Source organism: Nocardiopsis sp. CA-288880, assembly GCF_050955985.1.
Classification (GTDB): domain Bacteria; phylum Actinomycetota; class Actinomycetes; order Streptosporangiales; family Streptosporangiaceae; genus Nocardiopsis; species Nocardiopsis tropica.
In genome coordinates this window covers 1-230686 of record NZ_CP192105.1, presented here as the reverse complement: position 1 = coordinate 230686, position 230686 = coordinate 1, and the positions used below count along the sequence as shown (strand labels likewise).

The 230686-nt window shown below is 72.0% G+C and carries 200 protein-coding genes, 5 tRNA genes, 6 rRNA genes and 3 pseudogenes; 93 read left to right on the top strand and 121 right to left on the bottom strand.

Translation table 11 applies throughout. The annotated features are described in order from the left end of the window. The first annotated feature begins 277 nt into the window (after positions 1–277). Genes ACQPYD_RS01070 through ACQPYD_RS01060 form a run of 3 tightly spaced genes read left to right on the top strand, consistent with a single transcriptional unit; the run spans position 278 to position 3405 of the window. A complete protein-coding gene (locus tag ACQPYD_RS01070) occupies positions 278–1270 on the top strand; it encodes a Bug family tripartite tricarboxylate transporter substrate binding protein (protein WP_433699375.1) in 993 nt (330 codons plus the stop codon). Further along, positions 1267–1851 (top strand): tripartite tricarboxylate transporter TctB family protein, encoded by a 585-nt coding sequence (locus ACQPYD_RS01065; protein WP_433699374.1) that lies wholly within the window; start codon positions 1267–1269, stop codon positions 1849–1851. The genes ACQPYD_RS01070 and ACQPYD_RS01065 overlap by 4 nt, the downstream gene beginning before the upstream one ends. Beyond that, a complete protein-coding gene (locus ACQPYD_RS01060) occupies positions 1852–3405 on the top strand; it encodes a tripartite tricarboxylate transporter permease (RefSeq protein WP_433699373.1) in 1554 nt (517 codons plus the stop codon). Positions 3406–3492: 87 nt separating this feature from the next. Here the strand turns inward: ACQPYD_RS01060 and ACQPYD_RS01055 are convergent, their stop codons facing one another. After that, positions 3493–4089, bottom strand: a complete 597-nt coding sequence (locus tag ACQPYD_RS01055) for a GNAT family N-acetyltransferase (RefSeq protein WP_433699372.1) — start codon at positions 4087–4089, stop codon at positions 3493–3495. A gap of 82 nt (positions 4090–4171) precedes the next feature. Here ACQPYD_RS01055 and ACQPYD_RS01050 point away from each other — a divergent pair, with 82 nt between their 5' ends. The 4 genes from ACQPYD_RS01050 to lpdA all read left to right on the top strand — a co-directional run bounded on the left by ACQPYD_RS01050 (position 4172) and on the right by lpdA (position 10336). Further along, positions 4172–5287: a winged helix DNA-binding domain-containing protein gene (locus ACQPYD_RS01050; protein ID WP_433699371.1), complete on the top strand. Its 1116-nt coding sequence runs from the start codon at positions 4172–4174 to the stop codon at positions 5285–5287. A 199-nt stretch (positions 5288–5486) separates the two neighbouring features. Next, positions 5487–7454, top strand: a complete 1968-nt coding sequence (locus ACQPYD_RS01045; RefSeq protein ID WP_433699370.1) for a hypothetical protein — start codon at positions 5487–5489, stop codon at positions 7452–7454. A 326-nt stretch (positions 7455–7780) separates the two neighbouring features. After that, complete coding sequence (locus ACQPYD_RS01040) at positions 7781–8749, top strand: DedA family protein (protein WP_433699369.1); 969 nt, start codon at positions 7781–7783, stop codon at positions 8747–8749. Between the two features lie 180 nt (positions 8750–8929). Next, the gene (lpdA, locus tag ACQPYD_RS01035) at positions 8930–10336 is read left to right on the top strand and encodes a dihydrolipoyl dehydrogenase (protein WP_433699368.1); all 1407 of its coding nucleotides are present in this window, start codon (positions 8930–8932) and stop codon (positions 10334–10336) included. A 72-nt stretch (positions 10337–10408) separates the two neighbouring features. Here lpdA and ACQPYD_RS01030 read toward each other — a convergent pair whose 3' ends face one another. From ACQPYD_RS01030 to ACQPYD_RS00995, 8 genes are all read right to left on the bottom strand, one after another. Then, positions 10409–10924 (bottom strand): 2,4'-dihydroxyacetophenone dioxygenase family protein, encoded by a 516-nt coding sequence (locus tag ACQPYD_RS01030; protein ID WP_267947532.1) that lies wholly within the window; start codon positions 10922–10924, stop codon positions 10409–10411. 319 nt (positions 10925–11243) lie between these two features. Continuing rightward, complete coding sequence (locus ACQPYD_RS01025) at positions 11244–11993, bottom strand: SDR family NAD(P)-dependent oxidoreductase (protein WP_433699367.1); 750 nt, start codon at positions 11991–11993, stop codon at positions 11244–11246. A gap of 252 nt (positions 11994–12245) precedes the next feature. Beyond that, positions 12246–12602, bottom strand: a complete 357-nt coding sequence (locus tag ACQPYD_RS01020; protein WP_433699366.1) for a hypothetical protein — start codon at positions 12600–12602, stop codon at positions 12246–12248. Further along, positions 12568–13386, bottom strand: a complete 819-nt coding sequence (locus ACQPYD_RS01015) for an ABC transporter ATP-binding protein (RefSeq protein ID WP_267947529.1) — start codon at positions 13384–13386, stop codon at positions 12568–12570. The genes ACQPYD_RS01020 and ACQPYD_RS01015 overlap by 35 nt, the downstream gene beginning before the upstream one ends. Beyond that, the gene (locus ACQPYD_RS01010) at positions 13383–14249 is read right to left on the bottom strand and encodes an ABC transporter permease (protein ID WP_433699365.1); all 867 of its coding nucleotides are present in this window, start codon (positions 14247–14249) and stop codon (positions 13383–13385) included. The genes ACQPYD_RS01015 and ACQPYD_RS01010 overlap by 4 nt, the downstream gene beginning before the upstream one ends. After that, on the bottom strand, positions 14246–15100 hold the full coding sequence (locus ACQPYD_RS01005; RefSeq protein WP_433699364.1) for an ABC transporter permease: 855 nt from the start codon (positions 15098–15100) through the stop codon (positions 14246–14248). The genes ACQPYD_RS01010 and ACQPYD_RS01005 overlap by 4 nt, the downstream gene beginning before the upstream one ends. Continuing rightward, positions 15097–16236: an ABC transporter substrate-binding protein gene (locus ACQPYD_RS01000; protein ID WP_433699363.1), complete on the bottom strand. Its 1140-nt coding sequence runs from the start codon at positions 16234–16236 to the stop codon at positions 15097–15099. Before ACQPYD_RS01000 ends, ACQPYD_RS01005 begins: the two co-directional genes overlap by 4 nt. 211 nt (positions 16237–16447) lie before the next feature. Then, positions 16448–17449 (bottom strand): LysR family transcriptional regulator, encoded by a 1002-nt coding sequence (locus ACQPYD_RS00995; protein WP_433699362.1) that lies wholly within the window; start codon positions 17447–17449, stop codon positions 16448–16450. A gap of 611 nt (positions 17450–18060) precedes the next feature. Between ACQPYD_RS00995 and ACQPYD_RS00990 the strand changes: the two genes are divergently transcribed. After that, complete coding sequence (locus ACQPYD_RS00990) at positions 18061–18765, top strand: hypothetical protein (RefSeq protein ID WP_433699361.1); 705 nt, start codon at positions 18061–18063, stop codon at positions 18763–18765. Positions 18766–19004: 239 nt separating this feature from the next. On the opposite strand, the gene ACQPYD_RS00985 is transcribed toward ACQPYD_RS00990, so the two are convergent. Then, positions 19005–20609, bottom strand: coding sequence for an OmpA family protein (locus tag ACQPYD_RS00985; RefSeq protein WP_433699360.1), 1605 nt, complete (start codon positions 20607–20609; stop codon positions 19005–19007). Positions 20610–21773: 1164 nt separating this feature from the next. Here ACQPYD_RS00985 and ACQPYD_RS00980 point away from each other — a divergent pair. From ACQPYD_RS00980 to ACQPYD_RS00960, 5 genes are all read left to right on the top strand, one after another. Next, positions 21774–23591, top strand: a complete 1818-nt coding sequence (locus ACQPYD_RS00980) for a molybdopterin-dependent oxidoreductase (protein ID WP_433699359.1) — start codon at positions 21774–21776, stop codon at positions 23589–23591. 76 nt (positions 23592–23667) lie between these two features. After that, on the top strand, positions 23668–25413 hold the full coding sequence (locus ACQPYD_RS00975) for a molybdopterin-dependent oxidoreductase (protein ID WP_433701912.1): 1746 nt from the start codon (positions 23668–23670) through the stop codon (positions 25411–25413). Between the two features lie 68 nt (positions 25414–25481). Further along, the gene (locus ACQPYD_RS00970) at positions 25482–26129 is read left to right on the top strand and encodes a fasciclin domain-containing protein (protein WP_433699358.1); all 648 of its coding nucleotides are present in this window, start codon (positions 25482–25484) and stop codon (positions 26127–26129) included. 316 nt (positions 26130–26445) lie between these two features. After that, positions 26446–27060, top strand: a complete 615-nt coding sequence (sigK, locus tag ACQPYD_RS00965; protein ID WP_433699357.1) for an ECF RNA polymerase sigma factor SigK — start codon at positions 26446–26448, stop codon at positions 27058–27060. Next, on the top strand, positions 27057–27797 hold the full coding sequence (locus ACQPYD_RS00960) for an anti-sigma factor (RefSeq protein ID WP_433699356.1): 741 nt from the start codon (positions 27057–27059) through the stop codon (positions 27795–27797). Before sigK ends, ACQPYD_RS00960 begins: the two co-directional genes overlap by 4 nt. A 253-nt stretch (positions 27798–28050) precedes the next feature. Here ACQPYD_RS00960 and ACQPYD_RS00955 read toward each other — a convergent pair whose 3' ends face one another. The 4 genes and pseudogenes from ACQPYD_RS00955 to ACQPYD_RS00940 all read right to left on the bottom strand — a co-directional run bounded on the left by ACQPYD_RS00955 (position 28051) and on the right by ACQPYD_RS00940 (position 31732). Next, positions 28051–28341: a hypothetical protein gene (locus ACQPYD_RS00955; protein ID WP_330156839.1), complete on the bottom strand. Its 291-nt coding sequence runs from the start codon at positions 28339–28341 to the stop codon at positions 28051–28053. 256 nt (positions 28342–28597) lie between these two features. Continuing rightward, positions 28598–28981, bottom strand: coding sequence for a hypothetical protein (locus tag ACQPYD_RS00950; RefSeq protein WP_433702206.1), 384 nt, complete (start codon positions 28979–28981; stop codon positions 28598–28600). A gap of 70 nt (positions 28982–29051) precedes the next feature. Beyond that, positions 29052–29849: pseudogene (locus tag ACQPYD_RS00945) on the bottom strand (MFS transporter); the annotation flags it as partial. A gap of 584 nt (positions 29850–30433) precedes the next feature. After that, the gene (locus ACQPYD_RS00940) at positions 30434–31732 is read right to left on the bottom strand and encodes an MFS transporter (protein WP_433699355.1); all 1299 of its coding nucleotides are present in this window, start codon (positions 31730–31732) and stop codon (positions 30434–30436) included. 190 nt (positions 31733–31922) lie between these two features. On the opposite strand from ACQPYD_RS00940, the gene ACQPYD_RS00935 reads away from it, so the two are divergent. The 3 genes from ACQPYD_RS00935 to ACQPYD_RS00925 all read left to right on the top strand — a co-directional run bounded on the left by ACQPYD_RS00935 (position 31923) and on the right by ACQPYD_RS00925 (position 35145). Further along, positions 31923–32405 carry an Lrp/AsnC family transcriptional regulator gene (locus ACQPYD_RS00935; RefSeq protein WP_267947515.1) on the top strand — a complete coding sequence of 161 codons (483 nt, stop codon included), beginning with the start codon at positions 31923–31925 and terminating at the stop codon, positions 32403–32405. Between the two features lie 207 nt (positions 32406–32612). Continuing rightward, the gene (locus ACQPYD_RS00930) at positions 32613–33497 is read left to right on the top strand and encodes an amidohydrolase family protein (RefSeq protein ID WP_433699354.1); all 885 of its coding nucleotides are present in this window, start codon (positions 32613–32615) and stop codon (positions 33495–33497) included. Positions 33498–33573: 76 nt separating this feature from the next. After that, positions 33574–35145 carry a long-chain-fatty-acid--CoA ligase gene (locus ACQPYD_RS00925; protein ID WP_433699353.1) on the top strand — a complete coding sequence of 524 codons (1572 nt, stop codon included), beginning with the start codon at positions 33574–33576 and terminating at the stop codon, positions 35143–35145. Between the two features lie 77 nt (positions 35146–35222). Here ACQPYD_RS00925 and ACQPYD_RS00920 read toward each other — a convergent pair whose 3' ends face one another. The 3 genes from ACQPYD_RS00920 to ACQPYD_RS00910 form a co-directional block, all read right to left on the bottom strand. Then, positions 35223–36011, bottom strand: coding sequence for a VOC family protein (locus ACQPYD_RS00920; protein WP_433699352.1), 789 nt, complete (start codon positions 36009–36011; stop codon positions 35223–35225). Positions 36012–36078: 67 nt separating this feature from the next. Next, positions 36079–36873 (bottom strand): VOC family protein, encoded by a 795-nt coding sequence (locus ACQPYD_RS00915; RefSeq protein ID WP_433699351.1) that lies wholly within the window; start codon positions 36871–36873, stop codon positions 36079–36081. 157 nt (positions 36874–37030) lie between these two features. After that, positions 37031–38101, bottom strand: coding sequence for a sensor histidine kinase (locus tag ACQPYD_RS00910; RefSeq protein WP_433699350.1), 1071 nt, complete (start codon positions 38099–38101; stop codon positions 37031–37033). A 339-nt stretch (positions 38102–38440) separates the two neighbouring features. Here ACQPYD_RS00910 and ACQPYD_RS00905 point away from each other — a divergent pair, with 339 nt between their 5' ends. The 4 genes from ACQPYD_RS00905 to ACQPYD_RS00890 all read left to right on the top strand — a co-directional run bounded on the left by ACQPYD_RS00905 (position 38441) and on the right by ACQPYD_RS00890 (position 41468). Further along, positions 38441–39079, top strand: a complete 639-nt coding sequence (locus tag ACQPYD_RS00905) for a response regulator (protein ID WP_433699349.1) — start codon at positions 38441–38443, stop codon at positions 39077–39079. Positions 39080–39205: 126 nt separating this feature from the next. Continuing rightward, on the top strand, positions 39206–39919 hold the full coding sequence (locus tag ACQPYD_RS00900; RefSeq protein ID WP_267950209.1) for an ABC transporter ATP-binding protein: 714 nt from the start codon (positions 39206–39208) through the stop codon (positions 39917–39919). Positions 39920–39924: 5 nt separating this feature from the next. Next, positions 39925–40719 (top strand): ABC transporter permease, encoded by a 795-nt coding sequence (locus tag ACQPYD_RS00895; protein WP_433699348.1) that lies wholly within the window; start codon positions 39925–39927, stop codon positions 40717–40719. Further along, on the top strand, positions 40716–41468 hold the full coding sequence (locus tag ACQPYD_RS00890) for an ABC transporter (RefSeq protein WP_344182531.1): 753 nt from the start codon (positions 40716–40718) through the stop codon (positions 41466–41468). Before ACQPYD_RS00895 ends, ACQPYD_RS00890 begins: the two co-directional genes overlap by 4 nt. Positions 41469–41661: 193 nt before the next feature. Here ACQPYD_RS00890 and ACQPYD_RS00885 read toward each other — a convergent pair whose 3' ends face one another. From ACQPYD_RS00885 to ACQPYD_RS00875, 3 genes are all read right to left on the bottom strand, one after another. Then, entirely contained in the window at positions 41662–42126 is a 465-nt protein-coding gene (locus ACQPYD_RS00885) for a GNAT family N-acetyltransferase (protein ID WP_433699347.1), read from the bottom strand. Positions 42127–42193: 67 nt separating this feature from the next. Then, the gene (locus ACQPYD_RS00880; protein WP_433701910.1) at positions 42194–42445 is read right to left on the bottom strand and encodes a Smr/MutS family protein; all 252 of its coding nucleotides are present in this window, start codon (positions 42443–42445) and stop codon (positions 42194–42196) included. 59 nt (positions 42446–42504) lie between these two features. Next, positions 42505–43512, bottom strand: a complete 1008-nt coding sequence (locus tag ACQPYD_RS00875) for a hypothetical protein (RefSeq protein WP_433699346.1) — start codon at positions 43510–43512, stop codon at positions 42505–42507. 97 nt (positions 43513–43609) lie between these two features. On the opposite strand from ACQPYD_RS00875, the gene ACQPYD_RS00870 reads away from it, so the two are divergent. Then, positions 43610–44248 carry a MerR family transcriptional regulator gene (locus ACQPYD_RS00870; RefSeq protein WP_433699345.1) on the top strand — a complete coding sequence of 213 codons (639 nt, stop codon included), beginning with the start codon at positions 43610–43612 and terminating at the stop codon, positions 44246–44248. A 24-nt stretch (positions 44249–44272) separates the two neighbouring features. On the opposite strand, the gene ACQPYD_RS00865 is transcribed toward ACQPYD_RS00870, so the two are convergent. After that, a complete protein-coding gene (locus ACQPYD_RS00865) occupies positions 44273–45088 on the bottom strand; it encodes a TIGR02452 family protein (RefSeq protein ID WP_433699344.1) in 816 nt (271 codons plus the stop codon). A gap of 245 nt (positions 45089–45333) precedes the next feature. On the opposite strand from ACQPYD_RS00865, the pseudogene ACQPYD_RS00860 reads away from it, so the two are divergent. Then, a pseudogene (locus ACQPYD_RS00860) lies at positions 45334–45462 on the top strand (RNA 2'-phosphotransferase); the annotation flags it as partial. A gap of 22 nt (positions 45463–45484) precedes the next feature. Here the strand turns inward: ACQPYD_RS00860 and ACQPYD_RS00855 are convergent. The 3 genes from ACQPYD_RS00855 to ACQPYD_RS00845 form a co-directional block, all read right to left on the bottom strand. Next, positions 45485–46321, bottom strand: a complete 837-nt coding sequence (locus ACQPYD_RS00855) for a class I SAM-dependent methyltransferase (RefSeq protein ID WP_433699343.1) — start codon at positions 46319–46321, stop codon at positions 45485–45487. Positions 46322–46352: 31 nt separating this feature from the next. After that, the gene (locus tag ACQPYD_RS00850; RefSeq protein WP_433699342.1) at positions 46353–47195 is read right to left on the bottom strand and encodes an SURF1 family cytochrome oxidase biogenesis protein; all 843 of its coding nucleotides are present in this window, start codon (positions 47193–47195) and stop codon (positions 46353–46355) included. Between the two features lie 167 nt (positions 47196–47362). Next, the gene (locus ACQPYD_RS00845; protein ID WP_433699341.1) at positions 47363–48403 is read right to left on the bottom strand and encodes a chaplin family protein; all 1041 of its coding nucleotides are present in this window, start codon (positions 48401–48403) and stop codon (positions 47363–47365) included. Positions 48404–49390: 987 nt separating this feature from the next. On the opposite strand from ACQPYD_RS00845, the gene ACQPYD_RS00840 reads away from it, so the two are divergent. Further along, positions 49391–50527: a CapA family protein gene (locus tag ACQPYD_RS00840; RefSeq protein ID WP_433699340.1), complete on the top strand. Its 1137-nt coding sequence runs from the start codon at positions 49391–49393 to the stop codon at positions 50525–50527. 140 nt (positions 50528–50667) lie between these two features. On the opposite strand, the gene ACQPYD_RS00835 is transcribed toward ACQPYD_RS00840, so the two are convergent. Continuing rightward, positions 50668–52758: an amino acid transporter gene (locus ACQPYD_RS00835; protein ID WP_433699339.1), complete on the bottom strand. Its 2091-nt coding sequence runs from the start codon at positions 52756–52758 to the stop codon at positions 50668–50670. 252 nt (positions 52759–53010) lie between these two features. After that, positions 53011–54063, bottom strand: a complete 1053-nt coding sequence (gene add, locus ACQPYD_RS00830; protein ID WP_433699338.1) for an adenosine deaminase — start codon at positions 54061–54063, stop codon at positions 53011–53013. Positions 54064–54240: 177 nt separating this feature from the next. Here add and ACQPYD_RS00825 point away from each other — a divergent pair, with 177 nt between their 5' ends. Then, complete coding sequence (locus tag ACQPYD_RS00825; protein WP_433699337.1) at positions 54241–54933, top strand: hypothetical protein; 693 nt, start codon at positions 54241–54243, stop codon at positions 54931–54933. A gap of 219 nt (positions 54934–55152) precedes the next feature. On the opposite strand, the gene ACQPYD_RS00820 is transcribed toward ACQPYD_RS00825, so the two are convergent. Then, positions 55153–56610: an aldehyde dehydrogenase (NADP(+)) gene (locus tag ACQPYD_RS00820; RefSeq protein ID WP_433699336.1), complete on the bottom strand. Its 1458-nt coding sequence runs from the start codon at positions 56608–56610 to the stop codon at positions 55153–55155. 475 nt (positions 56611–57085) lie between these two features. Here ACQPYD_RS00820 and ACQPYD_RS00815 point away from each other — a divergent pair, with 475 nt between their 5' ends. The 3 genes from ACQPYD_RS00815 to ACQPYD_RS00805 all read left to right on the top strand — a co-directional run bounded on the left by ACQPYD_RS00815 (position 57086) and on the right by ACQPYD_RS00805 (position 59372). After that, on the top strand, positions 57086–57676 hold the full coding sequence (locus ACQPYD_RS00815) for a TetR/AcrR family transcriptional regulator (RefSeq protein ID WP_433699335.1): 591 nt from the start codon (positions 57086–57088) through the stop codon (positions 57674–57676). Continuing rightward, positions 57670–58545 carry an alpha/beta hydrolase family protein gene (locus ACQPYD_RS00810; RefSeq protein WP_433699334.1) on the top strand — a complete coding sequence of 292 codons (876 nt, stop codon included), beginning with the start codon at positions 57670–57672 and terminating at the stop codon, positions 58543–58545. The genes ACQPYD_RS00815 and ACQPYD_RS00810 overlap by 7 nt, the downstream gene beginning before the upstream one ends. A gap of 203 nt (positions 58546–58748) precedes the next feature. Further along, positions 58749–59372, top strand: a complete 624-nt coding sequence (locus ACQPYD_RS00805; protein ID WP_267947487.1) for an HD domain-containing protein — start codon at positions 58749–58751, stop codon at positions 59370–59372. A 33-nt stretch (positions 59373–59405) separates the two neighbouring features. On the opposite strand, the gene ACQPYD_RS00800 is transcribed toward ACQPYD_RS00805, so the two are convergent. The 3 genes from ACQPYD_RS00800 to ACQPYD_RS00790 all read right to left on the bottom strand — a co-directional run bounded on the left by ACQPYD_RS00800 (position 59406) and on the right by ACQPYD_RS00790 (position 62385). Continuing rightward, positions 59406–60164, bottom strand: coding sequence for a sulfite exporter TauE/SafE family protein (locus ACQPYD_RS00800; protein WP_355013905.1), 759 nt, complete (start codon positions 60162–60164; stop codon positions 59406–59408). Between the two features lie 222 nt (positions 60165–60386). Further along, positions 60387–61310, bottom strand: coding sequence for an SPFH domain-containing protein (locus tag ACQPYD_RS00795; protein WP_267947485.1), 924 nt, complete (start codon positions 61308–61310; stop codon positions 60387–60389). Between the two features lie 289 nt (positions 61311–61599). Then, complete coding sequence (locus ACQPYD_RS00790; RefSeq protein WP_330161998.1) at positions 61600–62385, bottom strand: ABC transporter ATP-binding protein; 786 nt, start codon at positions 62383–62385, stop codon at positions 61600–61602. A gap of 56 nt (positions 62386–62441) precedes the next feature. On the opposite strand from ACQPYD_RS00790, the gene ACQPYD_RS00785 reads away from it, so the two are divergent. Beyond that, the gene (locus ACQPYD_RS00785; RefSeq protein WP_433699333.1) at positions 62442–63224 is read left to right on the top strand and encodes a hypothetical protein; all 783 of its coding nucleotides are present in this window, start codon (positions 62442–62444) and stop codon (positions 63222–63224) included. 155 nt (positions 63225–63379) lie between these two features. Here the strand turns inward: ACQPYD_RS00785 and ACQPYD_RS00780 are convergent, their stop codons facing one another. Beyond that, entirely contained in the window at positions 63380–64999 is a 1620-nt protein-coding gene (locus ACQPYD_RS00780) for a serine hydrolase domain-containing protein (protein ID WP_433699332.1), read from the bottom strand. 431 nt (positions 65000–65430) lie between these two features. On the opposite strand from ACQPYD_RS00780, the gene ACQPYD_RS00775 reads away from it, so the two are divergent. Continuing rightward, positions 65431–66087 carry a DUF1707 SHOCT-like domain-containing protein gene (locus ACQPYD_RS00775; protein WP_433699331.1) on the top strand — a complete coding sequence of 219 codons (657 nt, stop codon included), beginning with the start codon at positions 65431–65433 and terminating at the stop codon, positions 66085–66087. A gap of 113 nt (positions 66088–66200) precedes the next feature. Beyond that, positions 66201–67466, top strand: a complete 1266-nt coding sequence (gene serB, locus ACQPYD_RS00770; RefSeq protein ID WP_433699330.1) for a phosphoserine phosphatase SerB — start codon at positions 66201–66203, stop codon at positions 67464–67466. 232 nt (positions 67467–67698) lie between these two features. Here the strand turns inward: serB and rrf (ACQPYD_RS00765) are convergent. From rrf (ACQPYD_RS00765) to acs, 9 genes are all read right to left on the bottom strand, one after another. Then, positions 67699–67814, bottom strand: a 5S ribosomal RNA gene (rrf, locus tag ACQPYD_RS00765). Positions 67815–67916: 102 nt separating this feature from the next. Further along, positions 67917–71009 (bottom strand): 23S ribosomal RNA (locus tag ACQPYD_RS00760). A 364-nt stretch (positions 71010–71373) separates the two neighbouring features. Continuing rightward, a 16S ribosomal RNA gene (locus tag ACQPYD_RS00755) occupies positions 71374–72905 on the bottom strand. The 16S, 23S and 5S rRNA genes sit together here, the layout of an rRNA operon. Before the next feature lie 606 nt (positions 72906–73511). Further along, positions 73512–73994 carry a SixA phosphatase family protein gene (locus tag ACQPYD_RS00750; RefSeq protein WP_433699329.1) on the bottom strand — a complete coding sequence of 161 codons (483 nt, stop codon included), beginning with the start codon at positions 73992–73994 and terminating at the stop codon, positions 73512–73514. Between the two features lie 210 nt (positions 73995–74204). Continuing rightward, on the bottom strand, positions 74205–76661 hold the full coding sequence (locus tag ACQPYD_RS00745; protein WP_433699328.1) for a sodium-translocating pyrophosphatase: 2457 nt from the start codon (positions 76659–76661) through the stop codon (positions 74205–74207). 545 nt (positions 76662–77206) lie between these two features. Then, positions 77207–77728 carry a DUF309 domain-containing protein gene (locus ACQPYD_RS00740; RefSeq protein ID WP_433699327.1) on the bottom strand — a complete coding sequence of 174 codons (522 nt, stop codon included), beginning with the start codon at positions 77726–77728 and terminating at the stop codon, positions 77207–77209. Positions 77729–77735: 7 nt separating this feature from the next. Beyond that, positions 77736–78677: an alpha/beta fold hydrolase gene (locus tag ACQPYD_RS00735; RefSeq protein WP_433699326.1), complete on the bottom strand. Its 942-nt coding sequence runs from the start codon at positions 78675–78677 to the stop codon at positions 77736–77738. A 9-nt stretch (positions 78678–78686) separates the two neighbouring features. Continuing rightward, a complete protein-coding gene (locus ACQPYD_RS00730; protein ID WP_433699325.1) occupies positions 78687–79184 on the bottom strand; it encodes a phage holin family protein in 498 nt (165 codons plus the stop codon). A gap of 257 nt (positions 79185–79441) precedes the next feature. Then, positions 79442–81412 carry an acetate--CoA ligase gene (gene acs / locus ACQPYD_RS00725; protein ID WP_433699324.1) on the bottom strand — a complete coding sequence of 657 codons (1971 nt, stop codon included), beginning with the start codon at positions 81410–81412 and terminating at the stop codon, positions 79442–79444. Between the two features lie 208 nt (positions 81413–81620). Between acs and ACQPYD_RS00720 the strand changes: the two genes are divergently transcribed. From ACQPYD_RS00720 to ACQPYD_RS00700, 5 genes are all read left to right on the top strand, one after another. Beyond that, the gene (locus ACQPYD_RS00720) at positions 81621–82433 is read left to right on the top strand and encodes an oxidoreductase (protein WP_433699323.1); all 813 of its coding nucleotides are present in this window, start codon (positions 81621–81623) and stop codon (positions 82431–82433) included. 864 nt (positions 82434–83297) lie between these two features. After that, positions 83298–84425, top strand: coding sequence for a septum site-determining protein Ssd (gene ssd / locus ACQPYD_RS00715; RefSeq protein ID WP_433699322.1), 1128 nt, complete (start codon positions 83298–83300; stop codon positions 84423–84425). Beyond that, positions 84422–85576 carry a TadA family conjugal transfer-associated ATPase gene (locus ACQPYD_RS00710; protein WP_433699321.1) on the top strand — a complete coding sequence of 385 codons (1155 nt, stop codon included), beginning with the start codon at positions 84422–84424 and terminating at the stop codon, positions 85574–85576. The genes ssd and ACQPYD_RS00710 overlap by 4 nt, the downstream gene beginning before the upstream one ends. Continuing rightward, the gene (locus ACQPYD_RS00705; protein WP_433699320.1) at positions 85573–86247 is read left to right on the top strand and encodes a type II secretion system F family protein; all 675 of its coding nucleotides are present in this window, start codon (positions 85573–85575) and stop codon (positions 86245–86247) included. Before ACQPYD_RS00710 ends, ACQPYD_RS00705 begins: the two co-directional genes overlap by 4 nt. Before the next feature lie 123 nt (positions 86248–86370). Next, a complete protein-coding gene (locus tag ACQPYD_RS00700) occupies positions 86371–87093 on the top strand; it encodes a type II secretion system F family protein (protein ID WP_433699319.1) in 723 nt (240 codons plus the stop codon). A gap of 176 nt (positions 87094–87269) precedes the next feature. Here ACQPYD_RS00700 and ACQPYD_RS00695 read toward each other — a convergent pair whose 3' ends face one another. From ACQPYD_RS00695 to ACQPYD_RS00670, 6 genes are all read right to left on the bottom strand, one after another. Then, a complete protein-coding gene (locus ACQPYD_RS00695) occupies positions 87270–87707 on the bottom strand; it encodes a hypothetical protein (RefSeq protein ID WP_433699318.1) in 438 nt (145 codons plus the stop codon). 173 nt (positions 87708–87880) lie between these two features. Then, entirely contained in the window at positions 87881–88342 is a 462-nt protein-coding gene (locus tag ACQPYD_RS00690) for a hypothetical protein (protein WP_433699317.1), read from the bottom strand. Then, on the bottom strand, positions 88339–88701 hold the full coding sequence (locus tag ACQPYD_RS00685; RefSeq protein WP_433699316.1) for an Rv3654c family TadE-like protein: 363 nt from the start codon (positions 88699–88701) through the stop codon (positions 88339–88341). Before ACQPYD_RS00685 ends, ACQPYD_RS00690 begins: the two co-directional genes overlap by 4 nt. A 4-nt stretch (positions 88702–88705) precedes the next feature. Further along, positions 88706–89059 (bottom strand): TadE family type IV pilus minor pilin, encoded by a 354-nt coding sequence (locus ACQPYD_RS00680; protein ID WP_267947466.1) that lies wholly within the window; start codon positions 89057–89059, stop codon positions 88706–88708. After that, the gene (locus ACQPYD_RS00675) at positions 89037–89234 is read right to left on the bottom strand and encodes a DUF4244 domain-containing protein (protein ID WP_330157978.1); all 198 of its coding nucleotides are present in this window, start codon (positions 89232–89234) and stop codon (positions 89037–89039) included. Before ACQPYD_RS00675 ends, ACQPYD_RS00680 begins: the two co-directional genes overlap by 23 nt. A 355-nt stretch (positions 89235–89589) precedes the next feature. After that, complete coding sequence (locus ACQPYD_RS00670) at positions 89590–91914, bottom strand: DEAD/DEAH box helicase (protein ID WP_433699315.1); 2325 nt, start codon at positions 91912–91914, stop codon at positions 89590–89592. 234 nt (positions 91915–92148) lie between these two features. On the opposite strand from ACQPYD_RS00670, the gene ACQPYD_RS00665 reads away from it, so the two are divergent. Both ACQPYD_RS00665 and ACQPYD_RS00660 read left to right on the top strand, forming a co-directional pair. Continuing rightward, on the top strand, positions 92149–92496 hold the full coding sequence (locus ACQPYD_RS00665; protein ID WP_159944311.1) for an STAS domain-containing protein: 348 nt from the start codon (positions 92149–92151) through the stop codon (positions 92494–92496). A 13-nt stretch (positions 92497–92509) separates the two neighbouring features. Beyond that, entirely contained in the window at positions 92510–93058 is a 549-nt protein-coding gene (locus ACQPYD_RS00660) for an ATP-binding protein (protein WP_433699314.1), read from the top strand. Positions 93059–93369: 311 nt separating this feature from the next. On the opposite strand, the gene ACQPYD_RS00655 is transcribed toward ACQPYD_RS00660, so the two are convergent. The 3 genes from ACQPYD_RS00655 to nth form a co-directional block, all read right to left on the bottom strand. Continuing rightward, positions 93370–94548 (bottom strand): MarP family serine protease, encoded by a 1179-nt coding sequence (locus tag ACQPYD_RS00655; protein WP_433699313.1) that lies wholly within the window; start codon positions 94546–94548, stop codon positions 93370–93372. Positions 94549–94569: 21 nt separating this feature from the next. Continuing rightward, the gene (locus tag ACQPYD_RS00650) at positions 94570–95223 is read right to left on the bottom strand and encodes an NUDIX hydrolase (RefSeq protein ID WP_433699312.1); all 654 of its coding nucleotides are present in this window, start codon (positions 95221–95223) and stop codon (positions 94570–94572) included. Positions 95224–95691: 468 nt separating this feature from the next. Then, a complete protein-coding gene (gene nth / locus ACQPYD_RS00645; RefSeq protein WP_433699311.1) occupies positions 95692–96444 on the bottom strand; it encodes an endonuclease III in 753 nt (250 codons plus the stop codon). Between the two features lie 290 nt (positions 96445–96734). Between nth and ACQPYD_RS00640 the strand changes: the two genes are divergently transcribed. Beyond that, a complete protein-coding gene (locus tag ACQPYD_RS00640) occupies positions 96735–97421 on the top strand; it encodes a Crp/Fnr family transcriptional regulator (RefSeq protein ID WP_267947460.1) in 687 nt (228 codons plus the stop codon). A 260-nt stretch (positions 97422–97681) separates the two neighbouring features. Here the strand turns inward: ACQPYD_RS00640 and ACQPYD_RS00635 are convergent, their stop codons facing one another. From ACQPYD_RS00635 to ACQPYD_RS00620, 4 genes are all read right to left on the bottom strand, one after another. Further along, the gene (locus ACQPYD_RS00635) at positions 97682–98488 is read right to left on the bottom strand and encodes an MBL fold metallo-hydrolase (RefSeq protein WP_433699310.1); all 807 of its coding nucleotides are present in this window, start codon (positions 98486–98488) and stop codon (positions 97682–97684) included. Between the two features lie 107 nt (positions 98489–98595). Then, positions 98596–99441 (bottom strand): NUDIX hydrolase, encoded by an 846-nt coding sequence (locus ACQPYD_RS00630; RefSeq protein ID WP_433699309.1) that lies wholly within the window; start codon positions 99439–99441, stop codon positions 98596–98598. Between the two features lie 78 nt (positions 99442–99519). Next, positions 99520–99981 (bottom strand): RidA family protein, encoded by a 462-nt coding sequence (locus ACQPYD_RS00625; protein ID WP_267947457.1) that lies wholly within the window; start codon positions 99979–99981, stop codon positions 99520–99522. Beyond that, positions 99981–100154 (bottom strand): DUF4177 domain-containing protein, encoded by a 174-nt coding sequence (locus ACQPYD_RS00620; RefSeq protein ID WP_267947456.1) that lies wholly within the window; start codon positions 100152–100154, stop codon positions 99981–99983. Before ACQPYD_RS00620 ends, ACQPYD_RS00625 begins: the two co-directional genes overlap by 1 nt. A 147-nt stretch (positions 100155–100301) precedes the next feature. Here ACQPYD_RS00620 and ACQPYD_RS00615 point away from each other — a divergent pair, with 147 nt between their 5' ends. After that, on the top strand, positions 100302–101348 hold the full coding sequence (locus tag ACQPYD_RS00615) for an ArsA-related P-loop ATPase (RefSeq protein WP_433699308.1): 1047 nt from the start codon (positions 100302–100304) through the stop codon (positions 101346–101348). Beyond that, positions 101345–102529, top strand: a complete 1185-nt coding sequence (locus ACQPYD_RS00610) for an ArsA family ATPase (RefSeq protein WP_433699307.1) — start codon at positions 101345–101347, stop codon at positions 102527–102529. The genes ACQPYD_RS00615 and ACQPYD_RS00610 overlap by 4 nt, the downstream gene beginning before the upstream one ends. 9 nt (positions 102530–102538) lie before the next feature. Here the strand turns inward: ACQPYD_RS00610 and ACQPYD_RS00605 are convergent, their stop codons facing one another. After that, positions 102539–102868, bottom strand: coding sequence for a WhiB family transcriptional regulator (locus ACQPYD_RS00605; RefSeq protein WP_433699306.1), 330 nt, complete (start codon positions 102866–102868; stop codon positions 102539–102541). A 452-nt stretch (positions 102869–103320) separates the two neighbouring features. Here ACQPYD_RS00605 and ACQPYD_RS00600 point away from each other — a divergent pair, with 452 nt between their 5' ends. Further along, positions 103321–105699 carry a penicillin-binding protein gene (locus ACQPYD_RS00600; protein ID WP_433701909.1) on the top strand — a complete coding sequence of 793 codons (2379 nt, stop codon included), beginning with the start codon at positions 103321–103323 and terminating at the stop codon, positions 105697–105699. 126 nt (positions 105700–105825) lie between these two features. Here the strand turns inward: ACQPYD_RS00600 and ACQPYD_RS00595 are convergent, their stop codons facing one another. Beyond that, positions 105826–106281 (bottom strand): GatB/YqeY domain-containing protein, encoded by a 456-nt coding sequence (locus tag ACQPYD_RS00595; protein WP_433699305.1) that lies wholly within the window; start codon positions 106279–106281, stop codon positions 105826–105828. Between the two features lie 99 nt (positions 106282–106380). On the opposite strand from ACQPYD_RS00595, the gene ACQPYD_RS00590 reads away from it, so the two are divergent. Both ACQPYD_RS00590 and ACQPYD_RS00585 read left to right on the top strand, forming a co-directional pair. Then, on the top strand, positions 106381–107301 hold the full coding sequence (locus ACQPYD_RS00590) for a metallophosphoesterase (RefSeq protein ID WP_433699304.1): 921 nt from the start codon (positions 106381–106383) through the stop codon (positions 107299–107301). Positions 107302–107383: 82 nt separating this feature from the next. Continuing rightward, a tRNA-Pro gene (locus ACQPYD_RS00585) sits at positions 107384–107460 on the top strand. Positions 107461–107671: 211 nt separating this feature from the next. Here ACQPYD_RS00585 and ACQPYD_RS00580 read toward each other — a convergent pair. Beyond that, positions 107672–108193 (bottom strand): lytic polysaccharide monooxygenase auxiliary activity family 9 protein, encoded by a 522-nt coding sequence (locus ACQPYD_RS00580; RefSeq protein ID WP_267947450.1) that lies wholly within the window; start codon positions 108191–108193, stop codon positions 107672–107674. A gap of 566 nt (positions 108194–108759) precedes the next feature. On the opposite strand from ACQPYD_RS00580, the gene ACQPYD_RS00575 reads away from it, so the two are divergent. Then, a complete protein-coding gene (locus ACQPYD_RS00575; RefSeq protein WP_433699303.1) occupies positions 108760–109815 on the top strand; it encodes a DUF4037 domain-containing protein in 1056 nt (351 codons plus the stop codon). A gap of 107 nt (positions 109816–109922) precedes the next feature. Further along, positions 109923–110738 (top strand): oxygenase MpaB family protein, encoded by an 816-nt coding sequence (locus ACQPYD_RS00570; protein ID WP_433699302.1) that lies wholly within the window; start codon positions 109923–109925, stop codon positions 110736–110738. On the opposite strand, the gene ACQPYD_RS00565 is transcribed toward ACQPYD_RS00570, so the two are convergent. Continuing rightward, complete coding sequence (locus ACQPYD_RS00565; RefSeq protein WP_433699301.1) at positions 110731–113718, bottom strand: BTAD domain-containing putative transcriptional regulator; 2988 nt, start codon at positions 113716–113718, stop codon at positions 110731–110733. The genes ACQPYD_RS00570 and ACQPYD_RS00565 overlap by 8 nt on opposite strands. Before the next feature lie 129 nt (positions 113719–113847). After that, a complete protein-coding gene (locus ACQPYD_RS00560) occupies positions 113848–114018 on the bottom strand; it encodes a hypothetical protein (RefSeq protein WP_433702205.1) in 171 nt (56 codons plus the stop codon). A gap of 861 nt (positions 114019–114879) precedes the next feature. Between ACQPYD_RS00560 and ACQPYD_RS00555 the strand changes: the two genes are divergently transcribed. From ACQPYD_RS00555 to ACQPYD_RS00545, 3 genes are all read left to right on the top strand, one after another. Continuing rightward, positions 114880–115392 carry an NUDIX hydrolase gene (locus ACQPYD_RS00555; protein ID WP_433701908.1) on the top strand — a complete coding sequence of 171 codons (513 nt, stop codon included), beginning with the start codon at positions 114880–114882 and terminating at the stop codon, positions 115390–115392. A 187-nt stretch (positions 115393–115579) separates the two neighbouring features. Next, positions 115580–116014, top strand: coding sequence for a hypothetical protein (locus tag ACQPYD_RS00550; RefSeq protein ID WP_267950203.1), 435 nt, complete (start codon positions 115580–115582; stop codon positions 116012–116014). An 87-nt stretch (positions 116015–116101) separates the two neighbouring features. Beyond that, on the top strand, positions 116102–116905 hold the full coding sequence (locus tag ACQPYD_RS00545) for a DUF2786 domain-containing protein (RefSeq protein WP_433701907.1): 804 nt from the start codon (positions 116102–116104) through the stop codon (positions 116903–116905). 211 nt (positions 116906–117116) lie between these two features. Here the strand turns inward: ACQPYD_RS00545 and dnaN (ACQPYD_RS00540) are convergent, their stop codons facing one another. Continuing rightward, positions 117117–118259 (bottom strand): DNA polymerase III subunit beta, encoded by a 1143-nt coding sequence (gene dnaN, locus ACQPYD_RS00540; protein WP_433701906.1) that lies wholly within the window; start codon positions 118257–118259, stop codon positions 117117–117119. A 323-nt stretch (positions 118260–118582) separates the two neighbouring features. Between dnaN (ACQPYD_RS00540) and ACQPYD_RS00535 the strand changes: the two genes are divergently transcribed. Further along, positions 118583–118671: transfer RNA gene (locus ACQPYD_RS00535), tRNA-Ser, on the top strand. 317 nt (positions 118672–118988) lie between these two features. Continuing rightward, a complete protein-coding gene (locus ACQPYD_RS00530) occupies positions 118989–119300 on the top strand; it encodes a hypothetical protein (RefSeq protein ID WP_433699300.1) in 312 nt (103 codons plus the stop codon). 65 nt (positions 119301–119365) lie between these two features. Here the strand turns inward: ACQPYD_RS00530 and ACQPYD_RS00525 are convergent, their stop codons facing one another. After that, the gene (locus ACQPYD_RS00525; RefSeq protein WP_433699299.1) at positions 119366–120295 is read right to left on the bottom strand and encodes a universal stress protein; all 930 of its coding nucleotides are present in this window, start codon (positions 120293–120295) and stop codon (positions 119366–119368) included. A gap of 269 nt (positions 120296–120564) precedes the next feature. Then, the gene (locus ACQPYD_RS00520) at positions 120565–122445 is read right to left on the bottom strand and encodes an AAA family ATPase (RefSeq protein WP_433699298.1); all 1881 of its coding nucleotides are present in this window, start codon (positions 122443–122445) and stop codon (positions 120565–120567) included. Between the two features lie 181 nt (positions 122446–122626). Here ACQPYD_RS00520 and ACQPYD_RS00515 point away from each other — a divergent pair, with 181 nt between their 5' ends. Further along, positions 122627–123601: an NAD(P)H-quinone oxidoreductase gene (locus ACQPYD_RS00515; protein ID WP_433699297.1), complete on the top strand. Its 975-nt coding sequence runs from the start codon at positions 122627–122629 to the stop codon at positions 123599–123601. A 32-nt stretch (positions 123602–123633) separates the two neighbouring features. After that, entirely contained in the window at positions 123634–124176 is a 543-nt protein-coding gene (locus ACQPYD_RS00510; RefSeq protein ID WP_276567181.1) for a bacterial proteasome activator family protein, read from the top strand. Positions 124177–124240: 64 nt separating this feature from the next. Here ACQPYD_RS00510 and serS read toward each other — a convergent pair whose 3' ends face one another. From serS to ACQPYD_RS00470, 8 genes are all read right to left on the bottom strand, one after another. Continuing rightward, positions 124241–125509, bottom strand: a complete 1269-nt coding sequence (gene serS / locus ACQPYD_RS00505; RefSeq protein ID WP_433699296.1) for a serine--tRNA ligase — start codon at positions 125507–125509, stop codon at positions 124241–124243. A 277-nt stretch (positions 125510–125786) separates the two neighbouring features. Next, complete coding sequence (pheA, locus tag ACQPYD_RS00500) at positions 125787–126734, bottom strand: prephenate dehydratase (RefSeq protein ID WP_330157953.1); 948 nt, start codon at positions 126732–126734, stop codon at positions 125787–125789. A gap of 70 nt (positions 126735–126804) precedes the next feature. Then, positions 126805–127560 (bottom strand): DUF4446 family protein, encoded by a 756-nt coding sequence (locus ACQPYD_RS00495; RefSeq protein ID WP_433699295.1) that lies wholly within the window; start codon positions 127558–127560, stop codon positions 126805–126807. A gap of 36 nt (positions 127561–127596) precedes the next feature. Continuing rightward, entirely contained in the window at positions 127597–128445 is an 849-nt protein-coding gene (locus ACQPYD_RS00490; RefSeq protein ID WP_433699294.1) for a glycosyltransferase family 2 protein, read from the bottom strand. Positions 128446–128457: 12 nt separating this feature from the next. Further along, on the bottom strand, positions 128458–128772 hold the full coding sequence (locus tag ACQPYD_RS00485; RefSeq protein WP_433701905.1) for an STAS domain-containing protein: 315 nt from the start codon (positions 128770–128772) through the stop codon (positions 128458–128460). Positions 128773–128935: 163 nt separating this feature from the next. Continuing rightward, positions 128936–129553 (bottom strand): ATP-binding protein, encoded by a 618-nt coding sequence (locus ACQPYD_RS00480; protein ID WP_433699293.1) that lies wholly within the window; start codon positions 129551–129553, stop codon positions 128936–128938. Between the two features lie 123 nt (positions 129554–129676). Next, entirely contained in the window at positions 129677–131737 is a 2061-nt protein-coding gene (locus ACQPYD_RS00475; protein WP_433699292.1) for a PAS domain S-box protein, read from the bottom strand. Positions 131738–131814: 77 nt separating this feature from the next. Then, complete coding sequence (locus ACQPYD_RS00470) at positions 131815–132147, bottom strand: rhodanese-like domain-containing protein (protein WP_267947420.1); 333 nt, start codon at positions 132145–132147, stop codon at positions 131815–131817. 79 nt (positions 132148–132226) lie between these two features. On the opposite strand from ACQPYD_RS00470, the gene ACQPYD_RS00465 reads away from it, so the two are divergent. Then, a complete protein-coding gene (locus tag ACQPYD_RS00465) occupies positions 132227–132760 on the top strand; it encodes an SSI family serine proteinase inhibitor (protein WP_433699291.1) in 534 nt (177 codons plus the stop codon). 54 nt (positions 132761–132814) lie between these two features. On the opposite strand, the gene ACQPYD_RS00460 is transcribed toward ACQPYD_RS00465, so the two are convergent. Together ACQPYD_RS00460 and ACQPYD_RS00455 are read right to left on the bottom strand one after the other, a co-directional pair. Beyond that, a complete protein-coding gene (locus ACQPYD_RS00460; RefSeq protein WP_433699290.1) occupies positions 132815–133429 on the bottom strand; it encodes a TenA family protein in 615 nt (204 codons plus the stop codon). 212 nt (positions 133430–133641) lie between these two features. Beyond that, positions 133642–133724: transfer RNA gene (locus tag ACQPYD_RS00455), tRNA-Leu, on the bottom strand. 235 nt (positions 133725–133959) lie between these two features. On the opposite strand from ACQPYD_RS00455, the gene ACQPYD_RS00450 reads away from it, so the two are divergent. From ACQPYD_RS00450 to ACQPYD_RS00415, 8 genes are all read left to right on the top strand, one after another. After that, on the top strand, positions 133960–134721 hold the full coding sequence (locus ACQPYD_RS00450) for an FhaA domain-containing protein (RefSeq protein ID WP_267950197.1): 762 nt from the start codon (positions 133960–133962) through the stop codon (positions 134719–134721). Between the two features lie 288 nt (positions 134722–135009). Further along, positions 135010–135516, top strand: coding sequence for an FHA domain-containing protein FhaB/FipA (locus ACQPYD_RS00445; protein ID WP_267947417.1), 507 nt, complete (start codon positions 135010–135012; stop codon positions 135514–135516). Next, on the top strand, positions 135513–136865 hold the full coding sequence (locus tag ACQPYD_RS00440) for a Stp1/IreP family PP2C-type Ser/Thr phosphatase (RefSeq protein ID WP_355012899.1): 1353 nt from the start codon (positions 135513–135515) through the stop codon (positions 136863–136865). Before ACQPYD_RS00445 ends, ACQPYD_RS00440 begins: the two co-directional genes overlap by 4 nt. A gap of 7 nt (positions 136866–136872) precedes the next feature. Continuing rightward, a complete protein-coding gene (locus tag ACQPYD_RS00435; protein WP_267947415.1) occupies positions 136873–138282 on the top strand; it encodes an FtsW/RodA/SpoVE family cell cycle protein in 1410 nt (469 codons plus the stop codon). Continuing rightward, positions 138279–139736, top strand: a complete 1458-nt coding sequence (locus tag ACQPYD_RS00430) for a peptidoglycan D,D-transpeptidase FtsI family protein (RefSeq protein ID WP_433699289.1) — start codon at positions 138279–138281, stop codon at positions 139734–139736. Before ACQPYD_RS00435 ends, ACQPYD_RS00430 begins: the two co-directional genes overlap by 4 nt. Beyond that, positions 139736–141190 (top strand): serine/threonine-protein kinase, encoded by a 1455-nt coding sequence (locus tag ACQPYD_RS00425; protein ID WP_433699288.1) that lies wholly within the window; start codon positions 139736–139738, stop codon positions 141188–141190. Before ACQPYD_RS00430 ends, ACQPYD_RS00425 begins: the two co-directional genes overlap by 1 nt. Positions 141191–141259: 69 nt before the next feature. After that, positions 141260–143116 (top strand): Stk1 family PASTA domain-containing Ser/Thr kinase, encoded by a 1857-nt coding sequence (gene pknB, locus ACQPYD_RS00420; RefSeq protein WP_433699287.1) that lies wholly within the window; start codon positions 141260–141262, stop codon positions 143114–143116. Positions 143117–143314: 198 nt separating this feature from the next. Further along, the gene (locus ACQPYD_RS00415) at positions 143315–143569 is read left to right on the top strand and encodes a cell division protein CrgA (protein ID WP_330157940.1); all 255 of its coding nucleotides are present in this window, start codon (positions 143315–143317) and stop codon (positions 143567–143569) included. Positions 143570–143821: 252 nt separating this feature from the next. On the opposite strand, the gene ACQPYD_RS00410 is transcribed toward ACQPYD_RS00415, so the two are convergent. Both ACQPYD_RS00410 and ACQPYD_RS00405 read right to left on the bottom strand, forming a co-directional pair. Further along, entirely contained in the window at positions 143822–144742 is a 921-nt protein-coding gene (locus ACQPYD_RS00410) for a rhomboid family intramembrane serine protease (protein WP_433699286.1), read from the bottom strand. Between the two features lie 45 nt (positions 144743–144787). Next, positions 144788–145312 carry a peptidylprolyl isomerase gene (locus tag ACQPYD_RS00405; RefSeq protein ID WP_433699285.1) on the bottom strand — a complete coding sequence of 175 codons (525 nt, stop codon included), beginning with the start codon at positions 145310–145312 and terminating at the stop codon, positions 144788–144790. A 332-nt stretch (positions 145313–145644) separates the two neighbouring features. Between ACQPYD_RS00405 and ACQPYD_RS00400 the strand changes: the two genes are divergently transcribed. Next, positions 145645–146226: a hypothetical protein gene (locus ACQPYD_RS00400; protein WP_330157937.1), complete on the top strand. Its 582-nt coding sequence runs from the start codon at positions 145645–145647 to the stop codon at positions 146224–146226. Between the two features lie 169 nt (positions 146227–146395). Here ACQPYD_RS00400 and ACQPYD_RS00395 read toward each other — a convergent pair whose 3' ends face one another. Together ACQPYD_RS00395 and ACQPYD_RS00390 are read right to left on the bottom strand one after the other, a co-directional pair. Then, entirely contained in the window at positions 146396–147037 is a 642-nt protein-coding gene (locus ACQPYD_RS00395; protein WP_433699284.1) for a DUF1707 and DUF4870 domain-containing protein, read from the bottom strand. A gap of 342 nt (positions 147038–147379) precedes the next feature. Further along, positions 147380–147688, bottom strand: a pseudogene (locus ACQPYD_RS00390) (WhiB family transcriptional regulator); the annotation flags it as partial. A 1110-nt stretch (positions 147689–148798) separates the two neighbouring features. Between ACQPYD_RS00390 and ACQPYD_RS00385 the strand changes: the two are divergent. From ACQPYD_RS00385 to ACQPYD_RS00360, 6 genes are all read left to right on the top strand, one after another. Further along, a complete protein-coding gene (locus ACQPYD_RS00385) occupies positions 148799–149074 on the top strand; it encodes a hypothetical protein (protein ID WP_433699283.1) in 276 nt (91 codons plus the stop codon). Further along, positions 149071–149748, top strand: a complete 678-nt coding sequence (locus ACQPYD_RS00380) for a DUF2637 domain-containing protein (protein WP_433699282.1) — start codon at positions 149071–149073, stop codon at positions 149746–149748. The genes ACQPYD_RS00385 and ACQPYD_RS00380 overlap by 4 nt, the downstream gene beginning before the upstream one ends. A 136-nt stretch (positions 149749–149884) precedes the next feature. Next, positions 149885–151126: a helix-turn-helix domain-containing protein gene (locus ACQPYD_RS00375; RefSeq protein ID WP_433699281.1), complete on the top strand. Its 1242-nt coding sequence runs from the start codon at positions 149885–149887 to the stop codon at positions 151124–151126. 84 nt (positions 151127–151210) lie between these two features. Continuing rightward, positions 151211–151600, top strand: a complete 390-nt coding sequence (locus ACQPYD_RS00370) for a hypothetical protein (protein ID WP_433699280.1) — start codon at positions 151211–151213, stop codon at positions 151598–151600. A gap of 245 nt (positions 151601–151845) precedes the next feature. After that, positions 151846–152040, top strand: a complete 195-nt coding sequence (locus ACQPYD_RS00365) for a BldC family transcriptional regulator (protein ID WP_433699279.1) — start codon at positions 151846–151848, stop codon at positions 152038–152040. Positions 152041–152100: 60 nt separating this feature from the next. Further along, entirely contained in the window at positions 152101–152286 is a 186-nt protein-coding gene (locus ACQPYD_RS00360; protein WP_433699278.1) for a hypothetical protein, read from the top strand. A gap of 57 nt (positions 152287–152343) precedes the next feature. Here the strand turns inward: ACQPYD_RS00360 and ACQPYD_RS00355 are convergent, their stop codons facing one another. Continuing rightward, positions 152344–152601: a hypothetical protein gene (locus ACQPYD_RS00355; protein WP_433699277.1), complete on the bottom strand. Its 258-nt coding sequence runs from the start codon at positions 152599–152601 to the stop codon at positions 152344–152346. Between the two features lie 105 nt (positions 152602–152706). Here ACQPYD_RS00355 and ACQPYD_RS00350 point away from each other — a divergent pair, with 105 nt between their 5' ends. After that, positions 152707–152850, top strand: a complete 144-nt coding sequence (locus ACQPYD_RS00350; RefSeq protein ID WP_433699276.1) for a hypothetical protein — start codon at positions 152707–152709, stop codon at positions 152848–152850. 86 nt (positions 152851–152936) lie between these two features. Next, positions 152937–153113: a hypothetical protein gene (locus ACQPYD_RS00345; protein WP_433699275.1), complete on the top strand. Its 177-nt coding sequence runs from the start codon at positions 152937–152939 to the stop codon at positions 153111–153113. 74 nt (positions 153114–153187) lie between these two features. Here the strand turns inward: ACQPYD_RS00345 and ACQPYD_RS00340 are convergent, their stop codons facing one another. The 7 genes from ACQPYD_RS00340 to ACQPYD_RS00310 form a co-directional block, all read right to left on the bottom strand. Continuing rightward, positions 153188–153493, bottom strand: coding sequence for a hypothetical protein (locus ACQPYD_RS00340; RefSeq protein WP_330157302.1), 306 nt, complete (start codon positions 153491–153493; stop codon positions 153188–153190). Then, entirely contained in the window at positions 153490–153846 is a 357-nt protein-coding gene (locus ACQPYD_RS00335; RefSeq protein ID WP_433699274.1) for a hypothetical protein, read from the bottom strand. Before ACQPYD_RS00335 ends, ACQPYD_RS00340 begins: the two co-directional genes overlap by 4 nt. Positions 153847–154180: 334 nt before the next feature. Beyond that, positions 154181–154423 carry a hypothetical protein gene (locus ACQPYD_RS00330; protein ID WP_433699273.1) on the bottom strand — a complete coding sequence of 81 codons (243 nt, stop codon included), beginning with the start codon at positions 154421–154423 and terminating at the stop codon, positions 154181–154183. A 64-nt stretch (positions 154424–154487) separates the two neighbouring features. After that, positions 154488–155507, bottom strand: a complete 1020-nt coding sequence (locus ACQPYD_RS00325) for a hypothetical protein (RefSeq protein WP_433699272.1) — start codon at positions 155505–155507, stop codon at positions 154488–154490. 50 nt (positions 155508–155557) lie between these two features. Further along, entirely contained in the window at positions 155558–156973 is a 1416-nt protein-coding gene (locus ACQPYD_RS00320) for a DUF3631 domain-containing protein (RefSeq protein WP_433699271.1), read from the bottom strand. After that, positions 156970–157836: a bifunctional DNA primase/polymerase gene (locus tag ACQPYD_RS00315; RefSeq protein ID WP_433699270.1), complete on the bottom strand. Its 867-nt coding sequence runs from the start codon at positions 157834–157836 to the stop codon at positions 156970–156972. The genes ACQPYD_RS00320 and ACQPYD_RS00315 overlap by 4 nt, the downstream gene beginning before the upstream one ends. Further along, entirely contained in the window at positions 157833–158021 is a 189-nt protein-coding gene (locus ACQPYD_RS00310; RefSeq protein WP_433699269.1) for a helix-turn-helix transcriptional regulator, read from the bottom strand. Before ACQPYD_RS00310 ends, ACQPYD_RS00315 begins: the two co-directional genes overlap by 4 nt. A gap of 129 nt (positions 158022–158150) precedes the next feature. Between ACQPYD_RS00310 and ACQPYD_RS00305 the strand changes: the two genes are divergently transcribed. Together ACQPYD_RS00305 and ACQPYD_RS00300 are read left to right on the top strand one after the other, a co-directional pair. Continuing rightward, a complete protein-coding gene (locus tag ACQPYD_RS00305) occupies positions 158151–158648 on the top strand; it encodes a helix-turn-helix domain-containing protein (RefSeq protein WP_433699268.1) in 498 nt (165 codons plus the stop codon). Then, on the top strand, positions 158645–159808 hold the full coding sequence (locus ACQPYD_RS00300) for a tyrosine-type recombinase/integrase (protein ID WP_433699267.1): 1164 nt from the start codon (positions 158645–158647) through the stop codon (positions 159806–159808). The genes ACQPYD_RS00305 and ACQPYD_RS00300 overlap by 4 nt, the downstream gene beginning before the upstream one ends. Positions 159809–159921: 113 nt before the next feature. Here ACQPYD_RS00300 and ACQPYD_RS00295 read toward each other — a convergent pair. The 3 genes from ACQPYD_RS00295 to ACQPYD_RS00285 all read right to left on the bottom strand — a co-directional run bounded on the left by ACQPYD_RS00295 (position 159922) and on the right by ACQPYD_RS00285 (position 161313). After that, positions 159922–159994, bottom strand: a tRNA-Ala gene (locus tag ACQPYD_RS00295). A 246-nt stretch (positions 159995–160240) separates the two neighbouring features. Continuing rightward, a complete protein-coding gene (locus ACQPYD_RS00290) occupies positions 160241–160363 on the bottom strand; it encodes a DLW-39 family protein (RefSeq protein WP_014912962.1) in 123 nt (40 codons plus the stop codon). Between the two features lie 185 nt (positions 160364–160548). Next, positions 160549–161313 (bottom strand): helix-turn-helix domain-containing protein, encoded by a 765-nt coding sequence (locus ACQPYD_RS00285; protein WP_433701904.1) that lies wholly within the window; start codon positions 161311–161313, stop codon positions 160549–160551. A 530-nt stretch (positions 161314–161843) separates the two neighbouring features. On the opposite strand from ACQPYD_RS00285, the gene ACQPYD_RS00280 reads away from it, so the two are divergent. Next, entirely contained in the window at positions 161844–162152 is a 309-nt protein-coding gene (locus ACQPYD_RS00280; RefSeq protein WP_267947404.1) for a hypothetical protein, read from the top strand. 862 nt (positions 162153–163014) lie between these two features. On the opposite strand, the gene rrf (ACQPYD_RS00275) is transcribed toward ACQPYD_RS00280, so the two are convergent. The 3 genes from rrf (ACQPYD_RS00275) to ACQPYD_RS00265 form a co-directional block, all read right to left on the bottom strand. After that, positions 163015–163130 (bottom strand): 5S ribosomal RNA (rrf, locus tag ACQPYD_RS00275). A 109-nt stretch (positions 163131–163239) separates the two neighbouring features. Then, a 23S ribosomal RNA gene (locus tag ACQPYD_RS00270) occupies positions 163240–166332 on the bottom strand. Between the two features lie 365 nt (positions 166333–166697). Next, positions 166698–168229, bottom strand: a 16S ribosomal RNA gene (locus tag ACQPYD_RS00265). A 1104-nt stretch (positions 168230–169333) separates the two neighbouring features. Here ACQPYD_RS00265 and ACQPYD_RS00260 point away from each other — a divergent pair. From ACQPYD_RS00260 to ACQPYD_RS00230, 7 genes are all read left to right on the top strand, one after another. After that, positions 169334–169975, top strand: a complete 642-nt coding sequence (locus tag ACQPYD_RS00260) for a DUF6230 family protein (protein WP_267947403.1) — start codon at positions 169334–169336, stop codon at positions 169973–169975. Next, positions 169966–170463, top strand: a complete 498-nt coding sequence (locus tag ACQPYD_RS00255) for a DUF6114 domain-containing protein (RefSeq protein WP_433699266.1) — start codon at positions 169966–169968, stop codon at positions 170461–170463. Before ACQPYD_RS00260 ends, ACQPYD_RS00255 begins: the two co-directional genes overlap by 10 nt. A 158-nt stretch (positions 170464–170621) precedes the next feature. Beyond that, positions 170622–171311 (top strand): hypothetical protein, encoded by a 690-nt coding sequence (locus tag ACQPYD_RS00250; protein WP_433699265.1) that lies wholly within the window; start codon positions 170622–170624, stop codon positions 171309–171311. Between the two features lie 328 nt (positions 171312–171639). Continuing rightward, positions 171640–173277, top strand: coding sequence for an AMP-binding protein (locus tag ACQPYD_RS00245; RefSeq protein WP_433699264.1), 1638 nt, complete (start codon positions 171640–171642; stop codon positions 173275–173277). 154 nt (positions 173278–173431) lie between these two features. Then, complete coding sequence (locus ACQPYD_RS00240) at positions 173432–173917, top strand: MarR family winged helix-turn-helix transcriptional regulator (RefSeq protein WP_433699263.1); 486 nt, start codon at positions 173432–173434, stop codon at positions 173915–173917. A 325-nt stretch (positions 173918–174242) separates the two neighbouring features. After that, complete coding sequence (locus ACQPYD_RS00235; protein WP_433699262.1) at positions 174243–174494, top strand: hypothetical protein; 252 nt, start codon at positions 174243–174245, stop codon at positions 174492–174494. 131 nt (positions 174495–174625) lie between these two features. After that, on the top strand, positions 174626–175477 hold the full coding sequence (locus ACQPYD_RS00230) for an SDR family oxidoreductase (RefSeq protein WP_433699261.1): 852 nt from the start codon (positions 174626–174628) through the stop codon (positions 175475–175477). 36 nt (positions 175478–175513) lie between these two features. On the opposite strand, the gene ACQPYD_RS00225 is transcribed toward ACQPYD_RS00230, so the two are convergent. After that, complete coding sequence (locus ACQPYD_RS00225; protein WP_433699260.1) at positions 175514–177382, bottom strand: PASTA domain-containing protein; 1869 nt, start codon at positions 177380–177382, stop codon at positions 175514–175516. Positions 177383–177502: 120 nt separating this feature from the next. Between ACQPYD_RS00225 and ACQPYD_RS00220 the strand changes: the two genes are divergently transcribed. Both ACQPYD_RS00220 and ACQPYD_RS00215 read left to right on the top strand, forming a co-directional pair. After that, positions 177503–178504 carry an ADP-ribosylglycohydrolase family protein gene (locus ACQPYD_RS00220; protein WP_433699259.1) on the top strand — a complete coding sequence of 334 codons (1002 nt, stop codon included), beginning with the start codon at positions 177503–177505 and terminating at the stop codon, positions 178502–178504. Positions 178505–178659: 155 nt separating this feature from the next. Next, on the top strand, positions 178660–179178 hold the full coding sequence (locus ACQPYD_RS00215; RefSeq protein WP_433699258.1) for a YbaK/EbsC family protein: 519 nt from the start codon (positions 178660–178662) through the stop codon (positions 179176–179178). A gap of 245 nt (positions 179179–179423) precedes the next feature. Here ACQPYD_RS00215 and ACQPYD_RS00210 read toward each other — a convergent pair whose 3' ends face one another. Together ACQPYD_RS00210 and ACQPYD_RS00205 are read right to left on the bottom strand one after the other, a co-directional pair. After that, on the bottom strand, positions 179424–180491 hold the full coding sequence (locus ACQPYD_RS00210; protein WP_433699257.1) for a CU044_5270 family protein: 1068 nt from the start codon (positions 180489–180491) through the stop codon (positions 179424–179426). Further along, positions 180488–181054: an RNA polymerase sigma factor gene (locus tag ACQPYD_RS00205; protein WP_433699256.1), complete on the bottom strand. Its 567-nt coding sequence runs from the start codon at positions 181052–181054 to the stop codon at positions 180488–180490. Before ACQPYD_RS00205 ends, ACQPYD_RS00210 begins: the two co-directional genes overlap by 4 nt. Positions 181055–181443: 389 nt before the next feature. Between ACQPYD_RS00205 and paaZ the strand changes: the two genes are divergently transcribed. After that, positions 181444–183480, top strand: a complete 2037-nt coding sequence (gene paaZ, locus ACQPYD_RS00200; protein ID WP_433699255.1) for a phenylacetic acid degradation bifunctional protein PaaZ — start codon at positions 181444–181446, stop codon at positions 183478–183480. A 105-nt stretch (positions 183481–183585) separates the two neighbouring features. Here paaZ and ACQPYD_RS00195 read toward each other — a convergent pair whose 3' ends face one another. Next, positions 183586–184179 (bottom strand): mycothiol-dependent nitroreductase Rv2466c family protein, encoded by a 594-nt coding sequence (locus tag ACQPYD_RS00195; protein ID WP_433699254.1) that lies wholly within the window; start codon positions 184177–184179, stop codon positions 183586–183588. A gap of 319 nt (positions 184180–184498) precedes the next feature. Between ACQPYD_RS00195 and ACQPYD_RS00190 the strand changes: the two genes are divergently transcribed. Beyond that, positions 184499–186007: an AbgT family transporter gene (locus tag ACQPYD_RS00190; protein WP_433702204.1), complete on the top strand. Its 1509-nt coding sequence runs from the start codon at positions 184499–184501 to the stop codon at positions 186005–186007. A gap of 139 nt (positions 186008–186146) precedes the next feature. Here ACQPYD_RS00190 and ACQPYD_RS00185 read toward each other — a convergent pair whose 3' ends face one another. From ACQPYD_RS00185 to pdhA, 3 genes are read right to left on the bottom strand one after another with little or no spacing between them, the layout of a single operon-like run. Further along, positions 186147–187631, bottom strand: coding sequence for a dihydrolipoamide acetyltransferase family protein (locus tag ACQPYD_RS00185; protein WP_433699253.1), 1485 nt, complete (start codon positions 187629–187631; stop codon positions 186147–186149). Then, on the bottom strand, positions 187628–188620 hold the full coding sequence (locus tag ACQPYD_RS00180) for an alpha-ketoacid dehydrogenase subunit beta (RefSeq protein WP_433699252.1): 993 nt from the start codon (positions 188618–188620) through the stop codon (positions 187628–187630). The genes ACQPYD_RS00185 and ACQPYD_RS00180 overlap by 4 nt, the downstream gene beginning before the upstream one ends. A gap of 1 nt (position 188621) precedes the next feature. Further along, positions 188622–189707: a pyruvate dehydrogenase (acetyl-transferring) E1 component subunit alpha gene (pdhA, locus tag ACQPYD_RS00175; RefSeq protein ID WP_433699251.1), complete on the bottom strand. Its 1086-nt coding sequence runs from the start codon at positions 189705–189707 to the stop codon at positions 188622–188624. A 349-nt stretch (positions 189708–190056) separates the two neighbouring features. Here pdhA and ACQPYD_RS00170 point away from each other — a divergent pair, with 349 nt between their 5' ends. Beyond that, entirely contained in the window at positions 190057–190554 is a 498-nt protein-coding gene (locus tag ACQPYD_RS00170) for a phosphoribosyltransferase (RefSeq protein WP_433699250.1), read from the top strand. Positions 190555–190669: 115 nt separating this feature from the next. Here the strand turns inward: ACQPYD_RS00170 and ACQPYD_RS00165 are convergent, their stop codons facing one another. The 4 genes from ACQPYD_RS00165 to ACQPYD_RS00150 all read right to left on the bottom strand — a co-directional run bounded on the left by ACQPYD_RS00165 (position 190670) and on the right by ACQPYD_RS00150 (position 191595). Beyond that, complete coding sequence (locus ACQPYD_RS00165) at positions 190670–190858, bottom strand: BldC family transcriptional regulator (protein WP_433699249.1); 189 nt, start codon at positions 190856–190858, stop codon at positions 190670–190672. Positions 190859–190881: 23 nt separating this feature from the next. Continuing rightward, positions 190882–191022, bottom strand: coding sequence for a hypothetical protein (locus ACQPYD_RS00160; protein WP_433699248.1), 141 nt, complete (start codon positions 191020–191022; stop codon positions 190882–190884). Between the two features lie 64 nt (positions 191023–191086). Further along, positions 191087–191467, bottom strand: coding sequence for a hypothetical protein (locus ACQPYD_RS00155; protein ID WP_433699247.1), 381 nt, complete (start codon positions 191465–191467; stop codon positions 191087–191089). Continuing rightward, entirely contained in the window at positions 191464–191595 is a 132-nt protein-coding gene (locus tag ACQPYD_RS00150) for a hypothetical protein (RefSeq protein WP_433699246.1), read from the bottom strand. The genes ACQPYD_RS00155 and ACQPYD_RS00150 overlap by 4 nt, the downstream gene beginning before the upstream one ends. Before the next feature lie 382 nt (positions 191596–191977). Here ACQPYD_RS00150 and ACQPYD_RS00145 point away from each other — a divergent pair, with 382 nt between their 5' ends. Beyond that, on the top strand, positions 191978–192814 hold the full coding sequence (locus tag ACQPYD_RS00145) for a helix-turn-helix domain-containing protein (protein ID WP_433699245.1): 837 nt from the start codon (positions 191978–191980) through the stop codon (positions 192812–192814). Positions 192815–192818: 4 nt separating this feature from the next. After that, complete coding sequence (locus tag ACQPYD_RS00140; protein ID WP_433699244.1) at positions 192819–193010, top strand: DUF397 domain-containing protein; 192 nt, start codon at positions 192819–192821, stop codon at positions 193008–193010. Between the two features lie 246 nt (positions 193011–193256). On the opposite strand, the gene ACQPYD_RS00135 is transcribed toward ACQPYD_RS00140, so the two are convergent. From ACQPYD_RS00135 to fdh, 4 genes are all read right to left on the bottom strand, one after another. Further along, positions 193257–194987, bottom strand: coding sequence for a hypothetical protein (locus ACQPYD_RS00135; RefSeq protein ID WP_433699243.1), 1731 nt, complete (start codon positions 194985–194987; stop codon positions 193257–193259). A gap of 93 nt (positions 194988–195080) precedes the next feature. Then, positions 195081–196208: an NrfD/PsrC family molybdoenzyme membrane anchor subunit gene (gene nrfD / locus ACQPYD_RS00130; protein ID WP_433699242.1), complete on the bottom strand. Its 1128-nt coding sequence runs from the start codon at positions 196206–196208 to the stop codon at positions 195081–195083. After that, positions 196205–197131, bottom strand: coding sequence for a 4Fe-4S dicluster domain-containing protein (locus ACQPYD_RS00125; RefSeq protein WP_407942159.1), 927 nt, complete (start codon positions 197129–197131; stop codon positions 196205–196207). The genes nrfD and ACQPYD_RS00125 overlap by 4 nt, the downstream gene beginning before the upstream one ends. Positions 197132–197139: 8 nt before the next feature. After that, positions 197140–200370: a formate dehydrogenase gene (gene fdh, locus ACQPYD_RS00120; RefSeq protein ID WP_433699241.1), complete on the bottom strand. Its 3231-nt coding sequence runs from the start codon at positions 200368–200370 to the stop codon at positions 197140–197142. 352 nt (positions 200371–200722) lie between these two features. Between fdh and ACQPYD_RS00115 the strand changes: the two genes are divergently transcribed. Continuing rightward, positions 200723–202381, top strand: a complete 1659-nt coding sequence (locus ACQPYD_RS00115) for a catalase (RefSeq protein WP_433699240.1) — start codon at positions 200723–200725, stop codon at positions 202379–202381. A gap of 16 nt (positions 202382–202397) precedes the next feature. Then, a complete protein-coding gene (locus ACQPYD_RS00110; RefSeq protein WP_433702203.1) occupies positions 202398–202856 on the top strand; it encodes a hypothetical protein in 459 nt (152 codons plus the stop codon). Between the two features lie 204 nt (positions 202857–203060). Here ACQPYD_RS00110 and ACQPYD_RS00105 read toward each other — a convergent pair whose 3' ends face one another. From ACQPYD_RS00105 to ACQPYD_RS00075, 7 genes are all read right to left on the bottom strand, one after another. Next, a complete protein-coding gene (locus ACQPYD_RS00105) occupies positions 203061–203627 on the bottom strand; it encodes a DUF1349 domain-containing protein (RefSeq protein ID WP_433699239.1) in 567 nt (188 codons plus the stop codon). Between the two features lie 177 nt (positions 203628–203804). Next, positions 203805–205172, bottom strand: coding sequence for an MFS transporter (locus ACQPYD_RS00100; protein ID WP_433699238.1), 1368 nt, complete (start codon positions 205170–205172; stop codon positions 203805–203807). Between the two features lie 494 nt (positions 205173–205666). After that, positions 205667–206791 (bottom strand): adenosine deaminase family protein, encoded by a 1125-nt coding sequence (locus tag ACQPYD_RS00095; protein WP_433699237.1) that lies wholly within the window; start codon positions 206789–206791, stop codon positions 205667–205669. 83 nt (positions 206792–206874) lie between these two features. Next, a complete protein-coding gene (locus ACQPYD_RS00090) occupies positions 206875–207936 on the bottom strand; it encodes an ABC transporter substrate-binding protein (RefSeq protein WP_433699236.1) in 1062 nt (353 codons plus the stop codon). Positions 207937–208019: 83 nt separating this feature from the next. Beyond that, entirely contained in the window at positions 208020–209030 is a 1011-nt protein-coding gene (locus ACQPYD_RS00085) for an ABC transporter ATP-binding protein (protein ID WP_433699235.1), read from the bottom strand. Next, complete coding sequence (locus tag ACQPYD_RS00080; protein ID WP_433699234.1) at positions 209027–209824, bottom strand: ABC transporter permease; 798 nt, start codon at positions 209822–209824, stop codon at positions 209027–209029. The genes ACQPYD_RS00085 and ACQPYD_RS00080 overlap by 4 nt, the downstream gene beginning before the upstream one ends. After that, positions 209821–210642, bottom strand: coding sequence for an ABC transporter permease (locus ACQPYD_RS00075; RefSeq protein ID WP_433699233.1), 822 nt, complete (start codon positions 210640–210642; stop codon positions 209821–209823). Before ACQPYD_RS00075 ends, ACQPYD_RS00080 begins: the two co-directional genes overlap by 4 nt. Positions 210643–210826: 184 nt before the next feature. On the opposite strand from ACQPYD_RS00075, the gene ACQPYD_RS00070 reads away from it, so the two are divergent. Next, on the top strand, positions 210827–211804 hold the full coding sequence (locus tag ACQPYD_RS00070; RefSeq protein WP_433699232.1) for a LacI family DNA-binding transcriptional regulator: 978 nt from the start codon (positions 210827–210829) through the stop codon (positions 211802–211804). A 175-nt stretch (positions 211805–211979) separates the two neighbouring features. Here the strand turns inward: ACQPYD_RS00070 and ACQPYD_RS00065 are convergent, their stop codons facing one another. After that, positions 211980–214097, bottom strand: coding sequence for an SMI1/KNR4 family protein (locus tag ACQPYD_RS00065; protein ID WP_433699231.1), 2118 nt, complete (start codon positions 214095–214097; stop codon positions 211980–211982). Between the two features lie 304 nt (positions 214098–214401). Here ACQPYD_RS00065 and ACQPYD_RS00060 point away from each other — a divergent pair, with 304 nt between their 5' ends. The 3 genes from ACQPYD_RS00060 to ACQPYD_RS00050 all read left to right on the top strand — a co-directional run bounded on the left by ACQPYD_RS00060 (position 214402) and on the right by ACQPYD_RS00050 (position 216885). After that, positions 214402–215157, top strand: a complete 756-nt coding sequence (locus ACQPYD_RS00060) for a MerR family transcriptional regulator (RefSeq protein ID WP_433699230.1) — start codon at positions 214402–214404, stop codon at positions 215155–215157. A gap of 414 nt (positions 215158–215571) precedes the next feature. Beyond that, positions 215572–216498, top strand: a complete 927-nt coding sequence (locus ACQPYD_RS00055) for an alpha/beta fold hydrolase (RefSeq protein WP_433699229.1) — start codon at positions 215572–215574, stop codon at positions 216496–216498. A 228-nt stretch (positions 216499–216726) separates the two neighbouring features. Further along, positions 216727–216885 (top strand): hypothetical protein, encoded by a 159-nt coding sequence (locus tag ACQPYD_RS00050; RefSeq protein ID WP_433699228.1) that lies wholly within the window; start codon positions 216727–216729, stop codon positions 216883–216885. A gap of 156 nt (positions 216886–217041) precedes the next feature. Here ACQPYD_RS00050 and ACQPYD_RS00045 read toward each other — a convergent pair. The 9 genes from ACQPYD_RS00045 to dnaA all read right to left on the bottom strand — a co-directional run bounded on the left by ACQPYD_RS00045 (position 217042) and on the right by dnaA (position 230686). Beyond that, positions 217042–217115, bottom strand: a tRNA-Ile gene (locus tag ACQPYD_RS00045). A gap of 180 nt (positions 217116–217295) precedes the next feature. Continuing rightward, positions 217296–218051 (bottom strand): DUF3566 domain-containing protein, encoded by a 756-nt coding sequence (locus ACQPYD_RS00040; RefSeq protein WP_433699227.1) that lies wholly within the window; start codon positions 218049–218051, stop codon positions 217296–217298. 107 nt (positions 218052–218158) lie between these two features. Beyond that, positions 218159–220780 carry a DNA gyrase subunit A gene (gene gyrA / locus ACQPYD_RS00035; protein ID WP_433699226.1) on the bottom strand — a complete coding sequence of 874 codons (2622 nt, stop codon included), beginning with the start codon at positions 220778–220780 and terminating at the stop codon, positions 218159–218161. Positions 220781–220855: 75 nt separating this feature from the next. Next, entirely contained in the window at positions 220856–222793 is a 1938-nt protein-coding gene (gyrB, locus tag ACQPYD_RS00030) for a DNA topoisomerase (ATP-hydrolyzing) subunit B (RefSeq protein ID WP_433699225.1), read from the bottom strand. A 486-nt stretch (positions 222794–223279) separates the two neighbouring features. Next, positions 223280–223786 (bottom strand): DUF721 domain-containing protein, encoded by a 507-nt coding sequence (locus ACQPYD_RS00025; RefSeq protein ID WP_433699224.1) that lies wholly within the window; start codon positions 223784–223786, stop codon positions 223280–223282. A gap of 100 nt (positions 223787–223886) precedes the next feature. Then, on the bottom strand, positions 223887–225020 hold the full coding sequence (gene recF / locus ACQPYD_RS00020) for a DNA replication/repair protein RecF (protein ID WP_433699223.1): 1134 nt from the start codon (positions 225018–225020) through the stop codon (positions 223887–223889). Between the two features lie 188 nt (positions 225021–225208). After that, entirely contained in the window at positions 225209–226111 is a 903-nt protein-coding gene (gene gnd / locus ACQPYD_RS00015) for a phosphogluconate dehydrogenase (NAD(+)-dependent, decarboxylating) (protein WP_433699222.1), read from the bottom strand. A 101-nt stretch (positions 226112–226212) separates the two neighbouring features. Continuing rightward, complete coding sequence (dnaN, locus tag ACQPYD_RS00010) at positions 226213–227352, bottom strand: DNA polymerase III subunit beta (protein WP_330162029.1); 1140 nt, start codon at positions 227350–227352, stop codon at positions 226213–226215. Between the two features lie 1192 nt (positions 227353–228544). Then, a complete protein-coding gene (gene dnaA, locus ACQPYD_RS00005) occupies positions 228545–230686 on the bottom strand; it encodes a chromosomal replication initiator protein DnaA (protein WP_433699221.1) in 2142 nt (713 codons plus the stop codon).

Genomic DNA, 230686 nt, shown 5'->3' with positions numbered 1-230686 from the left:
GCGGGCGCCGCCGCCCCGCCCCGGCGAGGCCCCGCCCCGGCCAGGACCCACCCGCGACCGGTGGGCGCCGACCGGGGCGAACAAAAAAACCACTGTGTCCACAACGACCAAAAGTCATCCTTGCAGGCAATCCGTAGGACATGCTCACGCAACCGAAGCGAAATGCGACCGGCGACACGTAGACGTGTAACGGCCGCCACTGCCCGCCTCGGGAGGTCCGCCGGCCCGCGAGCGCCCGCACGCGCCGCGGACCGGTAGCAACGGAGAGAGCCAACCCATGAGCATGCAGCGCATCCTGCGCGTCGGCGGCGCGGTCGCGGCGGCCGTCGTCATCGGCGCCGCGGCGGTCAACGCCTCGTCGACCGGCGGCGACGGCGGTGAGGCCGTGCGCAGCCGCCTCACCACCATCGTGCCCGCCGCTCCCGGCGGCGGCTGGGACCTGGTCGGACGCGAGGGACAGAACGCCCTCCGCGAGGGCGGCATCGTCGCCAACAACCAGGTCGTCAACGTCCCCGGCGCGGGCGGCACCATCGGGCTCGCGCAGGCGGTCCGCCAGGAGGGCCGCGCCAACACGCTGATGGTGACCGGCACGGTCATGATCGGCAGCATCATCGTCAACAACTCCTCGCACGACCTCCAGGACGTCACCCCCATCGCCCGACTGGCCGACGACTACGAGGTGATCGTGGTCCCCGCCGACTCCCCCCACCAGGACATGGGCGACCTGGCCGAGGCCTGGCGCGAGGACCCGGGCGGCATGGCGGTCGGCGGCGGCTCCCTGGGCGGCACAGACCACCTGCTGGCCGGACTCGTGGCCTCCGAGGTCGACGTCGATCCCCGCGACGTCAACTACATCGCCTTCTCCGGCGGCGGCGAGGCGCTGACCTCGCTGCTGTCGGGCAGCGTCGACGTCGGCATCAGCGGCTTCAACGAGTTCAGCGACCAGATCGAGGCGGGCAACGTGCGCGCCCTGGGCGTCTCCGCGCACGAGCGCGTCGAGGGCATCGACGTCCCGACGCTGGCCGAGCAGGACATCGACGCGGTCCTGCCCAACTGGCGCGGCCTCGTGGCCCCGCCCGGCATCACCGAGGCCGAGCGGGCCGAGCTGACCGAGATCGTCACCGAGATGCACGACACCCCGGAGTGGGCGCAGACCCTGGAGCGCAACCGCTGGGACGACACCTTCCAGACCGGCGCGGAGTTCGAGGAGTTCCTCGCCCTGGAGACCGAGCGCATCAACACCATCACCGAAGAACTGGGCCTGTCTTGAGTACCGACGCCACCACCCCCGCACGGGCTCCGGAGCCCGACGCCCCGCCCCGCCCGCCCTGGTGGCAGGGCAGGTCCGAACTGCTGGTCGCCGCCCTGGTGCTGGGCATCGCCGGGTTCATCGCCGTGCAGACCGCCGCCATCCCCGTGCCGACCGGCACCGAGCCGCCCGGCCCGCGCTTCTTCCCGACCCTGGTCGCGGTCTTCATGGGCGCCGTCGGCCTCGCCCTGGCCGTGCAGGTCGTCCTGCGGCCGGCCCGCCCCGCGCAGGCCGCCGAGCAGGCACCGGGCGCCGACGCCGCCGAGACCGGCGAGACCGGCGAGGACGCGCCCGTGCGCATCGACTGGCGCTGCCTGGGCATCGTCGTCGCCACGATGACGGTGTTCATCGCCATCCTCCAGCCGGTGGGCTGGCTCCTGTCCGCGGCGCTGCTGTTCTTCGGGATCGCCTACGCCCTGGGCAGCCGCCGCCTCCTGTTCGACGCGGTGCTGTCCCTGACGTTCTCCTCCCTCATCCAGCTCGCCTTCGTCGCCGGCCTCGGCCTGAACCTGCCGGCCGGAATCCTCGGAGGCATCTTCTAGATGGACGTCGTCGACAACCTCATGGCGGGGTTCGCCAACGCGCTGAGCCCCGAGTACCTCTTCCTGGCCCTGGTGGGCGTCGTCCTCGGCACCGCCGTGGGCGTGGTGCCCGGCCTGGGCTCCTCCATGGCCGTCGCGCTGCTGCTCCCGGTCACCTTCCACCTCGACCCCACCGGCGCGTTCATCATGTTCGCCGGCGTCTACTACGGCGGGCTGTTCGGCGACTCGACCGCCGCCATCCTCATGAACACGCCCGGGCAGGCCTCGGCCATCGCCACCGCCATCGAGGGGCACAAGATGGCGAAGCGCGGGCGGGCGCCGCAGGCGCTGGCCACGGCCGCGATCGGCGCCTTCATCGGCGCGATCGTGTCCACTGCGCTGGTGGCGTTCTTCTCGCCGGTCATCGTGGAGCTGGCGCTCCGGTTCGGTCCGGCCGAGTACTTCGCGCTCACGGTCTTCGCGTTCGTCGCCACGTCCGCCGTGGTCTCGAACTCGGCCGTACGCGGCCTGATCGCCCTGGGCATCGGCCTGGCCATCTCGATGGTGGGCATCGACAGCCTCAGCGGGGCAGAGCGCTTCACCCTGGGCGTCCCCCAGCTCTTCGAGGGCTTCAGCATCATCACCGTGACCGTGGCACTGCTGGCCGTCGGCGAGGTGTTCCACGTGGCCGCCACCGCCCACGCGGGCGGCGGGGTCGGCGGCTCCCTCCGACGCGCCGGCACCCCGTGGCTGGGCCGCGCCGACCTGCGGCGCACCTTCCCGGCCTGGATGCGCGGCACCCTGTTCGGCCTGCCGTTCGGGTCGATCCCGGCGGGCGGCTCGGAGATCCCGACCTTCCTGGCCTTCGGCGCCGAGCGCAAGCTCGCCGCACGGCGCGCCCGGCGCGGCACCGGCGAGGACGAGTTCGGCAACGGGGCGATCGAGGGCGTGGCCGCCCCGGAGGCCGCCGCGAGCGCGACCGCCGGAACCGCCATGGGCACCCTGCTGGGGCTGGGCCTGCCCACCTCGGCCACGGCGGCGATCATGCTCGCCGCCTTCCAGCAGTACGGCATGCAGCCCGGCCCGCTGCTCTTCGAGCGCAACGCCGACCTGGTGTGGGCGCTCCTGGCCAGCCTGTTCATCGGCAGCGTCATGCTGCTCATCCTGAACCTGCCCTTCGCGCCGCTGTGGGCGAAGCTGCTGCTGGTCCCCAAGCCGTACATGTACGCCGGTATCGCCGTGTTCTCGTCCCTGGGCGTGTACGCGGCCGCCTCCTCCATGGTGGATCTGTGGCTGATGCTGATCCTGGGTCTGGTGGCGCTGATGATGCGCCGCTTCGACATCCCGCTGGCCCCGGTGCTCATCGCGGTCGTCCTGGGACCGGTGGCCGAGACCGAGCTGCGCCGCGCACTGGCCGTGGGCCAGGGTGACGTGTCGGTGCTCGTGGACGGCGGGATCACCCTGGGGATCTACGGGCTGCTCCTGGCGATCGGCCTGGTCGTGGCCGTCGGCCGGCTCCGTGCCAGGCGGGCCGCGGGCAGGGCCGCCTCCCCGGTGGAGGCGGAACGCGGCTGACCCGCCCCCTCCGGCGCGGCGGCGGTGCGGACCCGGTCCGCACCGCCGCCGCGTGCGCGGTCCTGCGGGGGCCGCCGGCCGGAGAACCTACCGGGTGCGCGGTCCCCCCTCCAGGCGGGCCCGCACCTCCGGCCACTCGGCGCGCAGCACCGAGTAGTACACGGCGTCGCGACGCCTCCCGCCCGGCATGACGTTGTACGAGCGCAGCACGCCCTCCTCCGTCGCGCCGACCGCGCGCAGGCCCCGGCGGGCCCGCTCGTTGAGCACGTCGGTCTTGAACTCCACCCGCTCCGCGCCCATCCCCTCGAACGCGTGCCGCATGAGCAGGAACTTCGCCCAGTGGTTCACGCCACGGCCGCGGAAGTCGCGGCCCAGCCACGAACTGCCGACCTCCAGGCGCAGATCCTTCTCCGCGAGGTTGCCGTAGCTCATGCTGCCCGCCACGCGCCCGCTCTCCAGGTCCGTGACCGTGAACGTCGTACGCCTGCCGGCGTCGCTCGCGGCCAGGTAGGAGTCGAAGAACTCCTCGAAGCCCGCCTCGTCGTCCACCCTGGTCACGAAGTACGTCCAGATGTCGGGGTCGAGCGCCTGCGCGCGCCACCCCGCCCTGTCGGCCTCCACGACCGGCGCGAGCGACACGTGCCCGTTCTCCAGCCGCACCCTCGACCTCTCGGTCCACGACATGCGCCCTCCCCCAGATCCGACCGGTGTGTCCGTGCCGGATTGTAGTGTTCGACCACCAACCGGACCCCCGAGGAGCCGAGCGATGACCACCACCCGCACCGTCATCTCCCGGCGGGCGCTCAACCGCGCCACCCTGGCCCGACAGCTCCTCCTGCGGCGGGCGGACCTGCCGGTCACCGACGTGGTCACCCGCCTCGCCGGGCTCCAGGCGCAGACCACCCACACCTGGTACGCCGGGCTGGAGAACCGGATCGAGGGCCTGGCCCCCGAGACGGTCGGCCGCCTCCTCACCGACGGCGCCCTCGTCCGCGTCACGCTCATGCGCGGCACCCTCCACCTGGTCACCCCCGAGGACTGCCGGTTCCTCCGCCCGACCGTCCAACCCGCCATCGACCAGGTCCTCGCGCACAGCACGCACGGCCGGGCCGCACGGGGGCTGGACCCCGACGAGATCGCGGCGGCCGGGTACGAGATCCTCACCCGCGCCCCGCTCGACCTGCGCGCGCTCGGCGCCCGGCTCAACGAGCGGTGGCCGGGCGTGGAGGGCGCCCACCTGGCGCAGGTCGTCAAGGCCCGCCTGCCCGTGCTCCAGATCCCGCCGCGCGGCGTGTGGGGCGCCTCCGGCCCGGCCGTGCTCGCACCCGCCGACACCTGGACGGGGCTGCCCATGGACGCCGCGCCGGACCCGGAGGGGATGGTGCTGCGCTACCTGGCCGCGTTCGGGCCCGCCGGGGTGATGGACGCGCAGGCGTGGTCCGGGCTGACCCGGCTGGGCGAGGTGTTCGACCGCCTGCGCGACGGGCTCGTGGTCCTGAGGGGGGAGGACGGCAAGGAGCTGTTCGACCTCCCCGACGCCCCGCGCCCCGACGGGGACACCGCCGCGCCGGTCCGCCTGCTGTACGACTTCGACAACCTGCTGCGCGGGCACGCCGACCGCAGCCGGGTCGTCTCCGACGAGGACCTCGGACGGCTCACCTCCCGCAACGGGATGCCGCCCGCGACCGTGCTGGTCGACGGGGAGGTGCGCGCCTCCTGGAAGGTCGTGCGGACCGGTCGCGACGCCGCCGTCGAGGTGGTCCCGTTCGCTCCGATCAGCGGGGCCGACCGCGACGGGGTGGAGGCGGAGGGGCTGCGGATGCTGCGGTTCCTCGCCGCGGACCGGGGCGGGCACGAGGTGCGGTTCGCCCCGACGGCCTGAGTGCCTCCGGACACCCTCCGGACACCCTCCGCGCGACCCCCCTGCGGCCTCCGAACGGACCCGACCGGAGAGCCCCGCCTCCGATCCGGGCGGACACCGCGCGCCCGCCGCACGAACCAGCGGGGACGGGCCGGGAAGCCCGCTATCCACGCACGTGGGCGACCACGGACACAACGTGCGGGTATGGAAGGATTCACGGGTGACTGATGAGTTCCGCGCCGCGTTCCAACGGGTGCTCGACACCGCCGCCAGCCAGGCACCCGGGTTCCCGGCAGCCGTGCACGACGTGTTCCGGCTGTCCTCGCAGGTGTCCAAGGAAGAACTCGCGATCGCACTGGAGGCGCTCGCCCCCGTGCTCGGCGACTCCGAACGGGTCGCGGGCATCGCCGCCGACCTCTCCGTCCTGGCGGGGGCCCTGGTCGAGTCCGGCGCCCCCGCGGGAGAGGTGGGGCTGGAGGTACTCCGACAGCTCGGAAGCTACGGTCAGGCCGCGGTGGCGTTCATGCACGCCTGGGACAAGACCGGCGGCGGCCCCCTCCCCTCCCCCGCCGACGTGTCCGAACCCGAGGAGCAGCGCGTCGAGGAGGTCCTCGGCGACAACGCGCCCCTGGCCACCGTCGGCTGGTGGACCTCCCTCCGCTACGGCCTGGCGGCCAAGGCCATGCTCGGCGACCCCGGGGTGCGCGCCGCCGTGCGCGCCGACACCAGCGCCCTGGACGGGCTCAGCCAGATCACCCGGGCCCTCTCCACCCAGCTCACCGAGTTCGCCGAGGTGAGCGAACTCCTGCGGATGGCCGAGGCCGACACCGTGCTCGTGCTCGACCGCGCCTCGTGGCGCGGCTTCCGGGTGCGCTTCGACGGCATCGGCGACAACTTCCAGCTGCACACCCTCCTCGCGGACGCGCTCATCGGCAAGGAGGGCCGCCTCGTCCCCGGCACCCGGCCCGACCCCCGGTGGACCTCCGCGTGCCTGGACACCCCCGCCGACCCCCTCGCGGACGTCGTGCGCGGCGAGTGGGACCTGGTCGGCGGCAACGGCGAGTGGGTCGGCAACGAGGCCCTGCCCGGCGACATCCCGGTGGTCGACGGCGAACGCGTGCTGGTCCTGGAGCCCCAGACGCTCACGCACTCGTGGAGGGCGGGGCGCAGGCACCCGCACATCCCCGGCTCGCTGGAGGTCGTGGCGGAGCTGCGCCACGACGAGGCGGCGGCCTGGTGGGCGCGGATGCACCCGGCGGGGTCGGTGCGCCACCCGCTGGCGCCGCCGATCGAGAACGAGGACACCGGCACGCACCGCAGGCCCCCGCGCCACTTCGGGGTGGCCGCGCACTACGCCGAGGTGGACTCCGGGCCGATGTCGGCGGCGTTCGCCGCCCTGGACCCGGAGAGCCTGCGGGAGGACCCCTTCGTCTCGGGCCTCCCCGACCCCGCCGGGACCGCGGGCGGGGACGCCGACGACCGCCCGGCGCGGGCGGACGCCCCGGCCGGGGACGCGGCCCCCTTCGGGGGCGGGGACGCGCTCTGGCCAGGGGAACCGTCGTCCGCGTCCGCCCCCTCCTCGGAGGACCGGTGGGAGCTTCCGCCGGAGTTCCGCGACGACTACGGCCGCGCGTCCTCCCCGGAACCCGACCACGGGGAGGACGACGACCCGCTGTTCGGTTCGCCGCCGAGCACGCCGACCTCGTCCGACCCACGGGAGGCGCCGCAGGAACGGACGAGCGGTCTCGGCGGCGGCGTACTCGCGGACCCGCCCGGGGCCCGTGACGAACTGGGGCTGCGCGACGAGTCCGCCGGCCGGTTCGAGCCGGGCGAGGGCGACCGCTTCGGGTTCCGCAACGGCTCCTCGTACGACGGCGCCCCCGACGGCCCGGGACCGGCCGGGGCCCGGGACGGATCCGGGCCGTTCGGGTGGGCCGCCGACCCGCCGCCTCCCGCCGTGCCCGGTACCCCGGAGGCGCCCGGGGCGCAGGGGGCGTTCGATCCCGGTCCGTGGGAGTCGGACCCGCTGCCGCCCGCCCCCGACCCCGTCGGGGACGGGGCCCCGTCCGAGCAGGACGGCCCCCGCCGCCCGCCGGGCGCGCACCTGCTGCCGCCGATGCCCCCGGGCGTCTCGGACAGCTGGTCGTGGGCTCCCGGCTGGAAGTGGCCCACGCCGCCCGAGCGCTGAGGGCGACCGCCCCGGGCCCGCGGGCCGCGGCTCGTGGTCGGCCCGGGGTCCGCGCCGGGGCCCCGGCGCCCGCCGGCGCCGGCCCCGTCGGCCGGGGCGTCGAAGTTCCGGGCCCTCGGCGACTGCGGCACGTACTCCTCCCGCTGTCGTCGACACCGCCGGCACGGGCCCGCCGGACGGGCGGAACCCGTCGCCGTGCCCGCGACCACCGGCGGGGCCCGGTACCGCACATGACACTTGTCATCGGCGACCGGTTGCAGCTCTCACACGGACGCCGTGACTCCTACGACTTCCGGGCCGCACGCACGACAGGGGATCCTTGGTCCATGGCGACCACGCAGAAGCACACCTCCGGGAACCCGGACCGCCCCGCCCCCGGCACGGCGGCGGAAGCCCCTGACGCGCCCCCCGGCGCGGGTTCCGACGAGGCCGACGGCAGAACCGCCGAGCAGATCGAGAAGGAGCGCAAGCAGGAGGAGGCGATGGAGGTCCTGCGCGCCATGAAGCCCTGGAAGGGCAAGGCGACCCGCCAGGACAAGGCCCTGCTGTTCACGGTCGTCGCGATCCCCCTGTTCTTCATGGCGCTGACCCCGCTGAAGCCCTTCCTGATCGCCGAGCACCCCGTCGGCCTCGCGTTCGTGACCGGCAGCAACGCGGCGATCGGCGCGGCCTCCGCCTTCGCCCGCATCGGGGAGCTCCCCCTGTGGCTCGTGGTGCTCGCGGGCGTCGTCGGCAAGGTCAAGGTCGACTGGCTCTTCTGGTGGGTGGGCAGGCGCTGGGGCCGGGGCTTCGTCAACCTCATCGCCCAGGGCGACAAGGCGCAGCGGTTCGCGGACCGCGCCGAGGACATGAACCCCTGGATCATCCGGGCCGCGATGCCGCTGTCCTACCTCCCGGGCGTGCCCGCCCTCTTCGTGTACGTCGTCGCGGGCTGGACCGGCATGCGACTGCGGACCTTCCTGCTGCTGGACGCCCTCGGCGCGCTGCTCCTGACGGCCACGGTCGCCGGCGTCGGCTACGCGGCGGGGCAGACCGGGGTGGACATCGTCCTGGCGGTGGACAGGTACGCCCTGTGGGTCACGCTCGCGATCGTCTTCGTGATGGCGTTCGTCCCGGTCGCCAAGCAGATGCGCCTGGCCAAGGCCGAGGAGGCCGCGAGGGCGGCCGAGGCCGCCGGGGACCGCGACGGGGAGCGGTCCGGGGAACCCGCCGCCAGCGGCACCGCGGACGGCCCCGCCGCGGACCCCGCGGTCGGGGAGCGCGCTGGCGCCGGGGGACCCGCACCCCGCGCCTGACGGGCGGACGCGCCCCGGGGGCACCCCTGTGACCAGCCGCGACACCCGGACGCCCGACCAGTCCCGACCTGGTCACACACCCGGTGGCCCCACGCGACTAGGCTGGCGTTCGGCAATCGGACACCCCGGGCAAGCCGTCTGCGCTGGGTGCGTCACAAACACACTCAAGGAGATCCCGTCATGGGACAACGACACTTCGATCTGGTGGTCCTCGGCGCGGGGCCGGGTGGTTACGTGGCGGCCATCCGCGCCGCCCAGCTCGGCCTCAAGACCGCCGTCATCGAGGAGAAGTACTGGGGCGGCGTCTGCCTCAACGTGGGCTGCATCCCCTCCAAGGCCCTCCTGCGCAACGCCGAACTGGCCCACCTCTTCAACAACGAGGCCGACTTCTTCGGCATCAAGGTCGACGGCAAGGTCGAGTTCGACTACGGCAAGGCGCACAGCCGCAGCCGTGAGGTGGCCGACGGGCGCGTCAAGGGCGTCCACTTCCTCATGAAGAAGAACAAGATCACCGAGATCGACGGCCGCGGCACCTTCACCGACGACCGCACGGTCGAGGTGCGCGGCGCCGACGGCTCCACCGAGACCGTCACCTTCGACCACGCCGTGATCGCGTCGGGCTCCTCCACCAAGCTGCTGCCCGGCACGGAGCTGTCCGAGCGGGTCGTCACCTACGAGCAGCAGATCCTCGACGAGAACCTGCCCGGGAGCATCGTCATCGCGGGCGCGGGCGCCATCGGCGTCGAGTTCGCGTACGTCCTGGCCAACTACGGCGTGGACGTCACGATCGTGGAGTTCCTGGACCGCCTCGTCCCCCTGGAGGACGAGGAGGTCTCCAAGGAGCTCGCCCGCGCCTACAAGAAGCTCGGCGTGAAGGTCATGACCTCCACCCGCGTGGAGTCGGTCGAGGACACCGGCGAGGGCGTCCGCGTCCACGTCACCGGCACCGACGACAAGAAGCAGACCCTGGAGGCCGACAAGCTCCTCCAGGCCATCGGCTTCGCACCCAACGTCGAGGGCTTCGGCCTGGACAAGACCGGGGTGGAGCTCACCGAGCGCGGCGCCGTCGCCATCGACGGCCGGGGCCGCACCAGCGTCCCGCACATCTTCGCGATCGGCGACGTCACCGCCAAGCTCATGCTGGCCCACACCGCCGAGGCCATGGGCATCGTCGCCGTCGAGACCATCGCGGGCGCGGAGACGCAGGAGATCGACTACAAGTTCATCCCCCGCGCCACCTACTGCCAGCCGCAGATCGCCAGCTTCGGCTACACCGAGAACGAGGCGCGCGAGGCCGGATACGACGTCCAGGTCGCCAAGTTCCCGTTCATGGCCAACGGCAAGTCGCACGGGCTCGGCGACACCCGCGGCTTCGTCAAGGTGCTCTCCGACGCCAAGTACGGGGAGATCATCGGCGCCCACATGGTGGGTCCGGACGTCACCGAGCTGCTGCCCGAGCTGACCCTGGCCCAGCAGTGGGACCTGACCGTCCACGAGGTGTCGCGCAACATCCACGCGCACCCGACGCTCAGCGAGGCCGTCAAGGAGGCCGTGCACGGCCTCTCCGGGCACATGATCAACCTGTAGCCCCGGCTCCGCGGGTCCCGCGGAGGTCCCCCGCCGCGCCCCCGGGCGACGGCGGGGGACCCTGCCGCGCGGTCAGCGGATCAGGTCGTCGACGACGTTGCCCAGGCCCACGCTCTCGTAGTGCGCGCGGGCCATCTCGATCTTGGTGAACACGTCCTCGTAGCCGGTCTGGACGCCGTCGTCGTCCACGTAGACCATGGCCCCGCTGATGTTGAAGAACGTGACCATGTGATCGCAGTCCTCGGGGACCGCGAGCGTGTGGATCTCGCCCGGCGGCTCGTACACGAAGTGCCCGGCCTCGGCCACCCAGGGGTGCTCGTGGTAGTGCCACTTGCCCTCGATGACGTAGCCGAACACGGCCCCGGGGTGCCGGTGCCGGGACACGATCCCGGACGCGGTGACCTTGAGCAGGTTGCACCACTGGCCCGTGACGGTGTTGAGCATCAGCGGACGGAACCAGACGTTCGGCGCCTGCGGGACCCACATGCGCGGGTCCTCGGGGACCGCGGGGATCGCGATCTCGGCGGGGATGCCCGGCGACGGTGCGATGCGCACGGGCTCGTTGGCGGATGCGGCGTTCGGTGACACGGTGTCCTCCCTGCTGTGCCGTCCGGCCCTGGGGCCGGCGCGGCTCGGTGTGGCCGGTCCTGCTCTGCTGCGCCTCGTCGCGGCGCCTGCCGTTCTTCCTTCGTGGAAGGCACCTGAGGAGCTGTCCGCCCCGCCCCACCGGGTGACCGGTGACGGTGGGAGCTCCCCAGGGCGTCTGTGGGGCGCGGTCGCTGGGCCGCGCCGCCCCGCGGGGCGCGGGCGCGAGCCCGCGATCCGGTGGGTGGTCTTGTGGGGCCTTCGGGGGCTGTGCGGCCGGTAGGGGCGGTGGGGCCGTGGCCCGGCGGGCGCCCGTCCCGGGTCAGGCCGCCAGGTACCCCCCGTCCACGGGCACGACCGCGCCCGTCACGAACCCGGCGTCGGGACCGCACAGGAAGTCCACGGCGCCCGCGACCTCGCTCGGGCGCCCCCAGCGGCCCATCGGCGTCCGGTCGAGGATGCGCGCCTGGGCCGCGTCGTTCTCGCGGATCCCGGCGGTCAGGTCGGTGCTGATCCACCCCGGCGCGACCGCGTTGACGCGGATGCCCTCCCGTGCCCACGCGACGGCGAGCGACCGCGTGAGCTGCGAGATGCCGCCCTTGCTCGCGCTGTAGCCGGGCACCAGCGGTCCGCCGAAGTAGCTCAGCATCGACGCGATGTTGACCACGCACCCGCCCGAGGCGGCCAGCGCCGGGCGGGCCGCCACGCACGAGCGCATCACGGACGTCAGGTTGACCTCCACGACGCGCGCGAACACGGCCGGGTCGAACTCGTCGCCGCGCCGGATGATCCCGACCGCGTTGACCAGCGCGTCGATCTCCGGAAACCCGCCCAGGTAGTCCTCCAGGGCGTCGCCGCCGGTCACGTCGACCTCGGTGACCGCGGCGCCCCCCCGGAGCGCCGGCGGGGCGTCGCCGGCCCGCAGGCCGCCGACGGCGACCCGGTCGCCGCGTTCGACGAACCGCTCCGCTATCGCCGCGCCGATACCGCTCGTGCCGCCGACGACGACGACCGTGCGGGGGCGGTGCGCGTCGTCCCGGCCCCCTCCGGGGCCCGGCTGCTGGCCTTCCATGGCTCCTCCGACTCTGCGGCCGGCGGGTGGCCGCCGGCATGGGGTGTGGACTCGGTCTCTGGTTCAGGACGGGTGGACCCCGGGGTTCCGCCGAGGGGGGAGCCCCCGCGACAGCGGTCCACTGGGAGCCCGGTACCGCCGCGGGTGCCGGGTGTCTCTCGACGTCGATGTGGTTGTGGTCGGGGCGGGCGGGGGCGCCGGCCCCCGCCCGCCGGGACCGCCGGCGTGGACGGCGCCGACGGCTCGCGGGGTCTACTCGGGCCCGGGGGCGACCAGGGCTTCGATCCAGTACTCGCGCGCCAGGGCGTCCACCCCCGCGGGCGAGACGCCGCGCAGGTGGACGACGGTGTCGTCGGTGCCCGCGATGCGCCCGTGGTGCTGGAGCCGGAGGATGTGGTACCGCTCGGGCACGAACCCGAGGACCACGTCCACGTCGAACCTGCCGCGCTCGTCGGGGGCGTCCCCCAGCCCCGGCTCGGCCTTGCCGATCGCCTGGAACCCGAGCCACCCCTGGTAGAGGAGCACCGCCAGGACCACCACGGCGATCCTGCGCAGGGTCGCGCTCCTGAGGGCCCTAGACCACGTCGACGGGGCTGTCCGAGTCGACACGGGCCCCACCCCCCGTCCCGGCCCCGCCGGAGAGCAGGTCGTTGATCCGGGCGACCTTGTCCCGGAACTCCGGGAGGTCCACCGCCTCGCGCCAGGTGCGCGGGCGGGGGAGGTCCACCGTGACGATCTCCTGGACCGTGCTCGGCCGACCGGAGAGGACCACCACCCGGTCGGAGAGGAACACCGCCTCGTCGATGTCGTGCGTCACGAAGAACACCGTCGGCCTCCGCTCCTCGAAGATCCGGGTCAGGTCCTCCTGGAGCCTGCGCCGGGTCTGCGCGTCGATGCTCGCGAACGGCTCGTCCATGAGCATCACCGCGGGCTCGTTCGCGAGGACCCGGGCGACGCCGAGCCGCTGCTGCATGCCGCCGGACAGCTCGTGCGGGTACTTGCGCTCGAACCCGCCCAGTCCGACCAGCTCCAGGTACTCCCGGCCCCGGCGCTCGCGCTCGGCGCGCGGCACGCCCTTCATGCGCAGGCCGAACACGGCATTGCCGAGCACGGTCTTCCACGGGAAGAGGGCGTGGCTCTGGAACACCACCCCCCGGTCGGGCCCCGGGGCGGAGACCGGGCTCCCGTCCACCTCGACCACGCCGCCGGTGGGCTCGACGAAGCCCGCGACGGTGTTCAGGACCGTGGTCTTGCCGCAGCCGCTGGGGCCGAGGACGGAGACGAACTCACCGCGCTCCACGGTGAAGGACACGTCGCCGATCGCGGTGACCTCCTCCCCCGAGTAGGCGTCGGTGTAGACCTTGTTCAGGTTCTCGATCACCAGTGCGGTCATCCGTCACCCTCCATGCTTCGCACCATCCCCCACCGTTCGACGGTGGCCTTCTCGAACGGCGCCAGGATGAGCGCGTCGAGCATGTACCAGAGGACCCCGAGCACGATCATGCCGAGGAAGACCTGGCTGACGTCGCCGACCCTGCGGGCGTCGAACATCATGAATCCGATACCGCTGGTGCCCACGATGATCTCCGCGGCCACGAGCGCGCGCCATCCGTAGCCGAGCCCGGTGCGGACACCGCTCGCGACCGCGGGCAGCGCCCCGGGGAGGATGACCTCCACGAACACCCGGACGCGGCCGGCGCCCAGGCTGCGGGCCGCGCGGACCAGCTCGCCCGGCACCTGCTCGACCCCCGCCACCACGCTGAGCATGAGCGGGAAGACGATCGTGTACACGATGACGAAGGTGACGGAGGTCAGGCTGAAGCCGAACCACACGATCACGATCGGCAGCCAGGCGATGTCCGCGATGGCCTGGAAGAACAGCAGGATCGGCCAGACGGCCTTGCGGACCCTCAGGGACATCGCGGTCAGGAACCCCATCGGCAGGCCGATGAGGAGGCCGAACCCGACGCCGTAGCCGAGCCGGGTCAGGGAGTCCGACAGGTAGCCGGGCAGGACGCCCTTGCGGAGCAGGTCGCCGACCTCGGCGACGACCCTGTCGGGGCCGACGAAGAAGGCGTCCGGGAAGACGCCGGCCTCGGCGACCAGCCACCACAGGGCCACGACGGGAACGAACGGCCCGAGGGTGCGGAACGCGCTGTTGCGGGACAGCCTGGCCCAGAACCGCCTGGCCAGGGGTGCGCGGCGGGGCCGCGGCCGGGCTCCCGGGGGCGCGTTCCTCTCGCGGGTCGCGGTCATCGCGCACCTCCCGTCATGCCCCAGCGCTCGATGGTGCGCCTCTCCAGCGGTGCCAGGAGGAGCCGGTCCATGATGAGCCACAGGACGCCGATGACGACCATCGAGGCGATGATGACGTCCGTGGAGAAGGTCTTCTGCGCCAGGAAGAGCGCGTAACCGAGACCGGCGCTGCTCGCGATGATCTCGGCGGCCACCAGGCCGCGCCACCCGTAGCCGAGCCCGATCCTCAGGCCGCTGACGACGCTGGGCAGCGCCCCGGGCAGGAGCACCTCCCAGAACATCCGCCACCGGCTCGCGCCCATGGACCGGGCGGAGCGCAGCAGGGTCGCGGGGATGCGCCGGACCCCCAGCATCGTGTTGTAGGCCAGCGCGAAGAACATGGCGTTCCACACGATGAAGATGACGGCGCCGTCGCCGTAGCCCAGCCACAGGGTGGCGATGGGGATCCACGCGATCCCCGCCAGCGCCACGGAGAACCGCAGCAGCGGGGAGAAGAACGCGGACAGGGCCGGGCTGGCGCCGAGGGCGATGCCGAACGGGAGCCCGGTCGCCACGGCGATGGCGCTCCCCATGAGCACCCGGTACAGGCTCGCGCCGAGGTGCCTGGCGAGCTCACCGCTCGCCGCCATGTCGGCCAGGGCCGCGGCGACGTCGTCCACCTGCGGGAAGATCCGCCTGGGGACGCCGGTGACCTCGACGGTCACGGCCCAGACGGCGACCAGGACCACGAACGGGAGTGTGAACCAGAGCGTCGCTCCGACGAACCCGGACCCGGAGCCGCGTCGGGCCCTCCGGGCCGCCCGGCCGCCGGGCGCGGTGCGCCCGGCGGCCGGCACAGGGTCGGGGGTCATACCGCGCACGACTCCTGGGCGATCTCACGCACGAAGTTGTAGTCGGCGTCGATGGTCGCGGCCTCGGGGATGTCCTGGAGGTCCTCGAACAGCTCGGGGTTCTCCTCCATGACCGACACGATCGGGCCGGGCTCGAAGTAGTCGTTGATGTCGAAGTCGAAGTCGATCTCGCCCTGGTTCGCGAGCAGCTGCCCGACCGTGTCCAGCGCCAGGTAGTTGCAGGCGGAGAAGCGGGGGTCGAGCTGCGCCACGTTGTACTGCATGGCCTCCTGGGCGACCTCGGGGTCGGTGCCGGTGAGCCACTGGACGGCCGAGGAGGCGGCGTCCTCGGGGTTCTCGCGGATCCACTGGTCGGAGGCGGCCCGCGCGGCGAGGAACTCCTCGACGGCCTCGGGGTTCTCCTCCAGGAAGGCCGGCGTGGTGACGATGTAGCCGATGAAGGGGATGTAGCCGCCGCCCCTCAGGACGATCTCCGAGCCCTCGACCTGCTCGGTGATGGTGATCGGCCACGGGTCCCAGATGACGGCCGCGTCGATGCCGCCGGTCTCCAGGGCCACCGCCATGTCCGGCGGGGCGGTGTTGACGAGCTCCACGTCGTCCGTGTCGATGCGGAGGTCCTCCAGCAGCCCGAGCAGGTAGAGGTGGTTGATGGAGCCGATCGAGACGCCGATCGACTTGCCCTCCAGCGTGGACAGGTCCTCGCCGTCGATCTCGGAGCCCTCGGCCGCGACGATGGCCGCGGTCTCGTCGATGCTGCGCTGGGTGGCCGAGCCGGTGTAGTTGCCGATCAGGCTCAGCTCGGCGCCCTCCTGCGCGGCCGCGATGGCCGGGGTGCCGACCTGGATGATGTCGACGTCGCCCGCCTCCAGGGCATTGATCGCGTCGACGCCCGTGGGGAAGGGCTCGGCAAGGGTGACGTCGAGGTCGCGCTCCTCGAAGAGGCCCCGCTCGGTGCCGATCGGCAGGCCGATCTGGTCGATCGCGGAGACGTAGCCGGCGTTGATGCTCGTCAGCGAGCCCGAGCCCGCGTCGGCGCCCTCGACGTCGTCGTCGACGGTCGAGCCCCCGGTGCAGGCGGTGAGCAGAAGCACCGACGAACATGTCGCGGCGAGGGACAGCTGGGAAAGTCGAGGCATGGACTTCTTCCGATCACACAGGGTGGCACCCCCGCGAACCCCGGCTCACCCCGACCCACCAGCGGAGATCGGGGAATGGCTGTCGCCTGTCACGAACGGGGGTAGCGGAGAGTGAAAAAGGGGGAGCTCGGAAGGGGATGACGGTTCGCGCCGGTCTGAATCCCCTCCGCCGTTTCGCGTGGTTGACGCTACTATCCGCGCCGCCCTGGCGTTAAGTCCTATTCCTTGATGACGGTATTCGAGAAGTGAATACTGTGTCGGATGAACGCTTCCGTGGCGAGATGACTCTGACGGTGCCCGTGGGACTCGGCTGTTCGGTGATGGTCCGCAGGACGCTGCGGGCGGCCGGGGTGAGGGGGCGCGTCGAGTCCCAGCACACGGCGACCCGCCGCTCAGGGGGCCCTTCGAGCCGCCTGATCCGGACCCCGCTGGTGTCCGCGATCGACGCCGCCAGCCAGTTCGTGACACCGACCCCGATGCCCTCGGCGACCATCGACACGAGCGTCTGCGGCTGGTTGGTGGCCTGGATCGGGTCGATCTGGAGTCCCCGCTCCTGGAACACCCGGTAGGACTCGAACTCCGAGGTCTCCGGGGCGTCGAGACGCCCGATGGACACGATGGGGTGCTCCGCGACGGCGTCGACGGGCACGGGGTCGGGCACGTCCCCGAGGGGGTGGCCCTCCGCGTGCAGGACCACGAGCGGCTCGGACCACAGGGGCAGGCTGGTGACCGAGGGGGACGTGGGCCGGGGCGACATCGGCCGCAGGTAGAGGTCGATGCCCCCGGAGGCGAGGGCCTCGTCGAGTTCGAGCGTGGAGCGCTCCACGAGGACGACCTTGACGTCGGGGTCCTCGGCGATGAGGTTCTTGAGGAGGCCGGGGACGAACGCGGCGCTGGCGCTCGGGTAGGAGCCGAGGGAGACGATGCCGCGCGTGCCTCCGCGCCAGGGGGCCATGGCGGACTCGGCCGCCTCCAGCGCGCGGAGCACGTTGCGGGCCTGGACGGCGAGGGCGTCACCCGCCTCCGTGAGACGGACCGGGCGCTTCTTGCGGTCGAAGAGGGGCTGGCCGATCTCGCGTTCGAGCGCGGCCACGTGCTGGCTCACGCGCGGCTGGGACCTGCGGGTGGACTCGGCCGCGGCGACGAAGCTCCCGGTGTCGATGACGGCCAGGAAGGAGACGAACCACTCCAGGCGGATGTCCGCGTCGAGCATGGACGGGTCTCACTCTCGAAGATGTTCGGACGGGCGGGGGAACCCGCCCCGGACCGGGGTCGACGGGCGTCGCGTCCGGGAGGTCCGGGACCGGGGAAAGGAACGGCGGGAAAACGGATACGTCGAGATCAGGGGGCTTGGAAAAGGGGGTGCGGGAGTTCTGGAAGGGGGGCGGGGGAAACCGGCTCGGGGAGTTCGTGGGCCAGGGCCTCCGAGAGGTTTCGCATGGAACGGGCGTGACACACGTTATAACCACCAGAACCAGAAAGAGTTCACCGTTTCGCCACATAAGTACATAAAACGGACTCAACAGTGCCGACTATCCAGGATCCTGATCCCGGTATGCCGAAAACACACGCGGAATCCGCCGCCGGGGGACCCGCGCCGGACCGTCCGCCGTCCCCCGCTCCGGGGCCGGGCGGGACGGGCGCGAGGAGTCCCGGGGGCGGGCCGCCGCCGTGTGCGGCCGGCGCCCCGGCGGGACGGGGTGCGAGCGGGACGGGTGCGACGGTGTCCGATCGATGGGGGGACGCGGAACTTGCTAGGTTTCCGTGTGTCCCCCGTCGGCGCCACTCCCGTCCGCCCGGCGCTCCCCGAACCGAAAGCCACCCATGCGACTGATCCCGTCCTCCCCCCTGTCGTGCCTGGGCACGGCCGCCGTCGCCGTCGTCGTCGGCGGGTTCGTCCTCGTCGGCTGTGACGTGGTCGACACCGACGAGTTCGACATGGACTTCAGCTTCTTCTCCGCAGACGGCGAGGAGTCACCGGACGAGGACCCGAGCGCCGGGCCCGGCGCCGAGGAGGGGGAGGAAGAGGAGGCGGAGCAGGAGGCCTCGTCCTACGGGCTCCCCGATTCCTGCGCCGCGGCCGGGGCCGCCGAGGTCGTCGGCGACCTGGCCCCGGGCCCCGTCCTCGCCGAGGACGCCGGCCCGGTGGAGGGGGTCGACGGCGCCGAGCAGGTGGTGTGCTCCTTCAGCGACGGGAGCGGCGCCGCGGGCGCCCCCTCCCTCACCCTGGTCTTCACGGCCGGCGCCGACCCCAGCGCCAACCCGGACGTCGTCCGGGTGCCCGGCGCCGAGGAGGAGATGAACTGGGAGGTGGACATCGACGTGGACGTGGACACCTACCACACCGACGAGTCCGACTCCCTGGGCGGCGACCTGGAGTACGTGGGGACCGTGGACGGTTCGAGCCGCAACCTGTACCTGTCCCTGCCGGGCGACCTGTACGTGACCGTGGTCTCCTACGGCGAGGAGGTCCCCCGCGAGGACCTGGAGCGGATCGTCATGCAGGCCGCCGAGCGCGTCCGGGGCTGACCGCGCGCGGGGCCGGGCCGGGGCGCCGCACACACGACGAGGGGCCGTCAGCGTCGCGCTGACGGCCCCTCGCGGCTTCTCCGGCCCCCGGTCCGGCCTCCGGCCGTCCCGGCCCCACAGGGCTCCAGGAGAGCGCCATGGGCCCCGGAGGCCCCGCGCCGGGGGCGGGCCCGGCGGACCCGGGTCTCCGCCGCGGCCCGCCGCACGTACCGGAGCACCGGGGCGGGGCCTCCTGCCGGCTAGTACTCGACCGGGATCTCCTCGAACTCACCGAACGGCCCGGCCCGCAGGGTCAGCTCCTCCACGTCCACCGGAGGCGCCGGGAACACGGCGACCAGGTTGTAGGTGTTGCCGGGCTGGAGCATGTGGACCTCCTCGGCGAAGCTGCTGTAGCGGCCCTCGCCGAAGTCCATCTGCGCCACGTAGCGCACCAGCCCGCTCTCCGGCTCCAGCAGCTGGAAACCGCCGAGCGTGCCCTTGTTGAACTGCTCCGGGCCGCCGGCCTGCACGGCCTCCTGGCCGCCCAGGTCGGGGATGGTCGGCTCGTCGGTGGTGTTGGTCAGCGCGACCGTGCCGATCACGTACGCGCCGTCGCGGCGCAGGGGGTAGACCTCCAGGCGCACCCCGTCCAGCTCGCCCTCGGCCACCACGGACCCCGGGTCCGCGTCGTAGGGCGCAGGCCAGGTGACGTTGCGCTGCGCGACTCCCAGCCCGTCGTCGTCGTACTCCTCTTCCTCCGTCGCCTCGACCGTCGTGTTGAACACGTACGAGAACTCGACGCGGCGGTTGCGGGCGCGGGCCTCGTCGTCGTCGGGCCCGCCCTCGCGGGCGACCGGCTCGCGCTTGCCCCGGCCCTCGACCTCCAGGGTGAAGTCGGTGCCCAGCTCCTCGGCGAGCAGGTCGCGGACGCTCTCCGCCCGCTCGACCGAGAGGTTGTCGTTGTAGGAGTCGTCGCCGATGCCGTCGGTGTGCCCGATGACGGTGATGGCCGGCTCGTCCGGGTCGACGTTCGCGGCCAGCGTGGTGGCGGCCCGGCGCACCACGTCCTCGGCGTCCGCCGTCAGGTCGGAGCGGTCGAACTCGAACATGACGTCCGAGTGCAGGGAGATGATCTCGCGGTCGCCGTCCCGCGTGGTGGAGGCGATCTCGGAGTCCACGAAGCTCTGCACCCAGCCCTCGTCCGCCACCGCGTCCTCGTCGGGGCGGCGGTTCACGAAGGTGAGGTTCTCGCCGCGGGGCGGCGGAGCGTCCAGGGTGAGGTGGTCGGGACCGTTGGGGCTCTCCGGGTCCGGCCGCTCCTCCTCCACGTCCTGGACGGGGATGCCCGTCATCGCTCCGAGGCCGCTTCCGACGAAGGTCACCTGCCGCACCTCGTCGGGGATGCGGGGGAAGTAGCGCACGTACTCGTTGGTGACGCCGTCGTGGACCGGGTACAGGCCGTCCTGGTTCGGGCTCTCCGACCCGTACTTGAGCCCCTCCCCGTCCAGGAACTGGCGGTAGACCCGGCCGCTGAGCGGGTCCACGAGGGTGTGGGCCATGCTCAGGTTGCGGTTGGGCCCGGAGAACTCGTCGGGGTAGGTCACCTCGTAGTACATGACGGTGTAGTCGTCGGTGCGCTCCAGGCCGGTGACGGCGAAGTGCATCTCCGTGTCCTGCCCCGTGTCCTGGAAGATGCGCCCCTCGCGGACGTAGGGGAACTCCTCCCTGACCGTCGGCGGCCCCGACGCGTCTCCGAACGTCTCGGACCACCAGTCGGATATGTCCGCGGTGACCGTGCAGCCGCTGAGCAGGAGACTGCCCGAGACCATCAGCGCGACCACGGTGATGGGCGTCTTCCGCGCCATGTGGGGGAACTCCGATCGTTGAGGGAGGCGTACCGGCAACATCCTCCAGTACTCGGAGGGCCGAACCGACCGCCACGTCCCCGGTTGGCGGGATACCGGCCGCTCGGAGGGGGGATGTCCTGGAATCGGGAGGGCGGGGCCGGCACAGGGGCCGACAGGCGCCGTCGGGCCGCCCGGCGCCGCTCCCCGCGACCCCGCCTCCGGAGGCCGGGACGGCCGGCGGCCGGACGTCCCTCCGGACCTCCAGGAAACCTTCCCCCGCAAAGCTCAGAAAACTACAGCGACTGGAGTAGACATGCCCCTTCAGTGCTGCTAGATTTCCTGTCGTAGCCACAGAGATACACGGCTGGACCACCGGATACGCCGGTGGAACGCAGGACGGCCCGACGGTGTGCACGTGCTTCAAGACACCGGGAGCCGGTAGGACAGCAGTACAGAAGTAAGCAGTTCGAGCAGTACGCAGGACCGGCATCCCGCTCACCCAGGGGACGCCGCCGCAGGACGAAGAACGCAGTAGGGCTCGACCGGCGCGCTCAGCGGTACGGCGCCGGGAGCCGGTAGGACAGCAGCACAGAAGTAAGCAGTACGAGCAGTACGCAGGACCGGCATCCCGCTCACCCAGGGGACGCCGCCGCAGGACGAAGAACGCAGTAGGGCTCGACCGGCGCGCTCAGCGGTACGGCGCCGGGAGCCGGTAGGACAGCAGCACAGAAGTAAGCAGTACGAGCAGTACGCAGGACCGGCGTCCTGCCCGTCCAGGGGACGCCGCCGCAGGACGAAGAACGCAGTAGGGCTCGACCGGCGCGCTCAGCGGTACGGCGCCGGGAGCCGGTAGCACCGCAGTGGAAGACAGTGCACGAAGTGAGATCGAGAGGAGTAGGTGCCATCAGGACCGCCCGGCGCGGAACGTTCGCCCGGGTACCGCAAGGCCCGGTTCGGAAGAAGGTGGTCCACGGTCACACAACCGCGATCCCCGCGATCCCGTCCCAGCTCGACTTCGGGCAGCGGAAGACCGGCATCGGCCGGTAGGTGGTATTGAACTCTCGGGCCCCAGCGCCGTTCGGCGCTGGGGCCCTCGACGTGCGTTCAGGAGGAGGCGTCCGGCCCCGCCGTGGACGGCGACGGCTCTGGCGGTGGACCCCCGCGTGGGGGATTCTTGGTGGCATGTCCGCGAAGAGGTCTCCCCGGTCCCCCCGGCCCGCCGATCCCGCCTCCGGCCCGAGCACCGCCGGGGCCGGGGAGGGCACGGCACGGGCGAGACCGTTCCCCGGACGGTGGACGGGACCGGTCGTCGGCCTGCTCGTCGTCGGCGCGGCACTGGGCTCCGCGCAGCTGGCCGCCGCCGCGGTCCGGTCCTCCCCGCCGGTGGTGGCGGTGGGCGACGCCGTCGTGGAACTGAGCCCCGCGTGGCTGGTGGAGACGGCGATCACGCTGTTCGGGACCGCCGACAAGGCCGTGCTCCTCGCGGGGATCGTGGCCGTCCTGGCGGTGTCCGGGGGCGCGCTCGGAACGGTGGCGCTGCGCCGGCCCTCCGTCGGCTTCGCCGGGTTGGCGGCGTTCGCCGCCGCGGGGCTTGCCGCGACGCGGCTGCGCGGGGCCGACGACCCCGGTGCGGCGCTGCCCGTGGTGTGCGCCGCCCTCGCCGGGGCCGCCGCGCTCGCGTTGCTGCTGAGGAGCGCGGGCGGGCCGGGGGGAGCCGCCCCGCCGGCCGGGGCGGACGGGCGCGACGCCTCCGGGAGGGGTCCCGGCGGAACCGGGGATGCGGACGCGGCTCCCGGCACGGCCGCGGGCCCGGTCGCAGACGCGGACGCGGGAACCGCCGGGGCCGGTGAGGGCCGAGGCGCCCGCCGGTCCGCGGGGGACGACGGGTCCGGCGGACCGTCCGCGCCCGCCGTGGGAGACGGGTCGGCGCCGACCGGCGCGGGGCGGCGGTTCGTCCTGACCGCCGCCGGGGTCCTCGCCGCCTCGGGCGCGGCGGGCACGCTCGGCCTCCGGCTCCCGGCCCTCCTCGGCGGTCCCTCCGGGCAGCCCGCCCCGGCCCTGCCCGCCGCCGCCGTCCCGCTGCCCGCGCTGCCCGCCGGAACCGACCTCGGCATCCCCGGCCTGGCCCCGTTCAGCACCCCCGCCGACGGGTTCTACCGCATCGACACCGCCCTCGCCGTCCCCCGGCTCGACGCCTCCCGATGGGTGCTGAGGGTCCACGGGAGGGTGGAGCGGCCGTTCGAGATCGACATGGAAGAACTCCTCGGCCTGCCCCTCGTCGAGGCCGACATCACCCTGTCCTGCGTGTCCAACCCCGTCGGCGGCGACCTCGTCGGCAACACCCGCTGGCTCGGGTACCCCCTCGCGGACCTCCTGCGCCGCGCCGGCGTCCGCGCCGACGCCGACCAGATCCTCAGCACCTCCCACGACGGGTGGACCTGCGGCACGCCCACCGAGACCGTCATGGACGGGCGCGACGCCCTCCTCGCCGTCGGCATGGGCGGCCGTCCGCTCCCTTACGAGCACGGGTTCCCGGCGCGCATGGTCGTGCCCGGCCTCTTCGGCTACGTGAGCGCCACCAAGTGGGTCACCGACATCGAGCTCACCCGGTTCGCCGACAGGCAGGCCTACTGGTCCGACCGCGGGTGGGCGGAGCGGGGACCGGTCAAGACCATGTCCCGGGTGGACGTGCCCGGCGACTTCACGCGGACCGCCGCCGGGGACGTCGTCCTGGCCGGTGTGGCGTGGTCGCAGCACACCGGGATCGACGCCGTCGAGGTCCGCGTGGACGACGGCGAGTGGTGGCCGGCCGAACTGGCCCGCACACCGGGCGCCGACACCTGGGTCCAGTGGGTCGCGGAGACGCGGGTCGGCCCGGGGATGCACGCGGTGGAGGTGCGCGCCACCGACTCCTCCGGGTACACCCAGTCCTCCGACGAGGTGGAGACGATCCCGGACGGGGCCGAGGGGCGGCACCGCATCCGCTTCACCGCGGAGTAGCCCCAGCTCAGGACCCTCTCGAAAAACCTCGGGAAAAAGTTCCCGGCCGACCCATCCGCCCGGCCGCCGGGTCCGAATACCCCACGTGACCACCGAGACACGCGGGACGAGAAACCCGCCACGCGACAGGCGACGGACCGTCGTCGGGACGGTCGTGGGGCTCCTCTCGGTCGGCGCCTCACTGGGCGCCGCCGAGCTGGCCTCCGCGCTGACCCGGACCGCGCCACCGGTGGTCGCTGTCGGCGACGCCGTCGTCGACAACACACCGCCGGCCCTGATGGAGCTGGCGATCTCGCTGTTCGGAACAGCCGACAAAGTCGTACTGCTCTCCGGAATCGCGGTCGTCCTCCTCGGTGTCGGGGCCGTGCTCGGCGTCGTGGCGCTCCGGCGCCCGGCCGTCGGGTACGCGGGGCTGGCGGTGTTCGCGGCGGCGGGGATCGCCGCCGTGCTCCTGCGCCGCGCCGACGAGCCGGGGGCCGCGATCCCCGTACTCGTCGGCGCGGCGGCAGGGGCCTCGGCCCTCGCCCTTCTCCTCCGGAGCGCGCGCGGGTACCTCCGCCCGGCGGTGGAGGCCGCGGCCGCGGCGGACGGGCCGGCAGGAACAGGCCCGCAGGCACCGGCGGGGTCGCGGGGCGTCCCGGACGCGCAGGGCTCGCAGGACGCCCCTGCCCCCGGCGCCCCGCAGGACACCCCGGACGCGCACGGCACCGGGCACGCGCGGGCGGCGCACGCTCCCGAACCGGGACCTGCCCAGGGGCCCGGGAGGCGCGGCTTCGTCCTGACCGCGGCGGGGGTCCTGGCCGCCTCCGGAACGGCCGGCGCCCTGGGCCGCCTGCTGCCGTCCGCCCTCGGCGGCACGGGCGGACGGTCCGCGACCGCCCTCCCCGCCGCCGCCGAACCCCTCGCCCCGCTGCCCTCCGGAACCGACCTCGGTGTGCCGGGCCTGTCGCCCTTCAGCACCCCCGCGGAGGACTTCTACCGGATCGACACCGCCCTCACGGTCCCCCGGGTGGACGCCTCCCGATGGACCCTGCGTGTGCACGGCATGGTCGACCGGCCGTTCGAGATCGACATGGAAGAACTCCTCGGCCTGCCCCTCGTCGAGGCCGACATCACCCTGACCTGCGTGTCCAACCAGGTCGGCGGCGACCTCGCGGGCAACACCCGCTGGCTCGGCCACCCCCTCGCCGCGCTGCTGCGACGCGCCGGCGTCCACGCGGACGCCGACCAGATCCTCAGCACCTCCCAGGACGGGTGGACCTGCGGCACCCCCACGGAGGTCGTCATGGACGGGCGCGACGCCCTCCTCGCCGTCGGCATGGGCGGCGAGGCCCTGACCCCCGTCCACGGGTACCCGGCCCGCATGGTCGTCCCCGGCCTGTACGGGTTCGTCAGCGCCACCAAGTGGGTCACCGACGTCAAGCTCACCCGGTTCGCCGACGAGCAGGCCTACTGGGCACAGCGCGGCTGGGCCGTGCGGGCGCCGATCAAGACCATGTCGCGGGTGGACGTGCCCGCCCCCCTGGGCCGCGTCGGCTCCGGGGAGGTCGTCCTGGCCGGGGTGGCCTGGGCCCAGCACCGGGGGGTCGACGCCGTCGAGGTCCGCGTGGACGACGGCGCGTGGCAGACCGCCGAACTGGCCCGGGTGCCGGGCATCGACACGTGGGTCCAGTGGGTCGCGGAGACCGTCGTCGACCCCGGGCAGCACACCGTCGAGGTCCGCGCCACCGACTCCGCCGACCGCACCCAGCCCCCGGAGCGGGTCGACCCGGTCCCGAACGGCGCCACCGGGTGGCACCGCGTCCGTTTCACCGCCGAGTGACCACGCTTCCGCTGCCCCCGGGCAGCGGTTCGAGACAACCGAAGTTCACCCAGTTGAAGGAGAGAACCATGATCCGCAAGAACGCTCTCACTGCCACCGCAGCCGCCGCCGTCCTCGCCTTCGGCCTGTCGGCCTGCGGCGGGATGGAAGGGGACACGGAGGCCGAGACCCCGGCCGCGGGCGGCGCCGAGGAGAGCCCCGCCACGGAGGAGAACGAGAACTCCGGCGGGATGCAGGAGGCCGGGGAGAACTTCGGCCCCGGCTGTGCCGACGTGCCGGCGGACGGCGACGGCAGCTTCGAGGGCATGGCCCAGGACCCGGTCGCGACGGCCGCGTCCAACAACCCGCTGCTGTCCACCCTCGTGACCGCCGTGGGCGAGGCCGACCTCGTCGACACCCTGAACTCGGCCGAGGACATCACCGTCTTCGCGCCCAGCAACGACGCCTTCGAGAAGATCCCGCAGGAGGACCTGGACGCCCTCCTGGCCGACCAGGAGCAGCTCACCGAGGTCCTGACCTACCACGTGGTCGAGGGACGCCACGCGCCCGCCGACCTGGAGGGCGGCACGTTCACGTCGCTCCAGGGCGGGGACGTCATGACCGCCGGGTCCGGCGAGGACTACACGGTCAACGACGACTCCGCCGTGGTCTGCGGCAACGTCCAGACCTCGAACGCGACCGTCTACATCGTCGACACCGTGCTCATGCCCTCCTAGGGAGTGCTCTCCGGACGCTTCCGCCGGTGTCGGCGAATCCGGCGCCGGCGCGAACGGCCGTCCGGGCGGTCTCCCGCAGGACGGCCTGCGAGGTCCGGACCGGTCGTGCCCCACAGGCGCGGAGGCGCCACGCGAGGAGGCACGGCGGACGCGAGCGCGGAATGATCGGAGAACACGACCCAGGCTCCACGCTCCGGGCACGACGCACCCGGGCGGCCCGCGCGATGACGCCGGGCCGTCCGGGCCCGTGCGTCACACGGCCCCCGGGCAGGAACCGCAGGAGCACGACCGCGCACCGACCAGGAACGAGGAGCGGATGAACGAGGAAGCCACGGCGCCCCGTGGTCCCCGCCGCGTGGAGGGGGCGGCGGCCCCCGCCCCGTCCGACCAGGGGCTCACGCGGCTGCTCCGCGATGTGGCCCGCGGCGACGAGGGCGCGTTCGGCGAGGTGTACGACCTGGTCAGCCCGGCGGTCTACGGTCTGGTGCGACGGGTCCTGAGGGACCCGGCCCAGTCCGAGGAGGTCGCGCAGGAGGTCATGGTGGAGGTGTGGCGCACCGCGTGCCGCTACGACGAGCGTCGGGGGAGCCCCCGCGCGTGGGTGATGACGCTCGCCCACCGGAGGGCCGTGGACCGGGTGCGGTCCGAGCAGGCGGCCACGGACCGGGAGGCGCGCGCGGTGGCGGCCGACACGCACCGCCCCTACGACGAGGTGGCCGAGGAGGCCACCGACCGCCTCGAACGGGAGCGGGTGCGCCGGTGCCTGGACACCCTGACCGAACTCCAGAGCCAGTCCGTGCGCCTGGCCTACTACGGCGGGTACACCTATCGTGAGGTCGCCCGTCTGCTGTCCACGCCGTTGGGCACCGTGAAGACGCGGATGCGCGACGGGCTGATCCGGCTGCGCGACTGCCTGGGGGTGGAGTGGTGAGCAGGAGACTGGGCCAGGACCTGCACACGCTCTCGGGCGCCTATGCCCTCGGCGCGCTGTCGCCGGGCGAGAGCGTCCGGTTCGAGGACCACCTGGCCGACTGCGACTCGTGCGTGCAGGAGGTGCGGGGCTTCGCCGAGACGACGGCCCTGCTGGGTTCCGCCGCGGCGCTCACTCCCCCTGCGGAGCTGCGCCGGCTCGTGCTGGAGGAGGTGGCGAGGACCCGCCAGCTCGCGCCGCCGCCCGAGCCCCTGCCCGAGCCTCGCCGCAAGCGGTGGAACCGGGGCACGGGGCTGGTACTCGCGGCGTGCCTGGCGCTCGTGGTCGCCCTGGGGGCGGTGGCCGTCGACCAGGTCCGCGAGGTGGAGCGCCTGCGCCAGAACGAGCGGCAGATCGCCGCCGTGCTGTCGGACCCGGGCGCCGACCACACCACGGCCGAGCCCATGGAGGGCGTGTCCGTGACCGTCGTGCACTCGGAGGCCAGCGGGCAGCTGGTGTTCAGCGCGCACGGGCTGGAGCGGCTGGAGGACGAGGACTACCAGCTCTGGCTGACCCGCCCGGACGGCACCGTCTCGTCGGCGGGGGTCCTGTCGGTGGACGAGGCCGGGTTCGTGCTGCCGGTGCTGGCGACCCCGGAGGACGGGGCCACCGACGGCGTGGCGGTCACGGTCGAGCCGGAGGGCGGCTCCGAACAGCCGACCTCGGACCCGCTGATGGCGATGCCCTTCGAGGGCTGACGCGGTCGGTGCGTGCCACGGCCACCAGCCGAAGTCCCATCGACAGCGGCCTCGCGCCAGCTGCTTGACATCCATAGGAGCATCCCGGGGCCGGAAGAGCCCCGGGGACCGTTCCGGAGGGCGTCCGGCGGGTGCGCGAAGGGATCGGCCGGGGCTCCCGCGGGGGCGGGGCCCCGGCCGGTCCCCGCCGGCCCCGGTCGGCCCCGGTCGGCCCCGGCCCCCGGGCGCGTCGCGCCCGGGGGCCGGGGCCGTCTCACGGGACGTGGACGCTGAAGGTGGAGAGGCTGTTCTCGAACCGTTCGGTCGCCTGCGGCCCGACCTGTCCGACCACCTCCCCCGAGCAGTCGCGTTCGTAGTGGACGGTGACCGTCTCGTCCGTCAGGTTGGTGACGGTCTTGGCCTCGAACGGCCGGAAGTTGTAGCACCCGCTCGGGTTCTCGAAACTCCTCGGGCCCAGTTCGATCGTGCCCTGGGCCGCGTGGGCCGGGGCGGCGGCGGTCAGGGCGAGTCCGGCGGCGGCGAGGACGGCGGCGATACGTTTCACGGTTACCCCATCACGGAGAGTCACGAATACCTGAGGGTGTAGTACCCCCTGCCCTTGGAGCACGTAACACCCTGAACTCCATATATGGGAAAAACGTGGCGTCGTGCCGACATCCGTCCCGGTCGGTCCACGGCTTCCGGCCCCGGGGCGCGTCCTCGCGGGCCCCGCCCCGGCGCGCTCCGCGGGAGCGGTCCGCGCGGAGGCGGGCCCCGTTCCGCCGCCCGCGCCCGGGGCGGGCGGGGTCAGGCCTGCGCGCTCAGGTCCCGGCCAGCTCCTCCGGGCGCGGCAGGTCCCGCATCACCGGCGAGAGGGTGAACAGCGCTGCGAGCGCCGACAGGCCCGCCATCGCCAGGAACACCCAGGTCGGCCCCGCACGGTCGAAGACGATCCCGATCCCCAGGATGCCGACCGGCTGGGAGACCAGCGCCATGAACATGACCGCCCCCAGCACCCTGCCCTGGTACCCGTCGCCGACCGACGCGGCCACGTAGCCGTAGAACAGGGCGTTCACGCTCGGAACGACGGCGAACACGAGACCCAGCAACACCCCGAGCGACACCGCGTTCGGCGCGACCGCCAGTCCGAGGGCGCACAGCGGAGCCGACCAGGCCGCGACGAGGAAGGCGGAGGAGGGACGCACCCACCTGAGGACAGCGCCGGCGGCGAGGGCGCCGACCAGCCCGCCCGATCCCGCCCGATCCCGCCAGGGACACGGTCAGGCCGATCTGCACGTGGCCCGCGCCCTGCGCCTCCGCCGTCGCGATGAGCGCGAGGAACGCCCCCGACTGCGAGAAGGCCAGGTTGAACCCGACGATCCACAGGATCATCGGGCGCAGGATCGGGTCCGCCGCCAGCAGGGCGAATCCGCCGACCGTGCCGCGCAGGGTCCAGCGCTCGCGCGCCGGAGCGCGGCAGGCCTGCATGGGGCGGCGGATGAACAGCACCAGTGCCGCCGACACCAGGTAGGCGAGGGCCTCCGTCACGAAGGGCAGGGCGCGGCCCAGGCTGAACAGCGATCCGGCGATGGGCGCGCCCAGGGCCGTGGTGGTGGAGAAGCGGATCTGGTTCTGGGCGGCGGCTCCGGACACCTGCGAGGCCGGGACCAGCTGCTTGACGGAGGCCATGGCGACCGGGTTGGAGACGCCCATCATCGCCGAGGAGCCGACCGCGACCGCCACGATGACGGGGAACGTCACCTTCCCCGTGAACAGCAGCAGCGCGAACAGGGCGAGCAGCGCCAGGCGTCCGAGGTCGCAGAACAGCAGGACGACCCTGCGGTCGGCACGGTCCGCGAGCACGCCCCCGGCCACGGCGGCGACCATGGCGGCGGCCACCTGCGCCGACCCGATGACGCCCGCCTGCGTGGCCGAGCCGGCGAGGAAGAGGACGAGGAGCGGGTAGGCGACCTCTCCGCTCTCCTTGCCGAGCCCGGCGAAGAACCGGCTGACCCAGAGCGTCTGGAAGTCGTGGTTGCGGATGAGCGGCCGGACCTCCTCCGCGCCGCCCACCGGGGGGACCGGGCCGGGGGGGCGGGGGTCGGCGATCCCGATCCGCTGTCATCGCGGTCGGGGGACCCGATCGCGGGCCGCTGGGGACGGCCTGTCGAGGGGTGGGCTTGTCATGACGTCATTATGCGCGTCTTGCCCGTATTGGCGAGGTTTGTTGTTTCTGCCCCGCACACCGGCGGACCGACCGGACAACCCCCTCTGCCGACGGCGCGCTCCCGGCTCGCCGGACCTGCGCAAAGGCCTGGCGGCGGCCGCCCCGACCCGTCTCCCACGCCTCTGACCGGGACCGATCGCCCGGGCCACCCGGTTCCGGCCCTCCGGGGACGCGGTCCGGACGGGACCGGCGGGAGGCCGGGACCCCGGACGCGACCGGGGGAGCAGCGGCCGGACCCGGCCATCCGGTGCACGTGCACCGGATGGCCGGGTCCGGCCAACCGGTCCTTTCCCGGCTCGGGGCCGCCCGACGGCGCGGACCGCGGGCCCGGGTACCGCCGGGGAACGCCAGGTCCTCCAGGGCGGTGGGCCGTCCTTCCCCACACCACCCTCCCGGCTCCCCCGGCGGCGCCCCGGCCCCCGGGCGGCGGTCAGCCGGGACGGCCCCCGGCCGCGGCCGCCTCGATGGTCCACGGCGTGCGCTCGACGTAGGCGACGACGAACGCCACCGCCAGCGACCCGCCGGCGACCAGTGCGTACGAGGCGGCCCAGCCCCCGGTCAGCTCACGCAGCAGCCCGAACAGCAGAGGGCCTCCCAGGGCGATCCCGCTGCCCGCGCCCTGCACGAACCCGGACAGGGCCGCCGAGCCCCGCGCGGTGGTGCTGCGCGCGTTGATCATCGTCATGGTCACCACGAACAGGCTGGTGCCCAGCCCCAGGCAGACCACCCACAGCGGCGCCAGCTGCGGTGCCGCCGCCACCCCCAGGTAGCCGACCGCGTAGCCGGTGAGGCCGAGTGCCACGATCGGGAAGGTGTTCACGGCACGCAGGGTGAGGGTCGGCGCGACCAGCCCGAACAGCAGGCTGGAGCCCACCATCAGGGACACCATGGCCCCGGCCGCGGCCGGGGAGTGGCCCGCGCCGGTCAGCAGCGCGGGCAGCCAGGTGAACAGGGTGAAGACGTTCCAGGTGACCATGCCGAACAGCAGGGCCATCCGCCAGGCCGTGCCGACGCGCCAGATCGGGCGGGCCGGTCCGGCGCCGGAAGAGCCCTCCGGCCCCGCGCCGTCGGCCGGGGCGGCGCCCGAACGGGACCCGGAGGCGGCGAGGGCCGGGGCGTCCCGGCGCACCCGGCGCCCCTGGAGCGCCCACAGCAGGGCGGCCGCCAGGGCGAGCACCGACCAGGCGCCCAGGGCGAAGCGCCAGCCCGTCGCCTCGGCGAGGGGGACGGCGACCAGCGGGGGGAACAGGGCTCCCGCGTGGATGGCGACCATCTGGACCGTGCTCAGGGCCGCCAGGCGGTCGGGGAAGTACTGCTTGATCAGCGGCGGGAGCACGACGTTGCCCAGCGCCGCGCCGGTGAGGGCGATGCCGGTGAGGACCAGCAGGGTCCCGGTGTCGGGGGCGAAGGAGCGCACGACCTGCCCCGCCCCGGTCAGGAGCATGCTCAGAGCGGCGGTGGCCTCCGGCCCCAGCCGGCGCATGATCGCGGGCGTGACCAGACCGAACACCGCGAAGGCGATCAGGGGCAGGGTGCCGAACACGCCGACGACGACGGCGGTGAACCCGAACTCCTCCCCCACCGTGGCGAGCAGGGGGGACAGCGAGGTGACCACCAGGCGCAGGTTGAGCGCCGCGCAGACGATCGCGAGGAGGGCCAGGGCACGGCCACGGGTCCGCGGGCGGGCCGACGGTCGGTCGGCGGCTGCCGGGGCAGGGGAAGGTCTCACGGTACGGACGTCCCTCGTGTTCTGCGGTGGCGCGTCCTCGCGCCAGAGCTGGGCCGAACGGCGGGGCGACGGTGCCTGCTCCGGAAGGATCACTTCCTCGGCGAGCCAAATACGACCATTTCTCTCAAATGTTAATCATAGAGCGGGGCCATACACAACATTCCGTATTTAATACGGCTACAATGCGCCCATGCCTGATCTTGACGAACTTGATACGGCGATTCTGGCCGAACTCCAGTCAGACGCACGAAAAACCAACCGGGACGTGGCCGCCGCGGTCGGCGCATCGCCCACGACGACCCTCGACCGGACCCGCGCGCTGCGGGAGAAGGGTGTGATTCGCGGCTCGATCCTGGACGTGGACCTGGAGAAGATCGGCCGCCCGGTGCAGGCGCTCATCACCGTGAGCGTCGTGAAGCCCTCGCGCCACAACATCGAGGCCTTCCGGGACTGGGTCCGCTCCCTGCCGGACACCCTGTCCGTGTTCGTCACCTCGGGCAGCGAGGACTTCCTGGTCCACGTGGCCCTGCCGGACAACAACAGCCTGTACGCGTTCGTCGTCGACAAGCTGACGGAGAGACCCGAGGTCGCGGACGTGCGAGCCTCGATCGTCTACGAGCACCTGCGCAACGACCGCATCGCGCCGACCACGGCGCGCACCCGGCGGCGCTGACCCGGACGCACCGGCCGGGCCCTCCGCCTTCCCGGGAGGGCTCCGCCGGAACGGCGCGCCGAGGGTTCACGGCCCACGTCCCGGGGCGGCGCCCGCGGCCCCGGCGCCCGGGCGCGGCCCTCCGGTCCTCCGCCTGGCGCGGGCGACCCGGAGTTCCCCGCAGGGCCAGCACGAACAGCGGGGGAACGCCCACGTATCGTGTCAGGTGTGACACGAGTCTCATCCGACCCCGCGCCCGGGTCCGCCGACGTCCACACGGTCTGGCGGGACCTGGGCCTCCCGGGGCTCATCGACGTCCACACGCACTTCATGCCGCACAACGTGCTGCGCAAGGTGCGGAACCACTTCGACGCCCTCGGAGACCAGTGGCCCCTCGCCTACCGGGGGGACGAGCACGAGTGCCTCGCCCTGCTCAGGGGGTTCGGCGTCCGGCACTTCACGGCGCTCTCGTACCCGCACCGGCCGGACATGGCCGTGTGGCTCAACGACTGGGCGGGCGGCTTCGCCGACGACAACCCCGACTGCCTGCGCAGCGCCACCTTCTACCCCGAGCCCGGCGCCGGCGACTACGTGGCCGCCGCCGTCGAGGCCGGCGTCCTCGTGTTCAAGGCCCACCTCCAGGTCGGCGGCTACGACCCGCGCGACCCCCTGCTCTCCGACGTCTGGGGGAACCTCGCCGACGCCGGGACGCCCGTGGTGGTCCACTGCGGTTCCGGCCCCGAGCCGGGCCGCTTCACCGGGCCGGGACCCTTCTCCGAGGTCCTGAGCGCCCACCCCCGGCTGACCGCCGTCATCGCGCACGCCGGGGCGCCGGAGTACGTCGAGTTCCTGGACCTCGCCGAGAGGTACGGCCGCGTCCACCTGGACACCACGATGGTGTTCACCGACTTCGCCGAGGCCCGGGCGCCGTTCCCCTCCGACGCCCTCCCCCGCCTGGCGGACCTGGGCGGGCGCGTCCTGCTGGGCACCGACTTCCCGAACATCCCCTACCCCTACGCCGAGCAGCTCCACGCCCTGACCCGCCTCGGCCTGGGCCCGGACTGGCTGCGGGCCGTCCTCCACGGCAACGCGGCACGGCTGTTCGGACTGTGACCGCCCCAAGCCGGGAACCGCCGCGGACACGGGCCCGCCGCGGACACGGACCGGCCCAGCACAGAAGGAAGGCACCATGGAACTCGCACTGACCCCCCTGGAGTTCGCGCGCCGGACGCGCAGACTGCACCCGGACCGCGAGGCGGTCGTCGACCGGGGCCTCCGGCTGACCTACGAGGAGTTCTTCGACCGGTGCGACCGGTGGTCGTCGGTCCTCCAGGGCATGGGGGTGGCCAAGGGCGACCGGGTCGCGTACATCTCCCCCAACACCCACGCGCAGCTGGAGTCCTTCTACGCGGTGCCGCAGCTCGGCGCGGTCCTGGTACCGGTGAACTTCCGCCTGTCCGCCGACGACTTCGCCTACATCGTCAACCACTCCGGGGCGAAGGTCCTGTGCGTGCACGCCGACCAGCTCGACACCGTCGACGCCGTCCGCGACCGGCTTCCGGACGTGGAGCGGTTCGTGGCGCTGGAGGGGGCCCGGCCCGGCTGGGAGGACTACGAGGCCCTGGTCGCGGAGGCCTCCCCCGAGTTCGCGCGCCCGGTCGTCGAGGAGACCGACCTCCTGACCGTCAACTACACGAGCGGGACCACCGCGCGCCCCAAGGGCGTGATGATCACCCACCGCAACGCGTACATGAACTCGGTGGGCACCCTGCTCCACCTGCGGATGGACGTCGGCGACCGGTACCTGTGGACCCTGCCGATGTTCCACGCGAACGGCTGGACCTACACGTGGACGGTGACGGCCGCGTCCGCCACCCACGTGTGCCTGCCCGCGATGGACCCGGCCACCGTGTACGACCTGATCCGCGACGAGGGCGTCACCTGGCTGTGCGCGGCGCCCACCGTGCTGATCATGCTGGCCAACACCCCGGAGGGGGTGCGCGGCGAGGTCCCGCCCGGCGTGCGCGTGGTCACCGCCGGGGCCTCCCCGGCCGCCGACACGATCGAGCGCCTGGAGGACGGTTTCGACTGGACCGTCACCCACGTCTACGGGCTGACGGAGACCGCTCCGTTCATCACCGTGTGCGAGCCCCGGCCGGAGCACGGGGGGCTGTCCGCTCGCGACCGCGCCGCCGTCAAGGCCCGTCAGGGGGTCGAGCTGCTCACCTCCGGCGAGCTGCGCGTGGTGGACACCGCCGGCCGGGAGGTCCCCTGGGACGGTACGACCGTCGGGGAGATCACCGTGCGCGGGAACGTGGTCATGAAGGGCTACTACGACGACCCCGAGGCCACCGAGGCGGCCATGGGCGACGGCTGGTTCCACACCGGGGACGCCGCGGTGACCCACCCCGACGGGTACGTGGAGATCCAGGACCGGATCAAGGACGTCATCATCTCCGGCGGCGAGAACATCTCGTCCGTCGAGGTGGAAGGGGTCCTCCTGCGGCACCCGGCGGTGCTGGAGGCCGCGGTCGTCGGGGTGCCGCACGAGCGCTGGGGCGAGACGCCGAGGGCGTCCGTGGTGCTGCGCGAGGGCGCCGAGGCCACGGAGAAGGAGCTGATCGGCTTCGCCCGCGACAACCTGGCCCACTTCAAGGCGCCCACGCAGGTGGAGTTCCTCGACCAGCTCCCCAAGACCGCCACGGGCAAGATCCGGAAGTTCGTCCTGCGCGGCGGAGCGTCCGCCGTGTCACGGCAGTAGGCGGCGGGGCGGGCCCGGCGTCCCCCGTCCGGCCCGCGCGGGCCGGACGGCGGGCCGGTCCGGCGCGCGGGGGCGGCTCACGCCGACGGGCCGAGGACCATGAACCCGGCGCCGAAGGGGTCCGCGCAGTTCGCGACCCGCCCCACGCCCGGTGAGTCCTCCGGCTCCGTGTACACCTGTCCGCCCGCGTCGGCCGCCCGTTCCGCGGCGGCGTCGCAGTCGTCCACACGGAACACGGGGATCCAGAGCGCGGTGCCCGCGTCGTCGGACAGCCGGGACCTGTCGACGGGCAGGATCCCGCCGTGGGCGGCCTCCTCCCCCGTCCCCTCCGGCCCGACGAGCGTGTACTCATGGGCCCCGGCCAGGGCGAAGGAGTGGAAGGACCATCCGAAGAGCCCGCCGTAGAAGGAGCGCGCCCCCGACCCGTCCGGCGACCACAGTTCGAGCCAGCACAGGGAGCCAGGGCGGTCCGCGACGTCGAACCCGGCGAACCTCCCCTCCTGCCAGACGGCGAAGTGCCCGCCCCGTGGATCCAGGAAGTGGGCCATCCGCCCGAGACCCATGACGTCCAGCGGCTCGACGAGCACGGTGCCGCCCAGCCCGCGCACCGCCCTGGCGGCGGCCCCCGCGTCCGGGACGGAGAAGTAGGCGGTCCACGCGGGCTGCTCGCCCTCCTCCATCAGCGGGCCGAGCCCGCCGACGTCCTCCCCGTCCAGGCGGGCGAACCGGTAACCGCCCGTGTGCGGTCCCGCCGAGGTGTCGGTCCACCCGAACATCCGCCCGTAGAAGGCGGCGGCCGCGTCGACGTCCGGTGCGCCCAGCTCCAGCCAGCAGGGGGCGCCCGGTGCGAAGTCGGTGGTGATCATGGCAGTGGCCTCCGTGTTCCTTGCGGCCGCGGCCCCCGCCGGGGCCCGGCCCCGAACGGGCTCGGGTTCACATCGGCGAGGGCGCGAGCAGGACGAACCCCGCGCCGAACACGTCGGCGCACAGGGCGAGCCGCCCCACCCCCGGTGTGCTCTCCGGCCCCATGTACACCCGGCCGCCCGCCGATCGGACCCTCTCCACGGCCGCGTCGCAGTTCTCGACCGCGAACACCGGGTGCCAGTCCGCCGCGCCCCCGGTGGCGGCCAGCTGAGCGGGATCGACCGGCATGATCCCGCCGTGCGCCCGGCCCCGCCCCTGCCCGGCGGGGGTGACGATCGTGTACGTCCCGGCCTCCCCCGGCAGGGAGAAGCCGGTGTAGGACCACTTGAAGAGCTCGGCGTAGAAATCCCGCGCACCGTCGACGTCGGGGGTCCACAGCTCGACCCAGCACAGCGTCCCGGGGCGGTCGGCGGCCTCCATCCCCCGGAAGGCCTTGGCCTGCCAGAGCCCGGCGTAACCGCCCCGGGGGTCGGTGAACTCCGCCATGCGCCCGCGGTGGAGGACGTCGAACGGCTCCACCACGAGGGTTCCGCCGAGGTGCTCCACCGTGAGGACCGTGTCGTCGACGTCGGGGTCGGCGAAGTAGACCGTCCAGGCGGGCCTCTCGCTCTCGCCCATGAACGGCACGAGTCCGGCCACGGCGGCGCCGTCCAGGAGCAGGTACCGGTACCCGGCGCTGTCGGGGCCTCCCTCGACCGCCTGCCAGCCGAACAGCTCCCGGTAGAACGCGGCCGAGGCCTCGACGTCGGGCGAGGACAGGTCGGTCCAGCAGGGTGAACCGGGCAGGAAGTCGGTGGTGATCATCGAAACCCCTTCTCCGTCGGACGCACACCACTTCCGAGTGTGACGCGGCCGACCGGCCCGTCGGGGATCGGGGCGGCAAAGACTCTCACAACTCACCTTGGCGGGGCGGGCGGCTCCGGGACGCGGCGGGGCGGGCGGGGCACGGGCGAGGACGCGTTCAGCGCCGCGCCTCCAGCGGGAGCTCCGCCAGGACGCGCGTCCCTCCGCTCAGACGCCCGGTCACCGTCAGACGCCCTCCGACGGATTCGACCCGTTCGCGCATCCCGGCGATCCCCGAGCCCGCGCTCCCGCCGGCCCGGATCCCGACGCCGTCGTCGTCGACCCGGACGACGAGCTCGCCCCCGACCGGCGCCAGCACGAGCTCGCACCGTTCGGCCGCCGCGTGCCGAACGATGTTGCTCAGCGCCTCCTGCACGACCCGGGTGGCGACGAAGGCGGCTTCCCCTCCGTGTTCCGGGAGGTCGATGTGGGCATCCACCTCCAGGCCGCTCACCGTCGCCGCCGCGACCAGCTCACGGAGCGCGGCGGCATGGTTCCCGCCGCCGCCGCCGAGCGGAGCACGGTCACGCCGGCGCAGCGCCCGCACCAGGTCCTGCACCTGGACCAGGGCCGAACGCGACCGGTGCTCGATGTCCTCCAGCGCCTCGAGGAGCTCCTCCCGCTCCGAGGACGACACGGCCCGCGCGACGGCGGCTTCGGCGCTGATGGTGCTCAGCGCGTGGCCCACGACGTCGTGGACCTCGCGGGCCATGGCGGCCTCCCTCCGGACGTGCTCGAACTCGGCCTGCTGGCGTTCGGCACGACGCACCGCACCGAGCCGCTCCGCCTCGGCTCGTCCGAGGAGCCAGGCCACACCGATCGCGCCGAGGCCGAACACGACCCCCTGCATCGCGTCCTGTGCCGATGAGCTGACCCCCAGCACGAGGGACACCAGGACGAGGACCCCCAGGACGACGGAGCCGACGTCGCGTTCCCGGGACCCGCCCCGCAGCGCCAGGGGGTACAGGCACCAGGCCGCCCCCACCATGGGATCGGTGGTGGCGGAGAGCAGCCATCCCACCGCCGTGGAGGCCAGCGCCACGGACACCGCGGCAGCCGGGAACCTCCACCGGAGCAGCACGGCGCCGCCCACGAGCAGCGCGAGGCAGGAGCCGAGCAGCCGGTCCCCTCCCGGGGCTAGGCCGAGCACCGGGGGGATCCAGAAGACCAGCACGACGGCCGCGGACACGGCGGCGTCCACTAGCCGTGAGGCGGCGGAGCGCCGACCCGACGCCTCCCGAGCATCTCTCAACATGCGTCGATCCCACCACAGCGGCCCGCACCGCCGGCCACGGTGCCCCGTCCTCGCACCCGCCGTCGGCGGGAGCCCCGTACTGCTGCCGGAAGGGGCGTCCTCACCCCGGCCGCGAGTTGTACCATGAGCCGCGAAGCACCGGTTCCTCTCGGGGCACGCGGAGAAGACATGAGCTCACAGGTGCACGAACCCTCCCCTCCCGCTCGGGAGGACATCGCCTGTGCCGACGCGGCCGGGGGATCGGCGCACCCAGGGTCCTCCATAAGAGTCTTCATGGCGGACGACGACGAGGGGTTCCTGCGCGTCTACAGGAGATTCTTCGCGAAGATCCCCGATATCGACCTGGTCGGCACGGCCGACACGGGGAGGGGGATGGCGAAGCGGCTGGCCGATTCGGAGCCGGACGTCCTGCTGCTCGACATCGAGATGCCGGGGTGGAGCGGCATCGACGTCGTCCGCGATTTGCGACGGAATTCGCTTTCGACGAGAACCGTGATGCTCACTTCGTTCGACCACGACGAATACGTTCACGAGGCCCTGCGATTCGGCGCTTCCGGCTTCCTCCTGAAGAGCGCTTCGCCCGTCCGGATACTGAGCGCGATCAGAGCCGTCCACGCGGGACACGCGTCCTTGGCGCTGGACGTGACGTCGCGGTTGTTCGGTCGCCTCTCCGCCGGGGGCGGCGCCGCCCCGGCCGGACCGCCTGACGGCGGACACCCGTCCTTCACCGAGCAACAGATCAAGATCTGCCGTCTCCTGGCAGCCGGCCACAGGAGCCAGGACATCGCAGCAGAACTCCATCTGAGCAACGAGACCGTGCGTACCTACCTTCGGCGCATGTTCGAGAAGTTCGGCGCCAAGAACCGGACCCACCTCGTCGTCCTGGCCTACGAGGCGGGCGTCCTCGGCTGAGGCCGGACCCCGCCCGGACGGACCGGGGCCGCCAGGTGTCCACTTTCGGGTGTCAGCGCGGCGGGGCCCGGCGTGTGAAGCTCGATGCGCACGGAGGAGGCGGTCGACACAAGGGGTCTGGTGCCGGTGATCGAAGTCAAGGACGTTTCGAAGAAGTACGGTCCCAAGGTGGCCGTCGACCGGGTGAGCTTCAGCGCCGCCCCCGGACGGGTCACCGGTTTCCTCGGCCCGAACGGGGCCGGGAAGTCGAGTACGCTCCGCGTTCTCCTCGGGATCGACCGGGCCACCTCCGGCACGGCGCTCATCGAGGGCCGGCCGTACACATCGCTACGGCAGCCCCTGAGGACAGTCGGTGCGATGCTCGACGGCGCCTCGGCCGTGCCGGAACGCCGGGGAGTCGACCACCTTCGCTGGATCGCCCAGTCCAACCGCATACCGTCCCGGCGGATCTCCGAGGTCCTGGAGACGGTCGGCCTCTCCGAAGCGGCGAAGGTGCGGGTGGGCAAGTACTCCCTGGGCATGAAACAGAGGCTGGGTCTGGCCGCGGCCCTGCTCGGAGAGCCGCGGATCCTCGTCCTCGACGAGCCGGTCAACGGCCTCGACCCCGAAGGCATCCGGACCATCCGTACCTTCCTGCGACGGTATGCCGACCAGGGCAACACCGTGTTGCTGTCCAGCCACCTCATGGGCGAGACCGCGGAGACGGTCGACGACATCGTGATCATCGACAAGGGCCGCATCATCGCGAACGGCTCCCTGAGCGAGATCACCGAGGGGCACGCCTCCCTCGAAGACGCGTTCTTCTCGTTGACGGGCAGCCAGCCCGGGCAGAGTTGGTGATCGGCGTGCTGAGCGTCGTCCGATCCGAGTTGACGAAGGTCCTGACCCTCCCGAGCGTCTGGGTGATCACGGGCGTCATCCTCGCCCTCAACGTCTTCTTCCAGTACCAGACTCTCGGATTCAACATCGACACCGTCGCGAACGTGCGGCCCGACGGTATGTCCGAGGTCGATGGAAGGGCCGTTCACGCCGAGACGGAACTCCGGCAGACGCTCGGTGTCAGCGTCTTCAATCCGGGCCTCCTCTTCCCGATCCTCGGCGCGGTGCTCGCGGGTACGGAGTTCCGGGCGGGGCAGCTCGGCCTGAGCTTGGTCGCCGTTCCCCACCGCCTCCGCCTGGTCCTGGGCAAGCTCTCGGCCATGACGGCCTACGCGCTCGTGCTCGGGCTCGTGTGCATCGCCATGGCCAACGCCTTCATGTACATCGCTGTCCGGAACTGGAACCCCGGCATGCTGTGGAGCACGGACATGCTGGCGGCCGAGGCCGCCCTGCTCCTCTTCACCGTGACGTTCACCCTGATCGGCGCCGGGATCACCCTCATCACCCGGCGCACTCTGACCGGGATCATCGCGACGGTGATCCTGGTCATGCTGACCATGGCCCAGGTGGTCGCGATGGTTTCGCCCGCCGTGGACGCGTTCCTGCCCCTGAGCGCGGCGCGCAACCTTCTGCTGCAGGGACGGGACGCGGGCGCGCCGCTGACCGGCAGCGCCGGGCACGGCGCGGCAGTCCTGGCCGGTTGGGCGCTCGTCACCTCTGTCGTCGCGACGCTCGCCGTCAAGCGGAGGGACGCAAGGTGAACACGAGGACCGAGCCGCCCGTGATCCGTCGACGCGACGTCACCGCCGCAGAGATCACCAAGATCATCACGAACCCGGTCGGCATCACCATGCTCGCCGTCACCCTGGCCGCGAACACGCTCCTGGCGGTGATCGAGGCGTCGGGGGTCACCTTCTACACCGGAGGCTCCCAAGGGCCCTCGACGCTGTCCTCCTTCGGCACTCTCATGCTCGCCCCGGTGTACGCGTTCCTGGTCCTGCCCGTGCACGCCGCGGCGAGCGAATACCGCGGAGGCCAGCTTCGCATGAGCCTCACCGCGACCCCGGACCGCCGCGCCCTGGTGCTCGGGAAGCTGGGAGCGATGGTCACCACCGTGCTCACCGCGGCGGTCGTCGTGCTCGCCCCCGCGCGACTGCTCATCGGGGTCTCGGCCGGGTCGGGGGCGGGAGAGCTTCTCCTCGACCTCGGACGGTGGATCGCGGTGTACGCGTTCATGTCGGTGATCGCCTTCGGCCTCGCCGGCCTCCTCCGCAGCACGATCACGCCCCTGGGGATCCTGATCACCCTCCCCCTGGTCGTCGCCACCGGCGTCCTGCAGTGGCCGGAAGCGCTCAGGCTCCTGCCCGACCAGGCCGGCCTGAGCCTGATCGGAGCCCCCGCCTACGACGTGCATGAGCTTCCACCCGGAATCGCCGCGCTGACCCTCGCGGTCTGGGCTCTCGTGGCCCTCGCCGTGTACGCGGTCTTCCTGGTGCGCCGCGACGCCTGAACCGTTCGGACGAGAACTCCCCGGCGCCCCCCGCCGGGAGGCCCGAGACCCCTCGGCGGCCCGTAGATGCCCGTCCACGGGCCGGGGCATCGCACGGCTGGGTTGCGCTCCGACCGCCCCGGGCCAGCGCCTGAAGTGGACGCACAGGCGGCCGGGACACTTGTGAAGCCGCACTGCGGGACCTCGGAGGCACTCAGACCTGGCCGGGGAGGGCGACGTGGACGCGGTGGGGACCGTTGTAGTGCCGGCCCTCACCGACGGGGAGGAAGCCCAGACGGGCGGCCAGGCGCAGGCTGGACGCGTTGTCGACGTGGATCAGCGCCCAGATCGAGTGCAGCACCAGCTCGTCGAGGCCGTGGCGGAGCAGGGTGCGGGCCGCCTCGGTCGCCAGCCCCTTCCCACCGTGGCGAACGGCCAGGTACCAGCCGATCTCCGGCAGCCCGCCGGGCAGTTCCCCCGAGGGTCGCAGATGGGCGAGGCCGACCAGGTCGCCGCCGAGCAGCACGGCCCAGTGCCCCAGCTCCGGCGGCCCGTCGTAGGCCAGCCTGCTGTCGACCATCCGGCGGGCCAGGGCCGGGTCGGAGAGGTCCGCCCCCGACAGCGAACTCATGGCGGGGTCGGCGAACAGGTCCACCACGCCGTCGGCATGCCGTTCCACGAGGGGTTCCAGGACCAACCGGTCGCTGAACAAACGCTGCTGCCGCCCACCCATCGGACCCCCCGCGTCAGCGCTTGAAGTGGACGAACAGGCGGCCGAAGTTCTTGGAGTCCTTCTCGACCCGGTGGTAGCGGGCCTTGACGTCCTTGCGGTCGAGGTAGCGCAGCACCCGCTTCTTCAGCTGCCCCGACCCCTTGCCGGGGATGATCTCCACGGTTCTGGCCCCGGTGCGCTCGGCCTCGTCCATGATGTCGCCGAGGGCCTTGTCGATGTCGCGGCCCTTGTTGAAGATGTCGTGCAGGTCGAGCTTGAGCCGCACCGTGCCTCCTCCGCGTCCGGTCACACGGATGATACGGGCCGACCGGACGCGGAGGCCGCTCAGGCCCGCCCGGTCGCCCCGTTCCGCTCGCGGCCGCTCCCGCCCCCGCGTCTGCGCAGCGCCCACCACAGGCCCGCCGCGGTCGCCGCGGCCAGCAGTGCTGCGGCCAGGAGGGTGACGGCGTCCGGGCGCACGACCGACTGGCCCCGCAGCGCCTGCCAGGCGGTCAGGACCAGGAGCGCCGCGTGGGCCGATCCGACCACGGCGACCACGCGCAGCCGCACGGCGTCCGGCTCCAGCCGCGGGTGGCGACGGCCCAGCGCCACCAGGAGCAGGGCGAGCAGGACGAGCGCCTGGAGCCCGTGGATGCCGACGAAGTGGGCGACCCGCAGGTCCCCGGCGACCGTGCTCCAGCCCACGACCGGCAGCCCCGGCCCGCCGTCCGCCACGCCGACGGTGTGCGCCCCGATCACGTCCCCCGGTCCGCCGTTCTCCAGGGCGACCATCTGCTGGTCGGACGGGACGGTCATGAAGAAGGCCGCGGCCATTCCGGCGAGGGCGATCCCCGTGCCGATCCGCACCGCCCAGGTGGTGGAGCGCTCGCCGACGCGCTGCACGAGCAGCAGGACGCCGATCCCGAGGTTGGCGGTCCACGCGGTGACGATCATGGCGGCCATGGCGTTGTAGACGGCCGTGTCGAACGGGGTCGCGTAGTTGTAGTGGCTGAGCTCGCCCCGCCAGGCCTGGAGCCCGATAGCGGCCAGCTCGCCGAGGACCATGGCGGAGAAGAGCGTCCCGAGCCACCACCCGGTGCGCCGCCACCGCACGAGCAGCGAGAGCAGCCACGCCAGGGTGACGTTGTAGACCGCGATCGACAGGGCGAACTTGGCCGGCTTGAGCCAGATCGGGCGGCCGACGAGGGTGCGGTCGTCCACCGCGAGGCCGACGAGGGCCGCCGCCAGGACGACCGCGCACAGGGCGGCGGTCGCCATGAGGGGGCGGTGCCAGGCCGGAGCGGTCCGCGGTAACGCGCCGGGGGCGGGGCGGGGGGTGGTCGGGAGGTTCACGCTTCTCCTTTTTGGATACTTCCACTATCCATTATGGATACCTTTACTATCCATGACGTATCGGGACGCGGCAAGGGAAAGAAGCGAGGATGGGCCCATGCGTATCGGCGATCTGAGTGAGCGGTCCGGAACCCCCGTGCCGACGATCAAGTACTACCTCCGCGAAGGGCTCCTGCCCCGGGGCGAGCGCACCGGCCCCAACCAGGCGAGCTACGGGGAAGGGCACCTCCACCGGCTGCGCCTGGTCCGCGCCCTGACCGACGTGGGCGGCCTGCCCATCGCCACCACCCGCGAGGTCCTCGCCCGCGTCGACTCCCCCGAGCCGCCGATCACCCACGAACTCCTCGGCCACGCCATGCACGTGCTCCCACCCGCCACGAAGGGCGTCGCCGCCGCCGACGAGGAGGACCACGGCCGGGTGCGGGCCCTGTTCGAGCGGCGCGGCTGGCACGTCCACCCCGAGAACCGCGCCGCCGCCGACCTGGCCGAGGTGGTCTCCACCTACCGCCGCGCAGGGCGCCCCCTCGACGACGAGGCCCTCGACGGCTACGCCGCCACCATGGAGCAGGCGGCCCGGGTGGACCTCGACGTCATCGGCCGGGTCACGGGCACCGACGAGATCCTGGAGAGCGCCGTCGTGTACTCGGTGCTCGGCGACACCCTCATGGCCGTCCTGCGCAGGCTCGCGCAGGCCGACGAGTCCGCCCGCCGGGCCGGCGTGGTGCCCGGGGACTGACGCGGACCCGCGCCGGACGCGGGGTCACAGCGCCCCCGCGAAGGCCTCCCGCACCGTGTCGTCGCGGTCCAGGACCGCGAACACCACGTGCTCGAACACCCCCGTGAACCCGCCGCCCGGCCTCAGGTGCCCCGCGAAGGCCGCCGCCACCTCCGACGGGTGGTTGCCGAACACGCCGCACCCCCACGCCCCGAGCACCAGCCGGTCGACCCCCTGCTCGGCCGCGACGGCGAGCACGCCGCGCGCCCGCGCGGCCAGGACGCCGGGGATGGGGTCGGCGGGTTCGACCCGGTTGCGCTCGATCATCCGCCGGTTCGGCGCGGCGCAGGTGAGAAAGGAGACCAGCAGGGGCTCCGGCAGCCATCCTCCCCCGTCGTCGCGGTACACCGGCACGCCGGGCGACCAGATCACCCTGTCCGTGTAGAGCAGGCTCACGTGCTCCCGGTGGTGGTCGTAGTACTCCGGACACAGCACCAGGGAGGCGAACAGGGCGCTCGACCTGGCCAGGCTCTCCTCCTGCGCACGCGCGCCGTTGGCGACGCCGCCGCCGGGCCTGCGGGCGGACGCGAAGTTCAGCGCCGCCACATGGGGCCGCCCCGGCCCGGACGCCAGGCGCCCGGCCGCGGCGAGCGTGCTCTCCCGGGTGACCTCGAGGCGGGTCGTGCGCCGCGCCCCCGGCCCGGACGGCGCCTCCGGCTCGCCCGGCAGGTAGAGCCGCGTGCCCGCCCGCATCGCGGCCAGGTCCCCCGACAGGTCCACCAGCCGTTCCCCGACCCGGTAGTGCCCCTGCTCGAAGGCGTCGCGGGTCTCCCGCCACACGGCACGCAACCTCTGGGACACGGGGCCCTCCTCCTGTGGTCCACGGCGCGGGCCCGGCCCGCGGTCCCGGGAGTCGGCCGGCCCGGTCACGGGCGCCCGAGCCGAACCCCGGTCCGGACCGTCTCCCGCCCGGACCACGCAAACTACTCCCCCGGGCCCGGACGTCCAAGGAGGTTTCCGCATCCGGACAGCCCCGGAAACCCCTGGCCCGCGACGGCGCGCACACGGGATCATCCCTCTGTGAACAGACCGGCGAACATACGCCGCCCGTGGTGCTCTCCGTGGCCGCCGGACGCATGCACGCCGACGGCCACGTCTTCCGTGTGACCGGGAACGGGGTGTGGCTCGTCGCCGCCGTGCCCCCGGAATACCTGGCCGGGACGCCCGGCCTCTGAGACGGGGAGTCCCGTCCGGCCCTCAGCCCTTCGGCCTGACCGCGGAGAAGATCGCGGTACCGGGGATCATCCGGCCCCGCACCGGCCCCCAGCCTCCCCACACGCGGTCGAGCCCCTCCGGCCACTCCGGTTCGACCAGGTCCTTCAGCGTCAGCCCCGCGCGGGCGATCCCCCGGACCCAGTCGCCCACCGTGTGGTGGTGCTCCACGTAGACCGCGTTGCCCTCGTCGTCCTCCTCCACGTAGGCACGGCGGTCGAAGTAGGACTGGTGGACGGTGAACCCCTCCTCGCCGGGGTCGTCCGGGAAGCTCCACCGGACCGGGTGCGTCACCGAGAAGACCAGGCGCCCGCCGGGGCGCAGGACCCGCGCCGCCTCACCGAGGGCGTCGTCGGCCGAGGGCACGAACGGGAACGCGCCGAACGACGAGAACACCGCGTCGAAGGAGGCGTCGGCGAAAGGCAGCCTCTGGGCGTCGGCCTGCACGGTCGGCAGGCTGTGCCCCGTCTCGGCGTCGATCCGCCGCGAGTGCTGCAGCTGCCGGAACGACAGGTCGAAAGCGACCACCTCCCGCACGCCCCTCGCGCGCAGCCACCGGCCGCACTGGCCCGCACCGCAGCCGACCTCCAGGACCCGCGCCCCCCGCAGCTCCGCGGGGTCGCCGAGCAGCCCGGCCCGCTCCTCGGTCAGCCCCTCCGGGCACCACACGAAATCGGCGTCGCCCAGGAAGCCGCCGTGTTCGGCCTGGTAGGCGTCGGCGGCGCCGTCCCACCACAGGCGTCCGGCGCGGGAGCTCTCCCCCGCGTCGACGTCGCGGCGCTCCACGTGTCCGGGCGCCGGGTAGTCGGTCTCGTCGTGCATGGGGCTGGCTCCTCGTGCCGTGGCCGGGGACTCAACGGTCGGTACCGCCACCGGTCCCGGCGGCGGCCTCCGACGGCTCCTGCTCGGGCGGCCCCGCGGGGGCCGCCTCCTCCGGACGCCCGTCCTCACGGGCCTCTCGGGCCTCGCGCAGTTCGCGGCGGACGAGGAAGATCCAGCCCGCGACGGCGACGACGGCGAACACCCACCACTGCACGGCGTAGGAGGCGCTCATGCCGGAGTCCACCTCGCGCAGCTCGACCGGCTCGGGGGCCGGATCGGGCGCCGGGTCCTGCCGGGTGAGCTCGACGAACCCGCCGTAGACCGGGTAGGGCAGTCCGTCCGCGATCATGTCGACGTCGACCATCATGAGCTGCCCCTCGGGCAGGTCGTCGCGGTTGCGCAGGCCGCTGTTCTCCTCCGTCTCGGAGAAGTGCAGCCGCCCGGTCACCTCCACGGTCCCGCCGGGGGCCGCCGGGGGCTCGGGGGCGTCCAGCGCGGTCTCGCCGCGCTGGATCCATCCGCGGTTGACCAGGACGGCCGTACCGTCCTCCCCGACCAGGGGGGTCAGGACGTGGTACCCGACACCGCCGGACCCGTCGCGGTTGCGCAGGAGGATCTCGTGGGAGGTGTCCCAGGTGCCGGAGGCCTCGACGGTGCGCCACCGGTCGCCGGGGGCGACGTCCTCCCCGACGGCGGCCAGCTCCGAGACGGGAACGGGTTCGGCGGCGAGGTTGTCCTGCTGGAGGTTGACGGACGCGCTGCGCAGCTCCCAGCGGTCCAGCTGCCAGAAGCCCAGCCAGACAAAGCTGGGCACGATCACCAGGACGAGCGCGTGGAACGCCAGCATGCGTTGCGACAACAGGACCTTGAGCACGTCTTCGAGGTTATGAGACGCTCCGGGCCGCCCCGCACCGCCCCTCGCGAACGGCCGCGGGGCCGCCGGCGTCCGGCGGCCCCGCGTGGGCGCGCGGGACGCGGGAAGCCTCCCCTCCCCGCGTCCCGCGCCCGTGCCGGGTCCGGACCGTGCCGGACCCGGGCCTCCTACTCCTCGTGGCCGGCGGCGGCGGACGCCTTGCGCTTGCGGGCGAAGTACAGGCCCGCGCCGCCCGCGCCGATCGCGGCGACCGCGGCGGCGACGAGGCCGCCCAGAGCGGTACCGGTCACGGCGAGCTGCTCGTCGGCCTGCGGCTGGGGGGTGGCGGGCCGGTCGCCGCTGACGCTGGAGTCGTCCTCGCCCCTGTCCTCCTCACGGGGCACCTCGGGAACGGCGGGCTCCTCCTCGGGGGCCTCGGGCTCCTCGGGGGTCCCGCCACCCGGCTCCTCGGGCTCCTCGGGGGTCTCGGGGTCGGGGTCCCCGCCCTCGGAGATGGTCTCCATGCAGGCGGCCTGGGCGAGGCCGAGCACGGAGACGGCGTTGCCGCAGATGTCGACGGCGGCGTCGACGGGGACGAGCACCTGGTTGCCGCTGGCCACACCGCCCGCGCCGCTGGTGGAGGGTCCGCCCTCGTTCTCGGGGGAGGCCTGGATGATGTTGATGATGGTGGTGCACTTGGCACTGGAGCCGCCCAGGATGGCCACCGAGTTGCCGCAGACGTTGATGGCCGCGTCGACGGGGACGATGATCTGGTTGCCGCTGGCCACACCGCCGGAGCCGTCCGTGAGGGCGCGGGGCGCGTCGGCGCTCTCCTGCTCCAGGACCTCGACGACCTCCAGGCACTCGGCCTCGGAGATGCCGCCGACGGCGACGGAGTTCCCGCACGCGTCGACGGCGGCGTCGACGGGCACGATGATCTGGTTGCCGCTGGCGATGCCGCCGGCGCCGCTGGTGGCGGCCCCGCCCTGGCCGCTGACCTCGTAGAGGACCTCCGAGACCCGGGTGCACTTGGCCGAGGAGATGCCGAGCACCGCGAGCGAGTTGCCGCACAGATCGGCCTCGATGTCCACGGGGACGACGATCTGGTTGCCGCTGCCGATGCCGCCGGAGCCGTCGGTGGTGGTGTCGGCGAAGGCCGCCGTGACGGGGGCGATGACCAGCCCGGCGGTCATCACGGTGGCGAAGGAGTAACGGAGTGTGTTGCGCATGTGCGGCTAGGACCTTTCACGGAGACAGCCTGGGTCGCGCCGGTCGTGGCGCTGGTGGTCGTGGGCGGACCGGGTGTCCGCGTCGCGGCGGAGCACTCGTGCGGTCCCGCTGCCACGACCGTGCGGGTCCGTCACCGGCGAGCGGTGAGACGGCGGGGTGACCCGCGCACGTGGGAGTCGTGGTCCGGCGTTCTCCGAAGTGGTTTTCCGGGGACGAACCGCCGACGGACCGAAACGTTAGCAAGCCACTGCCGGCTCGCACGCGTTTTCAGGCAATGTCCGCCATCGCCACAAATACCTTCCGCTCACAGCATGTCACCCTGAGGAATCATTGCTGTTCGCAGACATAGAGACGACTACTCAGGGTACACACACAACGACAGAGAGCCATGAAAGATGATGAATTTTTTTCAGGTAAACCCTCGAACGTAATCCACTAAGCACCTTCGTTGATTAGTTTGTCCGGACTTCGAGCACGCCTTATACCCTAACCACCCCCTTGCGTTCCATGAGCATAATGCGCCATTGGAGAGAAAAGACCGGATAGACGTGCGCGACGCGCGGAGTTCCCGGTGCGCCGGAGCCGGAAGGACCCTTCGCACGACGCCCTCCACCCCCTCCGGCGCCAGAGAAAAGGAAAGAGAAAAGGGAACTCACAACAGCCGAAACGATGCTTTCACTGTCCCAATCCGACCTCTATCGCAACTCAGGAAACTCCCACCCCGATCACGGCGGCCTCGACCGAACCCGCTGGCCATGAGCGTGCGATCGACGGCGGACAGTCGACAACCGACCGGAATACAGCCGATGTCGTACCGCCGAAAAAGGGAGCGCCGGCCCTACTCTGAGCACTGCCGGTGATCACCGGTGACGGGTCGGTACGCCCATGGCCGCCCATCCGTTCATGAAGGCCAACCGGAAACGCATGATGTGCGTCCTCTTCTCAGGACATGCCCTCCGTTTCCCCCGCCCCCACTGGAGCACGCAATGCAGTCCGTACCCCCGTGCCCCCGCACGCGCACGACACTGTCGGCCGGCGCCGCGACACTCGCCCTCCTCCTGGCCGCGACCGCCTGCTCCTCGGGGGGTGACGGGCAGGTGGAAGAGGTGGAGGGCGCGGTCGCCCCCGGGGCGGAGGCCTCCGCCCCGCCCACCCCCGCCACGGAGTCCGAGCCCTCCCACGAGCCGTTCACCATCGCCTTCGGCGGCGACGTCATGTTCGAGGGAATGCTCGAACCCCGCCTGGCCGACCCCGCCACCGCGCTCGGCCCCGTCTCCGCGCAGCTCTCCGCCGCCGACCTGGCCATGGTCAACCTGGAGACCGCCGTCACCGAGGGCGGCACCCCCGCCCCCGACAAGGAGTTCCTGTTCCGCTCGCCCCCGAGCGTCCTGGAGGCCCTGGCCGCCGGAGGCGTGGACGTGGCCACCGTCGCCAACAACCACGGCATGGACTACGGCGCGGACGGACTGATCGACACGCTGGAGAACGGCGAGGCCTCCGGTGTCGCGCTGGTCGGCGCGGGCCGCGACGCCGACGAGGCGTACACACCCCATGTGGCCGAGGTCAACGGCCAGAGCGTGGCCCTTTTCGGTGCCACCGACGTCATGGACGACCACCTCATGGCGGAGTGGACCGCGGGTGAGGGCAAGCCCGGCATGGCCTCCACCAAGAACGAGATGCGGGAGCGGATGCTCGACGCGGTCTCCGGGGCCGCGGCCGAGCACGACAACGTCGTGGTCTTCCTCCACTGGGGCCTGGAGGGCTCGCACTGCCCGCTGCCGCACGCGCCCGCCCTCGCCGAGGAGCTGGTCTCGGCCGGGGCGACCGCCGTGGTCGGCGGCCACGCGCACGTCCTGTCCCCGGGCGGCTTCACCGGCGACTCCTACGTGCACTACGGGCTGGGCAACTTCGTGTTCTACAACTTCGAGGGGCCCACCGCCGAGACGGGGGTGCTCACCCTCACCTTCGACCGGGGCAGTGTGACCGGGGCGGACTGGGCGCCGGCGCGGATCCAGGGCGGTGTGCCCGTCCCCTACGAGGACGAGGCCGCGGGTCAGGCCGCACAGACGTGGCTCGACATGCGCGCCGGGTGCGGGCTGCCCCTGACCGACTCCCCCGCCTAGCGGTCCGGACGGGCGTCCGCCCCCTCCTGCGGGGCGGGCGCCCGCCGGCGGGCCCCGGGCCGGACGTCGGCCGGCCGACGGGGGCGCCGCCCGGGAGGGGCGGCCCGCGCGCGGGCCGGGGCCGGCGGCAGGCCCGCACGTCAGCTGACGTGGACGACCGGGCGCCGTCTCGGGTCCTCCTCGGCCTCGCGGAGGATCTCCCGGGTGAACGACGCGGTCTCCCCCTCCCCGAGCACGCCGAACCTGAACAGCAGCCGGATCGGCGACCCCTCCGACCAGGCGAAGTAGCAGTGCGGAACGGCCCCGGTCCGGTCGCGGAGGCACAAGAGGACCGCCGCGAGCGCGTTGGGGGCCGCCGGGCTGCGCACCCGCAGGACCCGGTGGCCGTCCACCTCCACCCCGCGCACCCGCAGGACGCTCGCGAACTCCGACGGGTGGTGCACCTCGACCTCCACGAACAGCGGCGGCGTCCGGAGCGGGATCGGGTGCAGGAGCATCTGCTCGCGCTCGATCTCCTCGTACCCGGCCGCCCCGCCGGACCCGGGCCGGTTGGCGAACAGGTGCAGCCGGCCCCGGAGCACCGCCTCCAGGGCGAACCTGACCGCCGTCTCGTCCAGGTGGACGCTGCTGGTCCGGAGTTCCGTGCTCCTCAGCGCCCGTGAGACCAGCGACACCAGGACGGTGCCGGCCACGAACGCCAGCGCTATGAGCAGCCCGTCCGGCCTGGCCGCGACGTTGTCGGCGAGCGCGTAGCCGAACACCGCCGTCAGGACCCCGAACCCGGCCACCGCCCGCCGCCGCCCCGAGCGGTAGGCGAGGATCGTCACCGCCAGGGCCGAGGTGGCCAGCATGGCGAGGATCCCGGTGGCGTACGCACCCGACTGGGCGGTGACCCCCGCGTCGAAGGCCACGGTGATGGCCATCGCGACGGCCGTGTACACCAGCACCACGGGCCGCACGGCCAGCCCCCACGCGGGCGCCATCCCGTAGCGGGGCAGGTAGCGCGGCACGATGTTGATCAGGCCCGCCATGGCCGAGGCCCCGGCGAACCACAGGATGAGGACCGTGCTCACGTCGTAGAACACGCCGAACCCGTTGCCGAGCAGGTCGTACGCGAGGTAGGCGAGCACGCGGTCGGCGGCGGGCCCGCCGGGCTCCACCGCCTCCCGGGGGACCAGGACCCCGGAGACGAACGTCGTGGACAGCAGGTAGACGCTCATGACCACGGCGGCCGTGGTCAGCATGGTCCGTGTGTCGGCGATCCGCGACCGCAGGCGCTCCTCCCCGGTCCCGCCCCCCGTCCGGATCAGGGGCATCATGCTGACGCCCGTCTCGAACCCCGACAGGCCGAGGACCAGGAGGGGGAAGGCCACAAGGACGGTGGCAGCCATCGACGGGAACCCCCGGCCGCTCCCGAGGAGCGCGCCCTCCCAGTCGGCGAGGGTCGACGGGTCCGCCGCGATGCGCACCAGCGCGGCGACCACCACCACCGCGTTGAGCAGCAGGAACACCAGCACCAGGGGGACGGCGATCCGGACCGCCTCGCGGAACCCGGCCAGGAACACCGCGCCCAGGAGGGCGAGGAGGACGAGGGTGACCGGCACCGGGTGGTCGGCCACGGCGGCGGGGGTGTACGGGTTGGCGGCCAGGTGCGCGGTGGCGTCGGCGGTGGACAGGGTGATGGTGACGATCCACGACGTCGCCACGAAGCCCAGCAGGCACAGGACGAGGAACTTGCCCCTCCACTCGGGGAGCAGGTGTTCCAGCATCGCCACCGACCCCTGGCCGTGCGGGCTGCGCTCGGCCACCCTCCGGTACACGGGCAGCATCCCGCCCAGGGTGAGGACGACGATCAGCAGCGTCGCCACGGGTGAGAGGGCGCCCGCGGTGAGGATCGCGATCGCCGGGAGGTAGCTGAGGGTGGAGAAGTAGTCGACGCCGGTCAGGCACATGACCCGCCACCACGCGTGCTGGCGCTCGGCGTGCGGCGCCGACCCGGGGCCGCCCACCTCGTCCACCCGCCTGCCCAGGAGCCACCGCGCCAGGGCGCCGCGCGCGCGGGAGCCGTCCGGGGGAGGGGCGTCCCACACGTAGGGGCCGGTGTCCCCGCCGTCGGCGCGGTCGGCGCCCGTGTCCGCACCGGCACCGCCCACGGCCGCCCGGCCGGGCTCCCCGGCGCCCCCGCCGTGGCCGGAGCCCTCCTCGGCGTTCCCGCCGGAGTCCCGTCGCATCGCGTCTCCCCCCGGGGCCGGGCACGGGCACGGCCGTGCCCCGCGCACCCCCAAGTCTCCTGCTCGGGGTCGCTCCCGCCGGTCAGCCCGGCGACCGCGTGTCGGCCGGGGCCCGGCAGAGGCCCGCGCCGGTGTCGCCCGGGTGCCCCCGGGGCTTCCGGAGGCGCCGTGGACGGGTTCGCGGGAAACGGGCCGATCCGGCGGGGGCGCCGAAGGCCCTCGCGCGCACGGCGGCCGTGGGGGGCACGGTCCCTAGAGGCTCCCGGCCCCCGCCCCGTGGCGGGCGGCGACCGCGGCGATCTCGGCCAGCAGGGCGCGGCGGTGAGCCGCCCCCAGGTAGGAGGCGTGCACGGCGTTCTCCGCGAGGCGGACCAGGTCCCCGGCCCCCAGCCCCAGCCGGTGGGCGGTGGCGTACTCGCGGGTGAGGTCGGTGCCGAACATGGTCGGGTCGTCGGTGTTGAGCGTGACCAGCAGCCCGGCGTCGAGCATGCGGGGCAGCGGGTGGTCCCCGATCGCCTCCACGGCGCGGGTGCACACGTTGGAGGTGGGGCTGACGTCCACCGGGACCTGCTCCTCCACCAGCCGGGCCACCAGCTCCGCGTCGCGCATGGAGTCGATGCCGTGACCGATGCGCTCGGCGCGGAGCACGTCCAGGGCCTCCCGCACGCGCTCGGGCCCACCGTGCTCACCGGCGTGCGGGAGGCTGGCGAGCCCGGCGGCGCGCGCCCTGCCGAACACCCCCGCGTACTGCCCCAGGGGCGTCTCCACACCGCCCACCCCGAAGCCCACCACGCTGGGCGGGCCCTCCGCCAGGACGGCCTCCAGCGTGGCCTCGGCGCTGTCCAGGCCGAAGTCGGCGGGGAAGTCGGGGATCCACCGGAGCCTGATGCCGTGCTCGCGCTCGGCCTCGCGGCGCGCGTGCTCGATCCCGTCGAACACCACCCGCGCGGGCACCCCGCGCATCAGGTGCGTGTAGAGGCTGACGTGCACCTCCGCGTAGCGGACGTTCTGCGCGGCCAGCCGCCCGGCGACCGCCGAGGTGAGGACGGCGAAGTCCTCCTCGTCCCTGAGGGTCGTCACCGACGCCAGGTAGACCTCGATGAAGTGGGGGAAGTCGGTGAAGGCGTACCAGTCCCGGAGTTTGTCCAGGGTGTCGGGGACGCCCTCGGCCGCGTGTCTGCGGGCCAGGTCGAAGAGGGTCTCGGCGGGCATCGAGCCTTCGAGGTGGACGTGCAGCTCGACCTTGGGAAGGTCCCGGACGAGCGCGTCGACGCCGGTCGCGGCGGGGGCGGTGTGGTTCTCCATGGCGCGAGGTTACGCGCGGTCACGCGCCCGCCCAACCCCTTCCGCGCGAACCTGACGACGGCCTGTCAGCCTCTCCCCCCGGCGGCCCGCCCGCCGTCGTGGCGTGCGGGGCCCTCCCCGCTCACGGTCGGGGCGGCCGCGACCGGTCGGCGAACCACAGAGGGGTACATTGCGGACATGATCCCCCAGGGCGACCCCCACCCCTCCACCCCCCGTCCACCGCGCACCCACTGGGCCGCCCGACTCCGGACCTACCGCGAAAGCCACCCGCGCGCGTTCGCCCTCCGCGCCTCGGGCGTGGTCCTCGTCCCCCTCTGGGCCTTCGGCGCCGCCGCCTTCGTCACGATCGACACCGCTTGGAGCCTGTGGCCGCTGGGCGTCATCCTCGCCCTGCTCCTGCTGGTGGTGTGCGTGATCCTCGTGGCCCTGTTCGCCGTGACGTCGGCATCCGCCCGAGCGGCCGAGCGCGCCGGCCAATCCATCAAGCTCACGAACCTGCCCGCGGACACCGACCCCGCCAAGCTCGCGGAGGCCTGGCGGCTCGTCCGGCAGGGCACTCTCGGCCCGGACCCGGAGACCAACCGCCTGGGGAGGATCGCCGTCGAACAGGAGCTCGGCCGCGCGAAGACGGTCTTCGCCAGCGTGGTCCTCGGGCTGGCGACCGCCCTCGTCAACGCCTTCTACTGCGTCAACCGCATCCTGCTGGACGGGGTCTCGGGCCCCCTTGTCCTGCTCCTGGGAATGACCGCCCTCATCGTGGTGGCCGCGTGCACGGCCCCCTCCCTGGCGAAACGGCGGCGGCTCCGCGCGGAGGCGTTCCGCGACGCCTACGACGCCCAGGCCGAAGAGGCTCCCGACACCGCGGCGTGAACGCTTCCCGCCCCGCCGGGGCACGGCGTGACCGGGGACACCGTCCCGGCGGGGTCCCGCGCGCGGAGCCGGAACCGGGGCCGTGGGTACGGACCCCGCGCGCCGGGCCGGGGTCCCGCCCACGAGCCCGGCCGGACGCCCGGGGCCCGGGCGCGGGGACGCGGCGGCGGGGGCCGGACACGCCCGCCACGGCGCACCCGGCCCCCGGCCCGGACGGCATCAGACGGTGGGCGCGGCCCCGTTCACGCGGCGGGGCACGCCCAGCGGGTTGTCGTCGCGCAGTTCGCGGGGGAGCAGCGACTGCGGCACCGACTGGAAGGACACCGGGCGCAGGAAGCGCCGGATCGCCGTGGTGCCCACCGACGTGTGCAGGGGCGCGGTGGTCGCCGGGTAGGGGCCGCCGTGGGTCATGGCGTACGTGACGGCCACCCCCGTCGGCCATCCGTTCCAGACCACCCGCCCCGCGACGGACGCCCCCAGCGCCAGCAGCGCGGGCGCCACCGGGTCGTCCTCCTCACCGTGCACGGTGACGGTGAGCTGGCCGCGGAGCACCCCCGCCGCTTCCAGGAGGCGGCGCTCGTCGGCGTACGCGACCACGAGGGTCGCCGGCCCGAAGCACTCCTCCAGGAGGGCGTCGGCGTGCTCCAGCAGGGAGTCCAGGTCGGTCCGCAGCAGGCTCGGGGACCAGCCGTCGCCGGTGTGCCTGCCCTGGACGAGCACCTCGGTGGCGGGGTGGCCGCTGAGCGCGTCCAGGCCCCGCTCGAACCCCTCCGCCACGCGGTCGTTGAGGAGCGGGCCCACCGCCCTGTCGGCGAAGTCGGCGACCAGGGCGCCGAGGTCGGCGTCCTCCGGCAGGAACACCACGCCCGGCTTCGTGCAGAACTGCCCCGACCCCATGGCCGCCGAGTCGGCGTAGCCGCCGAGGATCTGCTCTCCGCGCGCCGCCATGGCGGCGCGGGTGACGAACACCGGGTTCACGCTGCCGAGCTCACCGTAGAAGGGGATCGGCTCGGGCCGGGCCGCGGCCAGGTCGAACAGGGCGCGCCCGCCCGGGATCGACCCGGTGAACCCGACGGCGCGGGTGAGCGGGTGGGTGACCGCCAGCCTGCCCGCCTCCATGCCCTCCACCAGCGCGAAGGAGCCCTCGGGCGCCCCGGCCCCGGTGAGCGCGTCGACGACGACGCCGGCGGTGGCGCGGGCCAGCTCCGGGTGGCCGGGGTGGGCCTTGACGACCACCGGGCACCCGGCGGCCAGCGCAGAGGCGCTGTCCCCGCCGGCCGTGGCGAAGGCGAAGGGGAAGTTGCTGGCCCCGAACACGACGACGGGGCCGAGCGGGACGAGGATGCGGCGCACGTCCGGGCGCGGCGTCCCCCACTCGGGGTCGGCGGGGTCGACGGCGGCCTCCAGGTAGGAGCCGTCCTCCAGGGTCTGCGCGAACAGCCTGAGCTGGAAGGTGGTGCGGCCCAGCTCGCCCTTGCAGCGCGCCTCGGGGTAGTGGGCCTCCTCCGCGGCGAGGGGCACGAGCCGGTCGGCGGCGCCGTCCAGGGCGTCGGCGACGGCGCGCAGCAGGTCGGCGCGCTCGCCCGGCGTGAGGGCGGCCAGGAGCGGGGCCGCGGCGGCGGCCCGTTCGAGGACGGCGTCGAGTTCCTCCGGTGTGGTGTCCGGGGCGGTGGTCATGGCTCAGCCTCCAGGAGGGGTGCGTGCACTGCGTCGGGCACTGATCCAACCATGCCACGCCCTCCGTTGGAAAGCGCTATCCTGAGCGGCCCTGCCGACCGGGTCCCCCTGCGGCCCCGAGCCGCGAAACAGACACGGACCGACGAACACGACGAACGGCGCCGGCGTCCTTGCCTCCCGTCCCGCACGGCCCCGGACCCGGGCAAGGCCTGCGGCAGAGGCGGACCGGACACCACGGGAAGGGGTCGGGGAACGAAACTGGAATTTCCCCGGAACCAGGTGATTCCGGAAAGGCATCATAGGAGCCGTGACGACAAATTCCCGAAGCTCAACGCCCCCGCGGTCGCGACGCTCCCCCGGTCCCGCCGGGAGCGCCTACGCGCCACGCGAGAGCCGTGGACCGGCCGGCGTCGCCCACGACGAACTCGCGTTCGCGCAGGCCCCGCTCCGGAGACTTCCGGCCCAGCAGCGCAGCATGCTCAGAGTGCAGCGCATGCTCGACTGCTGCGCCGAACTCCTCGACGAGGTCGGCTACGACAACCTCTCCACCACACGGATCGCCGAACGGGCCGGGGTCGCCATCGGTTCCGTCTACCAGTTCTTCCCCGACAAGAAGGCCATCACCCAGGCCCTGGGCCTGCGCTTCCTCGACCAGTTCGGCGCCCGGGTGACCGAGCGGATCGCCGACGCGTCGTTCAGCCACTGGACCGCCGCCGTCGACGCCGTCGTCGACGAGTACATCGACATGCACCGCCACGTGCCCGGCTTCCGCAGCCTGCACTTCGGCGACATCGTCGACACCCGGCTCCTCAACGGCGGGGCCGACAACAACCGCGTCATCTCCATCCGCCTCCGCCGGATCATCGTCTCCGTCACCGGCATCCCCGACGACGACGCACTCGACCGGGCCGTCCACGTGGCCGTCGAGGCCGCCGACGCCGTCCTCAAGCTCGCCTTCCGCGACGACGCCGACGGCGACACCAGGCTCATCGACGAGGCCAAGCGGCTGGTCAGCAGCTACCTGTCCGACTTCTCCGAGCGCAACGGGGGCGACCACCCGTGGTAGCCGACGCCGGAACCCTCACCGGCCCCGTCACCGGAACCGCCGCGGGGGTGCCCTTCCTCGCCCTTCCGCCCGCGACAGGCGGCCTCCCGGCCCCGCTCGTCGTCGGCCTGCACGCCTTCGAGCCGCCCCGCGCCGAGGCCTCCCTCGCGGGCACCCTGCCCATGGCGGCGCTCCCGGCCTGGCGGATCCACCTCGGGCTGCCGCTGTTCGGCTCCCGGCTGCCCGAGGGCGGCGTCCCCGAGGTCAACCGCCGCGGCGAGCGCGACCACCTCGTCGACCTGTTCGCCCCGGTGGTGGAGCAGGCCGCCGCCGAGCTCCGCGCCGCCGTCTCCGAGCTGCGCTCGGCCTTCCCCGTCACCGACGCCCCCGTCGGCCTGGCCGGGGTGGGGGCCGGGGCCGCCGCGGTCCTGCTCACCCTCGCCGAGGGCCGCATGCCCGTCGGCGCCGCCGCCGTCGTCAACCCGGTCGTGGACCCGGCCCTGGTCGTCACCGCCCGCGCGCGACGCGACGGGACGCCCTACGGGTGGACCGACCGGGCCCTCCAGGCCCGCGCACGGCTGGACTTCGTCGGCCGGGCCGACGAGATCGCCCGGGGACGCGTCCCCCTGCTGGTCGTCAACGGCGGGCTCGACGACGTCGTGGCCCCCGAACAGGGCGGGGCGCTGTGCGACGCCCTGGCCGGGCACGCCCCCGAACATGCGCTCCGTCACATCGTGGTGCCCGATCTGGCACACGCCATCGGACCCGAGCCCGGACTCGAACCCGGGCGGCCCACCCCGGCGGGAGTACTCGTCGACAGGGCCCTCACCGAGTGGTTCCACCGCCACCTCACGTCTTCCACGCAGGTCCGGGCATCCGCGGAGGCCTAGTCACGGCCCCGGGGACGCCACGCCCCCGGCAGGGGCCGCGGGCACGCCGACCGTTCACCGCGTACACTCCGCCGCCTCGCCGCGCGTCCCCTCGACGTACGCCGACGCGACAGTTGGTACGCGTTCCATGGGATCATCCAGTGGCGACCGCACCGAGCGGTCCACCTGACCGTTTCGACTCATCCTTCAGGAGGGCGAACCACGTGACGGAACCGGCACCGGTCTTTGCCAGCGGGGTCGACAACGAGCGGTTGAACGCACAGCTCCGCTTCCTCCTGGAAGTCGACAAGCTCAAGCGCATCCTGCGGCAGAACCTGCTGGTGGACGGATCACGGCGGGAGAACTCGGCCGAGCACTCCTGGCACCTGGCCCTCTCCGCCCGCACCTTCGCCGAGTACGCCCCCGAGGGCACCGACATCGACCGCGTCGTCGAGATGCTGGTGCTCCACGACATCGTCGAGATCGACGCCGGGGACACCTTCCTCTTCGACAAGGTGAACTCCGAGACGCAGGAGGCGCGCGAACGGGCCGCGGCGGCCCGCATCTTCCCCCTCCTCCCCGAGGACCAGGCCGAGCGCGCCCGCGAGCTCTGGGAGGAGTTCGAGGCACGCGTCTCCGCCGAGGCCCGCTTCGCCCGCGCCGTGGACCGGCTGTCCCCGATGCTCGCCAACTGGCACAACGAGGGCGGGACCTGGGTCCGGTTCGGCATCACCCGGGCACAGGTCATGGAGAAGGTCAAGCTGATCCAGGAGGGCTCCGAGGCCCTGGGGGCCTACGCGGCGGCCCTGATCGACGACGCCGACCGGCGCGGCTACTTCCGCACCTGAGCGGCCCGCGGGGCGGCAGGGGGCGGGGAGCGGTCAGATCCGGCCCATGACCAGCTGGACCGCCGCCGTCAGTCCGACGACGACCAGGCACACGCGCAGGGCCGCCGGGCTGAGCCTGCGGCCGAAGTTGGCCCCCAGGTAGCCGCCCATGACGGTCCCGGCCGCGATGAGGCCGACCACCGGCCACGACGGCGAGGCCAGCACGATGTAGAACACGGCGGCGGTGCCGTTGGCGATCGTGGTCAGCGCGTTCTTCAGCGCGTTGAGCCGCTGGAGGTCGTCGTCCAGGGACGCGCCGAGGATGCTGATGAGGATGATCCCCTGGGCCGCGGCGAAGTAGCCGCCGTAGGTGCCGGTCGCGTAGGCGCCCAGCGGCAGCAGGGGTCCCCCGTTCTTGGAGGCCGGTCGGCGTGAGCGCGCCCACCTGGTGATCCGCGGCTGGAGCAGGATCAGCACGCACGCGCCGCCGATCATGAACGGCACGACGAACTCGAACACGCCCGCGGGCAGGTAGATGAGCAGGAGCGCGCCGGTCATCGCGCCGAGGAACGACATTCCGCCGAGGCGGAGGATCCGGCCGCGCTGGCCGGCGAGCTCGCGCCGGTAGGCGATGGTGCCGCTGAGCGTGCCGGGGGCGAGCCCGATGCTGTTGGACACGGTCGCGGTGACGGGCGGGAAGCCGAGGGCGAGGAGCACGGGGAACGTGAACAGGGTCCCCGAGCCCGCGATCGCGTTGACCCCGCCGGCCGCCACACCGGCCAGCAGGATGACCGCCGCCTCCCAGAGTTCCATGCGACCAGCTTTCCGGATCCCGCTCCCCGACCGTCGAGGGCGTCAACAGACTACGAGAGCCGGTCATCGGCGCCCCACGCCGGGGATACGTGATCCAGGGCATAGCCGGACCCCGCCGAACGGTGCGCGACGGGCCCCCAAACGCGACCCGCCCCGCAGGCCGGGCGCCGTGCGCGCCGTCCTGCGGGGCGGGGAGGAGAGCCGGGTCCGGGCGGCCCCGGGTCAGGGAGCCCGCACGACCTCGTCGCGGAGCCGGTCGAAGGCCGTGCCGACGCCCTGGAGGGCCCTGCCCATCTCGGACGGGACGATCCAGACCTTGTTGGCGTCGCCCTTGGCGATCTCGGGCAGCTTCTGGAGGTACTGGTAGGCCAGCACGTCCGGGTCCACCCGGCTCGTGTGCAGCGCCTTGAACACCATGTGGATGGCGTCGGCCTCACCGCGCGCCCGCAGCGTCTGGGCGTCGGCGTCGGCCTTGGCCGTGAGCATCTGGGCCTCGGCCGAACCCTTGGCCCGCAGCACCGCCGCCGCGCGCTCACCCTCGGCGCGCAGCACGGCGGACTGCTTCTCGCCCTCGGCGCTGAGCAGCTGCGCGCGCTTCTCGCGGTCGGCGCGCATCTGCATCTCCATCGCCTCCTGCACGGAGGACGGCGGCTCGATGCCCTTGAGCTCGATGCGGCTGATCTCGATGCCCCAGTCGCGGGTGGCCTCGTCCAGCACCGCCTTGAGCTCGCGGTTGATCTCGTCGCGGGAGGTGAGCGTGCCCTCCAGGTTCATGCCGCCGATGACGTTGCGGAGGGTGGCCAGGGTGAGCTGCTCGACGGCCTGGATGAAGTTCGCGACCTCGTAGGTGGCCTTGTAGGCGTCCCGGACGCGGATGTAGACGGCCGAGTCGACCTCCACCGCGAGGTTGTCCTCGGTGATCGCCGACTGCGGGGGGAAGCTCACGACCTGGACGCGGCGGTCGATCCGCTCGCGCACCTGGTCGACCCCGGGAATGACGACGTTGAAACCCGAGCTCAGGGTCCGGTGGAACTTACCGAACCGCTCGACGACGTCCTCCATCGAGTGCGGAACGATACGCACGCTCCGCCAGAAGATGAGCAACAGGACCGCGACGAAAAGCGCCACGATGATGATCATGGTCATCGGCGCACCCCGGTCTCCGAACAAGGGGCGGCGTTCAGTATCGACATCTGGGCAGCTCCGGATCTCCTGACGGGGGTGGCAGGCGGTGCGGACGGACCGCGTCCACCGGCGGACCCGCCCACCCGAAGATCTCCAAGCGCGCCGAAATGGAGCGATCCGCTCACCGACCGTTGACGCTACCCCATATACGTCGGGGCGACCACATCTGGACAGGAATACTGTTTATGGTCAATCGATTTGTGTTATTACCGCAATCCCTATCGGCGACTTCCCGCTCGGAATGCCCTGGTCAGACCGCGCGCGCGTTCCAGCGGTCGCCGTCGCGCTCCACCTTGAGCGGCAGGCCGAAGGTCTCCGACAGGTGCTCGGCGGTCAGGACCTCCTCGATCGGCCCCGCCTGGACGACGCCGCCGTCACGGAGCAGCAGCACGTGCGTGAACCCCGCCGGGATCTCCTCCACGTGGTGGGAGACCACGACCAGGGCGGGCGCGGACTCGTTGCGGGCCAGCCCGCCCAGGCGGCGCACCAGGTCCTCCCGGCCCCCCAGGTCCAGACCCGCGGCGGGCTCGTCCAGGAGCAGCAGCTCCGGGTCGGCCATCAGCGCGCGGGCGATCAGGACGCGCTTGCGCTCGCCCTCGGACAGGGTGTGGAAGTCCCGGTCGGCCAGGTCGGCGACCCCCCAGTGGCCCAGCAGCGCACGGGCGCGGCCGTAGTCCGGGCTGCCGTACTCCTCGCGGAACCGGCCCACGTACCCGTAGGCGGCGCTCAGCACGATGTCGAGGACGGGGGTTCCCGCCTCGATCCGCGAGGCCACCGAGGCGCCCGCGTAGCCGATCAGTGGCCGCAGCTCGAAGACGTCCACCCGTCCCAGGCGCTCGCCGAGGATCTCCACGTCGCCCGCGGTCGGGTACAGCTGGCTGAACGCCACGTTGAGGAGCGTCGTCTTGCCCGCGCCGTTCGGCCCGAGGACCGCCCACCGCTCACCCTCCAGCACCGACCAGTCCACGCCGTCGACCAGGGTGGCGCCACCCCGTCGGACCGTGACCCCGCTCAGGCCCAGAACCCGCCCGTCCATCGTCCTCCCTCACATCACGCCCCACGCCGGTGCACGGGCCGACCTACCCTGAAGCAATGCAACTCACGTCCGCACCACTCGTCGCCTGGGGCAACGCCTGGCTGTCAGGCCACGTCGGGCTCGACGACGCCGTCGACGCGGTCGAACGGCGCGGCGGCCCCAACCTGATCGGGACAGTACCTGTCGCGGACCTGCCCTTCGACAGCGGCGTACCGCTGCGGTCGGCACTGGTACGACTTCGTGGCCTGGGACTGTCCGCGTTCCGGCTGTCCCTGCCGACCTGGGGCGACCCCCTCGGGCTCGTGGGCCCGAAGGAGCTCAACCAGGCCGCCATCGAGGCCCAGGAGGGGGTGCTGGTGCAGCTCGCCGACCAGCAGATGGGCATGGTGCCCTCCCCCGACCGGCGTGGTTCATCCTATGTGGGCGTTTCGTGGGCGCCGTATCGGGCCGACCCGGCGCCCCCGCAGGTTCCCGGCCTGGCCGAGGCGGAGCAGACCCTGAAGCTCACCCTGATCGAGGTCGCCAGGGCCCTGGAGGGCGTGGACGACATCGCGGCGTTCGCCCCGGGCGTGCACCGGGAGCTGGGCGACCTGGGGGGCCGCGAGGCGCCGCCGCTGGCGCACGGGTACCCGCCCCGCGCCCACCGGGTGGCGGCCCAGGCGGAACGGCTCGCGAAGGTGGTGAGGCTGGCCGAACCGGCGTCGGGCCGGGGGATGAACGCCCGTCAGGCGGCGGCGCGGTCCGACGCGCTGCGGAAGCTGGACGCCGCGGTGCGGCGGGCCAGGGTGGCCGCCCACGCGGCCATCGCCCTTCCCGGGCACGCGCCGAACGGCCGCTGAGCCGGACGGGGCGGGCATCGGGCCGAGCACCGGGTTAGGTCTCCGCCGGCGCCGCTCCGGCCCCGTGGCCGGGGCGGAGCGCCCCGCGGCGGCCCCGGTCGGCGCGGCCGGACGGGGTCTCCCCGGGCCGTGCCCCTCGGCGGCCCCGGGCCGTCTCACCCGGCGGACGCGGCCTCCCCCTCCGCCCGCCCGGCGGCGCCACCGCCCCGCGTCCGGCGGCGCAGCGCCGCGAGGCGGACCGCCCGCGCCGAGACGACGACCGCGCAGGCCAGGGCGACCACGGCGAGCGCCGACCAGAACGACGTGAAGAGATAGGGCACCTGGAACCACGCCACGTCCCTCCCCCGGAACAGCCACCCGACCACCTCGTGCAGGACCGCCAGGAGCAGCGGCGGCCCCGCGTAGGGCAGCAGGCGCGCCGCCACCGCCCACCGGGGTCCGCCCTCGCGCGCGAGGGCCCAGTCGCGCGACCGCCGCACACCGCGCCAGGCGAGCGGGACAGCGGCGGCTCCCGCGGCCAGGAGGACCGCGTCGACGGCCACCGGTCCGGCGCCCGTCGGCGGCCCGGGGGCGGAGCCCGTGTCGACCAGCTCGACGAGCGCGGAGGCCAGGGGGTGGGCTCCGCCCCACGAGGACCCCGTGTTGGCCATGACGGCCACGCCGTACCCGCTGTCGGGCAGCAGTGCCTGGTGCGCCGTCGCGGTGAGCAGGTCTCCCCCGTGCTCGACGACCCGCGACCCCGACGCGGTCTCCCCCAGCGACCACCCCAGCGCGTAGGACCCGGAGGCCGCGGAGGGGGTGTGCAGCGCCCGGACGCCCTCCTCCGACAGGATCCGGACCCCGTCCGGCCCCAGCCCGCCGCCGGTGTGGGCGACGAGCCACGCGCCCATGTCGGCCGCGGTGCCGACCACGCCGCCGGAACCGTTGCCGAACCCGGGGGGCTCGTCCGCGGGGAACGCGCGTCCGAGCACGGAGACGTGCCCCCGCGCGCCGGACGGCAGGTCCAGGTCCGTGTCGACGGTGGTGCTGTCCTCCATCCCCAGCGGGGAGAACACCCGTGCCTCCAGGTGGTCGGCGAAGGGCCTGCCGCCGACCACCTCGACGAGGCGGGCGGCGACCTGGAAGTTCGGGTTGTGGTACTCCCAGCGCGTGCCGGGCTCGGCGACCAGGCGCGCGCCGCGCAGGTCCGCCACGGACTCGCGCAGGGTGAGGGTGTCCCTGCCGCGGCTGTAGGACGCGAACTCGGTGTCGGACATGCCGGAGGTCTGGTCGAGCAGCTGGCGCACCGTGATCCGCTCCGCCCGGGGGTCGGCCATCGTGAACTCGGGCAGGTGCTCCCGCACCGGGTCGTCCAGGTCGAGCTCCCCCTCCTCCGCCAGCTGGAGGACCGCCAGCGCGGTGACCGACTTGCTGAGCGAGGCCACCGCCATGGGCGTGTGCTCGGTGACGGCCGCGCCGCCCGGGGTGGTCCCGTACCCGCGGGCGTGCACGACCTCCGTGCCGCGGGTGAGCACCACGGCGGCGCCGGGAAGACCGGTGGCGCGGCGGTACTCCTCCACGACCGCGTCCACCTCCCCGGGGGACGGGGCCGGAGGGGCGTCCCCCGGGGTGGACGTGGCGAGCGGGGCCGTTCCGGCGGCGCCGGGCGCGGCGGGGAGGACCAGCAGCGCGGCGGCGCCGAGGAGGCAGAGGAGCGCGGGGGCGGAGCGCCCGCGCAGGGGGGCGGGTGCGCCGCGGAGGGGGGCGGGTGCGCCGCGGAGGGCGGAGAAGGCCATGGCCCAACGCTAGGAACGCTCCCCCCGCCGGACCACCGTGCGCGCCTCCGAACGCTTCTGGGGTTCTCCGCAGGGCGCCCCTGCGGCCACCACCACGCCGCGCGGGGTCCGGGCCCCAGGGGCGGGGCGGAGGCCCGGGACGCGGAACCGCCCCGGTCCGGCCCGCCGGGGTCCTGTCGACCGCCTGCCTGCGCCGCACCGGTGTCCGCCCCTCGGCCTGCCTCGGTTCCCGACGGCCCCCGGAGGACCGGGCCGGGACCGGGGTCGGAGGCGCGAACGCCCGGCGCTCCGGCTCACCCTGGTGAGGGGCGCGGGAATTCTCGGGGTAGGTCCAGGGGATATACCTGATCCATCGCCACGGGAGAGTGCCGATACTGGGTGTGTGGCGCCGGACCCCGGCCCCACCGAGTCGACGAGGAGAACCAGTCATCATGCAGCCCGAGCACATCCGAGCCTCCGACGCGGACCGGGACAAGGTTGCCGAGCGGCTGCGGGAGGCCGTGGCTGAAGGTCGCCTCACCCCGGTGGAGCACGAGGAGCGCCTGGACACCCTGTACAGGGCCAAGACCGTCGGGGAGCTCGCCCCGATCGTCTCGGACCTGCCCGTCACCGGCCAGGGGTACGACTACGCGGCCATGGACCGCCTGTCGTCCGAGTCCCCGAGCGGGATGGAGATCCTGGGGAGCGAGGCCCGCGACCTCGCCGGCCAGAGCAAGGGCTCCGAGAACCTGGTCGCGGTGTTCGGCGGCTGCGAGCGCAAGGGCCGCTGGCTTGTCGAGCCCCGGACCAACGTGTCCGTGCTCTGCGGCGGGGTCGAGCTGGACCTCCGCGAGGCCGTCCTCAGCCAGCACGAGGTGACCATCCAGGTCGCCGTCATCATGGGCGGCGTGGACATCACCGTGCCGCACGGGGTGAGAGTGATCAACAACACCTCGGCGATTCTGGGCGGCGCGGACATGCACGGGACGGACCAGGTCACGGACCCGAACGCCCCGATCATCCGGTTGACGGGCACGTGCATGCTCGGCGGAGTGGACATCAAGGCCAAGGGACCGCGCCGCAAGAAGAAGAACCGGGGCAGCCGTTAGGCGCCGGAGTGACCTACACCTCTCCTCCAGCTGTCCACATGGTGAACTAGCTGGGCGAAGAGCCCTCCCGGCTCGACCGGCCCCTCCCCCGGCCGAGTACCGTGGAAGACGCCATGAATGATGATTCCACGTTGTTGGTGACAGTGACCGGGCACGACCGGCCCGGCATCAGCGCGCGTCTCCTGAGCACCCTCTCCGTCTTCCCGGTGACCATCGTCGACCTCGAACAGGTCGTTCTGGCGGGACGCCTGGTGCTGGGGACGGTTCTCGGGGTCGACGAGCGCGTGGCCCCCGGCGTGAGCCGCCAGCGGGTCTTCGAGGAGGTGCGCAGCGCCCTCGACAAGACCGCGATCGACCTCGACATGGAGGTCGAGTACGTGGACGGGGACGGCAACGGCCGCGTCAACGACTTCGCCTCCGGCCGCCTGCACGTGACCGTCCTGGCAGACCCCCTGCGCCCCGGCGCCCTCGGCGCGATCACGTCGTGCGTGGCGAGGGCCGGAGCGAACATCGACCGGATAGAGCGGCTGTCGAGCTACCCGGTGACCTCCGTGGAGATGGAGATCTCCGGGGGCGACGCCGAGCAGCTGAGGGCCGAGCTCGCCATGGAGGCCTCCACCCAGGGCGTCGACGTCGCGGTGCAGCCCAGCGGCCTGCACCGCCGCGCCAAGCACCTCATCGTCATGGACGTCGACTCCACCCTGATCCAGGGCGAGGTGATCGAGCTCCTGGCGGCCCACGCCGGCTGCGAGCAGGAGGTCGCCCGGGTCACCGAGGAGGCCATGCGCGGCGAACTCGACTTCGAGGAGTCCCTCCGGCGCCGGGTGGCCCTGTTGAAGGGCCTCGACGCCTCCGCCATCGACGCGGTGCGCGAGGAGATCCAGCTGACCCCCGGGGCCCGGACCCTGGTCCGCACCCTGAAGCGCCTGGGCTACGAGTGCGGGATCGTGAGCGGCGGCTTCACCCAGATCACGGACGTGCTCGTGGAACGCCTCGGGCTGGACTACTCCGCGGCGAACACCCTCGAGGTCGTGGACGGGACGCTGACCGGCGAACTGGTCGGCCCGATCATCGACCGGAAGGGCAAGGCCACCACCCTGAAGCGGTTCGCCGCCGAGGCCGGCGTGCCCCTGGAGCAGACGGTCGCCGTCGGCGACGGCGCGAACGACCTGGACATGCTCCAGGTGGCGGGACTGGGCGTCGCGTTCAACGCGAAGCCGGTGGTCCGCCAGCAGGCCGACACCTCCGTGAACGTGCCCTACCTGGACACGATCGCGTTCATCCTCGGCATCACCCGCGAGGAGATCGAGGCCGCCGACCTCCACGGGCTGGCCACCGAACCGGCCTCCCCCTCCTCCCCCGCCACCGCAGGCGTCTGACCGACCCGCGGGCGCGCTACGGGGCGTCCGCGGGGTCGTGGCGTCCGCCGGCGGCAGCTCGTCCACAGGCGGCATCCTCCCCTGGCGCGGAACACCCCCACTCCGCTTTCCTGGAAACAGGGGGACCAACCCACCCCCCACCACCCCGCACACCACCCGATTCACAAACGCACAAACCTGGGCACAAAAAAAGAGGGGGCCGCCCACAAGGCGACCCCCTCCCCACAAAAAACCGTGGCAGCGACCTACTCTCCCACCCCACCACAGGGCAGTACCATCAGCGCAAGGAGACTTAACGACCGGGTTCGGAAAGAGACCGGGTGTGACCCTCCAGCAATAACCACCACGGAAACCAACAACCCACCAGACCCACACCCCACACCACAGTGCAAGGGGATCACAGCGAGCCGAAACTCCGTGAAAAGTGTGCGCGAACATCCAATTATCTGCAGCGGACAAGCCCTCGGCCTATTAGTACCGGTCAGCTCCACCCCTCACAGGGCTTCCACACCCGGCCTATCAACCCCGTCGTCTACAGGGAGCCTTACCCTCTCAAAGGAGGCAGGAGACCTCATCTCGAAGCAAGCTTCCCGCTTAGATGCTTTCAGCGGTTATCCCTCCCGAACGTAGCCAACCAGCCATGCCCTTGGCAGGACAACTGGCACACCAGAGGTTCGTCCGTCCCGGTCCTCTCGTACTAGGGACAGCCCTTCTCAAGTCTCCAACGCGCACAGCGGATAGGGACCGAACTGTCTCACGACGTTCTAAACCCAGCTCGCGTGCCGCTTTAATGGGCGAACAGCCCAACCCTTGGGACCAACTCCAGCCCCAGGATGCGACGAGCCGACATCGAGGTGCCAAACCATCCCGTCGATATGGACTCTTGGGGAAGATCAGCCTGTTATCCCCGGGGTACCTTTTAGCCGTTGAGCGACACCGCTTCCACACGCCGGTGCCGGATCACTAGTCCCAGCTTTCGCTCCTGCTCGACACGTCCGTCTCACAGTCAAGCTCCCTTGTGCACTTACACTCAACACCTGATTACCAACCAGGCTGAGGGAACCTTTGGGCGCCTCCGTTACTCTTTGGGAGGCAACCGCCCCAGTTAAACTACCCACCAGACACTGTCCCCGAACCGGATCACGGTCCAAGGTTAGATGCCCGAAACAGTCAGAGTGGTATTTCACCAACGCCTCCACCGCCACTAGCGTGACAGCTTCACCGGCTCCCACCTATCCTACACAAACCATCCCAAACACCAATGTCAAGCTATAGTGAAGGTCCCGGGGTCTTTCCGTCCTGCTGCGCGAAACGAGCATCTTTACTCGTAGTGCAATTTCACCGGGCCCATGGTTGAGACAGTGGGGAAGTCGTTACGCCATTCGTGCAGGTCGGAACTTACCCGACAAGGAATTTCGCTACCTTAGGATGGTTATAGTTACCACCGCCGTTTACTGGCGCTTAGATTCCCAGCTTCGCAGGAGCGAACTCCCACTAACCGGTCCTCTTAACGTTCCAGCACCGGGCAGGCGTCAGTCCGTATACAGCGTCTTACGACTTCGCACGGACCTGTGTTTTTAATAAACAGTCGCTTCCCCCCGCTATCTGCGACCCCACCCAGCTCAGACCGCAAAGGCCATCACCAGACAGGGCTCCCCTTCTCCCGAAGTTACGGGGACAATTTGCCGAGTTCCTTAACCATGGTTCACCCGAACGCCTCGGTATTCTCTACCTGACCACCTGCGTCGGTTTAGGGTACTGGCCACACACGAACTCGCTAGAGGCTTTTCTCGACAGCATGGGATCACTCACTTCACCGAAAACGGCTCGGCATCACGTCTCAGCCTTCACGGGAGGCGGATTTGCCAACCCCCCAGCCTACACGCTTACCCCCGGACAACCACCGCCGGGTAGAGCTACCCTCCTGCGTCACCCCATCACTTACCTACTACAAGCTCGGATCCCAGACCAGCCACAAACAGAACCCGAAGGTCCCATAAGGAGCCGGCGTGGTTAGCATCACCTGATTCGATACTGGGCGCTCGTGCACGGGTACGGGAATATCAACCCGTTATCCATCGACTACGCCTGTCGGCCTCGCCTTAGGTCCAGACTCACCCTGGGCGGATTAACCTGCCCCAGGAACCCTTAGTCAATCGGCGGCAACGTTTCTCACGTTGCTTTCGCTACTCATGCCTGCATTCTCACTCGCACACCCTCCACCACACGATCACTCGGCAGCTTCACCGGATGCACGACGCTCCCCTACCACACCAACACAAGGTTGGCATCCACAGCTTCGGCGGTGTGCTTAAGCCCCGCTACATTATCGGCGCAGAACCACTTGACCAGTGAGCTATTACGCACTCTTTAAAGGATGGCTGCTTCTAAGCCAACCTCCTGGTTGTCTCAGCAACTCCACAACCTTTCCCACTTAGCACACGCTTAGGGGCCTTAGCTGATGATCTGGGCTGTTTCCCTCTCGACTACGAAGCTTATCCCCCGCAGTCTCACTGCCGCGCTTCACTTAACCGGCATTCGGAGTTTGTCTGACGTCAGTAACCTTGTAGGGCCCATCAGCCAAACAGTAGCTCTACCTCCAGCAAGAAACACGCGACGCTGCACCTAAATGCATTTCGGGGAGAACCAGCTATCACGGAGTTTGATTGGCCTTTCACCCCTACCCACACCTCATCCCCCAGGTTTTCAACCCTGGTGGGTTCGGGCCTCCACGAGGTCTTACCCCCGCTTCACCCTGGACATGGGTAGATCACTCCGCTTCGGGTCCACAGCATGCGACTCAAACGCCCTATTCAGACTCGGTTTCCCTACGGCTACCCCACCCGGGTTAACCTCGCCACACACCATGACTCGCAGGCTCATTCTTCAAAAGGCACGCCATCACCAAAGACAAGCTCCAGCTCTGACGGCTTGACAGCACACGGTTTCAGGTACTATTTCACGACCCCTCACCGGGGCACTTTTCACCTTTCCCTCACGGTACTAGTGCACTATCGGTCATCAGGACGTATTTTGGCTTAGCAGGTGGTCCTGCCAGATTCACACGGACTTTCACGGGCTCCGCGCTACTCGGGAGAACACCAACGCCTAGACTCTTCCTTCACCTACGGGACTCTCACCCACTACGGTTCCGCTTCCCAACGGATTCAGCTAAAAGAATCACTCAGCGCTCCAGATCGGCAGACCTGGAAAGATGCATCCCACAACCCCGCACACGCAACGACTGCCGTCTATCACACGCGCACGGTTTAGCCTCTTCCCCGTTCGCTCACCACTACTAGGGGAATCACTGTTGTTTACTCTTCCTACGGGTACTGAGATGTTTCACTTCCCCGCGTCACCACCAACTACCCTATACATTCAGGTAGCGGCAACCCGACACAACTCGGGCTAGGTTTCCCCATTCGGACACCCACGGATCAAAGCTCGGTTGACAGCTCCCCGTGGCCTATCGCGGCCTCCCACGTCCTTCATCGGCGCCTGATGCCAAGGCATCCACCGTGTGCCACTATCACTTGGCCACTACAGATAACAAGATGCTCGCGCACACTATTCACAAGTCAAAACACCAACCGCACACCCTCGCACCACATCCCCCACCACCGGCCGGCACACTCACGTGCACCCACCCGCAACGAAGAAGAGTTCCTCGGGGCGGTCCGCGGAAACAAACCGACCACCCGCCCCCCGCAAGGGAGAGCCAGATGGTCGAGGTTGCTTCCTCAGACACCCAACAGCGCGCCCCCCGACGCTTCTAGTCGCCGGAGGCAAAGCTTGATTCTCTAAAGCCACTCCCGAAAACAGGCGATCCGAAGACCGGCCCGAACGGGTCCACTTACGAGTCCGACCAGCCATAGGAAGAGGCTGATCTTCAAAGACTCCTTAGAAAGGAGGTGATCCAGCCGCACCTTCCGGTACGGCTACCTTGTTACGACTTCGTCCCAATCGCCAGCCCCACCTTCACTCATTCCCTCCCCGAAGGGTTAGGCCACAAGTTTCGGGTGTTGCCGACTTTCATGACGTGACGGGCGGTGTGTACAAGGCCCGGGAACGTATTCACCGCGGCGTTGCTGATCCGCGATTACTAGCGACTCCACCTTCATGGGGTCGAGTTGCAGACCCCAATCCGAACTGAGACCGGCTTTTAGGGATTCGCTCCACCTTGCGGTCTCGCACGCCCATTGTACCGGCCATTGTAGCATGTTTGCAGCCCAAGACATAAGGGGCATGATGACTTGACGTCGTCCCCACCTTCCTCCGAGTTGACCCCGGCAGTCTCCTATGAGTCCCCACCATAACGTGCTGGCAACATAGAATAGGGGTTGCGCTCGTTGCGGGACTTAACCCAACATCTCACGACACGAGCTGACGACAGCCATGCACCACCTGTCACCCACCAACTAAATGACCCTGTATCTCTACAGGTCCACGGGCGATGTCAAACCTTGGTAAGGTTCTTCGCGTTGCGTCGAATTAAGCAACATGCTCCGCCGCTTGTGCGGGCCCCCGTCAATTCCTTTGAGTTTTAGCCTTGCGGCCGTACTCCCCAGGCGGGGCGCTTAATGCGTTAGCTGCGGCGCGGAAACCGTGGAAAGTCCCCACACCTAGCGCCCAACGTTTACGGCATGGACTACCAGGGTATCTAATCCTGTTCGCTCCCCATGCTTTCGCTCCTCAGCGTCAGGTAAGGCCCAGAGACCCGCCTTCGCCACCGGTGTTCCTCCTGATATCTGCGCATTTCACCGCTACACCAGGAATTCCAGTCTCCCCTACCTACCTCTAGCATGCCCGTATCCACTGCAGAACCGGAGTTAAGCCCCGGTCTTTCACAGCAGACGCGACACGCCGCCTACGAGCTCTTTACGCCCAATAATTCCGGACAACGCTCGGACCCTACGTATTACCGCGGCTGCTGGCACGTAGTTAGCCGGTCCTTATTCCCCACCTACCGTCAACCCCCAGAGAACTGGGAGCCTGCGTTGGTGGTAAAAGAGGTTTACAACCCGAAGGCCGTCATCCCCCACGCGGCGTCGCTGCGTCAGGCTTTCGCCCATTGCGCAATATTCCCCACTGCTGCCTCCCGCAGGAGTCTGGGCCGTGTCTCAGTCCCAGTGTGGCCGGTCGCCCTCTCAGGCCGGCTACCCGTAATCGCCTTGGTAGGCCGTTACCCCACCAACAAGCTGATAGGCCGCGAGCCCATCCCTGACCGAAAAACTTTCCACGCACCGCCATGAGGCGGTGTGTCGTATCCGGTATTAGACGGCGTTTCCACCGCTTATCCCAGAGTCAGGGGCAGGTTGCTCACGTGTTACTCACCCGTTCGCCGCTCGTGTACCCCGAAGGGCCTTACCGCTCGACTTGCATGTGTTAAGCACGCCGCCAGCGTTCGTCCTGAGCCAGGATCAAACTCTCCATAAAGGTCATACCATCCGTCCCGGCGACCAGGGGTCGGCCTGGGGCGGATAAACCTAGAAGTAATCCTGACCAACCGGGTTGCCCCGATTAATCAAAGGAACCCTTCACACCGAACCACTGTTCGGGTGACGGGGCCAAAACAAACATGGCTTAAAGAAAATCAAACACGCGCTGTTGAGTTCTCAAGAAACAACCGCTCTTCCCGTACAAGCGCCAGCCTTTTCGGCTGTCTGCTCTTCCGTGGAAGGCGTCTGCGTTTCCGCTTTGTTGTGTCTTTACTTTATCAGGTGTTCCGCGCCCCGCCAAATCGGCGGTTTGTGGTGGTTCTGATCGGGGTAAAGCCCGTTTGCTTCGTCTGCTTTTGTCCGAATGGACTGGGCTTTTGAAGCGACTCCCTGAGTTTACATGGCCAGAACAGTGCTCGAACCGCGAGGCTCGAAAGTTCGTTCTGGTGAAAACCGGGGTTCCGGCACGGCCGCGAGCGCGTCCGTTTCGCCGGAGGGGAGTGCCGCCGCTCCTCGTGGCCTTGGGCCGGTCGGAGGCGACTCGGAGAACATTACCCCCGGGCAAGTGCACTGGCAACCTGACAGGCGCGTGTCGTGGGTCACATCAGTTGAGCAGGATGCCGGCGCCCGTTCCGGGCGCCGCGTAGAGCCACTCGACCTCCAGGTCCACGGCCGCGATCGTGCCGGGAGCGTAGGACACGAGGGCCTCGTTCCCCACGAAGCCGGCGGCCACCTGGGCCACGGTGGGGTTGTGCGCCACGACCAGCAGGGTGCGCACTCCGGCGTCGACCCGGTTCACGAGTTCCAGGAGCGTGTCCACACCGGCCGAGTACGCCTCCTCCGAGTAGTCGACCTCGGGCCGGGGCCCCGGCTCCATCGCGCCGAGCACGCCGTCCAGGGTCTGCCTGGTGCGCCTGGCGCCGGAGCAGAGGACATGGTCCGGCGCGTATCCCCGCCGGGAGAGCATCCGTCCGACCGCGTCCGCCTGAGCCCTGCCCAGATCGGTCAGGCCCCGCTCGTAGTCGGCGCCGTGCCCGTTCTCCGCCTCCGCGTGCCGCATCAGCAGCAGTGTGCGCGCCCCGCTCACGGCATCAGGCTGGTCGCGACGACGGCGAGCACGCCGATGAACCCCACCATGACCGCCAGGATGGCGAGCAGGCCCTTCAGCCCTGACATCACAGAACCCCTTTTCCACCTCGTCCGCGCGGGAAGCACACCCGCGGAACCAGGTTAGGCGGCCTCCCGCACACGGCGGCGGCCGCCCGGGTTCCCGGACGGCCGCCATCGGGGGATCGCGCTACTTGCCGTCTCCGGCGTGCGCCTCCTCCCTGCGGTCGGACTCCTTCTGGTCCGTCCCCGCGTCCTGTGCGGCTCCGTCCGTCGCCGGGGACCCCTCTCCCGGAGCGGGGGCGCCGCCGCCGGCCTCGGGGGCGTCCTTGGGGGCGGACTGCCCGCCCAGCTCCGCGAGCTGCGTCTCGGTCCCGGAGCCGCGGCTCTTGGACCAGAGGACCGCGCCGACGAGCACACCCACGGCGAGCACGGTCACCACGGTCCGGAGGACCACGTTGTCCGCGTAGATCACCACGCTGGGCGCCACGATCAGCGCGACGAGGTTCATGACCTTGAGCAGGGGGTTGATGGCCGGCCCCGCGGTGTCCTTGAACGGGTCGCCGACGGTGTCGCCGATGATCGTGGCCTCGTGGGCGGCCGAGCCCTTGCCGCCGTGGTGGCCGTCCTCGACGAGCTTCTTGGCGTTGTCCCAGGCCCCGCCGGAGTTGGACAGGAAAACGGCCATGAGCACGCCCGCGGCGATGGCGCCGCCGAGGAACGCGCCCAGGGGGGCGTAGCCGAAGGCGAACCCGACCGCGATCGGCGCCAGGACCGCGAGGAGGCCCGGGGTGACCAGTTCGCGCAGGGAGTCCTTGGTGCAGATGTCGACCACCCGCGCGTACTCCGGCAGCTCGGTGCCGTCCATGATCCCGGGGCGCGTGCGGAACTGGTTGCGCACCTCCAGGACGACGCGGCCGGCGGCGCGGCCGACCGCCATGATGGCCAGGCCGGAGAAGAAGAACACCACGCTGGCGCCGATGATGACGCCGACGAGCACGTCCGGCTGGTCGATGGAGAGCGAGAACGCCTGCTCGCCTTCGCCGAGCTGCTCCTGGACGGAGGTGCGGAAGGCGCCGAACAGGGCGGTGGCGGCCAGCACGGCCGTCGCGATCGCGATGCCCTTGGTGATCGCCTTGGTCGTGTTGCCGACGGCGTCGAGTCCGGTGAGGATCTCGGCTCCCTCGCCCTCCACGTCGCCGGACATCTCGGCTATGCCCTGGGCGTTGTCGGAGACCGGGCCGAAGGTGTCCATCGCGACGATGATGCCGACGGTGGTGAGGAGCCCGGTGCCGGCGAGGGCGACGGCGAACAGGCTCAGCGTGATGGAGCCGCCGCCGAGGAGGAACGCCGCGTACACGGCCCCGGCGATGAGCAGGGCGGAGTAGACGGCGGACTCCAGGCCGACGGAGATGCCGGAGAGGATGACGGTGGCCGCGCCGGTCTCGGAGCTCGCGCCGATGTCCCGGACGGGGCGCTTGTCGGTCTCGGTGAAGTAGCCGGTGAGCAGCTGGATGGCTGCGGCGAGCACCAGGCCGATGAGCACCGCGGCGATCGCGATGAACCTCGGGTCGGGGGCGGTGCCCGCGGCCTCGATCTCGGCGAGGACCTGCGGACTGACCCCGGACAGCTCCTCGAAGCTGCCGGGCAGGTACCAGAGGGAGGTGCCGACGACGAGCAGGGCGGAGATGCCCGCGGAGATGAAGAAGCCGCGGTTGATCGCGGTCATCGCCGACCGGTCCCGCGCTCGGGGGGCGACCAGGAAGATGCCGATGATCGCCGTGATGACGCCGATCATGGGAACGAGGAGCGGGAACACCAGGCCCTCGGTGCCGAACGCCACCCGGCCGAGGATCAGCGAGGCGACGAGCACGACGGCGTAGGACTCGAAGAGGTCGGCGGCCATGCCGGCGCAGTCGCCGACGTTGTCGCCCACGTTGTCGGCGATGGTGGCGGCGTTGCGGGGGTCGTCCTCGGGGATGCCCTGCTCGACCTTGCCGACGAGGTCGGCCCCGACGTCGGCGGCCTTGGTGAAGATTCCGCCGCCGACACGCATGAACATGGCCAGGAGGGCGGCGCCGAAGCCGAAGCCCTCCAGGACGATGGGGGCGTCGCCCCGGTAGAGCACGACGACGAGGGCCGCGCCGAACAGGCCGAGGCCGACGGTGATCATGCCGGCCACTCCGCCGGTGCGGAAGGCGATCCGCATGGCCCTGTGGTTGGACGCCCCGTCGCCGCCGCGGGCCGCCGCCGCGACCCGTACGTTGCCGCGCACGGCCAGCCACATGCCGATGAAGCCGGTGGCGGACGACAGCACGGCGCCCAGGGCGAAGAAGACCGACCGGCCGATCCGGATGTCCCACGAGTCGGCGGGCAGCAGGAGGAGGAGCAGCGGGATGACGACGACGAAGACCGCGAGGGTGCGGAACTGTCGTGTCAGGTACGCGCTCGCGCCCTCCTGCACTGCGAGCGCGATGTTGCGCATCCGCTCGGTGCCCTGTTCCGCGGCGAGGACCTCACGAACCAGCATCCCCGCGACGGCGAGGGCCAGAAGCGCCACCACCATGACGATGATGACGAGTGTGAAGTCGGTGCCTGCCAGCGATAGGGCCGTGCCGCTTGGCGCGGCGAGGTTGAGCCCAGACAATCCGTCCTCCTTGAGACGGGCACGACCTTTTCGGCCCCGTCCATGGGAAACGCGGGGGAACGGTTCGCCGCGTGGACGCCGGACCAGCGCGCCGCCGTGGACGTACCGCCGTCCGGAAGGAGCCTGAGCTGGCCCGACAGCACGCTTGGCGGGGTCGAAGCGGTGCCACCTTTGGTTGTGGTGCACACCGTCCGCGCTGCTCGCTCACGGGCGGTGATCCGGGGATTCTACGCACGATCCCGAATAAAGGTGAGTGTCGTTTCGGGATTTCCCCAAGACAAACCAAAGATGTGATCTTACGGTGATCCCAGAAGCAGGATAATTTTCCTTATCGGGGATTTTCAGCTTGAATAACATCGCATAATGCATTAATGCTATGTTAACGCTAAAACACACATTAAGGAATGAAACGGGAATCAGCCTCACCAGCCACACTGGCATCCGCGGCCACGGGAGAACACGGTTCTCCCCTGGAGGGCCTCCGTGCCGTCGTGCGCCGTCCGGGGCGGCGCGGTCCCGGACCGCAGCCCCCCGGCGCCGCCCGCCTACCCCCCGAGCAGGCGCATCCCCGCCGGGTCGATCGCGTCGCCCCGCTCCGCCCGGCCGGCGTCCAGGTCGTCCGCCAGCCCCCGGGCGAAGGCAGCCACGCCGGCCGTGTCCACCCCGTGCGGGGCGTCCGGCCCGAACCCCTCCACCCGGTCCGCGCCCCGCCTCAGCAGGCGCGCGGCGCCGACGCCGTTCCCGCGCTGCGCGTGGGTGACGCCCACGGCCACCTGGGCGAGGCCCCGCCACAGCTCCCTCTCGGGCTCGGGCGAGGACTTCCACACGGCTTCGAGAACCTCGTGGGCGGTGAAGGCGTACCCTCCGTCGAGCAGCCGCTGGGCCTCCGACAGGCCTTCGGCCGCGGAGAACACGGCGTCGTCGGGCACCCGGTCGACCTCGCCCGCGCTCCCGTGCGGCAGCGGCCGCCCGTAGCGGTCGCGGGGGCGCTGGTTCTGCGCGCGCCCGGTCTCGTCGCGGTCCCGGCCGGACCCGTCCCGGCCCTCCGACGCGGATGCCGTCGCCATCACTGCCTCACCGCCGTTCCCCGTCGCCCTTCCGGGCTCCGTCGACCTGTCCGCCGCCGAGCCGCCCCAGCCACCCCACGAGCTCGCGGGAGACCTCCTCCGGGCGTTCCTCGTGCGGGAAGTGTCCCGCACCCGGGATCGGCGCCCAGCGGTGGGCCCCCGTGACGGCGCGACGGGAGGCGCGGGCCGCCTCGGGCGGGCACACCGGGTCGAGCTCGCCGTGGATCTGGAGGACGGGGACGCTGACCGGCGACCGCATGCGCGCGTTGTAGCGGAGCCCGTCCGGACGCCACCGCGAGCGGAAGATCCAGCGGTGGTACTCCAGGGAGCAGTGGGAGACCTTCGGGATGGCGAAGGCCTGCCGGTAGGCCTCCTCGGCCTCGGCGCCGGGCCAACCGGGGGCCGACCACTCGCGCAGGAGGTCGCCCACGCGGACGCACCCGTCGGCCAGGAGCCTGTGCTCCGGAAGGATCGGCACCTGCGCCCGGAGCATGTGCCGCACACCGGGTCCGCCCGAGGCGACGATCCGCGCGGTGCGCAGCGGGTGCGGGGCGGAGACCGCCGCCAGGGCGCGCACCGCGCCGGGGTGGTAGGCCGTCATCGTCCAGCCGACGAGTCCGCCCACCCCGTGTCCCACCACCGCGGCGTCCTCGTAGCCCAGGGCCCGGACCAGGCCGGCGGCGTCCTGGGCGAGGGTCACGAGATCGTAGCCGCGGGGGGTCTTGTCACTGGCCCCGTAGCCGCGCATGTCGACGGCGACGGCGCGGAACCCGGCCTCGGCGAGCGGTCCCAGCTGGTGCCGCCACGCCCACCAGAACTGGGGGAAGCCGTGCAGGAGGAGCACGAGGGGGCCCTCACCGGCCTCCGCCACGTGGAAGCGCGCGCCCGCGGCCTTGACGGTCCGGTGCGTCCACGGGCCGTCGAGGTAGGCGGCGGAGTCGTCCAACACCGTGTGCGGCTAGCGCGGCGCCGCCGCGGTGGCCCCGGCGGTGTCGGCGCCCCCGACGGTGTCGAGGTCGTCACCGGTCCTGGGCGGCCGGATCTCGCCGCGCAGGATGCCGGCGAGGCGGGAGGTGGTCAGCGCGGTGCGCTGGAGGCCCTGGCGCTTGCGGAAGTTGACGAGGCCGTACAGCCCGAAGACCACCGCGAGGAGCAGGTAGAACAGCGTGACGATGCCGAGGCACGCCCAGGCCGGGAGCGCGAACAGCTCGTAGAGCGCGAAGGCGATGGTCACCGAGAGCAGGATGACGAAGATGTGGGCCAGGACAGCGACGACCGCGAACCCGGCGACGCCCTTGCCGATCCTGGCCGCGTCGGCCTTGGCCTCCAGCTTGGCGAGCTGGATCTCCAGCCGCACCAGCCGGGAGAGGTTGTCGGTGGCGTCGGAGACCAGCGCGCCGATGGAACGGTCGGTGCCGGCGGCGTCGGGCTCGCCGGTACCCGGCTTGTCCACCATCGTGGGGGTTCCCTTCTCTCGGTCCGAACACGCGGATGATCCTCCGCATCCTCGCACATGCCCCGCCACCCATGTCCCTCACGGCACGCACAACGGCAGAGGTCCGTTTCGTCACGGGGGTGAGTGCGCGCCCGGCCGCGCCGCCGGGCCGCGCGACCCGACGACGGCGGCGGCGCCCCGGCCCTCGCCGGGGCCGGGGCGCCGCGTCCGCCGGGGCGTCCCGTCACAAGTCCTGTGGCGGGGCCGCGGCACGGGTCCTAGTCGTCCCCGCGTGCGGACGGCAGCTGCTTGGCGATCACGTCCATGATGGAGGAGTCGGTCAGCGTCGAGGTGTCGCCGACCGCCCGCTCCTCGGCGATGTCGCGCAGGAGCCGCCGCATGATCTTGCCGGAGCGCGTCTTGGGCAGCTCCGGCACCGCCAGGAGCCGGGCGGGCTTGGCGATCGGGCCGAGCGAGGTGCCGACGTGGTTGCGGAGTTCCTTGACCAGCTCCTCCGGAACCTCCTCGCCCCCGTCCCGGAGGATCACGAAGGCCACGATCGCCTGGCCGGTGACCTTGTCCGCGGCGCCGACGACGGCGGCCTCCGCCACCCTCGGGTGGGAGACGAGCGCCGACTCGACCTCGGTGGTGGAGATGTTGTGGCCGGAGACGAGCATGACGTCGTCCACGCGGCCCAGCAGCCACAGGTCGCCGTCCTTGTCCTTCTTCGCACCGTCGCCGGGGAAGTACAGGCCCTCGAAGCGCGACCAGTAGGTGTCCTCGTAGCGCTGGGGGTCGCCCCAGATGCCGCGGAGCATCGCCGGCCACGGCTCGCGGATGACGATGAAGCCGCCGTCGCCGTCGGGAACGGACCGGCCCGCCTCGTCCACCACGTCGGCCACGATGCCGGGAAGGGCGCGCATGGCCGCGCCGGGCTTGCCGGAGGTCACTCCGGGCAGGGGGCTGACCATGATGGCGCCGGTCTCGGTCTGCCACCAGGTGTCCACGACCGGGGTGCGGTTGCCCCCGATGTTCTCCCGGTACCAGATGTAGGCCTCGGGGTTGATGGGCTCGCCCACCGAGCCGATGACGCGCAGGCTGGACAGGTCGAATCCGGCGGGGATGTCGTCGCCCCACTTCATGAACGTGCGGATCGCCGTGGGCGCCATGTAGGCGATGGTGACCCCGTACTTCTGGATGATCTCCCAGAAGCGGCCCCGGTGCGGCGTGTCGGGGGTGCCCTCGTACAGCACGGTGGTCGCGGCGTTGGCGAGCGGCCCGTACACGATGTAGGAGTGGCCGGTCACCCACCCGATGTCGGCGGCGCACCAGTAGACGTCGGTCTCGGCCTTGAGGTCGAACACCGCCCAGTGGGTGTAGGCCGCCTGGGTGAGGTAGCCGCCCGTGGTGTGGAGGATGCCCTTCGGCTTCGCCGTGGTGCCGCTGGTGTACATGATGTACAGCGGGTCCTCGGCGTCGTGCGCCTCCGGGGTGTGCTCGGTGCTCTGGGACTCCACGGCGTCGTGCCACCACACGTCGCGGTCGGTCCACTCGACGTCCTGGCCGGTGCGGCGGACGACGAGGACGTTCTCCACGGCGGGCCGGTCGGCGACCGCGGCGTCCACGGCGGGCTTGAGGGCGCTGGCCTTGCCGCGCCGGTAGCCGCCGTCCGCGGTCACGACCAGCTTGGCCCGGCTGTCGTCCAGCCGCTGGCCGAGCGCGTCCACGGAGAAGCCGCCGAAGACGACCATGTGGACGGCCCCGATGCGGGCGCAGGCGAGCATCGCGACGACGGTCTCGGGGATCATCGGCATGTAGATGGCGACGCGGTCGCCCTTGCCGACCCCGAGGCCGGTCATGGCGTTGGCCGCCTGGGAGACCATGTCCTTCAGCTCCGCGTAGGTGATGCTGCGGGTGTCGCCGGGCTCGCCCTCCCAGTGGTAGGCGACCCGCTCGCCCAGCCCGTTGGCGACATGGCGGTCCACGCAGTTGACGGAGGCGTTGAGCTTGCCCCCGACGAACCACTTGGCGTAGGGCGGGTCCCAGTCCAGGACGGTGTCCCAGGGGTGCTCCCACTGCAACCGGCGGGCCTGCTCCTCCCAGAAGCCGAGGCGGTCCTCGGCGGCCCGCCCGTAGGCCTCGGCCTTCACGTTGGCCTCGGCCGCGAGTTCGGGCGGCGGGGGGAAGCTGCGCGTCTCGTGGAGAAGGTTGGACAGTGTCTCCTGGCTCGGGGGAGTGCTGTCGGCCACTGTGATTCTCCTTACGTCGACTGGTTCACACCCAATTAATCATGCGGTCCATACCGCGTGAACAGCCGGGGTGCAGCGCGTCGCCGGGGACCGGCGGGCGAGCGGCGAACGGCCGGTGAACGGTCGCCGGTCAGCGACGAGCGGTCGGTGCGCTCCTACCCGCGGGGACGGGGGCGGCCGGTGTTACCGGCGCGTAGTGTTGTTCTCCGTGAGCGAATCGACTTCTGCCTCCCCTTCCGACCCCCTGGCCCGCGTCGCGGCCCTGCCCGGTGTGAGCGACGCGGTCGCCGAGACGCGGACCCTGGTCGACCGGCTGCTGGGGCACCGCATCCTGCGACGTCGCAGCAGCGACGTGTCCATGGAGTCCGCACTGCGCGGCGCGTGCGCGTCGGCGGCGCTGGAGGGCGCCGAGGTCTCGATGGAGGAGATCCGCGAGGGACACGTGTACGACACGCGCATCAAGGGGGCCCTGCGGGTGTCCGGCGAGCTGGGGTCCCTCGTCGACACCTGGCCGAAGGCGCCGCGCCAGGCCCTGGCCCGTCTGCACACGCTCGCCGCGACCGAGGCGGTCTCCGAGGACGCCCTGGGGCGGCCCCGACTGGCGGGGGAGCGTGTCGAGGACCCGCTCTCACTCGGTCCAGCCCCCGCGCCGGAGGCGGCGCTCGCCCGGTTGGAGGGCCTGTACGCGCTCCTGGGCGCGCGCACGTCCGTCCCGGCCCTGGTGACGTCGGCGCTGGTCCACGGCGAACTGATGGCGATCCGGCCGTTCGGGTGGGGCGACGGCCTGGTGGCGCGCGCGGCCGAGCGGCTGACCCTGGTCGAACGGGGCCTGGACCCGAAGTCGCTGGTGCCGTCCGAGCTGGGCCACCAGACCCTGCGGGACGAGTACGGACCGGCCCTGCGCGGCTACATGGGCGGCACCCCCGAGGGCGTCGCGGGATGGGTCGTCTACTGCTGCCGGGCGGTGCGGGCGGGGGCCCAGGACTCACTGGCGACCTGCGAGGCCCTCAAACGCGGGTGAGCCCCCGAAAAGGTCGAATCGTCGACCATTCCTTTATCAACCAACAGTGACACAATCGTTGTTGGCCACGGACGATCCGGCCGGGCGCGCATTTCCGCGGGTCGCCCGGCGCGTCCGGGCGAGCACGTGGAACGGCGCCCCGCGTGACTCTCGGGGCGCCGTCTCCGACACGTTCCACCGGGTTAGCAAGCGACCATTTCCATAGTCTGGCCAGGCAGTACATCCGGTTGTCCGACCTAGACGGGCCACACGCGGCCGGGTGGTGCGTGGGTTCCCGGGTGCCGTGTCGGGGTGGTTCTCAGCCACCGTCTGCTTTCTTTGTACGCCCTCCACCCCTCTGGGAAAAGGCGGTTGACCCGACTTTTCCGCCTGGATTCCCGAACCAATACGCGGCACCGCGTGGTAGCGTCTGTTCCGTCGTCGACCAGGGGTTCCGCCGTACCGCAAGAACCCCGCCGCGAAACCCGCCCCGGTTCGCCGGTGCCCGGTTTCCGGGAGGCGTCGACGACAAAGGTCTTTCGGCGGTCGTGGGAGCACGTCTCTCCACAGGCCCTCCCGGAGGACGGGCCCGGTCCTCCCCCCAGGGCCGGAACTCGCGTGGCGGCCTTCGCTCCCCCTGCGGAGGCGGACCCCGCGCCCGCTCCTCCCGCCTGCCGGGCGGGCATGCGTATTCGCCCCCGTGTACGCACCCCGCCCGCCAGGTGGGCCTCCTCCGCCCCGCCGCGGCTCCTCCTCATCGCCCCGCTCCGGGTTTCTGCGCGCCGCGCTCCGCCGACGGCGTTGTCCACAGCTCCGGACCGGGGCTTCTCACGAGCGCTCCGGTCGGGGAGGGTCGAAGAAAGACCCCGCCCCCCGGAGAGCCCGATGGACACCCGCCCCCTGCCGCTGATCGCGACCGCCGACCCCCTCCTCCTCGACGACCTGCTCAGGCTGGCCACCGCCGCCGCCACCGAGGTCGCCGTCGCCCGCACCCCCGACCGTGCGCTGAGCCTGTGGCGGCACGCCCCGCTCGTGGTGGTGGGCGCCGAGCTGCGCGCCTCCCTGCGCACCGCCGACCCTCCCCCGGGGCGCCACGTGTTCGTGTCGCGCACCGACGGGGGCGAGGACCCGCGCGGACGGGAGGGCCGCCCGTACGGTCAGGACCCGGCCCACGGAGGCGCGACGGCCGCCGAGGGACCCGGCACGCTCCTCCTGCCCAGGGACGAGCCCGTGCTGGTGGACCTCCTCACCCGGGCGGCGTCGACCACCTCCGCCCCGGCCCCCACCGTGTCGGTGATCGGAGGGCGCGGCGGAGCCGGTACCAGTCTCCTCGCGGTCGCCCTCGCCCTCGCCGGCGCCCGCGCCGACCGGGACACCGCCCTCCTCGACGCCGACCCCCTCGGATGCGGATCCGACCTCTACCTCGGCTGCGACGGCGCTCCGCCGCGCGCGCCCGGGCGGCGCACCGGCTGGGGCGACCTCGTCCGGCGCCGCGGCCGCGTCCGCTGGCAGGACCTGCGGGCGGGGCTGCCCGGCACGCCCGGGGTCTCGGTGCTGACCTGGTCCCGCGAGCCGGGGCCCGCCGCCCCTCTGCCCGTCGGCGCGGCCCGCTCCGCCCTGTCCAGCGCGCGGGACGGCGCCGACCTGGTGGTGGCCGACCTGCCGCGCTCGTTCGACCCCGCCACCGTCGTGTTCCTCAACCGCTCCGACCTCGTGCTCGTCGTGGTCCCGGCCGACGTGCCCTCGGTCGTGGCGGCGACCCGGGTGGTCTCCCGGCTGCGGGAGGAGGCCGCGGCCGTCCGGGTCGTGGTGCGCGGTGCCCGCGGCGACCTGAGCGCCGACGTGGTGGCGTCCACCCTCGGTCTCGACCTCGGCGCGGACCTGCCGCAGGAACCCCGGCTCGACCGGATCCTGGCGGCCGGAGACGTCCCGGCGCGCCACCCCAGGTCCCCCCTGGCCCGGTTCGCCGACCTCGTGGTGGCGTCCCTCCCGTTCCCGGAGCCCGTCCCGTGAGCCCGCTCGTGGAGGCGGTGCGCAACCGCCTCGTGGCTTCCGGGGCGCCGGTGAGCCCGGCCAACGTCGCGGCGGCGCTGAGGGCCGAAGGAGGCCTGCTGGGCGACACCGAAGTACTGTCCATGACCCGGCGGCTGGCGGCCGACCTGTCCGGGGCGGGGCCGCTGGAGGAGCTCATGTCCTCCTCGGGGGTCACCGACATCCTCGTCAACGGGCCCGACGAGGTGTGGGTGGACGACGGCGGCGGCCTGCGGCGGGCCGGGGTGCGGTTCGAGTCGGCGGACGCGGTCCGACGGCTGGCCCAGCGGCTGGCCGCGCAGGCGGGCCGGCGGCTGGACGCCGCCGTCCCCTACGTGGACGCCAGGCTCCCCGGCGGTGCCCGCCTGCACGCGGTGCTGCCCCCGGTGTCCCCCGCCGGCGCCTGCGTGTCCCTGCGCCTGCCGCCCCGTCGGGTGTTCTCCCTGGAGCGCCTCACCGAACACGGCACGGTCACCGGTCGCGGCGCGGCCCTGCTGCGGGCGCTCGTGGCGTCCCGTGCGGCCTTCCTCGTGAGCGGCGGGACGGGTACCGGCAAGACCACGCTCCTGTCGAGCCTCCTGTCCCTCGTGGACCCGGGTGAGCGCCTCGTACTCGCCGAGGACTCCCCCGAGCTCCGCCCCGACCACCCGCACGTGGTGAGGCTCCAGACCCGCCCGGCCAACATCGAGGGGAGCGGAGAGGTGTCCCTGGAGGTCCTGGTGCGGCAGGCCCTGCGGATGCGGCCCGACCGGCTGGTGGTGGGCGAGGCGCGCGGGCCGGAGATCGTGTCCCTGCTGGGAGCCCTCAACACCGGTCACGAAGGCGGCGCCGGCACGCTCCACGCCAACGGCGCCGGGGACGTCCCCGCCCGGGTGGAGGCGCTCGGCTGCGGTGCCGGGCTCGACCGGGCCGCGGTGCACAGCCAGCTGGCCGCCACCAGGGTCATGGTCGTGCACCTGGTCCGGGACGCCGGGACCCGTCGCCTCGCCGAACTCCGGGTGCTGCGCCGCGACCCGGCCGGGCTCGTGCACGCGGTGCCCGCGGTGTCGTTCGGCCGGGACGGCTCCTGCCGGGAGCACCCCGGGGCCGAGGAGGTGGCGGCCCGGCTGGGCGACGGGTGGCGACAGCGGTGAGCGCGCTGGCGGTGAGCGCGGCGTGCGCGGGGCTCCTGGTCCTGCTGTTCGCGGTCCCGGCGCCTCAGCGCATCCGCCTGGGCGCCGTACTGGACCGACCGCGGCGTCCCGTGCGCGGGGAGGGACCGCGGTCCCTGGTGCCCCGTCCCGGGGAGGCCTCCGAACGCCGGCGGGCCGTGGTCGTGCTGTGCCGGGTCCTGGCCGCCGAACTGCGCGCCGGGCAGCCCCCGCAGGAGGCGCTGCGGATCGCCGCCGCCGAGGCCGGACCGCCGGTGGGCGCGGTGGACGACGCGGAGTCGCTGCGCCGCGAGGCCGACCGCGATCCGGACCTGCGCGCGCTGGCCTACCTGGCCGTGTGCTGGGAGGTGGCGGCCGACACCGGCGCCGGGCTGGCCGAGGTGGTCGACGCGCTGGCCGCCAACCTCACCGAACAGGAGGAGCAGCGGGCCGAGGCGGAGGCGCGGACGAGCGGTCCGCGCACGACCGCGATCGTCCTGACGTGCCTCCCGGTGGCCGGGGTGCTGATGTCCTCCGGCCTCGGCGGGTCCCCGTTGGAGTTCCTGTTCACCACACCGCTGGGGGTGGCCTGCCTGGTGTGCGGCGTGTTCCTCGACCTCCTGGGTTTCTGGTGGGCGCTGCGCATGCTGCGCTCGGCGACAGCTCCACCGTGACCGGGCGCGGAGAGGGGGACGGCCGCGACCGCCGGCGGCGGAGACGGAGGGGCGGCGGAGGGGCGGGGCGGAGGGGGCGGGGCGGCCCCGCATGGGAAACGGTGTGGAAGGGGAGTGGACGTGATGACGGTGGTGACCGCGGCGCTGTTCGGCGCCGCCGCCGCGTGGGTGGCGACGGGCCGGGGAGGCGCCCCGGGGACACGGCTGGCGGGCGCCGGGCCGGAGGGCGGGCCGTCCCTCCGCACCGGTCTGCCTCTGCGGGCCCTGGCCCTGACTCTGGCAGGCGTGCTCGCGGTGGCCGCGTCGGCCACCCTGTTCGGCCCGGTCGGCGGCGTCGTCGCGGTCGGGGGGTGCGCCGTGCTGTGGGTGCGGGCCCGCCGTGCCGGGGAACGACCCGACCGGCTCCCGGTGACCTCCGACCTGCCCGTGGTGATCGGGCTCATCTCCTCGGGGATCCGCGCCGGGGCGACCCTGCCCGTCTGCCTCACGGCGGTCTCCGGGGCGGCGGGCGGAAGGCTGGGCGCGGAGCTGTCAGCGGTCGCCGAACAGCTGCGGCTGGGGGCCGATCCGGCGTCGGCCTGGAGCCGCTCGTCCCTTCCCGCCCCGCTGGCCGCGGCGGGACGGGACCTGGCCCGGGCCGCCGACACCGGCGCGCCGGTCGCCGACCTCCTGGACCGCCACGTGGTCGACCTGCGGCGGGCCCTGCGCACCCGCGCGACAGCGCGGGTGGAGCGGTTGGGGGTGCTGGTGGTCGCGCCGCTGGGCCTGTGCTTCCTTCCCGCCTTCGTGCTGATCGGCATCGTCCCGATGGCCGCCGAGCTGCTCTCCCGGGCGCTGGGGGGCTGACCACCCCTCCGGGAGCGCTGCGGCCCCCGGCAGGAGGCTCTCCCGGAAGCCCGGGGCGGACCGCCGGGACCGCGTCTCCGAGGACGGCGGCCGCACCGGACCCCGCTCGGGTCACCCGTCTCGGCCCCTGGCGTCCGGCGCCCCGCCGGGCCCCGTGACGGTCCGCGGGACCCGCCTCAGGCCTCGTCCTCGCAGAGGCCGTCGATGATGTCGTCCAGGACGGACGCGCGGTCGGCGGTGGACATCAGCCGGAGTTCGCGGAGCGCGGGCACGGTGTCCACACTGCTCCCCCGTGCTCCCGCGACCGTGCACACCCTCATGCAGTGCTGGGTGGACTCCCGCCAGAAGTCCCGCTCGTCGACCGGCGCGAGGCGGTACACCGTGGCCGGGTACCGGGGGGATCGGCCGGGCACGCGCCACTGCTGCACACGCGCGAGCACGAAACCGGTGAGCAGCGAGTCGAAGACGCCATCCGAGGCGAGGTCGGCCAGCGCCTCCCGGTCGCCCTCCCCGCGGCACTCCTCGCACCCGGCAAGCTCGGCCCGCAGGAGCCAGCGGGCGCGCGCGTGGCCCACCTCGGAGTTCTTGAGCCTGCTCGGGTGTCGGTGTCCCATACACCGGAGGGTACGGCGGTTCCGCACCCGCTGTGCGGGGTGTGCGCAGGTCGTCCGGGCGGGGACGGCGGTGCGGGGCACACGCCCGGGCGGGGCCCGACCCCAGAACCCGTCCGCGGGGTCCCGCCCGGGGCCGACCCGGACAGGGCCGACCCGGACAGGGCCCCGCGGTGTCAGTACTCCTCCCGGTCGAAGCGCCGCTGGCCGAGGTACGGGGTGGGGAAGCGGGGCCAGCCGATGGACAGCCGCATCGCCAGCACCGCGATGCCCAGCAGAACCAGGACCACGGTGGAGGTGTGTCCCACGGCACGCGCGAAGGTCGTGGCGGGGGGTGCGGCCTCCGCCGTGTAGTGGACCACGGGTTCGTGCACGGGCGGCGGAACGGCCGCCGCCCGGCGGGCGGAACCGACCGAGGCCTCCGCCGGACGGGCCCCGGCGGCGGGCGAGGGCGCGGGGCCCGCCGATGGGGAGGCACAGGGGTCGGGGTCCTCGGCGCCGCCGTCGCGCACGGCGGGTTCGGCGGGTTCGGTGGGATCGGTGGGGGCCGCACAGGGCGGAGGGACGTGGTCGTCGGACTGGGGAGGAGCACCCAGCAGCAGGGCGCACAGCAGTACGGAGACGGGGGCGGGGCTCATTCCACTTCCTCGTTGGAGACGGCTTCGTGGACCGGCCCGGCGCGGGCGCGCGCCAGGACGTCGCGGTCCGCCAGCGACGACGGGACCGAGACCACCACCTCTGCGGTGGAGCCGGTGATGACGCAGGATTCGAGGGAGGCCTCGTTGGCCTCTGCGGTGTCCCGGGCCTCCGCGCAGGCTCGTTCCGTGCCGTGGACGAGTCGGGCGGCGGCCGCGAGTGCGGCGAGATCGGCGGCGGTGGTGGCGCGGTCCCGGTCGAGTCGTGCCGCCGCCGTCACGAGGACGGCGAGGGTGACGAACCAGAGCAGGGCCCCCAGGCTCGCCCACCAGACGGTGGCTGAGCCGGAGTCGGAGTGCACGTGGTCAGCTCCCCGGTTCGAGGAGGACGGCGGCGCTGCCGTCCACCCCCAGGGGAGGCGCCAGCGGGCCGAGCCGCAGCTCGACCCGTACGGTGACGCGGGCGGTGTGCCCGTCATCGGCCAGGCCGACGTCCGCGCCCCGGGGCGCGGCGGTCAGCGCCAGGCTCCGGGCCCGGTCGTCGGGTTCGCCCCGGGCGAGGGCCCGCGCCCCCACACGCGCGGCGTCCGCGCAGGCGAGCTGGGCCGAGGCGGCCTGGACGGCCCCGAAGGACACGGCCAGGACGAGCAGCAGGGAGGGCAGCGTGAGCGCCGCCTCCACGGTGACCGATCCGCGGTCAGAACCCCGAGCTGAGCGCATCGACCACGAGCGCGGTGAGGGCCTCCCTGACCTCACCGCTGGTGATGATGACGTAGAGGACGCCGGCGAACGCGGCGCCGATGACCGCGCACAGCGCGTACTCGGCGGTGGCCATCCCGTCGTCGCCTCCGGGCTGCGCGGTGCGAGCGGGTGGCGGGCCGGTGAGAGCGAACATGGAACCTCCCTGGTGAGGGGCGGACGGGGTGTCGGCGCCCGATTCCAGGTTCCGGTGGCGGAGGGCGGTCCCGAAAGCCCCTTTCCCAGCCTGTGGAAAACCCCGGGCGCCCCGCGCCGGCCGCGGGCGCCCCGCTTCCCGCCGCCCGTGGCCCCGCACCGGTGAGCGGCGCACGGCCCCCGCCCGTGGTGCGCCCCTCACCCCCGGTACGCGGGCTCCGCGGGCTGCCGGCACGGTGCTCCCCGGTCCCGCCTCGGGCGGGCCGGTCCTGCGATCCGGTTCCCGGACGGCGCCGCGGAGGGGGCCGGACGTCCACAGCCCTTGGGCGGCCCGCACCTCTTCCGGAAGGCGGCTCTCAGGCGCCCTCCGCGCCCGTGCCGCCACCGGCGCCGCCGTCCCCTCCGAGGACCTCGTCGAGCAGCCTCAGCGCACCGGACTTGCTCAGGGGCTCGTTGCCGTTGCCGCACTTGGGCGACTGGATGCACGAGGGGCACCCGTGGTCGCACTCGCAGTCGGCGATAGCGGCCCGGGTCGCGGTGAGCCACTCGCGCGCCGCGGAGAAGCCCCGCTCGGCGAAGCCCGCACCGCCCTCGTACCCGTCGTAGACGAACACCGTCAGCCTGCCCGTGTCGCCGTGGACGGCGGTGGAGACCCCGCCGATGTCCGAGCGGTCGCAGGTCGCCAGCAGCGGGAGCATGCCGATCGCGGCGTGCTCGGCCGCGTGGGCGGCGCCCAGCAGGCCCACGTCCTCCTTGCGCAGCCGGGCCTCCCCCTCCGCGGGCAGGGTCCACCACACCGCGCGGGTGTGGAGCGTGCGCTCCGGGAGTTCGAGCGGCTGCTCGCCGAGGACGGAGCCGGTGCGCACGTCCCGCTTGAGGAAGCCCACCACTTGACGGACCACCTCCACCTCGCCGAAGTACGCGGTCGCGCCGCTCGGCCACTCCTCCTGGCGCAGCACCGAGCGCACGGTGATGTCCGTGGTGTCGCGCGCCCAGGTGCTGTACGGCGGCTCGGCGCCGTGGACCAGTGCGACCCCCTCGTCCAGGTCGAGGTCGTCCACCAGGTACGTGGAGCCCTGGTGGAGGTACACCGCGCCCGGGTGCACGGTGCCGTGGGACGCGGCCTCGTCGATCTCGCCGAGGAGCTGCCCGCTTCCGGTGTCCACGATCTGCACGGGGGGACCGCCCGACCCGCGGATATCGGCCAGGTCGCTGGCCCGTTCATTACTGGTCCAGAACCAGCCCCTCGGGCGCCTCCGCAAGAGTTTCCGCCCCACGAGATCGGCCAGGCGCTCCTCGGTGGTTTCTCCGAAGAGGGCGAAGTCGTCCTTCGTGATCGGTAGTTCCTGGGCGGCCGCACACAGGTGCGGACCCAGAATGTGGGGGTTTTCCGGGTCAAGGACGGTGGCCTCCACGGAGCGACCGAAAATCGCCTCCGGGTGGTGCGCGAGGTACGTGTCCAACGGGTCGTCCCGGGCGATGAACACCGCCAGGGCGTCGTCGCCGCGCCGCCCCGCCCGTCCCGCCTGCTGCCACAGGGACGCCAGGGTTCCCGGCCATCCGGCGATGAGGACGGCGTCGAGCCCGCTGATGTCCACGCCCAGTTCCAGGGCGTTGGTGCTCGCCAGCCCCAGGAGCTCCCCCGTCCTCAGGGCCTCCTCCAGCTCCCTCCGCTCCGAGGGCAGGTAGCCGCCCCGGTAGGCGGCCACCCGGGCGGCCAGGTCGTGGTCGCCCCGCTCCGACAGGAGACGCTGAGCGGTCAGAGCGACCACCTCCGCGCCCTGCCGCGAACGCACGAACACGAGGGTGCGCACCCGGTCCCGCACCAGGTCGGCGAGCATCTCGGCGGCCTGGGACGGCGCCGTCCGCCTGATGGGCGCCCCCTGCTCCCCGGTCAGGTCGGTGAGCTCAGGCTCCACGAGGGCGACGGACAGCCCCGGACGCGGGGACCCGTCCTCGCTGACCGCGGTGACGGGCACGCCGGTCAGCCGGGTCGCGCTCTGCGCGGGGCTGCCGGAAGTCGCCGAGGCCAGCACGAACACCGGTTCCGACCGGTAGCGGGCGCAGATCCTGCGCAGCCGCCGCAGGATCTGGGCGACGTGCGAGCCGAAGACACCGCGGTACCGGTGCGCCTCGTCGACCACCACGTAGCGGAGCCTGCGCAGGAAGCGCGACCACGCCCCGTGGCGGGGGAGGATCCCGTGGTGCAGCATGTCCGGGTTGGTGAGCACGTAGTTGCCGTGCTCGCGTACCCAGGAACGCTCCTCGACGCTCGTGTCGCCGTCGTATACGGCCGCACGCATGCCCGCGAGACCCAGGTCCGATATCCACCGCAACTGGTCCTGGGCGAGCGCCTTGGTCGGGGAGAGGTAGAGCACGGTCCCGCCCGCGTCGACGGCGTCCACAGCGGGTATGAGGAAGCCGAGTGACTTCCCCGAGGCGGTACCCGTGGCTATGATCACATCACGGCCCGAGCGTGCGAGGTCGGCGGCTTCAACCTGGTGGGACCACGGTCGTGTGATCCCCAGCTCGGAGAGCCGCCCGACCAGGTGGGGCGCGGCCCATTCCGGCCACTCCCCGCCCACTCCCTCGTTGCGGGCCACATGCTCGATGTGGGTCACTTGCGGGTACCGGGTATCGTCACGCCACACACCGGGGAGCACGGGCTCCGATCGCCTCATCCGAGACCCCTCCTCACAGGCGCGTGTTCGGTAGTCGTGACGCCCTCAGACGAAGGGTGTCGCACTGGGACATCGGTTTCAGTGTGACATCCGGGGGAAGAGTGGCGCGGTGTCACGGTTTTTCTGTGCATCACAGGAAGACGCACTCGACACCCGTGGTTGAATGCGTGCTGGTGGGGTAACGCCCGGCAGAGATCATTCGCGATTTTTTCGCGGTTCGGCGCTGGAGGACTAGTGGACTTGAAGCTTGATCATTACACCGAGGGCGACACCGAGATCGTCGTCGTTGAGGGTGAGATCGATGTCTATACCGCGCCCCGGCTCCGCGAGCTGCTGATCGACCTGGTCAACAAGGGCAACTTCCACCTCGTGGTCAACATGGAGAAGGTGGAGTTCCTGGACTCGACAGGCCTCGGTGTGCTTGTGGGCGGGCTCAAGCGCGTCCGGGCCCACGACGGGACCCTCGACCTGGTCTGCACCCAGGAGCGCATCCTGAAGATCTTCCGGATCACCGGTCTGACCAAGGTCTTCGGTATCCACGGCTCTGTTCAGGAAGCCATCGACAAGCGTTCCGCGAAGTAGCCCAGAGCGAGCGATGGCAACCATCACGCTCACGATCAGCGCGCTTCCCGCCCACGTGCGCACGGCGCGGCTCATGGCCGCGACCGTGGCACGGCGGGCGGGTATCGCCGCCTCAGCGATCGACGAGATCAGGCTGGCGGTCGGTGAGGCGTGTTCCCGGGCGGTGGCCGCACACAAGCTGCACTGCCCCACACAGCCGATCCTGCTCCAGCTGATCGACGGCAACGGGCCCGATCCGGGGTCGGACTCCCGCACCGACGCCACGAGCCACGCCTTGCGCGCCAACGGGAGCGCGACCCAACGTTTCGAGGTCGTCGTCTCCGACCGTGCCCCCGCGAAGGACACGGTGGAGACCGTCAACCCGTCCATGCTGGACGGGCTCTTCCTCGACGGTGAGGACACCCCTCCCGGCGGAATCTCCGGGTTCTCCCCCGGCCTCGGCCTGGCGGTCATCACCGGTCTCGCCGACGAGGTGAAGATCGACCCCAGCGACAGGGGCACCGTCGTGCGCATGAGCTGGCCGTTGACGAACGAGCACACGCCGGACCCCAGCTCCAACTAGGGCCGGTCCACAGACGTCCGAACGGGCGCCCTCCCCGCGGGGAGGGCGCCCGTTCGCGTCCGGGGGCGTGGGCGCCGGAGCGCGTGGCGGGCCGGAGCGCAAGGCAGGCTGGGGCCTGCGGAGGGCCGGGGCGCGTGGCGCCTCCGCCGCGCGGAGCGGGCGCCCCCCGGGGCGGGCGGCCGCGCGGGCGTCCCGCGGATCCGCGAACCCCGGGCAGCACCGTGCCGGCCGCCGCGGCGGTCCCCCTGTACATCCAGTGAACCGTGGGGGGCGGGTCCTGTGAAGGCCCGGCGTCGGCCTGTGGACGGGGGTCAGTCGCAGGTCTGGGAGGAGACCTCTTCCGCGGACTCCAGACCCGAAGCCGCGTTCTCCGCCACCTCGTCGGCGGTGAGCACGTAGCCCGTCTCCGGCTCGTTCGTGGCCGCGGCGAACACGACCCCGTAGACGGTGCCGTCCGGGGCGAGGAGCGGCCCTCCGGAGTTGCCGGGGCGCACCACGGCGCGCACCTGGTAGATCTCCCGGCTCACCTGCTGCGAGTGGTAGAAGTCCGGTCCCTGCGCCGTCTGGCGGGCCCGTACGCGCGCGGGGACGGCCGTGAAGCCGCTGTTGCGGGGGAACCCGGCCACCACCGCGTCCCCGCCCTGCGGGGCCTCGTGCGTGAACTCCAGCGGCTCCAGGTCCAGCCCCGGGACGTGGAGGACCGCCAGGTCCTGCTGCGCGTCGAACAGCACCAGGGTGGCGTCGAGCTGGTAGCCGTCCCGGGTGACGATCCGCAGGTCGTCGGTCACCCCGGCGACGACGTGCGCGTTGGTCATGATCCGGTCGTCGGCGTAGGCGAAGCCGGTCCCCTCCACACGGCGCTGGCAGGACGGGGCGGTCCCCAGGACCTTGACCACGCTGCGGCTCGACTCGATCAGCTCCGGGGTGGTGAGGACGTCCGGGTCCGGCGGCTCGACCTCGGCCAGCTCACCGGTCCCGAGGCCGCTGAAGACCTGCGGGAACGCGCTCTGGTCCACGACCCTGCGGAACGTGGAGAAGCCGTTGTGGGCCGACTCCGGCATGAGCGCGTCCACCGACTGGAGGATGCGCGAGTCCTTGACCTGGCCGGCCACGAACGGCAGCGCCGAGTTCGCGACCGTGCTGCCGATGAACCAGGCGACGAGCAGTACCGAGAGCCCGCTGACCAGGGCTCCGCCCACGGCGTCCACGACCCGGGCGGAGTCCCACGTGACCCTGTTTCGGACGAGGGTGCCCAGGTAGGAGCACAGGAACTGGCCGAGCGCGGCGGCCAGGAAGACCACGGCGATGGCCAGGAGCGCCTGTCGGCCGGGGTCCTCCACCCACGCCTGGATCAGGTCCGGGGCGGCCAGGGCGGCGAGGACGCCCCCGCCGATGAAGCCCGCGAAACTGAAGACACCGACGATGAAACCCTGGCGGTACCCGGTCACCGCGAACAGCAGCAACAGGACGATCAGGACCACGTCGAGCACAATGCCCTCCAAGAATGAGCGCTACCCGACCGGCCGCAGGCCCTGCGGGGTGGCTTCGAACACGTCGGTGAGACCCTCGTGGCGCCAGGGAAGTTCCCAGCCGCCCATGGTGAGCAGGCTGTCGATGATCGCACCGGTGAAACCCCACACGAGCATGCCGTCGACCCGGAAGCCCGGCCCCCACCGGGTCCCGCCCCCGTAGCGCACCATGACCCGGTTGGCCGGGTCGGCGAGGTCGGCGACCGGGACCCGGGAGACCGCGGCGACCTCGCCGAGGTCGGTGGGGCGCACCTCGGAGGGCTCGCGCCACCAGCCCAGGACGGGGGCCACCCGGAAGTCGCTGAAGCTCAGGTACAGCTCGGGGAGGCGTCCCACGACGTCGACGCCCGCGGGGACCACCCCGGTCTCCTCCTCCGCCTCCCGGAGGGCCGCGGCCTCGACGGAGGCGTCCGTGGGCTCGATCCGTCCGCCGGGGAAGGCCGGCTGCCCGGCGTGGCGGCGCAGCCCGGCGCTGCGCTGGATGAGGAGCAGGTCCGGACCCTTGTGTCCGACGCCGAAGAGGATGAGGACGGCCGACTCGCGGCCGCCGTTGGCGGGGGGCCGCATGGGGCCCGGCACGGTCATCGTCTCTGCGGCGTCCGCGAGCGCGGCGAGCCAGAGCGGGATCGGGTTCATACGTGAAGCCTGTTCCGGGGGTTGTCGCGCCGTCGGTGGACCGGTGCGGCCGCTGGCGCGGGCCGCACCGGGATGTTCCCGGGATTTCCTGGGCGGGCCGGGAGCGCGGGCCCGGGGCCCGCACCGCTCCCTCGGGTCGTCATGCGGTGGAACCGTGTCCGGCGGTCCCGTGCGGGGACTCCCCTGCGGGAACCGCTCCCGGGGGCGCCTCGTCCCCCGCGGGGCCCCGGCCTCCGGGTCCGCCGGCCGGCACGGCGTCCCCGGAGGCGGTGGGGCCGCCGGGGTCGTCCCGGCAGGGGGCCGCCGCCGCGTCGCGGTGGTACCGCGGGGCGGCGCGGCGGAGGCGTCCGCGCGGACGCGGCGGCCGTGTCGGGACGCCGGTGTCAACGATCACACCATCAGAGTACAAAGCGCCGCCGGCGCCCCCGCCGTCCGCCGCCTCCGGGCCGGCCGCCTCAGGGGGCGGGGTCAGGCGAAGGAGCGCATCCGCAGCAGCCCGGCGGCCGTGTCCGGATCCGTCGGTCCCTCCCCGAACGAGGGGCACCAGCGGGCCAGGTCGCAGGCGCCGCAGGCGGGCCTGCGGGCGTGGCAGACCCGCCGCCCGTGCCAGACCACCCGGTGGGAGAGCATCGTCCAGTCCCTCGGGGGGAACAGGTCGCCCACCGCGTGCTCGACCTTCACCGGGTCGACCTCGTCCGTCCACTTGAAACGGCGGACCAACCGCCCGAAATGGGTGTCCACGGTGATCCCGGGCACATCGAAGGCATTACCGAGCAGTACATTTGCGGTTTTTCGTCCCACACCGGGTAGTTTGACCAGGTCGGAGAGGTTCCCCGGAACCTCTCCGCCATGCTGTTCGCACAGCGCCTGACCGAGCCCGATGAGACTGTTCGTCTTGGCGCGGAAGAAGCCGAGCGGACGGATGACCTCCTCCATCTCCTCCCGCCGGGCCGAGGCGTAGGCCTCGGCGTCGGGGTAGCGGGCGAAGAGCGCCGGAGTGACCTGGTTGACCCGTTTGTCCGTGCACTGCGCGGAGAGGATCGTGGCGACCAGCAGTTCCAGCGGGGTCGTGAAGTTCAGTTCGCAGTGGGCGTCCGGGTAGAGCTCGACGAGTTCCCGGTACATCCTGCGCGCGCGGCGGACCAGCGCGAGTCGGCTCTCGCCGGTGGGCGTGGGGTTCTCCGCGGGCGCGGACGGCGCGTCTGGCGTGTCACGGGGCATCGTCACAGGGTAGGCGTCCCGACGGGGCGGGCCTCCGTGTTCACCGAAAGTTCGGCATGCTTCCGGGGGTCGGCCGTCGTTTCGGCCGGTGACCGGGATTATGTAACCAATGTCCGGTGGCGCGGCGCGGACAGCCCTTGATACAGGCTGATTACGACTAAGATCGCATGGGCTGACGTCGGCTGTTGTGGGCACGTGGTCTCCCGGCGGCAAGCCGCGGTAACGACCTGGTTTCACACCCGGGTGCGATATACGTCACACTGTTGACGGTCAGGTTCTGAGGAGGACGTGTGGTGGACGAGATCAACGAGGTGCTGCGGAAGGCCCCTCTGTTCGAGGCTCTCGACGAGGAGGACACGGCGGCGCTCCGCTCATCGGTGAGCGAGGTACGCCTCGGACGCGGGCAGACCCTGTTCAGCGAGGGTGACGAGGGCGACCGCCTGTACGTGATCCTCAGCGGGAAGGTCAAGCTGACCCGCACGGCCGTGGACGGCCGCGAGAACCTGCTCGGGGTGCTCGGCCCCAGTGAGATGTTCGGTGAGCTGTCGCTGTTCGACCCGCGCCCGCGCACCGCGAGCGCCGTCGCCGTGACCGACTCGGTGCTCGCCGGGCTGGGCCACGACGACCTGCGCCCGTTCCTGTCGAGCCGTCCGCACGTCTCGCTCCAGCTGCTCAAGGCACTGGCGGCCAGGCTGCGCCGGACCAACGACGTGATGGCGGACCTCGTCTTCACCGACGTGCCGGGCCGTGTGGCCAAGGCGCTCCTGGAGCTCGCCGACAAGTTCGGCAAGGAGGGCGAGGACGGCCTGCACGTCCACCACGACCTCACCCAGGAGGAGCTCGCCCAGCTGGTCGGCGCCTCGCGCGAGACGGTCAACAAGGCGCTCGCCGAGTTCGCGCTGCGCGGCTGGCTGCGCATCGAGGCCAAGGCCGTCGTCCTGCTCGACGTCGAGCGGATGCGCCGCCGGGCCCGCTAGGCCGTGTTCCGCGGATCATTCCGGGCGATCGGCGCAAGCGCCGAGCCCACCGAAGGCATCCACGGACCACGCCCTAGAACCTCCGGCGCCCGGACGGGCGCCCGGCGGACACGCTGTGTGGCCGCTCTCCCCCCGGGGTGGGCGGCCACAGCGCTGTCCGGACCCACAGCGCTGTCCGGACCCCGCGGCGCGCCGTCCCTCGGCGGCTGTCCGGAAGGCCCCGTGCGCACGCCTGCCGGGCGGCGCCCCTCCGCCCGGGGCTACGGCTCGTTGCGGGCCGGGATCTCACCGCGCGAGGCCAGGTAGCGCAGCTGGGCGCGTACCGACGACTCCGCGGCGAACCGGATCTGCTCGTCGACGTCGGGGTAGACACGGTCCACGACGGCACCGACCCCGGTCGCGCCGGCGTTCACGGCCTCCCGGACCTGCTCCAGGCGCGACTCGCGGTGCGCGATGTAGGAGGACAGCGCCTCCGCGGGCGCGGTCAGGATCGGGCCGTGCCCGGGCAGGAGGGTGCGCACACCCTGATCCCGCACGAGGTCCCGCAGCCTGTACAGCGAGTCCATGTAGGGGCCGAGGCCGTCGTCGCCGTCGATCACGGTCGTGCCGTGCCCCAGGACCGTGTCCCCGGTCAGGACGGCGTTGTCCGCGCCCACCAGGAGGCACACCGAGTCGTCGGTGTGCCCGGGGGTGGCGACGACCGTCAGTACCAGGCCGTCGGCCTCCAGGGTGTCGCCGTCGGACAGGCCGTGGCCGCCGACCCGCACCTCCGGGTCGACCGCGTGCACGGGGGCCCCGGTCAGCTCGGCGAAGTAGCGGGCGCCCTCGGCGTGGTCGGGGTGCCGGTGGGTGACCACCGCCATCTGTACCTGCGCGCCCTGCTCCTGCACGGTCCGCGCCACCCTCTCGAGGTGGCGCTCGTCGTGGGGGCCGGGGTCCACGACCACGACCCCGCGGGCGCCGGGCTCGCGCAGGATCCAGGTGTTGGTCCCCTCCAACGTCATCGGGCCAGGGTTGGGGCACAGCACACAACTGGCGCGCAGCGTCCCGGAACCGTCGATCCTCATCGCACCTCGCTTCGATCGCCGAGACCGGACCGGTCCGGAGGACCGCGGGCGGCGAACCCCGGAACCCGTCCCGCGGCCACGCGGTCCGCACGGTGACGTGCGCACCCTCACGGGGCCGCACCGGGATTCGGCAGAGGGTACTCCGCCCCGTCGGGGGCGACGACGCGGATCCGACCGTTGACTTCCCGAACTTCCGGTTCAAAGGGGACGATATCCCGTCGCGCCTCCCGTACACCCTCCAGGGTCCGGCACTCGGCGAGCTCCGCGCACGTGACCACCGTGGGCGGCAGCATGGGCATGCGGCCCGCCTCCCACTCCGGGGCGACCAGGGACGGATCGGTCCAGGCCGTGAGGTCGGCCTCGCCGCCGACGTCGCGCGAGGCCTGGCCCGGAGGAAGCTCCGCGGCGAAGAACCAGGTGTCGTAGCGGCGCGGCTGGGCACGGGGCGTGATCCAGCGCGACCACGCCCGGAGCCACTCCGACCGGAGCACCAGCCCGCGCCGGGAGAGCACCCCCGTGAAGGAGCGGGAGCGGTCGATCAGCCCCAGCCGGTCCCGCTCCCACTCCTCGGACGCCGTGTCGAGGGTGACGGCCGGCTCCCCGGCGCGCTCCGGCGCGCTCGCCAGCAGCACGCCGGTCTCCTCGAAGGTCTCGCGGACGGCGGCGCACACCAGCGCACGCGCCATCCGCACGTCGGTGCCGAGCGTCCGCGCCCACTCCCGCGGGGACGGACCGGTCCAGGGAAGGTCCCCGTCGGCGTCCCTCTCGTCCACTCCTCCGCCCGGGAAGACGTAGGCGCCCGGTGCGAAGCCCATGGAGCGGACCCTGCGCATGAGCAGGACCTCCATCGGCCCCTCCCCGCGCCCGCCCCGGGCCGCGCCGCCCCGCGCGGGGCGCAGCAGCATCACCGTGGCGGCCGGCCTGGGCCGGGCTGCCCCTCCCTGCTCCGGCATCGGCATACCCTCCCGGGTCTCGGGGCCGGAGGCCGCGCCGACGACCGGCGCGGCCTGCCCGGCCTCACGGGGAACCGCTCAGCGGACCTCGACGATCATGTCGACCTCGACCGGGGAGTCGAGCGGCAGGGCAGCCACCCCGACCGCCGCGCGGGCGTGCACCCCGGCGTCGCCGAAGACCCGGGCGAGCAGGTCGCTGGCACCGTTGATCACACCGGGCTGGCCGGTGAAGTCGGGGGTGCTGGCCACGAAGCCGCCCACCTTGACGATCCTGACCACGTCGGACAGCTCGCCGACCTCGGCGCGCACCGCGGCGATCGCGTTGAGCGCGCAGAGCGCGGCCAGATCGCGGGCGGCCTCCGGGGTGACCTCCGCGCCGACCTTGCCCGTGGCGGGCAGCTCGCCCTCCACGAACGGCAGCTGGCCGGACACGTAGACGTGGGCGCCGCTGCGCACCGTCGGGGTGTAGGAGGCCACCGGAGCCGCCACCTCGGGCAGGGTCAGGCCCAGCTCCGCGATCCGCTCCTCGGGGGTGGCCATCAGAGCTGGCGCTTCATGTACGCGACGTACTGCTGGTTGCGCGGGTCGGTGCCCTCCGGGAGCGGGGCGGGCACGACGGAGACGAGCTCCCACCCGTCGGAACCCCAGTTGTCGAGGATCTGCTTGGTGGCGTGCGACAGCAGCGCCACCGTCTGGTACTCCCACTTGCTCATGCGTCCTACCCCTATCGGTCACCGGCGTCCCGCCACCGAGGCGGGGCGCCGCACGTCAACGCCGCCACACTACTCACCCGCGCTCCTCCCCGCCCACACAGACGCCTCTCCCCACCCGTCCCCGGAGGCCCACATAGACTCCCTGGGGTGAGTGATCGTGAGCACGGACCACAGCATCCGGGGGATGCGTGCGCGGGAGCGCGACTGCACATCGTCACCGGGAAGGGCGGGACCGGCAAGACCACGATCGCCGCGGCGCTGGCCCAGGCGCTGGCCGCGGACGGCGGCCGCGTGCTCCTGGTCGAGGTGGAGGGGCGCCAGGGCGTCGCGACCCTCCTCGGCAGCCCGCCGCTCCCCTACGAGGAGCGCGAGATGCTCTCCGTCCCCGGCGGCGGGAGCGTGTCCGTCCTGGCGGCCGACGCCGAGGCGGCGCTCCTGGAGTACCTGGAGATGTTCTACGGCATGCGCCGGGCCGGCCAGGCGCTGAACAGGCTCGGGGCCGTGGACTTCGCCACCACCATCGCCCCCGGGCTGCGCGACGTCCTGCTCACCGGCAAGGCGACCGAGGCGGTGCGGCGCCGCCGGGGCGCGCGCCGCAGGCCCTCCGCCGCCGATCCGGCCGCGCCCTTCCACTACGACGCCGTGGTGATGGACGCCCCGCCGACGGGGCGGATCTCCCAGTTCCTCAACGTGAACTCCGAGGTGGCGGGGCTGGCCCGGGTGGGACCGATCCGCAACCACGCCGACAAGGTCATGGAGGTCATCCGCTCCGACCGGACCCTGGTGCACTTCGTGACGCTCCTGGAGGAGATGCCCGCCCAGGAGACCCGGGACGGGATCGCGGAGATCTCCGAGCTGGGGCTCGCGGCGGGGATGGTGCTGGTGAACATGGCGCGCCCCCCGCTCCTCGACGACGCGTCCCTGGAGGCCGCCGCGAGCGGCGGCCCGGACCTCGACGCACTCGCCGCCGGGTTCGGGGAGGCGCGTGTGGAGAACCCGCGGGAGCTCGCCGCCTCCCTGGCCGGCGAGGTGCGCGGGCACGCCCTACGGGTCCGGCTGGAGCGCCGCGTGCGGTCGGACCTGGAGGAGCTGGGCCGCCCCCTCCTCGAGCTCCCCCTCCTCGCGGGGGGCGTGGACCGGGCCGCCCTGGACGAGCTCACACGACGGCTGGCCGAGCAGGGGGTGCGCCGGTGAAACCGGGACCGGAGGACGACGGCCGCGCGAACCGCGGGGGGACCGGCGCGAAGGCACTCGACACCGACGCGCTCCTGGACGACCCTGGGACGCGGATCATCGTGTGCTGCGGGGCCGGCGGGGTCGGCAAGACCACCACCGCCGCCGCACTGGGACTGCGCGCCGCGGAGCGCGGGCGCCACCCCGTCGTGATCACCGTGGACCCGGCGCGGCGCCTGGCCCAGTCCATGGGACTGGAGGCGCTGGACAACACCCCGCGCCCCGTCCCCCTGCCCGAGGGCGCCCGGGGAAGCATGCACGCGATGATGCTCGACATGAAGCGGACCTTCGACGAGGTCGTGGAGGAGCACGCGGACCCGGAGCGGGCCCGGCAGATCCTCGCCAACCCCTTCTACCAGACCCTCTCCACCAGCTTCTCCGGCACACAGGAGTACATGGCCATGGAGAAGCTGGGACAGCTGCGGCAGTCGGGGGACTGGGACCTGATCGTGGTGGACACCCCGCCCAGCAGGTCCGCGCTGGACTTCCTCGACGCGCCCGAGCGGCTGGGCCGGTTCCTGGACGGCAGGCTCATCAGGTTCCTGAGCGCCCCGGCGAGCACCGGCGCCTTCCGGCTGCTGGGGGCCGGGTTCAACCTGGTGACCTCGACGATCGGCAGGATCGTGGGGAAGCAGTTCCTCGACGACCTGCGGTCGTTCGTGTCCGCCTTCGACACGGTGTTCGGCGGGTTCCAGAAACGGGCGGAGCGCACCTACCGCCTGCTCCGGACACCGGGGACGGCGTTCGTGGTGGTCGCCGTCCCCGACACGGACGCGATGCGCGAGGCCTCCTACTTCGTGGACCGGCTGGCCGGCGACGCCATGCCGCTGGCCGGGGTCGTCGTCAACCGCACCCACCCCCTGCCGGAGGGCGCGGGCTCGTCGCTGGGCGCGGCGGACGCCGAGTCCGCCGCCGCCTCGCTGGAGGGCGGGGGCGTCCACCCTCTGGCGTCCGCAGCACTGCGGCTGCACGCGGAACGGGTCCGTGTGCGCGGGCGAGAGGTCGTGCTGCGCGACGCCCTGCTGTCCTCCCACCCGGACCTGCGCGTGGCCGAGGTGGCCGCCCTGCCGGAGGACGTGCACGATCTGGAGGGGCTGCGCCGGATCGGCGGCGCCCTCGCCGCCGCGGCCGGAGGACGCTAGCGCCGGGGTTCAGGCGGAGGGCCCACCGACGCCCGCGCCGAGGGTGTCCGCGTAGTGGGAGAGGTCTCCCCCGCCCTCACGGCGGGCCTCCTCCAGGAGCGGCCCCCAGTCGGGGACGCCGGGGTGCTTGCGCAGCAGGGCCCGCCGCTCGCGTTCGGTCATCCCGCCCCAGACACCGAACTCCACCCGGTTGTCGAGGGCGTCGGCCAGGCACTCGGTGCGCACCGGGCACTCCTGACAGATGAGCTTGGCCCGGTGCTGCGCCGCCCCCTGGACGAACAGAGCGTCCGGGTCGACCTCTCGGCAGCGTGCCATCGTCGTCCACTGGTTGGTCCACATGTGCCCTACTCCCCTGTGTGCGCACCCGAATCGTGCGTCAGCGGGGTTCCCGGGGTTCCAGACACTCGCGTGCTCTGGTTGGGTGGGAAGAACACGGTACGCTCCCGCTGCCGCGTGGGGTGCGGTGGTTCCACGCCCACCCCTGCCGTCTAGAAATTACGGATTCGGACGCCGCACCAACAGAACCCACTCGACCCACTTCCCATCCCACTGAAGATGGCCCGCTCGGGCCATTGCGTAAGGACGCGGTAGCGCTCCGCGTCGGATGGGCGGCATCCCCTGCTGCGTCGAACCGCGCAACGAGTGGTCAGCGATAACCGTGAAAAGATGGCATGGGGGCACCGCTCGCGCGACAGTGCGGGCATCTCAGCGCGCTCGCGCACAAACCGGTTCAGATCGCACCACTGTGCGCGTCCGTGGTCACTTAGTCTGATGGGGTGGGTCAGGGGACATTGCTTCAAAGAATCAGCCAACTGGTCGTCGTAGGCGTCATCGCGGGCCTCCTCGTCGCCGCGCTCGCCCTTCCTGCCGTCGGTGGTCTGGGCATCACCGCGCGCAACGTCGCCAGCGGCTTCCTGGACATGCCCAGCAACCTCGAGACTCCGCCGCCCCCTCAGCGGTCCACGATCTACGACAGCGAGGGCGGCGTCATCGCGGAGATCTTCGACCAGAACCGGGAGCTCGTCGAACTCGACGACGTCTCACCGCTCATGGTCGACGCCATCCTCGCCATCGAGGACGCCCGCTTCTACGAGCACGGCGGCCTCGACGTGTCCGGCACCCTGCGCGCGGCGGTGCGCACCATGGGCGGCAACACCGAGGGCGCGTCCTCCATCACACAGCAGTACGTCAAGAACGTGCAGATCGAGGCGGCCACCTCCCAGGAGGAGCTCGACCACGCGCGTGAGGAGTCCATCGCCCGCAAGATCCGGGAGCTGCGCTACGCCGTGGCCCTGGAGCAGAGGATGTCCAAGGACGAGATCCTCGAGGGCTACCTGAACATCGCCTACTTCAGCGACGGCGCGTACGGTGTCGAGTCCGCCGCCCAGCACTTCTTCCAGGTGCCCGCCAGCGACCTGGAGCTGCACCAGGCGGCGACCATCGCCGGCCTGGTCCGCTACCCCTACCTGTACAACCCCCGGTTCTTCCCCGACCAGACCATCGAGCGCCGCAACGTGGTCCTGGACCGCATGGTGGCGACCGGCGCCGTCACCGAGGCCGAGGCCGAGGAGGCCAAGGCCGAGGACATGGACCTGGACCTGGACACCCCGCCCAACGGGTGCGTGCCCAGCGACCAGCCCTTCTTCTGCGACTACGTCGTCCAGGAGATCGAGCAGGACGAGCGCTTCGGCCCCAACGAGACCGAGCGGGCGCGCTGGCTGCGCACCGCGGGCCTGGAGATCCACACCACCCTGGACCCGCAGACCCAGGAGGCCGGTCAGGCCGCCGTCGACAAGTGGGTCCCCCGCGAGAACGAGTCGCGCAAGGTGGCCGCCGAGGTGGTCATCGAGCCCGGCACCGGACACATCCTCGGCATGGTCCAGAGCCGCAACTACGGGCCGGACGAGAGCAAGCTCGGCGAGACGTCCATCAACTTCGCGACCGACGCGGACCGGGGCGGCAGCAGCGGCTTCCAGGCCGGGTCGACCTTCAAGGCGATCACCCTCGCCGCGGCACTGGACGAGGGGCTCCCCTTCAGCACCTCGTTCAACTCGCCCACCAGCGTGTCCGTCTCCGGCCAGCGCAGCTGCAACGGCGGCACCCTGGCCACGTGGACACCGAGCAACTCGGGCGACACCAGGTCCAACACCACGCACAACATGGTCTCCGGGACCAAGGCGTCGTCCAACACCTACTTCGCCCAGCTCCAGAGGCAGGTGGGGATCTGCGACGTGATGGAGATGGCCGAGACGCTCGGACTCCAGCGCGCCGACGGCACCAAGTTCACGGAGAACGAGAACTCGCTCGCCAACAGCAGCTTCACGCTGGGCAGCGAGGAGGTCTCCCCGCTCCGGGTGTCCAACGCCTACGCGACCTTCGCCTCCGGCGGGATGTACTGCGAGCCGCAGGCCATCTCCCAGATCGAGGACCGCCAGTCGGGCACCACGATCGACATCGAGCCGGAGTGCTCGCGGGCGATCGACGAGGACGTCGCCGACGGCGTGGCCTACCTGCTGTCGCAGACCTTCAACGGCGGCACGGCGAGCTCGCTCGGCATCGGCCGTCCCACGGCGGGCAAGACCGGTACCACCGACGGTTCGGCGGCGGCCTGGTTCGCCGGGTTCACCCCGCAGATGGCCGGCGCCGTCTTCGTCGGCGACCCGCGCGGCCCGCAGCAGCACCCGCTGCGCAACGTCACCATCGGCGACAGGCACTTCGGCGTGGTGTACGGCGCCACGATCCCCGGGCCGATCTGGCAGGAGACCATGCGAGGCGCCCACGAGGGCGTCGATGTGGAGCAGCTGCCCTCGGCGCCCGGCAGGTTCGGATCGACCTCCGGGCCCCGGGCTCCCGAGCCGGACGACGAGGCCAGCCCCGCCAGCGACGACGGCGGGGTGCCCAACGTGGTCGGCCAGCCGGAGAACGACGCGGTGGCCGCCCTCCAGGCCGCGGGCTACTCGGTCAACGTGTCCCAGACCCGGGTCCGGTCCGGCGAGCCCGAGGGCTCGGTGGCCGCGGTCAACCCCGACCCGGGCACGCGGCTCCCGGAGGGGGCCACGGTCAACGTGTTCCTGAGCAACGGCGGCGGTACCGCCAGCGGCACGGGCCCCGACGAGGACTGGCTCCCCGTGCAGCCCGCGCACCTGCCCCACGGCAGGGACGGGGACTGACCCGGGGCTGTGACGGAACGAGGGGGCGGCGGTGGAGACACCGCCGCCCCCTCGCGCGTCCACGGGGCGGGACCGGCCGCGGGGGCCCGCCCGCGTCGAGCGGGCCGCACCCCCGGCGGGGGCCGGTCAGCCTGCGAGCTGGCGCTTGACCTCGGCCGCCACGCGGGAGCCCTCGGCCCGGCCGGCGATCTTCGGGTTGACGATCTTCATCACCTGGCCCATCGCACGGGGGTTGTCCGCTCCGGTCTCGGCGACGGCGTCCGCCACCAGCGCGGCGAGCTCGTCGTCCGTCAGCTGGCGGGGCAGGTACTCGGAGATGACCGCGCTCTCGACGCGCTCGGCCTCGGCCTGGTCGGGCCGACCGCCGGTGTCGAACGCCTCGGCCGCCTCCCGGCGCTTCTTCGCCTCGCGGGTCAGCAGCTTGATGATCTCGTCGTCGCCGAGGGAGCGCTGCGAGGAACCCGCGGCCTCCTCGGTCGAGATGGCCGCCAGGACCATGCGGAGGGTGCCGGTGCGCACCTTGTCACGCGCCTTCATGGCGGTGGTCAGGTCGTTCTTGAGGCGGTCTTTGAGTTCGGACATGCACCGATCCTACGGCGGTATCCGGCGGCGCCACCAACGGTTTGCGCGCGGGGGCGCCCCGGGTCTGCGACGATCGGTCCTACAACGAAGGAGGGCCGGATGGGCGTCGACAACAGACAACTCCTGCGCCGCGTGGGGCGCGCGGCGGCGATCACTGGCGCGGTGGGGGTCGCCGGCTTGACCTATGCCTCGGTGATCGAGCGCAACTGGTTCCGGCTGCGCCGCTACGAACTGCCCCTGCTCCCCCCGGGGAGCCCGCGCCTGCGCATCCTGCACCTGTCCGACGCGCACCTGACGCCGGGCCGCAGGATGCTCATCGACTGGATCCGCGGGCTGGACGCCTACGAGCCGGACCTGGTCGTCAACACGGGCGACTCGCTGGCCCACCCGGACGCGGTGGGGCCGTTCATCGACGCCCTGGGGCCGCTGCTGGACCGGCCGGGGGCGTTCGTGTACGGGTCCAACGACCTGTTCTCCCCCCAGCTGAAGAACCCGGCCCGCTACCTCTGGCGGACCAGCAAGACCGACTACAACAAGCGCCGCGTGCCGGACCTGCCCTGGCGCGAGCTCGGCGCGGCCATGTCCGCGTCCGGCTGGCTGGACCTGAACAACCGCAAGGGCTCGCTGAAGGCGGGCGAACTCGACGTCGCCCTCGCCGGCGTGCACGACTCGCACATCAAGCTCGACCGCTACGAGAAGATCGCCGGGGCGGCCGACCCGACGGCGCACCTGCGCCTGGGCGTGCTCCACTCCCCCGAACCGTCCAACCTCGACCGGTTCGCCGCCGACGGCTACCAGCTGCTCCTCGCCGGGCACACCCACGGCGGCCAGCTGTGCCTGCCGTTCTACGGGACGCTCGTCACCAACTGCGGGATCGACCGGCGGCGGGCGTGGGGCCTCCACGAGTACGCGGACGCGTGGCTGCACGTGTCCGGCGGCCTGGGCACCTCCCCGTACGCCCCCGTGCGGTTCTGCTGCCGCCCGGAGGCCTCCCTGCTGGACATCGTGGCCCCCTCCTGACCCACGGCGGGCCCCTCCCCCGTCCCGACCGCAACCCGTTCGCGCGCACTCCGTACGTCCGCTAGACTTGGGCTCGTTGCTTCGGGGTGTAGCGCAGCTTGGCAGCGCGCTTCGTTCGGGACGAAGAGGTCGTGGGTTCAAATCCCGCCACCCCGACCAGCACGAAGGCCGGTCCTACGGGACCGGCCTTCGTCGTGTCGGGGGTCGAACAGGGGGCCACGGAACACACGGGATCGACGGCTTCCGTTCCCCCTCGGTGCCGGGCGGGTTCCACACGGACGTCCACGCCCCGGACCACCCGGCCCCGGGCACGGGGCGGGCCCCGGTCCGGCCGTGGGCCGGGCCCGGGGCCCCGGTGCAGCCGCTCGGGCTAGCTGCGGATGTTGACGTCGACGCAGGAGTAGAAGGCCATGGGGGTGTCGGCGACGTTCCACACGGCGAGGACCTTCTGGCGTCCGTTGTAGCCGGACAGGTCCACGTTGTGGCGGACGGTCGACGGCGGGCGGGCGCCGTTGTCGTTGAAGCTGGCGACGCGCTGGCCCCCGACGAAGTACTCCCACGTGGCGGTGGAGTGCATGGCGGTGAGGGTCCAGGTGAAGGTCAGGTTGGTACCGACCTCGGTGACGTTCCAGCCGAGGCTGTCGTCCCTGAGCTCGGCGAACCTGCTGTTGCCGCCCGCACAGTCGGTGAGGCCCTTGGGGCCCTCGACGCTCTGCGGCTCCCACTGGATGTCACCGCACTCGACGACGCCGGCGGCGCACTGCGCCTGGCGGCTGGCGGGGGCGGAGACGTAACCGTGCGCGCTGGCGGTGCCGGCGGGCATGAGGGTGAAGATCATCGCGGTGGCGGCGGCGACGGCCGAGGCTGAGCGGATTCTGTTGCGGGTCTTCATGGGGGCCCTTCTCTTCGGGTCACGATCCCCTGCCGGCCCTGCGGCCCGGTCGGGTCTCGTAGCGGGGGTGACCCGGACCGTCTCGGTCCAGGGGGGCGGAGGGCGTCCACGAGGGCTCGGATATTCCCTGCGAACGTCGGACAGGGCTGTCCTGGAGACTCCGGGCGTCCCCGGAATGTCCTCTCCAACCGTTGCGGAAGACGGTAAGCACCCCGTAACCGGACGTCAAGACTCCTGTTGCGAGGGGGTACCGCGTCCCACCCGTACCGCCGGGACCGCCCATTCGGCCCGGTCGCGGACTGGTCCTGCCGCCGTCTCCGCGACACAAGAGCCATGAACTGGAAAGACACTTAACAGAATGATGCCGCGGTCTGCCGCGTCACTGCTATACCAATGCCCCCAGGTGGGACGATCAGCACCAGACCTGTCCTTGAAGACATAATTTTCTTACCCCGCCCCACGAGCCCCTCTCGCCCCGCACCGGCACGGGGCCGCGTCGGCCTGCGGGCGGCGGTCCCGGTCGAACCCCGTGGCCTTCACGGCAGCGCCCGTCTAGGCTCACCGGCATGCCGCCAGACTTCCTTCCCGGCCTCGAGCTGTCCCGCGCCCTGTACACGGAGGCGGTCGCCCCGCTCCTGCGGGCCGAGCTCCCGGACCTCCCGTACGCCGCCGCGCTGGTGGGTCCCGGCTCGGAGGTCCTCGGACTGGACACCGAGCGCTCCACCGACCACGGCTGGGGGCCGCGCCTCCAGCTCTTCGTCTCCGACCCCGGCGCCGGGTCCCGGGTGCTGGAGCTGCTCGAGGACCGCCTCCCCGAGCGGGTGCGGGGCTGGCCCGTCCGGTTCGCCCCCGGCGACGGCCCTCCGCAGACATGGCGCCCGGACGCCGACCACCCCGGCGGGCGCCACCGGGTGGAGGTCGTCGACCCCGGCGCCTGGTTCGGCGCCCACCTGGGCTTCGACCCCCGGTCCGGGGTGTCCGTCGGCGACTGGCTCGCCACCCCCGCGCAGCGGTTGGCGGAGGCGGTGGGCGGCGCCGTCTTCCACGACTCGGCGGGCGACCTCACACGGGCCCGGCAGGCCCTGGCCTGGTACCCGGACGACGTGTGGAGGTACGTGCTGGCCTGCCAGTGGCAGCGGATCGCCCAGGAGGAGGCGTTCGTCGGCCGCTGCGCCGAGGTGGGCGACGGGCTCGGCGCGCGGGTGGTGGCCGCGCGCCTGGTCCGCGACCTCATGCGGCTGGCCCTGCTGCTCGCCCGGAACTACCCGCCGTACCCGAAGTGGCTGGGCAGCGCCTTCTCCCGGCTCCCCGCGACGGACGGGCTCGCCCCGCTCCTGGCCGGGGCGCTGGACGCGGACCCCGCAGCGCTCGCCGACGCCTGCGCCCTGGTCGGCGAGCGGCAGAACCGGACAGGTCTGGCCGAGCGCCTGGACACCCGCCCCCGCCCCTTCCACGACCGCCCCTGGCCCGTGCTCGACGCCGCCCGGTTCGCCGCCGCACTGTCGGCACGGGTGGCGGACCCGGAGCTCGCGGGGCGGCCGCCGGTGGGCGCGGTCGACCAGTTCGCGGACAACACCGACGCCCTGACCAGCCCCAAGGTGTTCCGCGCGCTCGGCCCCTGAACAGCGTGCGCCCGCCCTGCCGCCCCGGCCGCGGACCGGGGCGTACCGCCGGGCGACCGGACGCGCGTCCCGCACGGGGCACGGCCCGTTGTCGTACCATCCGAGGCATGGGCCGATCATCCGATGAGACACCCCTGCGCCGGGTCGGCGGGGAGGCGTGCGCGCTCGGCGGCGCGGGCTACGCCGTGCTGCTCCAGATCGCCCACCCCAGCGTCGCCCGAGGGGTCCACGACCACAGCTCCTTCGCGTCCCGGCCGTTCGCCCGCCTGCTCGGCACGCTCTACTTCGTGTACGGCACGATCTACGGCACCGAGGAGGAGAAGCGGCGCCTGCACGCCATCGTACGCGCCATGCACCAGAAGGTGACCGGTCCCGGTTACCGGGCGCTCGACCACGACCTGCTGCTGTGGGTGGCCGCCACCCTGTTCCACTCCTCGTCCCGGCTGAACGCGATGGTCTTCGGGGAACTCGGCGCGGAGGAGTACGCCGCCTTCCTCCGCGAGGCGTCGGCGTTCGCCACCGCGCTGGGCCTGCCGGAGGAGGAGTGGCCCGCCACCCCGGCGGAGTTCGACGCCTACTGGGAGGCGGGCATGCGCGCTCTCCGCGTGGGAGAGGAGGCACGGAGCATCACCCGGGAGCTCTTCCACCCCGCCTCCGCGCCCCTGCGCCCGCTGATGAGGGCCCAGCTGCTGCTGACCGGCGGGCTGCTCCCCCCGGACCTGCGCGAGCAGTTCCGCATCCCGTGGTCGGACGCGCGGCAGCGCCGCTTCGACCGGGTCGTGAGGGTGGCCCGGGCGGTGTACCCCCGGGTGCCCCGGCCCGTGCGCTTCCTGCCCGTCACCCTGTCCCTGTGGTCCATGCGCCGCAGCGGCGGGTGGCTGAGGCCGCGCCGTGCGCGGGGGCTCCGGAGGATCGTCAGCTGAGGGTCTCGGAGAGGGCCGCGAGGGCCTCCCGCGCCTGCTCCGCCTCGGGCAGGCCCAGCCGCGTGAAGATCTCCTCGGCCTCCCGCAGGAGCGCGTGGGCCCGGTCCGGGGGCACCGCGGGGGCGGGCAGCCCGCCCAGGGCGAGGGCGGCGCAGGCGATCGTGTGCGTCTCGTTCCTGTCGACGGCGACGGCCCGCGACCTCTCCAGCTCGACGGCCGCCTCCTCCGGCCGACCCGCGACCGCGTAGGTGACGCCGAGGTCGTGGAGGATCTCGGCGTCGCCGCTGTGGTCGCCGGACTTCTCCGCGAGGGCCAGGGCCTCCGTGTGGGACTCGATCGCCTCGTCCCAGCACTCCGCCGCCCGGTAGGCCCGGCCGAGGGAGTTGCGAACGAAGATCTGATGGGCGACCAGGCGCAGCCGCAGGGAGAGTTCGAGCGCCTCGTTGAGGTCCCGGAAGGCGAGCTCCAGTTCGCCCAGGCCGGTCCTGGCCTCCCCGATCACGCGTTTGGCCACCACCCGCGTCTCGGCCTGGTCCTCCTCCACCGACTTGAGGATCGCCTGCTCGGCGCAGCGGATCGCCTCCCGGTGGTCCCCGAGCGTCTGGCGCAGTACGGCCAGGTTCCCCCACTGGAGGGCCTCGATCCGGTCGTTGCCGAGCTCCGAGGCGTAGTCCAGGACCCCCTGGATGGCCGCGGCCGAGTCCGCGAAGCGGCCCATCCGCTCGTAGACCATGCCGAGGTTTCCCAGGGCGCGGATGATGCCCCTCCGGTCCCCCACCGACTCCAGCAGGCCGTGCGCCTCGGTGAGGTAGGCCATGGCCTCCTCGAAGCGCCCGGAGATGTAGTGGGCGATCCCCAGGCCGATGAGGGTCACGGCACGGCCGCGCTGGTTGCCCTGCTTGCTGTTGATCTGGAGAGCGCGCTCGTGCGAGCTGACCAGCAGGCCCATCTCACCGTGGAGGGCGTAGAAGCGCCACACGGCCTCGGCCATCTTCCAGGCGCGGTCCTCGTTGTCCTTGGAGGCGAAGTACTCGATGGTGTCGGCGAGGTTCTCCTGGTGGAGGGAGAACCAGCCCTCCGCGTCCTCCCGTCCGCCGAGGTCCGTGCGGTATCCGGGGCGCTCGTCCTCGGCCGCGTCCCGCACGCGCGGCCCCAGGAGGGAGGCCGCGTGCTGCGCCGTCACCAGGTAGTACTCGGCCAGGCGGGCCCTGGACCGATCCGCCGTGGCCCCGTCGAACTCCGAGGTCGCCCTGTCCAGGGCGAACTCCCTGATCAGGTCGTGCATCCGGTAGACGTCGCCCTGCGGCTCGTCGAGCAGGCACATCCCGACGAGTTCCTGGAGGATGTCGTCGGCGTCCTCCACCGTCATGTCCAGAAGCGCGGAGGCCCCGGCCAGGTCGATGGTGCTCCCGATCATCAGGCCCAGGGTGAGGAAGGCGTGGCGCTGCCCGGGGTTGAGGCTCTGGTAGGAGAGGTCGATGGCGGCCTCGACGCTCTGGCCCTCGACCTGGAGCTCACGGAACTTGCGGTTCTGCTCGCCCAGCCTCCTGGCCACGTGCAGGAAGGACCACTTCGGCCGGCTGAGCATCCGGCCGGCGATGACCCTGAGCGCCAGGGGGAGGCCTCCGCAGATGCGGACGATCTCCCGGGCCTGCTCCGGCTCGCGCCGGACGCGCTCCTCGCCCAGGATGCGGCCGAAGAGCTCCAGCGACGACTCCTCGTCGAACATGCCGAGGGAGAGGAACCGGGCGCCGCTGAGACCGGAGAGCTCGTTGCGGGTGGTGATCAGCGTGAGGGCCCCCGGCGAGGACAGCAGCAGGGGGCTGACCTGCGCGTAGCTCGCCGCGTTGTCCAGGATGAGCAGCGCCTTGCGGCCCATGAGGGTCGCCCGCCAGAGGGCCGAACGCTCGTCGAGCGACTCGGGCACCGCGTCGGGCTCGACGCCGACCGCGCGCAGGAGGGCCCCGAGGGCCGAGGAGGGGTCCAGGGGCTCCTTGTTCGAGGTGTAGCCGTACAGGTCGAGGAACAGTTGGCCGTCGGTATAACGTTTCGCGGCTTCGTAACCGAAACGGACGGCGGTGGTGGTCTTCCCCTCGCCGCCGGCTCCGGTGATGACGCAGACCTTGGCCCTCCCGTCGCCGGTGACGGCCATCTCCTCGAGCTGGCGCAGGGGGCCCTGCCGCCCGGTGAAGTCGGGGAGGTCGCGGGGGAGGTCGTTGCGGACCAGGTAACGAAACCCTGATTCCGTTGGCGCTCCGGCCGTCGTCTCCTCCCGATCGGCGTCCTCCTGGAGGATCCGGGCGTGGAGGGCGGTGAGCTCAGGACCCGGGTCGACCCCCAGTTCGTCGGCGAGCCGGGAGCGGAACTCCTCGTAGACGGCGAGCGCCCTGGCCCGCTCGTTGTCCCGCCACAGGGCGGTGATGAGCAGGTGGTGCAGGCGCTCGCGGAACGGCTCCTCGCTGACCAGGGGGGTCAGGCGGGAGGCCACCTCCGCGTGGCGGCCGAGCTCCAGGGAGCAGGTGGCCCAGCCGACGACGGCCGACCACCGCTCCTCGCGCAGGGGGGCGACCACGGAGTAGTCGAGGTACTCGGAACCGACCCCGGAGAAGGGCACCCCGCGCCAGCACGAGAGCGCCCGGTCGAGCAGGTCGGCCCTCTCCTGCGGCCCGGCCTTGGCCGCGGCGTCCCGGAGTCCCCGGAACCGGTGCAGGTCGACCGTGTCGGGGGCCACGTCCAGGGCGTAACCGCCCGAGGTGGTGGCGATGCTGTCGGGGAGGATGCGTCGGAGGTGGGAGATCTGGACCTGGATGACCGAACGCGCGGTACGCGGCGGGTCGTCGCTCCACAGGTAGCCGATCAGCTGGTCGACGGTGACCTCACGCCCGAGGTGGACCAGCAGGGCGCCCAGTACACAGCGCTGGCGCGGACCGCCGACCGGTATCGGTCGACCGCCGGACCAGACGGTGATGGGGCCAAGCACGCCGAATTCCACAAGCAGCAACCCTAGCAAGCGACATTGCGGAAAAACGGGATGCGGACATGCCAACGGCTCCGAGTACCCCCCTCCACCCAGGTACTCGGAGTGACCGCTGGACCACCCTGCCGGACGCTACTCGTCCTGGCTGGGCTTTTCCTGCTCGGGAGCACTCTCGACAGGCTTCTGCTCGACCGGGATCCTCTGTTCGGGGTCCGGCTCGCGCAGCGGATTCATCTTCGCCACAGGAGTCGCGTCGGCGATGATCGCCTCGAACCGCTCATCCACGGTCAACATCTCCGGCACGCGAACTCCTCTTCTCACCGCACTCGTGTAGAGCCGCAATGTGGCCCTACGTCGCCTGTGAAGCATCAAACGGACTCACCGCCCTCCGGCGGACCGGCCACCCGCGGCGAGTCCCGCCTCAGAACACACCACGGGTGGCATGTGTCCAACGAACGTCGCGCTGGTAGGCGACCATGAGCCGTCCTCTCATGGAGGCCTTCGCGTCGAACGAGTTCCACACTAGAGAGATCCTCTTCCACCGCGCTTTCAGTCTTCTTTCAGCGCCGGAATCGGTACGGGGTCGACCGTTGTTCGCATGCCGTTCACTCTTACCCCGTCCCACCGGATCCTCACCACCGCTTGGCCGGCTGCGGACCGCCGGCGCAGGGCGGAACCCCTCACACCGTGACGTCATGGCAGATGGGAGACCCTCGCCCCGGGGACGGAGGGAGGCCCACCTCCCCACGGGAAACCCCGCGACTTCCGCGACGCGTCCGGGTCCCCGCACTCGTGCCGAAAAGCACGAAAAAGCAAAAAACCCTACGGGGAAGGCGATACCGCTTCCGTATATGCTCCCGGTATCCCGATAACGGCATCGCCTCCATTCGTCTCCTCCGGGTCCGGCGCCGGTCCTTTGCGCCCGCGCCCCGCGGTCCGCCGCGGCCGCGCCCCCGGAACCCCCGGCTCCCCTCCGCCGCGCAAGCCGCCCGTCCTGGCGGCGGCGCGCGGGATCCGCCCCCTACAACGGAGAAGTGCTGCGGAGGCCTCCGGGCGGGCCATAGGTTCGGAGGAGCACGGGCATGATCGCCCGTGTCCGATCGTTGTGCACGGGAGGACGGACGTCACCCGTGGTCCGGAAGGGAAGCCGATGTGGAGGACGTGATGCTGGAGGGCGACGGAAACGGCTGGGTCAGTCTGCCCGACGGTTCCCGGCGGTGGGGGGTGTACGGCGCGGCCGGCCTGCTGCTGTACACCACCGACGTGGCCGGAACCGGCCACGTGCTGCTCCAGCACCGGGCCGGGTGGACGCACATGGGCGGGACCTGGGGCATCCCCGGAGGCGCAAGGAACAGGGACGAGACGCCGCTGGAGGCCGCCGTCCGGGAGTTCCGGGAGGAGATCGCCGGCGACCTGGGCGAGTACACCCTCGTGGGCGTCCACGAACAGGACCTCCAGGTGTGGCGCTACGACACCTTCCTGGCCAGGGTCGCGGAGATGACGCCGTTCCGGCCGGGCAACACCGAGAGCAAGGAGGTCCGGTGGGTTCCGGTGGACCGCCTGGAGGCGCTGCCCCTGCTGCCCGCGTTCCGCACCGCCTGGCCACGGTTGTCCGCGGACCTGTCGGCGTCCTCCGACGGGAGCCCCGGTGGTCCGGGCACTTCCGCGACCGGTTGATCGTTGCCCCTCCGAGGGCTCCCGTCACCCGGCGCCCTCGCTGTCGCGGATCCGGCGATGTGCCGGGGCGCGGACTCGGGGGTAAGTCAGGGACGGGCCCTGATGCGCGTGGAGCCCAGAGACAGCATGCTGGAGCGGACGGCCCGTCGAAGAGCGGTCGTCACGCGATTCGACTGGAGCAGTGGACATGACGCTGGAGCGCGGTAACGCATTCACTCCCGTCGCCTCGGCGACGATGATCTGGCCCTGGACCACCTCGGTCCTGGGGGGCGCGGCCGGTGGTGCCCTCTTCTTCCTGCTGAACCTGGGTGCCGGCGCCCTCTCGTCCGGGCTGACCGCCGCGGTGATCTTCTTCGCACTGATCGGCGGCGTCGGCGGTGTGATGCGCCAGAAGGCCGACCGCCGGGGCAGGCGCTACGCGGCCACCTACCCCTTCCGCTACGCCGCCGTGCCCGCCGCGGTCGGCGGTGCGGGCTACGCGATCGTCAGCTACGCGACCTCGATCCTGGCCGCCCCGATCGCCGGGCTGTTCGGCGCCCTGTTCGGCGGGTTGCTCGTCGCGGCGGCGATCTGGGTCACCGTCGGGCTCATCGCGATGGTGGTCGGGAACAAGAACGCCTAGGCTCGGTGTTTCCCGCCGGTGGCGGGAACTGGACACTCACCGACGGGAGACAACCGGGCGCCGATGACTGAAGCTGCTCGTCAGAAAATGGTCGAGCGGGTCCGAGGGCTCCTCCGCATGGCGGAGGACCCCTCGGTGACTGACGCCGAGAGCCAGGCGTTCACCGCCAAGGCCGCCGAGCTGATGACCCGCCACGCGATCGCGGAGGCCGAGGCCCGCGCCGAGAGGGGCGAGGAACCGGACGCGATCAGCCGCATGGACTACACCGTCGCAGGGGTGGGCGGCCACGGAAAGGCCCGGGTCCGGGCACTGGCCGACATCGCCGCCGCCTACGGCTGCCAGTCGGCGGTCAGAGGCAACAACTCCGAGAACACCGACCGCGTCATCATCCTGGTGGGGACGGTGAGCGCGCTGGACGCGCTGCGGATGCTGATGCCGTCGATCTCCATGCAGATGGAGTCGTCGGCCAAGTTCATGAGTTCGTCGCACGTGGCGGACATCCGCGAACTGCGCAACTACACCAGGTCGGAGCTGGAGACCGAACGCAAGCGCTACTACCGGTCGTTCGTGCGCGCCTACGGGCGTGCGGTCGCGGAACGCATTCGGGATTTCCGGGCGCGGTTGCAGGAAATGGCCGCTCCGGGGGGCTCCGACGGGTCCGGGGAGAGCGTCGACGCGGCCCGCGGAGCGGAACTGGTCCTGCTCAACGACGTGAACCGCGTGCGTGAGGAGTTCCAGAAGCAGTTCCCCCAGTTGCGCAAGCACCGGCCGGAGCGTACGCACAGCGCGGCGGGCTACCGCGCGGGGTACAGACGGGGACGCCAGGCCGAACTCGGGCTGGACACACCGGTGAGCCGCGGGGGGACGTCGACCCTGGCAGAGGGCGAATAGGGCTCGCCGCCCCACGTTGTCCACAGGCTGTGCACAGAACCGCCCCTCGTGATGTTTTCGCATGTCAAGGCAGAAATGCGAGAGTCCACCAGGGGTGGTTCGGGTGTTCTCCGCAGACGATTACCCCGGGTTATCCACAGGAAGTTCGCCTTCCTGTGGATAACTCTGTGGATAAGGCGCGGCCGATGTTGGAAAGGGCCTCGATCCCCGTTCAGGAGACCCGCAACGGTTGAACCAGATAGCGGAAGGACGGGTTCTCCCCCTCTCCGGCGGGAACGTCGGTGAACACGGCGGGTTTCGTCTGCTCGGTGAAGTTGAGGTACGCGGTGTCGGTCTCCACCGCCGTCAGACCGTCCATCAGGTAGTCGGGCCGGAAGGCCATGCGCAGCGGCTCCCCCTCGTAGGAAACCTCGATCGCCTCCACCGCCTGGGCGTCGTCCCCCGAACCCGCCTCCAGGAGGACCTCCCCCTCGGTGAACGCCAGCCTCAGCGGGGTGTTGCGGTCCGCGACCAGCGCCACCCGCTTGACCGCCTCCGCCAGAGGGCCGACCGCCACCTCGGCGCGGGCCGAGAACTCCTGCGGGAACCACGAGGCGTACTTGACGAAGTCGCTGTCGATCAGCCGGGTGGTGGTGCGGCGCTCACCGTTCCCGAAGCCGATCATCCCCTCCCCCGGCGACAGGCCCGCACCCCCGCCCGGCGTCCCCGAGGACAGGGCGATGTCCACGTCGGAGCGGTTGACCAGTCCGCGCACGGTGTCGTACAGGGTGCGCGCCGGCACCAGGGCTGCGGTGTCCACGCCCTGGTCGGAGGGGTTCCACCGCAGGTCGCGCACGGCGATGCGGTAGCGGTCGGTCGCGACCACGCTGAGGGAGTCGCCCGTGAAGTCGAGGTAGGCGCCCGTGAGCATGGGAAGCGTGTCGTCCCGGCTCGCGGCCGGGACCACCTGGCGCACGGCCGTGGTGAAGGCGTCCGCGGACACGGAGCCGATCAGGCCGGGCATGCCGGGCAGGGAGGGGTAGTCCTCCAGCGGCATGGTGATGAGGGTGAAGCGGGCGGCGCCGCCGACGACCCGCAGTTTGGCGCCGTCGGTGTCGATGTGCACCGAGCCCGGGGGGAGGTTGCGCACGATCTCGGCCAGGAGTCGGCCCGGGACGAGGGCTGCTCCGGACTCCTCGGAGAGGACGTCCACGGACGCGCGCGTGGAGACCTCGTAGTCGAACCCGGACAGGTGCAGCGCCGAGCCGTCCCCGGAGACCTCCATCCGGATCCCCGCGAGCACGGGCACCGCGGGACGGGTGGGCAGTGCCCTCGCGGTCCAGGCGACCGCCTCGGCGAACGCGTCGCGATCCACTCGCAGTTTCACGGGTCGGCCTCCTCGTAGGTGTCGTACAGCGTCAACCTACCCAGGGGTGCCGACAAGCGACCCGGCCCGTCGCCGGGGCGGACCTGTGGAGACCCCCGCCGGACCGTGCGGAAGGGGAGGCCGACCGAGCCCGGACCGGGGCGCCTCCGCCGTATCGGCGTTCGTGTCCGCCCTGCCCCTGAAGTCACTGCCGGGAGCCCCCAGGACCCCGCCCTCCCGCGCCGCCGACCGCCCCGGGACCGGAGCGGGAGATCCCCGCGAAGCCGCCCGTCCCCGTGGGCTACCATGACTGGCGGAGAGTCACTCTCCCGGGAGGGTTCGCATAGCGGCCGAGTGCAGTGCTCTTGAAAAGCACCAAGTCCTTGACGGGACTTCATGGGTTCAAATCCCATACCCTCCGCGGATTCCCCAGGTCAGAGGCCCAACGGGGAGACGGTGAAGGCCGGTGGCCCGGACGTGGCGCACACGCCCCGGGGCCACCGGCCTTCCGTGTGTCCGGGTCCGGCCACCGCGCCCGGCGCGGGGCGGAGCGGACCGGAAGGGACCCTGTCGACGTGTCGACAGGTCGACGGGAGGTCGGCCTCCTGAAGGGGAGGCCCTCACTCCGCGCGGACAACGACGCAGCCGGACAAATCCTTGGACAGGCCGCGGGCCGGTCGAGCATGCTGCCTCACGGACGGTGCACCCGGCCGACCGCCCCCGACCCACGGAGGACTCATGGCATTGGTACGCAAGGGCTCACGCCGTATCAGCGTGGACGGCACGGACTACCGCTGGCGCGTGCGCCGCAGGCCGACCTATGCGCAGGCCGTGGGCGAGAGCCCCATGACCTTCGCGGCGGAGCTCGCGGACTCCCCCGGACGGGTGCTCGTCGTCGCGACGCCGCATCCGCATCCGGGCCACTACGGGGTGGGTCCCGACGCGGTCGTCCCCGTCACCCCGGCCGTGGTCGCGACCGCGATCCGCCGGGCGAGGGAGGAGGGGTGGAGCCCTTCCTCTCCCGGCTCCCCCCACCACCTGGCACTCTGAGGCCGTCCCCGTCGGAGCACCTGGGGCGCCGCGGGCCCCGGGCGCCGGCCCCGGGGCCCGCCGCCCTATTCGTCCTCGTCGGCGTGCCTGGGGAGGACGACCACCGGGATCCTGGAACGGTGCAGCACGCCCTGGCTGACCGAGCCCAGGAGCAGGCCGCGCACGGTGCCCCGGCCCCGCGAGCCCACCACGACGGCGTCCGCGCCCTCGGCGGCCTCCAGGATCGCGCTCACCGGGCTGTTCTGGGTCCGCACCACGCTGACCTCGACGCCGAGGTCCTCGCGCCTCTCGTCGACGACCTCGGCGAGCAGGCCGGCCACCAGTTCCTCGGACTGCCTCTCGAACAGGTCCTCCTGCGGCTGGTACCCGGCGGCGGTCATCGCGACCGGGTCGTAGGGGTAGGGAACCTCCCAGCTGTGGACCACGACCAGTTCGGCGCCGCTCTCGGCCGCCAGGTCGTAGGCGAGGCCGAGGGCTCGGCGCGCGGTCTCGGAGCCGTCGACACCGACCACGATCCGGTCCATCGACGTGGTCGCGGGCTTGCCCTTGCGCGAGGGGACCACCGCGACCGGACACGGCGCGTGGGCGGCCACCCGGACGCTGACCGAGCCCACGAACATCGACTTGAAGGTGCCCATCCCCCGGGTGCCGACCACGATCAGGTCGTGGGGGTGGCTCTGCCGGATGACGGCCAGCGGCGCCTCCTCCATCGCGGTCACGGCCTCCGTGACCACGGTCGGCCGGAGCTCGCGGACGTGTGCCTCCGCCTCGCCCAGCACACCGGTGGCCTGGCCGTGGATCTCCGGCGTGGGCTCGAACCGCGCGGCGCCCCCGTGGGCCGACACGATCAGCGGCATCCCCAGGGCGTGCACGATGCGGAGCGGGGCGTCCCGCCGGGCGGCCTCCGCCGCCGCCCACTCCAACGCCGCCCGGGAGCCGTCCGATCCGTCGATCCCCACGACGACCCGGGCCGGGCGCACCTCTTTGCCTGCCATAGTTCCCCCTTAGCACTGCGACAGCACTGCGGACCATCTTCGTCGAGTAGACCAGCGCCCCGCCGGAACGGCGCAGGCCGAAGGTCGCCGTTCCGTCCGACCTACGGCCCCGGCGCGCCTGCCCGGGACCGGCCCGGAACGGCGGCCGGCGGCCCGGCGCGGCACCGCGGAGCACCTGGTGCCCGGATTCCCTCCCCACCATTGTCCGGAAGCGGGTCCCGTAAACCGGAGAGGCGCCCTCCGCGCGTTGTGTCCCGTCCCGACCGTCCTCACCCGCGCCAGGCGAACGCCTCCCCGACCGACGCCGCCAACTGCAGGTAGGCGTCCCGCGTCCCCGGGGCGAGCTGGTCGAGGTCGACCTCGGCGCCCTCCTCGAGGTGGCCGTCCCAGGGCACCCGGACCACGTCGCGGCACCTGCTCGCGAAATGGCCCTCCAGACGGTTGAGGTCGACACTGCTCTTGCTGTTGGACCGCACCATCGACAGCACCACGACGGCACCGCGCACGAGCGGTCCGTGGCCGTGCGCCTCCAGCCAGTCCAGGGTGGCGCTGGCGCTGCGGGCCCCGTCCACGGAGGCGGAGCTGACCAGGACCACCTGGTCGGCGAGCCCGAGCACCCCGCGCATCGCCGAGTGCAGGAGGCCGGTGCCGCAGTCGGTGATGCAGATGGAGTAGAAGTGCTCGACTATCCGGGCCACCTCGCGGTAGTCGCCGTCGCTGAACGCCTCGGAGACGGCGGGGTCGCGGTCGGAGGCGAGGATCTCCAGGCGGCTGGGCGACTGGGACGTGAACCCGCGGATGTCGGCGTAGCGCGACACGAGGTGGCGCTCGTTGAGCAGGTCGCGGATGGTCGCGGCGGTCTCCAGCCGCACCTTGTCCGACAGCGTGCCGCGGTCGGGGTTGGCGTCCACGGCGAGGACCCGGTCGCCGCGCAGCGAGGCCAGGGTCGCGCCCAGCGCGACCGTGGTGGTGGTCTTGCCCACCCCTCCCTTGAGGCTGAGCACCGCCACCCGGTGGTGCCCGGTCGCGACGGGGGTGCAGGCGCGGGCCACCAGTTCGCGCCGGCGCAGGACCTTGGCGGACTCCCCCGGGTTGACGAGGCCGAGGGTGGCGGAGTGCACGGCGCGGCGCCAGCCGCCGCTCGGCCCCTGGCGCCGGTTGCGCACCAGCGTGGCCGCGTTGAGGGCGTCGGCGGTCTCCCCCTCCTGGTCGGGGCGCCTCTGGACCTGCTGCCCGGAGGGACGCGCGGGCACGGGCGCGAGTCCGGCCCGCGGGCCGGTGAGCGTGGGCGGGGGTTCGGGGCCGCGGCGCGGCAGCGGCTCGGACCGCCCCGGGCCGGAGTCGGAGGGACCCGCCCCCGCGGGGCGGAGGGGGTCGGTGCGCTCGTCGTCCGCCCACGGGCCCGCCGCCGGCCCGGGTCCGGGGGCCGGCTCCGGGGTACGCGTCGGCCCCGAACCGGCTCCGAACCCGTCGGCCCCGCGTCCCGGCGCCGGTCGCTCGTCCGGTGCGGAGTCCGGTCCCGGGGTCCCGCCCGGCTCCGGTCCCGGACCCGCACCGGTTTCCGGGCCGTCCTCAGCGCCCGCCCCGGAGGGGGCCGGGCGTTCGGTGTCGAGCGGCGGGAGCTGCTCGGGCTCGGGGACGTCGGAGTCGCCCCGGAGCCTGCGCGGTGCGAGGGGATCCGGTCCGCCTCCGCCCGGACGGGCGGGCCTCTGGGGTCGCTGGGGCCGTTGGGGTCGCTGCGGCCGCCGGACCGCGCCAGGCAGGAGCCGGACCGTGGAGCTCCGCGTCTCGTCGTCGGAGTCAGCGGTGTCCTCCGGGGCCTCGGGGCGTTCCGGGGCACCGGGGCCGCCCGGACCGTCGTCCTCGTCCGGCGGCGGCGCCTGGTAGCCGGTCCCCGGCAGCGGGGGAGGCGCGTCCTCGGGCAGCCGGGCGTAGGGGGGCGGGGGCGGGGCCGCCCCCTCGAACCCGCCGAACCACTGCTCCCTCGGCGTGGGCGCGGGCGGCTCCGAGGCGGCTTCGGCGGACGGTTCGCCGGTCCCCTCGGCGACCCCGTCCGTGCCCTCCCAGAGGGACTCGGTCCTCTCCTCGGCCTCCGAACCCGTACCCGCCTCGGAGCTGCGACCCGTCCCATGCTGTTCCTGGTGTGCCACCGGAGTTCTCCTGCTTGAAGGGGGTGTGCTGTGAAGGAAGGGACACTCCACAAGGGAGAGGCGGGATCCGCTTCCTGGTGTCACTCATACCCGCCCCACCCCAGGGAAGCATCCCCCGGGGGTCGGTGGACAGGGCAATCCGTAGCACCGTCCCTGAACCTCCCCGGGTACTGTCTGGCTCATGCACGCGATCCGTATCACCGCAGCGGGAGGACCCGAGGTCCTCGCCTGGTCAGAGGTTCCCGACCCCGTCGCAGGAGAGGGGGAGGTCCTGGTGGACGTGGCCGCCGGCGCGGTCAACCGCGCCGACGTCGCGCAACGGCAGGGCACCTACCCGCCCCCGCCCGGCGCCTCCGAGTACCCGGGCCTGGAGTGCTCGGGCACCGTGGCCGCGCTCGGCCCCGGCACCGAGGACTCCGGATGGTCCGTGGGCGACCCCGTGTGCGCCCTCCTGTCCGGGGGCGGCTACGCGGAGAAGGTGGCCGTCCCCGTGGGGCAGCTGCTCCCCGTGCCCGAGGGCGTGGGCCTGGTCGAGGCCGCCGCCCTGCCCGAGGTGGCCGCCACGGTGTGGTCCAACCTCGTGATGGTCGGCGGGCTGCGCGCGGGGGAGACCGTCCTCGTGCACGGCGGGGGCAGCGGCATCGGCACCTTCGCCGTCCAGTTCGCCCGGGCCCTGGGCGCCCGCGTGGCGGTCACCGCGGGCAGCGAGGAGAAGCTGGCCCGCTGCCGCGAGCTGGGCGCCGAGATCACGATCAACTACCGGACCGAGGACTTCGCCGAGCGCATGCGCGAGGAGGGCGGCGCCGACCTCGTCCTCGACATCATGGGCGGCTCCTACCTCGACGCGAACCTGCGTTCGCTGGCGACGAACGGCCGCATCACGATGATCGCCCTGATGGGAGGCCGCCGCGCCGAGGCCGATCTGGGGCGTATGCTCGCGAAAAGGCTCTCCGTACACGCGACGACGCTCCGCTCCCGTCCCCTGGACGAGAAGGCGGCCATCGTCGCGGGAGTACTGGAGCAGGTGTGGCCGTTGGTAGAACAAGGAGCCATCCGCCCCGTCGTGGACCGTTCTGTACCGATGCGGAACGCGGCGGAGGCGCATCGCGTCATGGAATCGAGCGCGCACACCGGAAAGATTCTCCTCACCCTCTGACGGCGTGCCGGTACATCCACGTAAGGGAACTGATGAGCAGCGCAGACGACCAGAAGGACGAGCCCCAGGTACTGGTCATGGGGGTCGACCAGCACGACGGGGCCGACGACGACGGCGCGGAGGAGCCCCGCTCCCTCGCCGACATGGTGGAGCAGCCCGCCAAGGTGATGCGGATCGGCAGCATGATCCGCCAGCTCCTGGACGAGGTGAAGGCCGCTCCGCTGGACGAGGCCAGCCGCACCCGACTCAAGGAGATCCACACCTCCTCGATCAAGGAGCTCGAGGACGGCCTCGCCCCCGAGCTCATCGAGGAGCTGGACCGGCTGACCCTGCCGTTCGCGGACGGGTCGGCGCCCAGCGACGCGGAGCTGCGCATCGCCCAGGCGCAGCTGGTGGGCTGGCTCGAGGGCCTGTTCCACGGCATCCAGACGACCCTGTTCGCCCAGCAGATGGCGGCCAGGGCCCAGCTGGAGAACATGCGCAAGGCGCTGCCGCCCGGCCTCTCCGGCCTCCAGGCCCAGGACGGCCCGTCCGTGGCCGGCGACGAGCCGCACGGCTCCGGCCCCTACCTGTAGTCCGGGTCCCGCACGCGGGGAGCCCCCGCCCTTCCCGGGCGGGGGCTCCTCGCGTGCACGGGTGCTACCGGGCCTTCACCGGCTCCAGGACGTCGAGGCCCAGGAAGGGGCGCAGCGCCTCGGGGACGACCACGGAGCCGTCCGCGCGCTGGTGGTTCTCCAGGATGGCGACGATCCACCGCGTGGTGGCCAGCGTCCCGTTCAGGGTGGCGGCGAAGCGGGGCTTGCCGTCCTCCCCCCGGAACCGCACGTTGAGGCGCCGGGTCTGGAAATCGGTGCAGTTCGAGGTGGAGGTCAGCTCGCGGTAGGTCTCCTGGGTGGGGACCCACGCCTCGCAGTCGAACTTGCGGGCGGCGCTGGTGCCCAGGTCGCCCCCGGCGATGTCCACCACGCGGTAGGGCAGCTCCAGCTTGTCGAGCATCTCCCGCTCCCAGGCGAGGAGCCGCTCGTGCTCCTCGTGCGCCCGGTCCGGGTGGGCGTACACGAACATCTCCACCTTGTTGAACTGGTGGACCCGGATGATGCCCCTGGTGTCCTTGCCGTAGGAGCCGGCCTCGCGGCGGAAGCACGTCGACCAGCCCACGTACCGGTTGGGCAGGTCGTCGGCGGCCAGGATCTCCCCGGCGTGGTACCCGGCCAGCGGCACCTCGGAGGTGCCCACGAGGTACAGGTCGTCCGCGGCCAGCCGGTACACCTCGTCGGCGTGCTCGCCGAGGAAGCCGGTGCCCTCCATGGTCTCGGGCTTGACCAGGACCGGCGGGACCATCGCGGTGAAGCCCGCGGCCACGGCCTGGTTCATCGCCATGTTGAGCAGTGCCAGCTCCAGCTGGGCGCCCACGCCGGTGAGGAAGTAGAAGCGGGACCCCGAGACCTTGGCGCCGCGCTCCATGTCGATGGCGCCGAGCATCTCGCCCAGCTCCAGGTGGTCGCGCGGCGTGAAGTCGAACTCGCGCGGCGTCCCGACGGTCTCCAGGACCCGGAAGTCGTCCACGCCGCCCTCGGGCGCGTCCGCCTCCACGATGTTGGGGACGCGGGCCAGGACGGCTGCCAGCTCCTCGGCGAGGCGGCCGGCCTCGGCCTCGGCCTCCTTGACCTCGGCCGCGAGCGACTTGGCCTTGGTCAGAAGCTCCTCGCGGTCCTCCGCGGAGGCCTTGGAGACGGACTTGCCCACACTCTTCTGCTCGGCGCGCAGCGTCTCGAACCGGGTCAGCGCGGCGCGGCGGCCGGAGTCGAGTTCGAGCAGCCGGTCCGCGACGGAGGGGTCCTCCCCGCGGGCGCGCTGCGAGGCGCGGAGTCGTTCGGGGTCTTCTCGAAGAGCGCGAAGGTCGATCACGTCTTGCAGGTTACCGCCCGGGCTCGGCGGCGGTCACATCGTTTCCCCGGACCGCGCCGCCGACGCACGGTGGCGGCTCCCCCTCACGCGTGCGGGGGGACCCCCGGCGCAGCAGCTCGCTGCGCAGCGCCGGAACCCTTCCCCGACCGCGTGCAGGGGGACTCCGTTCTCCGGTCTCCTGGTGTGGAACACCGCCCGGCTCCCCCGCCCGCGTGCGGGGGGACCGCTGTGGAGGAGGCAGCCGCGGGGCCGCCGCCCGGGGCGGCCGGCGCGGTCGTCAGTCGACGTGTCCGGCACGGATGCGCGCCAGCCACTGCTCCGCCTCCGCGAACTCCGCGTCGGTGGCCGGACGGGGCCGGAGCGGGGGGTCGGTCTCGACGGCCTCGCCGCCCCGCGGGTAGCTGCCGAGGAAGCGCACGTCCCGGCAGACCCTCCGGATGCCCATGAGGGCCTCGCCGACGCGGGCCTCGGCCACGTGGCCCTCCGCGTCGATGCAGAAGCAGTAGCTGCCGAGCTTGTCCCCGGTGGGGCGCGACTCCAGCCGGGTGAGGTTGACCCCGCGGACGGAGAACTGGCTGAGCACCTCGATCAGGGCGCCGGGGTGGTCCTCGGAGATGAAGGCGACCAGCGAGGTCCGGTCGGCCCCGGTGGGCGCGGAGACCGCGCCGGGCCTGGACAGGTAGATGAACCGGGTGGCGGCCCCGCCGCGGTCGCCGATCCCGACGGCGAGCGCGTGCAGCCCGTACCGCTCGCCCGCGATCACCGCGCAGATCGCCGCGTCGTAGGGCGCGCCGGGTTCGGAGACCGTGCGGGCGGCGGCGGCGGTGGAGGAGACCGTGTGCGTTTCCGCGTCGGGCAGCCTCCGGGCGAGCCAGCCGCGGCACTGGGCGAGGGCGTGGGGGTGGGTGGCCACCCGCTTGACGTCCTCCAGGACGGTGCCGGGCCGGGCGAACAGCGCGAACTCGACCGGGATCGCCGTCTCACCGGTGATGAGGAGCGGCTCCCCGTTGACGAGCTCGGCGATGGTGGCGGTGACGCCGCCCTCCACCGAGTTCTCCAGCGGGACGACGCCGCCGTCCACCGTGCCGGTCCGGACGGCGTCGAAGACCGCGGCGACGCCGTCGCACGGGACGCGCGCCCCGTCGGGCGCCTCGGGGCGCAGCGCGCGCAGCGCGGCCTCGGTGAAGGTGCCCTCGGGGCCGAGGTAGGCGTAGCGGTTGGGCATGGTGCCAGGCTATACGGACCGGTGGGCGGCGGGTGGCTCCTGGGGACGAGCACGTCGGCCTGGCGGTGGGTCACCCGCGGGCGGAGGTGCTCCCGTCCACCTTCTCCTTCAGGGAGCCCGCGCCCCCGGACGTGCGGCCGGCGCTCGCCGCGGCCTCCGGGACGCCGTCCCCCGCGTCCCCGACCGAGGCGCGGATCCCGGCGCCGTCCTCCTGCCCGGCGCCCTCCCCGTCCCCGGAGCGGTCGTCCGCGTCGCAGCCCTCCGCGTCGTCCATGTCGTCCATGTCGTCCATGTCCTCCACGGCTGACAGCACCGTGACCAGGGGGTCCGGCGCGGGCTCCGCGCCGCTGCCGTCGGAGCCGGTCACCGCGGCCTCGGCGGCCGCGGTCCCGACCGGGTCCACGGGGGCCGAGGGAGCCGGCACGAGGGCGCCGACGCCGTTGCCCAGCCGGGCCGACCGGACCACGCGGTCCTCCTCCGGGCTGAGCAGGACGCGGCCCTCGCCGCGCACGACGGCCTTGGCGTAGGTGCGCGACTCGGTGCGGCCGTTGATGGAGGTGAGGACGACTCCGTCGCCCTGGCCGTTGAGCAGTGCGAGGGAGAAGGAGCGGGTGCCCGACATCTCCTCCAGGGCGTCGTAGTGCAGTACGGCCACGTCACGGACGGCGAACGGGTCGACGCCCGAGGCACCCACCGCGGCCGTGCGGGTGGCCAGGACCTTGGTTTCGTCGCCGAGCGCGCGGGCCCTGTTCAGGGCGTATCCGCCGAGGGCGAGTCCGCCCAGGCCGGCGATCAGACCCAGCGAGGCAATGAGCGTAGTGAACACAGCGCGAGCGTATCGCTACGCAACGCACCTATGGTGTCACTCCCGGCCATTTCTCCGATCCCTGTGCCCGAGTTTTCGCGACATTTGCCGTCGCGTGAACGTCGTGCGCCCCAGGGCCCTGTCCCATCCGCGCCGGACCGCCGGCCGGAGCCCCCTGGCCATCAGGGCCCTCGCCACGTCCGTGAACTGGTGCGCGCGGTGCATCTGCGCCCTGAGGTCGGTACCGGTGGCCCGGTGCTCCAGCGGCACCTCCACCTCCTCCACGCGGAACCCCGCCCGGAGCACGTCGATGGTGAGGCCGGTCTCCACCCCGAAGCCGGGCGCCAGCGGCCTGGCCGCCTCGAAGGCCGCGCGCGTCAGGCAGCGCTGGCCGTTGAGCGGCTGCTCCGGCTCCCAGCCCGTGGCCCGGCTGACCCCGCCCCGGGCGAGGCGCACCACGAAACCGTGTCCGCCCAGGCGCATGCGGGTGGCGGGGAAGAGCGCGATGGTCATGTCGGCCTTCCCCGTGCCGACCGGTTCGATCAGCGGGGCGGCCCCCGAGGCCGTGCCCTCCAGGTCGGCGTCGAGGAACAGCAGGTGCCGGGGCGGGCGGCGCGTACCGGCTTCCGCCTCGTCCTCCTCGATGAGCCGGACGCCCTCGGCGCCCGTCTCCATCGCCGCTCCCTTGCCCCGGTTGCGGCTGTGCCTGAACACGCGCGCGCCGGCCCGGAGCGCGACGTCCGCCGTCGTGTCCGCGGAACCGTCGTCGACCACGACGACCAGGTCGACGCCGGGCAGGTCGCGGGCGGCGCGCACGGTGCTGGCGACCCGCTCGGCCTCGTCCTTGGCGGCGATCACCACGGCGACCCCGGTCTCCTCCGGGCCGCCGGCCTCCCCCTCGCGCACCCCGCGCCCCGTCTACTGGGCCTTGCCGGTCCCCGCGGCCACCGGCAACGCGTCGAGATCGGCGTGGATGACGAACACCTCGACCAGTCCGGTGACCTCCAGGACCTTCATGACGGCCGGTTTGGGCGCCACGAGCTCCAGTTCACCGCCCTTGTCACGGGCGCGCTTCATGGCGGAGAGCAGCACGCTGATGCCCGTCGAGTCGCAGAACTCCGTCCGCGACATGTCGATGACCAGCCGCCGCGCCCCGTCCTCCAGGGCTCCGACGAGCTCGCTGCGCAACTGGGGCGCCGTGTACAGGTCGATCTCACCGCCCACGGTTACCACCGCGACGTCTTCTTGAGATCGGCTTGATATCTTCAACTCCACGGACGTGACTGTAGCGTCCCGTCCATCCCCGGGCCACTTCGGTGACGGTGTGTTGACGGTGTTTCGCTACATCGGTCACGTTCCTCCGGGTGCCGACGCCGGAGTCCCCTCGTGGGGCGCCTCAGAGCAGCGCGCTCCGGGCCCGCTGGTCGTCACGGAGGTGGAGGCGCAGCTCGACGACGTCGGCGGCCCTCCGGTCCACGAGCTGGTCGACGACACCGCAGCCGCGGTCCGCGTCCGTCCCCCGCTCCGCGCGGCCGACGTCGTCCGCGGAGAGCTCCAGGACCGCCCACACCGTGGTGGTCGTCGCGTCCATCTCGGTGCCCCAGCGGCCCGACAGGGTCTGGACGATGCCCAGGCCCCGGCCGCCCAGCCCGGACACGGAGGGCATCGCCACCCGGGGCATCGTGCTGGACCCGCCGTCGCGCACCGAGATCTCCACCCAGCCCCCGGGGCGCGGACCGCGGTCCACCTCGACCCTCCAGGACACGCCGACGGAGTTCTCGGGATTGCCCGGCGTGGGCAGGGGGCTGGCGTGGCGGAGGGCGTTGCTGACGAGTTCGCTCAGGACGAGGGCGGCGTCGTCGACGCGGTCCTCACCGAGTTCCATCGCGTGCAGGTCCCCGCACAGCCGCTGCCGGGCTCCCGCCACGCTCGCCGGGTCGTAGGGGAGTACGACGCTCCGCTCGACCTTCTGCGGGCGGTCCCCGGAATCAACTGGGGTGCTGTCACCTGACACGTTCTGTCCCTGCGCGTTCGTGCTCTCTCGGGCGGACCGGAACCCGCCCGAAGTGTGGCAGCGAATTCCACCAGGGGTGGAAATGCCCCGATCACCTCGGAAGGAAACCCACGTCGAGATGAATCACGGGGTGGGGCTGGCGCTCCGGCGCACGGATCGCTGTCGTGACAGGGTTTCGGGGGTTGAAGAGGTTTTTGTAGTTTTTTGGGACGCAGGTGGCTGGTGGGAGATGTCTGTCACCTGCGCCCCACCTGTGACGCCCGTGCGCACCGCGGCCGCCACGGGGGACTCCTCCGCCCCGGCGTCCTCTCCCTCCCCGGGGTCCGGCGCCTCGCCACGGTGCAGCGGCACCGTGAAGCGCATCCTGGTCCCCTGTTCCAACCGCTGGGCGGTCACGTCCCCGCCCTGGTCGCGGGCCAGCTGCCGCACGATGTACAGACCCAGCCCCAGCCCGCCGAAACCGGTCTCCCCGTCCCCGCGCGCCCCCGCCTGCACGAAGCGGTCGAAGATCCGCTCCTCGTCCCCCGGGCGCAGCCCCACGCCCTCGTCGTCCACGGTGACCGCGACGGCCTCCTCCTCCGCCCTGGCGGTGACGTGCACGCGGCCGCCCTCCGGCGAGAACTTGAGGGCGTTGTCCAGCAGCTGGTCCATGATCATGCCCGTGGCCAGGGAGTCCCCCGCCGTCGCCGGGAGCTCGTCGGGCCCGTCCAGGGAGACCTCGTGCCGGTCCGAGAGCGGCCGGAACGCGCTGACCGCCTGCCTCAGCACGTCGAGCAGGTCGAACCTGTCCCGGCTGACCCGGATCTCCCCGCGCGAGACGTCCGATCCCAGCTGGAGCCGGTCCACGAGGGTCACCAGGGCCGAGGACCGGTCCGCGATGGTGCCGACCGCCTCGTACTGCGAGTCAGGGGTGAGCCGCGCCCACTTGCGCATGAGGGTGGTCGCGTAGCCGTGGATCACCGTGATGGGGGTCCGCAGCTCGTGGCCGCTGGTGGCCAGGAAGTCCTCGCGCTCCTCCTCCATGGCCTTCTGCGCGGTGATGTCGCGGAAGTCCACCACCCACTCGTGGGTGCGGGGGATCCTCGCCATGAGGATCTCCAGCCAGCGGCCGTCCTTGAGCTTGTGCTTGACGGGCTGGCCGTGGCACGCGGGCAGGGGGAAGGGCGGGTGCCGGCCCTCGACCGCCTCCAACGGGTAGCCGGTCAGCTCCACCGCCGAGCGGTTCCACTTGCGCACCCGGCCGCCGAAGTCCAGCACGGCGATCCCGTCGGCGCTGGAGTCGGCCACGGCCTGTTCGTGGACGCGCTGGAGGTTGAGCTCCTCGTAGGCCAGGGCGTTGCCGATCGCCACCCCGGCGTGCGCGGCGAGGAGTTCGAGCAGTTCCAGCTCGATGTGCCCCACCTTGCGCTGGCTGTAGAGCGCGTAGAGGGCGCCGTACGGGCGGCCGTGCACGTTGGTCACGCACAGGGCGATGGTGTGCAGGCCGGGGAGGTCGGCCCAGACCAGGTCCTGGAGGCCGCGGGTGTCCTCGTTGGCCAGCAGGACGGACTTGCCGCTGCGCAGCAGCTCCCCGAACAGGCTGTCCTCCAGCGGGGCGGTGAACCCCTGGAGCTCCTCGGACAGGGCCGAGATGCTCACCAGCTCCACGCGGTCCTCGTCGAGGAGGACGAACCCTCCCGCGTCCGCGCCGGTCAGCTCGGTGATGCCCCGGGAGATCCGGTCGAGCACCGACTTGAGGCTGAGGTCCGCGTTGATGTCCACGACCACGTCGGTGAGCCGGCGCACCAGCCTGGCCCGCTCCATGGCCGAGCGCTGCGCCTGCACGTCGTTGTCGGAGGGGTGGAGGTTGAGCACCCAGCCGAGGAAACGGCCGTCGGCCCCGGCCACCCGGTTGGCGCCGACCCGGACGTCGACGACCGTGCCGTCCCTGCGCACCCGGCGCGTGTACACCGCCAGCGGGTTCCCGGCGCGCACCTGTTCGAGCACCGCGCCGTGCTCGCCCTTCAGCTCGGCGGGGACGATCGGCAGCTCGCCGCCGAGCACCTCGTCCGCGCTCCAGCCGAACATGCGCTCGGCGGCCGGATTCCACACGGTGACCCGGAGCTCGCTGTCGAGACCGACCACCGCGTCCGCTGACGAGGCCAGCACGGCTTCGGCGCTGAGGGGCGCGCGCTCGGAACTCACGACGTCATAGTGCCACCCGAAAGCCGCCGAGTGGCAGGGCTTTGCACAATCCGATCAAATTCCGCCCCGAAGGAGACTCACAGGACCCTCGGCTCCTCGCCGGAGCCCGCCTCCATGGCGCGCCCGGCGTGCTCCCAGGCCCGCATCCCGCCGGACACGTTGACCGAGTCCCAGCCGGCCTGGTTCAGCGCCGCGACGGCCTGGGCGGAGCGGCCGCCGACACGGCAGACCACGTAGACCCTCCTGTCCTGCGGGACCTCGGAGGCCCGCTGCCCCAGCTCCCCGAGCGGGATGTGGACGGCCCCGGGCGCGCGGCCCGCGTTCCACTCGTCGTCCTCGCGGACGTCGAGCAGGTAGGCGCCCTCGGGCACCTCGGTGGCGCCGGTCTCCGGAACACCGTTCCCGAACAATGTGACCCCCTGTGTCGTGATGATGCGAAAAATGTGAGGAACCGGGGAACCCGGCACGGGCGCGCCACGTCGAAGCGGTATGTCACTGCACACCCTCGCGACGGCTCTGCCGGCCCGCCTCGCCGCTCTCGCGGCCCTCGGCCTGCTTATCACGGCCTGCGGCAACGATCCCGCAGAGGTGAACGCTCCGGCACCCGAGTCCGACCAGACCACCGAACCCTCCTCCTCCGGCGACGGGGAGGAACAGGGAGACGACGGCGCGACCGGCGGCGGCGACGCCGAGGTCGAGCTGACGATCGAGCGCTCCCTGAACGACGAGGAGTCGCTGTCGCCCGAGTCCGGCTACGAGGAGGGGACCTGGACCCTCACCTGTGCTCCGGCCGGCGGCGACCACCCCGACCCCGAGGCGGCGTGCGCCCGGATCGACGAGGTCGGCGCGGAGCCGTTCGTCCTCGACACCAGCGACATGATGTGCACGATGATCATGGGCGGCCCCGAGGTCGTCCGCGTCACCGGGCACGTCGAGGACACCGAGGTCGACACCGAGTTCAACAAGGTCGGCGGGTGCGAGGTCGACCGCTTCGAGTCCGTGGACGCGGTCCTCAACCCCTGACCGGGGCGCCGGCGCGCGGGGGCCCGGCCCCGGGGCCTCGGCTCCCGCACGCCGTCAGGGTGTCCACGGGGTGGCCCAGAAGGCGACCTCGTGGCGCATGCCCTCCAGGAAGAAGCGCTCCGCGCGCTCCGGGTCGGGGCGGGCCTCCTCCAGCATGCGCCCGTACCGCTCCGTCAGCCGCGTGAAGCCGGGATCGGCGTAGGTGTCGACCCACCGCCGGTAGCGCGGCTCCTCCGGGCGGTTCCCGGCGAGCGCCAGCCCCAGCTGGTTGTAGCCCCACATGCAGGGGTAGACGGCGGCGAGGCCGTCCCGGTAGTCGGCGGCGGCGTCGAGGAGCCACGACGTGTACGCGGCGCAGGCCGGGCCCTTGTCCTTCACGGTCAGGTCCGCGCCGAACTCCCCGGACAGGGAGCGGTGCAGCTCCAGCTCCTCGTCGAGGGTGCTGTGCGCGATGCCGACCAGGTCGGCGAGGTGGTCGTCGGGCGCCTGCCAGGCCAGGCGGGAGAAGGCGCGCGCGTAGTCGAGCAGGTAGAGGTGGTCCTGCTCCAGCCAGTAGCGGAAGGCGCGGTCGTCGAGGTCTCCCCGGGAGATGCCCGCGACGGTCGGGTGCGCCAGCTGCTCGGCGACCAGCGGTCGCCCGATCTCGTGAAGTCGTTCGGTGATTCCCACGCCCGAAGTGTCCCATCCAGGCGTATCCGTCCGTGCGGCGGCCGTCCCCGGCGCCACACCGTCCGGTCGGACTCCCGGTGACGATCGGTTCACGATCTCCCCGCCCGGGACCGCCGTCCGGGGCGGAGCGGCGCCGGGGGCGGAGTGCCCGCCGACAGCGAAGCGGCCCTGGTCACCAGGTCTACTGGTGGCCAGGGCCGCTTCGGATAAAGTGGGCGAGGAGGGATTTGAACCCTCACATCCTTTCGGACACACGGACCTGAACCGTGCGCGTCTACCGTTCCGCCACCCGCCCGGATGACTCGCATTCAGTTGTGTGGCCAGGTGATCCGGGCTTTTCGTCCGTTTCCCCTGGCGACATGGATAAGGCTAGCACGGTCTGAACGTGGGTCGCACACCGATTTCGGCCCCTCCTCCGGGGCCTTCCCGGACCCCCTCCCGGGGGTGCGCCTGAAACCAGGGACACCCGGGCCCGGTTACGATCGTCTACACATACGAAGTGGAGTACAAAAGGGAGGTACCTCGTGGGAGTGCTCCAACGCTTCGAGCGCAGGCTTGAGGGCATGATCGAAGGCACCTTCGCGATGGCCTTCAAGTCCGAGCTCCAGCCGGTCGAGGTGGCGAGCGCCGTCCAGCGTGAGATGGACGAGCGGGCAGCCATCGTCGCCCAGGGCCGCACCCTGGTCCCGAACGACTTCATCGTCGAGCTCGCGGCCAGCGACAAGGAACGGCTCGAAGTCTACGCCGACAGCCTCGGCCAGGAACTGTCCAAGCTCGCCCGTGACTACGCGACGGAGCAGGGCTACTCCTTCGTCGGTCCGGTCCGGGTCCACTTCAGGTCCGACGAGGGCCTCAAGACCGGCCGCTTCCGCATCCGCTCCGGCGTCGTGCGCGGCACCATGGTCGGTCCGGAGGGAGAGGTCCGACAGCCCGTCGGCGACCCCGGCCAGCCCGCCGGCCAGCAGCAGAGCGGGCGTCCGCGCCTGCTGATCTCGCCGGGCGGCGCCACCGCGGAGGGCAGCATCGCCAGCCACGGCATGCAGCAGTCCTTCGAGCTGACGACCCCGGTGACCCTTCTGGGCCGCGGCACCGACTGCGACCTCCGACTGGTCGACAACGGTGTCTCCCGTCACCACGTGGAGATCCGCCTGGACGGGGACGAGGCCGTCCTCGTGGACAAGGGGTCCACGAACGGGACCTTCGTCAACGGCCAGCAGGTCAGGCAGGCCCGTCTGGTGGACGGCAGCAGGATCAGCCTCGGCCGCACCACCATGACGTTCCGGCGCGACTGAGAACCCCGCCACAATCGACCGATCAGGCCCGGCGCGAACCGCAACCAACACCGTTCCGTCGGCGTCTGACAGGTCGTACCCGGGGCGGGTCGAATACGGACCTGCTGTCGGATATCCGGTCGGGAAGGTAGTCTCCGCGAAGACCTGACCGATCGGGCACAAGGACCGCGGCCGCAGGCCGCGACCAGCGACCTCGACACTCACCGACCCGAAGGTGGGGAAGACACGGTGGCGGCGCCGATGACCGCTACCCCGGCCGAAGCACGACAGGGGCTGAAGAGCAGTTCGATGTCCAACTTGACCCTCATATTGATCAAGATCGCGTATCTCGCGGTGCTTTGGCTGTTCGTCCTCACGGCGGTCGGCGTCATTCGCACGGACCTCTTCGGCCCGTCCAAGAAGAAACCGCGGAAGAAGCCCCGGCCCGGCCCGCGCCCCGCCCAGCGCAGGGAGGCGCCCGCCCCCTCCCACTCCCAGGCCCGGCCGCAGCGCAAGCGCCGCAACGAGCCGACCGTGCTGGCCGTGACCCAGGGGTCCCTCTCCGGCACCACCGTCGACCTGGGGTCCCAACCCATCACCATCGGACGCGCCCCCGACTCGACGCTCGTCATCACCGACGACTACGCCTCGGGCCGGCACGCGCGCGTCTACTCCGAGAACGGCCGCTGGTTCGTCGAAGACCTCAACTCGACCAACGGCACCTACCTCGGCCAGCAGAAGCTGAACCGCCCCCAGCCCATCACGGTGGGTCAGCCCATCCGTATCGGCAAAACCGTCCTGGAACTGCGCAAATGACAATCGCTCTCCGATACGCGGCGTACTCCGATGTTGGATGCCTCCGCGAAGGCAACGAAGACTCCGGCTACGCCGGCCAGCACCTCCTCGCTGTGGCCGACGGCATGGGCGGTTACGCGGGCGGTGAGGTGGCCAGCTCCATCGCGATCTCCTCGATCCGCCGCCTCGACTCCGAGACCCACACGTCGGACGAGATGCCCGAGGTCCTCCAGCGCGCCGTCGAGCAGGCGAACGCCTCCCTCTCCCGCCGGATCATGGAGGAGCCGCAGCTGGAGAACATGGGCACCACCCTGACGGCCATGCTGTGGTCCGGCTCCCGCGTCGCGCTCATCCACATCGGCGACTCGCGCGCCTACCTGCTGCGCGGCCCCCGCTTCGAGCAGATCACCCACGACCACACCCTGGTGCAGACCCTGGTGGACGAGGGCAAGATCACCGAGGAGGAGGTCGCCACGCACCCGCAGCGGTCCCTCATCCTGCGCGCCCTGGACGGCAAGAGCCCGGTCGACCCCGACATCTCCATCAACGACGCCAAGGTCGGCGACCGCTACATGCTCTGCTCCGACGGGCTCTCCGGGGTGGTCAGCAAGAAGACCATCCACGAGACCCTCGCGACCGAGTCCGACCCGCGCGGAGCGTCCAAGAAGCTCATCGAGCTGGCCATCCGCGGGGGCGGCCCGGACAACATCACCGTGGTCGTCGCCGACGTCATCGAGACCGACACCGACCGCGAGGGCCCCACGCCCGCCGCCCAGGTCGTCGGCGCCGCCGACCAGCAGCCCGACGCCGCGGAGCAGGGCAACGACTCGCCCGCGAGACGGGCGCAGGAACTGCGCGGCACCGGCGGGGACACCGCCGAGATGGACCCCGTGCGGGACGACGCCCCGGGCGAGCCCGCCTTCCAGGAGCAGTACGGCGGCTACGACGACTACGAGGCGCCGCCGGCCGACCGGCGGGGCCGCTCCGAGCCCGACGCCGAGTACCGCACCAGGCGCTGGTGGCCCATGGTGCTGGTGTTCGTGGTCGTGGTCGCGGTCGTCGCCGGGGCCACCTACTACTTCGGCCGCCAGTACGTGGACAGCCAGTACTACGTCGGCCCGTCCTCCAACGGCAACGTCGCGATCTACCAGGGCATCAACACCGACATCGCCGGCTTCAGCCTGTCGGACGAGCTGGAGGACACCGAGATCGCCCTCGACTCCCTGGCGGACGCGGACCGCGACGCCGTGGAGAACACGATCCCCGCGGAGAGCCTCGAGGCCGCGCGGGAGAGCGTCGAGAGGCTGAACCAGGGCTCGGGCCCCGCCGGCGGCGACCGGGGGACCGGCTCCGAGGAAGGGACCGGGTGAGTCCGGCTTGAGCAGCACGTCAGCACCGGAGGCGCCGACCGCGCTGCCCCCGGTCAAACGGCGCAACGCCGAACTGGTCCTCACCGTCATCGCGATCCTCATCACGATGGCGGGCATCGCGATCGCCGGCCTCAACCTCAACGGCCGGGTCCCCTCCGCGATGTGGACCGTGGGCCTGACCTTCGGCGCCCTCTCCGCCGTCGCCCACGTGGCGATGCGCTTCCTCGCCCCCTACGCGGACCCGCTGATCATGCCGTGCGCCCTGTTCCTGAACGGGATCGGCGTGGCGATGATCTGGCGCCTGAACGCCTCCCACGAGGAGAACATCGAGGGCGCCGGCGTCGGCATGCAGCTCGTCTGGACCGCGGTCGGCCTGATCTGCTGCTTCCTGATCATCGTCTTCCTGAAGGACCCCCGGATCCTTCAGCGCTACACCTACATCAGCGCCCTGGTCGCGATCGTGCTGCTGATGCTCCCGATCATCCCGGGCCTGGGCCACGCCGTCTACGGCGCCCAGCTGTGGATCAAGATCGGCCCGTTCACCATGCAGCCGTCGGAGTTCGCCAAGATCGCCCTGGTGATCTTCCTGGCGTCCTACCTGATGAGCAAGCGCCAGGTGCTGCAGATCGTCGGCAAGCCGATCAAGGTCGGCCGCTTCACCCTCATCGAGCTGCCCCGCGCCCGCGACCTGGCCCCGATCCTGGTCGGCTGGCTGCTGGCGATCGGCATGCTGGTGGTCCTGCGCGACCTGGGCACCTCCCTGCTGCTCTTCGGCACGTTCCTGGCGATGCTGTACGTGGCCACGCAGCGCTCCTCGTGGGTGACCATCGGCCTGGTCATGTTCGCCGGCGGCGCGACGCTCGCCTACTTCCTCTTCTGGCACGTCCGGGCCCGCGTCAACATCTGGATCAACACGTTCGACCAGGAGGTCTACGAGGCGGTCGGCGGCAGCCAGCAGCTCGTGGAGGGCCTGGTCGGCATGGCCTACGGCGGACTCTTCGGCACGGGCATCGGCGGCGGCCAGGCCCACAACACCTTCGCCGCGGACAGCGACTTCATCCTCGCGTCCATCGGGGAGGAGCTCGGCCTGACCGGCCTGCTGGCCGTGCTCATGGTCCTCGGCCTCCTGGTGGAGCGCGGCATGCGCATCGCGCTCGCGGCGACCGGACCGTTCAACAAGCTCCTGACGAGCGGCATCGCGTTCGTCCTCGCGTACCAGGTGTTCATCGTGCTCGGCGGCATCTCCCGCGTCATCCCGCTCACCGGTTCCACCACGCCGTTCATGGCCGCCGGCGGTTCGGCGCTGATGGCGAGCTGGATCATGATGGGCATCCTGCTCCGCATCAGTGACAACGCGCGCCGCCCGGCACCGCAGTCGATCCAGGACGAGGGCGCGACCCAGGTGATCCGACGATGAACACACCCATCCGCAGGCTGAGCGTTTTCGCCCTGATCCTCATCGGGATCCTGATGCTCAACATCACCTGGATCCAGGGCTTCCAGGCGGACTCCATCCGCGCCGACCCGCTCAACCGGCGCACGTACAGCGAGCGCCTCAGCGAACCGCGCGGCCCCATCCAGGTCGCGGGGGAGAACGTCGCCTTCTCGGAGAACGTCTCCCCGGAGGGCGAGCCCGCCCGCTACCAGCGCGAGTACACCGGCGGCGGCCTGTACACGCCGATCGTCGGCTCCTTCCGCACGTACGGCGCCTCCGGTGTCGAGGACACCGAGAACACCCTGCTCGACGGGTCCGACGACCGCCTGGCCGTGCGCAACTTCCGCGACATCATCACCGGCCGCGAGCCCGAGGGGGCGCAGGTCCAGCTGACCCTCGACCCCGAGGTGCAGGAGGCCGGCTACGAGGCCTTCGCGGGCCTGGGCGGCAAGAACGGCGCGGCCGTCGCGATCGACCCCAGCACCGGGGCAGTCCTGGGCGCGGTGTCCTACCCGTCCTACGACGCCAACGAGGTCGTCAGCATCACCGACCTCGAGGACGCCACCAACAACTACGTGGCGCTGGAGAACGACCCGGCCAAGCCGCTGCTCAACCGGGCCCTCAACGAGCGCTACCCCCCGGGGTCGACGTTCAAGGTGGTGACCGCCGCGGCGGCCATCGAGACCCTCGACGCGGGCCCGGACAGCACCATGGACGCGCCCGACCGGCTGTCGCTGGGGCACGACCTGCCCAACGCCACCCCCGGCGGGACCTGCAACGGCGGCCAGCCCGACACCCTGGCCCACTCCATCCAGATCTCCTGCAACACCTCGATGGCCAACTGGGCGATCGAGATGGGCGGCACCGCCCTCTCGGAGCAGGCCACCAAGTTCGGGTTCAACCCGCCGGAGGGGGAGGAGCTCGAGATCCCCCTCGGCGTGACCCCGAGCTTCGCGCCCCCGGAGGAGGACCGCAACATCCTCGGCCGCGCCGGCATCGGCCAGTCCAACGTCGAGGCGACCCCGCTCCAGATGGCGATGGTGGCCGCGGGTGTGGCCAACGACGGCGAGGTCATGCGACCCTACGTGGTGGACGCGGTACGCGACTCGGACCTGTCCGTGATCACGCAGACCAGTCCGGAGAGCTACTCCCAGGCCGTCAGCGCCAGTACGGCCGAGGACCTGACCGAGATGATGGTCCTGGTCACCGGCGAGGGCGGTTCGGGTACCAACGCGGCGATCCCCAACGTCCAGGTGGCCGGCAAGACCGGCACCGCCGAGACGGGCACGGAGAGCACACACAACTGGTTCATCGGTTTCGCCCCCGCCGACGACCCGCAGGTCGCCGTCGCGGTCGTCGTCGAGTTCGGCGGCGGCAGCGGAAACGAGCTCGCCGCTCCGATCGCCCGTCAGATGATGGAGGCAGTGGTTCAGTAGTGAGTGCCTACGAGCCGTCTTCCCGGAACGGTCCCGGTGATCTCACCGGGACCGTTCTGAGCGACCGTTACCGCCTGGAGGAACAGGTGGGTTCGGGAGGCATGGGTACGGTCTGGAAGGCCACCGACACCCTGCTCAACCGGCCCGTCGCCGTGAAACTCCTCCACCCCTCGCAGATGGCCGAGCCCACCGCGCGGGAGCGGTTCCGCACCGAGGGCCGGATCACCGCCGGCCTCTCGCACCCCGGGATCGCGCAGGTCTTCGACTACGGCGAGGAGGACGGCCGCGCCTTCCTGATCATGGAACTGGTGGTCGGCAACCCCCTCTCCCAGGTCCTGCGCGAACAGGGCCACCTCAGCCCGGACCAGACCCTCGACTTCGTCTGCCAGGCGGCCAAGGCGCTCGCGGCCGCGCACGCGCGCGGTGTGGTGCACCGCGACATCAAGCCGGGCAACCTGCTGGTCACCCCGGACGGGCAGCTCAAGCTGACCGACTTCGGCATCGCCCGCGGCGACATGTCGGTGACCCTCACCCAGACCGGCATGGTCATGGGGACCGCCCAGTACATCTCGCCCGAGCAGGCGTCGGGCCGACCGGCGACCTCCTCGTCGGACCTGTACGCGCTCGGCGTGGTGGCCTACGAGTGCCTGGCCGGGACCCCGCCGTTCACCGGCGACAGCCCGGTCGCGCTGGCGCTCGCGCACACCCGCGACGAACCGCCGGAACTCCCCGACGACATCCCGGCCGACATCGACGACCTGGTGACCTCCCTGCTCCTCAAGGAGCCCGAGGAGCGGCCGGCCTCGGCGAGCGAGGTCGCCCACCTGGCCGCGGTCATCCGCTCCAACGCGGGCACCGGGCCGCCGACCCCCTCCGCGGGGTTCAACGGCATGGCCCAGACCATGGTGGTGGGCGCGGTCCCCGACCCCGGGACGGGGCCGGTGTCCCGGCGAACCGCCGGTCAGGCGGCTGTGACCCCGGTGGGGGAAGAGGACTCCGCTAGGCTTGCAGGGACCTCCGAACGCCGGATCAGCGCCCCCGTGGTGCTCGCCGCGGTCGCGGCGACGGTCCTGATCGTCGCCGCGGTGGTGGCCGGTTTCCTCTACGGAGGCAACCAAGAGGTGGATCCCATGCGTGACGCGGTGGAGCCGCCGGCCACGAGTCCTTCGCCGTCCTCCTCACCTTCGGAGGAACCGGAGGAGTCCGACCCGGTGGACGTCCCCGTGGTGCCGGACAACCAGCCGGACTGGTCGCCGGAGACCGAGCCGTCCCCGACGACGGAGCCATCCCTCCCGGAGGAGGACGAAGAGGAGAGCAGTCCTCCCGAGGACGGCGAGGACGACGGGTCGGAGGAGGAGACACCGGGCGAGGAGGAACCCCCGCCCCCGGACCCGGGTGGCGAGGACAACGGCGGAGGACCTCCCCCCGACAGCATCTCGATACCGAGGCAATGAGCGAGAGACGCTCAGGGTAGGCGGCGGCCCACGGGCGGCTTCCGGAAGACACAAGGATCAGTGCACGACATGTCCCAGCCCCGGCTCCTTGGCGGACGCTACGAGCTCGACGTCGTCGTCGGGCGCGGTGGCATGGCCGAGGTCTACCGCGCGCGCGACCTGCGGCTCGACCGGCTCGTCGCCATCAAGACCCTCCGACACGACCTGGCACGCGACCACGTGTTCCAGGCGAGGTTCCGGCGGGAGGCCCAGTCGGCCGCCTCGCTGAACCACCCGGCCATCATCGCCGTCTACGACACCGGCGAGGACATGGTCGAGGGGGTGTCCATCCCCTACATCGTCATGGAGTACGTGGACGGGCGCACCCTCAAGGAGCTCCTGGACGACGACCGCAGGCTCCTGCCGGAACGCTCCGCCGAACTGGTCGACGGCATCCTCAAGGCGCTGGAGTACAGCCACGACAACGGGATCGTCCACCGCGACATCAAGCCCGCGAACGTGATGCTGACCCGCAACGCCGAGGTCAAGGTGATGGACTTCGGCATCGCCCGGTCGATGAACGACGACCAGGCGACCATGACCCAGGCCTCGCAGGTCATCGGCACCGCCCAGTACCTGTCGCCCGAGCAGGCGCGCGGCGAGCGGGTGGACCCCCGCAGCGACATCTACTCGACGGGCTGCGTGCTCTACGAGCTCCTCACGAGCCGGCCGCCGTTCACCGGCGACTCCCCCGTGTCGATCGCCTACCAGCACGTGCGCGAGGACCCGGTGCCGCCGACCGAGGTGGACCCGCAGATTCCCGACTGGCTGGAGGACATCACCCTCCGGGCCATGACCAAGGACCGCGAGGAGCGCTACCAGAACGCCGCCGAGATGCGGGCGGACATCCAGCGCGGCCTGGCGGGGATGCCCACCCAGGCGGGCACCATGGCGATGGCCACCGCCGGTGCGACGACGGCGCTCCCCCCCTCGAACGACCGGTACGACGACTACGACGACCGGTACGAGGACGACCGCTACGACGACCGCTACGACGACGAGCGGAAGAAGGGCGGCGCCGGCAAGGCCGCCCTCTGGGTCCTCCTCGCCGTCGGCGTGATCGCCTCCCTGATCCTGGTGTTCGTCCTGTTCAACCGGGGTCCCTCCGAACCTGAGACGGTGCCGGTGCCGTCGGTCGCCGGATCCACCGAGGAGGAGGCCCGGGCGACCCTCACCGAGGCGGGCTTCGAGGACGTCACCTCCGAGCCCCGGGCCGACGACGAGGTCGAGGAGGGCACGGTCATCGAGACCGACCCGCCCGCCGACAGCGAGACCGCGGTGACGGAGGAGATCGTCCTCTTCGTCTCCTCCGGTCCGGGCGACGTGGCGATCCCCTCCGTGGAGAACCAGAGCGAGGCCGACGCCGTCAGCACCCTGAACGAGGCGGGCTTCGAGAACGTCACCCCGGAACAGAGGTCGGACGACAGCGTCGCCGAGGGCAATGCCATCGGCACCGACCCGGCCGCGGGCGAGGACGCCTCCCCGGACACGGCGATCACGCTGTACATCTCCTCCGGACCCGACCAGGTGGCGGTGCCCGACCTCCGCGGCATGACCCGCGGGGGAGCCGAGTCCGCCCTGGGCCAGGTGGGCCTGAGCGCCTCCTTCCAGGAGCAGGAGACGGCGGACCAGCCGGAGGGCACGGTCATCTCCCAGTCGCCCGAGGCGGCGCAGATGGTCGCGCCGAACACCACGGTGACCGTCACGATCGCGACGGCACCGGCGGAGGAGGAGCCGCCGACGGACTCCGAGGAGACCCCTCCGGGCCCGGGGGAGGGGACCCCGCCGGGCGAGGGCGGGACTCCGCCGGGGCAGGAGGGGCCGGACGGCTTCGTCTTCCGCCCGCAGGACTTCCGTCCGCAGGAGTGGCACCCGGCCTGGCAGTAGGGGCTCCGCAGAGCGGGACGACGGGCCGTACCCCGAGGGGTGCGGCCCGTCCGCCGTTCCGGCCCCGTGTGGCCTGGGGCGTTCCGGCGCCGGCGGCCGCGCCCCGGATCCCCGGCGTCCCACCGGTGACGGGGGCTCCCCCCTGGGCGTAGACTGTGTTCTCGTTCCGAACCGCCCCACCGTACTGGAGCAGCGACCGTGCCCAAGTCCCGCAACGATCGCAAGAAGAAGGCTGTCTACACTCCGCCTCCTTCCAAAGAGAAGCCGAAGGTCAGCCCGCGTTGGCTCGTGCCGACGATGCTGGGCTTCTTCGCCCTCGGCATTCTCTGGATCGCGGTCTACTACATCGCGGGCGACCACGTCCCGTACATGCAGGACTGGCAGAACTGGAACCTGCTGATCGGCTTCAGCGGGATCATCGTGGCCGTCGTCCTCTCCACGCGCTGGCACTGACCCCCGCCGAGCGAACGCCCGACCGACCCGACGCCCCCGGGGCGAGCGGTGTCTCGGACGTGCGCGGAACGCAGCCGTCAACGGTCGTGCGAGCCGCGCCCCTTATAGGGCCTGAACAGCCCATATTCATGTTTTCCACAGGGTTATCCACAGGCTGTGGGTAGCTCTGTTCGTCATGCCCGCACCGGGGTGGACCCACGGAACGACGTCGGCCCCGGAGGAGAACCCCCGGGGCCGACGAGGCGACGGCCCTCAGCCGAGGACGATCACCGGCGCAGCGGCCACCAGGACCGCGAGCAGGGCGACGAGCGCGGCGACCAGGAGGGCGTGCGTCAGCGTCCGGGACGACGCCTTGGCCTGCCGGCCCGGCAGGTAGGCGAACACGGCGCCGACGGCGAGCCCGGCCACCAGTCCTCCGATGTGCGCGGTCCAGGAGATGTTCGGGACCACGAAGGTCAACACGAGGTTGACCCCCATCAGCACGAGCACCATCCGCAGGTCCAGGCCGAGCCTCTTGCCGATCACGAGCACCGCGCCGAAGAGGGCGAAGATCGCGCCGGAGGCGCCGACGGACAGCTGTGTGGGCGCCGCCAGGAGGCTCAGCACCGAACCGGAGAGCGCGCCGACCACCCACAGGGCGAGGAACCGCCCGTGGCCCAGCCAGCGTTCCAGCTGCGTCCCGAGGACGTACAGGGCGTACCCGTTGAACAGCAGGTGGAAGATGCTGCCGTGCAGGAACGCCGCGGTGATCAGCCGGTACCACTCGCCCGTCATCACACCGCGGAGCGTCCCGTCCTCCCACCGGCCGAAGCCGAGCATGGCGAACTCCCGGACCAGCCCGGAGTAGCCCGCCTGACCGATGGGGTCGGACGTGCCCAGCTGGGCGATGAACCCGGCCGCCATCAGGCCCAGGAGCGTCCAGGTCACGTAGGGCTTGGCGACGGTCCGGCCCCCGAAGGGCGTCCGGGTCCGGCGCACGCCCCGGTTCCCCTCCGCGACGCACCGGGGGCACTGGAAGCCCACCGACGCCTCCACCATGCAGTCCGGGCAGATGGGCCGTTCGCACCTGGTGCAGCTGACCCCGGTCTCCCTGTCGGGGTGCCGGTAACAGGTGCGCGGGGCCGTCGGCCCCGGTTCCGGTGCCGCACCGGACGGAGGCGGGGGCGCGGTCATGGTCTGTCTCTCACTCCTCGGTGTCCTGGCCTGCTCATCGGTCGGCTAGCGGGTGATCTCGATGCTGTTGATCACCACGTCCTCGCGGGGACGGTCCTGGGAGTCGGTCTCCACCTTGGAGATCTCGGTGACCACGCCGTCCCCCTCGACGACCTCACCGAAGATGGTGTGGCGGCCGTCGAGCCAGTACGGCTTCTCCACGGTGACGAAGAACTGCGAGCCGTTGGTGCCGGGGCCGGCGTTGGCCATGGCCAGCAGGAACGGACGGTCGAAGCGCAGCTTCGGGTGGATCTCGTCCTTGAAGGTGTAGCCGGGGCCGCCGCGGCCGGTACCGAGCGGGTCCCCGCCCTGGATCATGAAGCCGTCGATGACACGGTGGAAGATCGTGCCCTCGTACAGGCTGCTGTTGGAGGGCTTGCCCGTGGTCGGGTCCATCCACTGCTTGGTGCCCTCAGCCAGGCCGATGAAGTTGGCGACCGTCTCCGGCGCCTCCTCCTCGAACAGCTTGACGACGATGGTTCCCTTGGAGGTGTTCAGCCGCGCAGTGGGCTGACCGTTGGAGTCCGACACCTACGTGCCTTTCGGTCGACTTCGTTTACGTGCTCACGTTACCCGTCCGGTTCCCGGGCTCGTCCGAAACCCGGCGGACCGCCCCGGAGCCGGGCGGTGTGGGACGGAGCATGCCGGTGTGGTGTGAGGGACGGCGATACGTGGGAAGGACGGGACGGAGAAGAACCCGTCCGTTGGTGTCGAAACTCCGATCGCCGACGGAGAGGACGTATGTTGAGATAACACCCGGATAACGGGGAAGGACGACGAGGAGCCGCCCATCGTGGCTCGACGCGTCGGCCACGCCGGGTGGGGACCGTAGGAACCGGTGAACGATCGAAGGAGCTGACGACGTGCCTAACACTGCCAAGCGTCGCAAGGAGGCCGAGGCGACCCTCGCCCGTCTGCAGGACCTTGCCAAGGAGCAGGCCGACCGGCTCGGCCCGTATGCCGACCAGGCACGGGACCAGGCTTCCCTGAAGCTCCTCCAGGCGCGTGGCTGGACCGCCCCCCGGCTGGAGACCGCCGCGCTGCGCGTGGAGGACACCGTGGCGCCCCGTGTGGCCGGGCTCCTCAGCGCCGCGGCGCAACGCGTCGACCCGAACCCGGGTCGCAGAGGACTGCGGCTGCTGAGCCGCGGAGGCCGCCGGATCCCCCGCGGGCTCCTGATCGGCGGCGCCGCCGTGGTCGGCGGCGTGGTCGTGTACTCGCTGATCCGCCTGCGGCAGGCGTCGCAGGACGCGGAGTGGCAGGAGCACCTGGACCAGGCCCGCGACCAGGTCCGCGAGACCCGCGAGAACCTGGAGGAGAAGGCCTCCGACGCGGCCGACAAGGCCACGGAGACCGCCAAGGCCGCCAAGGGCAAGGCCAAGGAGACCGTCCGCGCCGCCTCGGGCGACAACCGCGCCAAGGAGAACGGGCGCCCCGGCCGGTAGAGGCCGACTGACGGGTGCCCGGCAGGACGACGACACGACGACAGACGGACCACCGCGTCCGGCGGCGAGGGCGGCCCGCCCCCGCCGACGCGGCGGTTTCATCCCCTCCGGCCGGGGCGGGTCCTCCCGCCCCGGCTCCGTCGTGTCAGGGACGGAGACGCGTGTCGGCTCAGTCGTCCTTGAGGAAGCGGTAGGGCGTCGGGTAGCGCCAGTTCCTGCCGGTGAGGCTCGCGACGGACGCGATGGCCGGCAGGACGAGCCAGCCCAGGGCGATGGCGACGACCAGGACGATCGGCAGGGCCAGCCAGACGAGCAGCAAGCTCGTGATGCCTCCGACGAGGCAGAAGAGCTGGAAGTTGAGTGACTCCAGGGCCTGGCGCCGGACGTACGGCGAGGTCTTGTCGCTGGCCAGGAACATCACCAGGGGCGCCACGACGGGGAAGAGGTAGTTCCCGCCGTGGGCGGCCGCGGCCCCCACGCGTTCGGCGGGGGAGCTGGGCAGGGGCTCCTTGGGCCCGGGCTTCTGCCCGCCGCCCGGACCGGTCGAGCCGAACGGGGACGCCCCCGATCCGGCGGGGGAGCCCTGCGGCGTCACCCCGAGGTCCTCGGTCAGAGGGGCCAGGTCGGCGCCGAACTTGGCCTTCATGGCCTTGCCGGTCCGCTCGTCGAGTTCCTCCTCGTCGAGCTGGCCCTGGCTGAAGGCCTCCTGCAACACCCGGATGACGGAGTCGCGTTGCGCGTCGGTGAGGCGAATCTGCGGCTGGGCCTGCGGTTCCCAGGGGCGTCTCGCCGGATACTGAGGGTCCTGCACAGCCACTCCCACTCCCAACGACGACGGGAGCACGGCCCAGTTCAGCCGTACTCCCACCATCATGCGTCACAGACTCGGCCACCGCCATCGGGGCCGTCCCTGATCCTCCCCTGATCCTGCTCTCCCCCCTGGGGTGGAGGCGGACCACGACTTTCGTCTGCCCGACCGGGTCCGGGGACGCCCCTTCCCCGGAGGCCGGTCCGGCTCAGCGGCCCGTGCCGCGGATCAGGCCCGCACCACGACCGGGACCGGAGCCGCCTCCGCCACGTGGACCGGAACGGCCACGGGGACGGTCTCGGCCTCCGCAGCGGGGGTCTCCGCGGCGGTGCCGACCGGCGCGACGGCCCCCGAACGGAGGTCGTCCTGCCGGGCCTGCTCCGCCTCGTAGCGGCGTTCGGCACTGGTCAGCAACTCGTACCAGTTGACCACGTCCTTGCGGCGACGCAGGAGGGCGCGGCGCTCGCGTTCGGTCATGCCTCCCCAGACACCGAACTCGATACGGCTGTCCAGCGCCTCCGCCAGGCACTGGGTACGCACCGGGCATCCCCGGCAGATCAGCTTGGCGCGGTTCTGCGCCGCACCCTGTACGAACAGGGCGTCAGGATCGATCTCCCGGCATTTGGCACGGGCTGCCATCTTCTCATTCCACATGTTGCCCCACTCCCAAGATCAGCATGTGTGGTGATCGGAAATCCGCCGACCGGCGCGACCGTCGGCGGTGAGGAGAAGCGGACCGATCCGATGACGGGGCCGGAGCACGTACGGGGGGCCGTACGGGCCGTCTTCGGCGGTCGATCGTTTCGGCGCGGTGTCTTCCTCGTTGTCGCTGGTGTCGAAACTACGGATCGTCCCAGTTCACCAACAGACCCCAAGAGGCCTATTTCTCATATGGCCCAGTAGGACCATTGCACTGAGAGGGAGTGTCATCATACACACACGCAGAGTCACCGCATGTGGTACGGGCGGGTCCACGTAACCGGAATGAAAGGTCATGGGCAGACCATTCACCGACAAGCCCTATGACCTGCGACTTCATGCCATCCCATGAGCGACTGGCCCCACCCGGACGCGCACGGCCGAAGTGGACTCTCCGTCATCCTTCTCACCCGAACGGACTATAGGCACTCCGGGGCCGCACACGAGCCGCAACACCAGGGTCCCCCTTTTCACACCACGGACGGCCGAACTTTGCGCTACTCATTGGTAACCGAACACAATTCCTACTTTCAAGCCCCAGGTCCCATTGAATACGGGCACACGTCCCCATTCGGGTTTTTCTCCGTATAGCACTCATAGGGCGAACACCGGGCAACGGTTCCGGCTGCTGGTCGGCCGGTCCGGCGGGCGCAGGGGAGCAGCGGAGCAGGGGCCGGAGGACGGCGGCCGGAACCGCCCAGGAGGAGACGGAGCGGCCGGCTCCCGGCCCGCCTGTACCGAATGTGTGCCGGCCCCCGGAAACGCGAAACGGGGACCCCCGTAAGGAGTCCCCGTCACAACGTCTGGTCTGTGCGTTCTCGCTGTGGAGCCAAGGGGAGTCGAACCCCTGACCTCCGGTATGCAAATCTCATTCCGGCGGCTTTGCCACCTGGGCGAATAGCAGCGAATCAACCCTGACCTCGAAAAACAGGTCACTGTGAATCCCGCTAGATACCCCGGCCTCCCGTAGCCATCCGGTCTAAATCCGGTCTAGCAACGGGGCGCCCGGCCAGGTGGCTAGACCTGGTCGGGCGCGGCGGCCGGGCCTCCCAGAAGGCCCAAGCCATGAACCACGTTACCGACTCCGCGCCCGCGTCGGTCTTCTACCCGACGCCCGGCGTCCTTCTCGTGGACGTCGACCTACCCGCCTCCTACTCGGCGGCTGCCCGGCCGCTGAAGCACGACGGGCGGACCTACATCCTGCTCGCCTTCCGATCCCAGATGCCCACGCGGGAGCGCGCCCGAGTGGTGCGCGAAACCGACCTTCTCCCGGGCGAGCTGCGCGAGGCTGTCGCCGCCGAGATCACCCGCGGCGACGTCGCCCAGGCGGTGACCCAGTGACGCGCGGGGACGGCATCGCCTGGTTGGCGTTCGTGACGGGGGCCGTGGTGTCCATCGGCGCGAACGTCCTGCACGCCCTCGACGGGGGCGGCACGGTCGAGGCCGGCCGGGTCATCGCGTCCGGATGGGCGCCCGTCGCCCTCCTGTTGGTCGCCGAACTGGTCGCCCGCGCCCGCACCGCGGGGCCGTGGTGGATCGTCGCCCTGCGGTGGGTTGGTACGGCGGTGGTCGCCGGGGTTGCCGCGGTGGTGTCCTACGGGCACATGCGGGACCTGCTGCTCTCCTACGGGGAGTCGGACCTGGTCGCGCACCTGCTGCCGCTGTCGGTCGACGGACTCCTCCTGGTGGCGTCGCTGGCGCTCGCCGGGCCGGGTGCCCGCGACGGCGCCCAGGGCGTGCCGCGCGGCACGGACGAGGGCGCGGGGCGGCCGGAGCGTGCCGCGCTCGTGCCGACGGTTGCCGCCCGGGGTGGGCGCGACGTGGTGACGGCGTCCCTCGACGAGGACGGGGAGGATCACGGCCAGGAGCACGGAGACGACCGTGCCGCGGCGCGGCAGGCGTACCGTGCCGCACTCGACGAGGGTGTGCCGCTCACCGGCAGGGAGCTTGCCGCGCGGTTCGGCCGGTCGGCGTCGTGGGGTCGTACCCGCATCCGGGAGTGCCAGCAGGGGTGATCCTGGGCTGAGAGCGGGCCGTCCCTTGCCGGGGCGGTCCGCTTCGTCGTGCTGCGGTGGCCGGCAACCCCTGACACTGGAAAGGCCCCGCCCTACTCTGAGAAGTGCGACCAACCCAGAGAAGACGAGGCCCGATATGTCACAGCCTACCCCCGACCCTGCAGACGCGGCACTCACCTTCGGACAGCGGCTGAAGATCCAGCGCACCCGGCGCGGCATGACCCGGGACATCCTCGCCGGTCTCGTGGGCAAGTCCGCGTCGTGGGTGAAGGCGGTGGAGACCGGCCGTCTCCAGACGCCGAAGCTGGCAATGCTCCTGCGGCTGGCAGAGGCGTTGCGGGTGCGGGACCTCTCCCAGCTCACCGGCGACCAGTCCATGCCCATCAGCCTGTTCACCGGTCCAGGGCACCCGCGGCTGTCCCAGGTCCGCGCCGCTATCAACGCGCTTCCCTCCCTGTCCCCGCGGGAGGCCCCGCCAGTCATGCACCTGCGGGCCCGCCTCGACCAGGCATGGTCGGCGCGTCACTCCTCGCCCCATCATCGGGAAGTGCTGGGCCAGCTCTTGCCGGCGTTGATCGAGGACGCGCAGCTTGCCGCTCACCAGTCCGACGACCGCGCCACCCGGCGAGCGGCCCAGGCGATCCTTGCCGAGGTGTACGCGCTCTCTCAGTTCTTCATCGCCTACCAACCCGCTCAAGACCTCTTGTGGCGCGTCGCGGAGCGCGGCATGGTTGCCGCCCACGACTCAGGCGACGTGCACGCCATCGGCGTCGCCTCGTGGTTGATGGCCCAGGCGCACCGCGACGCCGGAGATTGGGACGCGGCCGATGTGGTGACGTCACGCACCCTGGAACTCCTCGACCGGTGTGCCGACACCGACGTCGTCAGCGTCGCGGCGATCCGGGGCGCGATGCTGTTCGAGGACGGGTATACGGCGGCACGCCGGGGCGAGACCGGCGCGGCGTGGGCGCGGTGGGACGCGGCGAACGAGGTTGCCGCCCGGCTCCCGAGCGGCTACTACCATCCGGTCACCTCGTTCTCCCAGGCGGTCATGGGCGCGCACGCCGTCACCATCGCCGTGGAGCTGCGTGCCGGTGGCGAGTCGGTGCGGCAAGCCGCTCGTGCCGTGTCGGCACGGATTCCGTCGCGTCCGCGCCGCGCGCGGCACGAGATCGAACAGGCGCGCGCCTACTACCTCGACGCCCAGCCCGAAGCGGCGTTGGCGGTGCTGGAAGCCGCCCACGAGGCGGCACCCGAAACGATCCGCTTCAACGGGTATGCGCGGCGGATCGTCCTGGAAGAGTTGGATGAGCGGGACGGGCGCAGGCAGCAGCGCGCCTCGGAGTTGGCGGACCGCTTGGGACTGTTGACCGTGTGATGCCAAGGGGGCACATTCTGTGCCCTCTGTTGCCCGCGTGCGCGCTTAGCGTCGTCCTCACCCCAACCTCCGAGGTGAGCGATGATGACCGACCAGCGCGCGGACGACCGGGCGCCCCTCCGTACCCGCGCGTCCGCTATCGAGATCATCGCGGCCGACCACCCCGCGTGGGAGATCAGCCGCGACCGCGATGGCGCCGCACACGGCCACTGGCGGGCCACCCGCGGGGAGGCAGTCGTGTCCGCGCCGACCACGCCCGAACTCCTCGACGCCCTGGAGGCGCACGAACTCGACCGGCTGCGCGCCGAACACGTCGGGCGCTGGAAGGTGTGGCGGACCCCCCGGTACTGGATGGCCAGTGCCCTGGTCGTCGGGGTCGAGCCGACTCTCATGGAAGAGAGCGCCGACGCCCTCGAAGCACGGATGATCAACCCGGGCACGTGGGGACAACAGACCCGAACGGGCACGCCGTGACCCTCGCCGAGTTCGCCCGGCTCACCGCGCCGCGCACCACCCGCGACCCCGCGACCGCCACCACCGGCGGTCCCCTTCCCCGCAGGCGCGCCCGCACCGCGCCGACCGTCCCCGCACCACGAGGAGAACACCGTGAGCAGCCACGGCCCCGATCCTGACGATGCACCGCTCACCGACGATGAACAGGACGCCGTCGACCGGCAGGGCGACTACATGGGATGGCAGGACGAGCAGGGGGAGAACCAGTGACGACCGCCCCGATACCCGACCCCGGCCCCCTGCTCACCCCCGCCGAGGTCGCCCGCCTGTTCCGGGTGGACCCCAAGACGGTCACCAGGTGGGCGCTCGCCGGGCGGATCAGCAGCCTCATGACCCCGGGCGGGCACCGCCGGTTCCGTGAGGCCGAGGTACAGGCGCTCCTACAGGAGCGTCCCTTGTAGCCGCCCCGCTTGCTGGGCGATTGTCACTACGCACGGATACCGTCAAGACACGGGAGGCACGTGACAGAGGAATTCCACCTACGGGTGCGCATCCGCATGACAGCAGACGAGCGCCGGTCCTGCCGGTCCGAGCACGCCATGGCCGACAGCGAGTCGCTCCGCGAGCGACTCGCCGCCATCGTCGCCGTGGAACTCGACGGGCTCGGAACGGGCAACGGGTGGTGGCACGAGGCGCACGTGAACTGACGCCGGACACAGACCGCGCCCCCGCTCCTCCCACACGGGAGGGGCGGGGGCGTTTCGTCATGCCCGCTTGCCCTTGGAGATCTGGTCGATCCGGGCGGGGCTGAGGCCCAGCTCGGCGGCAAGCGCGCGGACGGTGTGGCCCTGGGCGCGGAGGTCGGCGACGGCAGGCTGCCGCACCTCCTTCAGGGCCGCTTCCACCTCGCCGAGACCGGCGAGGATCTCGCCGATGAGCTTGGCGCGGGCGAGCGGGTCGGCCTCCTCGCTGGCGAGCTCGGGGAGTTTGCGCAGCTGGGCAAGGGTTTCGGGGATGTCCATGCCACTGAGTCTAGGCGTCTGAACTTTTTTTGTCCAGGCGGGTTGACATTCTTGTCTAGGCGCATATACAATGAAGACACAAGAGAATAGAGAGGAGGTGAGAAAGTGAGCATCTTTCAGGTGATCACGCTGATCATCGCAGTCGCCGGACTCACACTCGCGATCGTCCGCTACATCCAGGACAATCCGAAGGTGGGCAAGGGACGACACGCGATCGGTCGCCACCGCAAGCGCCGTAACAAGCGCTAACGGGAGGGCCCGGGGTAAGAGAGATACCCCGGGTCCGCCCCTCCTCTCAGGATCGCACACACCACCCCCGAACAGGAAGGCAGACCATGAGCACGAAGACCGCCGTCCGGATCGCCTACGCGACCCTCGCCCTCGCCCTGATCACCGCCGCCATCGGCACCCTTTCCCAGGGCACCGCCTGGTGGGTCTGGGCCATCCTGGCCCTGCTCGCCGTCGGCGTCGCCACCGTCCACATCCTGGCTCGGCGCGCCGGCCTCATGTAGACAGCGAACGCCGGCGCCCCGCCCCTCCTACTCGGAGAGGCGGGGCGCCGGCGTCTCCCGACAGGCGGGGCCCATCAGCCGGGGTCTGGCGTCGTGCGGCCGCGCCGACTCGCGCGCAACTGCTGCGCCTCGCTGACCACGCCGGGCGGGGGCGGTTCGACGCCGGGCACCTGGGCGGCCGGGCGGGGCCCGAACGCGCGCCCCGGGCCCTCCCAGGCGGGCCACACGGGGACGCCCGTCCGCACTTCCCAGGCATCGCACGCGGCCAACCACGTCAGCAGCGCCCGGACCACGTCCCCCTCGGGGTCCCAGTGCTCCACCACGCAGTACCTCACCCACTCCGGGACGTCGACGGCCGCCGGGCGGTTCCGACGCCTCACGAGGCAACCCGGACGCCGTAGGAGCCACGGGCCGCGCCCCGCCGCTGCGGGCGGGCATCCTCTTCACCGCTGGGCAGACGGAGTGAGGCGAGGAGCTTCGCGAGGAGCTGGGACTGCTGGCGCGACTCCACCAACAGCGGGTGCGGGACCTGGTCGCCGTGCCGGTTGGCCACCGTCAGCGGGGCCCCGTCGAGGGCATCGGCCATCTGGTCGAGGCGGTCGGCGCACCGTACCGCCTGGATCAGCAACAGCTCTTCATGCGGGTCGAGTCCGAAGTCGGTCACGACCGACAGCCACAGCTTGCACCCCGCCGGGCCCGTGCCCGGGGGCGGGTCGGGGATCTTCTCTTCCATGCTGCTCACCTCTGCCTGTTACGAATGTAGGTCGCTGACCTGCGGCTTTGTAGAACCGGGGCGCGGAAGGTGCGCCGACCGGGCGCAAGGCCGGATTCCGGCCCCGGAAAACCGCAGGTCAGAGAGTTGCCATAGGGGCTTTTCAGGTCGCGTCCACTGGCCCCGGCTATGACAAGGCGGTCAGCTGGTGTCCCGGCCCCCGGGGGCACTCCCCTGGGGTCTGTGCGGCGCGCACCGCCTGGTCGTGCGGTGAACGGCGCGCGAGAGCGCGGGGTACCCGCTCTCGTCTTCCCTCGCGCGCCGTTCACCGTCGTCTCCTGCCAGTCCGCTGCGCTCAGGCGGCGTCGTTGCCGTCGGCCACCGAACCGAACCCGACGTTCGGCGCCTCGTCTGCGCGCGCTTCGTTCTCCCACTTGGCGAGCAGTTCGCGCGCGGCCTCGTTGCCTGTGCGCGCCGCGTGGCGCAGCCTGCCCCTGTTCACCGCGGTGTCGCTCAGGTCGGCATAGCGGCCGGGGTCGTTCGTGACCCGGGGGTGTTCGCGGCGGTAGCGGCGTCGTCCGGCGTCCGTTGTACTCATGGCGGGGTCCTCTCTCAGGTGGCCGGGGGTGCCGGTTCGGCACCCCCGGGTGCTGGCGGGGCTGTCAGGAACGGGCCGGGTGGCGGTACGCCTCGGCGCGGGCGGCCCGTCCGCGCCGGGCCTGGGCGGCGGCCACCTCGGGGCGGGGCCGGTGGTTCTGGCTGGGGCTCATGTCCTCGGCCGGGGTGTTCTTCACGATGCGCTCCAGCTGGTCCAGGCGCTGGGTCTGCATGATGCCCAGCGCCCCCCGCTCGCTGCGCTGGCGGCGCAGGTAGTCGTACTCGGCCCGCTCGTGCGCGGCCTTGAGCCGGTCGGCGGTCTCCTGGGCCTGCACGGTGGTGGGCACCCAGGCGCGCACGCCGGGCGTGGTGGCGATCCAGGCCAGGTGGGCGGCGTCGGGGCGGGTCAGGTCGCCGGGCCACGGGGCGTCTTCTCCCCAGGGCAGCAGCTCGTGGACGTCGGCGAAGCAGTGGGAGGCGTCCAGCTGCTTGCGGCCCTCGAGGGCGGCGAGCTGGGCGCTGCGCACCTCCGACAGGTCCTCGGCCAGGTCCTCCAGCCGGAGCAGGGCGGCGCGCTGTTCGTCGCCCACGCGCAGGGCAGCAGCGCCGGCGGGGAGGTCGGCCGGGGAGATGTTGAGCTTGCGGGCCTGGGCGATGATCTCGCCGAGCCGGGTGTCGAGGTGGGCCATGACGGTGTCGGTGGAGGCGCGGAGGATGTCGGCGAGCTTGACGAGGAGGTCGGCCGCGGCCAGGCGCAGGGCCTCGCGCTCGGCCTCGGTGGCCTCGGCCTCCCGGCGCAGGGCGGTGATGCGGTCGCCGATGGGGGCGGGCAGGGGGCGCCGGTCCAGGACTGCGGCGACCAGCTCCGCGGCGTGCTCCCGGGTGAGGTCGACGACCTGGGCGTCGATGTCCGCGCCGGGCAGGGTGCGGAGCCGGTCGACGATGTCCTTGCGGCCCTGCCAGGCGGTGCCCCAGCCGGGGACGGTGTCCAGGGCGGCGGCGAGTCCGGCGGGCGGGGCCGGGGTGGGGCCGGGGGTGAACGTGTGGGTGAGGTTGGCGCCGTCGAGGCGGTGCAGGTAGCTCATGGTGGGTTCCTTCCTGGGCGGGCGCCCGCCGGGTGCGGGCGCCCCGGGGGTCATGCGGTGAGCGGTTGGTGGGGGAAGCAGTGGCCGTTGGGGTACAGATCCAGGGCCACGCGGGTGTCGCAGCCGGGGGTCCGGCAGGTGATCGTGGTGGGTTCTTCGCCCTGTGCCGTACCAGCCGTACCAACATCGTTTGTGCTGGTCAGCGTGGTACGGCTGTTTTCCTGGTACGGATCGTTGCGTGCCACCCCGTTCTGCCGTACCTGGCCTGAGCTGGACTGATGACCTTGGTACGGCTGGTACGGGTCACCACCGCCGTTCGGGTCCGTGTCAGCCTGTTCGGGTGCGCAGTAGCGCGCCCAGGCGTCGGAGAACTTCAGTCGGAGGTAGCCCTTGGCGCGGTCGGTGCGGCCCGGCGCGAAGTCGATGTTGCTCGACCTGATGTCGTACTCGGCGAGCAGGTCGGCGAGCTTGCGCGCGGTGAGTCCGTCCCGGCCCCACTCGGCCCAGGGCGCCTCACTGATCCTCTTCAACCCCTCCACAAGGGCGGCCGACTTGACGGCGGTCGGGTGGCCCATGTCCGCGAACACGGCCCGGCAGTCGGTGAGCAGCCGCACTCCGACAGAGGTGGTTCCGTCCGCGTCCTGGGCGCTCGTGAGGGTCTTCGCCGCCTGCCGGGCGCGTTCCGGCCAGGTTCCGCCGGCCGCGTCGGCGAGCGCGATGAGTGGTTCCCAGGTGTCCGCGGCCCTGTCCTCCACCGGCATGTCCGGCTCGGCGTCGCCCAAGGCGTCGAGGTGGGTCGCGATGACGTCGCCCAGGCGCTCGCGTAGGGCGTGCAACGGGAGCTGGTCGCGCCGGTACCGGAACTTGGCCACGTGCTCGCCGGGGGCGCGGCGGCGCATCGTGATGACCACGGCCCGGTCCTCGATCGTGTCGGGCATGGACCCGATCCCTGCCAGCGCCGCCATGGCGAACGTGGGGAACTCCGCGACGGTCTGCTCGGTGCCCTTGCCGACCACGCGCCGGGCCGGGCGGCCCCGCTGGTGTCCGGCGTTGAGCAACCCGCGCAACTCCTCGTTCTGTTCGGCGACCTTGCCGCCCTTGGCCGGGAAGATCGTGTCGGCTTCGTCGAAGATGAGCGTCGGCGGTTCCTCGGCCTCGATGCTGCGGAAGATCGCGGCCGGGGTGGCGTTGACGGCCACGATGGGCTTGAAGCTCAACGCCTCCACGATGTCCAGGCACCGCGACTTGCCGCACCGCTTCTCCGGGGCCTTGATCACCAGGCGCGGGGCGTGGTCGGCGGCGGCCTGGGCGTGCGTTGCCGCGCACCACAGCGCGAGAGCGTCGACGGCCTCGGCGGTGGGCAGCACCACGTAGCGGGTGAACGCCTGGTGTACCTCGTCCAGGAGGCCGGACAGGGAGTCGCCCTGGTCGAGGTCGCCCAGGGTGTACTCAACAGCGGTGGTCACGCGCTCACCTCCTTGCGGCGCAGGGCCGACATGATCGTGGCCCGTGCGGCGGGCTCGGGCAGACCGATGCCGACAGCGGCGGCAAGGAGCTGGTCGAGGTCGGCCCCTGCTGCGCCGGACTCCACCGCGCGGCACGCGGCCCAGAACAGGGCGTTGTTGCGGTTGCCCTCCCGCTGACCGGACAGCCAGTCGACCAAGGCGCCGACGCCACGCGGGGTACGGCCGGCGCTCGGTGCGGGTGCGCGCGGCGGCTTGGGTGGGTCGAGGATGCGCTTGATGCGCGCCCAGTCCACCGGGGTACCGGTGGGGCGTTGTTCGGTGAGCACGTAGGGGCGTCCTTGCACGGTCGAGGGTGGGGCGATGACGTAGCCGCCCCGGGCCTTGAAGTCGATGAAGTGGTTACCGAGCCGTCCGCATCCCTGGTCGGTGCCGGTGCGGTAGGCGTGGATGCCACCGGACGGGGTGCGCACGAGGGCGAGGGTTCCGGCCAGCATTCCGGCGCGCACGAGGCGGTTGAACGCGGCGAAGCCGTCGCCGTCCGGCTTGTTGTCGACGTCGATCACGTCGACGGCCGGGGCGCCGGTGGCGATGGCCACGTTCGCGTCGGGGCGGCGCGACCACCACGCGGTGATCCGGGCCGGGTCGGTGGTGGCGTCCTTGACGCCGTGCCGCACGAGGGCGCCGAGAGGTGCCTTGCCGTCCGGCTCACACGGAAAAACCGGCCAGCCGCGCGCGGCGTAGTAGAGCGCGGCCCGTAGGCGCACGGCCGGGTCGGCTACGATGGACTCAGCAAGTTCAGTGGTGAGTTCCACTCCACGACCCTCGGCCAGGCCCGGCCGGGGGTCGTTTGCGTTGGTGCTCATGCGGCCGCGCCGCCCTGGGCCTGGGACTCCTCGTATGCCTCGATGTCAGCGAGGCGGTAACGCACGAGTCGGCCGAGCTTGATCCAACGGGGCCCGGCCCCTCGATAACGCTGGTTGACCAGTGTCTGTTCACCGCACCCCCAGCGCTCCGCGAGTTGGCGGGTGTTCAGTATCGGTCCAGCCACCATCACTTCCCCCTATCAAAACTTTGACTTCCTGATTAGAAGTCTCCATACTATGAAGAACTTCAAGACCTGGGAGGAAGTATGACCCCATCGGTTGCTCCTCGTCAACTGAGGCAGCATCCTGTCTGTATGGCAGAGAACAGCGGACGTACCTACAGCAGCATCGGCCCCACCGGTCAGCAGATCGGACAGAACGTGGCGGTGATCCGGGGGCAGCAGGGGGTCACAACTGAGCAACTGGCCCAACGGCTCACTGACGTTGGGGTGCCGATCAAGGCTTCGGCAATCACGAAGGTGGAGAAGGGGCAGCGGCGCCTGACCGTTGACGAGCTTGTCGCCCTGGCCGTGGTCCTGGACGTCAACCCCAGCGCCCTCATGCTCCCGGTCGAGGTCGACCGCGACCGCCCCGTCGAGATCACGGGGCACGGGGAAGTCCCCGCGGCACGGGCTTGGCAGTGGGTCGACGGGCACAAGCCACTACCCGGTCGAGCCTCGCGCGAACAAGCCGAGCAGTTCGACCAGGCCGTGCGTCCCTGGTGGCTGCGAGCGAACACGCTCACCGTCGCGGACCTCGACAAGCCTCGCTTCCGCCCCCTCGACTACGACGACCCGGAGAACGAGACATGACCCGAGTGTGGATCGACGACATGTCGACCCGGGAGGACTACCGCGGCCGGGTGGCAGCGGCTCGGAAGGCGAAGCGCACCCCGCCCGGCCGATGGAAGGTGCGCTACTACGACCTGCGTGGCAAGGAGCGCGCCGAGACCTTCCAGAAGGAGCCCCAGGCGCAGGCCCGGCGGACCGAGCTCGAAAGCCAGTTGGCTGCGGGCACGTACCGGGACCCCAGGGAGGGACGCAAGAAGCTACGTGAGGTCGCCGAAGCGTGGTTCGCCGCGCAGCACGACTTGAAGCGGTCGACGAAGTCGGGATACCGGGACCACCTCGACCTGTACGTCCTCCCCCACTGGGGAGACGTGGCCGTGGCGGACATCCGGCGCGACGACGTGGTGTCCTGGGTTGCCGGCCTCGTGGACTCCCCCGGGGTCCGCGGTGACAAGCTCAGCGCGTCGTCGGTGCGGAAGATCTACGGCGTGCTGTCGATGATCCTCGACTCGGCCGTGGCGTCGTCGAGGGTCGCCGTGAACGTGGCGACGGACGTCAAGCTCCCTCGACTGCCCGCCTCCGAGCACGTCTACCTCGACCATCGACAGGTTGAGGACCTTGCCGCGGCGGCGGGGGAGTTCCGGACCTTCCTCCTGGTGCTCGCCTACACGGGTCTGCGTTACGGCGAGGCGGCCGCGGTGCGGGTGCGCAACGTCGACCTGGACCGGCGCCGGATCCGCGTCGTCGAGGCGTTCGGCAAGGACGGCGGCGAGGTATACGTGGACACCCCGAAGACGCACGAGCAGCGGTCGGTGCCCGTGCCTCCGTTCCTCGTCGAGGAGCTACGCGAGGCGGTCGACGGCAAGGCGCCGGCCGACTGGGTGTTCACCGCGCCCCAGGGCGGCATGCTCCGGTACGACAACTTCCGGCGCCGGGTGTTCGACCCTGCCGTGGTTGCCGCGTCCCTTGCCGACCTCGGCATCACGGCGCACAAGCTGCGGCACACCGCGGCGTCCCTTGCCATCGCGTCGGGCGCGGACGTAAAGGTCGTTCAGACGATGCTCGGTCACAAGACCGCGACGATGACGCTCGACCACTACGGGCACCTGTTCCCCGACCGCCTCGACGAGGTGGCCGACCGCATGGCGGCGAAGCGTGCCGCCGCCCTCGCACAGGTGGCATGACCCATGCTGCCCGTGCCCGTCCGGTCTAAATCCGGTCCAGACCCCGGAAACACGAAACGGGGACCCCCGTTGAGAGTCCCCGCCTACTACGTCTGACCTGCTGTTGTTCGCTGTGGAGCCAAGGGGAGTCGAACCCCTGACCTCCGGTATGCAAAACCGGCGCTCTGCCAGCTGAGCTATGGCCCCGCGGAACCCGGGCTCAGGCCCGGGCCGCTATGCAGAGCATACCGTCCTCGCAGGCGTCTGCGATCATGCGGTCGCCGGGGAGGACCCGTGACAGCACAAAGCCGTGGGTCGCGCCACAGGATTGTCGGCCCACCCACGTCTTCGTGTCACTGATGAGCGGGATCCGGGACGGCGCGCGCCGCGCCCACCCCCGGTTCGCCCGATGGCGCCCACCCGGCCGCTCGCGGCTGCCGGGCAGCCCGGTGGTCAGCTCTCGCTGGCCGCCGTGGCCTCGGTCCACAGGTCGAGCTCGGCGCGGTCCGCCTGGATCTTGCGGTAGACGGCGAAAGCCCCGAGGGCCACCAGCGCCAGAACGATGATCTTCTTCACTGTCTGGACCCTTTCGTTGATCCGGTGCGTGCACACGGGCTCCCGTCAGGGGACGGGGGCTCCGTGGAGAACTTTATGAGGTTGTCACCTAGCAGACTAGCAAGCCATCGGGGGCGGTCCCTGCCACGGTGGACCGATTCGCACCAACTTCTGGCGTCGAACCCCCTGCCGGGGCTCCGACAGGGTCAGGTCAGCAGCGCCATCCTCCGCAGGATCCCGATGGTGGCCTGCGGAGACGCCGCTGTGCCGGTGAGTTCGGACCATACCTGCTTGCAGGCGCGGACGGATTCGTCCGACTCCACGATCGACCCTCCCTGGGTCGCGTCGACGTAGGCGAGCGCCGACTCGTCCTCGTCGAACTCCAGGACGGAGAAGGGGCCCGCCACCCCGCGGTGGGGCCCGGCCGAGGTCGGCAGCAGCTGCACCGTCACCCGGTCGGACCCGGTCGCCAACTCGACGATCCGGGAGGTCTGCGCCCGCAACAGCTCCAGGTCGGAACCGATCCTGTGGAGGGCGTCCTCCTCGACGACGGCGTGGTAGCGCTCGAGCCCGCCGTGGTCGAGGACCTCCTGGCGCTTGAGGTAGGCCGCGACCATGCGGTCGGCCCCCCGGTCCCCGTGCCCCAGGGCACGGGCCACCGAGGCGGTGTAGTCGGGGACCTGGAGGAGGTCGGGGACGAGGATGCCCGCGTACGTCTGGACGGACACGGCCCCCGCCTCGTTGCCGACGTAGGCGGAGGAGAGGACGTCCTCGTACTCGGTCCACCAGGGGCGGAGCCGGGACTCCCGGACCAGGGTCAGGATGGCCTCGCGCTGGCCTCCCGTCACCCCGTACAGGCGGAGGAGGGCAGCGATCTCCATGACGGAGGGCCACTTGCGGATACCCGTCTCGATGTGTCCGAGCTTGGCCGGGGACCACTCCAGCTCCTCTGCGACATCGCTGAGGGTCAGGCCGGCCTGGACTCGGCGGCGGCGGAGTTCGGCGGACAGTCGCCGACGACGAACCGTGGGGCTGGTCATGAGGCTCATCCAATGACGCAGAGCGAAGATGGTAGGACACCAGCGAAACACGGCGCCTAGCATCTAGCAATGCGTTTCTAGAAAAGAGCAGCAGATTCGATGTATTACGGGCTCACTCCTCCCACTCTCATGGGCGGCAAACCTGCCTTTTGTCACAATAAGTAGCCAGGATGAGGGACTGGAAGGCTCATGTTCACCATCGAACACTCCAGGTTTTGTCCTTCACCTCAGTCACAGTGACAACATGGACCACTCAGGGTCGACCAACACGGACCGACGGAGGCAGCCGAGGAGAACACCGGCGCGAAGGAACGGGAGACCGCTGGAGGGCGACCCGGACGGAGACGGGGTTCGGCATCGCCTGTCACCTATGTCTCACCCCGATACCAGCGGGACGAAACCGCGTACGATGCTTGAGGTGCCTGCTGCGGCAGGCGTACCCGCACACATAGAGGAAACCCATGAGCTACCCCATTGACGACGCCGAGCAGCTGATCGCGAACGCGGAGGCCCAGATGCCGCCGAGTACGCGGTCCCGTCTCATCGCGAAACTCCGCATGGGGAGGCACATCGACGAAGCGGCGACCGAACTGGGCATCACCCCGAAGCAGGTCTTCTCGACCGCGCGGGTCCTCACGGCCTTCGGCGACCAGCTCGACTTCACGCTCACCGAGCAGCGGGACCCCTCCCTGCCGCACGGCACCGTCACCGGGTACAACAAGCGGTGCCGCTGTCCCGAGTGCCGGAGCGCCCTCCAGCAGCGCGTCTGAGACGTGGCGGGGGAGGAACCCGGAAAAGGCCCGCGAGGGGCTCACCCCCGTTTGTCCACGGTTCCTCCACCTGCGCCAACGCGGTGTTAACCCAGACTTCTCAAAGCAATTCGGCCAACGCAGGCTTATTGGTCCGCAGGCTGGGAAAACCGCAGAGCATGAACGAGCACGTGGACTGGTCGGCGATGAGCGAAGAAGACTTCGTTGCGCTGCTGCGGCAGCTCATCGACTCCCCCGAAGCCGACGAGGACTGAGAAAAAGCGGCTCCCGAATTCCGGCCGCCTCCCCCGCGTACTTCCGAGCGCCCCACCCAGGCGCTGTCCGTGCGGGACCGCGCCCCCTGGCGCATCCGGTCCCGCTGCGACGGGCGCCTCCTCCCGGTGCCCACGGTCGGGTCCGGGGATGAGGTGCTTCCTGTGGTGCCCGCGCCGAGATCCCGAGCACGGCGGGCACGGTCACCCACGCGGTACCCCGGCGCCGACGGAGGTCGGCCCGACACCGCTCCGGGGCCTCCCGCGGGACGCGGAGGAGGACCGGTGGCACGTCCGTCCTCCGAAGGCCCTCGTCCGCCCGAGGGGCACGGGCGGGGTCGTCGGGTGTGCGGCCCCGGCGACTCGCACGGAAAGCCCCCACCCGTCTCCTGGAGGCCGTGAGCGTCCGCGGGGTCGTGGCGTCCGCCGGCGGCAGCTCGTCCACAGGCGGCATCCTCCCCTGGCGCGGAACACCCCCACTCCGCTTTCCTGGAAACAGGGGGACCAACCCACCCCCCACCACCCCGCACACCACCCGATTCACAAACGCACAAACCTGGGCACAAAAAAAGAGGGGGCCGCCCACAAGGCGACCCCCTCCCCACAAAAAACCGTGGCAGCGACCTACTCTCCCACCCCACCACAGGGCAGTACCATCAGCGCAAGGAGACTTAACGACCGGGTTCGGAAAGAGACCGGGTGTGACCCTCCAGCAATAACCACCACGGAAACCAACACCACCACAAAACCCTCAACCCACCACAACCCACATAGCGAGGAGAATCCCACAGCGGAAAACCGTGTGAACAAGTGTGCGCGAACATCCAATTATCTGCAGCGGACAAGCCCTCGGCCTATTAGTACCGGTCAGCTCCACCCCTCACAGGGCTTCCACACCCGGCCTATCAACCCCGTCGTCTACAGGGAGCCTTACCCTCTCAAAGGAGGCAGGAGACCTCATCTCGAAGCAAGCTTCCCGCTTAGATGCTTTCAGCGGTTATCCCTCCCGAACGTAGCCAACCAGCCATGCCCTTGGCAGGACAACTGGCACACCAGAGGTTCGTCCGTCCCGGTCCTCTCGTACTAGGGACAGCCCTTCTCAAGTCTCCAACGCGCACAGCGGATAGGGACCGAACTGTCTCACGACGTTCTAAACCCAGCTCGCGTGCCGCTTTAATGGGCGAACAGCCCAACCCTTGGGACCAACTCCAGCCCCAGGATGCGACGAGCCGACATCGAGGTGCCAAACCATCCCGTCGATATGGACTCTTGGGGAAGATCAGCCTGTTATCCCCGGGGTACCTTTTAGCCGTTGAGCGACACCGCTTCCACACGCCGGTGCCGGATCACTAGTCCCAGCTTTCGCTCCTGCTCGACACGTCCGTCTCACAGTCAAGCTCCCTTGTGCACTTACACTCAACACCTGATTACCAACCAGGCTGAGGGAACCTTTGGGCGCCTCCGTTACTCTTTGGGAGGCAACCGCCCCAGTTAAACTACCCACCAGACACTGTCCCCGAACCGGATCACGGTCCAAGGTTAGATGCCCGAAACAGTCAGAGTGGTATTTCACCAACGCCTCCACCGCCACTAGCGTGACAGCTTCACCGGCTCCCACCTATCCTACACAAACCATCCCAAACACCAATGTCAAGCTATAGTGAAGGTCCCGGGGTCTTTCCGTCCTGCTGCGCGAAACGAGCATCTTTACTCGTAGTGCAATTTCACCGGGCCCATGGTTGAGACAGTGGGGAAGTCGTTACGCCATTCGTGCAGGTCGGAACTTACCCGACAAGGAATTTCGCTACCTTAGGATGGTTATAGTTACCACCGCCGTTTACTGGCGCTTAGATTCCCAGCTTCGCAGGAGCGAACTCCCACTAACCGGTCCTCTTAACGTTCCAGCACCGGGCAGGCGTCAGTCCGTATACAGCGTCTTACGACTTCGCACGGACCTGTGTTTTTAATAAACAGTCGCTTCCCCCCGCTATCTGCGACCCCACCCAGCTCAGACCGCAAAGGCCATCACCAGACAGGGCTCCCCTTCTCCCGAAGTTACGGGGACAATTTGCCGAGTTCCTTAACCATGGTTCACCCGAACGCCTCGGTATTCTCTACCTGACCACCTGCGTCGGTTTAGGGTACTGGCCACACACGAACTCGCTAGAGGCTTTTCTCGACAGCATGGGATCACTCACTTCACCGAAAACGGCTCGGCATCACGTCTCAGCCTTCACGGGAGGCGGATTTGCCAACCCCCCAGCCTACACGCTTACCCCCGGACAACCACCGCCGGGTAGAGCTACCCTCCTGCGTCACCCCATCACTTACCTACTACAAGCTCGGATCCCAGACCAGCCACAAACAGAACCCGAAGGTCCCATAAGGAGCCGGCGTGGTTAGCATCACCTGATTCGATACTGGGCGCTCGTGCACGGGTACGGGAATATCAACCCGTTATCCATCGACTACGCCTGTCGGCCTCGCCTTAGGTCCAGACTCACCCTGGGCGGATTAACCTGCCCCAGGAACCCTTAGTCAATCGGCGGCAACGTTTCTCACGTTGCTTTCGCTACTCATGCCTGCATTCTCACTCGCACACCCTCCACCACACGATCACTCGGCAGCTTCACCGGATGCACGACGCTCCCCTACCACACCAACACAAGGTTGGCATCCACAGCTTCGGCGGTGTGCTTAAGCCCCGCTACATTATCGGCGCAGAACCACTTGACCAGTGAGCTATTACGCACTCTTTAAAGGATGGCTGCTTCTAAGCCAACCTCCTGGTTGTCTCAGCAACTCCACAACCTTTCCCACTTAGCACACGCTTAGGGGCCTTAGCTGATGATCTGGGCTGTTTCCCTCTCGACTACGAAGCTTATCCCCCGCAGTCTCACTGCCGCGCTTCACTTAACCGGCATTCGGAGTTTGTCTGACGTCAGTAACCTTGTAGGGCCCATCAGCCAAACAGTAGCTCTACCTCCAGCAAGAAACACGCGACGCTGCACCTAAATGCATTTCGGGGAGAACCAGCTATCACGGAGTTTGATTGGCCTTTCACCCCTACCCACACCTCATCCCCCAGGTTTTCAACCCTGGTGGGTTCGGGCCTCCACGAGGTCTTACCCCCGCTTCACCCTGGACATGGGTAGATCACTCCGCTTCGGGTCCACAGCATGCGACTCAAACGCCCTATTCAGACTCGGTTTCCCTACGGCTACCCCACCCGGGTTAACCTCGCCACACACCATGACTCGCAGGCTCATTCTTCAAAAGGCACGCCATCACCAAAGACAAGCTCCAGCTCTGACGGCTTGACAGCACACGGTTTCAGGTACTATTTCACGACCCCTCACCGGGGCACTTTTCACCTTTCCCTCACGGTACTAGTGCACTATCGGTCATCAGGACGTATTTTGGCTTAGCAGGTGGTCCTGCCAGATTCACACGGACTTTCACGGGCTCCGCGCTACTCGGGAGAACACCAACGCCTAGACTCTTCCTTCACCTACGGGACTCTCACCCACTACGGTTCCGCTTCCCAACGGATTCAGCTAAAAGAATCACTCAGCGCTCCAGATCGGCAGACCTGGAAAGATGCATCCCACAACCCCGCACACGCAACGACTGCCGTCTATCACACGCGCACGGTTTAGCCTCTTCCCCGTTCGCTCACCACTACTAGGGGAATCACTGTTGTTTACTCTTCCTACGGGTACTGAGATGTTTCACTTCCCCGCGTCACCACCAACTACCCTATACATTCAGGTAGCGGCAACCCGACACAACTCGGGCTAGGTTTCCCCATTCGGACACCCACGGATCAAAGCTCGGTTGACAGCTCCCCGTGGCCTATCGCGGCCTCCCACGTCCTTCATCGGCGCCTGATGCCAAGGCATCCACCGTGTGCCACTATCACTTGGCCACTACAGATAACAAGATGCTCGCGCACACTATTCACAAGTCAAAACACCAACCGCACACCCTCGCACCACATCCCCCACCACCGGCCGGCACACTCACGTGCACCCACCCGCAACGAAGAAGAGTTCCTCGGGGCGGTCCGCGGGAAACAAACCGACCACCCGCCCCCCGCAAGGGAGAGCCAGATGGTCGAGGTTGCTTCCTCAGACACCCAACAGCGCGCCCCCCGACGCTTCTAGTCGCCGGAGGCAAAGCTTGATTCTCTAAAGCCACTCCCGAAAACAGGCGATCCGAAGACCGGCCCGAACGGGTCCACTTACGAGTCCGACCAGCCATAGGAAGAGGCTGATCTTCAAAGACTCCTTAGAAAGGAGGTGATCCAGCCGCACCTTCCGGTACGGCTACCTTGTTACGACTTCGTCCCAATCGCCAGCCCCACCTTCACTCATTCCCTCCCCGAAGGGTTAGGCCACAAGTTTCGGGTGTTGCCGACTTTCATGACGTGACGGGCGGTGTGTACAAGGCCCGGGAACGTATTCACCGCGGCGTTGCTGATCCGCGATTACTAGCGACTCCACCTTCATGGGGTCGAGTTGCAGACCCCAATCCGAACTGAGACCGGCTTTTAGGGATTCGCTCCACCTTGCGGTCTCGCACGCCCATTGTACCGGCCATTGTAGCATGTTTGCAGCCCAAGACATAAGGGGCATGATGACTTGACGTCGTCCCCACCTTCCTCCGAGTTGACCCCGGCAGTCTCCTATGAGTCCCCACCATAACGTGCTGGCAACATAGAATAGGGGTTGCGCTCGTTGCGGGACTTAACCCAACATCTCACGACACGAGCTGACGACAGCCATGCACCACCTGTCACCCACCAACTAAATGACCCTGTATCTCTACAGGTCCACGGGCGATGTCAAACCTTGGTAAGGTTCTTCGCGTTGCGTCGAATTAAGCAACATGCTCCGCCGCTTGTGCGGGCCCCCGTCAATTCCTTTGAGTTTTAGCCTTGCGGCCGTACTCCCCAGGCGGGGCGCTTAATGCGTTAGCTGCGGCGCGGAAACCGTGGAAAGTCCCCACACCTAGCGCCCAACGTTTACGGCATGGACTACCAGGGTATCTAATCCTGTTCGCTCCCCATGCTTTCGCTCCTCAGCGTCAGGTAAGGCCCAGAGACCCGCCTTCGCCACCGGTGTTCCTCCTGATATCTGCGCATTTCACCGCTACACCAGGAATTCCAGTCTCCCCTACCTACCTCTAGCATGCCCGTATCCACTGCAGAACCGGAGTTAAGCCCCGGTCTTTCACAGCAGACGCGACACGCCGCCTACGAGCTCTTTACGCCCAATAATTCCGGACAACGCTCGGACCCTACGTATTACCGCGGCTGCTGGCACGTAGTTAGCCGGTCCTTATTCCCCACCTACCGTCAACCCCCAGAGAACTGGGAGCCTGCGTTGGTGGTAAAAGAGGTTTACAACCCGAAGGCCGTCATCCCCCACGCGGCGTCGCTGCGTCAGGCTTTCGCCCATTGCGCAATATTCCCCACTGCTGCCTCCCGCAGGAGTCTGGGCCGTGTCTCAGTCCCAGTGTGGCCGGTCGCCCTCTCAGGCCGGCTACCCGTAATCGCCTTGGTAGGCCGTTACCCCACCAACAAGCTGATAGGCCGCGAGCCCATCCCTGACCGAAAAACTTTCCACGCACCGCCATGAGGCGGTGTGTCGTATCCGGTATTAGACGGCGTTTCCACCGCTTATCCCAGAGTCAGGGGCAGGTTGCTCACGTGTTACTCACCCGTTCGCCGCTCGTGTACCCCGAAGGGCCTTACCGCTCGACTTGCATGTGTTAAGCACGCCGCCAGCGTTCGTCCTGAGCCAGGATCAAACTCTCCATAAAGGTCATACCATCCGTCCCGGCGACCAGGGGTCGGCCTGGGGCGGATAAACCTAGAAGTAATCCTGACCAACCGGGTTGCCCCGATTAATCAAAGGAACCCTTCACACCGAACCACTGTTCGGGTGACGGGGCCAAAACAAACATGGCTTAAAGAAAATCAAACACGCGCTGTTGAGTTCTCAAGAAACAACCGCTCTTCCCGTACAAGCGCCAGCCTTTTCGGCTGTCTGCTCTTCCGTGGAAGGCGTCTGCGTTTCCGCTTTGTTGTGTCTTTACTTTATCAGGTGTTCCGCGCCCCGCCAAATCGGCGGTTTGTGGTGGTTCTGATCGGGGTAAAGCCCGTTTGCTTCGTCTGCTTTTGTCCGAATGGACTGGGCTTTTGAAGCGACTCCCTGAGTTTACATGGCCGGGGAGCAGTGCTCGAACCGCGTGACCCAGAGAAGAGATTGTGCCGCCGAACCCGGCCCGGTTCCGAGCCGGCCCTGAGGCCCGCTCGCCGTCCCGTGGCGACTCGGAGAACATTACCCCCCGCCACGGCACGCGGCAAACCGAACGACCTGTGTCGCCACTCACAGCACGGCCGCGGGATCCGTCGCGCACCCGGGAAACGGGTGCACGCTCTTCCCGCGCGCGCACGCGCGCGTGGGAACGGCGGGGACCGCCCTCCCCTCCGCGCCGGCTCACCCCGGGCCCGTCGGCCCGTGCCGCCGGGCCCCGCGCGCGGCCCGTCCACTCACCCGGCTGACGAACCGCACCCCGGAACGCACTCACCGAAATGACAAGAAACGGGACCACCCTCTCCCGGAAGCCGATTCACTCCGCAGTGGAACACACGAATTGCCTCCCGCCTCCAACCTCGGCAATTCCCGCGTTGCCCCACGTCACAGCACCGACGGGACAAGGCAAGATCATTCCGGTGAATCGTGAGAAACGGCGGATAATTTTCCTCCGGACCCTTGAAATCCCCTCGACGCCGATACATGATGTGCAGCGTCAGGGAAACTGGTCCGGAGCCGCCCCGCCCGGGGGCGCACGGCCAGGCCGCGTGCCGGATGTTCGGGGGGACGGCAGGCGCAGCGCGGCCGTTCACCCGGAAGGACACGCATGGACACCGCATCCCCCGACGTGGCCGACGCGTCCGCGAGGACCCCCGAGAGCCACACCAGCTGGAAGCGCTTCGCCCTCTTCTCCGTCCCGGCCGGCGTCGCCGTGGGCGGGATCCTCGTCGCCATGGCCCAGGGCGCGCTCGCGGCCTCGTTCACGGTCTCGGGCCAGGAATTCAAGATCTCGGCCGACGAACTCCGCGGCGAGGGCTTCGTCCAGTACGGCTGGCTGGACCAGACCGTGCGCGAGGAGGCCGTCCCCGTCGCCGTCGCCGGTATCGAGAGCGCCGAGATCGACGGGCTGTGCCAGTCGGTCCTCACCGAGTTCCCCCTCATCGGGACGATCTCCCTCGAACTCACCGCCGGGGACCAGGGCACGCCCGTCCAGGCGGAGAACCTGGTCATCGACATGTCCCAGATGGACGGCAACGCCGAGTTCGAGAACATCGAGATCGGGCGCGACGCGGGCACCCTCGACAAGGGGCCGTCCGGTGCGCAGGGCTTCAACGACCTGTTCGGCATGCAGTCCGACGTGATCGTCGTGCAGGACCTGGAACAGACGGCGAGGGCCGCCAGCGCCGGGACCTTCCGCCTCTCCGGCCTGAGCCTCGGCCTCAGCCTCGGGGAGAGCGAGTGCTTCTGAGGTCGTTGCGCGGGCTGGGGGCCTCCTGGCGCGGCTGGCGCAAGCGGCGCCCCTTCACCGGCGGGCTCCTCATGATCCTCTCCGGCACCGTCATGGCGTCTCTCGTCGCGATGCCGGTGGAGCTGATGATCCAGACCGGTGTCGGCGGGGTCTCCTCGCTGATGTTCGGCGGGATGCTCGCCGTCCTCGGCCTGGTCACATGGTTCACCCCCAACCAGCACGTCGTCACGGGCGCGCTGGCCGGATTCCTCGGGTTGGGCGCCCTGGTCCTGTCCAACCTGGGGGGTCTGGTGGTCGGCACACTGCTCGCTCTGGCCGGCGGCGGTCTGGCGTTCGCCTGGCGGCCCGTGGCGCGGCCTCCCCGCAGGAGGCGCCGCCGCGGGCGGCACTCGCCGACAGCGGCGACCGTTCCGGCGGGGGAGCCTCCCGGCCGGGAACCCGCCCCCGGCGACGCCCCGGCCCCTCCCCGCCCCGCCCCCGACCAGTGATCCCCGTGGCGGCCTGAGCGGGCCACGCACCCCCGGGGAGCCCTCACGGGCTCCCCGGTCCACCAGGAAAGCCATGTCTACCGAGTCGGCGCGTACCCCCAGTTCCCGCCGGTCGGAGCCCCCGCGCGCCCGCCGGCCGTCACACACGAGGAGTACCCATGTCGGTTCCGCGACCGAGACCCCGACCCTTCCCCTCCCGCTCCCGCACGGCCGTCGCCGTCGCGGCGGCGGGGGTCCTGGCCCTGTCCTGGAGCGGCGGCGCCCTCGCCGCCCAGCAGGCCTCCACCACCGTCGACCCCGCGGGGGCCGCCTTCGAGGCGGTCCTGGACGGCACCGCGACCTTCACGGCGGGCACCGTCGTGGTGACCTGCCAGGTGTCGTCCACCTCTCCCGGCGGTGGCAACAACCTGGTCCCGGCCGCCCCGGGCAACCACAACCCGAACGGAGCCGTCTCCGGCCCCATCAACTCCCCGGACTTCGGCAACTGCTCCACCAACGTGCCCCTGGTGAGCGCCACCGTGGCCGTCGCCGATCCCGTCTGGGAGATGACCATGCAGTTCGGGGCCCCCTCGGTCGGCACGATGGTGGTGCCCGCGGGCGGCATCGTCGTGACCACCAGGGGCCTCGCCTCGTGCACCGCCACCGTCAGCCCGGACGCCCCGGCCCCCGTGGGCGGCACGTGGACGAACGGGAGCCCGGCGTCGACGCTGGCGTTCGACACGACGGCCCCGGTCGAGGTGGAGGGCGGCTTCGGCTGCCCGACCAGCGCGACGACGTCCGACTTCACCGCCACCTACCTGGTGACGAACGCCGACGATCCCGCCGCGCCGATCACCGTGTCCGGCTGAGCCGGGCGGCGGCCCGGCCGCCCGACCGGGCGCCGGGGCGTTAGGCCGACATGTCGGCCGGGGGCCGTCGCGCTGTGCGCGGCGGCCCCTCCGCCCGCGCTCCCTCCCGCGTCGCCGGACACGCGGGAGGGCGGGACCGCTCCACCGGACGGGCGGCACGGTTCGCACCCCGGTGACAAGGAACCGGGGGCGGGGACTCACCCGGGTGCGCAGAAACGCGGGGGGTTCGTCGCCTACGGTCGCAGTACTTCCGGGGAGTCACGCGGCGAAGGCTCCCCGGTGAGGCGCGGAACGCTTCGCCCGTCCCCGTCGCCCTCCCGGAGACACCATGGCGCCCACCGCCGTACCGCCCACCTCTTCACGACTGCGTCGAACCCTCGGGACGGCGCGTGTCCTGGTCCGCGCCGGTGTGCTCAGCGCCGGCCGCCCCGATCGGATCGTCCGCCAGCTCCGGGCCCTGCGCACGTGGGGCGCCACGATCGCCGGCGGGTACGCGGCGGCGAACGAGCGCGCCCCGGGCGCCGTGGCCGTCATCGACGAGCGCGGGCCGACGACCTTCGGTGAGATGGATCTGCGCGCCCGGCAGTTGGCCCGTGAGCTGCACGGGGCGGGTGTGGTCCAGGGGACGCGCGTGGGTCTGCTGTGCCGCAACCACAGTGCCTTCGTGCAGACGATGGCGGCCTGCGGCCGTCTCGGCGCGGACACCGTCCTGCTGAACACGGGGCTGTCCGCCGGTCAGCTGTCGGCGGCCGTGGCGGACAACGAGGTCGCGGTGCTCGTGGCGGACACCGAGTTCGAGCCCCTGTACGCCGGGCTTCCTCCCGAGGTGGCACGGGTGACGGCGTGGGGCGAGCCGTCGGGTCCGGGGCCGGCGGTGCCGTGGGAGGCGCGGGAGGGCACAGGCGCGGAGCCGGGACCGCCGGAGCGGCCGGGCAGGCTGATCGTGCTGACCTCGGGGACGACGGGCGCCCCCAAGGGGGCGCGGCGGCCCACGCCGAAGGGCCCGCAGGACGCGGCGTCGGTGCTGTCCCGCATCCCGCTGCGCTCGTCGGACCGCATCCTGGTCTCGGCACCGGTCTTCCACACGTGGGGCCTGGCCGGGGTGCAGCTGGGCATGTCGATGCGGGCCACGCTGGTGATGCGGCGGCTGTTCGAGCCCGAGGACGTGCTGCGGACGGTCCAGGAGCAGCGGTGCACGGTGCTGTTCGCGGTGCCGGTGATGCTGCGGCGGATCATGGACCTGCCGCGGGAGACGCGTGCCGGGTACGACACCTCCTCGCTGCGGATCGTGGCGTGCAGCGGTTCCGCGATGAGCCCGAAGCTGATCACCGCCTTCATGGACGAGTTCGGGGACGTGCTCTACAACCTGTACGGGTCCACGGAGGTGTCCTGGGCGACGATCGCGACACCGGAGGACATGCGGCTCTCGCCGACGACGGCTGGGCGGCCGCCCCTGGGGACGCGGATCGCGGTCCTGGACGCGCAGGGCTCCGAGGTCCCCGACGGGACGGAGGGGTCGATCCACGTCGGCAACGACATGCTGTTCGACGGGTACACGAACGGGCGGAGCAAGGAGCTCGCGAACGGCCTGATGGAGACCGGCGACCGGGGGCACGTGGACGCGAACGGGCTGCTGCACGTGGCGGGACGGGACGACGACATGATCGTCTCCGGCGGGGAGAACGTGTTCCCTCGGCCGGTGGAGGAGGCGATCGTGACGCTCCCCGGGGTGCGCGAGGTCGTGGTGACGGGTGTGCCGGACGAGGAGTTCGGGCAGAGGTTCGCGGCGTTCGTGGTCCCGTACGAGGGCGTCGAGGTGGACCCGAACAAGGTGCGGATGCATGTGCGGTCCGTGCTGGGCCGGTTCTCGGTCCCCCGTGACGTGGTGGTGCTGGACGAGCTGCCGCGCAACGCCACCGGCAAGGTGGTCAAGCGCAGGCTGCCCCACCAGGCGCCGCGCCGGTAGGGGGTCCGGCGTGTGGACGGGGCGCTCCGTGCCGCGGTCCCGCGTGCCGAGGGGGCCGTGCCCCGGCGGGCCGGGGTACTCCGTCCCGAACTTCCTCGCCCGCAAGGCAATCGCGGGCTTTGACATCGGGTAGGAGGTAACTACGATGTTGCCGATGCCTGACCGTTCCCCCGCCCCCGCGGGCGACTTCCCTCTTCCTCCCGTCGACGAGCAGATGTGCTTCGCGCTGTACGCGGCTTCTCGCGCGGTCACCAACCTCTACCGGCCCCTGCTGGAGCCGTTGGGGCTGACCTATCCCCAGTACCTCGTGATGATGCTGCTGTGGGAGCGCGGGGAGTGCTCCGTCAAGGAGATCGGCGCCGTGCTCCAGCTGGACTACGGCACGCTCACCCCGCTGCTCAAGCGGCTGGAGGCCAGGGGGCTGCTCGACCGCGTGAGGGACCCGCGCGACGAGCGCTCGGTCCGCGTCACCCTTACAGCGGAGGGCGCGGAACTGCGGGCCCGGGCCGAGGGGATCCCGGAGGCGATCGGCGCCGTCATCGACCTTCCCGAGGAGGAGTTCGAGGCGACGAGGCTCGCACTGCGGCGGCTGACCTCGAACGTGCTCGCGGGCGAGGCCCGGCTGCCCGCGCGGGACTGAACGGCAGAGGACCGGGTCCCGGGGCGATGAGCTCCGGCCGCCGCGTCCGCCGTCGGGGGACGACAGGCGGCGGCGGTGGCCGGTGAGCACGGGCACCACGGGGGTCGTGCCCGTGCTCCGGGTGTGGGCGGACCGTTGCGCGGTCCGCCCACACCCGTGTCCGGGCCCCTTCCGGAGCACTGTGCCCGTGACCCGCGCGGACGTCCCGCGGACCCGGTCCGCGTGCCGCCCCGCGCGTGGTTTCCGGCCGGGCTCGAGGAACGGGAAGCCCTACGGGTAAAGGGATCCGGGGTCCTCGCAGGGTTCCGGGGGCTAGTGTGGGGGCATGTCGATCTGGGCGTCGGACAACCGCAGCGGGCAGATACGCGAGGCGCTGACCATGCTGCTGTCCCAGGGGGTCATCGACGACTTCCGCATCCGACCGGAGGACGAGTTCCCGTTCCGGGTGACCGTCCCCGCCGGCGTGGTGCCGATGACCGAGCACCAGGCGGCGCACTTCGCCCTGGGCGCGGCGGTGGGGCACTTCGGCCGGCTCGCCCGGGGCGAGGACGCCCGGGGCGAGGACGCCCGGGGGTAGCCGGCGGCCCGGGGCGCGGGCGGTCGGGGGACCGGGGCCGGCGCGAGCTTGACCTCAACATTAGTTGAGGCATGAGTGTGGGACGCGGGCAGCCGACCGGCGCCCGACCGCACCGCGCAGAGGGAGACACCATGGACCGGCCGATTCTGGTCACGGGGGCCACGGGGGCCACAGGACGCCACGTCGTGGCGGGGCTGATCGCGGAGGGCGTCCCGGTCCGGGCACTGGTGCGCAACCCCGAGACGGCCCGCCTCCCGGAGGAGGTCGAGGTCGTCCGCGGCGACATCACCGACCCGGAGGCCGTCGCCTCGGCCGCCGAGGGGACGGGCGGCGCCTACCTGCTCTGGCCCGGGTTCGAGGGGGACGGCGTGGAGGAGACCGTGGCCGCCCTCGCCCGACACGCACGACGGATCGTCCACCTCTCCGCCTCGCAGGTCCGCGACGACCGCCCGGCGGAGGAGAACGGCGTCTGGGGGCGGGTCGAGGCCGCGGTCCGGTCGGTCACCGACGAGTGGACCTTCCTGCGCGTGACCGGCCTCGCCACCAACACCCTGATGTGGGCCGGCCAGGTGTCCGGCGGCGTCGTCCGCGCGCCCTACGGCGGCGCCTCCCGCTCCCTCGTCCACGAGAAGGACGTGGCGGCCGCCGCCGTGCGCGCCCTGCTCGACGACGGGCACACGGGCAGGAGCTACGACATCACCGGCCCCGAGTCCCTCACCCAGTCCGACCAGGTCAGGATCATCGGCGAGGAGACGGGCGTCCCCGTGCGCTGGGAGGAGCAGCCCCTGGAGGAGGCCCGGGAGGAGGTGGCGCGGGCCATGGGCGACCAGGACTACGCGGACGAGGCCCTCGCCCACTGGGCCGGGCTGGCCGTCGTCCCCGAGCCGGTCGGCGACGGGGTGCGGGAGGCGACCGGCCGCCCCCCGCGGACCTACCGCGAGTGGGTGCGCGACCACCTCGCGGACTTCACCTCCGCCCCCTGACCGGCAGGGCCGGGGCGGGACGGTGCGCGGGACCGGTCAGCAGGAGCCCCGGTCCTCCCAGACCCCCCACTCCTCGCCCATGGTCGGCGGGACCCCCTGGATCCACCAGCGCGCCTCGTACACGCGGCCCCGGTAGTTGACCTGGTCCCCGGTGTCGTAGACGACGCCGCCGTCCCAGGCGCCGACCGCGCAGGAGGCGGCGCCGGAGTCGCCCCAGCCGTCGCCCCCCCGGTCCCCGCCGTCCCGGCCGCCGTCCCCCCGGCCGCCTTCACCGCGACCGCCGCCGTCGTCGGAGGGGGAGCCCTCGCCGGGTTCCCCGGCCTCGTCCTCCTCGGTCTCCTCGTCCTCGGGCTCCGGCCCGAGGGAGACCGTGAGGGTGACGACGCCCTCCTCGGGGAGGATGGTGCCGGGTTCGGGCGTCTGGCCCGCGACCTCGCCCTCCGGCGCCGTGGCGTGGTGCGCCTCGGCGACCTCGAACACCAGCCCCAGCCCGGTGAGGGCCTCGCCCGCCTCCTCCCGGCCCATGCCGAGCAGCGTCGGGACGATGACCCCCTCGCTGACGTGGACGGTCACCGCGTCGGACCGGTCGCCCTCCTCACCCGTCGCCGGGACCGTCGACAGGACCGTCCCGGGCGCCTCCTCGGAGGAGTGCTCCTGGACCACCTCGATGTGGGTGAACCCGGCCGTGCGCAGGGCGTCGCGCGCCTCGTTCTCGGTACCGCCGACCACGTCGGGGACCTCGGCGAACTGCGGCCCCGCGGAGAGCCAGAGCATGACCTCGTCGCCCCGCTCCAGCTCGGCGCCCGCCTCCGGGGTGGTGTCGGCGACGGACCCGACCGCCTCGGTGTCGCTGTAGGTCTCGTCGAACGCGACGACCAGCTCCAGGTCGAGCGCCGCCAACCGCGCCTCGGCCGCCTCCGGGTCGCTGCCCAGGACGTCGGGGAGGGCGGCGCCGCCCTCGGGGACGAGGGCCCAGCCGGCCGCGAACAGCGCGAGGACCAGCACCCCCGCGGCGACGAGCACCGGTGGGCGGCGCCACCGCGGAACGGCGCCGCTCCGGCCGTCCCCGTCCGCGCCCGCCGCGCTCTCGACCGGGAGGTCCGTGACGACCGGGATCGGACGGGTGTCGCCCTCGCGGTCGCGGTCGGTGCGGGGGAGCGACCGCATCACCTGCTCGACCAGGGTCAGGTACTGTCCCGCGTCGCGCGGCCGGTAGCGCGGGTTCGGGTCGGTCGCGTTGGCGACCAGCATGTCCAGGTCGGGCGGGAGGTCGGGGAGCGCGGCCGAGGGCCGGAGGGGCCGTGCCTCGTCCGCCACGGCGGAGTCGCCGGTCATCAGCCTGTGGAGCAGCACGCCGACGTCGCGCACGTCGGTGCGGCTGTCGGGCCCGGCGTCCTCGGCGGCGTCGAACAGCAACGGGAAACCGGTGACCCGCGCCCGTCCGCCGTCGTCCATCACGACCTTGTCGGGGGCGATCTCACCGTGCACGACGCCCAATCGATGGGCTGCGTCGAGGGCGGCCAGCACGTCGGCGGCGATCGACAGGGCCATGTGCGGCGAGTACCGCAGCGTCTCGCCGTCCCCCAGTACCTCGGCGAGGGTCTCCCCCCGCAGGTATTCGGCGACCGCGTACACGTACGCCTCGTCGCGCCCGTGGGCCAGGACCCGCGCCAGACCGGGGTGGGCGACCGACTCCAGGGTCTGCGCCCGCCCCAGGAAGGCGTGCACCGCCCCGTGGTTCCCCACCAGCCACGGGTGGAGGACGGTGACCGCGACGGCCCGCTCCTCACGGAGGTCCTGCGCTGCGTAGACGGTCCCCGAGGCGCCGCTGCGGACACGGGCGCCCAGGACGTAGCGCCCGTGCAGTGTGCGGCCGGAGAGGGGATCGGGAGTGGGGGTCTCCATGGGACGGATTCTACGGCTACGCACCATCACGTTTCGTCCCCGTCCGGGCCGGATGCGGACAGTTCCTGTGGATAGGGTCGAGTCGCAGTCCCCCCGGTACCGAAACGTTGCGAGGCCCCCGTGAACCTGCCCCCTCCCGGAAGCGCGGACGACCGCGCCGTCGGCGTCCTCCTCGGCGCGGCCTGCGGCGACGCCCTGGGGGTGCCCTACGAATTCGGCCCGGCCCTGGCCGCGGACCACGTCCCCCGGATGGTGGGCGGCGGGCTCGGGCCGTACGCGCCGGGGGAGTACTCCGACGACACCCAGATGGCGGTGTGCATCGCCCTCACCCTGCGCGACCACGCGGACCCCCTGTCGGACGAGGCGCTGTGCCGTACCGCAGACGCCTTCCTGGACTGGGCGCGCGACGGCGCCTCCGACATCGGCAACCAGACCAGCGTGGTGATGCGGGGATCGGGTCACGCCTTCGGGACGCCCCGGGTCGCCGAGGTGATGGCGCGGTTCTCGGCCCAGCGCTTCGAGGAGGGGGTCCGCAGCGCCGGGAACGGGTCCCTGATGCGGACGGGCCCGCTCGCCCTGGCCTACCTGGACGACCCGGACGGTCTGGCGGTCGCCGCCGACAGGTACAGCAGGCTCACCCACGGGGACCCGCTGGCCTCCGAGGCGTGCGTGCTGTGGTGCGAGGGCGTGCGGCACGCGGTCGTCCACGGCGACACGGCCGGGGTCCGCGGCGGCCTGGAGCTGCTGCCGCGGGACCGGCGCGGCCGGTGGTCCGCCTGGCTGGACGAGGCCGAGGAGCACCCGCCGCACTTCTTCGGGAACAACGGTTTCGTGGTGAGCGCGCTCCAGGCGGCCTGGTCGGCGGTGGTGGGCGAGCCCGACGGGTTCGTGCCCGCGGTGCGGGCCGCGGTCCGGGCGGGCAACGACACCGACACCGTGGCGGCGATCGCCGGGGCCCTGCTCGGCGCCCGCTGGGGCGCCTCGGCGATCCCGGCGGAGTACCTGGAGGCTGTCCACGGCTGGCCCGGCTACCGGGCCGAGGGGCTCGCGGAACTGGCGCTGGGCGCCGTCTCCGGGCCGGACGGCTCCCGGGGACGCCGTCGCGGCGGTCCTCCGGCCTGATCCCTCCCGCCCGCGCCGGTCCGTCGGCCCGGGCGGGGGCCGGCGCGCGCCACCACGGGCGAATCCAGGATCCCGGTCCGGGCTGCCGGCCCTGGCGGGGGGCGGCGGGCTCGCTAACCTGTCCCTGTCCGCCATCCGACGACCTGAGGTGTGTCATGTCCGCCGAACTGCACTGGGCGCCCGCCGACGAGCGCCCCGACCTGCTGGCCGCTCCCGTCCTCGACGCCGTCCGGGGGGCCGGTGAGGTCCGCGTGGCGGAGATCGACCCGGGTCTCGCCGACACCGCGGAGTTCTGCGAGGCGTACGGGATGCCCCTGGGGACCAGCGCGAACTGCGTGGTCGTCGCCGCCAAGCGCGGTGGCGAGCTGTCCTACGCGGCGTGCATGGTGCCCGCCGACCGGCGCGCCGACGTCAACGGGGTCGTGCGCCGCCACCTGGGCGCCCGCAAGACGTCGTTCGCCCCCATGGACGAGGCGACCGGGCTGACCGGCATGGAGTACGGCGGCATCACCCCGCTCGGCCTGCCCGAGGGGTGGCCGGTCCTGGTGGACGAGGCCGTCGCGGCCGCGGCCGAGGTGGTCGTCGGCAGCGGCCTGCGCCGCTCCAAGCTCCTGGTGCCGGGCAAGGTGCTCGCCGGGCTCCGGGGCGCCGAGGTGCTCGCCCTCACGAGGTGACCGCCGACGCCGTGTGTCGACACGGCGATACGGCGACCTGCCGGCTCGCGGGCAATGCGGCCCGGCCGTGCCCCGGCCAGGCGTTCCGCTCGAAATGTCGACATGGCGACGAGTCGTTTCGGCGTCCGGCGCCCGGGTTCCGTACCGGGCCGCAGCAGGTTCGGGACCGCGCCCCTGCCGTGTTCGGGACCGTCCGGAGCGGGGCGGGGGCGCGGCCGGGTGTGCGGCCCCGCCCCCGCCGGGGGTCACGGCGTGTCGCCGACCTCCGGGACCCACGCGGACTCCACGAGAACCGTGTAGTTGTTCACCCGGGGCAGATCCGCGTCCGGCTCGGACGGCGACTCCACGGTGAGGGTCTCGTGGTAGAGCGGCTGCCCCGTCCCCTCGTCGAACATGATCCGCCGCTCCAGGAGGGTCCCGCCCCCCTCGCTCTCCTCGACGACGAACAGCAGGCCCTCCCGGCCCTCGCGGTCACGCGCGGTCCCGGCGAACATCACGTCGTCCTCCTCGGCGAGGACGCGGAGCACCGCGGCCTGCACCCCGGGCTCCACCGGCGCCTCCCCGTACAGCTGCTGGAGGGCGTAGAAGAGCCTCGCCCCGGACCCGGTGTCGGCGAGGTCCGAGCCCGCCCCGTGCAACTGGTCGGCCAGCACCCCGGGGTCGGTGGAGAGGGAGCCGGGCTCCAGGGAGAAGAACATGCCGTCCCCGCCCTCGCCGCCGCCCCACTCCCACTCGGTGGGCCCGTCCTCGAACAGGCGCTGGACCGGGTTCAGATCGCCGCCCAGGTGGTCGGGGACGCTCGGGGTCTCGATCTGCAGGCCGGACTCGTGGGGGGTCCGCCACACCTCGTCCCGCACGGGGAGGACGCCCCACCCCTCCTCGGCCGTGTCCAGGTCCTGCGAGTAGGTGAGGGTCCACTGGGAGGTGCGCACGTAGGCGACGTCCCCGGGCCTCGGGGGAGCGGGCTGCCCCTCGGCGGCCTCGGCCAGGGCGAGCAGCCGTTCGCTCCCGGGCTCCAGGTCGGTCAGGGGGACCTCCAGCGGCGCGGGCGGCGGCCCGGCGTAGGCGGGCTGCGCCGAGCCGAACGCGAACGGCACGACCACGGCCACCGCCGCGAGGGCGGCGACGGCGCCCAGGGCGACCCGGAACACGGGACGCCGGGGGACGAGGCGGTACACGCGCCGGTGGCGGTGGCCGGAGGCGAACGCCTGGTTCCGGGAGAGTGCGCGGCGCGCGGGGTCGGAGCGGACGGATGCGGCGGGGTCGTGCGCGGCGAGGAGCTCGCGGACGGCTTCGGTGTCGGTGCGGCTCATGCTTCCTCCACGGGGACTCTCAGGGCGGTCGGGCTGTGGGTCGGAGCGGGGGGCTGGTCGAGGAGCCCCTCGATCCGGCGGCGGGCGCGGAAGAGGCGCACCCGCGCGGTGGCCGTGGTGCAGCCCAGGACCCTGGCGGCCTCCGCCAGCTCCAGGCCCTCCCAGGCGAGGAGCATCACGAGTTCGCGGTCCTTGTCGCTCAGGCGGCCGAGGGCGCGGAGCGCCTCGTCGCGTTCCTCGACCCGGCGGGTGGTGTCCGGTTCCGCCGGCACCAGCGCGGAAGCCTCCCCGAAGGGGAGGGACACCTCGGCGCGCCGGCCCCCGCTGCGCGACCGGGCACGGACCACGTTGCGCGCCACCCCGTACAGCCAGGGGAGCGGCTGGTCCTTGGGCAGGTGGTCGAACCTGCGCCAGGCGACGCCGAAGGTCTCGGAGGCGACGTCGTCGGCGTGGTCCGGGCCGAGACGGCGGAGGGCGTAGCGGCGGACGTCGTCGTAGTGCCGCTCGAAGAACCGGGTGAACTGCCCTTCGGCGGACTCCCCGTCGTCCCTGTCTCTGGTCATCGGCTTCCTTCCGTGCGGTGTCACCCTTTTCTGTCCGGCGGGGGCCGGATGTTACAGGGGGGTCGGGGGCCGTCCCGCGCCCCGTGGGAAATGTCGACAAATCGACGTGTCGTTTCGGCGTGCAACGCCCGGGTTCGGACCCCGACCGGAGCCGTTCCGGGCCGGGGACGGCGCGGGGTTCGTGCCGGTCCGCGACCGGGGCGGGTGGGACGCCCGGGGCCGGGGGAGCGGGTGGGCTTCCACTTCGCCCGAAGCAGGGGTCCGACCTGCGGCGGAGATGCGTGAAACCCCTGGTGGAGGACGAATGACCCCTCCCGGTTCCTATTTACTGAACGATCGGTCTGTAATACTGTTCCGGAAGACCCACAGCCCGAGGAGAGGACCGTCACGTGTCCGAAGTACTGGAGAGCTACGCGCAGGGATCGTGGTTCGCCCCCGCGGACGAGGGCGTGCCCCTGGCCGACGCGAACACGGGGGAGACCGTCGCCCGCATCTCGGCCGCCGGCCTCGACGTCGCCGGGATGGTCGACCACGCCCGCCGCGTCGGCGGCCCCGCCCTGCGGCGGCTGACCTTCCACCGGCGCGCGATCATCCTCAAGGAGCTCGCCAAGCACCTCACCGAGCACAAGGACGAGTTCTACGCGCTCTCGCACCGGACCGGCGCCAACAAGCGCGACACCGTGGTCGACGTCGACGGCGGCTTCGGCACCCTCTTCAGCTACTCCGGCAAGGGCCGGCGCGAGCTGCCCGACTCGACGGTCATCCTGGACGGGCCCCTGGAACAGCTGGGGCGGCAGGGCACCTTCGTCGGCCAGCACGTGTACACCTCGCGTCCGGGCGTGGCCGTGCAGATCAACGCCTTCAACTTCCCCGTGTGGGGCATGCTGGAGAAGTTCGCCCCCGCGTTCCTCGCGGGCATGCCGACCATCGTCAAGCCCGCCAGCCAGACCGCCTACCTCACGGCCGCGGTCGTGCGCCGCATGGTCGGGTCCGGGCTCCTCCCCGAGGGCTCGCTCCAGTTCCTCGCGGGCAGCGCGCGCGGCGTGCTCGACCACCTGGGCGCGCAGGACATCGTCGGCTTCACCGGCTCCGCGGCGACCGGCGCGACCCTGCGCAGCCACCCCAACGTCGTCTCCGGCGGCGTGCAGCTCAACGTCGAGGCCGACTCGCTCAACTGCTCGATCCTCGGTCCGGACGTGACGCCGGAGGACCCCGAGTTCGACCTGTACGTCAAGCAGGTCGTCACCGAGATGACCGTCAAGGCCGGCCAGAAGTGCACGGCCATCCGCCGGGTGATCGTGCCCGAGGCGATGGCGGACGCCGTCACCGGGGCCCTGGTCGACCGCCTGTCCAAGGTGGTCGTGGGCGCGGCCGACGACCCCGGCGCCCGCATGGGGCCGCTGGCCTCGCTCGACCAGCGCGAGGAGGTCCGCAAGGCGGTCAAGGCGCTGCGCTCCTCCAGCACGGTCGTCTTCGGCGACCCCGACAGCGTCGAGGTCGCCGGGGCCGACGCCGAAGCAGGGGCGTTCATGTCACCGGTCCTGCTGCGCGCCGAGCCGGGGGCCGCGGAACCGCACGACGTGGAGGCGTTCGGCCCGGTCAGCACCGTGATCACCTACTCCGGCGTGGCCGACGCGGTGGAGCTGGCCGCACGCGGCCGGGGCAGCCTGGTGGGCTCCCTCGTCACCAACGACCCGGACGTCGCGCGCGAGGTCGTCCTCGGCCTGGCCCCGTGGCACGGCCGGATCCTGGTCCTCAACCGGGACGACGCCAAGGAGTCCACGGGCCACGGCTCGCCGCTGCCCGTCCTGGTGCACGGCGGACCCGGTCGCGCGGGCGGCGGCGAGGAGCTGGGCGGCGTGCGCGGCGTCAAGCACCACATGCAGCGCACCGCGATCCAGGCCCCGCCGGACATGGTCACCGCGATCACCGGCCACTGGACCACCGGTTCTCGGCGGACGGTCGGGGACGTGCACCCGTTCCGCAAGGACCTGACGCGGCTGCGGATCGGCGACACGATCGCCTCGGCGGAGCGCACCGTCACCCGCGCCGACATCGACCACTTCGCCGAGTTCACCGGTGACACGTTCTACGCGCACACCGACGAGGAGGCCGCGGCGGCCAACCCGCTGTTCGGCGGGATCGTGGCGCACGGCTACCTGGTGGTCTCGCTCGCGGCGGGCCTGTTCGTCGACCCGGCGCCGGGCCCCGTGCTGGCCAACTTCGGGGTGGACAACCTGCGCTTCCTCACCCCGGTGAAGGAGGGCGCCACCATCCGGGTGACGCTGACCGCCAAGCAGATCACCCCGCGCTCGAACGCCGACTACGGCGAGGTGCGCTGGGACGCCGTGGTCACGAACCAGGACGACGAGCCCGTCGCGACGTACGACGTGCTCACCTTGGTCGCCAAGGGCGAGGGGGAGTAGGGCCCGGCTCGGACCGGTCGGCACGTCGCCCGGGAGGGCGGCGTGCCGGTCGGTCGGCGGGGCGGCATGTCGACATGTCGACAGGTCGGCAGGCGCGTGACGGCGTCAGCGCTTGATCTCGCGGAAGCCCGGGACGCCCGCGAGCAGGAGGGCGGCCCGCCACAGCCGGAGGGCGTCGGCCGGCTCCGGGAACTCGGAGAGGACCGGCCCGAAGAAGGCGGGCAGCTCGCCGTCGGGCGCGGTGACGGCGAGGACCGGCGTGCCGATCTCGGCGTCGACGCGGCCGACCCCGTCCTCGTGGGACGCGCGCATCGCGGCGTCGTACCCGTCCTCCCACCCGGCGGAGGCGAGATCGTCGGGGAGCCCGCAGCGGCGCAGGGCCTCGCCGAGGTCGCCCGCCCACTCCCGCTGTGTGCCGTCGGGGTCGGTCCAGAGGGCCTCGTGGAAGGCGCCGAGCGCGGCGCTCCCGTGCTCCGCCCGGACGGCGGTGGCGACGCGCGCGGGGATCCGGAGGTAGCCCTCCTCATCGCCCTCGGGGTCCACCTCGCGGTGCTCGTTGAGCAGGAACAGGCTCATCACGTGCCAGCGGACGTCGAGGGGCACGTCCCCGGCGAGCGAGGTGATCCACCGGGCGGTGGTGCGGGTCAGGGGGCAGGAGGGGTCGAGCCAGAAGTCGACGGTCCACCGCTCGTCCGCCACGGCCGCCTCCGTCCCGGGCCGTGCGGTGCGGGCCGCCCCGGTCCCCGTTCGCCGATCGCCTCGCGGCGCTCACGGCCCCGATCGTAACAAGGGCCGCCGGGGAGGCGTCCCGGGTCTCCCGGGCCGGCCGCCCGGAACGGCCCCGACCCGCCCCCCATCGAACCCTCCGAACACATTCGGTCACCCTCAGTGGCTACGCTGTTCGTCGGCGCCGCGTTCCGCGCCCGGGGATCCCGGGCCGCCGGCGCCGCGTCCCGCACGGCAGGCGAGCCGGAGGAGCAGGGTGACCAGGACCGCTTCCACCACCCCCCGGGCGCCCGTGCGCCTGCTCCTGGGCGTGCTCGCGTTCGTGGAACGGGTGGGGAACAGGCTCCCCCACCCCTTCTGGCTGTTCACGGTCATGGCCGGGATCGTGGTCGTGCTCAGCGCGCTCCTGAGCGCCCTCGGCGTCTCGGCCGTCTCCCCGGTCGACGGGGAAGCCGTCCAAGTGCGGAGCCTGCTCTCCGCCGAGGGCGCCCGGGTGGTGTTCGCGGACGCGGTGGCCAACTTCGCGGCCTTCCCGCCGCTGGCGGTCATCCTCGTCGTCATGCTCGGGGTGTCGGTCGCCGAGGCGGCCGGGCTGCTCGGCGCGATGCTGCGCGGCAGCGTCACCCGGGTCCCGGACCGGTGGCTGACCTTCGCCCTCGCCCTGACCGGCGTCACCGGGAGCGTCGCCTCCGACGCCGCCTTCGTGGTGCTCATCCCCCTCGGCGGGCTGGTCTTCGGCGCCGCGGGGCGCAGCCCCGTCCTCGGCATCGTCGTGGCCTTCGGCGCCGTCGCCTCCGGGTACAACGCGTCCCTGCTGATCACGCCCACCGACGCGCTGCTGGCCGCCCTGACCACCGAGGCCGCCGGGCTGGTGGACCCCGGCTACGTCGTGACCGCGCTGGACAACTACTACTTCTCCGCGGCCTCGGCGGTGGTGCTGGCGGGCCTGATCACCCTCGTGACCGAGTTCGTCCTGGTCAGAAGCGTCGGAGAGGCGGACGAGGGCTGCCCGGACGCGCGGGAGGAGCTGGGCTCCATGGTCCTCACCGACACCGAGAGGCGCGGCCTGCGCAACACGGGCCTGGCCCTGGTCGCGGCGCTCGCCCTCCTCGCCGCCGCGCTCCTGCCCACGGGTTCACCGTTCCGGGGCCCGAGCGGGGGAGTGCTCGACTCACCGCTCGTCACGGGGGTCGCCTACGTCCTCGGGATCCTCTTCCTGGTCCTGGGCGTGGTCTACGGCCGTACCGTGGGGACCCTGCCCCGCGCCGGGGACGTCCCCGACGCCATGGCGGCCGGCGTGCGCGACATGGCGCCCGTGATCGTCCTGTTCTTCGCGGCCTCGCAGTTCCTCGCCTACTTCGGCTGGACCGGTATCGGGGAGGTCGCCGCCATCCGCGGCGCCGAGGTGCTGGACTCGGCGGGCGTCCACCCGATCCTGCTCTTCCTGGGCATGATCGCGTTCTCCACAGTGCTCAACCTGCTCATCACCAGCGGCTCGGCGCAGTGGACCCTCATCGCGCCGGTGTTCGTCCCCATGTTCATGTTCCTCGACGTGCCGCCGGAGACGACCCAGGCGGTCTACCGGATCTCCGACTCCGCCAGCAACGTCGTCAGCCCCATGAGCCCCTTCTTCGTCATGGTGCTCGGCCTCCTCCAGCGCTACCGGCGGGACGCCGGGATCGGCACGCTGATCTCGCTCACCCTGCCGCTCTGCCTCACGGTCCTGGCCGGGTGGACGCTGCTCTTCCTCGGCTGGTGGGCGCTCGACCTCCCGCTCGGGCCGGGCACCCCGGTCCGCTGACGCCCGGGTTCCGGGGGCGTCGCCGCGCCCCGCAGTCGCCGGACGCCCGGGGCCGACACCGCTCCCGCTCCGCGGACGGGCCCGCCGCGCGACCGCCGGAGCGGAGGGCACGGCGGGCCCGTGTGGCCCGGACCACGGCCTAGAGGCGGGCGATGGCCCCGGCCGGGTTCTCCATGGCGTCCGCGACCACGCGCATGAACCCCGCCGCGACACCGCCGTCGCAGACGCGGTGGTCGAAGGCGAACGACAGCTGCGTGACCTTGCGGACGGTCAGCTCCCCGTCCACCACCCACGGCCGGTCGATGATCCGGCCGATGCCGAGGATCGCGACCTGCGGGTGGTTGATGATGGCGGCGCTGCCGTCCACCCGGAGCGAGCCGTAGTTGTTGAGCGTGAAGGTGCCGCCGGTCATCTCGGCGGGGGTCGCCCTCCCCTCGCGGGCGGCGGCGGTGAGGCGGCGGATCTCCCCGTCCAGCTCCAGCGTGGTGAGCCGGTGCGCGCCGAGCACGGCCGGGGCGACCAGGCCCCGGTCGGTCTGCACGGCCAGGCCCAGGTTGACGCCGTCGTACTGGACCAGCTCACCGCGCTCGGTGTCGACCAGGCCGTTGAGCTCCGGATGGGCGCGCAGTCCCGCGAGGACGAACCGCGCCACGTAGGACAGCAGTCCCGGCCCCGAGGGGTCGGACGCGCGGAGCCGGACCAGTTCGGTCGCGTCCACGTCCACCCACACCGTGGCCTCGGGGATCTCGCTGCGGCTGCGCGAGAGCGAGGCGGCGACGCTCTTGCGGAACCCGTTCATGGGCGTGCGCCGGGACTCGGCCAGCCCCGTGCGCGCGTCCGCCTCCGCGCGCGGTTCTCCCGCACCGGCGGCGGACACGGTGGCCACGGGGCGGCCGGGGTCGATCGGCGTCACCGCGGCGAGGTCCGGGGCACGGGATGCCTCGATCGCCGCGGCCACGTCGCGCCGGGTGATGAGCCCTCCGGGGCCGCTGCCGGCGACCTCGGAGATCCGCAGTCCGGCCTCGCGGGCCATCTGCCGGACCAGCGGCGACGTCACCAGCGGGGGCCGCCCGGCCCCGCCGGTCGCCGGGGCCGGGGGAGCGGCCGGTCCGGCCGGTTGTGCGACCGACCCCCCGACCGGCCGTGCGACCGGTTGTGCGACCGGTTGTGCGACAGATCGTGCGACAGGTTGCGCGACCGGGCGTTGGCGCGGCCGGCGGCGGCGTCCGGCGGTCCTCCCGTCGTCGGGGGTGCCGTAGCCGATGAGGACGTTGCCGGACCCGGCGCGCTCCTCCTCCCGGTACCGCTCGCCCTCCGCCGACCCCGGAGCGGCCGCCCCGCGCGCGGCCGGGGCGTCCGCCGCTCCGGCGGAGGCTTCCGGGGCATCGGCGTCGACGCTGATCAGCGGCTTGCCGACCTCCATCACCTCGCCCTCCCCGCCGTGCAGCACGCTGACGGTGCCCGCGAACGGCGTGGGGACCTCCACGATCGACTTGGCGGTCTCCACCTCCGCGATCGGCTGGTCCACGGCCACGGTGTCGCCGACGGCGACGAGCCAGCGCACCACCTCGGCCTCGGTCAGTCCCTCTCCCAGATCGGGGAGTTCGAAGGTCCGCGTCGTCACTGGTCCTCCCACTGGAGGTCGTCGACCGCGTCGAGGACGCGGTCCACACCGGGCAGCTGGAACCGCTCCAGCTTCGGCGGCGGGAAGGGGATGTCGAAGCCGGTCACCCGGCGGACGGGGGCGGCCAGGGAGTGGAAGCAGCGCTCGGTCACCCTGGCGACGATCTCCGAGGCGACGCTCGCGTACCCGCTGGCCTCGGCGACCACTACGGCGCGGCCCGTGGAGCGGACCGCCTCGCACACCGTTTCGTCGTCGAAGGGGACGAGCGACCGCACGTCCACGACCTGGAGGCTGCGCCCCTCCCCGGCGGCGGCCTCGGCGGCCTCCAGCGCGGTGGACACGGCGGGCCCGTAGGCGATGAGGGTGGCGTCGGTCCCGGGACGGCGCACGACCGCCCTGCCGATGCCGGGCGGGGGAGCGTCCGTGTCGACCTCCTCCTTGCCCCAGTAGAGCTTCTTCGGCTCCATGAAGACCACCGGGTCGTCGGAGGCGATCGACTCGCGCAGCAGGTGGTAGGCGTCGTGGGGCGTGGAGGGGGTGACCACGGTCAGGCCGGGTGTGTGCGCGTAGTAGGCCTCGGAGGAGTCGCAGTGGTGCTCGACCCCGCCGATCCCGCCCGCGTAGGGGACCCGGATGACGATGGGCAGGCCGACCCGGCCGCGCGTGCGGTTGCGGGTCTTGGCGACGTGGCTGACGATCTGCTCGAACGCCGGGTAGGCGAAGGCGTCGAACTGCATCTCGACGACGGGCCGCATGCCGTTCATCGCCATCCCCACGGCCATGCCGACGATGCCGGACTCGGCGAGCGGGGTGTCGAAGCAGCGGTTCCCGCCGAACTCGGCGGTGAGGCCGTCGGTGATGCGGAAGACGCCGCCGAGGGGGCCGACGTCCTCGCCGAAGACGTAGACGCTGCCGTCCTCGGCCATGGCGTCCCGCAGGGCCCGGTTGAGCGCCTGCGCCATGGAGAGCTTCGCGGGGTCGGTCGCCATGTCAGCTGCCCTCTCTGCTGAGTTCGTCGGCCAGGAAGGCGGCCTGCTCCCGCAGCTGCGGGGTGGGGGTGGAGAACACGTGGGCGAACAGCTCGGACGGGTCCGGCTCGGCGTCGCGGGAGACGCCCTCGCGCATGGCGGCGGCGACGGCCTCGGCGCGTTCGGCGATCTCCGTCCGGCGGGCCTTGGTGAGCAGGCGCTTGCGCTTCAGGTACGCCTCCATGCGCAGCAGCGGGTCCCTGGCGACCCACGGGCCGACCTCCTCGTCGCTGCGGTACCGGGTGGCGTCGTCGGCGTTGGTGTGCGCCTGCATGCGGTAGGTGTGCGCCTCGACGAGCTGGGGTCCCTCGCCCGAGCGGGCGGCGACCACGGCGCGGTCCAGGACGGCGAGCACGGCGGGGGTGTCGTTGCCGTCGACGCGCTCGGCGTTGACCCCGTAGCCGACGCCCTTGTGGGCGAGGGAGGGTGCGGCGCTCTGGCGGGCCAGCGGGACGGAGATCGCGTACTCGTTGTTCTGCACGAAGAAGACGACGGGGGCCTTGAAGACTGCGGCGAAGTTGAGCGCCTCGTGGAAGTCGCCCTCGCTGGTGGCGCCGTCGCCGCACATGGCCATGGCGACGGTGTCCTCTCCGCGCAGGCGGGCCGCGTGGGCGAGGCCGACGGCGTGCAGGAGCTGGGTGGCGAGCGGGGTGGCCTGCGGGGCGACGCGGTGCTCGTAGGGGTCGTAGCCCGCGTGCCAGTCGCCCTTGAGGAGGGTGAGCACCTCGACCGGGTCCACGCCGCGCGCGACGACGGCGGCGGTGTCGCGGTAGGTCGGGAAGAGCCAGTCGCCCTCGGCGAGGGCCAGGGCGGCGCCGGTCTGGCAGGCCTCCTGCCCGTGCGACGAGGGGTAGACGGCCAGGCGTCCCTGGCGGACGAGCGCGCCGGCCTGGTCGTTGACGCGGCGGCCGACCACCAGGGAGGCGTAGGCGGCGAGGAGCCGGTCCGCCCCGGGGAACGGCAGGCCCGACCCGGCCACCGGGCGCCCGGTCTCGTCGAGCAGCCGTACCGGTTGCTCCGAGGGGAGCAGGTCCTGGGCGTCGGCCATGGCCTCTACCTCCTGTGTCCGAGGGGTGTGTACAGACACATCGTGCAGTTTGTTGCCATCTGTTCGCCACAAAGGGGTGAGAATCAAGAAAACGTCGGTTTCTGCCCCCTGATCGGTGACCGTTCGTCCATCAATGTGACCCAGAACACCACTCCGCGTGGACAGGTGGCCGGGAGTGCCGTCCCCGAGAACGCCGCGCCGTCCCGTCACCGGGCGGACGCGCCGCCCGGTCAGCGCGCCCGCGGTCCCCCCACCGGCCTGGCCTGGGGCGGCGCCGCGTGCCCGGACGCCCGCAGTGGGAGCATGGACCGGTGCACACCACCCCACCGCGCAAGGAGGAGGTCCGCCCGTGAGCGACGAGCGCGAGAACCTGACCTATGAGCTCTTCGGCACCGCAATGCGCGACCTGGCCCGCACCGTCGCCGACGACGGCTTCGAGCCCGACATGATCCTCTCGATCGCGCGCGGCGGACTCTTCGTCGCCGGGGGCCTGGGGTACGCGCTCGACGTCAAGAACCTCCATGTGATGAACGTGGAGTTCTACACCGGGATCGGAACGACCCTCGACATGCCCGTCGTGCTGCCGCCGGTCCCGAACCTGGTGGACCTGAGCGACAAGAAGGTCCTCGTCGCCGACGACGTGGCCGACACGGGCAGGACCCTCAAGCTCGTGCACGACTTCTGTGCCGAGCACGTCGCCGAGGTGCGCAGCGCGGTCATCTACGAGAAGCCGCAGTCCCTGATCAAGTGCGAGTACGTGTGGAAGCACACCGACCGGTGGATCAACTTCCCGTGGTCGGTGGAGCCGCCCGTCGTCGTCCGCGCCGACCAGGTCCGGGACTCCTGACGGAGGTTCTCGGGCGCGGGGGCCGGGGCACTGGCGGGACCGAGGGTGGGGGCAGGGGTGGAGGTGGGGGTGGGACCCGCGCGCCCGGTCCCGGTGCGGCCTGGCGCGCGGGGCTCTACCTGCGGCCGCCGCCGTCGAGGAGCGAGCGGACCTCCGCCGCGCGGAACCGGCGGTGCCCGCCCGGCGTGCGCACGCTGCTGAGGCGGCCGGCCGCCGCCCAACGGGTGACCGTCTTGGGGTCGACCCGGAACAGCCTCGCGACCTCCGCAGGGGTGAGGAGTCTTTCCGGAAGGGTCTCGATCATGGTGTCCTGCTTCCTGTGAGGGGTCACCCGCGGGTGTGGGTGAGGGTGTCGCCGCAGTGGCGGCATGTCTGCGTGCGGATGTCGGGCCATCTGGGGTCGGCCGGGTCCGGGATGTAGTCGTGACTGCCGCTGGTGGTCTTCTCGCATCTGGTCCTGCCGTCCACGCCGTACTCCTCGGGGGAGGTGTGGAAGGGCGCGCCCCGGCCCCCGCTCAGGGCGCGCCCGGTCTCAGAGGACGGAGACGGCGCGGACGGCCGCCATCCACACGGCGCGCAGGCCCCCGGCCGGGACGCAGGGGTCACCGGACGGGCCGGGGCCGCCGGATCGGGCTGCGGGAACGCGGACGGCTGCCCCTGCGGCCCTCGTCGGGGCGTCGGCGGGAAGGGTCTCCAGTGGCGAGTGCCAGGTCAGCGGGTGGGGGTGCGGGTCCGGACCGGGCACGACCACCACGCGGGTGATGGGGCCCCGGCGGGCCGCGTAGACCGCGTGCCCCTGCAGGTCGGGCCCCAGGTAGGTGACGGCCGCCCCGTGGGCGGTGGCCCACGCGGTGAGCGCCGCCATGGTCGGAAGCTCGCGGAGGTCGCACACGGTGCTTCGAACGGCGCTCATGCTGCCGCCCACCGCTCCTCGGACTCCCGGGCCAGGGCGATCAGGACGACCAGGCCGCGCCGGGAGGCGTCCCGGCGGGCGCGACGCCGGTAGGGGTCCAGCGGTACGACGGGTGCGAGGCCGCCCACACGCGGACGTTCCGGCGGAGGCGTCGGGGAGGAGACGCCGGTCGGGCTGATCGGCCGGACGATCGGAATCGGGCCGGTGACCACGTGCGGCCGGGGAGCCTGGGGCTTTGCCGCGTACCGGCGGACACGTCCGGAACGCCGACGGACCACATGAGCATAGGTGCGGGCGACGAGCCACACCGTGGACAGGATGAGAAGCAGGTAGCGCAAGGCATACCTCCGGTAAGGATGCCGGGTGGGAAGCCCGGCGGAGAACTGAGTGGCTCCATACTGATATTAGGATTCCTAAAAATCAAGACCGGGTCACCTAATCTAGGTATTCCTGGGTCGGGTGTCCTAAAATGTCTGCCTCCACTAGGGCCCCGTCTACGATCGGAGCACTATGGCCACCAGGTACTCACCGACGATCCGCCGACGCCGACTGTCCGCCGAGCTACTGCGTCTGAGACAGGCCGCTGGAATGACCAGCGAGGAAGCCGCGCGGGCCTCAGAGCTGAGCAAAACCGCATACTCGAACATCGAGAACGGCTTTCGCCAGCGTCCGAAGTTGCCTGAGATCCGCGCGATTCTCCGAGCCTTCGAGGTGCCGCCAGGGCAGGAGCATGACGAGATCCTCAACCTGTGCCGTCAGTCCCTCGAACGCGGTTGGTGGAGCCGCTACCGGGATGTTCTTGCCGCGCGCTACGTCGGCTTCGAGCAGGAGGCCGCGACCATTTCCACCTGGGAACCGGTCGTGATTCCTGGGCTTCTACAGGTGCCCCAGTACATGGAACTGCTCGCAGAGGCCGCTCTTCTCCGCCCGGAGGAAGCTCGGCGCTCAGCCGATGCGCGAATGACCCGTCAGCACATCCTGGACGAGGATCCGCCGGAGCTGTGGGCCATCTTCGACGAGACCGCCCTACTTCGTCTGGAGGACGACCACCCGGACGTGCTCCGCGAGCAGGCCCGTCACCTCCTGGAGCTGGGTGAGCGGCCGTCCATCACCATTCAGATGACTCCGGCCCGGCGCCTCAACAGCGGGTCCGGTGGCCCGTTCGTCGTGCTGGACTTCCCCGACGCCGTAGACCCCTCGATCGTGTACCTGGAGACCGACACCGATGGCCTATACCTGGAAGAGCCCGACGAAGTTGCCCGGTACCGCACACTGATGAAGCACCTGGTGGTGACTGCTCTCCGCCCCGGAGAGACAGCTGACCGTCTACGACAGATGATCGAGTAGCCCCATGAACTCAGTTCCCGCTGACCTTCTCTTCCGCAAGTCTTCCTACAGCCAGCCGACCGGCAACTGCGTCGAGGTCGCGGACCTCCCGAGTGGCGCCGCGGTCCGCGACTCCCAGAACCCCATGGCCGGTCACCTGGCGGTCCCCGGTTCCGAATGGTCCGCGCTGCTCGCCAGCGTGCGCACCAGCAGGTAGCGAACACAAAGGGGCCGCCGGATCACCGGCGGCCCCTTCTCAGTTCCCGCGCCGAGCCTTACCCCCTGAGGGGCCCGAGCAGCCTGGAATGTCGCACATTCTCCCCGGGCCCCGTTCCGGGCCCGGATAGATCGACTTGGACATTTCCTCAGGTCAAAGCCATGGTGTTTGAGAGTCACCGACCAACGCGGAGTCCTCCACCGGGACCGGCACGGCTCCCGGGCACACCCTCCGGCCGACCGTCGGTCACCCCCGGGCGCTGCGCAGGCGCTCTCCCAGCCAGGGCGGCACCCGCCCCGAGTCCCTCGGGTAGTAGCGGGCGTCCAGGGCGTAGCTGAACGCGGGCGGCGGCACGGAGAAACGGGGCTCGCCGTCCCGGTCGTAGACGATCCGCCACCCCCCGTTCCTCTCCAGGACCAGCTCCGCGCCGAACCAGGCGCCCCTCCCCTCGGAGTAGGTGACCGACCGCAGGCGCGCCATCGCGGCCCGCAGGTCCTCGTTCAGTCCCAGTTCCTCGTCCCCGGCGGGCCCGGTGGCCACGAGGGTTCCGCCCGCGTAGCCGACGAGCGCCCGGTACGACAGCCGCAGCCGCTCCCAGTCCCGCCGTCCGGCCGCGGCGCGCAGGAGGTCGCCGATCCGGTCGAGCAGGGCGACGCGCCCGGCCGCGTCCGGCCGCGCCGGCGGAACGCTGGGCCGCCCGGGAGGGCCGGGCCAGGGCGGGTCGAAGGCAGATGCCTCGTCCAGCAGCGCGGCCCACGCGGGACGCCACGCGGGGGAGCGCGCCGCCATCTCGGCGGCCAGGAATTCCAGGCTCTCGGGGGTGCCGTCGGGCCGTCCGCGCTCCCAGGACGGCCAGTGGTCGTACACGCGCTCCAGGACGGCCTCGCCGCCGGAGACGGTGATCCGGGCGAACAGCCAACGCCCGCGCTCGGGGTGCGCCTCCCTCGAGCGCAACCGCTCCAGCAGTTCGGGCAGGCCCGTGCCGACGGGGGCCGCCGCCCCGTCGTCCAGTGTGAGGCCCCCGGGACGGGGCGCGCGGAAGACCAGGACGAGGGCGCCGCCGTCCGCGTTGCGGTCGCGCACGGCCTCCGCCGAGGCGGCCAGCTCGGCGAGCAGTGCCGTCCCCGGCCGCCCCGTGCCGTCCGGGACCGGCGGGGGCGCGGACGGGCCCTGCGCCCCGGCCCCGGGAAGCGGGAGGACCGTCACCGCCCCGGGGCGGTCGAGCTCCCCGGCCGACCGCATGGCGTCGCCGACCAGCAGCAGCCGCTCGCCCAGGCCGATGAGGGGCCACCCCCCGGACGCGGGCCCGCCCTGACCGGCCGGGACCCCGGCGGGCTCCCCGTCCCCCGTGAGCCCCAGGTCGCGCGCGCACTCCAGCGCGCGCCCGGGGCGGGCGTCCCCCGTGTGCTCCTCCAGGTACCCGAGCACGGCCTCCAGCGCGCCGGCGTCCACCGCGCGCTCCTCGGCGCGGGCCACGAGGGCCTCCAGCGCGTCCCTCAGCGGTCCCCGGCCGAAACCCCCGGTGTCCGGGTCCAGGATCTCCATCCGCCACACCAGCAGGCCGGCGTCGGCCCCCTCGACCGCCGCTCCGAGCCCGTCGTCGTCCCAGTCGTCGGGGTAGGCCGTACGGGCCCAGGCGCCGTCCCACCAATAGGCGAAGTCCGGGCACGGCCTCCGTTCCAGCCACTCCCAGGGCAGCCAGTCGGGCGCGCCCTCGAACGGGTCCACCGGACGCGCCCAGCCCCGCTCCGGCGAGTCGAAGCCGTGCTCGCCGACCAGCAGGAAGCGGCCCCCCGCCACGCGGACGAGCTGGAACCCCGCCCCGCCCCCTGCGCCGCCGCGCCGGATGACGGCGCCCTCCGCCACGCAGTCGGCACGCCCCAGCCCGGCGCACACCGACGCGTACACCCCGGTCCTGGCCCACAGGATCTCCGGTTCGGGCAGGTCGAAGGGCAGTCCTGGCCGGTGGAACGCCATCGTCGGGCCTTTCTGGGGGATCCGTCCTGGGACTGTCTTCCTACCCCGCGGACGGGGCGGGCGCTCGGCCCCGCCCCCGCCGCCGGGACCGGCTCACGCCCCGGCATCCCCGCCTCCGGCACCGCCGGGACCGGCCCGCCCCGCGGCGCGCCCGGCCGCCTCGACCCGGCCCTCCTCCCCAACGGCGGCGGACTCCGCGGCCCGCTCGGCCATCCGCCTGCGCTGGGGCACCACCGTGTACTTCGGGTCGGCGGCGGACTGCTTCCCGGCGTGGAAGACCCCCAACCGGGTACAGGCCGAACCGGCGAGCAGGGCGGCGCCGCTCAGCGCGGACACCGCCCGGCTGCGGCGGCCCAGCACGGCCCCGGCCGCGCCGGCCAGGGTCAGGGCCTTGGCCGCACGGACGAAGGCGCCCGCCGTGCCCAGCCGGTAGGGCTCCCCCGCCAGTCCCATCCGGTGCTCCATGGCGGTGGACACCGCCGTCTCCACGAGCGCGCCGCCCACGGCGGCCCGGCGCGCGGGTCCGCTCTGGCCAAGGGGCGAGGCCACCAGCCCCGCCCCTCCCGCCGCCGCCGAGGCCGAGGCCGCGAACAGGAACGGCATGTACCGGTGCCCCTCGTGCCAGGACGGTACGGCGGTGTCGCACACCAGGGGGGCCGTGTAGGTGGCGACCAGGGGCCCCACCGCCGCGGCGCCGAGGGTGGCGGCCCGGCCGATCCGCGGGAACCACCCGGTCGCGGCGGTCACCGCGGCGACCCCGGCGAGCGGCCCGTACGCCGTGAGGATCCACGTCCCCACGCTCATCGGCGAGGTCGGCTTGACCACGCGGAGCATGTTCAGGAAGCGCTCGGGCCGCCCCAGGTCGTGGACGAGCGCCACCACGGACCCGGAGATCGCGGCGAGGGCCGTGTACTTGAGCGGGCGCGCCAGGGCGTCCCGGCCGGTGAGCTCGGCCCCGGCCGCGAGGACCGACGACGCGCCGGCCAGTCCGCCCAGGAACAGGTACCCGCCGATGTCGGAGGCCTCCCACACCACCTGGTTCAGGACGGGCCGCCCGTAGTAGGAGCGGAACTCGGCGTCGGGCACCCGCGTGGGCTCGCCGCGCCGCCCGCCGTGCCGGCGGCGCTGCCCCTCCCCGACCACCCGTGCGCTCCCGGTGACCGCGTCCCGTCCGGGCCGCTGCCCCCGCACGCCCTCCCTCGTCACGTCCGACGTGCTCACCGTCGCCTCCCCGCGAACGCGGCGGCCGCTCCGACCAGCAACGCGGCGGCCGCCAGGCCCGCGTGCGCCCACATCGACGGCAGGTCCCGGGTGGTGACCACCGGGTCCGGCGGCATCCCGTAGACCTCGGGCTCGTCCAGCAGCAGGAAGAAGGCCGCGTTGCCGCCCACCCCGTCGCCGGGGTCCTCACCGTACAGCCGTGCCGAGGAGACCCCCGCCCCGTGGAGGTCCTCCAGGCGCCTCGCCGCGCGCTCCCGCAGCTCGTCCAGGTTCCCGAACTGGATGGAGTCGGTGGGGCAGGCCTTGGCGCAGGCCGGCTCCATGCCGTCGCCGATCCGGTCGTAGCACATGGTGCACTTCCAGGCCCGGCCGTCGTCCTCCCGGCGGTCGATGACGCCGTAGGGGCAGGCCGAGACGCAGTACCCGCAGCCGTTGCAGATGTCCTGCTGGACGACCACGGTGCCGAACTCGGTGCGAAAGAGCGAGCCCGTCGGGCACACGTCCAGGCAGGCGGCGCTGGTGCAGTGCTTGCACACGTCCGAGGCCATGAGCCACCGGAACTCCTCGCGCTCCTCCTCGCCGGTGTAGGCGCCGGGGAGCTCCGTGGACGGCATGCCGAGGTCGACCGGCGCGGGGCGGCCCACGCCCGCGTCCTGGTGGCCCAGGGGCCGCCGCTGCTCGACGAAGGCGACGTGGCGCCAGGTGTCCGCCCCCAGCCCGACGCTGTTGTCGAACGACATGGCGGTGAAGTCCAGACCGTCCTCGGGTACGGAGTTCCACTCCTTGCAGGCGACCTCGCAGGCCTTGCAGCCGATGCACACGCTGGTGTCGGTGAAGAAACCGACCCGCTCCCGCTGCTCGTCCCCGTACCCCTGCCCGGTCCCGCTCTCCCCCGGGTCCCCGTGTCCCCGCGCGCTCCGCACGACCACGGTCACACCTCCGTTCCGGTCCGCTCGGTGATCCCGGCGCGCTCGCGGTGGGAGCGCACCAGTTCCTCCCTGTCCGCACCGCGCGGCCGACGCCCCGGGAGGATGTCGGCGGTGAGCGCCTTGACCTCCTGGATGTGCGTGTTGGGTTCGAGCGCGATGGACATGAGTTCGTTGGCGGCGTCGCCGGTCGTGTAACCGTTGGGACCCCAGTGGTAGGGGAGGCCGATCGTGTGGACGACCCGCCCCTGGACGCGCAGCGGCGCCATGCGGTCGGTGACCAGGACCCGCGCCTCGACGGCGGCGCGGGCGGTGACGAGGGTGGCCCAGCCCCCGTGCTCCAGGCCCCGCTCGGCGGCCAGCTCGGGGCCGACCTCGCAGAAGAACGCGGGCTGGAGCTCCGCGAGGTAGGGGGTCCACCGGCTCATGCCCCCGGCCGTGAAGTGCTCCGTGAGGCGGTAGGTGGTCACCAGGTAGGGGTAGACCTCCGCGCCCGGGGTCCCCGCCTGCGGGTGGTACCGGTTGTACTCGTGCGGGTACAGGAGCCGGGTGGGGTTGCGCTGCCGACCGTAGAGCGGGTTCTCGAAGAGGGTCTCCTGCGGCTCGTAGTGGGTGGGCAGCGGCCCGTCGTGGAGGCCGGTCGGCGCGTACAGCCACGCCCGCCCGTCGGCCTGCATGATGAACGCGTCGGTCCCGCTGAGGGCCTCCACGCCCCGGGCCCCCTCCGGCGGCCGGTAGTCCGGCGCCTTGCGCAGCTCGAAGTCGGGGACGTCGTGTCCGGTCCACTCACCGCGATCGGCGTCCCACCACACCAGCGCCTTGCGCTCGCTCCACGGCCGGCCCTCCGCGTCGGCCGACGCCCGGTTGTACAGCAGCCTCCGGTTGGCCGGCCAGCTCCAGGCCCACTCGGCGGCCACCCAGTCCTGCTCCGAACCGGGCTTGCGGCGCGCCGCCTGGTTGACGCCGTCGGCGTAGACCCCGCAGTAGATCCAGCAGCCGCAGCTCGTGCTGCCGTCCGCCCTCAGATCGGTGTAGGAGCCGAGCGGCGCGCCGTCCGGGCCGCGGCCGTTGATCTCGGCCAGGACCGCCGCCGCGTCGGGGTCGCCGTGCTCGTCGGCCGGGTAGTCCCAGGTCAGTTCGAGCAGGGGCAGGTCCCGGTCGAGCCCGGAGTCGGCGAGGAGCGAGCGCAGCATCGTGCCGAGCCGGTGGACGAACCACAGGTCGCTGCGCTGGTCGCCCTTCGGGAGCACGGCGCGGTCCCGCCACTGGACCGTGCGGTTGGTGTTGGTGAAGGTGCCCTCCTTCTCCGTGTGGCAGGCCGCCGGGAAGAAGAACACCTCCGTGGCGATGTCCTCCGTGCGGAGCTCGCCGGACTCCACCTCGGGCCCGTCCTTCCACCAGGTGGCGCTCTCGATGAGGGAGAAGTCGCGGACCACCAGCCATTCGAGGTTGGCCATGCCCATCCGCTGCGCGCGGCTGTTGGCGGAGCCCACGGCCGGGTTCTCGCCCATGAGGAAGTAGCCCCTGCACTCGCCCCGGATCTGCGCCATGACCGTGTCGTAGGTGCTGTGCGAGCCGGTCAGGTGCGGCAGGTGGCCGAAGCGGTAGCCGTTCTCCGCCGTGGCGTGGTCGCCCCACCAGGCCTTGAGCAGGCTGACGGTGTAGGCCTCCATGTTCGTCCAGAAGCCCTTGTAGGAGGCGCCGTTGGTCCTGATGTACTCCTCCAGGGACCCCTCGTGGGCGGCGTGGGGCATCGGCAGGTAGCCGGGCAGCAGGTCGAACAGCGTGGGGATGTCGCTGGACCCCTGGATGCTGGCGTGCCCCCGCAGCGCCATGATGCCGCCGCCGGGCCGGCCGATGTTGCCCAGCAGGAGCTGGAGGATGGACGCGGTCCGGATGTACTGGGAGCCGACGGTGTGCTGGGTCCAGCCCACCGCGTAGCAGAACGCCGAGGTGCGGTCCCGGCCGGAGTTGCGGGTCAGGTGGTCGCAGACCCGGGCGAACACCTCCCGGGACACCCCGCACACCTCCTCGACGACCTCCGGCGTGTAGCGCGAGTAGTGCCGGCGCAGGATCTGGAACACGCAGCGCGGGTCGGTCAGCGTCCGGTCCTCGCGGGGGACGCTGCTCATCACCGCGCCGCCCGACCCCTGCTGTTCGGGCCGGCCCGTGCCCCGCACGCGGTCGAAGTTGGCGCGGTCGCCCGCCGCGGCGGCGACCGGCGCCCCGTCGTACATCCAGCTGGAGGTGTCGTAGCACCGGCCCTCGGCGTCGAAACCGGAGAAGAGCCCGTCCAGGTCCTCGGTGTCCCGGAACTCCTCGGAGACGATCGTCGCCGCGTTCGTGAACTCCAGGAGGTAGTCGCGGAAGTACTTCTCCTCGGTGAGGACGTGGTTGACGATCGCCCCGAGGAAGGCGATGTCGGTGCCCGCCCGGAGGGGGACGTGCAGGTCGGCCAGCGCGCTGGTGCGGCTGAACCGGGGGTCCACGTGGATGACGACGGCGCCGCGCGCCTTGGCCTCCATCACCCACTGGAAGCCGACCGGGTGCGCCTCCGCGAAGTTGGACCCCTCGATCACGATGCAGTCGGAGTTCTGGAGGTCCTGGAGGAAGGTGGTCGACCCGCCGCGGCCGAAGGAGGTGCCGAGCCCGGAGACCGTGGAGCTGTGGCACACGCGCGCCTGGTTCTCCACCTGGACCACGCCCAGCGCCGTGAACAGCTTCTTGATGAGGTAGTTCTCCTCGTTGTCCAGCGTCGCGCCGCCGAGGCTGGCGATGCCGAGGGTCCGCGCGACACGGCGCCCGTCGACCTCCTCCTCCCATGTCTCGTCCCGGGTGCGCGCCACGCGCTCGGCGACCATGGACATCGCCGTGCCGAGGTCGAGCTCCTCCCAGTCGGCGCCGTACGGGCGCCGGTAGAGGACCTTCTCCTCGCGGGCCGAACCGGTGGTGAGCTGGAGGCTGGCCGACCCCTTGGGGCACAGGCGCCCCCGGCTGATGGGGGAGTCCGGGTTCCCCTCGATCTGGATGACGCGCTCGTCCTTGACGTACACGTTCTGGCCGCATCCGACGGCGCAGTAGGGGCAGACCGACTTGACGACCCGGTCGGCGTCGGCGGTGCGGGGCCTCAGTTCCTCCGTGGCCCCGGAGCGGGCGGCGGCGCCCCGGCCGAGGCGGTCCCCGCCGGTGGCCTGCCGGTACACCGGCCACGACTCGATCCACGTGCGTACGCCCATGCTCGCCCCCGAACCGGCCCCGCGGGCCCGTCGACCTCTCCCGCTGACCCGCGGGCACACGGCTCCACCGTCCGCGAGGCGCGGGCGGCGGCGGGGGAGGACACGCCGCTCATGGGACAGTCATGGAACTCGCCTGGGGCGGGGGTTCCGCGGACCCGCGCGCCCGGAGGTTTCACGTGAAACACGGAGGCCGGCGCGGCCGTCCCCCCGTCCGCTTCCCCCGGCCGGGGGGACGGTCCCGACACGCCCTCCACTCGGTAAGAAATGCCTTTGCGCTGCGTTAGTGAGCCCGGAGCCGGGCAGGTGCGAGGCTGTGAGGACGCATCATGACGACAGGTGGGGGACCAGTCACATGACCGACGTATCGAGCCAGGGCTCCTTTCCCGGTGACGACCGCGAGGTGCTCACGAACAGGCAGGGCCACCCTGTCTACGACAACCAGAACCAGCGCACGGTCGGCGAGCGGGGGCCCGCGACCCTGGAGAACTACCAGTTCCTGGAGAAGATCAGCCACTTCGACCGGGAGCGCATCCCGGAGCGGGTGGTGCACGCCCGCGGCGCGACCGCGTTCGGCTACTTCGAGTCCTACGGCACGTGGGGGGACGAGCCGATCGACCGCTACACGCGGGCCAGGCTCTTCCAGGGCAAGGGCAAGCGGACCGACGTGGCACTGCGCTTCTCGACCGTCATCGGCGGCCGGGACTCCTCGGAGTGCGCCCGCGACCCGCGCGGGTTCGCCATCAAGTTCTACACCGAGGACGGCAACTGGGACCTGGTGGGCAACAACCTCGCGGTGTTCTTCATCCGCGACGCCATCAAGTTCCCGGACGTGATCCACGCCCTCAAACCGGACCCGGTCACCTTCCGCCAGGAACCGAACCGCATCTTCGACTTCATGTCGCAGACACCCGAGTGCATGCACATGCTGGTCAACCTGTTCAGCCCGCGCGGCATCCCCGCGGACTACCGGCACCAGCAGGGCTTCGGCGTCAACACCTACAAGTGGGTCGACGCCACGGGGAACACGGTCCTGGTCAAGTACACGTGGATGCCCAAGCAGGGCGTGCGGAGCATGACCGAGGCCGACGCCGCCAACATCCAGGCGACCGAGACCGGGCACGCGACCAAGGACCTGCACGAGGCGATCGAGCGCGGCGACCACCCCGAGTGGGAGCTGCTCGTGCAGATGATGAGCGACGACGAGCACCCCGAACTGGACTTCGACCCGCTGGACGACACCAAGACGTGGCCGGAGCAGGACTTCCCGCCCAAGCCGGTGGGGAGGATCGTGCTCGACCGCAACGTCGCCAACAACTTCGCCGAGAACGAGCAGATCTCCTTCGGCACCGGCGTCCTCGTGGACGGCCTGGACTTCTCCGACGACAAGATGCTCGTCGGGCGCACCTTCTCCTACAGCGACACCCAGCGCTACCGGGTGGGGCCCAACTACCTCCAGCTCCCGGTGAACCAGGCCAGGAACGCGAACGTGCGGACCAACCAGCGCGACGGCCAGATGAACTACTACCAGGACCCCGCCGGGGAGAACCCGCACGTCAACTACGAGCCCTCCATCACCGGCGGCCTGCGCGAGGGGCAGTACCCCACGCACGACGACCAGGGCCCGGAGATCCGGGGCAGGCTCACGCGGGCGCGCATCTCCCGCACCAACGACTACAAGCAGGCGGGCCAGCGCTACCTCCTGATGGAGCAGTGGGAACGGGACGACCTCGTCCACAACTTCACGACGCTGCTCTCCCAGTGCGACCGCCCGATCCAGGAGCGCATGGTCTGGCACTTCCTCCTGGTCGAGGACGACCTGGGGCTGCGCGTCGGAAAGGGGCTGGGCCTCGGCCCCGAGGACGTGTCCCACCTGGAACCGCTCCAGAGCCAGGACCTGACCGGGGAGGACCGCGAGCGCCTGGGCCGCCTGGGCCGGAACGGGGCCCGCGACGTGTCCGGGCTGACCATGACCCACTGCGTGCCCAACACCCGGCACGTGGTCGAGCGCTGAGGGCCGCGGCGTGGACATGGGGAGGGTCCTCGGGAACGCCTCGTCGGCCGTCGGCCGGGGCCTGCTGGCAGGGCTGGTCGGCACCGCCGCCATGACCGTGTCCAGCACGGTCGAGGCACGGCTGCGGGGCCGGGCCGACAGCTCGGCCCCGGCCGACGCCGCCGGGAGGCTGCTCGGCGTCAGGCCGAGGGACGACGCGGGCGGGCGCAGGTTCGGCGCCCTCGTCCACTGGGGCTACGGGACCTCCTGGGGAGCGGTCCGCGGGCTGCTCGGCGCCGCGGGCCTGCGCGGCCCCGGAGCGGCGGCCGTCCACCTGGCCGTGGTGTGGGGAGGCGAGCAGGTCGTCCTGCCGGCCACCGGCACGGCGCCTCCCGCCTGGCGGTGGGGGGCCGGGGAGATCGGCCTGGACCTGCTGCACCACGCGGTCTACGCCTGCGCCGCCGGCGCCGCCTACGAGTGGCTCGACCGGAGCTGATCCGCCGGAACCTCGACGGGCCCCGCCCCCCTCGTGGGGGCGGGGCCCGTCGTGCGAGCCCGTTCGGGGAACCTCCGCCGCGGCACGCGGCCGTCGGCCCCGCCCCGGCGGACAGGCCGCGGGGCCCGGGCCCCGGGCCCCCGGATCTCCCTGTCGGTCTGTCGGTCTGTCGGTCTGTCGACAAACGGTCCCGCGGGGGCGACGCTACGCGTGCAGGTCCCCGGGGATCTCGGCGGAGAGCGTCAGGTCGCGGAAGACGGCCCGGAACCCCTCCCGCTCGGGCGAACAGCACATGACCCCGACCTGGCAGGACTCCGGCAGCGGCAGGTACCCCAGCCGCAGGAGGCGCCAGCCCGCGTCGCCGTCGAGGTACTGGACGTTGAGCGCGTCGCCGGTGCGGATCACGCGGAGGGTGACCTCTCCGGTGTGCGCGAGCGGCACCACCGACCAGTCGGAATGGCCGCGGGTGAGGACCGTGCTCAGGTTGAGCGCGCCCTCGGTGAACTCGACACCCGCCTTGACCCAGTGCTCCTCGTCCGCCCGGACCATGAGGCCGACCTGGTCGTACTGGACCTCGTAGCCGCCGCCGAAGGTGGCCTGGAGGGTGAAGTCCCCGGTCGCGGTCGCGTGCCGGAAGTGCCCGTCGTCGTGGACGAACCCGTAGTGGGTCCGGCGCCAGAAGTCCGTACGGCTGCCGGTCGTGACCGTGAGGACGCCGTCGTCCTCGGTCCAGTGGGGAGGTTCGTTGAGCCAGGTCATCTCGGGGAGCACGGCGCCACCTCTCGGGTCGGGAGGCGAGAAGTCTAGGGGAGGGCTCCCACGCGGGCGGATCGCCATGCCCACAGGTCGACACGGCGACACGGCGACAGGACGACACACCGACAGGGCGGGGGAAGCGGCTCCTCGGGCGGAGGGCCGGCGTACCGGCCCTCCGCCCGACGGGCGCCCCTAGGAGGCGGGGGTGGGCTCGGCGTCGTCCACGTGCAGGTCGACGCCCATGGGCTCCTTCACCATCGAGACGGCGACGAAGGAGACGGCACAGGCCACCACGATGTAGGCGCCGATGGTCCACGAGGCGTCGAAGCTGGTCAGCAGCAGCTCCGCGATCATCGGCGCGAACGCGCCGCCGAGGATGGCGCCGAGCGCGTAGCCGATCGACACGCCCGAGTAGCGGATCTCGGCGGGGAACATCTCCGCGTACAGCGCCGACTGGGGGCCGTAGCTGAGGCCCATGCCGAGGGTGAACACGAAGACCGCGACGAAGTACATCAGGACGTTGCCCGTGTCGATCATGAACCACATCGGCACGGCCCAGGCGGCCAGCATCGCGTAGCCGATCTGGAAGGTGCGCACCCGGCCGATCCGGTCGCACAGCCATCCGCCGTACAGGGTGGAGATCAGCCAGCCGAACGAGGCGAGCGTGGTCGCCAGCAGTACCGGCCCGCGCTCCATGCCCAGGCCGAACTCCTCCACCGGGCGGGACGCGTACGTCGCGAGGAACGCGATCACGAGGTACCCGGCCGCGTTGTTGGCGAGGAAGATCAGCGCGGAGAGGACGACCTCCTTGGCGTTGTTGCGGAACAGCCGGCGCAGCGGCGCGGAGGCCTTGGCCCGGCGCTCCTGCATCAGCTTGAAGACCGGGGACTCCTCCACGGACTTGCGGATGAGGTGGCCGACGATGATCAGCAGGAAGGACATCAGGAACGGGATGCGCCAGCCCCAGGCCAGGAACGCCTCCTGGCCGATGACCACGGTGATCGCCCAGACGACGAAGGTCGCGAGGATCATGCCGCAGGGAACGCCGATCTGCGGGTAGGCGCCGAAGTAGCCGCGCTTCCCGGTCGGCGCGTGCTCCACCGACATCAGCGCGGCCCCGCCCCACTCGCCGCCCGCGGAGAAGCCCTGGAGGATGCGCAGGAGGATCAGGAGGACCGGCGCCGCCACGCCGATCTGGGCGTAGGTGGGCAGGGCGCCGATGAGGAAGGTGGCCAGGCCCATCATGACGAGGGTGGCGACGAGCACCTGCTTGCGGCCGAACCTGTCGCCGAGGGCTCCGGCGACGATCGCGCCCAGCGGCCGGAAGAGGAACGAGATGCCGATGGTGGCGAACGACAGCACCTGGGCCACCGCGGGGCTGGTCTCGGACAGCGGCGCGAGGAACAGCGGTGCGAGCACCAGGCCGGCGGCCTGCGCGTAGATGAAGAAGTCGTACCACTCGATGGTCGTGCCGACCATGGTGCCCGCCAGGACGCGGCGGCGCTCCCTTGTCTCGACGGCGTCGGCCGGCACGGGGGCCGCGGGGTCGGAAGGTGCCATTGCTGCTCCGTAGGTTCTCTGCCGACCGGGGGTCGGGTTCTGCTGAGGGGCTCGGCCCTCGGTGGCCGGGAGGACGGTCACCGGTCCGGGGCGCGGTCGCGCGCCGGACACGTCGTCCGCGTCCTTCGCGGGGACGTGACGGGGCACACAGACCATACGCCTGAGGACACCATGCCATGTGACTCAAGGCACTTTTGACAAGGGGTCCCCTTTATCGCAGATGAGAGGCCCTGTCCTGACCGAACGGTCGGTGAGGATTTGGGCACGGAGCGGTCAACCGGCCCCGACCGGACGGCGCCCGCGGCCCTCCCGGGACGGCGGTCCGGGGCCCGTCGGCGCGGCGCCGCCGGGGAGGGGCGCGGCGGCCCCGCACGGCGGAGGGGCCCACCGGTTCCTCCGGTGGGCCCCTCCGCCGCCGACGGCGCGCGGCTCCCGCGTTCCGGCGGCGTCCGCCGGCCGGGCGGAGCCGCCGTCGCGCCCGCCCGCCGCCCGGATCACACCCGGGGCAGGCCGAACTCGTCGTCCAGGGCCGCCAGCTCCTCCTCGAACCGGGCGCGCAGGGCGGCCTTGCGGTCCGCGGGGAGCCAGCACGCCTCCACCCCGGCCAGGGCCATGGCGCGGAGCCGGTCCGCGGACGCCCCGATGTCCTCGGACATGATCCGGTACTCGGCGGCCAGGCTCGTCGGGAACATCCCCGGGTCGTCGGAGCAGGGGACGACGTTCAGCCCCGCGTCGAGCATGGCGCGGATCGAGGCCCGGCGCCACGGACGCCACGAGCGGCGCGAGGTGGTGGAGGCGACGGTGAACGCGACCCCCTGCTCGCGGAGCCGCTCCACGACGGCGTCGTCCTCCAGGACGTAGTAGCCGTGGTCGATGCGGTCGCAGCCGAGGAGGTCGAGGCAGGTGACGGTGTTGGCCGCGGTGGGCGCGTGCTCGGAGGAGTGGGCGGTGCGCCCCAGCCCCGCCCGGCCGGCGAGGGCGTACGCCTCGGCGAAGCGCTCGGGCGGGCCCGCGGTCTCCAGGTTGTCGAGCCCGATCCCGGCGACGTACTCGTGCGGGTGGTCGACCACCTGCCGCACCAGGGCGAGGGCGTCCTCGCCGCTCCGGCTGCGGTCGATGCCCTGGATCAGGAACCCGCTCATGCCGAAGTCGCGCTCGGCCATGCGGATGCCCTCGGCGTAGGCCTCGACGCAGCCCGAGTAGCCGAGCCCGGCCAGGTGCGCGGGCGGCGCGTCGAAGAAGAGCTCCAGGTGGCGGGTGGAGCTGGTCCGGTGCGCGTCCTCGAAGGCCTCGTAGACGATGCGGGTCAGGTCGTCGGCGTCGCGCAGCACCTCCGTGACCCAGCGCGAGACCTGGAAGAGCGAGTAGGACACCTCCGGCTCGTCGGGGGACCTGTCCTGGGGGACGGGGATGCGCGTGTTCCGGTACAGGTCGGGGTCGGGCGGCAGCGAGTTGATGTCGGCGTACACGCGCTCGGGCTCCGCCGGCAGGTCGAGCCCCTCCCTCCTGGCCAGCTCGGCGAAGGTCGACGCGCGCACGGTCCCGATGAGGTGGCAGTGCAGGTCCGCCTTGGGCATCCTGGCGACGTAGTCGGCGGGAAGGCTGTGCGGGGTGTTCATGGGCTCCCGGTCTGGTTGGAAACGGGTGGTACGGGTCGGGCCCCGCTGCGCGGATCGCGCCGCGGGGCCCGGGGGCGGCGCTCTCAGCCCGCGGTGACCTCGCGGGCGAAGCGCTCGACCCACTCGCCGCGCGTGGGGACGAGCTCGGCGGGGTCGAGGGTCCCGTAGCCCGCGGCGATCGGGTCGTCGGCGACGTCGCCGACCACGTCGGTGATCGTGGCGGGCACGGTGGCGTCGGGGTGCACCGGCATGTCCCCGACCAGTTCGGCCGAGGCGGTCTGGGCCTCGGGCGACAGCAGGTAGTCGACGAAAGCGTGCGCGTCCTCCGCGTGCGCGGCGCCGACGGGGATCATCGCCCGGTTGGTCGCCATGTAGGACCCGGTGGCGGGCGGGGTCCAGGCGACCGGCTCTCCCGCGGCGACCATCTCGGTCGCGAAGCCGCTCAGCGCGTCGGCGGCCACGATCTCGCCCTGGGCGAGGAGGTTGGTGACCTCCGTCGTCGACGTGTAGAACTGGAGCACGCCGGGGGCCCAGCCGCCCAGGGTGTCGAGGGCGGCGTCGATGTCGTAGGGGCCCTCGCCGTAGGTCTCGGCCACCCCGGAGACCATCAGCTGGCCCGCGGTGACCGAGATGTCGGGCAGGGCCAGCCGCCCGGCGTGGGCCTCGGAGCCGTAGAGCCCCCAGTCGGCGGCCTCCTCGGCCCCCAGCTCGTCCGTGTTGTAGAGCGTGCCGTTGAGCTGGTAGCTGTACGCCGGACCGGAGTAGCCCTCCTCGACCGCGAAGTCGGCGATCTCCGCGAGGTGGGGGACCTGCTCGGCGTCCACCTCCTGGAAGAGCCCGCTCTCCTGGCCGAGGGCGGCGTAGTAGTCGGAGATGAGGACGACGTCGGACCCGCCCCCGCCCTCCAGGTCCAGCTTGGAGAGGCGGTCGGAGTTGGAGCCGGTGTCGAGGACGACCTCGATCCCGGTCGCCTCCGTGAAGGGGTCGACGACGGCCTCCTGGAACTCCTCGACCCCGAACGGGAAGGTGCTCACGACGAGGGCGTCCGCGCTCTCGTCGTCCGAGGAGGAGCAGCCGGTGAGGACGACCGCGGCCGCGACGCCCGCGGTCAGGATCGGGCCGGGGCGGCGGATGGCGTGGGACATGGCGTGCGGTTTCCTCTCGCCGGACGCCCGGCGGATCCGGGCGGTTCGGAGCGGGCCGGGGTTCCGGTCCGCGGGGGACGGGGTCAGTCGGGCAGGCGCACCAGGGCGCCCTCCCGGGCGTCGACGGTCACCTCGCCCCCGGGCGAGAGGCCCTCGGCCGCACCGCCGCGCACGTCGCAGAGCAGGCGCACGGCCGCGCCGGTGTCGTCGGTCGCGTCCACGGTGACCAGGAGGTCGGCCCCGCGGTAGGCGATGTGGGCCACCGTGCCCCGCAGAAGCAGCCCTCCGGGGCCGTCCGGGGCGTCCGCGGCCCCCGCGGCGACGCGGAGGTTCTCGGGCCGGACCGTGAGGGTCCGGCCCGCGGCGTCGGCGAAGAAGTTCTCGTAGCCCAGGAACTCGGCGACGAAGCGGTTGGCCGGAGCGGGGAAGACCTCGCGCGGCGGCCCCTGCTGCATCACCCGCCCCGCCCGCATGAGCACCATGTCGTCGGACATCTCCAGTGCCTCGTCCTGGTCGTGCGTGACCAGGACGACGGTCAGGCCCGTCTCCGCCTGGATGCGGCGGATCTCGGCCCGCATCTGCACGCGCAGGCGCGCGTCCAGGTTGGAGAGGGGTTCGTCGAGCAGCAGGAGCTTGGGGCGGATCGCGATGGCGCGGGCGAGGGCCACGCGCTGCTGCTGGCCGCCGGAGAGCTTCTTCGGCCTGTTCCCGGCGAGGTGGGCCAGGCCCACCAGCTCCAGGGTCTCCATGACCCGGCGCCGCCGCTCCTCCTTCGCGACCCGGCGGAGCTTGAGTCCGTAGCCGACGTTGTCCGCGACGGTCATGTGCGGGAAGAGCGCGTAGGACTGGAAGACCATGCCCAGGTCGCGCCGTTCCGGCGGAACGCGCGTGCAGTCCCGCCCCGCGATCCGGATGGTGCCGGCGGTGGGCCTGGAGTACCCGGCCAGCATGCGCAGGCTCGTGGTCTTGCCGCAGCCGCTGGGTCCGAGGAGCGTCGTGAGCCGCCCCTCGGCGATGGTCAGGCTGAGGTCGTCGACCGCGGTGAAGTCACCGAACTTCTGGCTGACGCCGACGAACTCGGCAGCGCTGGTCATCGGTTGATACCTCCGAAGATCTTGGCGAAGCCGACGGTGCGTTCGGCGATGACGGCGAGGACGACGGTGCCCGCGAGGATGAGCGTGGCCATCGCCGCGACCATGGGGTCGTAGCTCTGCTGGACGTAGTCGAGCATCGTGACGGGCAGGGTGCGGAACTCCCGGGTCTGGAGCAGAAGGGAGAGCGGCACGTTGTTGAAGGAGGTGACGAAGCTCAGGAGCGCGGCCGAGAAGATCCCCGGGCGCAGCAGCGGCAGGGTCACCGTCGCGAAGGTCCTCAGGGGAGAGGCCCCGAGGCCCCGGGCGGCCTCCTCGACGTGCGGGTCGGCCAGCGCCAGGGACGCCCCCGTGACGCGCACCGCGTAGGGGATCATGAGCGCGGTGTGCCCGAGCGTCAGCGCGGTGAGGCTGTCGAGCCCGAACCCGATCATGAGCTGCTGGTAGAGGGCGAGCCCCACCACCAGTTCCGGGACGATGAGCGGCGACAGGAACAGGCCCTCGACCAGGCCCTTGCCGGGGATCCGGCCCCGGTGGATCGCGACGGCCACGGGCACGCCGATCAGCAGCGCGAGCACGGTGGCCAGCGCCGCCAGCTGGAGGCTCGACACGAGCGCGGTGAGGAAGGGCTCGTAGCCCAGCGCCTCCTCGAACCACCGGGTGGAGAACCCCTCCGGCGGGAAGCGGAGCGTGCTGCCCGCGGTGAAAGCGGTGACGACCACGAACAGGATCGGCACGAGCATGACGACGTATCCGGCGACCGCGAGCGCGGCCGCGACGGGGCGGCGGGTGTTCACGCTGTGGCCCCCTTGCGGCCGAAGGCGGAGGACAGGCCGGAGACGAGGAAGACGAGCACCGTCATGACGAGCGCGGTGGCCGAGGCGGAGGCCCAGTCCACCGTGACACCGGAGTAGGCGTAGAGCTGTGTGGCGAGCATGCGCTGGCCCGAGCCGCCCAGGAGGTAGGGCGTGGTGTAGGCGGTGACGGCGCCGGCGAAGACCAGGGTGGCCGCCACGACGATGCCCGGCGACGAGAGCGGCACCACGACGCTCCAGAAGGTGCGGATCCGGCCCGCGCCCAGTCCCCGGGCGGCCTCGTCGAGGCCGGGGTCGACCTGGGCGACCGCCGAGTAGCAGGAGATGACCGCGAGCGGCAGGAACAGCTGGGTGAGGCCGAGGACGATGGCGAGCTCGGTGTAGAGCAGCTGCGGCGCCCTGTCCACGAGTCCCGTCCCGACGAGGGCCTGGCCCACGGCGCCGTTCGCCCCCAGGATGACCAGCCACCCGAAGGTGCGCACGACGTTGCTGAGGAGCAGCGGGAAGATCGCGAGCGCGAGCAGGACACCCGCCCAGCGCGAGGTGGAGCGGGCCAGCAGGTAGGCGATCGGGAACCCGAGCCCGACGCAGAGCGCCGTCACGATCAGCCCCAGGCGGACCGTGCGCCAGATGATGCGCAGGTCGTAGGGGTCCGTGAGCATCTGGCCGAGCCGGGTGAAGACCTCCGCGGCTCCCGTGCCCGGCGGGGAGAAGAGCATCAGCAGCGTCGGGACGAGGAACCCCACGAGCAGGAAGGCCAACCCGGGCACGAGCAAGAGGGCCGACTTGCGTGAGTGCACGGCCTTCCTCCTTCGGGCGTGATGAAACCGGTTGCACAACCGGTTTCACACACCCTAGGGTGCGAAGACGCGTCCACGCAGCATCATCCGTGTAAACACCGTGTAACGACCTGCGAGACCCGGTGGCCGAGCCCGCGCCCCGCGACCGGGCTAGGGTTGATCGACGAGACCTGGAGGCGAATCCGTGCCCACTCTGGCCGACGTTGCCGCGCTCGCCGCGGTGTCGAAGGCGACCGCGTCCCGCGCGCTGAGCCGCGAGGAGCTGGTGGCCCCCGAGACCGCCGCCCGGGTCAGGGCCGCGGCCGAACAGCTGGGCTTCGTCCCCAACCGCGCCGCGCGCCAGCTCGCGCGGGGGCGCACCGGCATCGTCGCCCTGGTGGTGCCCACCCTGGACAACAGCTTCTTCACGCCCATCATCGGCGGCGCCCAGGCACGGGCGGGGGAGGCCGACCTCCAGCTCACCGTGTCGGTGCACCCCCTGGACTCCCCGGACGCGCCGGGGGCCTTCACCCGCCTGGCCAGCCAGGTCGACGGCTTCATCGTCGTGGCCCCGCGCGGACCGGACGACGTGGTCCGCGCCGCGGGGGCGCTCAAGCCCACCGTGCTGGTCGACCGCGAGATCGAGGGGATGACCTCGGCCGTGGCCGACACCGCGACCGCGTTCGGCTTCCTGGTGTCGCGCCTGGTGGACGACGGCCACGAACGGATCGTCTACGTCGGCGGGCCGGCGGGCTCCTGGCAGGACCGCCAGCGGACGGCCGCCGTCACCTCCGCCGCCTCCGGCCGCGCCGAACTGACCGTCCTGGGCCCCCACCCCTCCACCTTCGCCGCGGGGGTCGCGGTCGCGCCCTCCGTGCGGGACTCCGGTGCGACCGCGGTGGTGCCCTACGCGACCGCCATCGGGCTGGGCCTGATGTTCGCGCTGGCCGCCGAGCCCGCCGGGCGCCCCGTCACGGTCAGCTCGGAGCGCATGGTCGTGGAGTCCCTGGCGATGCGCGGCATACCGGCCATCGACGTCGACGGCGCGGAACTCGGCCGTGAGGCCGCGGACCTGCTGCTCGCCCGGATCGCCGCCGGCCCCCGGCGCCCCCTCCCGGCCGAGCGCCTGCGCCTGCCCGTGCCGGTGCGCTGGCCCGACACCGCGGAGCCCGTGGACGCGTGACCCGGGACGGGCGGCGCCGGGCGGACCCGGCGCGGCCCGGGAACCGGGCCTCCGAGCGGGCGGCCACCACGGCCGCCCGCTCCGTGCTCCCGGAGCCGGGACGCGGTCGGACGCCGACCGCCGCCCCACCGGGCGGAACCCGGAGGGGATGCGGCGGCGCCGACCCGTCCTCCCGTCAGACGTCCGTGCGGACGCCGCGCGGGGTGAACACCACCTCGCGCGCCCGGCCTGGGGTGACGGCGCCGCGCAGGGCGGGGTCGGTCAGCAGGACGACCGGCGCGACGCGGTTCGGCGAGACCGGGTACCACTCGGCCAGCGCCTCCTCGATGACGGCCCAGGCCTCGTCGCCCTCGCCCCGCGCCACGAGGGCCCGCGCCCTGTCCAGGGCGCGCTCGAAGGCGGGCGGCTCCGGGGCCCGGCGGGAGGCGAGCAGGGCGTCCCGCTCCTCGTCGGTCGACGGCAGCTCGAAGCCCGTCGCCCCGCCGCCCAGCGCACGGACCGCGAAGGCCGTGCTCCCGTGGGCGTCCAGCCCGGCGCTGTACAGGTAGAGCGGAAGGGCCTCGGCCTCGATCTGCCCGACACCGACCTCGGCCACCACGTGGGGCCGGTGCAGGAGCCCGCGCAGCTCGTGGTGGATCCCGTTGACGTCGAGGAAGGCCGAGAGCACCGCCCGGAGGTAGGCGGCGGCGCCCGACCCCTTCTCCTCGGCCTTGCGGAAGGTCTCCATCGCGTCGGTCACCCGGCCGCGCAGCGCCGCCGCGCGCCCCCGGGCCAGGAGTTCCTCGGCGCCCTCCGGGCGCACCGGCCGGCCCTCCGACCCGCTCAGCTCCTCGAACGAGGCGCGCTCGGCGACGACCAGGTCCGCGAAGGAGCGGTGGCGCTCGCCCAGGCCGGGGTACCAGCTCGCCCACACGTAGGCGGCCCACTCTCCGTCGGGGGAGACGTCCCCCGCGTCCAGCAGCCACGTCTGCGCGTCACTGGCGCCGGAGACCACGAGGAACGGGCCGACCAGGCCGTCCTCCTTCAGCTCCTCCTCGTCGAGCATCGCCTCGTCCTGGAGGTCCTCCGCCCAGCCCGCCTCGTCGGCGGGGAGGAGGGCGTACATGAACATGCCCATCCTGGTCCACCCGTCGGAGGCCCCGAGGAACGACCTGTAGCTGGGCGGCAGCCGGGTCCCGAGCCTTTCCTCCAGGGCCGCGATCCGCTCCTCGGAGGCGCCCTCGTAGCCCAGCCAGGACCCGGCGCGCTGTTCGCCGGTCGTCTCCACGAGCTCGCCCGGCTCCAGGACACGCAGCATGTCGGCGCTGTACTCGGCGAGGAAGGACCGCCAGCCCCCGACGGTGTTCGGGACGCCCTCCACGAGCTCGGCGGCGATGCCCGCGTACGGCGCCGGCGCCTCCCCCGCCGCGTAGCGGTGGCCGCTGAACGCCTCGTACGAGCGCCTTCCGGAGAAGAACCGGACCCGGCACAGCTGGGTCTCGCCCCCGCCGGAGTTGCGGGTGATCTCCAGCCTCAGGAACCGGTAGGACTCCTCGGAGGCCTCGCCGGTCACGTGGAAGTCGCGGGCGTGGTGCCGCTGCGGGAAGGTCTCGCCGGCGCGCGCGTCGAGGTCCACCCACGTCCGGCCGTCCTGTGAGCCCTGGAGCACCCAGTCCCGGGGGTCGCGGTCGGCGAAGTCGTTGGCCGACTCCAGCGCGTAGTGCCGGACCCGGACGGGCTCCTCCATGGCGAACTCCAGGAAGTCGGCGTCCCGCCAGGAGAGCCACTTGGCGGCCGTCGCGTCGAGCAGGTTGAGGGCGACCTCGCCGGCCCTCGCGTGCTCGTTCCCCGCCCGCACCTCGCGCACCCGGTCGGTGACCTCGACCATCGAGGCGGACTCGTCCAGGTCCACGGAGCGCAGGACGACCGTGCCGCCCCCTCCCTCCCTGTCGGCCCATCCGAGCCGCGAGACCGGGGCTCCCCCGTCCTCGACGAGCAGGCGCAGCTCCTCCCCCGCCCGGCCGCCCGCGACCAGGAAACGGTGGGGGAGGCCCGGGGACCGCCGCACCAGACGGCCACGCCACTCGTGGGAGGTGCCGTCCGGATCGATCCGCAGACCGACGAAGGCGGTCATCCCGGGGTCGAACCCGACCACCGCCTCGGCGCCGTCGACGTCCCGCCAGTCGAGCCGGGCGAGCGGTACGGCCGCACCGGCCTCGAACCCGACGACGAGCCCGTGGTCGGGCGTCCACCGCCCGGTTCCGGTCCGCTGCCTCTCGGTGAGGAAGACGAGGGAGGGCACGTGCTCCGACATGAGGACTCCAGGAGAGGGGAGGAGGGGAGGGGTACTGTCCGGCCGCGCGGAAGGGCGCGCCCCGGTGACGGGGGAAGGCTACGCGCGTGAGCCGACAGTCGGGGCCCCGCGGAACACGCGGCGGCTCCGGGGTTCCCGGCCGCTCCGGCGGGCGCCGCGCCCCCGTCACGGCAGCGGGCGCCTCGACGGCGGGGCGGCGGGGCGCCGCGACGGCGGGGCTTGACCATGCCGTAGGGGCATGGTTTTCGATGGGTACCGTCGGCGCGTCCGCGCCGAGGGGCGCGAACTTCGAGGAGGGGCGGGCATGGCCTGGAGCACCCGGCAATTGGCGGAGCTCGCCGGCACGAGCTTGCGGGCGGTGCGGCACTACCACGAGGTGGGCCTGCTGGAGGAGCCGGAGCGGCGCTCCAACGGCTACAAGAGCTACGGGGTGGCGCACCTGATCCGGGTCCTGAGGATCAAGCGCCTGTCGGAGCTGGGGTTCTCCCTGGCCCAGATCGCCGAGATGGGCGAGGCCGAGTCCTACCCCGACGAGGCGCTGCGGAGCCTGGACGCCGAGCTGGAGGCCACGATCGAGCGGCTCCAGCGGGTGCGCCTGGAGCTGGCCCTGGTCCTGCGCAAGTCGGCGCCCACCGAACTACCGCCCGAGATGGCGCTCGCCACCGCCGACGTGGACATGAGCGACGCCGACCGCTCGTTCATCGTCGTCATGACGCGATTGATGGACCCCTCCGCGATGAGCTCCTACAGCAAGGCGCTCAAGGACCGCCGGGTCGTCGAGGAGGAGTCCGATTTCGACGACCTGCCCGAGGACGCCGACGAGGAGACGCGCCGCGAGCTGGCGGAGCGGCTCGCCGGACCCGTCCGCGGCCTCCTCGCCGACCACCCCGTGCTGGGGGACCTGAACATGATCGCGCCGAAGCGCCCCCGGTACGCCGCGGAGACGAGCGTGACCGCGCTCAAGGACCTCTACAACCCCGCCCAGGTCGACGTCATGATGCGCCTGGGGAAGATCCTGCGGGACGACCCGCCCGCGTCCTCGCGGGACGAGGGGGCCTGACCGCGCACGCGTCCGGCGCCGCGCGGCGCGGGAGGCGTGCCCGCCGCCGGGGAGGGTCGACAAGTGGACGGATCGACGTGTCGACCCGGTGCCTTGTCGACCCGGTGCCTTGTCGACTCGGGGACCTGTCTCCCCCGGCGCCGCGTGCGGGCGCGGCCGGGGCGCTCCGACGGCGCCTCCGGCCGCCCCCTTCGGCCCGGGGCGCGTCGGCGCAGGTGAACGGAGGCCGTGCCGTCCGGGGCCGTCCCCTGTCCCCCGTGCGAGCGACAAGCAGGTGTCCACCGTGTGGTGACGACGCCGACCCGCCGGATCCGTAGCGTTCTCCCCAGTCGCCGCGTTCCGTCGGGCCGCGGTGAACGGCGCCGCCGCCCCCGGCGACGTCCGCTCCCTCACCCCGTTCCTCTGGAGGACCCCATGCCCCGCACCACCCGGGCGACCGCCCTGACCGCGCTGTGCTGCACCGTGGCAGTCACAGCGCTCACCGGATGCGGGCCGCTCTCCGACGTGCGGTCCGGCCTGGACGAGGTCCGGACCGACCTGGAGACCGCCGCGGAGGACGTGATGACCGACGGGGAGCTGTTCACCGGGACGAAGACGCTCGACGTCGAGGGCGGCTCCCTGAACGTGTCCTGTTCCGGGCTCCCGGCGGACGACCGGCCGGTCGTCGTCCTGATGGCCGGGATGGGCGACGGACTGGACACCATGGCCGACTTCCAGGAGACCCTCGCCGAGGGGGACCGGGTCTGCTCCTACGACCGGTTCGGCGAGGGCGGGAGCGACCAGCCGGGCGGGCCCCAGAGCGTCGCCGACGCCGGTGAGACCCTGACCGCCGTCCTCGACGACATCGCCGGCGACGGCCCGGTCGTCCTGGTCGGCCACTCGCTGGGCGGGCTGATCGCCGCCCGCTACGCCCCCGACCACCAGGACAGGGTCGCGGGGCTGGTCCTGCTGGACGCCACGTCCCCGACGATGCTCGACGACATCACCGGCGTGATCCCCGAGTCGGCCACCGGACCGGGCGCGGAGGTGCGCGCCCAGAACCTCGCGGTGTTCGAGGGCGAGAACCCGGAGCAGATCGTCATCGGGAGCGAGCCGGAGGTGCGCTCCGCCGGGGACATCCCGACGGAGATCATCCAGCACGGCGTCCGGTACCTCGGCGAGATCCCCGAGTACGGGGACGAGCTGGAGCGCGTGTGGACCGAGGGCCAGGAGAAGTGGAGCGGGGTCTCCGGCCTCAGCCGGCTCAGCACCGCCGAGGAGAGCGGCCACTACATCCACGTCGACCAGCCCGACCTCGCCGTCGAGGCCGTCCGGCGCGTCACGGACCAGGCCGCCGCCTGACGGAAGCCGGGCCCGGGCCCGGCTCCGCCGCGTCCGGGTCGACACGGCCTCTTGTCGACACGGCGACAGGCGGACACCGCCGCACGTCGCCGAGAGGGCACGGGCACTCGCGCGCCAGGCCGCAGGTCCCCTGACCGGACATGCTCCGCGCCTTCTCCCACAGGCCGGGAACCGGGAGAGGACGCGATACGTCGGATTCTGCGCGGACGCGACGAAGAGAGGTGGACGGTGAGCGGGAAAGCCGGGCAAGGGGCAGGGGTCGCGATAGGGCTGGCGGTGGGGATCGTCCTCGGGACGGCCTTCGACAACCTGGCTCTCGGGATCGTGCTGGGGGCACTGCTGGGGGCGGCTGGTGGAGCGTTCGGCATGAAGCGCTCGACCTCCTGAACCCGCCTCCCGGATCCAGCGGAAGCACACCGCCGGCACTGTCCGCGGGGCGCTTCCGCGTGCGCGGCCCGGATCCGGGCTCTACGAGTAGCTGATGCAGTACTTTTCAGCAGTACGCAAAAGGCCCCCCGGGTGACCGGGGGGCCTTTTCACATGTGGGCGTACCAGGACTTGAACCTGGGGCCTCATCCTTATCAGGGATGCGCTCTAACCGACTGAGCTATACGCCCTCGTTCCGAGGAAACTCTACCGTACCCACCGCACCCGAGCGAACCGGATACTTGACACGGAAGCGAAGGGAGACACGGCCTCCGCGCCCCTCTTCACTTCCCATTTTACCCCTGTACGGGAGTGCTCCGTACGCGCGTCGGCCCGGCCCTCCGCGGGAGGACCGGGCCGACGCGAAGGGCCTACTCGGCCTCGGACAGCGTCACGTCCACGCCGCCGACCAGGTCGGCGACCAGGTTGTAGACCATCGCGCCCACGGTGGACAGCGCCGTGATCAGCACGATGTTCAGCGCGCCGACCACACCGGTGTAGCCGAGCACGCGTCCCGGCGAGAACCACGCGGCCGGGTTCAGGCCGAGCTCGCCGTCACCGCCGTCGCCCTCCAGGAGGGCGTCGATCATGCTGGTCAGCTCCTCGAAGACGCCCAGCATCGACAGCGTCGCGTAGATGACGGCGATCGCCACGAACAGGACGATGAAGCAGACCAGGGAGACGACGAAGCTGAACTTCATCACCGACCAGGGCTCCACACGGGAGACCGTCAGGTGCGCCTTCCGGCTGGACAAGGTGGCCTTCACGGCGTTCGGGCCCTCGGGCACCGAGGCCTTCGTTTCGGTCACTGGCGTTCCCCCCGCCTCAGCGCGGTCCTCCGTCACGGGCTCCTCCTCCGCCGGCTCGGCCGGCGCGGAGACGGGAGCGACGGGCTCCTCGGCCGCAGCCGGGGCCTTCCCGGACTCCGGCTCGGCCTCGGGGTCGGCGGGGGCCTTCGCGTCGTCTCCGGACTCCTCGACGCCCTCGCTCGCGGGCGTCCCGGCGGTCCCGGCGACCTCCGCCCCGACAGTGTCCCTCTCGGCCGTCTCCATGTCCTCGACCCCGGCGGTTCCTGCCGTGTCCGAGTCGGATTCGTTCGTGGTGGTGTTCCGCTGGTTGTCAGACATAGAAACGTTACCGCTGGACTTTCGTTGAGAACGGGTGATTGAGGCGCTCGGACCCCGTGGGGTTCGCGAAGCGAACCCCACGGTCCTTATCGGGCTTAACGCGCAGTCTAGGCCTCAGGGTTGCGATCCCCGTCGACCGCGTTTCCGTCCGTGTCGTCGGTGGCCCCGGCGGCCTCCGCCACCTCGGCGGCGACGGCGTCGGCCTCGGCCTCTTCCGCGGCCTCGGCGTTGCGCGCCACCGCCACGATCTTGTTGCCCTTGTCGAGATTCATCAGACGGACGCCCATGGTGGTGCGGCCCGACTGCTTGACCTCGGCGGCCCCGGTGCGGATGACGCCGCCCCCGGACGTGATCGCGAAGATCTCGTCCACCTCGGGGTCGACCATCATGGCGCCGACCAGCTTGCCCCGGGCCTCGACGACCTTGGCCGTCAGGACGCCCTTGCCGCCCCGGTTCTGCACCGGGTACTGCTCGGAGGGGGTGCGCTTGGCGTAGCCGTTCTCGGTGGCGACCAGGACGTCGGTGGAACCGTCGTCCGGGCGGATGACGTCCATGCTGAGCAGGTAGTCGCCCTCCAGGAACCGCATGCCGATCACACCGCTGGTGGCCCGGCCCATCGGCCGCAGCGACTCGTCGGAGGCCGGGAAGCGGATCGCCTGGGCGTCGCTGGAGATGAGCAGCAGGTCGTCGTCGGGGAAGACCAGGCGGGCGGCGATCAGCTCGTCCTCGTCGCGGAGGTTGATCGCGATGATGCCCGCCGCGCGTGCCGAGTCGAAGTCCTCCAGACGGGACTTCTTGACCAGGCCCTCACGGGTGGCGAGCACCAGGTAGGGCGCGGCCTCGTAGTCGCGCAGCGCCATGATCTGCGCGATCTCCTCGCCCGGCTGGAACGGCAGCAGGTTCGCCACGTGCTGGCCGCGCGCGTCGCGCGCCGCCTCCGGCAGCTCGTACGCCTTCGTCCGGTACACCCGGCCCTGGTTCGTGAAGCACAGGATCCAGTGGTGGGTGGTGGTGACGAAGAAGTGCTGGACGATGTCGTCCTGCTTGAGCTGGGCGCCGCGCACGCCCTTGCCCCCGCGCTTCTGCGCCCGGTAGTTGTCGATGCGGGTGCGCTTGGCGTATCCACCGCGGGAGATCGTGACGACCACGTCCTCCTCCGCGATGAAGTCCTCCATGCGCATGTCGCCCTCGAACGGGATGATGTGCGTGCGCCGCTCGTCGCCGTACTTCTCGACGATCTCCCCGAGCTCCTCGCGGATGATGCTCCGCTGGCGGACGTCCGAGGCGAGGATGTCGTTGTAGTCGGCGATCTGGGACATCAGCTCGTCGTACTCGGCGGTCAGGGCGTTGCGCTCCAGCGCGGCGAGCTTGCGCAGCTGCATGTCGAGGATCGCGCGGGCCTGGATGTCGTCGATCTCCAGGAGGCTCATCAGGCCGGTGCGCGCCTCGTCGGCGGAGGCGCTGGCCCGGATGAGGTTGATGACCTCGTCGATGCGGTCCATGGCGCGCAGCAGCGCGCGCAGGATGTGGGCCCGCTCCTCGGCCTTGCGCAGCAGGTACTTGGTGCGCCGGACGATGACCTCGACCTGGTGCTTGACCCAGTGACGGATCATCTGGTCCAGGCGCAGGGTCCGCGGCACGCCGTCGACCAGCGCGAGCATGTTCGCGCCGAAGGTCTCCTGGAGCTGCGTGTGCTTGTAGAGGTTGTTGAGGACCACCTTGGCGACGGCGTCGCGCTTGAGCACGATGACCAGCCGCTGGCCGGTCCGGCCGCTGCTCTCGTCCCGGACGTCGGCGATGCCGGTGATCTTGCCGTCCTTGACGAGGTCGGCGATCTTCAGGGCGAGGTTGTCCGGGTTGACCTGGTAGGGCAGCTCGGTGATGACCAGGGTCTGGCGTCCCCGGCGGTCCTCCTCGACCTCGACCACGGCGCGCATGGTGATGGAGCCGCGACCGGTGCGGTACGCCTCCTCGATGCCGCGCTTGCCGACGATGAGGCCGCGGGTCGGGAAGTCGGGGCCCTTGACGCGCTGGATCAGCGCGTCGAGCAGCTCCTCGTCCCCGCTCTCCGGGTTGTCGAGGTACCAGCCGACCCCGTCGGCGATCTCGCGCAGGTTGTGCGGCGGGATGTTGGTCGCCATACCGACCGCGATACCCGAGGAGCCGTTGACCAGTAGGTTCGGGAACCGGGCCGGGAGGACGACGGGCTCGGAGGAGCGGCCGTCGTAGTTGGGCCGGAAGTCGACGGTCTCCTTGTCGATGTCCCGGAGCATCTCCATGGCCAGCGGGGCGAGCTTGCACTCGGTGTACCGCATGGCGGCGGCCGGGTCGTTGCCCGGGGAGCCGAAGTTGCCGTTGGGGTCGACCAGCGGCATCCGCATGGACCACCACTGGGCGAGGCGCACGAGGGTGTCGTAGATGGCGCTGTCGCCGTGCGGGTGGTAGTTGCCCATCACGTCGCCGACGACGCGGGCGCACTTGAAGTAGCCGCGGTCGGGGCGGTAGCCGCCGTCGTACATCGCGTAGAGCACGCGCTGGTGGACGGGCTTGAGGCCGTCGCGGACGTCGGGGAGGGCGCGGCCGACGATGACCGACATCGCGTAGTCGAGGTAGCTGCGCTGCATCTCGACCTGGATGTCGACGGGCTCGATCCGGTCCGTCGTGCGCGGGAGCGCCTCCACCGTGGAGTCCGCTCCCTCAGGGGCGTCCGGGTTGTTCGCATCCGTCACGGATGTCGATCCCTTCTACGAAGCTTGTGTTGAGCGTGGTTCACTGCCCGGGACCTCGCCCCGGGCCCGGTCCCTCTAGATGTCCAGGAAGCGGACGTCCTTGGCGTTGCGCTGGATGAAGGCGCGCCGGGACTCGACGTCCTCGCCCATGAGCACGCTGAACATCTCGTCGGCCTGGGCCGCGTCCTCCAGGCTGACCTGGAGCAGCACCCGGCGGTCGGGGTCCATCGTGGTGTCCCACAGCTCGTTGGCGTTCATCTCGCCCAGGCCCTTGAACCGCTGCACCATGTCGCGCGGGCGCGGGTCGCGCTTCCCCTCGGCGATCCCGGCCTCGATGACCCGGTCCCGCTCGGCGTCGGAGAAGGCGTAGCTCGCGTCGCTGCCGCGCTGGTCCCACTTGATCTTGTACAGGGGCGGCGCGGCCAGGTAGACGTTGCCGGCCTCGACCAGGGGCTTCATGAAGCGGAACAGCAGGGTCAGCAGCAGTGTGCGGATGTGCTGTCCGTCGACGTCGGCGTCGGCCATCAGGATGACCTTGTGGTACCGCAGCTTCTCGGCGTCGAACTCCTCGTGGATGCCGGTGCCCAGGGCGGTGATGATCGCCTGGACCTCGTTGTTCTTGAGGATGCGGTCGATCCGCGACTTCTCGACGTTCAGGATCTTGCCGCGGATGGGCAGGATGGCCTGGTTGTGCGGGTTGCGCCCGCCCTTGGCGGAGCCGCCGGCCGAGTCGCCCTCGACGATGTAGACCTCGCACTCCTCCGGGTTGGTGGACTGGCAGTCCGACAGCTTTCCGGGGAGGGAGGTGGTCTCCAGCAGGGTCTTGCGACGGGTGAGGTCGCGCGCCTGCCGGGCGGCGACACGGGCCCGGGCGGCCTGGCTGGCCTTGGACACGACGTCCTTGGCCTCGCCGGGGTTGCGCTCGAACCAGTCGCGCAGGTGCTCGTTGGTGACCTTCTGGACGAAGGACTTGGCCTCGGTGTTGCCGAGCTTGGTCTTGGTCTGGCCCTCGAACTGCGGGTCGGCGAGCTTGACCGAGATGATCGCGGTCAGACCCTCGCGGATGTCGTCGCCGGTGAGGTTGTCGTCCTTCTCGCGCAGCAGCTTCTGGTCGCGGGCGTACCGGTTGACCAGTGTGGTGAGCGCGGAGCGGAAGCCCTCCTCGTGGGTGCCGCCCTCGGCCGTGTTGATCGTGTTGGCGAAGGTGTGCACCGACGAGGTGTACGACTGGTTCCACTGCATGGCGACCTCGACCGCGATGCCGTCGCCCTCTTCCTCGAAGGAGATGATCGACGCGTGCGCCGGCTCCTTCTTGGCGTTGATGTGGCGGACGTAGTCCGAGAGGCCGTCCTCGTAGTGGAAGGTGTTGACGGTCGGGCCGCCGTCGGTGTGCTCGGGCCGCTCGTCGCGGATGGTGATGGACAGCCCCTTGTTGAGGAAGGCCATCTCCTGCATCCGGCGGGCGAGGGTCTCGAACGTGAACGTCGTCGTCTCGAAGATGGAGCCGTCCGGCCAGAACGTGATCTGGGTGCCGGTCTCGTCGGTCGTCTCGCCCTTGACGAGCTCGCCCGTGGGCGCGGTCATCTCGTAGTGCTGGCGCCACACGTGGCCGTGCACGCGGATCTCCACGTCCAGTGCCGTGGACAGCGCGTTGACGACGGAGACGCCGACGCCGTGCAGGCCGCCGGAGACGGCGTAGGACTTGCCGTCGAACTTGCCGCCCGCGTGGAGCGTGGTCAGGACGACCTCGACCGCGGGGCGCTTCTCCACGGGGTGGAGGCCGACCGGGATGCCGCGGCCGTTGTCGGCCACCCGCACCCCGCCGTCGGCCAACAGGGTGACCTCGATGGCGTCGGCGTGCCCGGCCAGCGCCTCGTCGACCGAGTTGTCGACCACCTCGTAGACAAGGTGGTGCAGGCCCCGCTCTCCGGTGGAACCGATGTACATTCCGGGGCGCTTGCGGACTGCCTCAAGCCCCTCGAGAACCGTGATTGAACCTGCGTCGTAGGCCAAGTGGGAACACCCTCCTGCTGGGGACGCCTGCCGGCCGTGGCCGGGCGGACGACGGTTGGCCCTCGGCACGGTGATCGAAGGGCCGAGATGCCGCGACACCTGGGGGATCACCGTTCGCCGCACGGGCCGTCCGCCCACCCTCTCCTGGGGGCGTGGTACCGGCTACAGGCGTCTGAAGAACCGTCTCCATGATACCCCGCGCGGTACGACAAAGTGGCATTGGCGGCCCTGTGCCGCATCACAACGAACGTTCAGGGAGGGAGCCGACTCCCTACACGCGGGAGGGGTCTCCCGCAAGTCCCGGCGCGCTTCAGTGGCGTTGGGCCGGACGCCGGGGACGTGCCGCCCGCCCCGGATCGCGCACCCCGCACCACGTACCCCCGGTAGCACACCATCCCCGGAAGGACCGCGTTCACCTGCGACTATCCACAGCCTGTGGACGGTCCGGGCCGCCCCCGCCGCGGCGGGGGCGGCCCGGAAGGCCGTTCAGCGGCGCCGGAAACCGGGGCCCCGGACCTTGATCGCGACGACCGTCCCGTCGCCCAGCTCCTCGTTGAGGCGGCGCATCAGATCGCGCACCATCGCTCGTGCGTGGGCTGCCATCGTCGGCGAATCGGCCACCACGACCAGTTCGCCCTCCGAATAACTTTCGGGGCGCAGGTGCTCGGCATTGAATTCGCCCACGATGTCCGACCAGCGGCCGAAGACGCCCCCGATCGCCACCTGTTCCTGCCACCCGTGCTCGATGAGCCAGGTCCGCACGGCCTCGCCGAACAGCTGCGGCTCGTTGCTTGACCGCATCCGGCCACGCCTCCGCGAGCGCTGGGAGCCCCGGGGGACGGCGCCGCGGTCGCGCGCCTCGGCCCTGGCCCTCGCGAGGGCCTGGCGCGCGAGGTCGGCCCCGGACGCCACGGGCTCGGCGGGCGCCGCGGGGACGGGCGGGGAGGGCGGTGCGGACGGAGCCGGGTCGGGGGGTCGGCGCGCTCCGTCCACAGCCTGTGGACGGAGCGCGCCCCCGCCGAGGAGCGACGCCCCCGCCACCGGGCCGGGGCCCGGGGATCCGCCCGGCGTGTCCACAGGCTGTGGACGGTGATCACTCACCCTCGACGGCCCCCTCGCGCACTCCGAACCGCGCCCCGTCCAGCTCCTCGGGGATGTCCTCGGCGACGGCGGCGGTCACCAGGACCTGCTCGGCGTCGCGCACGCGCTCGGCCAGCCTGCGGCGCCGCTCGCTGTCGAGCTCCGCGAACACGTCGTCCAGGATCAGCACCGGGTCGTCCCCGTCCGCTCTCAGCAGCTCGAACGCGGCGAGCTTGAGGGAGAGGGCGTACGACCAGGACTCGCCCTGGCTCGCGTACCCCTTGGCCGGCATGTCGCCGAGCTGGAGGTGGAGGTCGTCGCGGTGCGGCCCCACCAGGCTGATCCCCCGCTGGAGCTCCTTGTCGCGCGCCTCCGCCATGGCCGCGCGAAGGGCGTCCGCGAGCCGGGGGCGGTCCTCGGGAAGCCCGGCGCCCTCCGGCGCCGCGGAGCTCCGGTAGTGGGGGACCGCCGGCCCGCCCGAGTCGGTCAGCCCGGCGTAGGCCGCACCGATCCTCGGTCTCAGCTCCTCCACCAGGGCCAGCCGCGCCGCCAGCAGCTCCGCCCCCGCCTCGGCCAGGTGGTCGTCCCAGACCTCCAGCGTGCTCAGGTCGGGCGCCGCGCGCTGCTTGAACATGCGGCTGGAGGCCGACTTGAGCAGCGCGTTGCGCTGCTTGAGCACCCGGTCGTAGTCGGAGCGCACCCCCGCCATGCGGGGCGTGCGGGCCACCAGGAGCTCGTCCAGGAAACGGCGCCGCTCACCGGGGTCGCCCTTGACCAGGGCCAGGTCCTCCGGCGCGAACAGCACCGTGCGCAGGATGCCCAGGACGTCGCGCGGCCGGCCGGCCGCGGCCTGGTTGATCCGGGCGCGGTTGGCGCGGCCGGGGTTGAGCTCCAGGTCCACCACCATGGACCGGTCGTCGCGGACGACCTTGGCCCGGACGATGGCGCGGGGCGCGCCCATGCGGACCAGCGGGGTGTCGGAGGAGACCCGGTGGCTCCCCAGGGTGGCCACGTAGCCGATCGCCTCGACGAGGTTGGTCTTGCCCTGGCCGTTGGACCCGACGAACACGCTCACGCCCGGAGCCAGCTCCAGCAGCGCGGACTCGTAGGAGCGGAAGTCGGCCAGTTGCAGGTGGGATACGTACATCCGGCCTTCCTCCTGGGGCTGGAGCGCGGACTTCGGGCGGAGAAGGGTGCGGCGGTCCCGGGGACGGGCACGAAGGCGCGTCCCCGGGGAGGAGCGGTGCGGGAGCCCCGCGCCCGGGCGGGCGGCGTACGGCGCGGACCGTGCCGGGGCGCGGGCGTCCCGGACCCCGGGGGAGAGGGGGCGACGGCCTAGGGCTCGTCGTGGTCGTCGGCGGCGCCGGCCTTGGTGACGGCGTGTCCGCCGAACTGGTTGCGCAGCGCGGCGACGACCTTCATCGCGGGGCTGTCGTCCTGGCGGGAGGCGAACCGGGCGAAGAGCGCCGCGGTGATCGCCGGGGCCGGGACGGCGAGGTCCACGGCGGCCTGGACCGTCCAGCGGCCCTCGCCGGAGTCCTGGGCGTAGCCGCGCAGCTCCGCCAGGTCCGGGTCCTGCTCCAGGGCCCGGGAGAGCAGGTCGAGCAGCCACGAGCGCACGACCGTGCCCTCGCGCCAGCTCTCGAACGTGCCGGGCACGTCGTCCACGACGTCGGAGGCGGCCATGAGCTCGTAGCCCTCGGCGAAGGCCTGCATCATGCCGTACTCGATGCCGTTGTGGACCATCTTCACGAAGTGGCCGGCGCCGACGCCGCCGGCGTGCACGAAGCCGCCGCCCTCGTCGGGGGTGAGGGAGTCGAAGACCGGGCGCGCCCGCTCGATGTCGGACGCCGCGCCGCCGACCATGATGCCGTAGCCGTTCTGGCGGCCCCAGACCCCTCCGCTGACACCGGCGTCGACGTAGCCGACGCCCCGGGCGGCCAGGGCCTCGGCGCGGGTGCGGTCGTCGACGTAGTGGGTGTTGCCGCCCTCGATGACGAGGTCGCCCGCCTCCAGGAGGCCGCCGAGTTCGGTGACGGTGGCGGAGGTGGGCTCCCCCGCGGGGACCATCACCCAGACGGTCCGCGGAGCGGCCAGGCGGCCGACCAGCTCGGCCAGGGTGTCGACGTCGCGCTCCGGCGAGGCGACGTCGTAGCCGATGACCTCATGGCCCTTCTCCCGGAGCCTGGCGGCCATGTTGCCGCCCATCTTGCCGAGACCGATCATGCCGATCTGCATGGTTGTACTCCCCTTCGCCACCTGCGGATGGAAGCCGACCGGCCCGGGGCGGAAGCCGCGGGCCGGGTCCGGCGGACGCCAGTCAATCGAACCTGTCCGGGTCAGCCGGGCTGGCGCACCGGCATGATCAGGTAGCGGTACTCGGGGGCCGAGCCCTCCTCCGCCGGCTTCCCGGTGAGGATCGACGGCTTGGTCGAGGTGGTGAAGTTCATGCGGGCGACGTCGGTGCCGATGGCGCCGAGCCCGTCCAGCAGGAACCCGGAGTTGAAGGCGATCTGGATGTCGTCGCCGTCCAGTTCGGCCTCCAGGACCTCGACCGCCTGGGCCTCCTCGCCGGTACCGGCCTCCAGGACCAGCTGGCCCTGGGTGAAGGAGAGTCGCAGCGGGGTGTTGCGCTCGGCGACGAGCGAGACGCGCTTGACCGCCTCGACGAACTCGGCGCGCCCCACCTCGGCGACCGAGTTGAACGTGTCCGGCAGGAGCGCCCGGTACTTGGGGAACTCGCCGTCGAGCAGGCGCGTGGTGGTGCGGCGGCCGCCGCCCTCGAAGCCGATCATGCCCTCGCCGGAGTCGCTGCTGGCGAGCGCGATGGAGATCTCGGCGCCGGAGGTCAGCGACTTGGCGGTGTCGTGGAGCGTCTTGGCGGGGACCAGCGCGACCGCGGAGAGGTCGGGGTTCTCGGGCTTCCAGGTCAGCTCGCGCACGGCCAGGCGGTAGCGGTCGGTGGAGGCGAGCGTGATCGTCTCGCCCTCGATCTCGACGCGGACGCCGGTGAGCATCGGCAGGGTGTCGTCGCGCCCGGCGGCCACGGCCACCTGGCTGACGGCGGCGGCGAAGGCGTCGCTGCCGATCGTCCCGCTCACACCGGGCATCTCCGGGAGCGTGGGGTAGTCCTCGACCGGCATGGTGTTCAGCGTGAACTTCGCGCTGCCGCCGGTGACGACGACCTTGGAGCCGTCGGTGGCGATCTGCACAGCCTGGGGAGGGAGGTTGCGGGTGATCTCGGCGAGGAGCTTGCCGGTGACCAGGACCTGGCCGGGCTCCTCGACCTCGACGTCGACCGCCGCCTGGGTGGACACCTCGTAGTCGAAGCCGGACAGGCGCAGCTGCTGCCGGCCCTCGAACTCGCCGGCCTCCAGCAGGATGCCGACCAGGACCGGCACCGAGGGGCGCGTCGGCAGTGTGCGCGCGGTCCAGGCGACTGCCTCGGCCAGGACGTCGCGTTCGACCCGGAACTTCACTTTCCGACTCACTTTCCGCACGACCGGCAGTACCGGTCGAAGCCTCAACGTTGCAGCTCGTGGGGTGTCTGTGGGTCTGCCGGAGTACTCCGTCGACAGGGCTGTGGACAGCGCCTGGGAGCCGGCTCGGATCCCGTAGGGGCCACCGCTCGGATGTGGGCGGCGGAGGACAGGGGCGAGACCACACGTTACCCGGATTCCTCCCCTGCCGCTGACAGCTCGGCACCGGTCTGTCGTCGCTGTCGTCTCGGGGCTTTGTCCACAGATTTTCCGCGAAGCTGTTGTGAAGCCACTCTTGGGTTAATGAAGGTGCGCCGTAGTAGTAGGGCCTGTGGATAGTGTGGATAACCACCATTGTCGCAGGTCAGACTGCGGATTTTTGTCCACAGGTCCTGTGCGTAACCCTGTGCGTAAGTCAGGCCCCTTGTGGACAACCGAGGGGCCCCTCAGGTTGTCCACACCGCGTCCACAGGTTCGTCCACAGGTTTTCCCCAGCTTGTCCACAGTGGGGCGGGGTGTGGACGGGGAGGGCTCGGTGTCGGCGTCCACAGAGAAGGGGTGGGTTACCCACAACTTCGACGCGGTTGTCCACAGCTTGTCCACAGGGTTGTCCACAGATTTCGACCCTCTCCTGTGGATAACTTCCGCGAGAATCCGCCAAAGTTTTTTTCCGACACCCTCCACAGACCACCCGAACGCGGACAAAGAGTCTGTGCACAGGTTTTTCCACAGGGTCTGCCCCCGCCATGTGTCGTGAACAGGGGCGGAGCGCCGCCGGACGCCCGCGGGCGTCCGTGTGGGGAGGGCAACAGCGGGGGCGCCGGCCCTGGAACCAGGCGAAACGGAGAGTGTCGCGGACGGACCGCGGCGGCCCCGCGCAGGGGTCGTGAACCCCGGCAGGGCGGGGCGTTCGTCCCCACAGGCCTGTGGATAACTCCGGGAGAGGCGGCGGGCGGGGCGTCCGTGGACGACAAGTCGCCATGTCGCCCCGTCGACGGGACGACATGTCCGCAGGAGCCGGGGGCGGTCCCGTCCGGTCCGCGCGGGAGCGTGAGGGGAAGCCGTCCGGCGCCCCCGGGCGCCCGCCGGGCCGCACGGGTCGGGGCAGGGGGCGGTCCCGTGGGGACAGGGGAGGGAACCGTGGAGGGGGGCCCGCCGGCCGGCGGGCCCCCCTCCACGGTCGGAAGCGGGATCAGGGCAGCGAGGGCTGGTCCTTGATGCGGCTGGTGAGCTCGTGCACCTGGTTGTAGATCGACCTGCGCTCGGCCATCAGCGCGCGGACCTTGCGGTCGGCGTGCATGACCGTGGTGTGGTCGCGCCCGAACTGCTGACCGATCTTGGGCAGCGACAGATCGGTCAGCTCCCGGCACAGGTACATGGCGATCTGCCTGGCGGTCACCAGGACCCGGGAACGCGACGTCCCGCACAGGTCCTCGACCGTCAGGCCGAAGTACGCGGCCGTCTGGGACATGATCGCCCCGGCCGTGACCTCCGGGACCTCGGTGCTGGGGACCAGGTCGCGCAGCACCTGGCTGGTGAGGTCGAGGTCGACCGACTGCCGGTTGAGGCTCGCGAAGGCGGTCACGCGGATCAGCGCGCCCTCCAGTTCGCGGATGTTGGTGGAGATCTTGCTGGCGATGAACTCCAGGACCTCCGGCGGGGCCGCCAGCCCCTCCTGCGCGGCCTTCTTGCGCAGGATCGCGATCCTCGTCTCCAGTTCGGGCGGCTGGACGTCGGTGAGCAGACCCCACTCGAACCGGCTGCGCATGCGGTCCTCCAGCGTGGTCAGCTGCTTGGGCGGCCGGTCGCTGGAGATGACGATCTGCTTGTCGGAGTTGTGCAGCGTGTTGAAGGTGTGGAAGAACTCCTCCTGCGTCTGCTCCTTGTTCTCCAGGAACTGGATGTCGTCCACCAGGAGGACGTCGATGTCCCGGTAGCGCCGGCGGAACCCGTCCGCCTTGCCGTCCCGGATCGAGTTGATGAACTCGTTGGTGAACTCCTCGGAGCTGACGTACCGCACCCGCGAACCCTCGTAGAGGCGGTGCGTGTAGTGCCCGATGGCGTGCAGCAGGTGTGTCTTGCCCAGGCCGGAGCCGCCGTGGATGAACAGCGGGTTGTACGCCTTGGCGGGCGCCTCGGCCGCCGCGACCGACGCCGCGTGCGCGAAGCGGTTGCTGGAGCCTATGACGAAGGTGTCGAACGTGTACTTGGGGTTCAGCCGCGCGTGCTCGCCGGGGGGGACCTCCGGCGAGCGCCCCGGCGGCGGGGCGGGTGAGGGCGCGGAGGGCCTCGGCGACGCCTGGACGGGCTCGGGCGGGGGCTCGGGGGCGGGGTCCTGGGCCCGGGAGGCCTCGTCCGGCCCCTCCTCGGGCCGTCGGCCCCCGGCAGCGAACCGCTCGGAACCGGCGGCCGGGCCCCGCGGGGTCTCCCAGCGGTTGGGCTGGTCCCAGCCGGGCCCGCTCCAGCTCTGCTGCTGCCACGACTCCGGTTCCCGTCGGCCCTCCCGGGCGGAGGGCTGCTCCCACAAGGAGGAGGTCGGGGTCTCCTGCGGTGTGGCGAACGTCTGCTGGACCCAGGGCGCCGGGACGTCGCGGGCCGCGTACGCCGACGGGTCCTGGCCGTCCGGGGCGGGGCCGGGGCCCGCGTGCGGGTCCGCCTGGCCGGGTGGCGGCCCGGCCGGGGGGACGGGGCCGCCGTCCGCGGCGTAGGCGTCCGGGGGAGGGGTGGGACCGAGCAGGTCGGCGTGTCCGGCCTCCCCGGACGGTCCGGAGGGCCACTGCCGTCGGGCCGTCGGCGGCGCGTGGCGGGCGCCCGCACCTGCGGCGGCGTCCTCCCGGGCGTGTCCGGGGGCGCCCCCGCCTTCCGGGAGCCCTCCCTCCTGCGTCGGGGCCGGGCGCGCGTGCTGGCCCCTGGCGCCGGTCCGCGACTGCGGGGTCGGGCCGTGGGGGACCGCGGGGGCCGTCGGCGAGGACGGCCCGGCCGAGGCGACGCCGGGCGTGCCGGGGGAGAAGGTGTGGCCGCGGTCGGCCTCCGCGCCCCGCGGCGCCGAGGGGCCGTAGGAGGCCGACGGCGCGGGGGTGGGGGGCGGGGTCGGCACGGCGGTCGGGTCGACCGTCACCGCGACCCGGATCTCCCGTCCCAGATGGGCGGAGAGCGCCTTGCTGATGGCGGGGTAGAGGCGCGTCTCCAGCACCTTCTTGGTGAACTCGTTGGGCGCCGCGATCAGCGCGGTGTCCTCGATCAGGCCCAGTGGCCGGGTCTGCGGCAGCCATGCCCTCTGGTGCGCTGGCAGGGAGTCGTTGTCGATCCCGTCCAACACGCTGGACCAGACCAT

Excerpts from the sequence above, each read along its gene's own strand:
- ACQPYD_RS01070 (WP_433699375.1), top strand. The coding sequence starts at position 278 with ATGAGCATGCAGCGCATCCTGCGCGTCGGCGGCGCGGTCGCGGCGGCC.
- ACQPYD_RS01060 (WP_433699373.1), top strand. The coding sequence starts at position 1,852 with ATGGACGTCGTCGACAACCTCATGGCGGGGTTCGCCAACGCGCTGAGC.
- ACQPYD_RS01055 (WP_433699372.1), bottom strand. The coding sequence starts at position 4,089 with ATGTCGTGGACCGAGAGGTCGAGGGTGCGGCTGGAGAACGGGCACGTG.
- ACQPYD_RS01050 (WP_433699371.1), top strand. The coding sequence starts at position 4,172 with ATGACCACCACCCGCACCGTCATCTCCCGGCGGGCGCTCAACCGCGCC.
- ACQPYD_RS01040 (WP_433699369.1), top strand. The coding sequence starts at position 7,781 with ATGGCGACCACGCAGAAGCACACCTCCGGGAACCCGGACCGCCCCGCC.
- lpdA (WP_433699368.1), top strand. The coding sequence starts at position 8,930 with ATGGGACAACGACACTTCGATCTGGTGGTCCTCGGCGCGGGGCCGGGT.
- ACQPYD_RS01025 (WP_433699367.1), bottom strand. The coding sequence starts at position 11,993 with ATGGAAGGCCAGCAGCCGGGCCCCGGAGGGGGCCGGGACGACGCGCAC.
- ACQPYD_RS01015 (WP_267947529.1), bottom strand. The coding sequence starts at position 13,386 with ATGACCGCACTGGTGATCGAGAACCTGAACAAGGTCTACACCGACGCC.
- ACQPYD_RS01010 (WP_433699365.1), bottom strand. The coding sequence starts at position 14,249 with ATGACCGCGACCCGCGAGAGGAACGCGCCCCCGGGAGCCCGGCCGCGG.
- ACQPYD_RS01005 (WP_433699364.1), bottom strand. The coding sequence starts at position 15,100 with ATGACCCCCGACCCTGTGCCGGCCGCCGGGCGCACCGCGCCCGGCGGC.
- ACQPYD_RS01000 (WP_433699363.1), bottom strand. The coding sequence starts at position 16,236 with ATGCCTCGACTTTCCCAGCTGTCCCTCGCCGCGACATGTTCGTCGGTG.
- ACQPYD_RS00995 (WP_433699362.1), bottom strand. The coding sequence starts at position 17,449 with ATGCTCGACGCGGACATCCGCCTGGAGTGGTTCGTCTCCTTCCTGGCC.
- ACQPYD_RS00990 (WP_433699361.1), top strand. The coding sequence starts at position 18,061 with ATGCGACTGATCCCGTCCTCCCCCCTGTCGTGCCTGGGCACGGCCGCC.
- ACQPYD_RS00985 (WP_433699360.1), bottom strand. The coding sequence starts at position 20,609 with ATGGCGCGGAAGACGCCCATCACCGTGGTCGCGCTGATGGTCTCGGGC.
- ACQPYD_RS00980 (WP_433699359.1), top strand. The coding sequence starts at position 21,774 with ATGTCCGCGAAGAGGTCTCCCCGGTCCCCCCGGCCCGCCGATCCCGCC.
- ACQPYD_RS00970 (WP_433699358.1), top strand. The coding sequence starts at position 25,482 with ATGATCCGCAAGAACGCTCTCACTGCCACCGCAGCCGCCGCCGTCCTC.
- sigK (WP_433699357.1), top strand. The coding sequence starts at position 26,446 with ATGAACGAGGAAGCCACGGCGCCCCGTGGTCCCCGCCGCGTGGAGGGG.
- ACQPYD_RS00935 (WP_267947515.1), top strand. The coding sequence starts at position 31,923 with ATGCCTGATCTTGACGAACTTGATACGGCGATTCTGGCCGAACTCCAG.
- ACQPYD_RS00925 (WP_433699353.1), top strand. The coding sequence starts at position 33,574 with ATGGAACTCGCACTGACCCCCCTGGAGTTCGCGCGCCGGACGCGCAGA.
- ACQPYD_RS00920 (WP_433699352.1), bottom strand. The coding sequence starts at position 36,011 with ATGATCACCACCGACTTCGCACCGGGCGCCCCCTGCTGGCTGGAGCTG.
- ACQPYD_RS00915 (WP_433699351.1), bottom strand. The coding sequence starts at position 36,873 with ATGATCACCACCGACTTCCTGCCCGGTTCACCCTGCTGGACCGACCTG.
- ACQPYD_RS00905 (WP_433699349.1), top strand. The coding sequence starts at position 38,441 with ATGGCGGACGACGACGAGGGGTTCCTGCGCGTCTACAGGAGATTCTTC.
- ACQPYD_RS00870 (WP_433699345.1), top strand. The coding sequence starts at position 43,610 with ATGCGTATCGGCGATCTGAGTGAGCGGTCCGGAACCCCCGTGCCGACG.
- ACQPYD_RS00855 (WP_433699343.1), bottom strand. The coding sequence starts at position 46,321 with ATGCACGACGAGACCGACTACCCGGCGCCCGGACACGTGGAGCGCCGC.
- ACQPYD_RS00845 (WP_433699341.1), bottom strand. The coding sequence starts at position 48,403 with ATGCGCAACACACTCCGTTACTCCTTCGCCACCGTGATGACCGCCGGG.
- ACQPYD_RS00840 (WP_433699340.1), top strand. The coding sequence starts at position 49,391 with ATGCAGTCCGTACCCCCGTGCCCCCGCACGCGCACGACACTGTCGGCC.
- ACQPYD_RS00835 (WP_433699339.1), bottom strand. The coding sequence starts at position 52,758 with ATGCGACGGGACTCCGGCGGGAACGCCGAGGAGGGCTCCGGCCACGGC.
- add (WP_433699338.1), bottom strand. The coding sequence starts at position 54,063 with ATGGAGAACCACACCGCCCCCGCCGCGACCGGCGTCGACGCGCTCGTC.
- ACQPYD_RS00825 (WP_433699337.1), top strand. The coding sequence starts at position 54,241 with ATGATCCCCCAGGGCGACCCCCACCCCTCCACCCCCCGTCCACCGCGC.
- ACQPYD_RS00820 (WP_433699336.1), bottom strand. The coding sequence starts at position 56,610 with ATGACCACCGCCCCGGACACCACACCGGAGGAACTCGACGCCGTCCTC.
- ACQPYD_RS00815 (WP_433699335.1), top strand. The coding sequence starts at position 57,086 with ATGCTCAGAGTGCAGCGCATGCTCGACTGCTGCGCCGAACTCCTCGAC.
- ACQPYD_RS00800 (WP_355013905.1), bottom strand. The coding sequence starts at position 60,164 with ATGGAACTCTGGGAGGCGGCGGTCATCCTGCTGGCCGGTGTGGCGGCC.
- ACQPYD_RS00795 (WP_267947485.1), bottom strand. The coding sequence starts at position 61,310 with ATGACCATGATCATCATCGTGGCGCTTTTCGTCGCGGTCCTGTTGCTC.
- ACQPYD_RS00790 (WP_330161998.1), bottom strand. The coding sequence starts at position 62,385 with ATGGACGGGCGGGTTCTGGGCCTGAGCGGGGTCACGGTCCGACGGGGT.
- ACQPYD_RS00785 (WP_433699333.1), top strand. The coding sequence starts at position 62,442 with ATGCAACTCACGTCCGCACCACTCGTCGCCTGGGGCAACGCCTGGCTG.
- ACQPYD_RS00780 (WP_433699332.1), bottom strand. The coding sequence starts at position 64,999 with ATGGCCTTCTCCGCCCTCCGCGGCGCACCCGCCCCCCTCCGCGGCGCA.
- ACQPYD_RS00775 (WP_433699331.1), top strand. The coding sequence starts at position 65,431 with ATGCAGCCCGAGCACATCCGAGCCTCCGACGCGGACCGGGACAAGGTT.
- serB (WP_433699330.1), top strand. The coding sequence starts at position 66,201 with ATGAATGATGATTCCACGTTGTTGGTGACAGTGACCGGGCACGACCGG.
- ACQPYD_RS00740 (WP_433699327.1), bottom strand. The coding sequence starts at position 77,728 with ATGGCGACGGCATCCGCGTCGGAGGGCCGGGACGGGTCCGGCCGGGAC.
- ACQPYD_RS00730 (WP_433699325.1), bottom strand. The coding sequence starts at position 79,184 with ATGGTGGACAAGCCGGGTACCGGCGAGCCCGACGCCGCCGGCACCGAC.
- ssd (WP_433699322.1), top strand. The coding sequence starts at position 83,298 with ATGGACACCCGCCCCCTGCCGCTGATCGCGACCGCCGACCCCCTCCTC.
- ACQPYD_RS00700 (WP_433699319.1), top strand. The coding sequence starts at position 86,371 with ATGACGGTGGTGACCGCGGCGCTGTTCGGCGCCGCCGCCGCGTGGGTG.
- ACQPYD_RS00695 (WP_433699318.1), bottom strand. The coding sequence starts at position 87,707 with ATGGGACACCGACACCCGAGCAGGCTCAAGAACTCCGAGGTGGGCCAC.
- ACQPYD_RS00690 (WP_433699317.1), bottom strand. The coding sequence starts at position 88,342 with ATGAGCCCCGCCCCCGTCTCCGTACTGCTGTGCGCCCTGCTGCTGGGT.
- ACQPYD_RS00680 (WP_267947466.1), bottom strand. The coding sequence starts at position 89,059 with ATGCGCTCAGCTCGGGGTTCTGACCGCGGATCGGTCACCGTGGAGGCG.
- ACQPYD_RS00675 (WP_330157978.1), bottom strand. The coding sequence starts at position 89,234 with ATGTTCGCTCTCACCGGCCCGCCACCCGCTCGCACCGCGCAGCCCGGA.
- ACQPYD_RS00670 (WP_433699315.1), bottom strand. The coding sequence starts at position 91,914 with ATGAGGCGATCGGAGCCCGTGCTCCCCGGTGTGTGGCGTGACGATACC.
- ACQPYD_RS00660 (WP_433699314.1), top strand. The coding sequence starts at position 92,510 with ATGGCAACCATCACGCTCACGATCAGCGCGCTTCCCGCCCACGTGCGC.
- ACQPYD_RS00650 (WP_433699312.1), bottom strand. The coding sequence starts at position 95,223 with ATGAACCCGATCCCGCTCTGGCTCGCCGCGCTCGCGGACGCCGCAGAG.
- nth (WP_433699311.1), bottom strand. The coding sequence starts at position 96,444 with ATGCCCCGTGACACGCCAGACGCGCCGTCCGCGCCCGCGGAGAACCCC.
- ACQPYD_RS00635 (WP_433699310.1), bottom strand. The coding sequence starts at position 98,488 with ATGAGGATCGACGGTTCCGGGACGCTGCGCGCCAGTTGTGTGCTGTGC.
- ACQPYD_RS00630 (WP_433699309.1), bottom strand. The coding sequence starts at position 99,441 with ATGCCGGAGCAGGGAGGGGCAGCCCGGCCCAGGCCGGCCGCCACGGTG.
- ACQPYD_RS00625 (WP_267947457.1), bottom strand. The coding sequence starts at position 99,981 with ATGGCCACCCCCGAGGAGCGGATCGCGGAGCTGGGCCTGACCCTGCCC.
- ACQPYD_RS00620 (WP_267947456.1), bottom strand. The coding sequence starts at position 100,154 with ATGAGCAAGTGGGAGTACCAGACGGTGGCGCTGCTGTCGCACGCCACC.
- ACQPYD_RS00605 (WP_433699306.1), bottom strand. The coding sequence starts at position 102,868 with ATGTGGACCAACCAGTGGACGACGATGGCACGCTGCCGAGAGGTCGAC.
- ACQPYD_RS00595 (WP_433699305.1), bottom strand. The coding sequence starts at position 106,281 with ATGTCCGAACTCAAAGACCGCCTCAAGAACGACCTGACCACCGCCATG.
- ACQPYD_RS00590 (WP_433699304.1), top strand. The coding sequence starts at position 106,381 with ATGGGCGTCGACAACAGACAACTCCTGCGCCGCGTGGGGCGCGCGGCG.
- ACQPYD_RS00580 (WP_267947450.1), bottom strand. The coding sequence starts at position 108,193 with ATGAAGACCCGCAACAGAATCCGCTCAGCCTCGGCCGTCGCCGCCGCC.
- ACQPYD_RS00575 (WP_433699303.1), top strand. The coding sequence starts at position 108,760 with ATGCCGCCAGACTTCCTTCCCGGCCTCGAGCTGTCCCGCGCCCTGTAC.
- ACQPYD_RS00570 (WP_433699302.1), top strand. The coding sequence starts at position 109,923 with ATGGGCCGATCATCCGATGAGACACCCCTGCGCCGGGTCGGCGGGGAG.
- ACQPYD_RS00555 (WP_433701908.1), top strand. The coding sequence starts at position 114,880 with ATGCTGGAGGGCGACGGAAACGGCTGGGTCAGTCTGCCCGACGGTTCC.
- ACQPYD_RS00550 (WP_267950203.1), top strand. The coding sequence starts at position 115,580 with ATGACGCTGGAGCGCGGTAACGCATTCACTCCCGTCGCCTCGGCGACG.
- ACQPYD_RS00545 (WP_433701907.1), top strand. The coding sequence starts at position 116,102 with ATGGTCGAGCGGGTCCGAGGGCTCCTCCGCATGGCGGAGGACCCCTCG.
- ACQPYD_RS00530 (WP_433699300.1), top strand. The coding sequence starts at position 118,989 with ATGGCATTGGTACGCAAGGGCTCACGCCGTATCAGCGTGGACGGCACG.
- ACQPYD_RS00525 (WP_433699299.1), bottom strand. The coding sequence starts at position 120,295 with ATGGCAGGCAAAGAGGTGCGCCCGGCCCGGGTCGTCGTGGGGATCGAC.
- ACQPYD_RS00515 (WP_433699297.1), top strand. The coding sequence starts at position 122,627 with ATGCACGCGATCCGTATCACCGCAGCGGGAGGACCCGAGGTCCTCGCC.
- ACQPYD_RS00510 (WP_276567181.1), top strand. The coding sequence starts at position 123,634 with ATGAGCAGCGCAGACGACCAGAAGGACGAGCCCCAGGTACTGGTCATG.
- pheA (WP_330157953.1), bottom strand. The coding sequence starts at position 126,734 with ATGCCCAACCGCTACGCCTACCTCGGCCCCGAGGGCACCTTCACCGAG.
- ACQPYD_RS00465 (WP_433699291.1), top strand. The coding sequence starts at position 132,227 with ATGTCACTGCACACCCTCGCGACGGCTCTGCCGGCCCGCCTCGCCGCT.
- ACQPYD_RS00445 (WP_267947417.1), top strand. The coding sequence starts at position 135,010 with ATGTCCAACTTGACCCTCATATTGATCAAGATCGCGTATCTCGCGGTG.
- ACQPYD_RS00440 (WP_355012899.1), top strand. The coding sequence starts at position 135,513 with ATGACAATCGCTCTCCGATACGCGGCGTACTCCGATGTTGGATGCCTC.
- ACQPYD_RS00430 (WP_433699289.1), top strand. The coding sequence starts at position 138,279 with ATGAACACACCCATCCGCAGGCTGAGCGTTTTCGCCCTGATCCTCATC.
- pknB (WP_433699287.1), top strand. The coding sequence starts at position 141,260 with ATGTCCCAGCCCCGGCTCCTTGGCGGACGCTACGAGCTCGACGTCGTC.
- ACQPYD_RS00410 (WP_433699286.1), bottom strand. The coding sequence starts at position 144,742 with ATGACCGCGCCCCCGCCTCCGTCCGGTGCGGCACCGGAACCGGGGCCG.
- ACQPYD_RS00385 (WP_433699283.1), top strand. The coding sequence starts at position 148,799 with ATGAACCACGTTACCGACTCCGCGCCCGCGTCGGTCTTCTACCCGACG.
- ACQPYD_RS00375 (WP_433699281.1), top strand. The coding sequence starts at position 149,885 with ATGTCACAGCCTACCCCCGACCCTGCAGACGCGGCACTCACCTTCGGA.
- ACQPYD_RS00370 (WP_433699280.1), top strand. The coding sequence starts at position 151,211 with ATGACCGACCAGCGCGCGGACGACCGGGCGCCCCTCCGTACCCGCGCG.
- ACQPYD_RS00355 (WP_433699277.1), bottom strand. The coding sequence starts at position 152,601 with ATGGACATCCCCGAAACCCTTGCCCAGCTGCGCAAACTCCCCGAGCTC.
- ACQPYD_RS00345 (WP_433699275.1), top strand. The coding sequence starts at position 152,937 with ATGAGCACGAAGACCGCCGTCCGGATCGCCTACGCGACCCTCGCCCTC.
- ACQPYD_RS00335 (WP_433699274.1), bottom strand. The coding sequence starts at position 153,846 with ATGGAAGAGAAGATCCCCGACCCGCCCCCGGGCACGGGCCCGGCGGGG.
- ACQPYD_RS00330 (WP_433699273.1), bottom strand. The coding sequence starts at position 154,423 with ATGAGTACAACGGACGCCGGACGACGCCGCTACCGCCGCGAACACCCC.
- ACQPYD_RS00325 (WP_433699272.1), bottom strand. The coding sequence starts at position 155,507 with ATGAGCTACCTGCACCGCCTCGACGGCGCCAACCTCACCCACACGTTC.
- ACQPYD_RS00315 (WP_433699270.1), bottom strand. The coding sequence starts at position 157,836 with ATGAGCACCAACGCAAACGACCCCCGGCCGGGCCTGGCCGAGGGTCGT.
- ACQPYD_RS00305 (WP_433699268.1), top strand. The coding sequence starts at position 158,151 with ATGGCAGAGAACAGCGGACGTACCTACAGCAGCATCGGCCCCACCGGT.
- ACQPYD_RS00300 (WP_433699267.1), top strand. The coding sequence starts at position 158,645 with ATGACCCGAGTGTGGATCGACGACATGTCGACCCGGGAGGACTACCGC.
- ACQPYD_RS00280 (WP_267947404.1), top strand. The coding sequence starts at position 161,844 with ATGAGCTACCCCATTGACGACGCCGAGCAGCTGATCGCGAACGCGGAG.
- ACQPYD_RS00260 (WP_267947403.1), top strand. The coding sequence starts at position 169,334 with ATGGACACCGCATCCCCCGACGTGGCCGACGCGTCCGCGAGGACCCCC.
- ACQPYD_RS00250 (WP_433699265.1), top strand. The coding sequence starts at position 170,622 with ATGTCGGTTCCGCGACCGAGACCCCGACCCTTCCCCTCCCGCTCCCGC.
- ACQPYD_RS00245 (WP_433699264.1), top strand. The coding sequence starts at position 171,640 with ATGGCGCCCACCGCCGTACCGCCCACCTCTTCACGACTGCGTCGAACC.
- ACQPYD_RS00240 (WP_433699263.1), top strand. The coding sequence starts at position 173,432 with ATGCCTGACCGTTCCCCCGCCCCCGCGGGCGACTTCCCTCTTCCTCCC.
- ACQPYD_RS00235 (WP_433699262.1), top strand. The coding sequence starts at position 174,243 with ATGTCGATCTGGGCGTCGGACAACCGCAGCGGGCAGATACGCGAGGCG.
- ACQPYD_RS00230 (WP_433699261.1), top strand. The coding sequence starts at position 174,626 with ATGGACCGGCCGATTCTGGTCACGGGGGCCACGGGGGCCACAGGACGC.
- ACQPYD_RS00225 (WP_433699260.1), bottom strand. The coding sequence starts at position 177,382 with ATGGAGACCCCCACTCCCGATCCCCTCTCCGGCCGCACACTGCACGGG.
- ACQPYD_RS00215 (WP_433699258.1), top strand. The coding sequence starts at position 178,660 with ATGTCCGCCGAACTGCACTGGGCGCCCGCCGACGAGCGCCCCGACCTG.
- ACQPYD_RS00210 (WP_433699257.1), bottom strand. The coding sequence starts at position 180,491 with ATGAGCCGCACCGACACCGAAGCCGTCCGCGAGCTCCTCGCCGCGCAC.
- ACQPYD_RS00205 (WP_433699256.1), bottom strand. The coding sequence starts at position 181,054 with ATGACCAGAGACAGGGACGACGGGGAGTCCGCCGAAGGGCAGTTCACC.
- ACQPYD_RS00180 (WP_433699252.1), bottom strand. The coding sequence starts at position 188,620 with ATGGCGACCGACCCCGCGAAGCTCTCCATGGCGCAGGCGCTCAACCGG.
- pdhA (WP_433699251.1), bottom strand. The coding sequence starts at position 189,707 with ATGGCCGACGCCCAGGACCTGCTCCCCTCGGAGCAACCGGTACGGCTG.
- ACQPYD_RS00165 (WP_433699249.1), bottom strand. The coding sequence starts at position 190,858 with ATGATCGAGACCCTTCCGGAAAGACTCCTCACCCCTGCGGAGGTCGCG.
- ACQPYD_RS00155 (WP_433699247.1), bottom strand. The coding sequence starts at position 191,467 with ATGAGCGCCGTTCGAAGCACCGTGTGCGACCTCCGCGAGCTTCCGACC.
- ACQPYD_RS00145 (WP_433699245.1), top strand. The coding sequence starts at position 191,978 with ATGGCCACCAGGTACTCACCGACGATCCGCCGACGCCGACTGTCCGCC.
- ACQPYD_RS00140 (WP_433699244.1), top strand. The coding sequence starts at position 192,819 with ATGAACTCAGTTCCCGCTGACCTTCTCTTCCGCAAGTCTTCCTACAGC.
- ACQPYD_RS00135 (WP_433699243.1), bottom strand. The coding sequence starts at position 194,987 with ATGGCGTTCCACCGGCCAGGACTGCCCTTCGACCTGCCCGAACCGGAG.
- fdh (WP_433699241.1), bottom strand. The coding sequence starts at position 200,370 with ATGGGCGTACGCACGTGGATCGAGTCGTGGCCGGTGTACCGGCAGGCC.
- ACQPYD_RS00115 (WP_433699240.1), top strand. The coding sequence starts at position 200,723 with ATGACCGACGTATCGAGCCAGGGCTCCTTTCCCGGTGACGACCGCGAG.
- ACQPYD_RS00110 (WP_433702203.1), top strand. The coding sequence starts at position 202,398 with ATGGGGAGGGTCCTCGGGAACGCCTCGTCGGCCGTCGGCCGGGGCCTG.
- ACQPYD_RS00100 (WP_433699238.1), bottom strand. The coding sequence starts at position 205,172 with ATGGCACCTTCCGACCCCGCGGCCCCCGTGCCGGCCGACGCCGTCGAG.
- ACQPYD_RS00095 (WP_433699237.1), bottom strand. The coding sequence starts at position 206,791 with ATGAACACCCCGCACAGCCTTCCCGCCGACTACGTCGCCAGGATGCCC.
- ACQPYD_RS00090 (WP_433699236.1), bottom strand. The coding sequence starts at position 207,936 with ATGTCCCACGCCATCCGCCGCCCCGGCCCGATCCTGACCGCGGGCGTC.
- ACQPYD_RS00085 (WP_433699235.1), bottom strand. The coding sequence starts at position 209,030 with ATGACCAGCGCTGCCGAGTTCGTCGGCGTCAGCCAGAAGTTCGGTGAC.
- ACQPYD_RS00065 (WP_433699231.1), bottom strand. The coding sequence starts at position 214,097 with ATGTCGGAGCACGTGCCCTCCCTCGTCTTCCTCACCGAGAGGCAGCGG.
- ACQPYD_RS00060 (WP_433699230.1), top strand. The coding sequence starts at position 214,402 with ATGGCCTGGAGCACCCGGCAATTGGCGGAGCTCGCCGGCACGAGCTTG.
- ACQPYD_RS00055 (WP_433699229.1), top strand. The coding sequence starts at position 215,572 with ATGCCCCGCACCACCCGGGCGACCGCCCTGACCGCGCTGTGCTGCACC.
- ACQPYD_RS00040 (WP_433699227.1), bottom strand. The coding sequence starts at position 218,051 with ATGTCTGACAACCAGCGGAACACCACCACGAACGAATCCGACTCGGAC.
- recF (WP_433699223.1), bottom strand. The coding sequence starts at position 225,020 with ATGTACGTATCCCACCTGCAACTGGCCGACTTCCGCTCCTACGAGTCC.
- gnd (WP_433699222.1), bottom strand. The coding sequence starts at position 226,111 with ATGCAGATCGGCATGATCGGTCTCGGCAAGATGGGCGGCAACATGGCC.
- dnaA (WP_433699221.1), bottom strand. The coding sequence starts at position 230,686 with ATGGTCTGGTCCAGCGTGTTGGACGGGATCGACAACGACTCCCTGCCA.